The organism is Streptomyces tagetis, from assembly GCF_018069565.1.
GTDB lineage: Bacteria > Actinomycetota > Actinomycetes > Streptomycetales > Streptomycetaceae > Streptomyces > Streptomyces tagetis.
In genome coordinates, this window is sequence record NZ_JAGPNL010000009.1 from 112147 (window position 1) to 337062 (window position 224916).

General features: G+C 74.2%; 199 protein-coding genes, 4 tRNA genes, 1 other RNA gene, 3 pseudogenes and 1 riboswitch (1 of these 208 only partly in view). Of the genes and pseudogenes, 122 read left to right on the top strand and 85 right to left on the bottom strand.

Annotated features, from left to right (window positions below; genetic code table 11):
- The 3 genes from J5Y05_RS26690 to pspAB form a co-directional block, all read left to right on the top strand.
- Nucleotides 1-253 carry the 3' portion of an SCO2583/SCO2584 N-terminal domain-containing protein gene (locus J5Y05_RS26690; RefSeq protein ID WP_210875646.1) on the top strand. Its footprint begins 14 nt before the window's first position, so the window shows 253 of its 267 coding nt (coding positions 15-267); the start codon falls outside the window, past its left edge; it ends in the stop codon at nt 251-253.
- 128 nt (nt 254-381) lie between these two features.
- The gene (htpX, locus tag J5Y05_RS26695; protein WP_210875647.1) at nt 382-1299 is read left to right on the top strand and encodes a zinc metalloprotease HtpX; all 918 of its coding nucleotides are present in this window, start codon (nt 382-384) and stop codon (nt 1297-1299) included.
- A gap of 3 nt (nt 1300-1302) precedes the next feature.
- Nucleotides 1303-1881 carry a PspA-associated protein PspAB gene (gene pspAB, locus J5Y05_RS26700; protein ID WP_210875648.1) on the top strand — a complete coding sequence of 193 codons (579 nt, stop codon included), beginning with the start codon at nt 1303-1305 and terminating at the stop codon, nt 1879-1881.
- 113 nt (nt 1882-1994) lie between these two features.
- On the opposite strand, the gene J5Y05_RS26705 is transcribed toward pspAB, so the two are convergent.
- The gene (locus tag J5Y05_RS26705; RefSeq protein ID WP_210875649.1) at nt 1995-2309 is read right to left on the bottom strand and encodes a hypothetical protein; all 315 of its coding nucleotides are present in this window, start codon (nt 2307-2309) and stop codon (nt 1995-1997) included.
- A 278-nt stretch (nt 2310-2587) separates the two neighbouring features.
- Here J5Y05_RS26705 and J5Y05_RS26710 point away from each other — a divergent pair, with 278 nt between their 5' ends.
- The 8 genes from J5Y05_RS26710 to J5Y05_RS26740 all read left to right on the top strand — a co-directional run bounded on the left by J5Y05_RS26710 (nt 2588) and on the right by J5Y05_RS26740 (nt 9551).
- Nucleotides 2588-2947 carry an arsenate reductase family protein gene (locus tag J5Y05_RS26710; protein WP_210875650.1) on the top strand — a complete coding sequence of 120 codons (360 nt, stop codon included), beginning with the start codon at nt 2588-2590 and terminating at the stop codon, nt 2945-2947.
- A gap of 142 nt (nt 2948-3089) precedes the next feature.
- Entirely contained in the window at nt 3090-3884 is a 795-nt protein-coding gene (locus J5Y05_RS26715; protein ID WP_210875957.1) for a hypothetical protein, read from the top strand.
- A gap of 114 nt (nt 3885-3998) precedes the next feature.
- Nucleotides 3999-4715: an SCO2207 family protein gene (locus tag J5Y05_RS26720; protein ID WP_210875651.1), complete on the top strand. Its 717-nt coding sequence runs from the start codon at nt 3999-4001 to the stop codon at nt 4713-4715.
- A 213-nt stretch (nt 4716-4928) separates the two neighbouring features.
- A complete protein-coding gene (locus tag J5Y05_RS26725) occupies nt 4929-5513 on the top strand; it encodes a MarR family transcriptional regulator (protein ID WP_210875931.1) in 585 nt (194 codons plus the stop codon).
- A 292-nt stretch (nt 5514-5805) separates the two neighbouring features.
- Entirely contained in the window at nt 5806-5928 is a 123-nt protein-coding gene (locus tag J5Y05_RS32335) for a hypothetical protein (protein WP_281730824.1), read from the top strand.
- Between the two features lie 122 nt (nt 5929-6050).
- Entirely contained in the window at nt 6051-6722 is a 672-nt protein-coding gene (locus tag J5Y05_RS26730; protein ID WP_210875652.1) for a winged helix-turn-helix domain-containing protein, read from the top strand.
- Between the two features lie 109 nt (nt 6723-6831).
- Entirely contained in the window at nt 6832-7848 is a 1017-nt protein-coding gene (locus tag J5Y05_RS26735; RefSeq protein WP_210875653.1) for an SDR family oxidoreductase, read from the top strand.
- A 203-nt stretch (nt 7849-8051) separates the two neighbouring features.
- Nucleotides 8052-9551, top strand: coding sequence for a DUF1996 domain-containing protein (locus J5Y05_RS26740; protein WP_210875654.1), 1500 nt, complete (start codon nt 8052-8054; stop codon nt 9549-9551).
- Between the two features lie 123 nt (nt 9552-9674).
- Here the strand turns inward: J5Y05_RS26740 and J5Y05_RS26745 are convergent, their stop codons facing one another.
- A complete protein-coding gene (locus J5Y05_RS26745) occupies nt 9675-10130 on the bottom strand; it encodes a hypothetical protein (RefSeq protein ID WP_210875655.1) in 456 nt (151 codons plus the stop codon).
- Between the two features lie 186 nt (nt 10131-10316).
- Here J5Y05_RS26745 and J5Y05_RS26750 point away from each other — a divergent pair, with 186 nt between their 5' ends.
- Together J5Y05_RS26750 and J5Y05_RS26755 are read left to right on the top strand one after the other, a co-directional pair.
- The gene (locus J5Y05_RS26750) at nt 10317-12239 is read left to right on the top strand and encodes a hypothetical protein (protein ID WP_210875656.1); all 1923 of its coding nucleotides are present in this window, start codon (nt 10317-10319) and stop codon (nt 12237-12239) included.
- Nucleotides 12240-12431: 192 nt separating this feature from the next.
- A complete protein-coding gene (locus tag J5Y05_RS26755) occupies nt 12432-13124 on the top strand; it encodes a TetR/AcrR family transcriptional regulator (RefSeq protein ID WP_210875657.1) in 693 nt (230 codons plus the stop codon).
- A 3-nt stretch (nt 13125-13127) separates the two neighbouring features.
- Here J5Y05_RS26755 and J5Y05_RS26760 read toward each other — a convergent pair whose 3' ends face one another.
- From J5Y05_RS26760 to J5Y05_RS26790, 7 genes and pseudogenes are all read right to left on the bottom strand, one after another.
- Nucleotides 13128-13484 carry a 5-carboxymethyl-2-hydroxymuconate Delta-isomerase gene (locus J5Y05_RS26760; RefSeq protein ID WP_210875658.1) on the bottom strand — a complete coding sequence of 119 codons (357 nt, stop codon included), beginning with the start codon at nt 13482-13484 and terminating at the stop codon, nt 13128-13130.
- Nucleotides 13485-13537: 53 nt separating this feature from the next.
- A pseudogene (pulA, locus tag J5Y05_RS26765) lies at nt 13538-16117 on the bottom strand (pullulanase-type alpha-1,6-glucosidase); the annotation flags it as partial.
- Nucleotides 16118-16544: 427 nt separating this feature from the next.
- Nucleotides 16545-17921 (bottom strand): alpha-amylase, encoded by a 1377-nt coding sequence (locus tag J5Y05_RS26770; RefSeq protein ID WP_210875660.1) that lies wholly within the window; start codon nt 17919-17921, stop codon nt 16545-16547.
- A 192-nt stretch (nt 17922-18113) separates the two neighbouring features.
- Nucleotides 18114-19814 (bottom strand): glycoside hydrolase family 13 protein, encoded by a 1701-nt coding sequence (locus J5Y05_RS26775; protein ID WP_210875661.1) that lies wholly within the window; start codon nt 19812-19814, stop codon nt 18114-18116.
- 114 nt (nt 19815-19928) lie between these two features.
- Nucleotides 19929-20840 (bottom strand): sugar ABC transporter permease, encoded by a 912-nt coding sequence (locus J5Y05_RS26780; RefSeq protein WP_210875662.1) that lies wholly within the window; start codon nt 20838-20840, stop codon nt 19929-19931.
- 13 nt (nt 20841-20853) lie between these two features.
- Nucleotides 20854-21858: a carbohydrate ABC transporter permease gene (locus tag J5Y05_RS26785; RefSeq protein WP_210875663.1), complete on the bottom strand. Its 1005-nt coding sequence runs from the start codon at nt 21856-21858 to the stop codon at nt 20854-20856.
- A 110-nt stretch (nt 21859-21968) separates the two neighbouring features.
- The gene (locus J5Y05_RS26790; RefSeq protein WP_210875664.1) at nt 21969-23240 is read right to left on the bottom strand and encodes an extracellular solute-binding protein; all 1272 of its coding nucleotides are present in this window, start codon (nt 23238-23240) and stop codon (nt 21969-21971) included.
- A 522-nt stretch (nt 23241-23762) separates the two neighbouring features.
- On the opposite strand from J5Y05_RS26790, the gene J5Y05_RS26795 reads away from it, so the two are divergent.
- Together J5Y05_RS26795 and J5Y05_RS26800 are read left to right on the top strand one after the other, a co-directional pair.
- The gene (locus J5Y05_RS26795) at nt 23763-24797 is read left to right on the top strand and encodes a LacI family DNA-binding transcriptional regulator (RefSeq protein ID WP_307854104.1); all 1035 of its coding nucleotides are present in this window, start codon (nt 23763-23765) and stop codon (nt 24795-24797) included.
- Between the two features lie 84 nt (nt 24798-24881).
- Nucleotides 24882-25751, top strand: coding sequence for a phosphatase PAP2 family protein (locus J5Y05_RS26800; protein ID WP_210875666.1), 870 nt, complete (start codon nt 24882-24884; stop codon nt 25749-25751).
- A gap of 69 nt (nt 25752-25820) precedes the next feature.
- Here J5Y05_RS26800 and J5Y05_RS26805 read toward each other — a convergent pair whose 3' ends face one another.
- Complete coding sequence (locus tag J5Y05_RS26805; protein WP_210875667.1) at nt 25821-28817, bottom strand: bifunctional [glutamine synthetase] adenylyltransferase/[glutamine synthetase]-adenylyl-L-tyrosine phosphorylase; 2997 nt, start codon at nt 28815-28817, stop codon at nt 25821-25823.
- Between the two features lie 220 nt (nt 28818-29037).
- Nucleotides 29038-30792, bottom strand: a complete 1755-nt coding sequence (locus tag J5Y05_RS26810) for an NAD+ synthase (RefSeq protein ID WP_210875668.1) — start codon at nt 30790-30792, stop codon at nt 29038-29040.
- Between the two features lie 374 nt (nt 30793-31166).
- Here J5Y05_RS26810 and glnA2 point away from each other — a divergent pair, with 374 nt between their 5' ends.
- Nucleotides 31167-32528: a gamma-glutamylpolyamine synthetase GlnA2 gene (gene glnA2 / locus J5Y05_RS26815; RefSeq protein WP_030422401.1), complete on the top strand. Its 1362-nt coding sequence runs from the start codon at nt 31167-31169 to the stop codon at nt 32526-32528.
- A gap of 109 nt (nt 32529-32637) precedes the next feature.
- Here glnA2 and J5Y05_RS26820 read toward each other — a convergent pair whose 3' ends face one another.
- The 8 genes from J5Y05_RS26820 to J5Y05_RS26855 form a co-directional block, all read right to left on the bottom strand.
- A complete protein-coding gene (locus tag J5Y05_RS26820) occupies nt 32638-33090 on the bottom strand; it encodes a hypothetical protein (protein ID WP_210875669.1) in 453 nt (150 codons plus the stop codon).
- Between the two features lie 11 nt (nt 33091-33101).
- Nucleotides 33102-33758: a hypothetical protein gene (locus J5Y05_RS26825; RefSeq protein ID WP_210875670.1), complete on the bottom strand. Its 657-nt coding sequence runs from the start codon at nt 33756-33758 to the stop codon at nt 33102-33104.
- A 184-nt stretch (nt 33759-33942) separates the two neighbouring features.
- Nucleotides 33943-34152, bottom strand: a complete 210-nt coding sequence (locus J5Y05_RS26830; RefSeq protein ID WP_210875671.1) for a DUF397 domain-containing protein — start codon at nt 34150-34152, stop codon at nt 33943-33945.
- Nucleotides 34149-34370: a DUF397 domain-containing protein gene (locus J5Y05_RS26835; RefSeq protein ID WP_210875672.1), complete on the bottom strand. Its 222-nt coding sequence runs from the start codon at nt 34368-34370 to the stop codon at nt 34149-34151. Before J5Y05_RS26835 ends, J5Y05_RS26830 begins: the two co-directional genes overlap by 4 nt.
- A complete protein-coding gene (locus J5Y05_RS26840) occupies nt 34367-34573 on the bottom strand; it encodes a DUF397 domain-containing protein (RefSeq protein WP_210875673.1) in 207 nt (68 codons plus the stop codon). Before J5Y05_RS26840 ends, J5Y05_RS26835 begins: the two co-directional genes overlap by 4 nt.
- Nucleotides 34570-35424 carry a helix-turn-helix domain-containing protein gene (locus tag J5Y05_RS26845; protein WP_210875674.1) on the bottom strand — a complete coding sequence of 285 codons (855 nt, stop codon included), beginning with the start codon at nt 35422-35424 and terminating at the stop codon, nt 34570-34572. Before J5Y05_RS26845 ends, J5Y05_RS26840 begins: the two co-directional genes overlap by 4 nt.
- Before the next feature lie 120 nt (nt 35425-35544).
- Entirely contained in the window at nt 35545-36768 is a 1224-nt protein-coding gene (locus tag J5Y05_RS26850) for an MFS transporter (RefSeq protein WP_210875675.1), read from the bottom strand.
- Nucleotides 36769-36927: 159 nt separating this feature from the next.
- The gene (locus tag J5Y05_RS26855) at nt 36928-37890 is read right to left on the bottom strand and encodes an endonuclease/exonuclease/phosphatase family protein (protein ID WP_372450532.1); all 963 of its coding nucleotides are present in this window, start codon (nt 37888-37890) and stop codon (nt 36928-36930) included.
- A 398-nt stretch (nt 37891-38288) separates the two neighbouring features.
- Here J5Y05_RS26855 and panB point away from each other — a divergent pair, with 398 nt between their 5' ends.
- From panB to J5Y05_RS26870, 3 genes are all read left to right on the top strand, one after another.
- Nucleotides 38289-39164 carry a 3-methyl-2-oxobutanoate hydroxymethyltransferase gene (gene panB / locus J5Y05_RS26860; RefSeq protein ID WP_210875677.1) on the top strand — a complete coding sequence of 292 codons (876 nt, stop codon included), beginning with the start codon at nt 38289-38291 and terminating at the stop codon, nt 39162-39164.
- A gap of 134 nt (nt 39165-39298) precedes the next feature.
- The gene (locus J5Y05_RS26865; protein ID WP_210875678.1) at nt 39299-40324 is read left to right on the top strand and encodes an ATP-binding cassette domain-containing protein; all 1026 of its coding nucleotides are present in this window, start codon (nt 39299-39301) and stop codon (nt 40322-40324) included.
- Entirely contained in the window at nt 40321-41142 is an 822-nt protein-coding gene (locus J5Y05_RS26870; protein WP_210875679.1) for an ABC transporter permease, read from the top strand. The genes J5Y05_RS26865 and J5Y05_RS26870 overlap by 4 nt, the downstream gene beginning before the upstream one ends.
- Before the next feature lie 9 nt (nt 41143-41151).
- Here the strand turns inward: J5Y05_RS26870 and J5Y05_RS26875 are convergent, their stop codons facing one another.
- Complete coding sequence (locus tag J5Y05_RS26875; RefSeq protein WP_210875932.1) at nt 41152-44451, bottom strand: AfsR/SARP family transcriptional regulator; 3300 nt, start codon at nt 44449-44451, stop codon at nt 41152-41154.
- Between the two features lie 221 nt (nt 44452-44672).
- Between J5Y05_RS26875 and J5Y05_RS26880 the strand changes: the two genes are divergently transcribed.
- Nucleotides 44673-45473 (top strand): site-2 protease family protein, encoded by an 801-nt coding sequence (locus tag J5Y05_RS26880; protein WP_210875680.1) that lies wholly within the window; start codon nt 44673-44675, stop codon nt 45471-45473.
- Here J5Y05_RS26880 and J5Y05_RS26885 read toward each other — a convergent pair.
- Complete coding sequence (locus tag J5Y05_RS26885; protein ID WP_210875681.1) at nt 45463-45651, bottom strand: hypothetical protein; 189 nt, start codon at nt 45649-45651, stop codon at nt 45463-45465. The genes J5Y05_RS26880 and J5Y05_RS26885 overlap by 11 nt on opposite strands.
- Nucleotides 45652-45713: 62 nt before the next feature.
- Nucleotides 45714-46421 (bottom strand): NADPH-dependent F420 reductase, encoded by a 708-nt coding sequence (npdG, locus tag J5Y05_RS26890; RefSeq protein WP_210875682.1) that lies wholly within the window; start codon nt 46419-46421, stop codon nt 45714-45716.
- Between the two features lie 139 nt (nt 46422-46560).
- Here npdG and J5Y05_RS26895 point away from each other — a divergent pair, with 139 nt between their 5' ends.
- Nucleotides 46561-47175, top strand: a complete 615-nt coding sequence (locus J5Y05_RS26895; RefSeq protein WP_210875683.1) for a vWA domain-containing protein — start codon at nt 46561-46563, stop codon at nt 47173-47175.
- A gap of 43 nt (nt 47176-47218) precedes the next feature.
- Here J5Y05_RS26895 and J5Y05_RS26900 read toward each other — a convergent pair whose 3' ends face one another.
- Nucleotides 47219-47446, bottom strand: coding sequence for a hypothetical protein (locus tag J5Y05_RS26900; RefSeq protein WP_210875684.1), 228 nt, complete (start codon nt 47444-47446; stop codon nt 47219-47221).
- Nucleotides 47447-47504: 58 nt separating this feature from the next.
- On the opposite strand from J5Y05_RS26900, the gene map reads away from it, so the two are divergent.
- Both map and J5Y05_RS26910 read left to right on the top strand, forming a co-directional pair.
- Nucleotides 47505-48362 carry a type I methionyl aminopeptidase gene (gene map / locus J5Y05_RS26905; RefSeq protein WP_210875685.1) on the top strand — a complete coding sequence of 286 codons (858 nt, stop codon included), beginning with the start codon at nt 47505-47507 and terminating at the stop codon, nt 48360-48362.
- 202 nt (nt 48363-48564) lie between these two features.
- Nucleotides 48565-49212 (top strand): biliverdin-producing heme oxygenase, encoded by a 648-nt coding sequence (locus tag J5Y05_RS26910; RefSeq protein ID WP_210875686.1) that lies wholly within the window; start codon nt 48565-48567, stop codon nt 49210-49212.
- A gap of 76 nt (nt 49213-49288) precedes the next feature.
- Here J5Y05_RS26910 and J5Y05_RS26915 read toward each other — a convergent pair whose 3' ends face one another.
- The 3 genes from J5Y05_RS26915 to J5Y05_RS26925 form a co-directional block, all read right to left on the bottom strand.
- A complete protein-coding gene (locus tag J5Y05_RS26915) occupies nt 49289-49984 on the bottom strand; it encodes a PhzF family phenazine biosynthesis protein (protein WP_210875687.1) in 696 nt (231 codons plus the stop codon).
- Between the two features lie 150 nt (nt 49985-50134).
- On the bottom strand, nt 50135-51691 hold the full coding sequence (locus J5Y05_RS26920; RefSeq protein ID WP_210875688.1) for an HtaA domain-containing protein: 1557 nt from the start codon (nt 51689-51691) through the stop codon (nt 50135-50137).
- Nucleotides 51692-51742: 51 nt separating this feature from the next.
- Nucleotides 51743-53167 carry an HtaA domain-containing protein gene (locus tag J5Y05_RS26925; protein ID WP_210875689.1) on the bottom strand — a complete coding sequence of 475 codons (1425 nt, stop codon included), beginning with the start codon at nt 53165-53167 and terminating at the stop codon, nt 51743-51745.
- An 81-nt stretch (nt 53168-53248) separates the two neighbouring features.
- Here J5Y05_RS26925 and J5Y05_RS26930 point away from each other — a divergent pair, with 81 nt between their 5' ends.
- The 5 genes and pseudogenes from J5Y05_RS26930 to J5Y05_RS26945 all read left to right on the top strand — a co-directional run bounded on the left by J5Y05_RS26930 (nt 53249) and on the right by J5Y05_RS26945 (nt 57386).
- A complete protein-coding gene (locus J5Y05_RS26930) occupies nt 53249-54289 on the top strand; it encodes a heme/hemin ABC transporter substrate-binding protein (protein WP_210875690.1) in 1041 nt (346 codons plus the stop codon).
- Nucleotides 54286-55377 (top strand): FecCD family ABC transporter permease, encoded by a 1092-nt coding sequence (locus tag J5Y05_RS26935; protein ID WP_210875691.1) that lies wholly within the window; start codon nt 54286-54288, stop codon nt 55375-55377. Before J5Y05_RS26930 ends, J5Y05_RS26935 begins: the two co-directional genes overlap by 4 nt.
- Entirely contained in the window at nt 55374-56228 is an 855-nt protein-coding gene (locus J5Y05_RS26940) for a heme ABC transporter ATP-binding protein (protein WP_210875692.1), read from the top strand. The genes J5Y05_RS26935 and J5Y05_RS26940 overlap by 4 nt, the downstream gene beginning before the upstream one ends.
- Nucleotides 56229-56289: 61 nt before the next feature.
- A pseudogene (locus tag J5Y05_RS32045) lies at nt 56290-56425 on the top strand (iron transporter); the annotation flags it as partial.
- Complete coding sequence (locus tag J5Y05_RS26945) at nt 56388-57386, top strand: SCO2278 family lipoprotein (protein WP_210875693.1); 999 nt, start codon at nt 56388-56390, stop codon at nt 57384-57386. The pseudogene J5Y05_RS32045 and the gene J5Y05_RS26945, both read left to right, overlap by 38 nt.
- A 91-nt stretch (nt 57387-57477) precedes the next feature.
- Here the strand turns inward: J5Y05_RS26945 and J5Y05_RS26950 are convergent, their stop codons facing one another.
- Both J5Y05_RS26950 and J5Y05_RS26955 read right to left on the bottom strand, forming a co-directional pair.
- A complete protein-coding gene (locus J5Y05_RS26950) occupies nt 57478-58209 on the bottom strand; it encodes a bifunctional DNA primase/polymerase (RefSeq protein WP_210875694.1) in 732 nt (243 codons plus the stop codon).
- A 160-nt stretch (nt 58210-58369) separates the two neighbouring features.
- Nucleotides 58370-59026 carry a TetR/AcrR family transcriptional regulator gene (locus J5Y05_RS26955; RefSeq protein ID WP_210875695.1) on the bottom strand — a complete coding sequence of 219 codons (657 nt, stop codon included), beginning with the start codon at nt 59024-59026 and terminating at the stop codon, nt 58370-58372.
- Nucleotides 59027-59185: 159 nt separating this feature from the next.
- Here J5Y05_RS26955 and J5Y05_RS32500 point away from each other — a divergent pair, with 159 nt between their 5' ends.
- On the top strand, nt 59186-59584 hold the full coding sequence (locus J5Y05_RS32500; RefSeq protein ID WP_307854108.1) for a DUF6243 family protein: 399 nt from the start codon (nt 59186-59188) through the stop codon (nt 59582-59584).
- Here the strand turns inward: J5Y05_RS32500 and J5Y05_RS26965 are convergent, their stop codons facing one another.
- From J5Y05_RS26965 to J5Y05_RS26975, 3 genes are all read right to left on the bottom strand, one after another.
- A complete protein-coding gene (locus tag J5Y05_RS26965; protein WP_210875696.1) occupies nt 59585-60574 on the bottom strand; it encodes a small ribosomal subunit Rsm22 family protein in 990 nt (329 codons plus the stop codon).
- A 208-nt stretch (nt 60575-60782) separates the two neighbouring features.
- Nucleotides 60783-61958: a serine hydrolase domain-containing protein gene (locus J5Y05_RS26970; RefSeq protein ID WP_210875697.1), complete on the bottom strand. Its 1176-nt coding sequence runs from the start codon at nt 61956-61958 to the stop codon at nt 60783-60785.
- Nucleotides 61910-63457 carry a multidrug effflux MFS transporter gene (locus J5Y05_RS26975; protein ID WP_247615378.1) on the bottom strand — a complete coding sequence of 516 codons (1548 nt, stop codon included), beginning with the start codon at nt 63455-63457 and terminating at the stop codon, nt 61910-61912. The genes J5Y05_RS26970 and J5Y05_RS26975 overlap by 49 nt, the downstream gene beginning before the upstream one ends.
- A gap of 61 nt (nt 63458-63518) precedes the next feature.
- Here J5Y05_RS26975 and J5Y05_RS26980 point away from each other — a divergent pair, with 61 nt between their 5' ends.
- Nucleotides 63519-64649, top strand: coding sequence for a Gfo/Idh/MocA family protein (locus J5Y05_RS26980; protein ID WP_210875698.1), 1131 nt, complete (start codon nt 63519-63521; stop codon nt 64647-64649).
- Between the two features lie 445 nt (nt 64650-65094).
- Here J5Y05_RS26980 and J5Y05_RS26985 read toward each other — a convergent pair whose 3' ends face one another.
- Complete coding sequence (locus J5Y05_RS26985) at nt 65095-65415, bottom strand: nuclear transport factor 2 family protein (protein WP_210875699.1); 321 nt, start codon at nt 65413-65415, stop codon at nt 65095-65097.
- Between the two features lie 161 nt (nt 65416-65576).
- On the opposite strand from J5Y05_RS26985, the gene J5Y05_RS26990 reads away from it, so the two are divergent.
- The 5 genes from J5Y05_RS26990 (at nt 65577) to J5Y05_RS27010 (ending at nt 68943) form a co-directional block, all read left to right on the top strand.
- A complete protein-coding gene (locus J5Y05_RS26990; RefSeq protein ID WP_210875700.1) occupies nt 65577-66119 on the top strand; it encodes a DoxX family protein in 543 nt (180 codons plus the stop codon).
- Nucleotides 66120-66138: 19 nt separating this feature from the next.
- Complete coding sequence (locus tag J5Y05_RS26995) at nt 66139-66540, top strand: MazG-like family protein (protein ID WP_247615379.1); 402 nt, start codon at nt 66139-66141, stop codon at nt 66538-66540.
- Nucleotides 66541-66637: 97 nt separating this feature from the next.
- Nucleotides 66638-67543: a phosphotransferase family protein gene (locus J5Y05_RS27000; RefSeq protein WP_210875701.1), complete on the top strand. Its 906-nt coding sequence runs from the start codon at nt 66638-66640 to the stop codon at nt 67541-67543.
- A 142-nt stretch (nt 67544-67685) separates the two neighbouring features.
- A complete protein-coding gene (cutA, locus tag J5Y05_RS27005; RefSeq protein ID WP_210875702.1) occupies nt 67686-68006 on the top strand; it encodes a divalent-cation tolerance protein CutA in 321 nt (106 codons plus the stop codon).
- Between the two features lie 241 nt (nt 68007-68247).
- Nucleotides 68248-68943 carry a DUF5701 family protein gene (locus J5Y05_RS27010; RefSeq protein ID WP_210875703.1) on the top strand — a complete coding sequence of 232 codons (696 nt, stop codon included), beginning with the start codon at nt 68248-68250 and terminating at the stop codon, nt 68941-68943.
- 46 nt (nt 68944-68989) lie between these two features.
- On the opposite strand, the gene J5Y05_RS27015 is transcribed toward J5Y05_RS27010, so the two are convergent.
- Nucleotides 68990-69502 carry a helix-turn-helix transcriptional regulator gene (locus J5Y05_RS27015; RefSeq protein WP_210875704.1) on the bottom strand — a complete coding sequence of 171 codons (513 nt, stop codon included), beginning with the start codon at nt 69500-69502 and terminating at the stop codon, nt 68990-68992.
- 725 nt (nt 69503-70227) lie between these two features.
- Here J5Y05_RS27015 and J5Y05_RS27020 point away from each other — a divergent pair.
- Nucleotides 70228-70575 (top strand): hypothetical protein, encoded by a 348-nt coding sequence (locus tag J5Y05_RS27020; RefSeq protein WP_210875705.1) that lies wholly within the window; start codon nt 70228-70230, stop codon nt 70573-70575.
- A 123-nt stretch (nt 70576-70698) separates the two neighbouring features.
- Here J5Y05_RS27020 and J5Y05_RS27025 read toward each other — a convergent pair whose 3' ends face one another.
- Nucleotides 70699-72525, bottom strand: coding sequence for a sigma-70 family RNA polymerase sigma factor (locus J5Y05_RS27025; RefSeq protein ID WP_210875706.1), 1827 nt, complete (start codon nt 72523-72525; stop codon nt 70699-70701).
- Nucleotides 72526-72914: 389 nt separating this feature from the next.
- Between J5Y05_RS27025 and J5Y05_RS27030 the strand changes: the two genes are divergently transcribed.
- The 3 genes from J5Y05_RS27030 (at nt 72915) to J5Y05_RS27040 (ending at nt 75750) form a co-directional block, all read left to right on the top strand.
- Nucleotides 72915-74165 carry an SPFH domain-containing protein gene (locus tag J5Y05_RS27030; RefSeq protein ID WP_210875707.1) on the top strand — a complete coding sequence of 417 codons (1251 nt, stop codon included), beginning with the start codon at nt 72915-72917 and terminating at the stop codon, nt 74163-74165.
- Nucleotides 74135-75100 carry a C40 family peptidase gene (locus tag J5Y05_RS27035; protein ID WP_210875708.1) on the top strand — a complete coding sequence of 322 codons (966 nt, stop codon included), beginning with the start codon at nt 74135-74137 and terminating at the stop codon, nt 75098-75100. The genes J5Y05_RS27030 and J5Y05_RS27035 overlap by 31 nt, the downstream gene beginning before the upstream one ends.
- Before the next feature lie 110 nt (nt 75101-75210).
- A complete protein-coding gene (locus J5Y05_RS27040) occupies nt 75211-75750 on the top strand; it encodes a response regulator transcription factor (RefSeq protein ID WP_210875709.1) in 540 nt (179 codons plus the stop codon).
- Nucleotides 75751-75799: 49 nt separating this feature from the next.
- On the opposite strand, the gene J5Y05_RS27045 is transcribed toward J5Y05_RS27040, so the two are convergent.
- Complete coding sequence (locus tag J5Y05_RS27045; protein WP_210875710.1) at nt 75800-76690, bottom strand: hypothetical protein; 891 nt, start codon at nt 76688-76690, stop codon at nt 75800-75802.
- Nucleotides 76691-77224: 534 nt separating this feature from the next.
- On the opposite strand from J5Y05_RS27045, the gene J5Y05_RS32340 reads away from it, so the two are divergent.
- Entirely contained in the window at nt 77225-77485 is a 261-nt protein-coding gene (locus tag J5Y05_RS32340; protein WP_281730825.1) for a hypothetical protein, read from the top strand.
- Nucleotides 77486-77643: 158 nt separating this feature from the next.
- On the opposite strand, the gene J5Y05_RS27055 is transcribed toward J5Y05_RS32340, so the two are convergent.
- Complete coding sequence (locus tag J5Y05_RS27055) at nt 77644-79785, bottom strand: discoidin domain-containing protein (protein ID WP_210875711.1); 2142 nt, start codon at nt 79783-79785, stop codon at nt 77644-77646.
- A gap of 445 nt (nt 79786-80230) precedes the next feature.
- An RNA gene (rnpB, locus tag J5Y05_RS27060) (RNase P RNA component class A) lies at nt 80231-80631 on the bottom strand.
- A gap of 246 nt (nt 80632-80877) precedes the next feature.
- Here rnpB and J5Y05_RS27065 point away from each other — a divergent pair.
- The 4 genes from J5Y05_RS27065 (at nt 80878) to eda (ending at nt 83951) form a co-directional block, all read left to right on the top strand.
- Nucleotides 80878-81642 carry a MerR family transcriptional regulator gene (locus J5Y05_RS27065; RefSeq protein WP_210875712.1) on the top strand — a complete coding sequence of 255 codons (765 nt, stop codon included), beginning with the start codon at nt 80878-80880 and terminating at the stop codon, nt 81640-81642.
- Nucleotides 81639-82238, top strand: a complete 600-nt coding sequence (locus J5Y05_RS27070; protein ID WP_210875713.1) for a hypothetical protein — start codon at nt 81639-81641, stop codon at nt 82236-82238. Before J5Y05_RS27065 ends, J5Y05_RS27070 begins: the two co-directional genes overlap by 4 nt.
- 150 nt (nt 82239-82388) lie before the next feature.
- Nucleotides 82389-83171, top strand: coding sequence for a peroxide stress protein YaaA (yaaA, locus tag J5Y05_RS27075; protein WP_210875714.1), 783 nt, complete (start codon nt 82389-82391; stop codon nt 83169-83171).
- A 75-nt stretch (nt 83172-83246) separates the two neighbouring features.
- A complete protein-coding gene (eda, locus tag J5Y05_RS27080; RefSeq protein WP_210875715.1) occupies nt 83247-83951 on the top strand; it encodes a bifunctional 4-hydroxy-2-oxoglutarate aldolase/2-dehydro-3-deoxy-phosphogluconate aldolase in 705 nt (234 codons plus the stop codon).
- Here eda and J5Y05_RS27085 read toward each other — a convergent pair.
- Genes J5Y05_RS27085 through J5Y05_RS27095 form a run of 3 tightly spaced genes read right to left on the bottom strand, consistent with a single transcriptional unit; the run spans nt 83926 to nt 86902 of the window.
- Nucleotides 83926-85299, bottom strand: a complete 1374-nt coding sequence (locus tag J5Y05_RS27085) for a bifunctional RNase H/acid phosphatase (protein WP_210875716.1) — start codon at nt 85297-85299, stop codon at nt 83926-83928. The genes eda and J5Y05_RS27085 overlap by 26 nt on opposite strands.
- An 11-nt stretch (nt 85300-85310) precedes the next feature.
- Entirely contained in the window at nt 85311-86054 is a 744-nt protein-coding gene (locus tag J5Y05_RS27090) for a zinc ribbon domain-containing protein (protein WP_210875934.1), read from the bottom strand.
- The gene (locus J5Y05_RS27095) at nt 86051-86902 is read right to left on the bottom strand and encodes a Nif3-like dinuclear metal center hexameric protein (protein WP_210875717.1); all 852 of its coding nucleotides are present in this window, start codon (nt 86900-86902) and stop codon (nt 86051-86053) included. Before J5Y05_RS27095 ends, J5Y05_RS27090 begins: the two co-directional genes overlap by 4 nt.
- Nucleotides 86903-87304: 402 nt before the next feature.
- Here J5Y05_RS27095 and J5Y05_RS27100 point away from each other — a divergent pair, with 402 nt between their 5' ends.
- Together J5Y05_RS27100 and J5Y05_RS27105 are read left to right on the top strand one after the other, a co-directional pair.
- Nucleotides 87305-88474, top strand: coding sequence for a hypothetical protein (locus J5Y05_RS27100; RefSeq protein ID WP_210875718.1), 1170 nt, complete (start codon nt 87305-87307; stop codon nt 88472-88474).
- Nucleotides 88475-88581: 107 nt separating this feature from the next.
- Nucleotides 88582-88752, top strand: coding sequence for a hypothetical protein (locus tag J5Y05_RS27105; protein WP_210875719.1), 171 nt, complete (start codon nt 88582-88584; stop codon nt 88750-88752).
- 243 nt (nt 88753-88995) lie between these two features.
- On the opposite strand, the gene J5Y05_RS27110 is transcribed toward J5Y05_RS27105, so the two are convergent.
- The gene (locus J5Y05_RS27110; protein ID WP_372450528.1) at nt 88996-90489 is read right to left on the bottom strand and encodes an MFS transporter; all 1494 of its coding nucleotides are present in this window, start codon (nt 90487-90489) and stop codon (nt 88996-88998) included.
- 448 nt (nt 90490-90937) lie between these two features.
- Between J5Y05_RS27110 and J5Y05_RS27115 the strand changes: the two genes are divergently transcribed.
- The 8 genes from J5Y05_RS27115 (at nt 90938) to J5Y05_RS27150 (ending at nt 97612) form a co-directional block, all read left to right on the top strand.
- On the top strand, nt 90938-92677 hold the full coding sequence (locus J5Y05_RS27115; RefSeq protein ID WP_210875721.1) for an MFS transporter: 1740 nt from the start codon (nt 90938-90940) through the stop codon (nt 92675-92677).
- Between the two features lie 148 nt (nt 92678-92825).
- Entirely contained in the window at nt 92826-93497 is a 672-nt protein-coding gene (locus J5Y05_RS27120; protein ID WP_210875722.1) for a class I SAM-dependent methyltransferase, read from the top strand.
- 203 nt (nt 93498-93700) lie between these two features.
- On the top strand, nt 93701-93910 hold the full coding sequence (locus J5Y05_RS27125; protein ID WP_210875723.1) for a hypothetical protein: 210 nt from the start codon (nt 93701-93703) through the stop codon (nt 93908-93910).
- A 5-nt stretch (nt 93911-93915) separates the two neighbouring features.
- On the top strand, nt 93916-94452 hold the full coding sequence (locus J5Y05_RS27130; RefSeq protein ID WP_210875724.1) for a DUF6879 family protein: 537 nt from the start codon (nt 93916-93918) through the stop codon (nt 94450-94452).
- Entirely contained in the window at nt 94449-95291 is an 843-nt protein-coding gene (locus J5Y05_RS27135; RefSeq protein ID WP_210875725.1) for a helix-turn-helix domain-containing protein, read from the top strand. Before J5Y05_RS27130 ends, J5Y05_RS27135 begins: the two co-directional genes overlap by 4 nt.
- Nucleotides 95292-95377: 86 nt before the next feature.
- Nucleotides 95378-95608, top strand: a complete 231-nt coding sequence (locus J5Y05_RS27140; protein ID WP_210875726.1) for a hypothetical protein — start codon at nt 95378-95380, stop codon at nt 95606-95608.
- Between the two features lie 79 nt (nt 95609-95687).
- The gene (locus tag J5Y05_RS27145; RefSeq protein ID WP_210875727.1) at nt 95688-96668 is read left to right on the top strand and encodes an N-acetylmuramoyl-L-alanine amidase; all 981 of its coding nucleotides are present in this window, start codon (nt 95688-95690) and stop codon (nt 96666-96668) included.
- A gap of 152 nt (nt 96669-96820) precedes the next feature.
- Nucleotides 96821-97612 carry a hypothetical protein gene (locus J5Y05_RS27150; RefSeq protein ID WP_210875728.1) on the top strand — a complete coding sequence of 264 codons (792 nt, stop codon included), beginning with the start codon at nt 96821-96823 and terminating at the stop codon, nt 97610-97612.
- 270 nt (nt 97613-97882) lie between these two features.
- On the opposite strand, the gene J5Y05_RS27155 is transcribed toward J5Y05_RS27150, so the two are convergent.
- From J5Y05_RS27155 to J5Y05_RS27165, 3 genes are read right to left on the bottom strand one after another with little or no spacing between them, the layout of a single operon-like run.
- Entirely contained in the window at nt 97883-98962 is a 1080-nt protein-coding gene (locus J5Y05_RS27155; RefSeq protein ID WP_210875729.1) for a prenyltransferase/squalene oxidase repeat-containing protein, read from the bottom strand.
- Nucleotides 98959-99693, bottom strand: a complete 735-nt coding sequence (locus J5Y05_RS27160; RefSeq protein ID WP_210875730.1) for a class I SAM-dependent methyltransferase — start codon at nt 99691-99693, stop codon at nt 98959-98961. The genes J5Y05_RS27155 and J5Y05_RS27160 overlap by 4 nt, the downstream gene beginning before the upstream one ends.
- Nucleotides 99687-101084, bottom strand: a complete 1398-nt coding sequence (locus J5Y05_RS27165; protein ID WP_210875732.1) for a glycosyltransferase family 4 protein — start codon at nt 101082-101084, stop codon at nt 99687-99689. Before J5Y05_RS27165 ends, J5Y05_RS27160 begins: the two co-directional genes overlap by 7 nt.
- A 183-nt stretch (nt 101085-101267) precedes the next feature.
- On the opposite strand from J5Y05_RS27165, the gene J5Y05_RS27170 reads away from it, so the two are divergent.
- From J5Y05_RS27170 to J5Y05_RS27200, 7 genes are all read left to right on the top strand, one after another.
- Nucleotides 101268-101930, top strand: coding sequence for a TetR family transcriptional regulator (locus tag J5Y05_RS27170; RefSeq protein ID WP_307854117.1), 663 nt, complete (start codon nt 101268-101270; stop codon nt 101928-101930).
- 572 nt (nt 101931-102502) lie between these two features.
- A riboswitch (cobalamin riboswitch) is annotated at nt 102503-102621 on the top strand.
- A 133-nt stretch (nt 102622-102754) separates the two neighbouring features.
- Complete coding sequence (locus tag J5Y05_RS27175) at nt 102755-104011, top strand: SCO2321 family membrane protein (RefSeq protein WP_210875736.1); 1257 nt, start codon at nt 102755-102757, stop codon at nt 104009-104011.
- Nucleotides 104008-104685, top strand: a complete 678-nt coding sequence (locus J5Y05_RS27180; RefSeq protein WP_210875738.1) for an SCO2322 family protein — start codon at nt 104008-104010, stop codon at nt 104683-104685. The genes J5Y05_RS27175 and J5Y05_RS27180 overlap by 4 nt, the downstream gene beginning before the upstream one ends.
- Nucleotides 104672-105961, top strand: coding sequence for an energy-coupling factor transporter transmembrane component T (locus J5Y05_RS27185; protein WP_247615384.1), 1290 nt, complete (start codon nt 104672-104674; stop codon nt 105959-105961). The genes J5Y05_RS27180 and J5Y05_RS27185 overlap by 14 nt, the downstream gene beginning before the upstream one ends.
- Nucleotides 105958-107640 (top strand): ABC transporter ATP-binding protein, encoded by a 1683-nt coding sequence (locus J5Y05_RS27190; protein ID WP_210875742.1) that lies wholly within the window; start codon nt 105958-105960, stop codon nt 107638-107640. The genes J5Y05_RS27185 and J5Y05_RS27190 overlap by 4 nt, the downstream gene beginning before the upstream one ends.
- Nucleotides 107637-108599, top strand: coding sequence for an ECF transporter S component (locus J5Y05_RS27195; RefSeq protein ID WP_247615385.1), 963 nt, complete (start codon nt 107637-107639; stop codon nt 108597-108599). Before J5Y05_RS27190 ends, J5Y05_RS27195 begins: the two co-directional genes overlap by 4 nt.
- Before the next feature lie 261 nt (nt 108600-108860).
- The gene (locus tag J5Y05_RS27200) at nt 108861-109094 is read left to right on the top strand and encodes a hypothetical protein (protein WP_210875744.1); all 234 of its coding nucleotides are present in this window, start codon (nt 108861-108863) and stop codon (nt 109092-109094) included.
- Nucleotides 109095-109203: 109 nt separating this feature from the next.
- Here J5Y05_RS27200 and J5Y05_RS27205 read toward each other — a convergent pair whose 3' ends face one another.
- Nucleotides 109204-111492: a bifunctional glycosyltransferase 87/phosphatase PAP2 family protein gene (locus tag J5Y05_RS27205; protein ID WP_210875745.1), complete on the bottom strand. Its 2289-nt coding sequence runs from the start codon at nt 111490-111492 to the stop codon at nt 109204-109206.
- Between the two features lie 631 nt (nt 111493-112123).
- On the opposite strand from J5Y05_RS27205, the gene proP reads away from it, so the two are divergent.
- Nucleotides 112124-113512, top strand: coding sequence for a glycine betaine/L-proline transporter ProP (proP, locus tag J5Y05_RS27210; protein ID WP_247615386.1), 1389 nt, complete (start codon nt 112124-112126; stop codon nt 113510-113512).
- A gap of 142 nt (nt 113513-113654) precedes the next feature.
- Complete coding sequence (locus J5Y05_RS27215) at nt 113655-114326, top strand: O-methyltransferase (RefSeq protein ID WP_210875747.1); 672 nt, start codon at nt 113655-113657, stop codon at nt 114324-114326.
- A 13-nt stretch (nt 114327-114339) separates the two neighbouring features.
- On the opposite strand, the gene J5Y05_RS27220 is transcribed toward J5Y05_RS27215, so the two are convergent.
- On the bottom strand, nt 114340-114732 hold the full coding sequence (locus J5Y05_RS27220; RefSeq protein ID WP_210875749.1) for a hypothetical protein: 393 nt from the start codon (nt 114730-114732) through the stop codon (nt 114340-114342).
- 88 nt (nt 114733-114820) lie between these two features.
- Here J5Y05_RS27220 and J5Y05_RS27225 point away from each other — a divergent pair, with 88 nt between their 5' ends.
- Both J5Y05_RS27225 and J5Y05_RS27230 read left to right on the top strand, forming a co-directional pair.
- A complete protein-coding gene (locus J5Y05_RS27225) occupies nt 114821-115228 on the top strand; it encodes a DnaJ family domain-containing protein (RefSeq protein WP_210875751.1) in 408 nt (135 codons plus the stop codon).
- An 89-nt stretch (nt 115229-115317) separates the two neighbouring features.
- Nucleotides 115318-115812 carry a GNAT family N-acetyltransferase gene (locus tag J5Y05_RS27230; RefSeq protein ID WP_210875940.1) on the top strand — a complete coding sequence of 165 codons (495 nt, stop codon included), beginning with the start codon at nt 115318-115320 and terminating at the stop codon, nt 115810-115812.
- Nucleotides 115813-115847: 35 nt separating this feature from the next.
- Here J5Y05_RS27230 and J5Y05_RS27235 read toward each other — a convergent pair whose 3' ends face one another.
- The gene (locus J5Y05_RS27235; RefSeq protein ID WP_210875753.1) at nt 115848-117917 is read right to left on the bottom strand and encodes an MDR family MFS transporter; all 2070 of its coding nucleotides are present in this window, start codon (nt 117915-117917) and stop codon (nt 115848-115850) included.
- 1728 nt (nt 117918-119645) lie between these two features.
- Here J5Y05_RS27235 and J5Y05_RS27240 point away from each other — a divergent pair.
- The gene (locus J5Y05_RS27240) at nt 119646-120587 is read left to right on the top strand and encodes a peptidoglycan-binding domain-containing protein (RefSeq protein ID WP_247615388.1); all 942 of its coding nucleotides are present in this window, start codon (nt 119646-119648) and stop codon (nt 120585-120587) included.
- Nucleotides 120588-120913: 326 nt separating this feature from the next.
- Here the strand turns inward: J5Y05_RS27240 and J5Y05_RS27245 are convergent, their stop codons facing one another.
- Together J5Y05_RS27245 and J5Y05_RS27250 are read right to left on the bottom strand one after the other, a co-directional pair.
- The gene (locus tag J5Y05_RS27245) at nt 120914-121573 is read right to left on the bottom strand and encodes an HAD-IA family hydrolase (protein WP_210875755.1); all 660 of its coding nucleotides are present in this window, start codon (nt 121571-121573) and stop codon (nt 120914-120916) included.
- A 197-nt stretch (nt 121574-121770) separates the two neighbouring features.
- Nucleotides 121771-122352 (bottom strand): TMEM165/GDT1 family protein, encoded by a 582-nt coding sequence (locus J5Y05_RS27250; RefSeq protein ID WP_210875757.1) that lies wholly within the window; start codon nt 122350-122352, stop codon nt 121771-121773.
- A 401-nt stretch (nt 122353-122753) separates the two neighbouring features.
- Here J5Y05_RS27250 and J5Y05_RS27255 point away from each other — a divergent pair, with 401 nt between their 5' ends.
- Nucleotides 122754-123398 (top strand): HNH endonuclease family protein, encoded by a 645-nt coding sequence (locus tag J5Y05_RS27255; protein WP_210875758.1) that lies wholly within the window; start codon nt 122754-122756, stop codon nt 123396-123398.
- A gap of 73 nt (nt 123399-123471) precedes the next feature.
- Here the strand turns inward: J5Y05_RS27255 and J5Y05_RS27260 are convergent, their stop codons facing one another.
- The gene (locus J5Y05_RS27260) at nt 123472-123657 is read right to left on the bottom strand and encodes a DUF1737 domain-containing protein (RefSeq protein ID WP_210875759.1); all 186 of its coding nucleotides are present in this window, start codon (nt 123655-123657) and stop codon (nt 123472-123474) included.
- A 263-nt stretch (nt 123658-123920) separates the two neighbouring features.
- Between J5Y05_RS27260 and J5Y05_RS27265 the strand changes: the two genes are divergently transcribed.
- Nucleotides 123921-124376 (top strand): DoxX family protein, encoded by a 456-nt coding sequence (locus J5Y05_RS27265; RefSeq protein WP_210875761.1) that lies wholly within the window; start codon nt 123921-123923, stop codon nt 124374-124376.
- Between the two features lie 263 nt (nt 124377-124639).
- Complete coding sequence (locus J5Y05_RS27270) at nt 124640-125269, top strand: DedA family protein (protein ID WP_210875944.1); 630 nt, start codon at nt 124640-124642, stop codon at nt 125267-125269.
- 14 nt (nt 125270-125283) lie between these two features.
- Here J5Y05_RS27270 and J5Y05_RS27275 read toward each other — a convergent pair whose 3' ends face one another.
- Nucleotides 125284-125517 (bottom strand): DUF2277 domain-containing protein, encoded by a 234-nt coding sequence (locus J5Y05_RS27275; protein ID WP_210875763.1) that lies wholly within the window; start codon nt 125515-125517, stop codon nt 125284-125286.
- 188 nt (nt 125518-125705) lie between these two features.
- On the opposite strand from J5Y05_RS27275, the gene J5Y05_RS27280 reads away from it, so the two are divergent.
- Nucleotides 125706-126074, top strand: a complete 369-nt coding sequence (locus J5Y05_RS27280) for a DUF8825 domain-containing protein (RefSeq protein WP_210875765.1) — start codon at nt 125706-125708, stop codon at nt 126072-126074.
- A gap of 16 nt (nt 126075-126090) precedes the next feature.
- Here J5Y05_RS27280 and J5Y05_RS27285 read toward each other — a convergent pair whose 3' ends face one another.
- The 3 genes and pseudogenes from J5Y05_RS27285 to J5Y05_RS27290 form a co-directional block, all read right to left on the bottom strand.
- Nucleotides 126091-126408: a DUF305 domain-containing protein gene (locus J5Y05_RS27285; RefSeq protein ID WP_307854112.1), complete on the bottom strand. Its 318-nt coding sequence runs from the start codon at nt 126406-126408 to the stop codon at nt 126091-126093.
- A 295-nt stretch (nt 126409-126703) separates the two neighbouring features.
- Nucleotides 126704-127003: pseudogene (locus tag J5Y05_RS32700) on the bottom strand (DUF6153 family protein); the annotation flags it as partial.
- Nucleotides 127004-127083: 80 nt separating this feature from the next.
- Nucleotides 127084-127158: transfer RNA gene (locus J5Y05_RS27290), tRNA-Val, on the bottom strand.
- 437 nt (nt 127159-127595) lie between these two features.
- Here J5Y05_RS27290 and J5Y05_RS27295 point away from each other — a divergent pair.
- From J5Y05_RS27295 to J5Y05_RS27305, 3 genes are all read left to right on the top strand, one after another.
- Nucleotides 127596-128366, top strand: a complete 771-nt coding sequence (locus tag J5Y05_RS27295) for a DUF4097 family beta strand repeat-containing protein (protein WP_210875766.1) — start codon at nt 127596-127598, stop codon at nt 128364-128366.
- A gap of 75 nt (nt 128367-128441) precedes the next feature.
- Nucleotides 128442-129848, top strand: a complete 1407-nt coding sequence (locus J5Y05_RS27300) for a coiled-coil domain-containing protein (RefSeq protein ID WP_210875768.1) — start codon at nt 128442-128444, stop codon at nt 129846-129848.
- Between the two features lie 157 nt (nt 129849-130005).
- Nucleotides 130006-130227, top strand: a complete 222-nt coding sequence (locus J5Y05_RS27305; protein WP_210875770.1) for an FmdB family zinc ribbon protein — start codon at nt 130006-130008, stop codon at nt 130225-130227.
- A gap of 6 nt (nt 130228-130233) precedes the next feature.
- Here J5Y05_RS27305 and J5Y05_RS27310 read toward each other — a convergent pair whose 3' ends face one another.
- From J5Y05_RS27310 to J5Y05_RS27320, 3 genes are read right to left on the bottom strand one after another with little or no spacing between them, the layout of a single operon-like run.
- Nucleotides 130234-131112, bottom strand: coding sequence for an HAD family hydrolase (locus J5Y05_RS27310; protein WP_247615389.1), 879 nt, complete (start codon nt 131110-131112; stop codon nt 130234-130236).
- A complete protein-coding gene (locus J5Y05_RS27315) occupies nt 131109-133868 on the bottom strand; it encodes a phosphoribosyltransferase (protein WP_210875772.1) in 2760 nt (919 codons plus the stop codon). The genes J5Y05_RS27310 and J5Y05_RS27315 overlap by 4 nt, the downstream gene beginning before the upstream one ends.
- Nucleotides 133865-135058: an HpcH/HpaI aldolase/citrate lyase family protein gene (locus tag J5Y05_RS27320; RefSeq protein WP_210875774.1), complete on the bottom strand. Its 1194-nt coding sequence runs from the start codon at nt 135056-135058 to the stop codon at nt 133865-133867. Before J5Y05_RS27320 ends, J5Y05_RS27315 begins: the two co-directional genes overlap by 4 nt.
- A 206-nt stretch (nt 135059-135264) precedes the next feature.
- Between J5Y05_RS27320 and J5Y05_RS27325 the strand changes: the two genes are divergently transcribed.
- Entirely contained in the window at nt 135265-136140 is an 876-nt protein-coding gene (locus tag J5Y05_RS27325) for a TerD family protein (protein ID WP_210875776.1), read from the top strand.
- Between the two features lie 114 nt (nt 136141-136254).
- Here J5Y05_RS27325 and J5Y05_RS27330 read toward each other — a convergent pair whose 3' ends face one another.
- The 6 genes from J5Y05_RS27330 to J5Y05_RS27355 all read right to left on the bottom strand — a co-directional run bounded on the left by J5Y05_RS27330 (nt 136255) and on the right by J5Y05_RS27355 (nt 140792).
- The gene (locus tag J5Y05_RS27330) at nt 136255-136986 is read right to left on the bottom strand and encodes a TerD family protein (RefSeq protein ID WP_210875946.1); all 732 of its coding nucleotides are present in this window, start codon (nt 136984-136986) and stop codon (nt 136255-136257) included.
- 163 nt (nt 136987-137149) lie between these two features.
- The gene (locus J5Y05_RS27335; RefSeq protein WP_210875778.1) at nt 137150-138292 is read right to left on the bottom strand and encodes a DUF475 domain-containing protein; all 1143 of its coding nucleotides are present in this window, start codon (nt 138290-138292) and stop codon (nt 137150-137152) included.
- Between the two features lie 76 nt (nt 138293-138368).
- Nucleotides 138369-138944: a TerD family protein gene (locus tag J5Y05_RS27340; RefSeq protein WP_210875780.1), complete on the bottom strand. Its 576-nt coding sequence runs from the start codon at nt 138942-138944 to the stop codon at nt 138369-138371.
- 131 nt (nt 138945-139075) lie between these two features.
- Nucleotides 139076-139651, bottom strand: a complete 576-nt coding sequence (locus J5Y05_RS27345) for a calcium homeostasis/redox stress adaptation protein (protein WP_030419684.1) — start codon at nt 139649-139651, stop codon at nt 139076-139078.
- A gap of 124 nt (nt 139652-139775) precedes the next feature.
- Nucleotides 139776-140234 (bottom strand): peroxiredoxin, encoded by a 459-nt coding sequence (locus J5Y05_RS27350; protein ID WP_210875782.1) that lies wholly within the window; start codon nt 140232-140234, stop codon nt 139776-139778.
- 120 nt (nt 140235-140354) lie between these two features.
- Complete coding sequence (locus tag J5Y05_RS27355) at nt 140355-140792, bottom strand: DUF3052 domain-containing protein (RefSeq protein ID WP_210875784.1); 438 nt, start codon at nt 140790-140792, stop codon at nt 140355-140357.
- A 402-nt stretch (nt 140793-141194) separates the two neighbouring features.
- Here J5Y05_RS27355 and aceE point away from each other — a divergent pair, with 402 nt between their 5' ends.
- Nucleotides 141195-143942, top strand: coding sequence for a pyruvate dehydrogenase (acetyl-transferring), homodimeric type (gene aceE / locus J5Y05_RS27360; protein WP_210875786.1), 2748 nt, complete (start codon nt 141195-141197; stop codon nt 143940-143942).
- A 504-nt stretch (nt 143943-144446) separates the two neighbouring features.
- Here aceE and J5Y05_RS27365 read toward each other — a convergent pair.
- On the bottom strand, nt 144447-146063 hold the full coding sequence (locus J5Y05_RS27365) for an MFS transporter (protein WP_210875788.1): 1617 nt from the start codon (nt 146061-146063) through the stop codon (nt 144447-144449).
- Between the two features lie 102 nt (nt 146064-146165).
- Between J5Y05_RS27365 and J5Y05_RS27370 the strand changes: the two genes are divergently transcribed.
- The 3 genes from J5Y05_RS27370 to J5Y05_RS27380 all read left to right on the top strand — a co-directional run bounded on the left by J5Y05_RS27370 (nt 146166) and on the right by J5Y05_RS27380 (nt 149098).
- Nucleotides 146166-146876, top strand: coding sequence for a TetR/AcrR family transcriptional regulator (locus J5Y05_RS27370; RefSeq protein WP_247615391.1), 711 nt, complete (start codon nt 146166-146168; stop codon nt 146874-146876).
- Between the two features lie 83 nt (nt 146877-146959).
- Nucleotides 146960-148168, top strand: coding sequence for an alpha/beta hydrolase (locus tag J5Y05_RS27375; protein WP_210875790.1), 1209 nt, complete (start codon nt 146960-146962; stop codon nt 148166-148168).
- Nucleotides 148169-148243: 75 nt separating this feature from the next.
- Nucleotides 148244-149098, top strand: a complete 855-nt coding sequence (locus J5Y05_RS27380) for a DUF4429 domain-containing protein (protein ID WP_210875792.1) — start codon at nt 148244-148246, stop codon at nt 149096-149098.
- 14 nt (nt 149099-149112) lie between these two features.
- On the opposite strand, the gene J5Y05_RS27385 is transcribed toward J5Y05_RS27380, so the two are convergent.
- Nucleotides 149113-149592, bottom strand: coding sequence for a MerR family transcriptional regulator (locus J5Y05_RS27385; protein ID WP_210875794.1), 480 nt, complete (start codon nt 149590-149592; stop codon nt 149113-149115).
- Between the two features lie 108 nt (nt 149593-149700).
- On the opposite strand from J5Y05_RS27385, the gene J5Y05_RS27390 reads away from it, so the two are divergent.
- Both J5Y05_RS27390 and J5Y05_RS27395 read left to right on the top strand, forming a co-directional pair.
- Nucleotides 149701-150171, top strand: a complete 471-nt coding sequence (locus tag J5Y05_RS27390; RefSeq protein ID WP_210875796.1) for a GNAT family N-acetyltransferase — start codon at nt 149701-149703, stop codon at nt 150169-150171.
- Nucleotides 150172-150190: 19 nt separating this feature from the next.
- On the top strand, nt 150191-151012 hold the full coding sequence (locus J5Y05_RS27395) for a serine hydrolase domain-containing protein (RefSeq protein WP_210875798.1): 822 nt from the start codon (nt 150191-150193) through the stop codon (nt 151010-151012).
- A 4-nt stretch (nt 151013-151016) separates the two neighbouring features.
- On the opposite strand, the gene J5Y05_RS27400 is transcribed toward J5Y05_RS27395, so the two are convergent.
- Entirely contained in the window at nt 151017-151676 is a 660-nt protein-coding gene (locus J5Y05_RS27400; protein ID WP_210875800.1) for a pirin family protein, read from the bottom strand.
- 59 nt (nt 151677-151735) lie between these two features.
- Here J5Y05_RS27400 and fasR point away from each other — a divergent pair, with 59 nt between their 5' ends.
- From fasR to J5Y05_RS27425, 5 genes are all read left to right on the top strand, one after another.
- Nucleotides 151736-152941: a fatty acid biosynthesis transcriptional regulator FasR gene (fasR, locus tag J5Y05_RS27405; RefSeq protein WP_210875802.1), complete on the top strand. Its 1206-nt coding sequence runs from the start codon at nt 151736-151738 to the stop codon at nt 152939-152941.
- An 89-nt stretch (nt 152942-153030) separates the two neighbouring features.
- Entirely contained in the window at nt 153031-153942 is a 912-nt protein-coding gene (locus tag J5Y05_RS27410) for an ACP S-malonyltransferase (RefSeq protein WP_210875803.1), read from the top strand.
- 25 nt (nt 153943-153967) lie between these two features.
- Nucleotides 153968-154999 (top strand): ketoacyl-ACP synthase III, encoded by a 1032-nt coding sequence (locus J5Y05_RS27415; protein ID WP_210875804.1) that lies wholly within the window; start codon nt 153968-153970, stop codon nt 154997-154999.
- Nucleotides 155000-155077: 78 nt separating this feature from the next.
- Nucleotides 155078-155326 carry an acyl carrier protein gene (locus J5Y05_RS27420; RefSeq protein ID WP_210875806.1) on the top strand — a complete coding sequence of 83 codons (249 nt, stop codon included), beginning with the start codon at nt 155078-155080 and terminating at the stop codon, nt 155324-155326.
- Between the two features lie 106 nt (nt 155327-155432).
- Entirely contained in the window at nt 155433-156704 is a 1272-nt protein-coding gene (locus J5Y05_RS27425; protein ID WP_210875808.1) for a beta-ketoacyl-[acyl-carrier-protein] synthase family protein, read from the top strand.
- A gap of 91 nt (nt 156705-156795) precedes the next feature.
- Here the strand turns inward: J5Y05_RS27425 and J5Y05_RS27430 are convergent, their stop codons facing one another.
- Complete coding sequence (locus tag J5Y05_RS27430) at nt 156796-157290, bottom strand: DUF3145 domain-containing protein (RefSeq protein WP_210875810.1); 495 nt, start codon at nt 157288-157290, stop codon at nt 156796-156798.
- A 291-nt stretch (nt 157291-157581) separates the two neighbouring features.
- Between J5Y05_RS27430 and J5Y05_RS27435 the strand changes: the two genes are divergently transcribed.
- The 9 genes from J5Y05_RS27435 (at nt 157582) to J5Y05_RS27475 (ending at nt 168315) form a co-directional block, all read left to right on the top strand.
- The gene (locus J5Y05_RS27435) at nt 157582-158499 is read left to right on the top strand and encodes an SGNH/GDSL hydrolase family protein (protein WP_210875812.1); all 918 of its coding nucleotides are present in this window, start codon (nt 157582-157584) and stop codon (nt 158497-158499) included.
- A gap of 48 nt (nt 158500-158547) precedes the next feature.
- Nucleotides 158548-159402 carry a helix-turn-helix domain-containing protein gene (locus J5Y05_RS27440; RefSeq protein WP_210875813.1) on the top strand — a complete coding sequence of 285 codons (855 nt, stop codon included), beginning with the start codon at nt 158548-158550 and terminating at the stop codon, nt 159400-159402.
- A 273-nt stretch (nt 159403-159675) separates the two neighbouring features.
- The gene (locus tag J5Y05_RS27445) at nt 159676-160764 is read left to right on the top strand and encodes an iron-siderophore ABC transporter substrate-binding protein (protein WP_210875815.1); all 1089 of its coding nucleotides are present in this window, start codon (nt 159676-159678) and stop codon (nt 160762-160764) included.
- A gap of 44 nt (nt 160765-160808) precedes the next feature.
- Entirely contained in the window at nt 160809-161888 is a 1080-nt protein-coding gene (locus J5Y05_RS27450) for a FecCD family ABC transporter permease (RefSeq protein WP_210875817.1), read from the top strand.
- Nucleotides 161885-162967 (top strand): FecCD family ABC transporter permease, encoded by a 1083-nt coding sequence (locus tag J5Y05_RS27455; RefSeq protein ID WP_210875819.1) that lies wholly within the window; start codon nt 161885-161887, stop codon nt 162965-162967. The genes J5Y05_RS27450 and J5Y05_RS27455 overlap by 4 nt, the downstream gene beginning before the upstream one ends.
- Nucleotides 162968-163125: 158 nt before the next feature.
- Nucleotides 163126-163956, top strand: a complete 831-nt coding sequence (locus tag J5Y05_RS27460) for an ABC transporter ATP-binding protein (protein ID WP_210875821.1) — start codon at nt 163126-163128, stop codon at nt 163954-163956.
- On the top strand, nt 163953-165614 hold the full coding sequence (locus tag J5Y05_RS27465) for an ABC transporter transmembrane domain-containing protein (protein ID WP_210875823.1): 1662 nt from the start codon (nt 163953-163955) through the stop codon (nt 165612-165614). Before J5Y05_RS27460 ends, J5Y05_RS27465 begins: the two co-directional genes overlap by 4 nt.
- The gene (locus tag J5Y05_RS27470; RefSeq protein ID WP_210875825.1) at nt 165611-167425 is read left to right on the top strand and encodes an ABC transporter ATP-binding protein; all 1815 of its coding nucleotides are present in this window, start codon (nt 165611-165613) and stop codon (nt 167423-167425) included. Before J5Y05_RS27465 ends, J5Y05_RS27470 begins: the two co-directional genes overlap by 4 nt.
- Entirely contained in the window at nt 167422-168315 is an 894-nt protein-coding gene (locus J5Y05_RS27475) for a siderophore-interacting protein (protein WP_210875827.1), read from the top strand. The genes J5Y05_RS27470 and J5Y05_RS27475 overlap by 4 nt, the downstream gene beginning before the upstream one ends.
- 193 nt (nt 168316-168508) lie before the next feature.
- Here the strand turns inward: J5Y05_RS27475 and J5Y05_RS27480 are convergent, their stop codons facing one another.
- Together J5Y05_RS27480 and J5Y05_RS27485 are read right to left on the bottom strand one after the other, a co-directional pair.
- Entirely contained in the window at nt 168509-169396 is an 888-nt protein-coding gene (locus tag J5Y05_RS27480) for an EI24 domain-containing protein (protein ID WP_210875829.1), read from the bottom strand.
- A 54-nt stretch (nt 169397-169450) separates the two neighbouring features.
- Nucleotides 169451-170473, bottom strand: coding sequence for an NADP-dependent oxidoreductase (locus J5Y05_RS27485; protein ID WP_210875831.1), 1023 nt, complete (start codon nt 170471-170473; stop codon nt 169451-169453).
- Between the two features lie 130 nt (nt 170474-170603).
- On the opposite strand from J5Y05_RS27485, the gene J5Y05_RS27490 reads away from it, so the two are divergent.
- On the top strand, nt 170604-171047 hold the full coding sequence (locus tag J5Y05_RS27490; RefSeq protein ID WP_210875832.1) for a MarR family winged helix-turn-helix transcriptional regulator: 444 nt from the start codon (nt 170604-170606) through the stop codon (nt 171045-171047).
- A gap of 73 nt (nt 171048-171120) precedes the next feature.
- On the opposite strand, the gene J5Y05_RS27495 is transcribed toward J5Y05_RS27490, so the two are convergent.
- Nucleotides 171121-171906: an SCO2400 family protein gene (locus J5Y05_RS27495; protein WP_210875834.1), complete on the bottom strand. Its 786-nt coding sequence runs from the start codon at nt 171904-171906 to the stop codon at nt 171121-171123.
- 225 nt (nt 171907-172131) lie between these two features.
- Here J5Y05_RS27495 and J5Y05_RS27500 point away from each other — a divergent pair, with 225 nt between their 5' ends.
- The 9 genes from J5Y05_RS27500 (at nt 172132) to J5Y05_RS27540 (ending at nt 185457) form a co-directional block, all read left to right on the top strand.
- Nucleotides 172132-173298 (top strand): mandelate racemase/muconate lactonizing enzyme family protein, encoded by a 1167-nt coding sequence (locus tag J5Y05_RS27500; protein ID WP_210875836.1) that lies wholly within the window; start codon nt 172132-172134, stop codon nt 173296-173298.
- Entirely contained in the window at nt 173295-174299 is a 1005-nt protein-coding gene (locus tag J5Y05_RS27505) for a zinc-dependent alcohol dehydrogenase (RefSeq protein WP_210875837.1), read from the top strand. Before J5Y05_RS27500 ends, J5Y05_RS27505 begins: the two co-directional genes overlap by 4 nt.
- Before the next feature lie 134 nt (nt 174300-174433).
- Nucleotides 174434-175402, top strand: coding sequence for a hypothetical protein (locus tag J5Y05_RS27510; protein WP_210875839.1), 969 nt, complete (start codon nt 174434-174436; stop codon nt 175400-175402).
- Between the two features lie 186 nt (nt 175403-175588).
- Nucleotides 175589-176695: a multiple monosaccharide ABC transporter substrate-binding protein gene (gene chvE, locus J5Y05_RS27515; RefSeq protein WP_210875841.1), complete on the top strand. Its 1107-nt coding sequence runs from the start codon at nt 175589-175591 to the stop codon at nt 176693-176695.
- Between the two features lie 32 nt (nt 176696-176727).
- Nucleotides 176728-178278 carry a multiple monosaccharide ABC transporter ATP-binding protein gene (gene mmsA, locus J5Y05_RS27520; protein WP_210875843.1) on the top strand — a complete coding sequence of 517 codons (1551 nt, stop codon included), beginning with the start codon at nt 176728-176730 and terminating at the stop codon, nt 178276-178278.
- Complete coding sequence (gene mmsB / locus J5Y05_RS27525; RefSeq protein WP_210875845.1) at nt 178275-179519, top strand: multiple monosaccharide ABC transporter permease; 1245 nt, start codon at nt 178275-178277, stop codon at nt 179517-179519. The genes mmsA and mmsB overlap by 4 nt, the downstream gene beginning before the upstream one ends.
- A gap of 61 nt (nt 179520-179580) precedes the next feature.
- Entirely contained in the window at nt 179581-180741 is a 1161-nt protein-coding gene (locus tag J5Y05_RS27530) for an aldose epimerase family protein (RefSeq protein WP_210875847.1), read from the top strand.
- Nucleotides 180742-180936: 195 nt separating this feature from the next.
- Complete coding sequence (locus J5Y05_RS27535; protein ID WP_210875849.1) at nt 180937-182646, top strand: pyridoxal phosphate-dependent aminotransferase; 1710 nt, start codon at nt 180937-180939, stop codon at nt 182644-182646.
- Nucleotides 182647-182769: 123 nt separating this feature from the next.
- Nucleotides 182770-185457, top strand: coding sequence for a glycoside hydrolase family 35 protein (locus J5Y05_RS27540; protein WP_210875851.1), 2688 nt, complete (start codon nt 182770-182772; stop codon nt 185455-185457).
- Between the two features lie 32 nt (nt 185458-185489).
- On the opposite strand, the gene arfA is transcribed toward J5Y05_RS27540, so the two are convergent.
- Entirely contained in the window at nt 185490-186998 is a 1509-nt protein-coding gene (gene arfA, locus J5Y05_RS27545; protein ID WP_210875853.1) for an arabinosylfuranosidase ArfA, read from the bottom strand.
- Between the two features lie 362 nt (nt 186999-187360).
- Here arfA and J5Y05_RS27550 point away from each other — a divergent pair, with 362 nt between their 5' ends.
- From J5Y05_RS27550 to J5Y05_RS27570, 5 genes are all read left to right on the top strand, one after another.
- Nucleotides 187361-188590, top strand: coding sequence for an MAB_1171c family putative transporter (locus tag J5Y05_RS27550; RefSeq protein ID WP_210875855.1), 1230 nt, complete (start codon nt 187361-187363; stop codon nt 188588-188590).
- 111 nt (nt 188591-188701) lie between these two features.
- Nucleotides 188702-189229, top strand: coding sequence for a toxin (locus J5Y05_RS27555; protein WP_307854114.1), 528 nt, complete (start codon nt 188702-188704; stop codon nt 189227-189229).
- Complete coding sequence (locus J5Y05_RS27560; protein ID WP_307854115.1) at nt 189226-190455, top strand: MAB_1171c family putative transporter; 1230 nt, start codon at nt 189226-189228, stop codon at nt 190453-190455. The genes J5Y05_RS27555 and J5Y05_RS27560 overlap by 4 nt, the downstream gene beginning before the upstream one ends.
- Nucleotides 190452-191663 carry an MAB_1171c family putative transporter gene (locus tag J5Y05_RS27565; protein WP_210875856.1) on the top strand — a complete coding sequence of 404 codons (1212 nt, stop codon included), beginning with the start codon at nt 190452-190454 and terminating at the stop codon, nt 191661-191663. The genes J5Y05_RS27560 and J5Y05_RS27565 overlap by 4 nt, the downstream gene beginning before the upstream one ends.
- Nucleotides 191653-193059: an NAD(P)/FAD-dependent oxidoreductase gene (locus J5Y05_RS27570; RefSeq protein WP_210875858.1), complete on the top strand. Its 1407-nt coding sequence runs from the start codon at nt 191653-191655 to the stop codon at nt 193057-193059. Before J5Y05_RS27565 ends, J5Y05_RS27570 begins: the two co-directional genes overlap by 11 nt.
- Nucleotides 193060-193247: 188 nt before the next feature.
- On the opposite strand, the gene J5Y05_RS27575 is transcribed toward J5Y05_RS27570, so the two are convergent.
- Both J5Y05_RS27575 and J5Y05_RS27580 read right to left on the bottom strand, forming a co-directional pair.
- Entirely contained in the window at nt 193248-194090 is an 843-nt protein-coding gene (locus J5Y05_RS27575; RefSeq protein WP_210875860.1) for an SMP-30/gluconolactonase/LRE family protein, read from the bottom strand.
- Complete coding sequence (locus tag J5Y05_RS27580) at nt 194087-194860, bottom strand: IclR family transcriptional regulator (RefSeq protein ID WP_210875862.1); 774 nt, start codon at nt 194858-194860, stop codon at nt 194087-194089. Before J5Y05_RS27580 ends, J5Y05_RS27575 begins: the two co-directional genes overlap by 4 nt.
- Nucleotides 194861-195196: 336 nt before the next feature.
- Between J5Y05_RS27580 and J5Y05_RS27585 the strand changes: the two genes are divergently transcribed.
- The 5 genes from J5Y05_RS27585 (at nt 195197) to J5Y05_RS27605 (ending at nt 201645) form a co-directional block, all read left to right on the top strand.
- Nucleotides 195197-195829 (top strand): hypothetical protein, encoded by a 633-nt coding sequence (locus J5Y05_RS27585; RefSeq protein ID WP_210875864.1) that lies wholly within the window; start codon nt 195197-195199, stop codon nt 195827-195829.
- A gap of 115 nt (nt 195830-195944) precedes the next feature.
- A complete protein-coding gene (locus tag J5Y05_RS27590; RefSeq protein ID WP_210875866.1) occupies nt 195945-197030 on the top strand; it encodes a MerR family transcriptional regulator in 1086 nt (361 codons plus the stop codon).
- Between the two features lie 124 nt (nt 197031-197154).
- Nucleotides 197155-198609, top strand: coding sequence for an acyl-CoA synthetase (locus J5Y05_RS27595; protein ID WP_210875868.1), 1455 nt, complete (start codon nt 197155-197157; stop codon nt 198607-198609).
- Nucleotides 198610-199182: 573 nt separating this feature from the next.
- Complete coding sequence (locus J5Y05_RS27600) at nt 199183-200217, top strand: rod shape-determining protein (protein WP_210875870.1); 1035 nt, start codon at nt 199183-199185, stop codon at nt 200215-200217.
- A gap of 21 nt (nt 200218-200238) precedes the next feature.
- Nucleotides 200239-201645, top strand: a complete 1407-nt coding sequence (locus J5Y05_RS27605; RefSeq protein ID WP_210875872.1) for a GAF domain-containing sensor histidine kinase — start codon at nt 200239-200241, stop codon at nt 201643-201645.
- Between the two features lie 156 nt (nt 201646-201801).
- On the opposite strand, the gene J5Y05_RS27610 is transcribed toward J5Y05_RS27605, so the two are convergent.
- The gene (locus J5Y05_RS27610; RefSeq protein ID WP_210875874.1) at nt 201802-201972 is read right to left on the bottom strand and encodes a hypothetical protein; all 171 of its coding nucleotides are present in this window, start codon (nt 201970-201972) and stop codon (nt 201802-201804) included.
- A gap of 243 nt (nt 201973-202215) precedes the next feature.
- Between J5Y05_RS27610 and J5Y05_RS27615 the strand changes: the two genes are divergently transcribed.
- Nucleotides 202216-202575 carry a DUF6204 family protein gene (locus J5Y05_RS27615; protein WP_210875876.1) on the top strand — a complete coding sequence of 120 codons (360 nt, stop codon included), beginning with the start codon at nt 202216-202218 and terminating at the stop codon, nt 202573-202575.
- Between the two features lie 388 nt (nt 202576-202963).
- Nucleotides 202964-205216: an APC family permease gene (locus J5Y05_RS27620; protein ID WP_210875878.1), complete on the top strand. Its 2253-nt coding sequence runs from the start codon at nt 202964-202966 to the stop codon at nt 205214-205216.
- A 108-nt stretch (nt 205217-205324) separates the two neighbouring features.
- Here the strand turns inward: J5Y05_RS27620 and J5Y05_RS27625 are convergent, their stop codons facing one another.
- Together J5Y05_RS27625 and J5Y05_RS27630 are read right to left on the bottom strand one after the other, a co-directional pair.
- Nucleotides 205325-205894: a hypothetical protein gene (locus J5Y05_RS27625; protein ID WP_210875880.1), complete on the bottom strand. Its 570-nt coding sequence runs from the start codon at nt 205892-205894 to the stop codon at nt 205325-205327.
- Nucleotides 205895-206856: 962 nt separating this feature from the next.
- Nucleotides 206857-209154 carry an N-acetylmuramoyl-L-alanine amidase gene (locus tag J5Y05_RS27630; protein ID WP_210875882.1) on the bottom strand — a complete coding sequence of 766 codons (2298 nt, stop codon included), beginning with the start codon at nt 209152-209154 and terminating at the stop codon, nt 206857-206859.
- Nucleotides 209155-209362: 208 nt separating this feature from the next.
- Between J5Y05_RS27630 and J5Y05_RS27635 the strand changes: the two genes are divergently transcribed.
- On the top strand, nt 209363-209893 hold the full coding sequence (locus tag J5Y05_RS27635; RefSeq protein WP_210875883.1) for a hypothetical protein: 531 nt from the start codon (nt 209363-209365) through the stop codon (nt 209891-209893).
- 611 nt (nt 209894-210504) lie between these two features.
- Here J5Y05_RS27635 and J5Y05_RS27640 read toward each other — a convergent pair.
- The 3 genes from J5Y05_RS27640 to J5Y05_RS27650 form a co-directional block, all read right to left on the bottom strand.
- The gene (locus J5Y05_RS27640; RefSeq protein ID WP_210875885.1) at nt 210505-210789 is read right to left on the bottom strand and encodes a hypothetical protein; all 285 of its coding nucleotides are present in this window, start codon (nt 210787-210789) and stop codon (nt 210505-210507) included.
- A 13-nt stretch (nt 210790-210802) separates the two neighbouring features.
- Nucleotides 210803-211711, bottom strand: a complete 909-nt coding sequence (locus J5Y05_RS27645) for a radical SAM/SPASM domain-containing protein (RefSeq protein ID WP_210875887.1) — start codon at nt 211709-211711, stop codon at nt 210803-210805.
- A 91-nt stretch (nt 211712-211802) separates the two neighbouring features.
- A complete protein-coding gene (locus J5Y05_RS27650; RefSeq protein ID WP_247615392.1) occupies nt 211803-212114 on the bottom strand; it encodes a DUF6415 family natural product biosynthesis protein in 312 nt (103 codons plus the stop codon).
- Between the two features lie 218 nt (nt 212115-212332).
- On the opposite strand from J5Y05_RS27650, the gene J5Y05_RS27655 reads away from it, so the two are divergent.
- Nucleotides 212333-213097 carry a helix-turn-helix domain-containing protein gene (locus tag J5Y05_RS27655; RefSeq protein WP_210875890.1) on the top strand — a complete coding sequence of 255 codons (765 nt, stop codon included), beginning with the start codon at nt 212333-212335 and terminating at the stop codon, nt 213095-213097.
- 630 nt (nt 213098-213727) lie between these two features.
- Here the strand turns inward: J5Y05_RS27655 and J5Y05_RS27665 are convergent.
- From J5Y05_RS27665 to J5Y05_RS27675, 3 genes are all read right to left on the bottom strand, one after another.
- A tRNA-Ile gene (locus J5Y05_RS27665) sits at nt 213728-213801 on the bottom strand.
- A 221-nt stretch (nt 213802-214022) separates the two neighbouring features.
- A tRNA-Asn gene (locus tag J5Y05_RS27670) sits at nt 214023-214095 on the bottom strand.
- Nucleotides 214096-214100: 5 nt separating this feature from the next.
- Nucleotides 214101-214173 (bottom strand) — tRNA-Asn (locus tag J5Y05_RS27675).
- Nucleotides 214174-214320: 147 nt separating this feature from the next.
- Between J5Y05_RS27675 and J5Y05_RS27680 the strand changes: the two genes are divergently transcribed.
- The 4 genes from J5Y05_RS27680 to J5Y05_RS27695 all read left to right on the top strand — a co-directional run bounded on the left by J5Y05_RS27680 (nt 214321) and on the right by J5Y05_RS27695 (nt 220087).
- The gene (locus tag J5Y05_RS27680) at nt 214321-214626 is read left to right on the top strand and encodes a YtxH domain-containing protein (protein ID WP_210875892.1); all 306 of its coding nucleotides are present in this window, start codon (nt 214321-214323) and stop codon (nt 214624-214626) included.
- Nucleotides 214627-214680: 54 nt separating this feature from the next.
- Nucleotides 214681-216135, top strand: coding sequence for an FGGY family carbohydrate kinase (locus J5Y05_RS27685; RefSeq protein ID WP_210875894.1), 1455 nt, complete (start codon nt 214681-214683; stop codon nt 216133-216135).
- 290 nt (nt 216136-216425) lie between these two features.
- Nucleotides 216426-218159 (top strand): ABC transporter ATP-binding protein, encoded by a 1734-nt coding sequence (locus J5Y05_RS27690; RefSeq protein WP_210875896.1) that lies wholly within the window; start codon nt 216426-216428, stop codon nt 218157-218159.
- Nucleotides 218159-220087, top strand: coding sequence for an ABC transporter ATP-binding protein (locus tag J5Y05_RS27695; RefSeq protein ID WP_210875898.1), 1929 nt, complete (start codon nt 218159-218161; stop codon nt 220085-220087). The genes J5Y05_RS27690 and J5Y05_RS27695 overlap by 1 nt, the downstream gene beginning before the upstream one ends.
- A gap of 55 nt (nt 220088-220142) precedes the next feature.
- On the opposite strand, the gene J5Y05_RS27700 is transcribed toward J5Y05_RS27695, so the two are convergent.
- The 3 genes from J5Y05_RS27700 to J5Y05_RS27710 form a co-directional block, all read right to left on the bottom strand.
- The gene (locus J5Y05_RS27700) at nt 220143-221234 is read right to left on the bottom strand and encodes an RNA polymerase sigma factor (protein WP_372450529.1); all 1092 of its coding nucleotides are present in this window, start codon (nt 221232-221234) and stop codon (nt 220143-220145) included.
- A 324-nt stretch (nt 221235-221558) separates the two neighbouring features.
- Nucleotides 221559-223487, bottom strand: a complete 1929-nt coding sequence (gene dnaG, locus J5Y05_RS27705; RefSeq protein WP_210875900.1) for a DNA primase — start codon at nt 223485-223487, stop codon at nt 221559-221561.
- Nucleotides 223488-223576: 89 nt separating this feature from the next.
- Nucleotides 223577-224842, bottom strand: coding sequence for an NAD(P)/FAD-dependent oxidoreductase (locus J5Y05_RS27710; RefSeq protein ID WP_210875902.1), 1266 nt, complete (start codon nt 224840-224842; stop codon nt 223577-223579).
- Nucleotides 224843-224916: the final 74 nt, after the last annotated feature.

The window sequence follows — 224916 nt, forward strand, 5'->3', positions numbered from 1 at the left end:
CGACGAGGAGCGCGAGTTCGATCTGCGGTGGGCCGACGGAGCCGAGCACAAGGAGCCCTCCGCCCGCGCCCGGATGCTGGCCGCGCGGTGGAAGGAGAACCCTCCCGGTCCGGTGCCCTTCCGCCCCGACCCCGAGCACAGGCGGTCCCGGCACCGTCACCGCTCGCCGTGGATGTCGGCCGCCCTGGTCCTCGGCATCGTCGCCGCGGTCATCCTCCTCCTCGGGTACCTGGAGTTCCGCGCGCCCTTCTGAGCCGGCCACCGCCCCCACCAGGCAATCCGCTTCCGCACCGGCCACGCGTGCCACCGCGAACCGCCCCACATCGGCCGTACGGGTGCACACTGGACATCGGAACGAGTCCCTGACTGCGGGGTGATGAGATGCAGAGCCGCTTCCGGAGCGACCGGCGGTTGACCGTCCGAATGGGGGTCACGCTGTTCCTGCTCGGGTTGCTGTACGTGGGCTTCGTGGCCGCGTTGATCACGCTGCTGAAGTCCTGGGTCCTGGTCGTGGTGATCGTCGCGCTGCTGTTCGGCGCCCAGTACTGGTTCTCCGACCGGATCGCGCTGTTCGCCATGCACGGCAAGGTCGTCGAGCGGGACGAGTATCCGGAGCTGCACGGGGTCGTCGACCGGCTGGCGGCCATGGCGGACATGCCGAAACCGCTGGTCGCCGTGTCGGCGATGGAGATGCCGAACGCGTTCGCCACGGGACGCAACGCGGACAACGCGGTGGTCTGCGTGACCACCGGCCTGCTGCGGCGGCTGGAACCGGCCGAGCTGGAGGGCGTGCTGGCGCACGAGTTGTCGCACGTCGCGCACAAGGACGTGGCGGTGATCACCGTCGCCTCCTTCCTCGGGGTGATCGCGGGGCTCATCGTGCGGTTCGCCTTCTACTCGCAGCTCTTCGGCGGCGGCCGGCGGGACCAGAACACCCTTGTCGTCTTCGCGGCGATCATGGGCGTCTCGGCCGCCGTGTACACGATCAGCTTCCTGTTGATCCGGGCCCTGTCCCGGTACCGGGAGCTGGCCGCGGACCGGGCGGCTGCGGTGCTCACCGGCCGTCCCTCGGCGCTGGCGTCGGCACTCACCAAGGTGTCCGGGGACATCGCCCGCATCCCGACGAAGGACCTGCGGACGGCGCAGGCGTTCAACGCGTTCTACTTCACGCCGGCCTTCGGCTCCGACCCCGGTCTGGGCAAGATCTTCGCCACCCACCCGAGCCTGGAGCAGCGGCTCGACCAGCTCGGCCGGATCTCGGCGGAGCTGGACGAGGCCGCGGCGCCCGGGAAGGCGTGACGCATGGGCCTGCTGGACATCCTGCTCGGCCGTACGAAACCCGTCGCACCCGACCTGGACCGCCTCTTCGCGCTGCCCTCCGCGGCGGTGACCCTGGAGGCGGCGGCCGGTTTCAGGCCGACCGGGCAGGGCGCGGTCTGCTTCGCCACCGTCGAGGGCTCGGCCTTCGACGAGACCCACCGCGAGGTCCGCGCCCTGCTCGACGCGGACGCCGGGCGGACCCCGGTGGAGCTGAGCCGCGACGAGTACGGCTACTCGTGGCTCGTCTCGCGCCGCTCCCCCGACGATCTCCCGTTGCTCGTGAACGACCTCCACGCGGTCAACAGCTCCATGGAGGCCAACGGCTTCGGCCCCCAGTTGCTCTGCTCGCTCGCCGGTTTCCAGGACGGCGAGGGGCGGCGGCTGGCGCTGGTCTACCTCTACAAGCGCGGCACCTTCTACCCCTTCGCCCCGCTGCCCGGCGCCAGGGAGCGCCGGGACAACGCGCTGGAGCTGCGGATCAGGGCCGTGCTCGCCGACGACCTCACGGTCGAGCAGGACCTCGGGCGCTGGTTCCCCGTGTGGGGTGCGCCCGGACTGTGACCGTGAGGGCGGCGGGCAGGTCCGGGCCGGCTCCGCTCCGGGTCAGGCCCCCGCCCCCGGGGGCCAGGGCGCGGGTGTGGCGGCGCCGGGTGCGCGGGCCCCGGCGCCGTGGGTCACCGCGCGGAGTGCAGGAGCGCCCGCACCATGCGGCAGGTGCTCGCCGACGGCGGGTGGACGCCGACGGTGCGCGCGGTCTCCCGTATCGTCTCGTCGCCGGCCCGCTCCGGCACGTAGACGCCGGTGTCGAGCAGGGCTATGGCGAGCCGCATCGCCTTGAGCCGGCGGTTGTGCGCCACGTACCAGGCGCGGGGGCGGCCGGGGGGCAGGGGGTGCTTCGCCACGGGGGCGTACGGCAGGTCGAGCGGGACGGGACGCCGGGCGGTGGACTGGGTGGGCAGCGGCTTCGGCTTCAGGGCGGCAGCGGTCACGGGCATCCTCCTGACGCGGTCGGGGCGCCGTCCGGACACCCCGGCGACACCCTCGAACACTGCGTCCATTCTACCGTCGGGCACCGACATCCGGGGAGCCTGTGGACAACCGAACGTCCAGGTCAGGCCATACGCGGGGGCGATGTCACCGCCGGTTCGCGCGAGGCGCGTGAGGCGCCGATATTCGAACAGAGGGGGCGCGTGACGGGGGTGCGCGGCGGGGTGCGGTCAGGGCCGGGGGGCCGCTTCCGGCGCCGGGCCCGGCTACCGTGTGCGGTATGGAGATCTGGATCAATCCGGCCTGTTCGAAGTGCCGCAGCGCGATCGGTCTGCTGGACGACGCGGGCGCCGAGTACACCGTCCGCCGGTACCTGGAGGACGTGCCGAGCGAGGACGAGATCCGCGACGTGCTCGGCCGGCTCGGTCTGGAGCCCTGGGACATCACCCGCACCCAGGAGGCCGCCGCGAAGGACCTGGGCGTCAGGGAGTGGCCGCGGGACGACTCCGCGCGCGAGCGCTGGATCGCCGCGCTCGCCGCGCACCCGAAGCTGATCCAGCGGCCGATCATCACCGCCGACGACGGGACGGCCGTGGTCGGCCGCACCGACGAGGCCGTCCGCGACGCCCTCTCCCGGTAGAGGACCCGCGCCGGAAGCCTGTGGCGTGGGGACCCCGGCCCGTCGGCACGGCGCGGGCGGGCCGTGCGCGGGGTGCCCCGCGGGGGCGGTCTGTGCCGCGCGCCGCGACTCAGAGTGGCCCACGCTGTTACTCTGCGCCGCGATGAGCCACGACGATCAGGGCGGGCGGGGCCGGCCGCCGGGTCCCGGCGCCGCCGGCGCGGCCGTGCCGCGCCGCCGCCGGCGTACCCGGGTCGTGCTGGCCGTGACGGCGGGCGGCGTCCTCGCCGCGGCCGTCGCCGTCGACGCCCCACCGCCCTCCGGCCCCGGCGGGGACCCGCCGCCCGCCGCCTCCCGGACGACCGCCGGGACGAGCACGCCCTCCGTCGCCCTGCCGGGGACCGCCGACGGCAGGCCGCCCCTGCCCGCGGTCCGGCCGGAACGCGCCTTCCCCGCGACGGCCGTGCGGCTGCCCGACGGCTCCCGGTACAAGCGCCTCGACCTGGTGACCACCGCCGACTGCTCCCACCCGATGGGGCCCGGAGCCCTCGCCGGGCGGGACGAGGGCTGCCGGCGGCTCACCGCCGCCCTGTTCACCGACGCCGAGCGGCGTTCGCGCGTGACGGTGACCGTGGTCAGCTTCCGGCGGGCCGAGGACGCCTCGGCGCTCTGCGCGGCCCTCACCGGGTCCGCGGCCGGCCGCCGCGCCGTCCCGCTCGACCCGCCGCCCGGGAGCGGGCTGCCCCCGGCCCCGCCCGGCGCCCCGGCCGTCCGGCGCCATCTGCCCGCCGCCCGCTCGGTGGTCCTCGCCGACGGCCGGTGGGCCGACGGCGGCACGGCCGGCGCCGAGGCCCTGACCCGGCAGACGGAGGGGCTGGCGCGGTACGCGCGCGACAACGTGGTGGCGTACGAGGGGGGCGGCGCCGGTCCCGTCCGGGAGTGTTCCGCCCCGGAGTGACCGACGGCCGACCCCTGTGGCGTACGTCACGTCGGCCGATCCCCCGGCCCCTGAGCAACCCTGTTCGGCATCTCGTACATAGCGGCGTACCCCCCTACCTTTCAGGAGCCGCGCATGTCGCGCAGGAGAACTCTCGGCACGAAGAAGACGATCGCACTGCTGGTCGGTGCGGCGACGGTGGCGGGCGGTGGGGCCTTCGTGATGGCGAACGCCTCCAACGCCCAGACCACCGCCGGCGCGCAGACGAAGTCCGCCCAGGACTCGACCGTCTGCCAGGGCCTGGCCACCGCGCTCGGCAACAACCAGCGGTTCATCGCGGACCAGCGGGCCGCGCCCGACGCGCAGTCGGACGCGCGGATCGCCAACCGCGAGGCCGTCATCGAGGAGATCAAGCGCAAGCAGGAGGCGTCCGGGTGCGCGGTGGGGGAGTCGGCTCAGGACTCCCAGGCCGGGCAGCCGTCGCAGGGCGGGGGCCAGGAGGCCGGGCAGGGAGCCGGGCAGGCGGCCGGTGAGAACGCCGGGCAGGGCGGCGCGGACCAGGCCGCCGGGCAGGACGCCGGACAGGCCGGTGCCGGGCAGGCGGGACAGCAGGTCTGCAACGGCTCCACCGTCACCCTCTCCGGCGAGGGCGGCGCCCCGGCCGCGTCCAGCAACCAGTTCCCGGCGGGGACGAAGCTGCGGGTCACCAACCTGGACAACAACAAGTCCACGACGGTCGAGGTCACCTCGGTCTCGGGAAGCTGCGTCCTGCTCAACGACTCGGCCTTCGAACTCGTCCGCGAGCCGGGCAAGTTCCTGATCCGGCGGGCCGTGATCGAAAAGGTGGGATGAGGCACCGCCCCTCCCCGGGCCGGCTCCCCGGACCGGCGGGGCGGCACAGCGCACGGCCGGGTACACCGCCTGGCCCGGCGGGCATCGCCCGCGGGGCCGAGGAGGAACAGGCGGCGCACCCGGCCGTGTCCGCGCCCGCGGGCACAGAGCCCCGCGGGCGGCCCGGCCCGGGAGACGGGCGGGACGACGGTCGGAGGACCACGGCTCATGCTCATGCACGGTCAGGACCCCGGTGAGCGGGACAGACGGGACAGAGACGACCAGCGGGACCAGCGGGACGCGCCGGACGGGCGGGACGGTCCCGGGGCCGGTCCGCTTCCTGGTCCCGGCCCTGATCCCGGTCCCCGCCCCGCCGCCGGTCCCGAGATCGTCCGGCTGCTGCGCGCCGTGGCCGCGGGGCTGTCGGCCCACGGCGCGCGGTTCGCGCAGCGCAACGGCATGCACCCCACCGACGTCCGCGCCGTGACCGCGCTCCTCGACGCCTCCGGCGCGGGCGAGGAACTGACCGCCGGGCGGCTCGGCGCGGCGCTCGGGCTGAACTCCGCCGGGACGACCGCGCTGGTGGACCGGCTGGAACGGGCCGGGCACGCGCGCCGGGTCCGCGGCCGGCGGGACCGGCGTCACGTCGTCGTCCGGGTCGAGGACCGCGCGGTCGGCCTGGTCGGGCCCCACACCGGCCGGCTCGCCGACCGCGCGACGGCCCTCCTGCGCGACTACGACGAGCGTGAACTCGCCGCGGTCCACCGCTTCCTGACCGGCATGCGCGACGCGGCCCACGCGACCGACACGGACGCGTGAGGAGGGGCGGGACCGGACACGCCGCGGGCGGTACGCAAGCGCCGTACGGACACCCGACACGCCGCACCCGCACCCGCTACCCGCACCCGGCCCTCCCCCACCCGGGCACCTGACACGCCCGGCCCCACCCCACCGGCACCGCGCCCGTGCGCCCGACACGCCCGGCCCGGCGCGTCCCCGCGCGAAGTGCCGGCACGCCCCCGCCGCCCACCCCCTGATCCACGCCGTCCGGCGTGTCCACGCACCGGGCGCGGTCTGCTCTTGTCGGCCGGGGTCTGCTTCAATAGGGCTCATGGTCGGCTTCCGGAAGTACGCGGCGACAGGTCACCAGGACCTGGAGCCCTTCTGGCCTTCCCGTCAGCACCACGACTTCGACCGGGTGTGTTGCCGCGCGACGATCGCGCCGGCCCGCTAGAGCGCCGTACACCCCGGCCCCCGGCCAGCGCGCACGACGTACGTCCCCGCGACGCGCCCGACCACGATCCCGTGGCCGTCGCCCCTCCCGACGAACCTCTCGCGCGAAAGAGCTGACGTCCCATGGCGACCATCCGTCCCCTGTCCCCCGTTCCCCTGGGCCCCGACTCCACCTCCACGCGCCCCGAGCACCCCTCGGGCCGCTCCGCCTCCTCCCCCACCGCCGCACCCGCCGGCGGCCCCCGGCACCGGCTGCGCGCCGTCGACCGCGACGACACGCAGTGGCCCCCGCCACGCCCCGGCGTCCCCGAGGCCCTGGGCAACGTGACCGACCTCCTGCCGCCGGGCGCGACCTGGCTGCCCGCGCCCCCGCACGCGCTGCCCGCCCTGCCCGGCCGGCCGCCGATGGTGGGCTACCTCGTGCTGGTCCCGGCCGACCAGCAGCCGCCCCTGCCGCCGGTGGCCGTCTCCGGCCGTCCCGAGAAGGGCTCGCCGGGCGGCGACCCCCTGGTACGGATCGACGCCGCGCGGCGCACCGCCTCCGTGGACGGGCGCGAACTCGACCTGACGTACCTGGAGTTCGAGCTGCTGGCCCATCTGGTGGCGCACCCGCACCGGGTGCACACGCGCGACCATCTGGTGACCACCGTGTGGGGCTACGGGCACGTGGGCGACGGCCGCACCGTCGACGTGCACATCGCCCGGCTGCGCCGCAAGCTGGGCGCCGAGCACCGGCGGACCATCCAGACGGTGCGCCGGGTCGGCTACAAGTACGCCCCGCCGGCCGGTCGCTGAGCCCTGCCCCGGCCGGAGCCGGCCGCCGGCCCCTCCCCGCCCGGGGCGGGCCTCTGCGCCGACGGCGGAATCCCGTGCCGCCGGCCGCCGTGCCGGGCACAGTGACCGCATGAGACTACTGGTGCTGGGCGGGACGGAGTTCGCGGGACGGGCCGTGGTGGAGGCGGCGCTCGCACGAGGCTGGGAGGTCACCGCCCTGAACCGGGGACGGCACGCGCCGCCGCCCGGGACGCGTGCGCTGCGCGGCGACCGGACGGCCGACGGCGGTCTCGACGCGCTCGCCGAGGGCACCTGGGACGCCGTCGTCGACACCTGGTCGGCGGCGCCCCGCGCGGTGCGGGACGCGGCGCGGCTGCTGCGGGACCGCGCCGGCCGGTACGTGTACGTGTCGAGCCGCTCGGTGTACGCGTGGCCCCCGGCCCCCGGGGACACGGAGGACGCGCCGCTCGTCGAGGGCGCCGCACCGGACGCGGGGCGGACCGACTACGCCCGGGACAAGCGGGGCGCCGAGCTGGCCGTCCTGGACGCCTTCGGCGCGGACCGCTCGGTGCTCGTCCGGGCCGGGCTGATCCTCGGCCCGTACGAGAACATCGGGCGGCTGCCGTGGTGGCTGAACCGGATGGCGCGGGGCGGCCCGGTGCTCGCGCCGGGGCCGCGGGACCTGCCGCTCCAGTACGTCGACGTGCGCGACCTCGCCGAGTGGGTGCTCGGCGCGGCGGAGCGGGGGCTGAGCGGTCCGTACGACGTCGTCTCACCGCGGGGGCACACCACCATGGGCGCGCTGCTCGACGCCTGCGCCGAGGTCACCGGGGGTGGTGCCGAACCGCGGTGGACCGACCCCGACGTGGTGCTCGCCGCGGGCATCGAGCCGTGGACGCAGCTCCCGGTGTGGGCGCCGCCGGGCAGCGAACTGCACGGCGCCCTGCACTGCTCCGACGTCTCCCGCGCCCTGTCCACGGGGCTGCGCTGCCGCCCGGTGGCCGAGACCGTGCGCGACACCTGGCGGTGGCTGTGCGCCGTCGGCGGCACGCCGCCGCAGCGCCCGGACCGGCCCGCGGTGGGGCTGGACCCGGTGACGGAGGCGAGGGCGCTGGCCACGGCCCCGCAGGGGCCCGGCACGCGCTGACGGGTCCGCCCCCTCGTCCCTCACCCCGGGTGAACCGGCGGCAACTCCTGGTGTTCCAGCGTCTGTTGAGACCCGTGTCACCCAGGGAGTCACCGGAAATTCCCGGGGCGGCTGAACACCTCGCGGGCGCTCTCCGTATGGATGGGCGCCGCTTCACTCCTGTCGGGCGCCTCGATGCCCCGCAAGGAAGTCAGAGGAGTTCCATGGGACGCAACACACGCAAACGCCGTATGCCACTGGCAACCAAGGCCGTAGCCGGAGCGGCGGCTCTGGCGCTCGGTGGCGGCGGGCTGGTCTGGGCCAACTTCTACGCCTCGGCGCACGAGAAGCACGGCGGGCACGACCGCACCAGGTCGGTGGCGGCGCAGGTCGCCACGATCAACTGCCCCGACATCGGCCAGAAGCTCTCCGACGTGCCGGACCAGGCGCGCGGCGAGGTCGACGGCGAACTGGCCACGATGGACAGCCAGATCACCGACGCCTACCAGCAGCTCGCCACCACCCGTCGGGCGCAGGAGGGCGACCCGAAGTACGTCCAGAACACCATCCTGGGTCCGCTCAAGGACCGGCGGAAGGTGATCATCGACCGGATCAAGCTGGAGATCAACCGGGCCGGCGGCCGTGCCGACAACAGCTTGGACGAGCTGGCCGGATGCGAGGGTCAGCCCGCCGAGACGCCGGAGAACGGCGGTCAGGACGGCGGCGGCCAGGACGGCGGCCAGGAGCAGGGCGGCGGTCAGGAGGGCGGTCAGGACCAGGACGACAACGGCAACGGTGTCGCGGGTCCGGTGGCCGACGACTTCATCGACATCAACGACGTCCAGCCGAACTCCCGCAACACGCAGAACGGTCTGGCCTCCAACGGCGACAGCGGGTCCAGGGGCACGTTCACCACGGACTGCGGTGTCAACGAGAACAACCTGTTCAACAGTGACAACGTGATCGCCGCCCCGGGTGTCGGCAACGGCGCCCACCACACGCACGACTACGTCGGCAACCAGGGCAACAACGCCTTCGCCAGCGACGAGGACCTCGCCCAGGCGGCCACCACCTGCAAGAACCAGGGCGACAGGTCGACGTACTTCTGGCCGGTGCTGCGCCTCCAGGACGGCACCCAGGAGTTCGACGCCAACGACGACGGAGGCGGCGCCGAGGGCAACATCGGCAAGATCCTCAAGCCCGCCCAGGCCGAACTGCGCTTCACCGGCAACAAGCAGGGCAACGTGGTGGCGATGCCGAAGTTCCTGCGCATCATCACCGGTGACGCCAAGTCCTTCACCAACGGCGAGGCCAACTCCAACAGCTCCTGGAGCTGCACCGGCTTCGAGGACCGGCAGGTCACCGACAAGTACCCGCTCTGCCCCGAGGGCAGCCAGGTGGTGCGTACCACCAACTTCCAGAGCTGCTGGGACGGCCAGAACACGGACAGCGCCAACCACCGCACCCACACGGCGTTCGTCCGCGGGGACGGGAGCTGCCCCGACGGCTTCCAGGCCATCCCCCAGCTCCAGGTCCGCCTGGTGTACGACATCCCCACCCCGACCGTGCAGAACGGCCAGGTGACGAACCCGTACGCGGTGGACAGCTTCCCGGAGCAGTTGCACAAGCCGATCACCGATCACAACGACTTCATCAACGTCATGGACGACTCCCTGATGAACAAGGTCGTCAAGTGCATCAACAAGGGCAAGAACTGCACCTGATCGCGGTCACGGCCCCCTGAGCGGCACGGGGGGGCCGTACGGCCGAGAGGGGCCGGTGGCGCTGATCCCGCCACCGGCCCCTCGTCCGTTCCCGCTTCCGTCCCGCCTCCCGGCGGGCCCGCGTCAGCCGCCGTGTCCGGCGTGCTCGCCGGAGCCGTGGCCGGAGCCCTTCCCGCCGCCGTGCTCCGGGCCGTGCTGGACGCCCTGTTCCACCACGCCGCCGAGCCGGCCGCGCAGTCCCTCGACGAGGTCCTCCTCGCCGACCGCGACCCACTTGCGGCCGACCAGGTAGTAACCGCCGTAGTCCTTGGCCGTGTTGATCCACTCGCGCTGTCCGCGGTCGGTGGCGAAGGTGGCGAGGATGTACTTCTCCCCGCCCTTCTTGCAGATCGCCTGGCGGATGGTGTCGGCGTCGGTCTGGAGGTCGGGCTCGCACTTGACCTCGGCGGCCAGGTGCTCCAGGCTTCCCGTCGCCGTCTGCGGGACGGCCGCCTCGCCGTCGCCGCCGGTTCCGCAGCCGGCCAGCGCCAGCACCAGCACCGCTCCGGCCGGCGCGAGCATCGATCGGGTCAGCCTCATGTGTTCCTCCGGTCCCTTCCGGCGAATGCCGTACGGGGCCCCCGGTGAGGGCCCCCGGCCATCGATACGGGCGCGGGGCGCGACATGCTCAAACGGCCCCGCGTCCGGCCGCCGTCCGGGACCGCGCGGCCCCCGTCCCCAGCGCGCCCGCGGTGACCAACCGCCGGTTCGCTCGTTCTGCTGAACGTGCAGTCACAGGATGTCGCCCCGCCCCCCGCACCCTCCGCCGCCGACCCGGTCGTCGACGTCGAGCAGGCCGAGGCCGCGCTCGTCGAGCACTACCCGCGGCTGGTCCGGCTCGCCTACCTGGTGCTGCCGTCCGGTCTCGGCCGGGGGCGCCGGGTGCTGACCGCGCACGCCCTCGTGCAGCGCGCGCTGCCCCGCAACCGCACCCGCACACCCGTGATCCCGGCCCAGTCGGCCGGCCGCGAGGGCGACCCCGGGTACGCGCTGGTCCGCCTGCGGGTCGTGCGTACGGCGCTGACCGCGAGCCTGCCGCTGCGGCGCCGGGCCTGGCCGCGGCGGGCCCAACTGCCCCCGTTGCTGCCCCAGGTGTGGGGACTGACCCTCTTCCCCCGCTCCGGCGGCGCCGACGAACTCGCCCTGGACCAGCGGCTGTCCCACCTGACCGGGCCGGGCCGGGCCGCGTACGCGCTGCGCGGGCTGGAGAAGCTGCCGGACGGCGACGTGCGCCAGGTCCTCACCGCCGCCGGGGTGCGCGACACGGACGCCGCGCTGCGCGAGGCCGACGCGGTGGGCGGACCGTACGCGCTGCTGCGCTCCCCCGAGTTCGACCCCTGCTCGCTCCAGGCCCGGCCGACCGATCTGATGCGGCGCCGCCAGCACACCAAGGCCGCCCTCGTCGCGGGGGCGGCGCTGGTCGTCTGCGGGGCGCTGCTCGGCCTGCCCGGCGACGGCTGGGGGCCGGACGGCGCCGCCGCCCCGCCCTACGCGCAGAACCCGGCGGCACAGGCCGCCCTCGACCCCGGCCGGGTGACCGAGGCGGCCCCCACCGCGTGGCGGACCTCGGACCGCACCGACTTCTCGGTGTGGCCGGCCCGCGGCGGCCTCACCGGCGACCGGGAACTGGTGCGCCGCGCCCTCGCCGTGTGGGCCCGCCCCGGCGAGACCGTGCACGTGTCGGCGACGCCCGGCACGCCGACCGGCGGCCCCGCCGGACCGCCCCAGCTCCTGTACGCCGGGGACGTGGGCAACGCGCGCGTGGTGCTGCTCCACGACGGCCTGCGGGTCGTCCGGTACGCCGAGCCGAGGGAGGGCTCGGCCGGTGCCGCCCTGGACTTCGCGCGGACCGACGGCGCCGGACGCTCCGAGGCGGGCGCGCTGGTGCTGGACCGGGCCGACGGCAACGTGCGCTATCTGACGGCGCCCTGGGTCACCGGGGCGGCCGAGCGCGACCTCGCCCAGCCGAACGGCGGCGCCATGGAGCTGACGCTGACCGACGGGGTCACCTCGCCGCTGGCCAGCCCCGCCCAGCAGACCGGCGCCTGCTCCTCGTGGAACGCGCTCCAGCTCGCCGACGGCTCCCACACCCAGGTTTTGAGCGACCTCGGCGAACTGGTGCCGGCCCGCCTCACCACCGGCCGGCCCGGCTCCGTCAAGAACGTCTCCGGGGCCGAGTCCCTGCGCGCCTGGGCGCCGTACGCCTGTTCGCTGGGGTCGGTGCGCGGGCAGGGCGTGCGGTCGGTCAACGCCTGGCAGTTCGCCTCGCAGCCGTTGCCGGGGGCCGCCGGGACCGGCTCGTGGGTGTGCACGCGGGCCGAGACCTGGCGGGGCGAGGGGGCGAGGGTGCTGGCCCAGTTCCGCACGCCGGGCGGGCCGGTGGGCGCCGTGGCGGCGAAGGCCGAGGACGTGCCGGCCTGCGGCAAGCGGGAACCGCACGTACTGGCAGGGGTGCTGTGGAAGTCGGGGGGCGGGGAGTGGTACCTCCTCGCCGCGGCCGGGGGCGACGGCGCCCGCGCGGTCACCGCGAGCGGCGGCGTCAGCGCCTCCGCCGAGGGCGCGGTCCTGACGGCACCGGCCGAGGAGGGCGCCAAGGCCGAACTCCGGGCCACCCTCCCCGACGGCGGCACCCTCGACGGCCTCGGCTGACGAAGCCGCCCCGCTCCCGGAGCCGTACTCGCCGTGCGGGGACCCGACGGGCCGCCGACCGGCTCGGAGCGGGGCGAACCGGTCCGCATCCGTGGCTCCCGTGCGCGGAAGGGGCGGCTGGTGCGGGACTTGTGAACACCGATGCGTGATCCAGTCCGTTCGGAGGCTTGATTCGATCGGTAAGGTGTTCGTATGAGCACCGGGGTACGCCGCAGAATGGGCGTCGAGGAACGACGGCAGCAACTCATCGGCGTCGCGCTCGAACTCTTCAGCCGCCGCTCGCCCGACGAGGTCTCCATCGACGAGATAGCGTCGGCCGCGGGCATCTCACGCCCGCTTGTCTACCACTACTTTCCCGGCAAACTCAGCCTGTACGAGGCCGCGTTGAGGCGTGCCTCGGACGATCTGGCGGGCCGGTTCGAGGAGCCGCCCGAGGGGCCGCTGGGGGCGCGGCTGCTGCGGGTGATGCGCCGCTACTTCGACTTCGTGGACGAGCACGGCCCCGGTTTCTCCGCCCTGATGCGCGGCGGACCGGCGGTCGGCTCCTCCACCACGAACGCGCTCATCGACTCCGTACGGCAGGCCGCGTATGTCCAGATCCTTTCGCATCTGGATGTGGAGGAGCCGCCCGCGCGACTGGAGTTGGTCGTGCGGTCGTGGATCTCCCTGGCCGAGTCGACGGCGCTGATCTGGCTGGACGGCCGGCGGGTGCCGCGCGGCGAGCTGGAGGTGCAGCTCGTGCACGACTTCGCGGCGCTGCTCGCGGTCAGCGCCTCCTTCGACGAGGAGATGGGCGCGCTGCTCGGCCGCGTGCTCGCCAAGGAGACGCCGGGCGGCCCCCTGGACGCGATGATCGCCCGGATCGCCGGGCTGCCCGTCGCCTGAGCCTCAGCCCTCGGCCGACCGGTAGGACGCGTCGAGGTCGCGGACCTCGGCGGAGAGGTGCCGGACGGCGCCGCCCGCGGGCCGTACGTGGGCGCGCAGCAGCTCCACGACGGCGTCGGTGAGACGCGCCTTGGCCTCCTCGCTGCGGCCCGCGAGCAGCGCCACCTCCACGTGGACGAGGACGTGCCCCGCCTCGTCGGGGCCGACGACGGTCTCCTCGGCCCGGCGGAACCGGGTCATGCACGCCGCCGGCCGGGCGGCCACGATGTCGACGACCGCGGTGTGCAGCGCCCGCGCGAAGGCGGGCCGGTCGAAGGCGTCGGCGAGCGGCGCCGAGTAGTCGACGGTGATCTGCGGCATGAGCCCTCCCGTGGGTGAACGGCAGGGCTCAGCCTAACCTCGGCGTGCGGCCGTCAGCCGGTGCGGGCGAAGACGGCGGCCGTGCGGCCCGGGACGGTGAAGGTGCCGGTCCGCGCGGTGTACCGGGCGCCCTTGACCACCGGGTCGGCGCCGCCCGCCTGCACGGGGTGGAGCCGGTGTCCGGTGCCCGCGAGGGCGGGGACGCGCTGGTCGGCCGTGTCCGGTGTGGCGTTGAGGACGACGACGAGGTCACCGACGCTCATGGTGATCACGCCGGGGGTCTCGGCCGGGCCGGAGAGCGGGAAGGAGAGCCGGGACTGCACCCGCGCGGCCGTGCCGAGGGAGAAGGACTTCTCCGTCGTACGGATGCGCAGCAGATCGCGGTAGGCGGCCGAGGTGGCCTCGATCTGCTCGCAGCCGACCGCCACGCGGGTCAGCAGCGGCGCGGCGTACGGCCACTTGTCGGCGTTGTCGGCGGCCGGTGGCAGTCCCCGTCCGAAGCCGTTGCCGTCGGCGCAGTCCCAGTGCAGGGCGTTGAACCAGTCGCCGCTGTCGTAGGAGTTGCGGTCGAGGGACTTGGAGCGCAGCAGGTCGGTGCCGGCCTGGGAGAGCGCCGGGCCCTGGGAGAGCGCGGCGGTCGCCAGCGCGAGGACCTGCATCCTGGCCCGGTCGGCGGCGCCGGTGGCGGCGGGCAGTTTGAAGGCGAGGGCGTCGAAGAGGGTCTCGTTGTCGTGCGCGTCGGCGTAGGCGAGGGCGTCGCCGGGCGCGGCGGCGTATCCGGCGGGGGCGCCGTTGTAGTCGACCTGGGAGCCCGTGACCTTCCGGCCGGCGGTGTCGGTGAAGGTGTAGCCGGCCAGGTTGCCGGTGAGCCCGACCTTGATCAGGTCCTGCTGGTGCAGGAGCCGGGCCCGCTGCTCGGCGCGGGTGCCGTTGGCCGGGGAGGAGTTGGGGTCGGTGTAGAGGCCGGAGGCGAAGCCCTGCACGCCGGGGTCGGCGTCGAAGGGGCCGCCGCCGCGCACCGCGTCGCGGGCCCGGTCGGAGAAGGTGGCGATGCCGGTGCCGGCCATGTGGGCCTGCGTGGCCTGGACGAAGCGGGCGTCGTCGGCGATCTCGCCGAAGTTCCACCCCTCCCCGTACAGGATGATCTTCTTGCCGTCGACGCCGTCCTTGCCGGGGGTGAGCGCGTCGAGGGCCTCGCGGACGGCGAGGATGTTGGCCTTGGGGTGGTGGCCCATGAGGTCGAAGCGGAAGCCGTCGACCTTGTACTCCCTGGCCCAGGTGACGACGGAGTCCACGACGAGCTTGCCCATCATGGCGTTCTCGGGGGCGGTGTTGGCGCAGCAGGTGCTGTTCGCCACCGATCCGTCCTCCAGCAGCCGCTGGTAGTAGCCGGGCACGATGCGGTCGAGGACGCTCTTGGGGTCCTGGCCGCTCGCGGCGGTGTGGTTGTAGACGACGTCCATGACGACGCCGAGGCCGTCCTCGTTGAGCGCCTTGACCATCCGGCGGAACTCGACGGTGCGGGCGGTGCCGTCCGGGTCGGTGGCGTAGGAGCCCTCGGGGACCGTGTAGTGGTACGGGTCGTACCCCCAGTTGTAGGCGTCCCGGCCGGCGGTGCGGGCGACGCACTCCTGCTGGGCGGGCGAGCCGGCCGGGAGGGCGGCGAGGTCGCAGTCGGGGGCGGCGCGGTCGGCGGCCCGTTCGGGGACGGTGGCGAAGTCGAAGGCGGGCAGCAGGTGGACGTGGGAGGTGCCGGCCTCCGCGAGGCGGCGCAGGTGCCGGGAGCCGTCGCTGTCCCGGTCGGTGAAGGCGAGGTAGGTGCCCGGCCGGCGCGCGGTGCGGTCCGACGCGGAGAAGTCCCGGACGTGCAGTTCCTGGATCTGGGCGTCGCGCAGCGGCACCGCCTCCGGTTTGGCGAGGCGGGACCAGCCGGCGGGGGCGAGGGCGGGGTCGGCGAGGTCGACGGCGAGGCTGCGCGCGGAGTCGGCGGTCAGGGCGACCGAGTACGGGTCGGTGACCTTGTTGGTGACGACGCGGCCCGCGGTGGGGGCCCACACCTCGACGGCGTACCGGTAGGGCAGGCCCTTCCAGGCGGCGGGGCCGGTCGCGGACCAGACGCCGGTGGCGTCGTCGCGCCGCATGGGGACGGTGGCGCCGCCGATCTCCAGGGAGACGCGGCGGGCGGTGGGGGCCCAGACGGAGAGGGTGGGGCGGCCCCGGTGGAAGACCGGGCCGAGCCGCTCGCCGGTGGCGCGGGCGGCGTAGAGGTCGTCGAGGACGCCCGCGGTCTGTACGCCGGTGGCGGCGAGGAGGGTTCCGGCGGCGGAGGTCTGGGTGGCGAGGAGCTGCCCGCGCAGGGCCTCGGGCACCCGGGCGCGGTCGCGGCGGTCGACGCTCCAGGCCGTGGTGGAGCGCAGGTGCGGGAACTTCGCCCGCTGGGCGGGGGTGAGGGTGGCGCGGCCGAGCCGGATGGCGGGGCCGTCGGCGCCGGTGAGGGTGGTGTTCCGCAGGGTCAGGGAGCCGGTGGGCGAGGTGTGGAGCCGGGCGGAGGCGGCGCCGTCGGCGCGGTCCCAGACGAGGGTGTCGCGGTCGATCCAGACGGCGCGGGAGGCGGCCGGGTCGAGGGCGCTCGCGGCGGCCCGCGCGGAGGCGGCGCCGTGGGGTTCCGCGCCGTGGGAGGCGGCGCCCAGGGAGGCGGCGCCCAGGCGGGTGGCGCCCACGGGCACGGCTCCGGCGGGCGCGGCTCCGGCGGGCGCGGCGAGGGGCGGCAGGAGGGTGGCGGCGACGGCGGCGGCGGTGACGGCCGCGGTCCGTCCGGCCGTGGCGGTGCGGCGCCGCCAGGGCGCGGGCCATCTCGGTGTCACAGGGGGCTCCTTGCGCTCACGGCTCGGTGGGGCCGGGCTGCGGGGTGAGGGGATCGGAGGGTGAACAGGTTTGACCAGGTGGGGGGTTGGGGGGCGCGACGGCGCTCCGCGTGACCGTAGCGCCGCCGCAAGGCTTGCAGCAAGGGCCGTGAAAACATCGGCAAGATTTTTCACGGCCCTTGCGTGGCAAGCCCGTTCAGCAGGAGGAGCGGCCGGTGTGCAGCGCGAGCGCCGTGTTGGCGCCCAGGGTGGCGGTGAAGCGGCCGGCGCCGTCCACGGCCACGGTGCCGCCGCCCTGCACGTCGCAGTAGGTGCCGGCGGGCAGCGAGGTCTGGTAGGTGCGGGTCAGCGGGCCCGTCTCGTGGTTGAGGGCGACGAAGCCCCGGTTGCCGCGCCCGAAGGCGATGGCGTTGTTCCCGTTGTCCCACCAGTCGGTCACCGCCTGCCCGCGGGTGGCGTTGCGGAAGCCGACCATGGACCTGATCTCCGGCCAGGCGTGCTGGCACTTCCACCTGTCCTGCCAGCAGGCGTTCACCCGGCCCCCGTTGGGCGGCCCGGCGTCCGCGTCGGACCACTCGTAGCCGGAGTGGACGTCGGGGGCGCCGTAGGGCCAGGCCAGCATGAAGACGTTGGCCAGGGTGTAGTCGGCGCCGTTCTTGTAGCTGAGCGTGGAGCCGTTGCGCTCGGTGTCGTGGTTGTCGACGAAGACGGCGGCGACGGAGCCGCTCATGTACCCCCAGCCCTCGCCGTAGTTCCTCAGGTAGGCGAGCTTCTCGGAGGTCAGGACCCGCTTGAGGTCGTAGGCGTAGCGGAACTCCTGGACGTCGCCGTTGCCGGTGTACTCGGTGGGCTGGACGGCCTCGCCGGCGCCGAAGATCACCTCCTGCTTCCAGTAGGCGGCGGGCCGGGTGAGGCGGGACTTGATGTCGGCGAGGTCGCCGGCGGGCATGTGCTTGGCGGCGTCGATGCGGAAGCCGTCCACGCCGAGGGAGAGCAGGTCGTTCATGTACCCGGCGATGGCGCCGCGCACGTACTCCTCACCGGTGTCCAGGTCGGCGAGGCCCACCAGTTCGCAGTGCTGGACGTTCCAGCGGTCCCGGTAGTCGGTGATCTCGGCGGTGCAGTCGTCGAAGTCGGGGCGCGAGTACAGCCCGGGGTAGTCGTACTTCGTGTACGAGGAGCCGCCGGTGCCGGTGCCGCTGCCCGCCGACATGTGGTTGATGACGGTGTCGACGACGACCTTCACACCGGCCCCGTGGCAGGTGTCGACCATGGAGCGGAAGGCGTTGCGGTCGCCGAGGCGTCCGGCGATCTTGTAACTCACCGGCTGGTACGAGGTCCACCACTGACCGCCCTGTATGTGCTCGGCGGGCGGGGAGACCTGGACGTACCCGTACCCGGCGGGGCCGAGCGCGGTGGCGCACTCCCGGGCCACGGAGGCGAAGTCCCACTCGAAGAGGACGGCGGTGACGTCCTTGTCGCCGGGCGGGGACGCCTGTGCGTTAGTCGGGTTCATGACAAGGGAAGCGGCGGCGGCGAGGGCTGCCGCCCCGAGCAGGGCTCTGCGGGCCATGTGGGGATTCCTTCTCCGTCGAAGGCGGGTCGGACTCGTGGGGTACCGCGAGCGGCTGAGGATTCTTGCAGCAACCTTCAGAAAGCTTGCGGTGACGCAGATGGTAGAGGCCCGCCGCCGGAAAGGCAGCGGGCCGTACCGAATCGGTCCAAGATTCTTGCCGACGCCCCCCGGGGAGGCGCTGGTTGCCCGTCAGTCCCGGGCGCCGGTCCACCAGACCGTCGTGTCGCCCGGTACGGTCACCGTGCCGTCCGCCCCGGTCACCTCGCCGCTGGTGAGCAGCACCCGCCCGTGGTCCGGCACCTCGACCGGACCGGCCGTGGTGTTCGCGACGCACACGAACTCCCCGCGGCGGAAGGCGAGGACGCCCTCGGGCGAGGGCAGCCATTCCACCGCGTCCCCGGCGCCGAGGCCGGGCTGCTCGCGGCGCAGGGCCAGCGCGGAGCGGTACAGCTCCAGCGTGGACCCGGCGACGCCGGTCTGCGCCTCCACGCTCAGCTCGCCCCACCCGGCCGGCTGCGGCAGCCAGCTCCCGCCGCCGCCGAACCCGTACGAGCCGCCCCCGCGCGTCCACGGGATCGGCACCCGGCAGCCGTCGCGGAAGCCGTCCTGGCCGGCGCCGCGGAAGTACGCCGGGTCCTGGCGCACCTCGTCGGGGAGGTCGACGACGTCCGGCAGGCCCAGTTCCTCGCCCTGGTAGACGTAGGCCGATCCGGGCAGCGCCAGCATCAGCAGGGTCGCCGCGCGGGCCCGGCGCAGGCCCAGCGCGCGGTCGCCGGCCTGCCGGATCTGGGTGCCGAGGCCGGGCGGGTTGGCGAAGCGGGTGGCGTGCCGGGTGACGTCGTGGTTGGAGAGCACCCAGGTGGCCGGGGCGCCGACCGGGCGCATCGCGTCCAGGGTGCGGTCGATGACGGAGCGCAGCTCGGCGGCGTCCCAGTGGGTGCCCAGGTACTGGAAGTTGAACGCCTGGTGCAGCTCGTCGGGGCGGACGTAGTTGGCGGTGCGCTCGACGGTCGGCGTCCACGCCTCCGCGACGAAGATGCGGTCGCCGGAGTACTCGTCGAGGATGCGCCGCCACTGGCGGTAGATGTCGTGGACACCGTCCTGGTCGAAGAAGGGCATCACGTCGTTGCCCAGGAGCCTGAGCTGCTCGTGGGAGCCCAGGTCGGGCAGGCCGTCGGCCTTGACCATGCCGTGCGCCACGTCGATGCGGAAGCCGTCGACGCCCTTGTCCAGCCAGAAGCGCAGGATGGAGCGGAACTCGTCGCCGACGGCGGGGTGCCGCCAGTTGAAGTCGGGCTGCTCCGGGGCGAAGAGGTGCAGGTACCACTCCCCCGGCGTGCCGTCGGGCTCGGTGACCCGGGTCCAGGCGGGGCCGCCGAAGATGGACTCCCAGTCGTTGGGGGGCAGTTCGCCGTCGGGACCCTTGCCGGGGCGGAAGTGGTAGCGCTCGCGCAGCGGCGAGCCGGGGCCCTCGGCGACGGCACGCCGGAACCAGTCGTACTGGTCGGAGGAGTGGTTGGGGACCAGGTCGACAATGACGCGCAGGCCGAGGCGGTGGGCGTCGCGGATCAGCGCCTCGGCGTCCGGGAGGGTGCCGAACATGGGGTCGACGGCGCGGTAGTCGGCGACGTCGTAGCCCGCGTCGGCCTGCGGCGAGGCGTAGAAGGGGCTGAGCCACACGGCGTCCACGCCGAGGTCGCGCAGGTAGGGCAGGCGGCTGCGGATGCCCTCCAGGTCGCCCATGCCGTCGCCGTCGGCATCGGCGAAGCTGCGGGGGTAGACCTGGTAGATCACCGCGTCGCGCCACCAGTCGGGGCGCTCGGCGACCGGGACGGGGGCCGGGGCGGTCTGGGGAGTCGGGGCCGGGGCGGCTGAGTGCTGCTGGCTCATGTCGTCCTTGATGCGGTGGGGGTTCCCCCGGTGGGGGCGTACGGGTCGTGAAGTCGTCGTGCGGGGCCGCGCACGGGGCGGGGGTGGCCGGGCGCGGGGCGCCCGGCCGGGGCGTCAGCCCTTGGTGCCGCCCGCGGTGAGGCCGGTGACCAGGTTCTTCTGCACGAGGTAGAAGAAGGCGGAGACGGGTATCGCGATGAGGACCGCGGTGGCGGCCATCAGGTGGCGCTGCGCGTCGTGTTCGCTGACGAAGCTCTGCAAACCGACCGCGAGGGTGTACTTGCGGTCGTCGAGGAGGAACGTGGTGGCGAAGGCGACCTCGCCGAAGGCGGTGATGAAGCTGTAGAAGGCGGCGACGGCCAGTCCGGGCTTGGCCAGCGGCAGGATCAGCCGGACGAAGGTGCCGATCGGGGAGAGCCCGTCGACGCGTCCGGCCTCGTCGATCTCGAAGGGGATGGTGTCGAAGTACCCCTTCATCAGCCAGGCGCAGTAGGGCACCGCGGTCGAGCAGTAGACGAGGATCAGGCCGAGGTAGTTGTCGATGAGGCCCAGCCGGGACAGGATCTGGTACATCGGCACCATCAGGACGGCCACCGGGAACATCTGGGTGACCAGGAGCACCCACATGAACCGGCGGTACCCCGGGAAGCGCATGCGGGAGACCGCGTAGCCGGTGCTGGCGGAGACCAGGACGCCGATGAGCGTGGTGCCGAGCGAGACGATCAGCGAGCTCTTCAGCCAGTCGGAGAACGCGGTGTGCTGGAGCACGAACGCGTAGTTGTCCAGCGTCATCTTCCGCCAGATGCCGCCGGGGTGCAGGTAGTCGTCCTTGTCCGGGCCGAGGGAGAGGAAGACCAGCCAGGCGACCGGGAAGAAGGCGACGGCGCTCGCCACGCCGAGGACGGTGTGGGAGGCGAGCCGCGCCAGCGGGCCGCGCTCGCCGCGCGGGCGCACCGGGCGGGGCGGGGCGGGCGGGGAGGCGGGCGGCGGGGCCGGGGCGGCGGTCGTGACGGTCGGGGTGCTCATGGCGGCTCCTGCCTCAGAACGCGAGCTGCTGCTCGTAGCGGTTCAGCCAGCGGCGGTAGAAGGAGGTGAAGACGATCAGGATGGCCAGCAGGAGGATTCCGTAGGCGGCGGACTGCGCGAAGTCGCGCGGCTGCTGTCCGAAGCCGAGCTGGTAGGCCCAGGTGACGAGGATCTGCGCCTCGGGCGCGGTGTTGCCGAAGAGCAGGAAGATGACGGCGAACTGGTTGAAGGTCCAGATCACGCCGAGCAGGACCACGGTGGAGCTGACCGAGCGCAGTCCGGGCAGGGTGACGTGGCGAAAGCGCTGCCAGGCGCCCGCGCCGTCCATCTCGGCCGCCTCGTACAGGGCGCCGTCGATGGACTGGAGGCCGCCGAGCAGGGAGACCATCATGAACGGCACCCCGCACCAGGTGTTCACCATGATCGCGGCGGTGCGCTGCCAGAAGGTGTCCTCCAGCCAGGCGGGCGCCGGCAGGTGCAGGAAGTCCAGGGCGGAGTTGACGATGCCGCTGTCGGCGAGCATGAAGCGCCAGCCGAAGACGGTCACGAAGGTCGGCACGGCCCAGGGCAGGATGAGCACGAGCCGGTAGAAGGTGCGGCCCCGCAGCTTCTGGTCGAGGAGCAGGGCGAGTCCGAGGCCGATGCCGTAGTGCAGGGCGACGCAGGCCGCCGTCCACACGATCGTCCACACGAAGTGCGACCAGAAGCGGTCGTAGGCGGTCGGGCCCCACAGGATGTCGGCGTAGTTGTCGAGGCCGATGAACTTGTAGGTGGCCGCGATCTCGTTGACGCCGATGGTGCGGGCCGAGTTGAGGCTGTTGGCGTCGGTGAGCGTGAGGTAGAAGCCGTACGCCAGCGGATACAGCACCAGGACGCCGAGCACGACGGCCACCGGCGCGATCATGGCGTAGGCGTACCAGTGCTTGCGGTAGCCGTGCTTGAGGCGGCTGACCGGGCCGGGACGCGGGGCGCGGTCACCGCGGCGCTCGCCGGTCGCGCGGTCGATGGCGACTGTCATGGTTCGGCACCTTCTGGAGGATCAGGCCGGAGGATCGGGGGGGCGGCTCACGGGCCGGCGGTCGCCGGGTCCCGGCCCCGTCGGGGCGGGGTCCGGCGACCGCGCGGGCGTCACTTGCCGAAGTCCGGCACCAGCTTGGCGAAGGCGGTCTCGGCGTCGGACAGTCCCTTGTCGAGGGACTGCTTCCCGGCGGCGATCTGGGGCAGTTCGTCGTCGAGCGGGCCCCACAGCGAGCTGTACTCGGGCAGTGCCGGGCGCGGCTGGGCGGCGGGCAGGACGCCCTGGAAGCCGGCGATGCCCGGGTCGGCCTTGACCTGGTCGGTGTAGGCGTCGTCGCGGGTGGGCAGCGTGGAGTTCTTCAGCGCGACCGTCTCCTGGGACTTGGCCGAGGTCATGAACTTCAGGAAGGTGAGCGCCGCCTTCTGGTGCGCGGCGTCCGAGCCCGCGTACACCGAGAGGTTGTGGCCGCCGGTCGGGGCGCCGGCCTTGCCGGTGGAGCCGGCCGGGACGGTGGCGATGCCGAGGTTGCCCTTGTCCTGGAAGGCGGAGCCCTTGTAGAAGTTGGTGATCTCCCACGGGCCCTGGATGATCGAGGCGACCTTGCCGTTGACGAAGGCGTCCTGGATGTGGGCGTACGCCTCGGCGGTGGCGTCGGCCTTGTGCAGGCCCTTGCCGTCGAAGAGGCCGAGCCAGGTGCCGTACGCCTTCTTCGCCTCGGGGGAGGCGACGGTGATCTTCTTGGCGCCGGCGTCGACGGTGTCGGTGCCCTCGCCGTAGAGGAACGGCTGCCCGTAGTAGCCGGCGGTGGAGCCCCAGTAGCCGTCGACGCCGGTCTTGTCCTTGATGGTGGCGGCGGCCTTCCTGAGGTCGTCCCAGGTCTTGGGCGCCTCGACGCCGGCCTTCTCGAAGAGCTGCTTGTTGTAGACGAAGGCGAGGGTGTCGGTGACCAGCGGCACGCCGTACGTCTTGCCCTCGTACTTCGCCTGCTCGACCAGGCTGGGCTGGAACTTCGCGGCGTCGTCGAGGGCCTCGGTGCCGTCCAGCGGCAGGAAGAAGCCCTTCTGGGCGAAGGCGGGGGTCCAGCCGACCTCGGAGCGCAGCACGTCGGGGGCGCCCTTGGAGCCGGCGGCGGTGTCGAACTTGTTCTGCGCCTGGTCGAAGGGGACGTTGACGTAGTTGACCTTGATGTCCTTGTGGGCGGCCTCGAACTCCTTGACCAGCGCCTTGTACGTGGGCGCCTCGTTGGTCGCGTTGGAGGTGTCCCACCAGGTGAGGGTGACCGGACCGCCGGCCTTGTCGTCGCCCGCGCCGTCCCCGCCGCACGCCGTCGCCGCGAGGGCGAGGGACGCCACCAGAGCGGTGGCCGCTATGCCACGCCGCATGAGTTCTCCTTGAGGGTGAAAGCCCGGGTGCCGCAGGGTGCGGGTCCGTCCGCCGTCCTGCCACCGTGCCGACTGCGCCGCGGCGGTGCCCCGGCCGCTCGAACGAGTGGGCCGGAGGGCTCCGCCGGGCGACGTGAACGTAACAGCGATGCAAGCGGCGCGAAAGTGCTTGCAGAAAAAAAGTGCAAGGACTGCCGAGAGTTATCCCGCCGTGACGTGACCTCGATCGCCGCGAGACCGGTCCGGGGCCGGTGTTGGCCGGTGTTGGCCGGTATTGCTCCTGGCCGCTCACCGGCACGGCAGGCCGTCAAGGACTTGTGCAAGACTCTGCAAGCACTTGCCAGACGGTCCGGTGACGACGCGCCCCGCGTCGCGGACCCCGAAGCCACCCCGGCCCGACGACCGGTGGCCCGACCATGGGGGATCGCGATGACCCAGCAGCCCGCGGCGGGCCGTGCCCCGGCGCGCACCCGGCGGACGATCGGTGGGCAAGCCCCCACCCGGCCGGTACAGTCCAGCCCTGTGACCACCCGGCTTGCCGACATCGCCGCGCAGGCGGGGGTGAGCGAAGCGACGGTCAGCCGGGTCCTCAACGGGAAGCCGGGCGTCGCCGCCACCACCCGCCAGTCCGTGCTGGCCGCGCTCGACGTCCTCGGCTACGAGCGTCCGGTGCGGCTGCGGCAGCGCAGCGAGGGGCTGGTCGGCCTGATCACCCCGGAGCTGGAGAACCCGATATTCCCCGCCCTGGCCCAGGTCATCGGCCAGGCGCTGACCCGCCAGGGCTACACCCCGGTCCTCGCCACCCAGACGCCGGGCGGCTCCACCGAGGACGAGCTGACCGAGATGCTGGTCGACCGCGGGGTCGCCGGCATCATCTACGTCTCCGGGCTGCACGCCGACACCACCGCCGACACCCAGCGCTACGAACGGCTGCGGGCGCGCGGGGTGCCCTTCGTCCTCGTGGACGGCTTCTCGCCCAAGGTGCAGGCCCCGTTCATCTCCCCCGACGACCGCGCGGCGATGCACCTCGCCGTCACCCACCTCGTCTCCCTCGGGCACACCCGGATCGGGCTGGCGCTCGGGCCCAAGCGGTTCGTGCCCGTGCAGCGCAAGATCGAGGGCTTCGTGCGCACCGTCCAGGAACAACTGGGGCTGAGCGCAGAGACGGTGGAGCGCGACTTCGTCCGGCACTCGCTGTACACCCTGGAGGGCGGCCAGGCCGCCGCGGCGGCCCTCATCGGCCGGGAGTGCACGGCGGTGGTGTGCGCCAGCGACATGATGGCGCTGGGCGCCATACGCGCCGCACGGCAGCGCGGCCTGGAAGTGCCCCGCGACATCTCGGTCGTCGGCTTCGACGACTCGCCGCTGATCGCCTTCACCGACCCGCCGCTGACCACCGTGCGCAAGCCGGTCCCCGCCATGGGGCAGGCGGCGGTGCGGACCCTGCTGGAGGAGATCGGCGGGACGCCCGCGCCGCACAGCGAGTTCGTGTTCATGCCGGAACTGGTGGTGCGCGGCTCGACGGCCTCGGCACCGGGCGAGCGGCCCCGCTCCTGACCCCGGCCCCGGCCCGCGCGTGCGTCCCCGTCCGGTTGGAGGGATGATCGGTGTGGAAGGGGTTTTCTGGCAGACTTTATGCCTATGGGTGACGTGACCGTGACGACTTCGGAGGGCCCGCGCGAGGGCGTTCCGCAGCCCGTCGGGGACCGGGGGCGACGGCGCCTCATGGACCGGATGCGCACTCCCCGTCCGCCGCGGCTGTGGTTCGAGATCCTGCTGATCGCGCTGAGTTACTGGACGTACTCGATCGTGCGCAACGCGGTGCCCGAACAGCGGGCGCAGGCGCTGCGCAACGCCGACTGGATCTGGCACTTCGAGCACCAACTCGGCACCGCCTTCGAGCTGTCGGTCAACCACGCGGCGAACTCGGTGACTTGGCTCGTCATCGGGATGAACTACTACTACGCCACCTTGCACTTCGTGGTCACGCTCGGCGTGCTGGTGTGGCTCTACCGCCGCCATCCGGGCCGGTACGCGGCGACCCGGCTGGTGCTGTTCGCCACCACCGCCGTGGCACTCGCCGGTTACTATCTGTATCCGCTCGCGCCGCCCAGGCTGATGAGGGGCGGCCACTTCGTCGACACCGTGATGGTGCACGAGACCTGGGGCTCGATGGCCTCCGGCGACCTGAAGACCATGTCCAACCAGTACGCCGCGATGCCGTCGATGCACATCGGCTGGTCGCTGTGGTGCGGGCTGACCCTCTTCGCCCTCGCCAGGGTGCCCTGGGTGCGGGTCCTCGGCCTGCTCTACCCGGCGCTCACCCTGGTGGTGATCGTGGCGACCGCCAACCACTTCTGGCTGGACGCGGCGGGCGGCCTCGTCTGCCTCGCCTTCGGCTACGCGGTGGCGTGGCTCTGGTACGGACGGTGGCCGTACGCCCTGCCCCGGCGGGCACCGGCCCGGCAGAAGCTCCGGAAGGGCGCGCGGCCGGCGTCGGGAAGACCGTAGGGCCCCACCGGGCCGTGTGCCGCACGGCTCCGGCGGGGTCCGGGAGCCGGCAGGCCCGCGGGGCGCCCCTCACGCCCCGTAGAACAGCTCCTCGACCACCGTGCGCGCCAGCCGCGTGGTACGCCGGTACGCCTCCAGCATGTCCCCGGCGTGACCGGGCCCGTAGCCCAGGTACCGGCCGACCGCCGCCAGGTCACGGCTGTCCGTGGGGAAGGTGTCGCCGGCCCGGCCGCGCACCAGCATCACCGCGTTGCGTACGCGGGTCGCCAGCACCCACGCCTCGTCCAGCGTGGCGGCGTGCTCCTCGGGGACCAGCCCGGCCGCGCATGCCGCCGTGAGGGCCTCGCGGGTCCGCGTGGTCCGCAGCGCGGGCACCTCGTGCGCGTGCCGCAACTGCGTCAGTTGCACGGTCCACTCCACGTCGGAGAGGCCGCCCGGCCCCAGTTTGGCGTGGAGCTTGGGATCGGTGCCGCGCGGCAGCCGCTCGGACTCCATCCGGGCCTTGAGCCGCCGGATCTCCCGTACGGAGTCCTCCGGCAGGCCCCGCGCCGGGTAGCGCAGCGGGTCGACCAGTTCCATGAAGCGCCGGCCCAGCTCCTCGTCGCCGGCGACGAACTCCGCCCGCAGCAGCGCGTGCGACTCCCACGCCAGCGACCAGCGCCGGTAGTACGCCTCGTACGACTTCAGGGTGCGCACGGGCGGGCCCGACCTGCCCTCCGGGCGCAGGTCCGCGTCGACGACCAGCGGCGGGTCGGCGCTCGGCACCTGGAGCAGCCGGCGCATCTCGGCGACGACCCGGCCGGCGGCGTCGGCGGCCTCGCGCTCGTCCACGCCGTCGCGGGGCTCGTGCACGAAGAGCACGTCGGCGTCGGAGCCGTAGCCCAGTTCGTTGCCGCCGAAGCGGCCCATGCCGATGATCGCGAACCGGGTCGGCAGGGTGTCCCCCCAGCCCGCCCGGACCACCGCCCGCAGCGTGCCGGCGAGGGTCGCCGCGGTCAGGTCGGAGACGGCGGCGCCGACCCGGTCCACCAGGGCGCCCTGGTCGGCCTCGGCGGGCCGGGCCTCGGTGCCGTAGGAGCCGACGATGTCGGCGGCGGCGGTGCGGAACAGCTCGCGGCGGCGGACCCCGCGGGCCGCCGTCACGGCCTGCACGGCGTCGTCGGCGCGGCGGACGGCGGCCAGCACCTCCTGTTCGAGCTGGGCCCGGCCGCGCGGCGCGAGCCCGGCGGCGGCGCCCTCGCCGAGCAGCGCCACCGCCTCCGGCGCCCGCATCAGCAGGTCGGGGGCGAGCCGCCCGGCGGACAGCACCCGGGCGAGGTTCTCGGCGGCGGCGCCCTCGTCGCGCAGCAGCCGCAGGTACCAGGGGGTCTTGCCGAGCGCGTCGGAGACCTTGCGGAAGTTGAGCAGGCCCGCGTCCGGGTCGGCGGAGTCCGCGAACCAGCCGAGCAGCACCGGCAGCAGCGTCCGCTGGATGGCCGCCTTGCGGGTGACGCCCGAGGCCAGCGCCTCCAGGTGCCGCAGGGCGGCGGCCGGGTCGGCGTACCCGAGGGCCACCAGGCGCTCCCGGGCCGCCTTGGCGGAGAGCCGGGTCTCGCCGGGCGCGAGCTGGGCGACCGCGTCGAGCAGCGGCCGGTAGAAGAGCTTCTCGTGCAGCCGGCGCACCACGGCCGCGTGCCGCCGCCACTCGCGCAGCAGCGTCGTCACCGGCTCGGTGCGCAGGCCCAGCGAGCGGCCGAGGCGGCGCAGGTCGGCCTCGTCCTCGGGCACCAGGTGGGTGCGGCGCAGCCGGTACAACTGGAGCCGGTGCTCCATGGAGCGCAGGAAGCGGTACGCCTCGTCGAGCTGGGCGGCGTCCGCCCGGCCCACGTACCCGCCCGCGGCGAGGGCGTCCAGCGCGTCCAGCGTCGTCCCGCTGCGCAGGGCGGGGTCGACGCGGCCGTGCACGAGCTGGAGGAGCTGCACCGCGAACTCGACGTCCCGCAGCCCGCCCGGCCCCAGTTTGAGCTGCCGGTCGACCTCGGCGGGCGGGAGGGTCTCCACCACCCGGCGGCGCATCTTCTGCACGTCGGAGACGAAGTTCTCCCGTTCGGACGCCTGCCACACCAGCGGGCGCACGGCGGCCAGGTACTCCTCGCCGAGGGCCGCGTCGCCGGCCACCGGGCGGGCCTTGAGCAGCGCCTGGAACTCCCAGGTCTTCGCCCAGCGCTGGTAGTAGGCGAGGTGGCTGGCGAGGGTGCGCACCAGCGGCCCGTTGCGGCCCTCGGGGCGCAGATTGGCGTCGACGGGCCAGATGGAGCCCTCGACGGTGGTCTCGGAGCAGATCCGCATCAGGTGCGAGGCGATCCCGGTCGCGGCGCGCAGCGCCCTGGTCTCGTCCGCGCCCTCGGCGGGCTCCGCCACGAAGACGACGTCGACGTCCGAGACGTAGTTCAGCTCGTGGCCGCCGCACTTGCCCATGGCGATCACCGCGAGCCGGCACAGCGCGGCGTCCTCGGGCGCGGCGGCCTCGGCGAGGGCGAGGGCGGCGCGCAGGGTGGCGGTGGCGAGGTCGGCCAGTTCGGCGGCGGTCTCGGCGACGTCGATGGTGCCGCACACGTCCCGGGCGGCGAGGGCGAGCAGGCAGCGCCGGTAGGCGATCCGCAGGGAGACCGGGTCGTCCGCCCCGGCGAGCCCGCTCTCGAACTCGGCGACGCCGGGGTGCAGGTCCCGGGGCTCGTACGTGACCAGGGCCCGCCAGTCGCCGCAGTGCCGGGCGAGGTGGTCGCCCAGCGCCTCGGAGGCGCCGAGCACGCCGAGGAGGCGGTCGCGCAGCGGTTTGGCCGCTATCACGGTGTCCAGCAGCTCCCGGCGGGCGGCGGGCTCGGGCTGGGCCTCCAGCAGCCGGACCAGTTGGTGCAGGGCGAGGTCGGGGTCGGCGGTGGCGCCCAGCGCCTCCAGCAGGACCGGGTCGTCGCGGACCGGGGCCAGTTCGGGGGCGTCGAGCAGCCGCTCGGCGGCGGAGGGGTCGGTGAAGCCGTGCCGGAGCAGCCGCGTGAAGGTACTGCTCCTGCGTCCCGGCGCCGCCATCTGGGCCTCCCTGTCACCCACCGGCCACCGGCCGGCCCACGCGATACGTCCCCGAGCCTAGCGGCCTCGGCGGCCCGCACCCGGGGACGGCGGGGTGGGGGCGCCATGTCGGGGCCGGGGGGGGCGCGGGCGCCGCGTCCGGCTCAGCGGGGCGGGCGCCGCGTCCGGCCCGGGGCGCGGGCGCCGCGTCGGGGCCGGGGGGCGCGGGCGCCGCCCTGCCTCAGCCGGATTCGCGCCAGCGGTTGGTGATGGGCAGGCGGCGGTCCTTGCCGAAGCCCTTGGGCGAGATCTTGGTGCCCGGCGGGTACTGGCGGCGCTTGTACTCCGCCGTGTCGACCATCCGCAGCGTCTTCGTCACCAGCTCCGCGTCGTACCCGGCGGCGACGATCTCGTCGGCGCCCCGGTCCCGGTCCACGTACAGCTCCAGGATCGCGTCGAGCACCGGGTAGTCGGGCAGCGAGTCCGTGTCCACCTGGCCCGGCCGCAGCTCGGCGCTGGGCGGCTTGGTGATCGAGTTCTCGGGGATCGGCGGGGTCTCGCCGCGCTCGGCGGCCGAGCGGTTGCGCCACTCGGCGAGGCGGAAGACCCACGTCTTGTAGACGTCCTTGATGGGGCCGAAGGCGCCCACCGAGTCGCCGTAGAGGGTCGAGTAGCCCACCGCCAGCTCGGACTTGTTGCCCGGGGCGAGGACGATGTGGCCCTCCTGGTTGGAGATCGCCATGAGGGTCGTCCCGCGCAGCCGCGACTGGAGGTTCTCCTCGGCGAGCCCGGTCAGCCCCAGCGCGCCCATGAACGCGTCGAACATCGGCTCGATGGACACGGTGCGGTAGTGCAGGCCGGTACGGCGGGCCAGCTCGGCCGCGTCGTCCTTGGAGTGCTCGGAGGAGTACTTGGACGGCATCGACACGCCGTAGACGTTCTCCGCGCCCAGCGCGTCGCAGGCGATCGCGGCGACCAGCGCGGAGTCGATGCCGCCGGAGAGGCCGATGAGCACCGAGCGGAAGCCGTTCTTCTCCGCGTAGGCCCGCAGGCCGGTGACGAGCGCCGCGTAGACCTCCGCGTCGTCGTCGAGGCGCGGCGCCTGCCCGGCGGCGGGCTCGGGCGCGGAGGCGGGCAGCGGCCCTCCGGAGAGGACGACGCGGTCGATGCGCAGCCCGTCGTCGACCACCCCGCCGGGGGCGTCCGGGTCGGCGGCCGGCAGGTCGAGGTCGACCAGCAGGCACTCCTCGGCGAACTGCGCGGCCCGCGCCAGCACGGTGCCGTCCCGGTCGACGACGATGGAGTCGCCGTCGAAGACCAGCTCGTCCTGGCCGCCGGTCAGGGCGAGGTAGGCCGTGGTGCACCCGGCCTCCCGGGCGCGCTTGCGCACCAGCTCCAGCCGTGTGTCGTCCTTCTCCCGCTCGTACGGGGAGGCGTTGACGGAGAGCAGCAGCCCGGCCCGCGCCGAGCGCGCGGCGGGCACCCGGCCGCCGTCCTGCCACAGGTCCTCGCAGATGGCGAGGGCGACGTCGACGCCGTGCACCCGCAGCACGGGAAGGGTGTCGCCGGGGACGAAGTAGCGGTACTCGTCGAAGACGCCGTAGTTCGGCAGGTGGTGCTTGGCGAAGGAGAGGACCGCCTCCCCCCGGTGCAGCACGGCCGCCGCGTTGCGCGGGGCGCCGGCGGGGCGGCCGTACGCCGGCCGGTCGTGCGGGGCGCGGTCGAGGTAGCCGACGAGCACCGGCAGCTCGCCGAGGCCCTCGTCGGCGAGGCGTGCGGCGAGGGCGCGCAGGGCGGCGCGGGAGGCGTCCACGAAGGACGACCGCAGGGCGAGGTCCTCGACGGGGTACCCGGTCAGCGCCATCTCCGGGAACGCCACGAGGTGCGCTCCCCGCTCGGCGGCGCGGCGGGTCCGGCGGACGACCGACTCCGCGTTCCCGGCGAGGTCGCCGACGCGGGCGTCGATCTGGTTCAGGGCAAGTCGTAGTTGGGGCACGCGCCCAGTGTAATCGTCACTCCGACACGATGGGGTGACGCGGCGGGGTCCGGCGGAGCGACACGGTGGCCGTACCGGGCGCTGTGCCGTACGGGAGGTGCCGCAGGAATGGCCCGACCGAACGGGTGGCCTCTACCCTGCGGTGAGAGCGGTGCGCCGCAGGGGCACGCCCGGACGGGACCACCCGGACGGCACCCCGGGGCCGTCCGCCCGTGCGGTGCGCGGTCGCCGTGGGGCGTCCGGTCCGGGCCGCCTGGCCGGCCGAGGTCCGCAACGCGATCGCCACACCGCTGTGGTGTGATGCTCGGGTGCCCGACCGCCTCCCGCCGTACCGGAGACAGGCGGCCTGACCAGCGAGGATGGGGAAGCGGAAGATGGACAAGCAACAGGAGTTCGTGATCCGGACGCTGGAGGAGCGCGACATCCGGTTCGTCCGCCTGTGGTTCACGGACGTGCTGGGCTTCCTCAAGTCGGTGGCCGTGGCCCCGGCCGAGCTGGAGCAGGCGTTCGACGAGGGCATCGGCTTCGACGGCTCCGCCATCGAGGGCTTCGCCCGCGTCTACGAGTCCGACATGATCGCCAAGCCCGACCCGTCGACGTTCCAGGTGCTGCCCTGGCGGGCGGAGGCGCCCGGCACGGCCCGGATGTTCTGCGACATCCTCATGCCGGACGGCTCGCCGTCCTTCGCCGACCCCCGCTACGTCCTCAAGCGCGCGCTGGCCCGCACCTCCGACCTGGGCTTCACCTTCTACACGCACCCGGAGATCGAGTTCTTCCTGCTGAAGGACAAGCCGGTCGACGGCACGGTGCCGACCCCGGCCGACAACTCCGGGTACTTCGACCACACCCCGCAGAACATCGGCATGGACTTCCGCCGCAAGGCCATCACCATGCTGGAGTCGATGGGCATCTCGGTGGAGTTCTCCCACCACGAGGGCGCCCCGGGCCAGCAGGAGATCGACCTGCGGTACGCGGACGCGCTCTCCACGGCGGACAACATCATGACCTTCCGCCTGATCATGAAGCAGGTCGCGCTGGAGCAGGGCCTCCAGGCCACCTTCATGCCGAAGCCGTTCTCGGAGCACCCCGGCTCGGGCATGCACTCGCACCTGTCGCTCTTCGAGGGCGACCGCAACGCCTTCTACGAGTCCGGCGCGGAGTACCAGCTCTCCAAGATCGGCCGCTCCTTCATCGCGGGCCTGCTGCGGCACGCGGCGGAGACCTCGGCGGTCACCAACCAGTGGGTCAACTCCTACAAGCGCATCTGGGGCGGCTCCGAGCGCACCGCCGGCGCGGGCGGCGAGGCCCCCTCGTACATCTGCTGGGGCCACAACAACCGCTCGGCGCTGGTCCGGGTGCCGATGTACAAGCCCGGCAAGACCGGCTCCGCGCGGGTCGAGGTCCGCTCGATCGACTCCGGCGCCAACCCGTACCTGACCTACGCGGTGCTGCTGGCGGCCGGGCTGAAGGGCGTCGAGGAGGGCTACGAACTCCCGCCGGGCGCCGAGGACGACGTATGGGCCCTCTCGGACGCGGAACGCCGCGCGCTGGGCATCGAGCCCCTGCCGCAGAACCTGGGCGAGGCCCTCGCCCTGATGGAACGCAGCGACCTGGTCGCCGAGACCCTCGGCGAACACGTCTTCGACTTCTTCCTCCGCAACAAGCGCCAGGAATGGGAGGAATACCGCTCCCAGGTCACCGCCTTCGAACTCCGCAAGAACCTGCCGGTGCTGTAGGGGCAGGCCGGGACGGGTTTCCCGCCGACTCAGCGGATGGGGCTGCCGGTCCGTGACCGTCAGCCCCATGGCATCTCACTGGCCCTAGGGGCAGTGGGCCTCCTGCCACCTACTGCAAGACCAGGAGGTCCAGCGTGATGGGCCCGCAGCCCAAACGGGCTGCCAGATCTGAAACCGTTGCGCGAACGTAGGGGTAAACCGCCATTTGCACGGTGATACGCCCGAATGCGGCGAGCGCTTCCTCACTCGCATCTCCATCCGGGGTGCCCTCTCCTGGAAAGTCGAAGAGGGCACCCACCTGGAGGCCGATTCGCAGGGCATCCTTGCCGCCCGAGCCCTTGATGGTGAGATCGTGTTCGAAGCGGTACAGCAAGCCGCCCTCCGAACGTCCCACCGTGAGCTTCGTCGAGAGCCCTTCCACGGGCTGGAGGTGATCAGCAGCCTCTGCGTCGAGCACCTTTGCATGCACCTCAAGGACTCTGATACCCGAGAGGCGAGCTCGTCTGGCAACGCTGAGCGCCTGCTTCTGCTCATCTTCTGCCACGTCCAGAACGAAAGGCATAGTGTCTCGTTTCAACCAGCACTTCGAGAAGCCAGCGACTCAGTCGTCACCGACCGCCACGTATTCCAGCAGGAAACCCATTCGGCACTCGGGCCATGAGACGCGCTGGGGCGCTGAAACTCGGTGCTCGCCGATTGCGCCGCTGTGATCTCGTAGAACTCAGAGCGCACATGCTGCTCTCGCGGCATCGTGCCCCATCGAACAAGCCATCCATCGACGACAGCCATTTCGTCCCGACTGAGGTAGCGCTCAGGATCGCCACTTCCCGGAATGTTCCGATGAAGCCACTCGTTCACGACACCCCATTCCCAGATTCTTTTTCCGTTAGGGGCACCCACCGGCGTCGGAAACGCTGCCCCCTTGTGGCGCTCACCGTGAATAATCTGGCGAATGCTTTCCCTGCTGCGGTCGGTGCGGCGAGCGATCTCCGAGGCGTCAACCAGGTCGCGATGCATGCGGCAGACGACAACGTCGAGCTTGCGCTGGAGCTCCATCGCCGCATTCTTAGCGGCGCTCACTCCGTTGCCGTGGCCATCCATATACAGGGTGATGAGAAAGCGCCCGAAAGATTCAGCGACCGTTCCGTCGAAGTGCTCGTAGAACGCTTCCTCGACAGCGGCCACGTCGCACGGCGGCTGCACCTCAAAGCTGAGTGCGTAGGTCGTCATCGGCGCTCCCCCTCCGGTCGATGGACCTGTTGACGGCTGTCAACGCTATGTTACGGGAGTTGGCTTTCTCATGCGTATTACTTGGAGCTCATAACATGATCTGGAAGTGACCTGGACGGGCGTGACCGGTCGGTCGATTCACCCGTTCGTGACTACGACGACGGCACGCTGTTGATCCAGGCCGTCACGGCCTTCGGTCTCCGACGAACCCTGCCCACGCGTCCCGGGTGACGGCGAGGTGGGGGCCGTCGGGGTGCTTGGAGTCGCGGAGGTGGACGGAGGTGGCGGTCACCGCCACCTCGACGCAGTCGTGACCGTCCCCGCTGCTGCTGTAGCTGCTCCTGAACCACGTCAGAGCTGTGACGGGCGGCCGGGGTACCGGGACGTGGTTCATGCGCCGGCTTCGGTCCCGTCACCGGCAGCGACGAACTCCGCCCAAGCCGTGCGGGTTACGGCCAGGTGGGGGCCGTCGTGACGCTTGGAGTCGCGGAGGTGCACGGAGGTGGCGGTCATCGCCACCTCCACGCAGTCGCTGGGGTTGCTGGTGTCGCTGTAGCTGCTCTTGAGCCAGACCAGAGCGGCGGCTTCCGGGCTTGCCGGGCGGTGGCTCATCCGTCGGCCACCTCCACAAAACGCGCCCACGCGGCCCGGGTGACGGCCAGGTGAGGGCCCTGTGGGTGCTTGGAGTCGCGGACGTGGACGGAGGCGGGAGTCATCGCCACCTCCACGCAGTCGTTGGGGTCACTGCTGTCGCTGTAGCTGCTCTTGAACCACAACAGTTCGGACCCGCCCACTGTCGTTGCCTGGTAGCTCATGTCTCCCCCAGCACTTGTTCGATGAAGGCCAGTGACTCCCGCGCGGTCAGAGCCTCGGCCCGGATGATGCCATAGCGCAGTTCGAGGACCCGCAGTCGGCGGGGATCGGTGACGGGCCGGCTGTCATGGGAGTTGTCCGCCCTTCCGGCCGCCGTGCCGTCACCGAACTTGAGCACCTGGATCCGTCCGCCCGTTCCGGGGTGATCTCCGCGAGAGGTCGGCATCACCTGGATGTCGACATTCCGCAGCCGCGCCGTGTCAAGCAGGTGCTCAAGCTGTCGGCGCAGGACCATTCTGCCGCCGATGGGCCGCCTGAGGGTCACCTCTTCCTGGACAAAGCTGAGTTCGGGAGCGGGGACCCGGTCGAAGATCGCATTGCGCGCCATCCGCGCGGCGACCGCTCTCTCCAACTCGTCCTCTGTCAGAGCCGGCCGGCTCGTCCCCAGAAGCGCACGGGCGTACTCCTCGGTCTGCAGGATTCCGTGCAGGTTGTGCGTGGCGTACGACAACAGCTCCACTGCCTGCGACTCCAGCTTCGCCAAGTCCCGCACTCTCTTGGGATAGCGGACCTTCTTCACGTCCTCCCACGTCGCCGCCAGCAGTCCGCCCGCGTTCAGTACCTCGTCGGCCTTCTCCAGGTACTCGCGGCGGGGGATGCGTTTGCCGCCCTCGACCTTGTAGACCAGGTCCTCCCCGTACCCGGCCGCTGTGCCGAAATCGGCCGCCCGCATTCCCGCGGCCTCGCGGCGTAGTCTCAACTGGCGTCCGACCGTGGCGATGACCGCCACACCCCATTCGTCGTCCGGGTCGACTTCCCAGCCCGGCTCGTCCGCCTCGCCGTTCACCGGCATCCGCGCCCCTCCGTTCCCCGCGTCGTACCGCGATGTGCGTCACGGTAGGGGCGTGGGCGGTTCGGGTGGCCGGGAAGGGCGCCGGGGTACGCCAACCGGGTGACGGGCCGGTCGGCGCCCTCAGCGGTGTGCCGGTTCCGTCGGGTCGGGGACGTGGGTGGCGATCACGCGTTCGCGGGTGGGGGGCGGTGCGGGGGTGCGGCGGCGGTCCACCGCGTACGACGTGGCCGCCGCCGCCAGGCCGAGGAGGGCCAGGGCCGTGCCCGCGAGGGCCGGGGAGGTGACGCCGAGGCCGGCGGCGAGCGCGAGGCCGCCGATCCAGGCGCCGGCGGCGTTGGCGAGGTTGAAGGCGGCCTGGTTGGCGGAGGAGGCCAGAGAGGGGGCGGCCTGCGCCTTCTCCATGACGGTGAGCTGGAGCGGGGAGCCGGTGGCGAAGGCGGCCGTGCCGAGCAGGAGGACCCCCGCCGCCGCCCCCGCCCGCGTGCTCATCAGCACCGGGAAGAGGGCGAGGACCAGGGCGAGGGCGGCCAGCCCGCCGAAGAGGGTGCCGCGCAGGCTGTGGTCGGCCAGCCGCCCGCCCAGCAGGTTGCCCACCGTCGCGCCGACCCCGAACAGCGCCAGCAGCAGCGTCACGCTGGACCCCGCGTACCCGGCGGCCCCGGTCAGCATCGGCGCGATGTAGCTGTACGCGGCGAAGAGCGCGCCGAAGCCGGCGACGGTCGTGCCGAGGGCCAGCCAGACCGGCAGGGAGCGCAGCGCGGCCAGTTCGCGGCGCAGGCCCGCCCCCGGGGCCGGGGCCTCCTCGCGCGGGACCAGGAGGGCCAGCGCGGCCGTCGCGCCGACGCCGATGACGCTCACGCCGAGGAAGGCGGCCCGCCACCCCAGGTGCTGGCCGAGGGCGGTGGCCGCCGGGACGCCGACGATGTTGGCGATGGTCAGCCCGAGGAACATCAGGGAGACGGAGCGGGCCTTGCGCTCCGGCGCGGCCCACCCCGCGGCGACGACGGCGCCGACGCCGAAGAAGGCGCCGTGCGGCACTCCGCTGACCAGCCGGGCGGCGAACAGCGAGGCGTACCCGGGGGCGAGGGCCGACAGGACGTTGCCCACGACGAAGAGGACCATCAGGGCGATCAGGACCGTGCGGCGGGGCAGCTTCGCGGTCGCGGCGGCGAGCACCGGGGCGCCGAGGACCACGCCGAGCGCGTACGCGGAGACGAGGTGGCCGGCGGCCGGGACCGTGATGCCCAGGTCGTCCGCGACCTCGGGCAGCAGCCCCATCATCACGAACTCGGTCGTGCCGATGCCGAAGGCGCCCACGGCGAGGGCGAGCAGGGCCAGGGGCATGAGGGGGCGTGCCTTTCGGGAGCGGGGGTCCGGAGCGGGCCGGCGCGCACGGCGGCCCGGTCGAATGTTCCAATGCGAAACAAAGTCTCTCAGGGCCGGGTCTCCCCCGGGTGACGCGGAGGTGTCCGGCAGCCGCCCGCACGGCGCCGACCTGGGGGTTCAGGAGGTCTCTGTGTCGACCTTCACACGCGCGGCGATCGGCAGGTGGTCGCTTCCGGTCTGCGGGAGGGTCCAACTGCTCACCGGTTCCACACCGGTGATGAGGATCTGGTCGATGCGGGCCATCGGGAAGGCCGCCGGCCAGCTGAAGCCGAAGCCGTCGCCCGCCGCGCCCTGCGGGGAGCGCAGTTGGGAGGTGATGGCGTTCAGCGCGCGGTCGTTCATGGTGCCGTTGAGGTCGCCGAGGAGGATCTTGCGCGGCAGCGCCTCGTCGGCGATGGCCTCGCCGAGCGCGTCGGCGCTCTTGTCGCGCTGCCGGGCGGTGAACCCGGCCTCCAGCTTCACCCGGACGGAGGGCAGGTGGGCGACGTACACCGCGACGGGTCCGGAGGGGGTGGCGACGGTGGCGCGCATGGCGCGCTTCCAGCCGAGCTTGATGTCGACCGCCCGTACGTCGCTGATCGGGTACCTGCTCCACAGGCCGACCGTGCCGACCACGGCGTGGTGCTCGTAGGTGGCGGCCAGCGTCCGTTCGTAGACGGGGACTGCGGACGCCTTCAGCTCCTCCAGGGCGAGCACGTCCGCGCCGGAGGCGGCCACGGAGCGGGCGGTGCCGGACGGGTCGGCGTTGTCGGCGTTGACGTTGTGGGAGACGACCATGAGGTCGCCTCCGGTGCCGGTCTTGTCGAAGAGGAGGCCGCCGAAGAGGTCCAGCCAGACGGCGACCGGCAGCACCAGGGCGATCAGCGCCGTGGCCGAGCGGCGGACCAGGGCGATCAGCAGCAGGACCGGCAGGAGCAGCCCGCACCACGGCAGGAAGGTCTCGGTGAGGCTGCCGAGGTTGCCGACCGCGTTCGGGATGCGCGAGTGCGCGGCCATCACCGCGGCCAGCAGGACGGCCACCGCCGCGGTGAGCAGGCCCCGGCGCCAGATCCGCCGGTCGCCGCGCCAGCCGGCGGTCATCCGCTGGAGCAGGCGCCGGAACCGGCCCCCCGGGCGCCCGGGGCCCGGACCGCCCCCGTCCGTCTCCGCCATGTACGCCTGCTGCGCCATACCGCTGCCTCACTGCCTGCCGTGCACACCGTCCGCCCCGTGTTCCAGCACCCTAGGCGATGATCGGTTCCGTTCCCGCCGCCGCGTGACGGCCGTACGGGCACGATGACGTGCGGACCCGCGACGGGGGTTCCGCGGGGGTGCGCCGGGTGGGGCCTCTGTGACAGAACGCGCACATTCGCGCCCGTGTTCGCTTCCGGTGGAGGCTCGGAACACGCCCCTAGCCGCGTGGCCGCCGCGGGTGCCACCATGGAGGAGATCCGGGGACGCCGTAAGGGTGCCTCGAGATGACATGAAGGAGCGTTGCCATGACGCAGCTTCCGGCTGCCCAGACGCCACAGCGTCCGCCCGCCGACGCCGGGAAGGCGCTGTACGGGGGCAAGAGCACCCGCCGCATCACCGTCCGCGACATCGCCGCCGCCAAGGAGCGCGGCGAGAAGTGGCCCATGCTCACCGCGTACGACGCGATGACCGCGTCCGTCTACGACGAGGCCGGCATCCCGGTGATCCTCGTCGGCGACTCCGCGGGCAACTGTCACCTGGGCTACGAGACCACCGTGCCGGTGACGCTGGACGAGATGACCATGCTCTCCGCCGCAGTCGTGCGGGGCACGAGCCGCTGCCTGGTCGTCGCCGACCTGCCCTTCGGCACCTACCAGGAGGGGCCGGCGCAGGCGCTGCGCTCGGCGATGCGGCTGGTCAAGGAGGCCGGGGCCGGGGCGGTCAAGCTGGAGGGCGGCGAGCGCTCGCACCGGCAGATCGAGCTGCTGGTGGAGTCCGGCATCCCGGTGATGGCGCACATCGGCCTGACCCCGCAGTCGGTCAACGCCATGGGCTACCGCGTCCAGGGCCGCGGCGAGGAGGCCGCCCAGCAACTGCTGCGGGACGCCAAGGCGGTGCAGGACGCGGGCGCCTTCTCGGTGGTGCTGGAGCTGGTCCCGGCCGAGCTGGCCGCCGAGGTGACGCGCACCCTGCACATCCCGACCGTGGGCATCGGCGCCGGGGCCGGCACGGACGCGCAGGTACTGGTGGGCACCGACATGCTCGGGCTGACCGGCGGCCGGGTGCCGAAGTTCGTCAGGAAGTACGCCGACCTGCGCCAGGTCATGGGCGACGCGGCGAAGGCGTTCGCCGAGGACGTCGTCGGCGGAACGTTCCCGCAGGAGGAGCACTCCGTCCACTGATCCACCGCGGTACGACGCCGGCCCCGCCGATCTTCCCCCGTCGGCGGGGCCGGCCCCTTCCCGCCCCCGGCGGGCCGGCCGGCTGTCGGCCGGATGTCGGCGGTTTGTCGGCGGGGCCTGGCACCGTCGTCGTCATGAAGGACATCGACAACGCCCCGACGGCCGCGGACAGCGCGGTCACCGTACGGGGACTGGTCAAGCACTACGGCGAGACCAAGGCGCTGGACGGGGTCGACCTGGACGTGCGCGAGGGCACCGTGATGGGCGTCCTCGGACCCAACGGCGCCGGCAAGACCACCCTCGTACGCATCCTGTCCACCCTCATCACCCCCGACGCGGGCCACGCGGTCGTCGCCGGGTACGACGCCGTGCGCCAGCCGCGCCAACTGCGCCGGGTGATCGGGCTGACCGGGCAGTACGCCTCCGTGGACGAGAAGCTCCCCGGCTGGGAGAACCTGTACCTGATCGGCCGGCTGCTCGACCTGCCCCGCAAGGAGGCCCGCGCCCGCGCCGACGAGCTGCTGGAGCGGTTCTCGCTGACCGAGGCCGCCAAGCGGCCCACCGCCACCTACTCCGGCGGCATGCGGCGCCGGCTGGACCTGGCCGCCTCCATGATCGGCCGCCCGGCCGTGCTCTTCCTCGACGAGCCGACCACCGGGCTGGACCCGCGCACCCGCAATGAGGTGTGGGACGAGGTCAAGCGCATGGTCGGCGACGGCGTCACCGTGCTGCTCACCACCCAGTACATGGAGGAGGCCGAACAGCTCGCCACCGAACTGACCGTGGTCGACCGCGGCCGGGTCATCGCCGGCGGCGGCATCGAGGAGCTGAAGGCCCGCGTCGGCGGGCGCACCCTGCGCGTCCGCCCCGTCGACCCGGCGCATCTGCGCCCGCTCGCCGCCTTCCTGGACGAGACCGGCCTCACCGGGCTCGCCACCGCCACGGTCGACACCCGGCGCGACGACGTCCTCGTCCCGATCCTCAGCGACGAGCAGCTCACCGCCGTGGTCGGCGCGGTCACCGGGCGCGGCATCACCCTCGCCTCCATCACCACCGAACTGCCCAGCCTGGACGAGGTCTTCCTGTCCCTCACCGGCCACCGCGCCGGCGCCCCGCAGGACTCCGCGCCCGCCGACACCCGCGAGGAGGCCACCGTATGAGCGCCGCCACCCTGACCGCCCCGACGAACGCGCCCGACGCCCGCATCCCGCTCCGCGCGCACCTGCGGCACACCGGCGCCCTGGTCCGGCGCAACCTGCTGTGGATCCGGCAGGACCCGGAGTCGATGTTCGACGCCCTGCTCTTCCCGATCGTCTTCACGCTGCTGTTCGTCTACGTCTTCGGCGGCTCCATCGGGCAGGCGCTCGGCGGCGGCCAGGACCAGTACGTGCAGTACGTGGTGCCCGGACTGATGGCCATGATGGGCATGAACATGGCCATGGGGGTCGGGACCGGGTTCAACACCGACTTCAACTCCGGGGTGATGGACCGCTTCCGGTCCCTGCCCATCGGGCGCGGCTCGGTGCTCTTCGCCAAGATCGCGGTGGAGCTGCTGCGGATGCTGTTCGCCACGGCGGTGCTGATGATCGTCGCCGTGCTGGTCGGCTTCGAGATCACCGACTGGCCGGGGCTGCTGGCCTCGGTGGGCCTGTCCGCGGTCTTCGGCTCGTCCGTGATGTGGGTCTTCCTCACCCTCGGCGTGGTGATGAAGAGCGCCCAGTCGGTGCAGGCGATGGGCTTCCTGGTGCTGATGCCGCTCCAGTTCGGCTCGTCCATCTTCGCCCCGCCCGGCTCCATGCCGGGGTGGCTGGAGGCGTTCACCCGCTACAACCCGCTCTCCACCCTGGCGGACGCCGCGCGCGGGCTGATGACGGGCGGCCCGGTCGCCCACAACCTGTGGATCACCCTCGGCTGGTCGGTGGCGCTCACCGCGGTGATGGCGCCGGTCGCCATCCACAAGTTCCGTACGAAGAGCTGACGGGCGGGCTCAGACCAGGGCGGCGGCCTCCTGCGGGGAGAGGCCGCCGCCCTCCGCGTACGCGGCCCGGTACGCCTCGGGGCCGAGCGCCCGCGCGGCCCGGCGTACGGCGCGGTCGCGGACGTCCCGCTCCTGGGCGGACGGCACGTGGCGGGGCGGCAGGGCCGCGTCGGCGGCGCCGATCAGCCGGGCGGCGTCCCGGGCGCGGCTGCCCCCGTCGACGCGGGCGAGGGCGGTCGCCGCGAGGGTGAGGTAGGCGGAGCGCATGTTGGGGGCGAAGGCCGCGGAGAGCGGGTCCTCGGCGAGCCGCAGCACCTGCCGGGACTTGGCGAGGCACTCCTCGTCCAGGCCCTCCAGGGTGTCGAGCCATGCCTCGGTGGCGAGGATCACGGCGTCGAAGACGATGAAGTGGGAGATGGCGAACTCCTCGCGCACCAGCCGCACCTGCTCGCGGGCCTCGGCGGTCCGGCCGGTGATGCCGAGCCGTACGGAGAGGAAGAGCCGGGCGGCGGGCATCGCCCCGTTGTGGAGCATGCCCCGCGCCTGGTCGATGACGTCGCGCAGGACACGTTCGCCCTCGTCGCCGTCGCCCGCCTCCAGCAGGGCGCTGCCGAGCCGGGCGCCGAGGACGGCCACCTGGGCGTGGGCGCCGAGGCGTTCGGCGTGCTCGGCGGCGGCCTCGTAGTCGGCGGCGGCGAGCAGGTAGGCACCCTCGCGTTCGCGGGCCTCGGCGCGGGCGGAGAGGGCCTCGGCGGCGCCCCAGGCGTCCCCGAGGCGGCGGTAGATCTCCAGGGACTCGTCGGCGTCGCGGCCCGCGTCGCCCGCCCAGTCGGTGCGGTTGGCGAGCAGGTTGGCCCGCATCTGGAGGGCGCCGGCCAGCTCCCACGCGTAGCCGGGGGTGGCGCGGCAGGTGGCGACGGCGGCGTCCGCGATCTCGCGCAGCCGGGGCACGTCGCCGCTGAGCATCACCGCGAAGAACCAGAACAGGCCGGGGCTGACGCAGGTCTGGGGCATGCCCGGCTGGTAGGTGCGGGCGATGGCGCGCAGCTTCCCCTGGGCCTGCGGGTTCTGCCACGCCTCCAACTCGGTGTCCATGCAGGCCAGGTGGGCCAGGTGGACGCCGCGCCGGGCCTCGGCGAGGACCTCGCCGGTCATCGGGGGCGGTGCGGCCGTGCACCGCTCCCACACCGGCCGGGCCGGGCGGACCGGCTCGGCGAAGGGGTCGGGGCCGAGCGCCATCACCTCCGCGAGCCAGGTGCGGGACTCCACCCGCAGGTCGCGGATCTGCCAGTACCAGACCAGGGACAGGGTGAGGATCAGCGCCTCCTGCTCGTCGCGTTCGGCGAGCGCGTGGCGCAGGGCGGTGCGCAGGTTCTCGTACTCGCGCTCCAGCCGGGCGATGGCGGCCAGTTGCCGGGGGCCGCGCAGCAACGGGTCGGTGGTGCGGGCGAGTTCGCGGTAGTACGTGAGGTGCGCGCGTTCGGCGGCGGCGCGTCCACCGGTCTCGTCGAGGCGTTCGGCGGCGTATTCGGCGACGGTCTCCAGGAGCCGGTAGCGCATGCCGTCACCGTCCTGCGCGTCCGGTACGGGCGCGGCGACGACGAGGGACTTGTCGACGAGGGAGCCGAGGGCGTGCAGGGCGGCGGGGCCGCAGACCGCCTCGGCGGCGGCGAGGCCGCAGCCGCCGGCGAAGACGGACAGGCGGCGCAGGACCTCGCGTTCCTCCTCGTCGAGCAGGTCCCAGGACCAGTCGACGACCGCGCGCAGGGTCTGCTGGCGGGGCCGGACGGTGCGGCTGCCGGAGGTGAGCAGGCGGAAGCGGTCGTCGAGCCGGTCGGCGATCTGGCGGGGGGTGAGCATCCGCAGCCGGGCGGCGGCCAGTTCGATGGCGAGGGGCAGTCCGTCGAGGCGGCGGCAGATCTCGGCGCACGCCTCCGGGTCGTCCTCGGTGCGGAAGCCGGGGCGGGCGGCGGCGCCCCGGTCGGCGAGCAGCCGCAGCGCGGCCGGTTCGGAGAGCGGCTCGACGGGGCGCAGCAGTTCGCCGGGGACGCCGAGGGGTTCGCGGCTGGTGGCGAGGACGGTCAGGCCGGGACAGCGGGCGAGCAGTTCCTCGGCGAGGCGGGCGGCGGCCTCGACGACGTGTTCGCAGTTGTCGAGGACGATCAGCATGCGGCGCCGGCCACAGTGCTCGACGAGGCGTTCGACGGCGGTGGCGCGGCGGTCGGCGACGGCCCGCAGCTCCTCGGCGCCGGCGCCGAACAGCACGGTCTCACGGGCTCCGACGGCGGTCAGGACGGCCTCGGGCACGGCGTCGGGGTCGTCGACGGGGGCCAGTTCGGCGAGCCACACCCCGTCGCGGGCGGCGGGCCCGGCGTGCTCAGCGGCCTCCTGGGAGAGGCGGGTCTTCCCGGAGCCGCCGGGGCCGAGCAGGGTGACCAGGCGGGTGCCGGCCAGGTCGGCGCGGAGCACCTGGAGGTCGGCGTCGCGGCCGACGAAGGAGGTGAGGCGGGCGCGGAGGTTGCCGCGCGGGCGGGTGTCCGGCGGCAGGGGCGCGGGGGCGGGCGTCGGCGTGTCCCCCGCCGGGGGCCCGAGGAGCCCGGCGTGCAGGGCGCGCAGCTCGGGCCCGGGGTCGGTGCCGAGCCGGTCGGCGAGCAGGCGTCGTACGGCGTCGTAGGCGGCGAGGGCCTCGGCGGTGCGGCCGGTGTCGCGCAGGGCGCGCAGCCGCAGGGCCTGGAGGGGCTCGTCGAGGGGGTGGCCGTCGCACAGGGCGGTCAGCTCGGGCAGCGACTCCTCGGCGTGGCCGAGGTCGAGGGCGGCGGTGTGGCGGGCGCGCAGCACGTCCAGGCGCCGGGTCTCCCGGCGGGCCGCCTCGGCGGTGCGGTCGGGCAGGTCGGCGAGGGCGGGGCCGCGCCACAGGGCGAGGGCGTCGTCCAGGACCTCGGCGGCCTTGGCGGGGTCGCCGTCGGCCAGGGCGCGGGTGCCCTCGCCGGCCAGCCGCTCGAAGCGGTGCAGGTCGACGTCGTCGGGGGCGGCGGTGAGCCGGTAGCCGCCGTCGGCGGAGGCGACCGCGTCGGGGCCCAGCGTCCGGCGCAGCCGGCCGACCAGTGCCTGGAGCGCGCCGGGCGCGTCGGCGGGCGGGTCGCCGGCCCAGACCTCCTCCACCAGCAGTCCGGCGGGCACGGTGCGGCCGGGCCGCAGGGCGAGGACGGTGAGCAGGGCACGCAGCCGCGCCCCGCCGACCGGGACGGTGGTGCCGTCGGAGCGGAGTGCCTGGGTCGTGCCGAGGATGCGGTAGCGCACGGGGTCCATTGTCACCGCCCGCGTCGCGCCCGGTCACGGGGTTTCCGCGGTGCGGCGCCCGGCGGGGCGGTCCGGGGACGCACGGCGCTGCCACGCTCGCGGAGTTCCCGGCGCCCCCTTCGCCCCTCCGCCCCCGCGCCCCGGCGCTTTTGCGCGCCCCCGGCCCTCGCCCCGCCCCGGCCGGGCCGGTACCGTCGTCGGGCCCCGGTCCGTAGCTCAGGAGCCCGCCCATGGTCAGCGTCCCCGTCCGCCCAGGTGATCGGCGGGTCAGTCCCGTCTTCCTCGGGATCGCGGCCGTCGCCGCGGTGGCCGGGTGGGCCCTTTGGACCGGGTTCGGGGACGTGCCCCGGTTCTCGGTGTTCCTCTTCGTGACGGCCGCCTGGGTCGTCTCGCTCTGCCTGCACGAGTACGCGCACGCCCGTACCGCCCTGCACAGCGGCGACCTCACGGTCGGCGCGAAGGGCTACCTCACCCTGAACCCGCTGAAGTACACGCACGCCCTGCTCAGCATCGTGCTGCCGGTGGTGTTCGTGGCGCTGGGCGGGATCGGCCTGCCCGGCGGCGCCGTCTTCATCGAGCGCGGGCGTATCCGGGGGCGCTGGCGGCACAGCCTGATCTCGGCCGCGGGCCCGCTGACGAACGTGCTGTTCGCCGTGGTGTGCACGGCCCCGTTCTGGCTGGACGCGCTGGACGGCGTGCCGCCCGCCTTCCGGTCCGCCCTCGCCTTCCTCGCCCTGCTCCAGGTCACGGCGGCGATCCTGAACTTCCTGCCGGTGCCGGGCCTGGACGGTTACGGCGTGATCGAGCCCTGGCTCTCGCCCGGGGTGCGGCGGCAGGTCGAACCGTTCGCCCGCTACGGCCTGCTCTTCGCGGTCGTGCTGCTGCTGTGGGTGCCGGTGGTCAACGGCGTGTTCTTCGACGCCGTGCACGCGATCCTGTGCGGCCTCGGCGTCGAGAGGGAGTACTCGTCCTGCGGTTACACGCTGTACCGGTTCTGGGAGGACGGCTGGTTCTGCGCCGTCAGTGCGTGACCGACTCGCGGCGGGCGTCGCGGTCGCGCTTGACGTAGTACCAGCACATGTTGGACGTCAGACCGGTCAGCAGGACCCAGACGACGCCGATCAGCACGTGGCCCTGGGTGAAGGAGAGGACGGCGGCGGCCACGGCGAGCACGCAGACGATCAGGGCGTAGAGGGCGAGACGGGGCATGCGGGGGCTCCTGTCGGGGGACACGGCGGGCACTGCTGCGCCCTCCAGTGTCCCCCATGGCCTCATACGTCCGTCACGCGGAGCCCGGCGTGGGCCTTGTAGCGGCGGTTCACGGAGATCAGGTTGGCGACCAGCGACTCGACCTGGTGGGCGTTGCGCAGCCGGCCGGCGAAGACGCCGCGCATGCCGGGGACGCGTCCGGCGAGGGCCTGGACGGTCTCGACGTCGGCCCGCGCCTCGCCGAGCACCATCACGTCGGTGTCGATCTGGTCGATCTCCGGGTCCTGGAGGAGGACGGCCGACAGGTGGTGGAAGGCGGCGGTGACCCGGCTGTCGGGGAGCAGGGCGGCGGCCTGCTCGGCGGCGCTGCCCTCCTCGGGCTTCAGGGCGTAGGCGCCCTTCTTGTCGAAGCCGAGCGGGTTGACGCAGTCGACGACGAGCTTGCCGGCGAGTTCCGCGCGGAGCGACTCCAGGGTGGCGCCGTGGCCCTCCCAGGGCACGGCGACGATGACGAGGTCGCTGCGGCGGGCGGTCTCGGCGTTGTCGGCGCCCTCGACGCCGAGGCCGATGTCCGCGGCGGCGGCCTGGGCGCGTTCGGCGGCGCGGGAGCCGACGATCACCTTCTGGCCGGCCTTGGCGAGCCGGTAGGCGAGGCCCTTGCCCTGGGGGCCGGTCCCGCCGAGGACGCCGACGACGAGCCCGGAGACGTCGGGCAGGTCCCAGGGGTCCTTGGCGGGGGCCTTCTGTGCGGCACTGTCGGTAGAGGTCATGTGCCGACCCTACGTCCGCGCGGGCCCCCGCACCGGCTCCGGGGCCGGGACGCCGGGACCGGGGCGCCGGGTCCCCGGATCGGGGGAACCGGGGGCGAACGCCCCCGCGCGCGGGGCGGGTTGCGGCAGGATGCGCGCCATGGACGCCGTACGGGTCGCGCTGCTGCGGGAAGTGCTCGCCGGGACCGAGTGGCTGGGGGCCACCCGGCGGTTCGCGGGGGCGCTGCGCGGGTCGGTGGTCTCGCACGGGGGCGGTCTGCTGCTGGTGGGCACCGCCGACCACGAGCCGTGGCACCTGGCGGCGCATCTGGTGGACGAGGCCGCCTGGTCGGGCACGCCGGAGCTGACCCCGACCCTGGTGCGGCACGACGCGCGTCCCTCGGACCCGGCGCACCTGGCGGTGGGGCTGGGGCGGCTCGCGGCGGCGCGGCGCGGGGAGACGCTGCTCGTGGTGACGCCGGACGATCCGGGGGCGCGGCTGCTGGAGGGCGTGCACGACGCCCGGCGGGCCGGGGCGACGGTGCTGGCGCTGGGCACCGGCGGGCACGCCGGGGAGCGGGAGCTGACCGCGATGGCGCACGAGACGCTGGCCGTGCCCGACGGCGCCGAACTGGACCTGGACACGGTGCAGCACCTGGTCAGCGCGGCGGCCGGGGAGAACGCGGTGCCGCCGCAGCGCGGGCGGCGCACCTTCCGGGACCGGCTCTCCCGCCTCGCCGACCACCTGACGGCCCCGCCCCCGCCCCGCTGGTGACGGGGAGCGGCGGGCGGGGCCGGCAAGGCCGCCACGGACGAGGTCAGTCCTCGGCGCGGGTGTCGTCCGGGTCGTGCCAGCGGGGGTCGTTCTCCCACTGGAGGTCGCGCTCGCGGGCGGTCTCCATCGCGCGCTCGGCCTCCGCGCGGGAGGTGTAGGGCCCGAAGCGGTTCTTGGCCGGGCACTCCGGCCCCTCCTCCACCTTCTGGTGCTCCAGGCAGTAGAACCACTCGCCCGGTCTGCCGACGGTGCGCTTCTTGAACAGGGCCATGACCGGCTCCTTTCGCCAGGGACATGGTGTCGTATGCCCGCTGGTTAGACTCGCTGGCATGTCTGGCCAGTCGCTGCTCGTCCCAGGGGAGCTGTCTCCCACCCGTTCCGTACCCGGAAACATCCGCCGGCCCGAGTACGTCGGCAGACCGGCGCCGACCCCGTACACCGGGCCGGAGGTGCAGACGCCCGAGACGGTCGAGGCGATGCGCCGGGCCGGGCGGATCGCGGCGCGGGCGATGGCCGAGGCGGCGAAGCTCATCGCGCCCGGGGTGACCACGGACGAGCTGGACCGGGTGGCGCACGCCTACATGTGCGACCACGGCGCCTACCCCTCGACGCTCGGCTACCGCGGCTTCCCGAAGTCGCTGTGCACCTCGGTCAACGAGGTGATCTGCCACGGCATCCCGGACTCGACGGTGCTGCGCGACGGCGACATCGTCAACCTGGACGTGACGGCGTACGTCGGCGGGGTGCACGGCGACACCAACGCCACCTACCTCGTCGGCGAGGTGGCCGAGGAGAGCCGCGCGCTGGTCGAGCGCACCCGCGAGGCGCTCGACCGGGCGATCAAGGCGGTGAAGCCGGGCCGGCAGATCAACGTCATCGGCCGGGTCATCGAGTCCTACGCCAAGCGCTTCGGCTACGGGGTGGTCCGCGACTTCACCGGCCACGGCATCAACACCGCGTTCCACTCCGGGCTGATCGTGCCGCACTACGACAGCCCGCACGCCACGACCGTGATCCGGCCCGGCATGACCTTCACGATCGAGCCGATGCTGACGCTCGGGACGATCGAGTACGACATGTGGGAGGACGGCTGGACGGTCGTGACGAAGGACCGCAAGCGGACCGCCCAGTTCGAGCACACGCTGGTGGTGACGGACACGGGGGCGGAGATCCTCACCCTCCCCTGACCCCCGCGGCCCCCACGGCCCCGCCGAGACCCGCCCGCCCGGAGCTTCCGGGCCGGCGGGTCTTCTGTTTCCCCGGGTCGGAGGCACCCCTCGCGTTTCCGACATGCTGTCGGTAAAGTTACCGACAGCATGTCGGAACTGTTACCGACAAAGCGTCGGGAAAGTATTGACTTAGGTAAGCCTAACCATAGAAACTCTGACCATGGACTCCTTCTCGACCCTCATCCGCACGGCCTCCCACGAGCAGCACGTGGAGGCGGAGACCTCCACCTTCATGAGCGACCTGCTCGGCGGCCGACTCGGAGTCGACGCGTACGCGCGCTACACCGAGCAACTGTGGTTCGTCTACGAAGCCCTGGAGGACGCCGCCGCCCGGCTCGCCTCGGACCCGGTGGCCGGTCCCTTCGTCCGGCCGGAGCTGCTGCGCCTGCCCTCCCTGGAACGCGACCTGGCGCACCTGCGCGGTGCCGACTGGCGCGCGGGCGTGACCGCCCTGCCGGCGACCGAGGAGTACGCGGCCCGCATCCGCGAGTGCGCCGATCAGTGGCCCGCCGGTTACATCGCCCACCACTACACGCGCTACCTGGGCGACCTGTCCGGCGGCCAGATCATCCGCGACAAGGCCGAGCGCACCTGGGGCTTCACGAAGAAGGGCGACGGCGTCCGCTTCTACGTCTTCGACGGCATCGGCAACCCGGCCGCCTTCAAGCGCGAGTACCGCGAGCTGCTGGACGGCATCCGCGCCGACGACCTGGAGAAGCAGCGCGTGATCGCCGAGTGCAAGCGGGCCTTCGCGCTCAACACCGGCGTCTTCCGCGCCCTGGGCGAGGAGTTCCCGCTCTCGGCCTGAGCCGCGTCCCCGTCCGCCGTGTCCTGGTCCCCCCTCGGCCGAGTCGCCGAGGGGGGACCAGGGCGTGGGCGTACGGTCACCGCTCCAGGCGGACCCGTCCGCCGACCTCGACCCAGCCGCCGGGCTGCGGTGCCGTCAGAAGCTGCGAGCCGGTCCCCTGCGTGATGTTGAGGGCCCGGCCCAGCGACGCGGTCAGCAGCAGCGCCGCCGTGCCCGTCGCCTCGTCCTCGCCCGTCCCGGCGGGGCCGGGGAAGGCGCGGGCGCGGACCCGGCCCGCCGGCTCGTCCTCCCAGGCCCAGGCGTACAGCCCCGGCCTCTTGCCCGGCGCCTCCACCTGCCCCTCCCCCGGCGCCCCGCCGGGCTCTTCCCCGGGCGCGGGCACCGGCAGGGCGTCCACCTCGGCGGCGTCGGCGCAGTGGCGCAGGGTGTGCGGCGGGGCCCACTCGGGCCGGGCCTCGATCCAGGTGAACTCCCCGTCCAGCCGTACGCCCACCGTCCCGGCGGGCACGACCAGTTCGGGCACGTCCAGCAGCCAGGCCGTGCCGACGCAGGCGTCCCCGGCGAGCGGCGGGCGCCCGGCGGGTGTGTGGACGTCGAGGACACCGCGCTCCGGGTCGTCGACGAACACGGTCTCGCCGAAGCCCAGTTTGGCGGCCAGCTCCCGCCGCTCCTCGGTGCCGGGGACGCGGGACCCGTCGCGGACGACGCCGATCTCGTTGCCGTACCCACCGTTCGGCGCGCAGAAGACCCGCAGTACGTCGTAGTCGGTCACGGGGGCATTCAAACACCGCGGACACGGCCGCGCGGGCCGGTGCCCCGTCGTCGTGACGGTGGCACCGGCCCGCGTGCCGGGGGGAGTTGGCCGGCCGTCGGCTTCACCGGCGGCCGGCGGCGGGGGCACCCTCGCGCCCCCGCCGGGGGGTCAGCCGGTGACCGTACGCCGCTTGCGGGCGACGAGGACCGCGCCCGCGCCGGCCACGACGGCGAGGCCGGCCGCCGCGCCGAGGGCCGCGCCCGGGACCTCCGAGCCGGTGGCGGCGAGGCTGCCGCCGCCGGTGATGCCGCCCGTGGTGGAGCCGACGCCGCCCACGGAGCCGGTGCCGCCGGCGACCCCGCCGGAGGCGCCGCCACTGCCCGAGCCGCCCGAGCCGCCCGTGCCGCCGCTGCCGCCCGTGCCGCCGTCGGGCAGCTTGGCGCCCTCGCTCAGCGCCACCGACAGGGTGACCGGGTCGAGCACGGTGCCGGCGGTGTAGAAGTCGCCGAACGCCTTGGCGCCGGCCGCGGTGAGCGTGGCGGTGACCCCGTCGACGGTGACGACGTCGTCCTTGGCGGTCAGCGCGGCGGACTTGGCCTTGAGGTCGGCCAGGACCACGCCGGCGGACTTCTCGCCCAGGCTGTTCACGTCGGCGCTGAGCTTGCCCTTGCCGCCGTCGAGGGTGGCCCTCAGGTTGCTCAGGGTCAGGTCGAGGGCGTAACTGCCGTTGGTCTCGTGGCCCTTGAAGTTCACCGCGCCCTTGAAGGAGGCGTCGAGCTTGCCGGCCTTCGTGTCGTAGGTGCCGGTGGCGTCCTTGAAGGTGAAGGCGCCGTTGCCGGCCGCCTGGGCCGCGCCGCCGGAGGCGGTGATGGTGCCCTTGGCTATGGGGCCGGTGACGTAGGCGCGGAACGACTCCTTCACGCCCCAGCCGAGGGTGCCGTCGGCGATGGCGCCCTGGGCCGGCGCCTGGGTGGCGGGGGTCGACGGCTTGGGGGCCGTGGTGCCCTCGCTCGCGGTGGGGCTCGGCTTGCCGGTCGTGGGCGGCGTCGTCGGGGTGGTCTCCGAGGCCGTCGGCTCCGGGGTGCCGGTCGGCGTGCCCGTCGGCTCCGGCGACTGGGTCGGCGGCTCGGAGGTGGGCGGGGTGCTCGGCGTCGACGGGGTGTTCTGCACCACCGTCAGCGGGTCGCCCGCGGCGCCCTTGTAGCTCGCGCTGCCGAAGACCTCCGCGGCCTCGTCAGTCAGCGTGGTCTCCATGTTCTTCATGTCACGGGTGACCTCGACCGTGGCGAGCGGCACATCGTCCCGCGTGGTGCCGTTGGCGGTCACGTCGGCCGTGATCCGGGCGTCCTTGCTGTCGAACTTGACGTCGGACAGGGTGAACGCGAAGCCGTGCGCGGCGGACTCGACCGCGAGGCTGCCCTTGAAGGCGAGGTCCACGGTGTGGCCGGTCGAGTCGTAGCTGCCGGCGCCCTCGGTGAAGGTGAAGGCCCCGTTGCCGGCGGCCTGGCTCGCGCCGCCGGAGGCGGTGAAGCTGCCCTGCGCGTAGGTGGCGACGTAGGTGCGGTACGACTGCTTGATGCCCCAGGTCAGCTCGTAGTCCTTGAGCGGGATCTCGGCCGCCGAGGCGGTGCCCGCGCCGAGGGTGGCGAGGGCGGTCGCGCCGAGGGCGGCGGCCGTCGTCACGGCTGCGGCGAGGGTGATGGAGCGGCGTCGTCTGACGGGCATGCTCGGTTCTCCTTGGGTGGTGGGCCGCCCGGGGGCGGTCGGGGTGGTGGCTCAGCCCTCGTCCGCGGGGGACGCGGAGGCGGCGGCACGGGCGCGGCGCCTGCGGGTGGTGACGACCCCGAGGGCCGCGGCCACCAGCAGCAGGGCACCGGCGGCGATGCCGACGGGCAGAGCGGGGAAGCCGGAGTCGTCGGTGGCGTTCGCGACGGGTTCGGCGGAGGTCTCGGGGTCGGCCTTCGGCTCGGGGCTCGCGCTCGCCGTGGGTTCGCTGCCCAGGTCGGGCAGGGCGGGCAGCTTCGCGTCGTCGGTGAGGGCGACGGCGAGCGAGACCGGGTCCATCTCCGTGCCCTCCTGGTACATCCCGCCGAAGGTCTCGGCGCCGCGCGCGGTGAGCTTGGCGGGGGCCTCGGTCACGGCGACCAGGCCGTCGGCCGGCTTGAGGTCCTTGGCGGTGAAGGTGACCAGCGGCACCTTGCCCGCCGTCAGGTCCGGGCTCGCCACATCGGCGTAGAGCGTACCCTTGCCGTCCTTCACGGTGGCGCGGACGGCGCTGAGCTTCAGGTCGAGGCCGTCCTCGCCGGTGAAGCGGACCTCGCCGCGGAAGGCGGCGGTGAGGGTGCCGTCCTCGAAGGTGCCGGTGCCGCCGGGGAAGCGGAAGAGGGCGCCGCCGTCCTGGGCGCCGGCGGCGAGGGTCCACTCGCCGCGGGCGATCTCACCGGTGACGTACTCGCGGAAGGTGCGGCGCACGCCCCAGTCGACCGCGCCGTCGCGGAGCTCGCCGCCGGCGGCCTTCTTCTTCGCCTCCGGGGACTTGGAGGCGTCGCCGGGCGTGGCGGACGGCTCCTTCTTCGGCGCCGGGGCGCGGACGTCGGCGGAGAGGCTGACCGGGTCGAGCGGGGTGCCGGCGGTGTAGTAGCCGGCGAAGGAGGCGGCGCCCTGGGAGGTGAGGGTGGCGGGCAGGTTGTTGAGGACGACGGAGGTGCCGCCGCCCTTCATGTCGATGCCGCCGAGGGAGAGGGCGGCGAAGGGCACCTGACGGGACGTCGTGACCGCCCCGGTGTCCTTCGCCTTGCTGACGACGTCCACGTAGAGCGTGCCGGAGGAGCCGGAGATGCTCACCGTGGGACGGCTGATGGTGAGGTCGAGCTGGTGCCCGCCGTTGCCCGTGGGGTGGCCGACGAAGCGCACGCCGCCCGAGAAGGCGGCCCGGAAGGCGCCGGTGGCACCGTCGTAGGAGCCGCTCGCGGAGTGGAAGCGGAAGGCGCTGCCGCCCACCGTGGCGGCGCCGCCGGTCAGGGAGTAACTCCCCTTGGCGATGGGCCCGGTGACATAACTCTGGAAACTGGATTTGATGCCCCAGTCGAGCCGGCCGCCCTGCACCGTCCGGTTCTCGGCGTGGGCGGCGGTCACCGGGAGCAGGGCCCCGAGGACCACCGCGCACAACACGGTGACCAGGGTGCGGAATCGGGCGGGCATGGCACGTCCTCCGGATCGGGGGCCGGTAACAAGTGGAGGTAAGGCTAACCTAAGCTATAAATTACTCATACTGGTGGGTGGATGAAAGGAACGGACGGAATCGTGCGACGCTTGCGAACCCGACTGGCGGGAGCACTGCTGTCCGTGCTCGCCCTCACGTTGACCGCGACCGGATGCGGAGGCTCCACCAAGGCCGCGCCCACCGCCGGGAAGTCCTCGTCGGCCCCGGCCGGACCGAACCGGCTGGAGCCCCTGGAGGGCAAGCCCGAGCCCCGTCTGCCGGTCACCGTGCGCTCCGCCGACGGCGAGCGGGTGACGGTGGAGCGGGCCGAGCGGATCGTGCCGCTCTCCGGCAGCCTCAGCGAGATCGTCTTCACCCTGGGGCTCGGCGACCGGGTCGTCGCCCGTGACGTCTCCGCCACCTTCGACCAGGCGGCGAAGCTGCCCGTGGTCACCCGGGGCCACGACGTCTCCGCGGAGAGCGTGCTCTCGCTCCGTCCGGACCTGGTCGTCGCCGAGACGACCACCGGACCGCAGGAGGCCGTCGACCAGATCCGCGCGGCCGGCGTCCCGGTGCTCTTCGTGAAGGCGGCGAAGGGCCTGGACGACGTGGGCTCGCGCATCCGGACGGTCGCGGAGGCGCTCGGGGTGCCCGCGGCCGGCGAGGAGCTGGCCCGGCGCTCCCAGGAGCGGATCGAGGCCGTGCGCAAAAACGTTCCGCAGAACAAGGACGAGCCGCGCGTGGCCTTCCTCTACCTGCGCGGCTCGGCCTCCGTCTACCTCCTCGGCGGCCGGGACTCCGGCGCCGCCTCCCTGATCGAGGCGGCCGGCGGGATCGACGCCGGGGCCGCCTCCGGCCTGAACAAGGACTTCACCCCCATCACCAGCGAGGCCCTGGCCAAGGCGGCGCCCGACGCGATCCTCGTGATGAGCAAGGGCCTCGAATCGGTCGGCGGCGTCGACGGGCTGGCCGAGATCCCCGGCATCGCCCAGACCCCTGCCGGGATGGACCGCCGGATCGTCTCCGTCGAGGACGGCGTCCTGCTCAACTACGGCCCGCGCACCGACCAGGTGCTGAAGTCCGTCGTCGAGCAGCTCTACGGCGAGGGCGGCGCACGGTGACCGTCCTGGACAAGCCGGCCCGCCCGGCCGCCCCCGCCCAGGGAACCCCGCCGCGCGGCCGGCGCGGCACCGCCTGGCTGCTGACGGCTGCCCTCGCCGCCGGGCTCCTCGTCCTCGTGCCGGTCGCGGCCGGCACCGGCGCCTACCCGATCCCGGTCGGCGACGTGCTCGGCTCGCTGCTGAACCGGGCGGGGCTCGGCGGCACCGCACTCGACCGGGTGGCCGAGTCGGTGCTGTGGAACGTGCGCTTCCCCCGGATCGTGCTCGCCCTGCTGGTCGGCGCCTCCCTGGGCTGCGCGGGCGCCCTGATGCAGGGCGTCTTCGGCAACCCGCTCGCCGAGCCCGGCGTCATCGGCGTCTCCTCGGGCGCGGCGGTCGGCGCGGTCGCCGCCATCGCCTTCGGGTTCGGCTTCCTCGGCGCCTGGACGGTGCCGGTCTTCGCCTTCGCCTCCGGACTCGTCACGGTCCTGGTGGTCTACGTGATGGCCCGCGCCGGGGGCCGCACCGAGGTCGTGACCCTGATCCTCACCGGCATCGCGCTCAACGCCTTCGCGGGCGCGCTGATCGGCCTCTTCCTCTTCTTCGCGGACACCGCGGCCGTCAACCAGATCACCTTCTGGCAACTGGGCTCGCTCGCCCAGGCGACCTGGCCGAAGGTGCTGGGCGTGCTGCCGTGCGCGGTGATCGGACTGGGCCTGGCCCCGCTGTACGCCCGCCGGCTCGACCTGCTGGCCCTCGGCGAACGCCCCGCCCGGCACCTGGGCGTGGACGTGGAGCGGCTGCGGGTCGTGCTGATCCTGGTGATCGCGCTGCTGACGGCGGCGGCGGTGAGCGTGGCCGGCGTCATCGGCTTCGTCGGCCTCGTCGTCCCGCACCTGCTGCGGATGATGGCGGGACCCGGGCACCGGTTCCTGATCCCGGGCAGCGCCCTGCTCGGCGCCCTCGTCCTGCTCGGCGCCGACCTCGCGGCCCGCACGGTCGCCGAACCGGCCGAGCTGCCGCTGGGGGTGCTGACCGCCCTGGTCGGCAGCCCGTTCTTCTTCTGGCTGCTGCGCCGCACCCGGCGCAGGCAAGGGGGTTGGGCATGAGAGGCGTCCTGAGGGGCGGGCGGCTGTCGCGGCTCGTGCCGTCCCGTCCGGTGCCGCCGGAGCCGGCCGCGCCCGGCGAGGTCCTGGCCGAGGCGGAGGACCTACGGGTCCGGCTGGCCGGCCGGCTGATCCTGGACGGGGTCGGGGTCCACGTCCGCGCGGGCGAGGTCCTCGCCCTGGTCGGCCCCAACGGGGCGGGGAAGTCGACCCTGTTGGGGGCGCTCTCCGCCGATCTGACCCCCGCCGAGGGGACCGTACGCATCCACGGCCGGCCGACGACCGCCTGGTCGGCTCCCGAACTGGCCCTGCGCCGGTCGGTGTTGCCGCAGTCGGCGTCGCTGTCCTTCCCGTTCCCGGTGGAGGACGTGGTGCGGATGGGCCGGGCCCCGTGGGCGGGCACGGAGCGGGAGGACGAGGACGACGCCGTGGTGGCGGAGGCCATGGCGCGTACCGAGGTGACCGCGTTCGCCGGGCGCCCGTTCTCCGCGCTGAGCGGCGGCGAGCGGGCCCGGGTGGCGCTGGCCCGGGTGCTGGCCCAGCAGGCGCCCCTGGTGCTGCTCGACGAGCCGACGGCGGCCCTGGACCTGCGCCACCAGGAACTGGTGCTGCGGCTGTGCCGGGAGCGGGCGGCGGCCGGGGACGCGGTCGTCGTGGTCCTGCACGATCTGGGGCTGGCGGCGGCGTACGCGCACCGGGTGGCGGTCCTGCGCGGCGGCCGGGTGGCCGCCGACGGCCCGCCCTCCGAGGTCTTCTCCGACGCGCTGCTGAGCGAGGTCTACGACCAGCCGGTGGAGGTGCTGGCGCATCCCCGCACGGGCGAGGTGCTGGTGACCCCGCGCCGCGTGCCCTGACCCCTCTCCGCGGAGGTCTTTTGCTGACGGGTCGTCAGGAGCGGTCGCGGGGCGGGGTCGTGAGGTCACGGTGTGGCCGCTGTCCCCGGTCCCGGCGTCCGCGCCGCGCCGGGCCCCGGTAGGGTTCGCCTCCGGGAAGGGGAAGGTGAAGGTGACCGGATGAGCAGGGATCGCGGCTCCCGAAGGCCCGGCCGGCCGGCCCGGGGCACGCTCATGGCGGCCCTGGCGACCGCCGTGGCGATGACGAGCGGATGCGTGGTGGTGCACGGCGAGCGCGAGGTGCTTCCGGCCACGACCCGCGCCGAGGCCGCGAAGGCGCTGGAGGAGTTCACCGCCGCCTACAACAAGGCGGACAAGGCGTACGACCCCGCCCTCGACGCCGGCCACACCACCGGGCCGCTCGCCGCCATCGACGCCGCGCGGCTGAAGGCGGGCCGGGCCAACAACCCCGACGGCAACCCCTCGCACACCCCGCTGGCCCTGACGGACCCGGTGTTCACCATCCCCAAGAAGGCCGGCTGGCCACGGTGGTTCGTCGCCGACGCGGAGGCCAACAAGGGCGGCGACTCCCACTGGCTGCTGGTCTTCACCCGGCACGGCCTGGACGAGACCTGGAAGGTGGCGTACCTCACGCTGGTCGCCCCCGGTTCGCTGCCCGGCTTCCGTACGGACGCGGACGGCTGGGCGGAGGCGGTGCCCGCCGACGAGGACGGCCTGACGGTGACGCCGGCCGGGATGAGCGCGGGGTACGCGGCCTATCTCACCGACGGCGGGAGCGGCTTCGCCGACGGGGTGCACACCAGTACGTGGCGGCAGACGCGGGCCCAGCGGACGACGCGGCCGGGGCTGGTCACCCAGTACATCGACGAGGCGCTGACCGAGGGCGACCACGCGCCGCTGGCGCTGCGCACGAAGGACGGCGGGGCGCTGGTCTTCTTCGCCTCCCGGCACTTCGAGAAGCAGACCGCGGCGCGGGGCGCGTCCGTGCCGGCCCCGAACCGGGACGTGCTGGCGCTGACGGACGGCGAGATCAGGCAGTCGCTGACGATGGAGTTCGTCTCGAACCAGGTCGCCCTGGACCCGGCGAAGGGCACGGGCGACGGCAAGGTCACCGTCCTGGGCCGCGTACAGGGCCTGACCTCGGCGAAGGGCGAGTAGCGGGCCCGCGACGGCGGTGTGGGCCGCGGCGCGGCCGGGCGCCGCGGGGGCGTGCCGGGCCGGGTCTGGGGCCGTGTGGCCCCGGGGAATCTCAGTGGCGCAGGGGCCAGGCCGCTCCGGCCTGGTCGCTCTCCTCGCCGACGTGCCGGGAGCAGGCGTCGGTGAGGGTCTCCAGGAGGGTCAGCGGGTCCGGCAGCGGATGCTCCGGGCCGCGCACCCAGTGGACGGTCTGGTTCTCGCCGGGCAGCCGGGCCGGGGGGACGAGGACGTAGGAGCCGCGGCAGTGCCAGCGCAGGCCGGGGTGCTCGTCCATCGTCTCGGGGTGGCAGTCCAGCTCGCAGGGCCACCACTCGTCCTCGTCCTCGGGGGTGCCCCGGGTGAGGGTGAAGAAGAGCATGCGGCCGTCGTCGCTCTCGGCGACCGGTCCGACCTCGACGCCCGCCTCCAGCAGCCGGCGCAGCGTCTCGCGGCCGGCTTCGAGGGGCACGTCGAGCACGTCGTGGACCATGCCGGTGGCGGTGATGAAGTTGGCCAGCGGCTGGTGGCGGGCCCAGCGCTCGATCTGGGAGCGGTCGGTGGTGGACTGCGTCTGCCAGGCGAAGGAGACCGGGTGCCGGGCGGGGGTGGGACAGCCGACGCGGTCACAGGAGCAGCGGTAGCCGGCCGGGTGGGCGGCGGGCGCGAGCGGCAGGCCCGCGGCGGCGGCGGCGAGCAGCAGGGGCTCTCTGCCACCGTCGTCGGCGGCGTCCTTGGGGCGGCGTCCTCGCAGCCACTGGGAGAGTCTGCCCTGCAGGCCGGTCCGGCCGCCGAACTCCGCGCTCATCTATCCCCTCGCCTCGCCATCGTGCGCACCAGCATGCCCTATGGTCGCACCATTCCGTGCGTCGGGGTCGGGAAGGGACAAACTTCCCTGGTCACCCGGGACGGGAGCGACGCCGGGGCCGAAGCCGGGGCGGTCCGGCGCCGGCCCCGGGTGGCGGGCGCTACCGGGGGACGAGCCCGTACAGCGCGTACTCGACGAGGGTGTCCGTGTAGGCGTGGGACAGCGGGGCCGTGCGCTGGAGCCAGCGCTGGGCGAGCGGCGAGACGAAGAGTTCGAGGGCGATGCGCGGGTCGACGTCCGGCCGGATCTGCCCGGCGTCCTGGGCGGCGCGCAGCCGGTCGACGTAGAGCTGGAGCGAGGGGTCGAGGAGCTTGGCCACGAACTCCCGGCCGAGCTGTTCGTCGACGAGGCCCTCGGCGGCCAGGGCGCGGGAGGGGGCCTCGAAGCGGGGGTCGCACAGCTCGTCGACGGTGGCGCGCAGCACCGCCCTGAGGTCGGCGGCGAGGTCGCCGGTGTCGGGGATGGCCTGTGCGGCGGGGTCCTGGCCGGCGGCGCGCGCGGCCTGCTCGCCGAGGTCGAGGAACGCCTCCAGCAGGACGTCCGCCTTCGAGGACCACCAGCGGTAGATCGTCTGCTTGCCGACACCGGCGCGGGCGGCGATGCCCTCGATGGTGGTCCGGGGGTAGCCCACCTCGGAGACGAGGGCGAGGGCGGCGGCGTAGATGGCCCGGCGGGAGCGGTCGCTGCGGCGGGTCGCGTCGGGGTGCGGCCGGGCGGGGGCGACGGGCGGGGCGGGGGCGGGTTCCTGGTCGGACATGGACCGAATTTATCAGGTTGACAAGACGCCACGTCTCGCCGGACAGTGACGGGAACGGCGCACGCGAGACGAGCCGTCTCGTTCCGTGTGGGGGTCGCCTACGGGACGCGTACGGATGCGTACGGACACGTACGGAGGCGCGTGGGAAGGGAGAGCCTGATGAGCAAGGGCCGGAACGAGAACACCCTGGGCGTCGGCGGCAACCGCCGCCACCTGGGCCGCAGCGCGCTGCGCGGCGACGGCCGGGGCGGCCGGGCGGGCGGAGGCCCCGCCCCCGGGGACCACCCGGAGGAGCGGAAACGGGACCTGCTGCGCCGCCTGCGGGAACGGCAGGAGGCGCGGGGACGGGAGCGGGAGCAGGCGGGGGAGCAGGAACAGGCGCGGGAACAGGAACAGGCGCGGTCGCCGGAGGCGCCGGACGCACCGGAGGCGCCGGACCCGCGGGAGGGCCCGGACCCGCAGGAGGGCCGCCCGGAGCAGGCCGGCCCGCCGGAGGGAAGCGGGGGTACGGAGGGCCAGGGGACTCCGGGGAGCGCCCCCGCCGGGAGGGCCGGCTAGCTACTCCCCGGCCGGAGGCCAGGCGTCGCCCCACTCCGTGTCGCGGGCCGCCTTGTACCGGTCGCCGTGGCGTTTGGTGACCGTGGTCCGGTGCAGTCGCTCGTCCCTGTCGCACAGGTCGAGCAGGACCTGCCCCTTGCGGAGCTGCGGACGCCGGACCACCCGGGCGGGGGCCGGGGCGGCGGGGAGCCGGGTGGCGGCGACGTAGCTGAACTTCTCGTCCTCGTAGGCGAGGGAGCCGCCCTTGACCCGGCGGTGCAGGGAGGAACGGCTGACCCGCGCGGCGAAGTGGCACCAGTCCGTGCCGGGGGCGATGGGGCAGGCCGCGCTGTGCGGGCAGGGCGCGGCCACCCGGAACCCGGCCGCGGTCAGCCGGTCGCGGGCCTCGGCGACCCGGGCGTGGCCGTCCGGCGTACCGGCCTCGACGATCACCACGGCGCGGGCGGCACCGGCGGCGGTGTCGACGAGGGCGGCGCGGTCGGCGGGGGTGAGTTCGTTCAGGACGTAGGAGACGGTGACGAGGTCGGCGTCCTCGACGGTGAGCCCCGGGCCGATGCGGGCGCGCTGCCAGCGCACGTCGCCCAGGGCGGGGTGGGCGGCGGCGATCTCGCGGCCGAGGGCGAGGGCGGGCTCGGCCCAGTCGAGGACGGTCACCGGGCGCTCGCCGCCCCAGGTGTCGCTGACGGCCCAGGTCGCGGCGCCGGTGCCGCCGCCGACGTCGACGTGGCTGCCGGGTGCCCAGCCGGGCACGGCCGCGGCGAAGGCGCCCAGCGCGGAACGGACCGCGGCGAAGGTCGCCGGCATGCGGTAGGCGGCGTACGCGACGACGTCGGCGCGGTCCCGGAGGATCGGGGCGTCGGTCGGGGTGGCCCCGCGGTAGGTGGCGATCAGCCGCTCCACGGCCTGCGCGGCCTGCCGCGACGGCAGCCCGTCGACCAGACCGGCGAGGGAGTCACGCAGCGCGTCGGCGGGGACGATGAGGTCGTTCACCCCGAAATCCTACGGCGCCGCGTCCGCGCTCCGCGCCCGCCCGGACCGGCCCTGGCGAAGCCCGCACCTGCCCACCGGGCCCCGTGGCCCGCGAGCCCGCCGCAGCGCACCCGCAGCGCACCCGTCGCGCACCGGTCGCGCACCGCGCGGCCCCCGCACCCCCACCGGAGCGCCACCCCCAACCGGAGCGCCCGCCCGGCGGCCCCCGTCACACCCCCCGGACCGCCCGCGCCAGCAGCGTGCACAGGGCGGCGCGGGGGGCGTTGTCCGGGGGGCGGCGGCGGGGGTGGACCGTGTTGGCGAGGAGGACGGCGAAGGTGTCCGTCGCCCGGTCGAGGACGAGCATCGTGCCGGTGAAGCCGGTGTGCCCGGCCGCCCCGCGCCCCGCCAGCTCCCCCATGAACCAGGGCTGGTCGACGGCGAAGCCCAGGCCCGGCGGGGCCAGCAGCAGTTCCACGAAGTCCGGGCCGAGGACGCGCGCGGGACCGTGGGCGCCGCCCGCGAGCAGCGCGCGGCTGAAGACCGCCAGGTCCCGCGCGGTCGAGAAGAGACCGGCGTGACCGGCCACGCCGCCCAGCGCCCAGGCGTTCTCGTCGTGGACGACCCCGCGCAGCATGCCCCGGTCCGCCTTGGCCCACGGCCGGCGCTGGTCCTCCGTCGCCGCCGCGCCCGGACACGGCCCGAACCGGGTCGCCGTCATGCCCAGCGGCCGGGTGATCCCCTCGTGGACCAGGGTGTCGAGGGGGCGGCCGGAGACACGTTCCAGGACGTGCTGGAGCAGCAGCATGTTCAGGTCCGAGTAGCGGTACGTGCCGGGCGCCCCCACCGGCGGCTCGGCGCGCAGCCGCGCCGTCCGCTCCCGGGCGTCGGCGCAGTCGTACAGCGGGAGTTCGGCCCGCAGCCCGGAGGTGTGGGTGAGCAGGTGCCGTACGGTCACGCCGTGGTCGGCGGCGCCCCGGAAGTCCGGGAGGTACGCGCCGACCTCGGCGTCGATGCCGAGGGTGCCGCGTTCGATCTGCTGCACGGCGGCGACGGCCGTGAAGAGCTTGGTGAGGGAGGCCAGGTCGAAGGGGGTGCCGACGGTCGCCGGGACCCGGTCGGCGGCCGGCAGTTCCCCGCCCGTGCCGGTGCGCGGGTCGAAGGCGCCGTACCGTACGGCCCAGCCCGCGGCCTCCTCCACGGCGAGCACGGGTCCGCGGCCGGCGGCCACGACGGCGCCGGCCGCCCAGGGCCGCTCGCCCTCGGTCAGCCCGCGCACCGCCCGGACCAGCCGGCGCAGCGGCTCCGGGTCGAGCCCGGCGCGTTCCGGGGTGTCGCTGCGCAGTCGCGGGGTGCTCAGATCCGCTCGCCCTCCCCCGCCGTCCGGCCGTGCCGGGGCCGGCACAGGACCAGGAAGAAGGCCAGCGCCACGAGGGCGGCGGCCAGTTGGACGATCGCCATGGGCAGGGCGGTGTCCTCGCCGGCGATCCCCACCAGCGGGGAGGCGATGGCGCCGATCAGGAAGGAGGAGGTGCCGAGCAGCGCGGAGGCGGAACCGGCCGCGTGCTTGACCCGCATCAGGGCGAGGGTCTGGGTGTTGGGCAGGGTGATGCCCATCGCGGACATCAGCACGAAGAGCGCGGCGGCCACCGGCACGAGCCCGACCTCGCCGAAGACGCCCAGGGACATCAGCAGCAGGGCGGTGGCGGCGGCGATGACGATGAGCAGGCCGAGACCGAGCACCCGGTCCAGGCGGACCCGGCCGACCAGGATCTTGCCGTTGATCTGGCCGACGATGACCAGGCCGACCGAGTTGACGCCGAAGAGCAGGCTGAAGGTCTGCGGGGAGGCGCCGTAGATCTCCTGGACGACGAAGGGGGAGGCGGAGATGTAGGCGAAGAGCGCGGCGAAGGCGAACCCGCCCGCGAGCATGTAACCGGCGAAGGCGCGGTCGGCGAGCAGCCCGCGCATCGAGCGGAGGGTGTCGCCGATCCCGCCGGAGTGCCGGTCGGCGGCGGGCAGCGTCTCGGGGAGTCTCGCCCAGACGATGCCGCCGAGCACCGCCCCGACCACGGTGAGCACGACGAAGACGCCCCGCCAGTCCGTCACCCGCAGGATCTGCCCGCCGATGAGCGGCGCGACGACGGGGGCGACGCCGGAGATCAGCATGAGGGTGGAGAAGAAGCGGGCCATGGCCACGCCGTCGTAGAGGTCGCGGACGACGGCCCGCGCGATGACGATGCCGGCGGCGCCCGCGAGGCCCTGGGCCAGCCGGAAGGCGACGAGGAGTTCGACGGTGGGGGCGAGGGCGCACAGGGCGGTGGCGACGACGTAGACGGCGAGGCCGGTCAGGAGCGGGCGGCGGCGGCCCCACCGGTCGCTCATCGGGCCGACGACGAGCTGGCCGAGGGCCATGCCGGCCAGGCAGGCGGTGAGGGTGAGCTGCACGGTCGCGGCGGGCGCGTGCAGGGCGCGGGTGACCTCCGGCAGCGCGGGGAGGTACATGTCCATCGCCAGCGGGGGCGTGGCGGTCAGTCCCCCGAGGATGAGCGTGACGAGCAGGCTGGTGCGGCGCGGGCCGCGCCCGGCGGGCCGGACACCGCGCGGCGCGGGCGCCTGTCCGGCGGCGCGGGGGGCCGGTGCGGGGGCCTCCACGGCGGCGCGGGCGGCGGGGACGGAGGGGCCGTCCGGGGCCGGGGTGCCCGCCTCGGGGCCGGGGCCGGTGGCGGCCGGGGCGCGGTGCGGGGGCGCCGCGGTGCACGGCGCGGCGGAACGGGGCGCGGCGGAGTACGGCGCCGCGGGCGGCGGGGTGTCCGCCGGGTGCGGCGCCGGGGTGGGTGATGGTGAGTGCGGTGACGGTGAGTGCGGTGACGGGTGCGGTGTCGACGGCCCGCTCTCGGGCATGTGCCCCTCCCTCTTCTACGGTTCCGCCCCCTATGCTCTCAGCTCGTACGCTCGTGAACGAATGCTTCGAGGCGAAGGCGGGGGCGCGGTGGCGGAGCGGAAGGCGCGCTGGGGGATTCTGGCGACCGGTGGGATGGCGGCGACGTTCACGGCGGACCTGGTCGGGCTGCCCGACGCCGAGGTGGTCGCGGTGGCCTCGCGGACCGAGGCGTCGGCGCGGGAGTTCGCCGGCCGTTTCGGGATACCCCGGGCCCACGGCTCCTGGGAGGCGCTGGCGCGCGACGAGGAGGTCGACGTGGTCTACGTCGCCACCCCGCACGCGGCGCACCGGGCGGCGGCGGGGCTGTGCCTGGAGGCGGGGCGGCACGTGCTGTGCGAGAAGCCGTTCACGCTGAACGCGCGCGAGGCGGGCGAGCTGGTCGCCCTCGCCCGGCGGCGCGGGGTCTTCCTGATGGAGGCCATGTGGACGTACTGCAACCCGCTGGTGCGGCGGCTCAGGGCGCTGGTGGACGACGGGGCGGTCGGCCGGGTGCGCTCCGTGCAGGCCGACTTCGGGCTGGGCGGGACCTTCCCGCCGGGCCACCGGCTGCGGGACCCGGCGCAGGGCGGCGGCGCGCTGCTCGACCTCGGCGTGTACCCGGTGGCGTTCGCGCAGTTGCTGCTGGGCGAGCCGTCCGGGGTGACGGCGCGGGCGGTCCTCTCCGAGGAGGGCGTCGACCTCCAGACGGCGGCGCTGCTGTCCTGGGAGGGCGGCGCGCTGGCGTCGCTGCACTGCTCGATCGTGGGCGCCACGCCCAACTGGGCGGCGGTGACGGGCTCACGGGGCCGGATCGAGGTGCCGTACGGCTTCTTCGCCCCGGACCGCTTCGTACTGCACCGGGAGGGGCGGGAGCCCGAGGAGTTCCGCGCCGACCCGGCGGACGGGCCGCCCACCACCCTCGCGCACGAGGCGCGGGAGGTGATGCGGGCGCTGCGGGCGGGTGAACGGGAGTCGCCGGTGGTGCCGCTGGACGGCACGCTGGCGGTGATGCGGACGCTGGACGCGATCCGCGCCCGCGTGGGCGTCCACTACCCGGGGGAGACGGAGGGCGCGGACGGCGGTGTCGGCGGGGCTCCGAGTGCGGGCGCGAGTGCGGGCGCCGGTGCGGGTGCGGGCGCCGGCGCGGGCGAGCCGGTGGTGGCACCGGCCTGACCCCGGAGCCGTACGAGGCACGGACGACGAGCCGGTGGCGGCGGCCCGGCCCGACCCCCGGGCCGTACGGACCCTGCCCGCGCCGGTCCCCCGCGGCCGTATCCGGGACGTGGCTGAACTCGGCGCGGGCAAAGGGGCGTTCGCCCGGAGCAACGGCCCGCCGAACGACGCATCCACACAAACGGAGCTTCCCGGTCCGCCATGTTGCGACCGCCGTCCGTCGTATGCTCAACTTTCCTTCACCGGAGCTTCACACTCGGAGCGTCGGCCTTCCGGGGCTTCGCGGACCATCCCGAGGGGGGGCGGCAGCCGTTCCGCACGCCGGCCGGGGGCGGGTTCCGCGTGGGACCGCGGGATGCGCGCGAGCGCGCGGAACGGCTGCCACACACACCCTGCGCTGTTCACCACCCGGCGGAGCCGGTCTTCCGGTGCCGGGCGGCGGCCGTCACGCCTGTCCCGTCTCGAAGCGGGCGATGCGGCCGGCGTCGTCCACGGTGAAGCGCCACCGGGTGCGCATCTCGCCCCAGGTGTCGTTGCGGTAGCGGGCGAGGAGGGAACGGCCGCCGTCCGACTCGCTGTCGACCTCCATGTGACCGTGCGAGGAGAAGATCTCCCGGTCGATCCACTGGTCGAGGTCCCGGTCGTCGCCGTCGTCGGCCATGGTGGCGTCCGGCGCGAGCGTGGCGAGGAACGCCTCGCGGTCCTGGGAGTTCAGGGCGGTGACGAAGGCGCGCACGGCCGGGTCGCTGAGTCGCGTGGTCTTCATGCCGGTCAGCGTCACACCGCTCCCCCGCCCCCGCCACCCGGCGCACCCCCGCCACTCGAACGGCGCCCGGGGCGGGCCCGCCGGATGTCGCCGGGTGCGGGCGGTGCCACGGTGGGAACACGGGACGGAGCACGACCGCCCGCCGCCCGAAGGGACCGCACATGACCTGCTACGACCGACGCGACCTCGGCCTGCTGCTGCTCCGGCTGGGCACCGGCGGGGTGCTCGCCGCGCACGGCGCGCAGAAGCTGCTCGGCTGGTTCGGGGGCGGCGGCATCGAGGGGACCGGCCGCTTCATGGAGTCCGTCGGCTACACGCCGGGCAAGGCCGGCGCGATCGCGGCGGGCCTCGCGGAGGCCGGCGGCGGGGTGCTGCTGGCCCTGGGCCTGGCGACCCCGGCCGCGGGCGCGGCGGCGGCCGGCGCGATGGCCGGGGCGGCGGCGGTGCACACGCCGAACGGCTTCTTCGCCCGGTCCGGCGGCTACGAGTACGCCGCGTCGCTCGGCCTGACCTCGGCCGGACTGGCGGTCACGGGCCCCGGACGCCTCTCCCTGGACCACGCCCTCGGCCACTCGGCCAACCGCGACTGGATGGTCCCGGCCGCGCTCGCGGCGACGGCGGCGGCCACGGCGGCCGTCCTCGGCGCCCGGACCCGGCGGCTGCGGAAGACGGCCCAGGGCGAACAGGAACCGCTGTTCGACTGAGGCGTGGCACCCTTCCCGCATGAACGGGAACGACGACGATCACACCCCCGGCCTGTGGGACGGCGTGGCCGCCCTGTGCCACTGGCTGGACGCCAACGAGCCGGTACCCGGCCGCGAGGGCCTGCTGCTGCGCGTACTGAAACTCTCCGAGGAGGTCGGCGAGGCCGCCCAGGCGGTGATCGGCGTGACCGGCCAGAACCCGCGCAAGGGCGTCACCCACACCTGGCAGGACGTGGAGGCGGAACTGTGCGACGTGGCCCTCACCGCGCTGGTCGCCCTCCGCACCCTGACCCCGGACGCCCAAGAGGTCTTCGCCCGCCACCTGACGGCGGTGACGAACCGCTCCACACACGGCACCGCTCCCGCCACCCCTCCGGTCCCACCGGCCGAGACCGGACCGGCTCCGGGAGGCCGGGTGTGAGAAATACCCGTGGCCCTCGCGGCGGCGGTCGGGAGGTTGCTCCGTCTCCCCGGCAGCCGGACGTGACAGAACCTCCCGCGGTCCTCAGCCTGATCCCATGACACCGGTCACGACCATCGGCGGCTTCGCGCAGGGCCGTTGGGAGGACGTCCTGCGGCGCGCGTGCGCGGTCGCCGGTCTGGAGGCGGCCGGTGCCCGTGTGCTGCGGGGGCACACCAACGCCGTGGTGCTCCTGGAGCGGGAGTCCGTCGTGGTGAAGATCGCCCGGCACGGGAGCCGGCCGGCCGACGCCGTCCGCACGGTGCGCTTCGTGCGGTGGCTGATGGAACAGGGCTTCCCCACGGTGCCGCTGCATCCCGTCGCGGCGGAACAGCCCGTGGTCGTGGACGGTCACGCGGTCACGTTCTGGACCTACCTGCCGCAGCCGGACCATCCCGTGCGCGCGGAACAACTCGCCCCGCTCCTGCACGCGCTGCACCGGCTCGGTCCCCCGCCGGTCGAACTGCCGGCCCGTGACACCGTCGCCGCCATCGCGTCCTCGCTCGGCGGCATCACCGACGTGCCCGCCCGGCTCGTCGACGTCCTGTCCGTACGCCTGCGCGCCCTGGCCGAGGAGCTGGCCGAGGTGCGCTTCCCGTACCCCGAGACGGTCGTCCAGGGCGACCCCCAGCACCGCAACGCGCTGCACCACGGCGGCGAAGCGGTGCTCTGCGACTGGGACACGGTCGCCCGGGGCCACCGGGAATGGGACCTCGTCACCGTCGAGATCCACTGCCGCCGCTTCGGCTACGGCGACGCGCACTACCGCGACTTCGCCTCCTCGTACGGCCGCGACATCACCTCGTGGGAGGGGTACTCCACCCTGCGCGATCTGCGCGAGCTACGCATGATCACGACGAACGCCCGCAAGATCGGGCACGCCCCCGGGAGCCGCGCCGAGGTGATCCGGCGGATAGAGGGACTGATCGAGGGGGACACCACGCTCCGCTGGCACATCCTGTGAGGGACGCCCGTCCTCGGGGAGGCGGGCGCCGCGAACCGCGCAGGGCACGTCGTCTCGTGCTCGTGGAGGAGTCCGGCCCGCGTGCGCCTGCCGACGGAGTACGGTCCGGGGTGTTGATGTCGTCCTGGGAGGGAGAGGGACCGTGGCCGGGTATCTGACCGTGTGGACCACGACCGACGCGCCCGAGAAGGCGCGGGAGCTGGCCGCCGGGGCGGTGGAGGCGCGGGTCGCGGCCTGCGCTCAGGTCGACGGGCCGGTCACCAGCGTGTACCGGTGGCAGGGCGAGGTCCGGACCGACCAGGAGTGGCGCGTGCAGTTCAAGACGACCGCCGAGCGCTACCCGGCGCTGGAGGCGCACCTGCGGCGCGTGCACGACTACGACACCCCGGAGATCATCGCCGTACCGGTCACGCACGGCGGCGCGGAGTACCTGGCGTGGATCGACGAGGAGACCCGGGGCTGAGCCGACCCCGGCGGGAACGCTCCGGCGGGCCGGTCCGCCGAGCGAGCCCACGGCAAGGCCGCGGCGGGCCGGCGCTTCGAGCGAGCCCACGACAAGGCCGCGGCGGGCAGGCTCGTCGAGCAGAGCCACGGCAAGGCCCCGGCGGGTCCGCTCGCCGAGCCGGCCCCGTGGGAATGTTCCGGCGGGCCGGCTCGTTCACCGGGCGCCCTCCACCGTCCGCCCCGCGACCCCCGGGAGCATCGTGCCCGACACCGCCGCCGTCCCCCCGACCGACGCCCCCTCGACCGCCCTCCCGGCGCTGCCCGCCCTCGGTGTCCAGGCCGAGCGCCTGATCGAGCTGGGCGTGCACGAGACCGCCGGGCTCTCCGCCGCCGGACTCCGGGACTTCGCCGAGGCCGCCGCCGGCCTGCCCGGGGCCGGTGAGGGCGCGCTGCTCGCCGTCCACCCGGACCGCGCCCCCGCCTCCGCGCTCGCCCCGCTGCTCCGCCGGGACGGCAGACCGGGCTTCGTCGTCACCGACATGACCGACGTCGACCTCTTCGCCCCGCTCGACACGGCCACCCCGCCCGACGCGCCCCTCTACCTCGTCACCGGCCCGGACCGCGGCGACCACCTCGCCGGCTGGAGCCCGGACGAGGCCCTGCCCGCCCTCACCGCCGACGCCCGTACACCGCTGCTGCTCACCGAGGGCATCCACTGGCTGCTCCAGCGGCCCGCCGTCCTCGAACGCGGCCACTGCTTCATGACCGTCGGCTCCCGGCTGCGCAAGCCCGGCGGCGCCCTGGACTCGCGCACTCCGGCGATCTGGATCAGCAACGGCACCGGCCGGGACGGCCGCGAGCGCCGCAACGCCCCCAAGGTCGGCTGGTGTTGGGCGGGCAACCGCCACACGTGGCTCGGCTTCGGCTCCGCGAGGGGCCGCCACACGCTGCCGTAGCCGAGCCGTGTGGCGCCGCCCGCCGGGCACGTACCGGCCCGCCCGACTACGCGGCCCTGCCCGGCCCTTGGCGGTCCGGGGCGTGTCCGGGGCGGTGGCGCAGGTGGCCGTGCTGGTAGGCGAGCGCCACCGCGTGGGCCCGGTGCCGGGCCTGGAGGACGTCGAAGATGCGGCGGACGTGACTCTTGACGGTGTTCACGCTCAGGTACAGCTCGCCCGCGATCTCCTCGTTGCTCTTCCCCTCGGCGATGCGCTGGAGTACCTCCTGGCAGCGCCCGGTGAGGACCACCCACTCGCGGGGCTCGGGCGAGAGCCGCGCCAGCCAGCCGCGTTCGTAGCCGATGGCGACCATCCGCGCGCGTTCGTTGGTGCCCAGGCTCTTGCCCAGCCGGTCGACGTGCCGCTGCACGGTCGGCCGGGCCACGTGCAGGTGCCCCGCGATCTCGACGTTGGTGTAGCCGCGGGCGACGCCCGACAGGACCTGGAGCTGCCTCCAGGTCGGGAAGACGACCCGCTTCCGCGCCGTCCGCTCGATGGTCTCCGGACCGGTGATGGTCACGCTGCCCCTCTCCTTGGCCGTCAAGTGACGCGGTACGCATGCCGCTTCACCCCTTCAGAGCCGGCAGCGGGGCATTCCTGACGCGGTTCGGCGCAACGTTTTTCCCGGCCGTACGGGGCGCGTGCCACCGCCCGCTCGGACCCACGGGCACGGCGGCCCCCGGGGGCGACCCGTACGGGGCCTCGTACGGGTCGCGCGGGCGGTACGGCGGCGCGCATGGCGGCGCGTGCGGGGGTGCGTGTGGGGGTGCGTGCGGGGGTGCGTGTGGGGGTGCGTGCAGCGGTGCCTGCGACGGTACGTGCGGTGGTGCGTACAGCGGTGCGTGCGGCGGTCTCTCCGGTGGCTCCTGCGGCGCCCGTACCCCCGTTCGCCCGGCGGCCGTTGGGCGTTCTCCCCGCCCGCCCGTCTCGTCGAAAAAAGTCGAGAAATCTTCCGCTCCGCGCGTCATGGCCCGTCACCTAGTGACTCCGAGGAGTGATGAGCCGTCCCGCGGGCGCGCGCGCCCCCGACCGACCGACGAGGTACCGATGCCGAACACACCCCGCCCCACCGCCGCCGAGGCGGCCCAGCCCACGCGACCCGCACGTGGCCGCGCCGGGCGGTTACGCCTCCGGCACCCCCGGACCCGCCGCCCCCTCCCGACCCACCCGAGCCGGCCGGCCCTCCCGCGCCGCCGGGGCCGTACCGCCTGGACCACGCCGCCGCGAGAACGGAGCCGAACCGCCGTGAGACGCCACCACTTCCTCCACTTCGGCTACGGCGCCCTCTTCGGGTGGCTCGCCTGGTGCGCCGTCCAGTCCGCCCACAACGGGGCGCCCTGGGTGTGCTCGGCGTTCGTCGCCGGCTCCGGTCTCGTCCTCGTCGCGCTCATACGCGAGGGCGAGTTGGAGCGCGCCCTGCGCCGCGAAGCCGTCCGGGCGGAACGCGAGAGCCGCCGGCATCCGGCCGACGCCGGCGCCGCCGTGGCGGCCGTCGCGCTGGCCGGCTGGTGCTGCGACGCGTGGGCGGCCACCGCCGGCGCGGAACACGGACCGGCCTGCCGGCACCGCCGGCCGAAGGACAACGCGGCCTGACGCGGGCCGTGACGGACGGAGGTCCGCCGGGCCGGTGGGGACACCGGCCCGGCGGACCTCGGGGTGATCACACGGTGCCGGCGCGGGTACGCGTCGGCGGTCCGGCCCTGTACGGGAGCCGACTTATCGTTTCACCAGCCAGGCGAGGGCACCCAGCGCCGACCACAGGCCGGCCGTGTACGGCGACCGCCCGTCGCCCTGGACGTTCGCGTGGCCGGAGGGACACCAGCCCTGGTGGCCGGGCCGGTCGCAGGGCCGGCAGGGCCGACCGTGGCCATGGCCGTGGCCGGGATACGGCCGGCACTCGCCGGTCGGGCTCGGCGACGGCGTGGGGCTCGGGGTCGGCGTGGGCGTCGGGGTCGGCTCGGGGCTCGGCGTCGGGGTCGGCTCCGGCGTGGGCGACGGCTCGGGCGTCGGGGTCGGTTCCGGCGTCGGCTCCGGGCTCGGCGACGGCTCGGGCGAGGGTTTGGGGCTCGGCTTCGGCGTCGGCGACGGCTCGGGCGACGGCGAAGGGGTGGGCGTAGGAGTGGGCGTGGGCGTCGGTCTGGGCGTGGGCGTGGGCGTGGGCCTCGAAGTCCGGCTCGGCGTGGGCTCCGGGGTCGGCTCGGGCGTCGGCGTCGGCTCCGCGCTCTCGGCCGGTCCGGCCGACGGCGACGGCGACGGCTCCGGGCGTTCCGGGCGGCTCGGCGTCGGCGCGGGGGCCTCCGGATCGACCGGCGGATCGACGTCGGCGGGCTCCTCCCCCGGGGACGGCGGCGGGACGGCACCGGCGCCCTCCTCGGGCGGCTCCGGCGAGGACTTCGGCGCGTCCACGGGGCCGCCCCTGTCCGCCACGTCGGGCACCGGCCCCTCGTCCGCGACGCCCTGCTCGGCGTCCGGCGCGTCGGAGGGCACCGGACGGGCGGCCGGGAAGGACGGTGCCGAGGCGGGCGGCGGCGCTCCCCCTGCCGACGCGCGCGGCGTGGCCGGGGGAGCCCCGCCCTGTCCGGCGGTGAGCGCCAGGGCGAGGGAGCCCGCGGCCACCACGGCGGCGGCCACCCCGGACGAGGCCAGGATCTTGCCGTTCTTCCACGGGACCTTGGGCGTCGGCACCGGGACCTGGACCGCCTGCGCCGCGCCCTGCTGGACGGCGGCGGAACCCGCGGTGCGCAGCAGGTAGGCGGAGGCGGCGGAGCCGAGGAAGAACGGGGCGACGGCGGCGCGGATCGTCGCGGAGAGGTCGGCGAGTTCGAGGTAGAGGCCCTTGCAGTCGGCGCAGGTGTCCAGGTGCTCGCTGACCTGCGCGCTCTGTGTCTTGCCGAGCTTGCCGCGGGTGAACGCGCCGAGCTTGTCGGCGTACTTGCGGCAGGCCCGGTCGGCGGTGGTGGTGATGTGGGCCTGGATGTAGGCGGTGCGCAGGCCCTCGCGGGCCCGGTAGGCCAGCGCCGAGACGCTGTTGGGCCGCAGACCCAGCAGGGGGGCGACGTTCACCGGGGCCTCGCCCTCGACCTCGGTGTGCCAGAGCACGGCCTGCCAGCGCTCCGGCAGGGAGCGGAATGCCTCGCCGACGGCCTGGTTGTCGAACGCCTCGGTCGCCGGGTCCCGGACGGGTTCGGCGGTGTCGTGACCGTCCCACGTGTCGGTGAGGATCGTGCGCCGCTGCTGCCGGGTGACGCGGAAGGCGCAGTGGCGGACGGTGCGGACGAGGTAGCCGCGGAAGAACTCGGTGGGGCCGGAGCCCTTGCGTATCGCGCCCAGGACGTTGGCGAACGCCTCGGCGACCAGGTCGTCGACGTCCGCCTCGCGGGTGGCGAACTGCCGGGCGCAGAGAACGGCGGCCCTGCGGTGCCGTGCGTAGAGCGTCTCGTAGGCCGCTTGGTCGCCCTCGCGGACGGCGGCGATGAGCCGGGCATCGCCGGGTTCCGCGGACTCTTCGGGCTCCGGCGGGGGGAACGCGGTGCTGTCGCTCATGAATCCTCTACCGCGCCGGTACGGCCCTGGCCGGCCGGACACGGCGCTTACTGACGGTGATCGGTGCGCAACACATTAGATAATCGGAAAGTTGACACGTCAACAGATGTAAGCAGGCACATCCATCGAAATGATGAGATGAAGCACGTTGGCCGCAGACCCGTGGAAATGGCTTCCTCGCAGGTGCCGGCACGTCTCTGACCCGGGCTTTCTTCCTTCGCGCCCTCTTGGACGGCGCGTCAACCGTGGCATAGATCACGCCGATCCGGACGCTTCGTCGCGTCATGGCACCCGGGCCGGCGCCTCAGGGACGGTGCCCGGTCAACGCGGCCGGGGGTCACCAGGTGAAAAGGAAGCCGCGGTTGAAGAGTGAGCGCCCACGGGCACCCGTGAACTCGGTTCTGCCCCCCGACGATTTCCCCTTCCCCCTCGAACAGGTAGCGGACCCGTCGTTCAAGGAACTCGCCCCGGAACCCGCCCCGGACCGGGAACCGGAGCCGGAACACGCCCCGGACCCGGGACCGGGCACGCCGGAAGGCCAGGAACCCCCTTACGGGACGGACGAATACGGGGCGGACGAGTACGACACAGTCGAGTACGAGACGGGTGAGTACGACCCCACCCCCACCCCCGTCCCCGGCACCGGCGTGGGCCCGCCCCCGGCCCCCGCGCCGGAGCGGCGGGCGGCGCCCGCCGGGCCGCGCCGACGGGTGCCGCGGGCCGGTGCCGTGTCCGAGGTACGGGAGTTCCGGGCCCGGCCGGTCCTGTCCGGCACCCTCGCCCTGTTCTGCGCCGTGCTGTGCGGCGGCGCCGTCGCCGTCCTCGCCACGAGGCCGCAGGCGGTGCGGCGTTGGACGGAGCTGCCCGAACCGTCCCCGCTCCTGCTGACCGCTCTCGCCGCCGTGGTGCTGCTCGCGGCGGGCGGTCTGCTCCGCAACAGGGAGGGCCACGCCGTCGTCCTGACCCGCTGGGGCCGCTACCGGGGCACGGTGCGCCGCGCGGGTCTGGTGTGGGTCAACCCCTTCGCCCGGCGGCACCGCGTGGACGTGCGGCTGCGCCACTTCCAGGGCGACGCCCTGCCCGCCGTGGACCGCGTCGGCCATCCGGTCGTCGTCGGCCTGCTGATCGTCTGGCGGGTCAAGGACACCGCGCGGGCCGTCTTCGCGGTCGAGGACCACGAGGAGTTCCTGCGCGAACAGGCGGCGGCGAGCGTGGCCGAGGTCGCCTCGACGCTGCCCTGCGACCGGTTCGGCACCCCCGGACCGACGCTGCGCGACGGGACGTGGTTCGGCGAGGAGACCACCGGGCGGCTGGCCGCCGAGATGGCCCCGGCGGGCCTGGAGGTCTACTCCGTCCAGCAGCTCTCCCTCGGCTACGCCACCGAGGTCGCCGACGCCATCGACCGGCTGCGGAACGCCGAACTCAACGCCGAACTGCGCACCACCGTCATCGGCGACGCCGTCGACGTCGCCCGCGCGGCCCTGGACCGGATCAGGGCCGACGAGGGCGACGGCGAGGACGCGCCCTCGGGCCGGGACGCCGAGTTCCTGCGCCTGCTCGTGCTTTCGCTGCTCAGCCCGAGCGCGAACCTGAAGGAATGGGGAAACCAGTGGCCGCAACACCGAAGTTCGTCGAACTGAACGTCGCCGACGGCTGCGGGACGTGCGCGTTCTGCACCGGGCCGTCGCCAGAGGGACAACGGACCGCGCTCGCCGGGCAGCATGCCCAGGGCCGCGTCTGCCGGACGCGGGCGGCGGGCGCGCTGCTCGCCATCGCCACGGGCGTGGTGGGCATCGAGGCCGGTACCACGACGTCGGCCAGCGCGCTCCCGGCGCCGAGCCGTGAGGGCTGGGACGGTACGCGGTACTGGTTCAGGTCCAACGGCCAGTGGCGCTGGACCAGCCACCACAGCGTCTACGTCCAGCGCACCGGCGGCGCGGGAGGCACGGGCAAGGCGGCGGCCCCGGCGCCCGCCCCGGTCAGGGCCCCGGCCCGGACCACCGCCTCCGAGCAGGCGTGGCTCCCGGCGCCGAGCCGCGCGGGCTGGGACGGCACGCGGTACTGGTTCAGGTCCAACGGCCAGTGGCGCTGGACCAGCCACCACAGCGTCTACGTCCAGCGCACCGGCGACACCGCGGGCTCGGGGGGCGCGGCGGGTACCGGGGGCACCACCACCGCCCCCGCGACACCGGCGCCCCCGAAGGGGAACACCGCCTCCCTGGAGCCCGCCCTCACGTACGCGCTCGCCCAGTTGGGCAAGCCGTACATCTGGGGCGGCAACGGCCCCACCGGCTACGACTGCTCCGGCCTGGTGCAGCAGGCGTACCGCCGTGCCGGGATCTCGCTGCCGCGGGTCGCCTCCGACCAGTACGGGGCCACCACCAAGATCTCGTCCAGCAGCCTGCGCCGCGGCGACCTGCTCTTCTGGTCGTCCAACGGCCGCCAGTCCGGCGTCCACCACGTCGCCGTCTACCTCGGCGGCGGACGCTACGTGGAAGCCCCCCGGCCGGGCAAGAACGTCCGTATCTCACCGCTGTCGAACGGCTACCCGCCCACCCTGTTCGGCCGCCCCTGACCGGGCCGCCGGGCCGCCCGGCCCCGGCCGCGTCATAAGTGCGCAGGTGGGGCCTCTCTCAAGTGTCACGCAGGTACGGCGGCACCGTCCGCCTTGAGGAGGAGGCCCCCTTGCCCACCCAGCCGCCCCAGCCGTCGCAGCCCTCCCCACCCCGAGAGCTGACGCGGCGCCAGGAAGAGGTGTTGTGGCTCATGCTGACCGGTGCCACGGCGGACCGGATCGCCCAGGAACTGGGCATCAGCCGGGCCACGGTGCAGACCCATCTGCGCGCCATCTACGCGACGTTCGGCGTCCGGAGCCGGGCGCCGGCCGTCATCGCGGCGATCGAGCGGGGCTATCTGCCCGGGAGCCTCGACCGGGGCTGGAGCCACGACCGGGAGCGGGTGCTGCGCGCCCTGCGGCAGGCGTGGAGCCCCTGCTGGGTCCACCCGGCGCACACGCCGAGCTGCGCCGTGTGCGTCCGGGCGGCCACCCTGGGCCACGCCATCGCCCTGGTACGGGACCCGGGGGCACCGGCCCACCCACCGCCGGCGGCCGGCCCCCCGGGCGCCGCCGGCGGCCCCCGCCCGTCCCCACCCCGCCCCATCAGAGCCCCGGCCCCACCGGAGGCGACCCCGGCCACGGGCAACGGAAACGGAACCTCCCGGTGACGGGGCCACAGCCCCGGCCGCCCCCTGCCACGGGGGGCACGCGGGGGTGTCACCGCGGGGCGTCACGCCCCCGCCCGCCCGGACCCGGCCCGGCCCCCCTCCGCCTCAGCCGCGCCGGCAGGCTGGAGCCGGGGACCGCGGTCTCGGCGGCGAGCAGCCGGCACAGGGCGCACCCGCCGAGATGGGCCCGGACCTCGTCGTTGCGCCGGGCGGTCAGTTCGAGCCGTACGTGCGAGGCGGCCGTCAGGTACGACAGGTGGCTCCCCCGCGCCTCCACCGGCCCGGTGCGGCGCAGTCCCCGCCACAGGTAGGCGTCGACGAGGGCGTCGAGCCCGGCCCGCAGCGGCCCGGGACCGTGCCGGGCGGGCGGTTCGCCCTCCACGCAGACCGCCCACAGCACGTCGGCGTGGTGCGAGGGGAGCGAGGTGAGCACGTCGTACGCGAGCAGCGTCTCCTCGGCGCCGGGCCCGCCACCGGTGACCTCGCGGCGCAGCGCGCGCCCGGCCGCGGCCCGCCGGACGCCGACCCGGACCTCGCGCTCGAAGTCGAAGGTGCGGTCCTCCGGCGCCGTACGCTGCAACGCCTCGACGGCGCGGCGGCAGGCGTGGAAGAGCAGCGTCTCCGTCCCCTCGCGCTCCGAGGGCCCGAGGTAGCGCCGGACGATCCTGCGTCCCGGCCGGGCGGCGCGCACGCAGAGCCGGTAGACGGCGCCGGGTTCGCCGAGCCGGGCCCGGCGGACGAGGTCGGCCCGTTCGGGCGGGGGCACGGGGAGGACGGGCGGCCCGGTGGACAGTGCGTGCGGGAACGGATCGGGGCCCAGCCGCGGCAGCCGCACGGTCTCCGGTTCGGCGACGGCGGCCCTCGGGCGCACCGCGATCCCCCGCCGGAAGGTGGTCCAGTCCCAGGTGGCCCTCCCCGCCGGCCGTCCGACGTCGCTCACCGCCACCCCGCCCTCCCGTAGGCATCCCGCGGCCCCGAACAAACCGAAGCCTCAAAACCCCAGAGCCCCGCCCCCCACCCCCATGACGCGAAACCCACCGCAGACCACGTCACACCCGCCCGACGCGCTGCTCAGCCTTGCGGGGAGACCCGGTCCCCAGCCGCTCACCAGCCGCTCCCCAGCAGGAGGCCGGCCACCCGGCATCCGCCGACGTCCGCGCAGCCCGTCGATTCGGCACAGCGGTGAAGGGACACACGGACGCCTACAAGCGGTCCCGTGCGATCTCGCGGACCAAAATGGCCTCACTGATCATGGCCAAGGGCGACCCGACCGGGCCGTGCACGGCGACGCCTGGCCCGGCAACATCGTCCGCAGGGCCGACGGGGTCCTGATGATGGATCGCGAGGTACGAGTCGCGCGTTGGCTCGCTCAAGAGAATGTCGCGGCTGTTCGCCTGGCCGACGTGGAACAGCCCGTCGAGGCGGACGGCAGACCCGTGAGCGCTTCTCCGTGGGGCCCCCGGAGTGGGATCTCGTGTCCACCGCCGTGCGCGCGATGACCACGGGCGCCGTCAGCATGCGCGAATACGACGAGTTCTGTGCGGTCTACGGTCATGACGTGACGGCGTGGGAGGGCTACCCCGTCCTCGCTCGGGCCCGGGAGCTGCGGATGGTGACGTACGCGGCCCGGCACGCGGCGGGCAACCCGCAGTGGATCAGCCAGGCACAGCACCGGATCGACTGTCTACGTGGTCGATCCGGCCCGCGACCATGGTCATGGAAGGGAATCCTCTGACGGGGGACGTCCCGCGGCGCACCACCCTCTTCCGCTCGGCTCTCCGTCCGGGCGAGGTCGTCTGTCCGGGACGGCATCGTGGCTCCGGCCTCCACCACCGCCGCTCGGGAAGGGCCGGACGGATCAACGCCGGGATCGAGCGACAGCCTTGGTCAGCCCTACGGTTTTCTCCAGGACGAGAACGAGGTGATGCCGACGGCTCCGCCGTCGGCGCGGCGTGGCAGTATCCGGACGCGGTCGATGGTCAGTGCCGGTTCGATGAGGACCCGGTTCACTTGGCCTGCGGCCGGTTTCGCTGGTGTTCGGTGTTGTCCCGGGATTGTTCGCCATTGGCCGTCGGCGGTCTGGTATTCGAGGTCGAAGGTCGTTGGGACCTTGACCCCGCCGCCGTCGTCGTAGAAGGTCACCCGCAGGTCTGAGATTCGCCGTTGGGCACCGAGGTCGACCTCCAGCCAGTCGGAGGTGTTCGGGCTGCCGTAGGAGGTCCAGCGGGTGCTCGGCACGTCGAGCTGGAAGTCTTGGCCATCGATTGCTTTGGTGGGTGGGTCCGCGCTGTAGCTGTATGAGGCGCGGGCCGTGGGAACGCCGGTGCCGCTGACATTCGCGAAGTCGTCGACCAGGGTGGGGAGGTACGCCGGGGCGCGTGTCGTGACCTTCACCTGCACAGGGCTCAAGCCGGCCTGCGAGCGCACGAGCTTGCCGTCGAGCCAGACCCGGAGTCCGGCTCCGTGGCGGTAATGGCTGCCGTCGCGGTCCCAGACCACGCTGAGGTTCCGGCCGTGGTACGGCACATTCTCCGCCGCGAAGTGATCCCAGTCCTCGGGAACCAGGGGGGCGATGCGGACACTGTCGCCCATCTGTGGCCGGATGCCGAGCAGCCCGGAGAGCACGTTGTCGTTGAAGGTCGAGTGGTTGTAATCCTCGCTGTGGCCCTTGCTGTCGTACAGCCACCGGTTCTCGTCGGGGTGATGCGCTTCGGCGACGTACGGCACGCCGTCCTTGCGTTGGGTGCGGGCGTAGCTCCGCAGCACCGTCAGGTAATCGTCACGATCGACGTAGGGCTGGCTCGGGTAGTCGTTCAGCAGGTTGGCCAACGCGGTGAGCGTCTGGCTGGTCGCGTAGGGCCAACTGGGGCCGTTCCAGCGGCAGCAGCCTGCCAGGGCGTCCTTCATGAACCACGGGCTTCGCCGCTCGGTCGTGGTGGGGCCGAAGGGTGCCGCGAACCCTTGTGGGTCCGTCAACTGCGCCCAGGCCGCACTGTTCTCGGCAGGGGCCATGTGGAAGTACCACGGTACGAAGCCGATCTCCTCTCGGTCGTCGATCCTCGTCCTGTCCGGATTTCCGTCGCGCATGACGTGCTTGTAGAATTTGCCCGAGTCGTCCCACAACCAGCGTTCCTGGCTGGCCTTCAGGGATTCGGCCGCGCTGTCGAACTTTGCGGCAGCACCGCCATCGCCTTTGATCCGCAGCAGTTTCGCGATCGCGCGCGCGTCGCCGTACTGGTAGGCGTTCAGCGTCGGGCGGAAACCGTCGCCCCCGTGGTACGGGTCATCGCTTTGGTAGGAGCCGGCGGTGAATTCCATGGCATCCCACACCGGCGTCTGCCAATACAGGCCCAGGGAGCGATCGAGCTGTGGGGACCAGCCCTGCCACTGTTGGATCAGCTCGGGCAGGCGAGCGGTGGCAAAACTTGACCGGCCGTCGACGGCGGCGCGTGCCGCGACGGCGTCCGCAGCCCAGAACGAGTACTGATGGGACCAGTCGGTGGTGTTCTTGTTGAGCTCTTCCGTCGCCGGCTTCGGGCCTGATCCCGACCCCCGAAGCCAGTAGTCGACATAGTCATCGAGATACCGGTGGTCACGCAGCCAACGCCCCTCGTAGAGGTGGTGGCCGGCCGCGGCGACGATGCCACCCTTGGGCGCCGAGTAGCCGACCGGGCCGAGGAACTCCGACACGATCCACCCGTCCTTGGGGCCCGTGTATTTGAGCGCCTCTCGGAAGGTGCGCCACCGGTAGTAGTACGTGTCCTGGATCTGCCGGTCCGGCAGGTCGACGAACGGTATGTTCGCGTCGTACCAGGCCGGCTCCGGCACATCGCCGAGGAGAGCGGCGTGATCGAGGATGTGGGTCCCTCTACCGACCTGCGGGTAGAGATCGGGTGCCCGGTCTGCGGGTTTCGCCGAGTGAGACCCGGTGGAGACGGAAGTGCCCGGCGTCTGACCGGCGAAGGCCGTTGCCGACAGCACTGCCGCCAGTGCCAGCGCCGCAACTCGGGACGCAGAGCCGACATGTCTACGCATCTGATCCTCCACAAAAGAGACTTCCGATTCCTTTGTCGGCGCTGCTGCGGATGACGTGCACCGACGCCGTGCCGTTCTCGTGCCAGTGCGTGAGTACCGAGCAGCGTGCTGTTCCGGTTCGCGGGATCGGCGTCGGCCGCCGGCTCAGGCGGAAACGGCGAGGGCCGGTCGGAGTGATGCGCATGCGGTTCTCCCGGAGGGTGCGAGCCCGGCGAACGAGAGGGCGACTCGGATGCAACGTGTAGCGGCATTTTGCAACGTTGTAACGGCCGGCACAACAGGTTGTCGCGTTTCGTTGCGGCGTGCGGCAGCAGTCGGCGGGGGAACGTCGGAGAAGAAGATCGACATCGACCACAGACTCGAAGTCACGATCGAACCGAGACGCCCCGGCCAGAGACATCAGAAACATCAGAGACAGCAGAGACATCCAAAGACGTCCAAGAGGCAGACGAGCCGAGCTGTACGCCGGGTTCTGTCCCGGGGGTCCTCGCGGGCCCTCCGGTGACGGTCATCCATCTAGGACCGGCGTTGCCGCCGGCCTCCAGCGGTCTACCCGCGGACTCGGGCGGGCAGCCCTCGAACGTCCGCGCAGAGCACGTTTCACGGTGCTCCTCTTGACCTTGCTCCGGGTGGGGTTTACCTAGCTGCCCAGGTCACCCTGGGCACTGGTGGTCTCTTACACCACCGTTTCACCCTTACCGAGGACCGAGGTCCCCGGCGGTCTGCTTTCTGTGGCACTGTCCCGCGGGTCACCCCGGGTGGCCGTTAGCCACCACCCTGCCCTGTGGAGCCCGGACGTTCCTCGGGAAGCCCCAGGGGGCTCCACGCGACCGTCCGCCCGGCTCGTCTGCCGTGCCCCCATGCTACCGGTCCAACAGCCCCTCCCGTCCCGCGCCCGCGGGCGGAGGAGGGTCAGAGGAAGTCACCGGTGTCCAGGTCGAAGGCGAAGGGCGCCGGAAGCGGCAGCGCGTCCATCCGCCGCCCGGCCGTCCGGGAGACCGGACGCCGTTCCCTCGTTCGTGGTGGGCCGGTGTCGGGGGCCGGGCCCCGTCGGCTTGACCCTGTCGTGGCGGCAACGTTTTGACTGGGAGCATGCGAATCGGAGAGGTCGCCGACGCGGTCGGCGTCACCACGCGGACGGTGCGGTACTACCACCACCAGGGGCTGCTGCCGGAGCCGGAGCGGCTGGCCAACGGGTACCGGACGTACACGCTGCGGCACGTCGTCGTACTCGCGCGGGTCCGGCGGCTGACGGAGCTGGGGCTCGGGCTGGCCGAGGTGCGGGACGTCCTCGCGGAGGACGCCGGGAAGGACCTGGCCGAGGTGCTGGCGGAACTCGACGCCGACCTGGCCCGGCAGGAGGCGGCGATCCGGGAGCGCCGGGCGCGGCTGCGGGCGTTGCTGGAGACGGAGGGCGGGCTGTCGGCGGAGGGGCCGGTGTCGCCGGAGCTGGCCGCGCTCTTCGCCGACCTGGCGCCCGCCGCCGAGGACTCCCCCATGGCCGCCCGGGACCGGGAGATGCTGGCGCTGCTGGACACGACGGCCGGCCCCGAGGTGCGGGCCCAGCTCGTGGGCACTCTGCGCGAGGCGCTGGGGTCGCCGGAGGCGGTGGCCCGGGTCCGCCGGGTCTACGCCCTGCTGGACGAGCTGGCCGACGCCGATCCCGGTGATCCCCGGGTCGGGGAGGCGGCCCGCGCGCTCGCCGGGTTCCTGCCCGGGGAGCTGCCGGACGCGGAGCCCGGCGCCGGGGGTGCGGCCGGTTTCCTGCGGGCCTTCTACGCCGACTTCGCGCCCGCCCAGGCGGAGGCGATCCGGCAGGCGATGCGGCTCGCCGCCGGCGGGCGGTGGGAGCCGTGAACGCCGGGCGGCTGCTGCTCCGGCACGAGCTGCGGCTGCTCGCGGCCCTTGGACGGTGGGCGTCGCGGCGGCCTCCGGCCGTGCCCGAGGGCGCGACCCCCTTCGGGTACGCGCGGGGGCAGGGCGCCCCGATGGCCGGGCTCGGGTTCGTCTGCGTCATCGAGACCCTGATGCTCTCCGTACTGCTGCGCGACCGGCCCACCGCGCACCACGTCGTCCTCGTCCTGGACGTGTACACCCTCGTCCTGGTCGTCGCCCTGCACGCCTCCTCCGTGGTCCACCCGCACGTCCTGGACCCGGGCGCCGGCACGCTGCGGGTGCGCCGTTCGCTCCACGTCGACCTCGTGGTCCCGCTGGAGCGGATCGTCTCCGTACGGCGCGAGCTGCGCGCCACCCACGAGCGGCACGACGGCGAACTGGACGTCGTCGTGGGCGCGCAGACCTCCGTGACCCTCGAACTGGCCGGGCCCGTACCTCACGTGACGTTCCTCGGGCGGCGGCGTGAGGTCGGGGTGGTGCGCTTGCACGCCGACGACCCGGGGGCCCTCGTACGAGCCGTCACCGAGGCACGGAGCGGGCTGGTGGAGCCGGCGTAGGGCGGGCGGGGCGGGGCGGCTCGCCAGGCGGGTCTGGGCGCGGCTCCCGGACGGTCGGGGCCGGCTCCGGGCCGGTGGGGGCGCGGCTCCCGGGCGGGCGCGGGGCCCGTACGCCGTACCCTGGCCGGGGTTTCGAGTGAAGGAGTGCGTGTGCTGGTCCTGCTGCCGCCGTCGGAGGGGAAGGCGCCGTCGGGGCGCGGTGCCCCGGTGGAGACCGGGGCGTTGTCGCTGCCGGGGCTCACGGCCGCCCGGGAGACCGTCCTCGACGAGCTGGTCGGGCTGTGCTCCGGGGACGAGGAGAAGGCCCGCGAGGTGCTCGGGCTGAGCGAGGGGCTGCGCGGCGAGGTCGCCAAGAACGCGGGGCTGCGCGCGGCCGGGGCGCGGCCGGCCGGGGAGGTCTACACGGGCGTCCTCTACGACGCCCTGGGCCTGGCGTCCCTCGATCCGGCCGCCCGGCGGCGGGCCGCCCGGTCCCTGCTGGTGTTCTCGGGGCTGTGGGGCGCGGTCCGGGTGACCGACCGCATCCCCTCCTACCGCTGCGCGATGGGCGTGAGGCTGCCCGGCCTCGGCGCGCTGGGCGCGTACTGGCGGGCGCCGATGGCCGAGGTGCTGCCCGAGGCGGCCGGGTCCGGGCTGGTGCTGGACCTGCGGTCGGCGGCGTACGCGACGGCCTGGAAGCCGAAGGGCGAGGTCGCCGGGCGGACGGCGTCGGTACGGGTGCTGCACGCGCCGACCCGCAAGGTGGTCAGCCACTTCAACAAGGCGACCAAGGGCCGGATCGTCCGGAGCCTGCTGGAGTCGGGCAGCGTGCCGGAAGGGCCGGCGGAGCTGGTGACGGCGCTGCGGGACCTCGGGTACACGGTCGAGGCGGAGGAGCCCGCGCGGGCCGGGCGGCCGTGGTCGCTGGACGTGCTGGTGGACGAGGTCCACTGAGCCCTGCCCCCAGGGGGCGTTGCAGAGTACGCAACGACCTTTGCGCGGGGTGCGGGCGGCGGGCACGATGAGGCCATGACCTCACCGCTGTCCCCGTCCGCGTCGCCTTCCCCGTCTTTCCCGTCCGGTTCCGCCTCCGGCTCTGTCTCCGGCTCCGTGCTGGATCTCGCGCCCGTGGTGCCCGTCGTGGTCGTCCACGACCTGGCCGACGCGGTGCCGCTGGCGCGTGCGCTGGTCGCCGGCGGTCTGCCCGCCATCGAGGTCACGCTGCGCACGCCGGTCGCGGTGGAGGCGATCCGGGCCGTCGCCCGTGAGGTGCCGGAGGCGGTGGTCGGCGCGGGCACCCTGGTCAAGCCGGACCAGGTGGACGAGGTGGTGGCGGCGGGGGCACGGTTCCTGGTGAGCCCGGGGTGGACGGACACGCTGCTGGCGGCGATGCGCGGGTCGGGGGTGCCGTTCCTGCCGGGGGTGTCGACCACGTCGGAGGTGGTGGCGCTGCTGGAGCGCGGGGTGCGGGAGATGAAGTTCTTCCCGGCCGAGGCCGCGGGCGGCACCGCCTACCTCAGGGCTCTCGCCGGACCGCTGCCCCAGGCCCGCTTCTGCCCGACCGGCGGCATCGGCCCGGCCTCCGCGCCGGAGTACCTGGCGCTGCCCAACGTGGGCTGTGTCGGCGGCAGTTGGATGCTCCCGGCGGACGCCATCGCCGACCGGGACTGGGGGCGCGTCGAGGCGCTGGCCCGGTCGGCGGCGGCGCTCAGCGCAGGTGGGACGTGTCGTTGAAGAGCCGGACGCTGGCTCCCCCGTCGGCGTAGTACGCCACCGCCGACAGCGAGGCCGCCGACAGTTCCATGCGGAACAGGGACTCGGGCGGGGCGCCGAGGGCGAGTTGGATGAAGGTCTTGATCGGCGTCACGTGGGAGACGAGCAGGACCGTACGGCCCGCGTACGCCGCCACGAGCCGGTCGCGGGCGGCGGCGACCCGGGCCCCGGTCGCGGCGAAGCTCTCGCCGCCGCCGGTCGGTTCGGCGTTCGGGGAGGAGAGCCAGGCGTCGAGGTCGTCGGGGTGGCGTTCGCGCACCTCGGCGAAGGTCAGCCCCTCCCACGCGCCGAAGTCGGTCTCCCGCAGGCCCTCGTCGACGGCGACCTCCAGGCCGAGCCGGCCGGCGACGACGGCCGCCGTCTGACGGGTACGGGCCAGCGGGGACGCCACGACGGCCTGGACGGTGCCGCGCCGGGCGAGGCTCGCGGCGACCCGCTCGGCCTGCTCACGGCCGATCGCCGACAGGGACGGGTCGCTGCCCCCGCTGCCGGAGAACCGCTTCTGCGGGGTCAGCGGGGTCTCTCCGTGCCGCAGCAGGACGAAGGTCGCGGGGGCGCCCATGTCGGGCGGGCCCCAGCCGGGGGTGGCCACGGTCCGCGCGGCGCGCACGTCGGCCTCGGCGCGGGTGCCTGCGGCGCCGGTACGGGGGGCATCGGCGTCGGTACGAGGGGCTTCGGCGTCGGTACGTACGTCTTCGGCGCCGGACGTGTCGGAAACGGCCTGTGCGGCAGGCGGGGGCACGGAGGCGCCGGACGTGTCCGAGGCATCGGGCGTCCCAGCGCCCTCCGAAGCCCCAGCGCCCTCCGGCGTCACAGGAACCCCGGCAGCACCGTCAGCACCGGCAGCACCGGCAGCACCAGCAGTCCCCGACGCCTCCGCCCCCGGTGTCCACTGTTCGCCGCGGGCGCCCGCGTCCATCGCCTCGTTGGCCAGTCGGTCGGCGTGCCGGTTGCTCTCGCGGGGAATCCACTCGTAGGTGACCCGGCCGGGCGGGAAGACGGCCGCCGCCTCCAGCGCGAGCGGCTTCATCGCCGGGTGCTTGACCTTCCAGCGGCCCGACATCTGCTCGACGACGAGCTTGGAGTCCATCCGTACGTGCACCGAGGCCGCCGGGTCCAGCGCGTGCGCGGCGCGCAGCCCGGCCACCAGTCCCCGGTACTCGGCGACGTTGTTGGTGGCGACGCCCAGGTACTCGGCGGCCTCGGCCACCGTCTCGCCGGTCGCCGCGTCCCGTACCACCGCGCCGTAGCCCGCGGGTCCCGGGTTGCCCCGCGACCCTCCGTCGGCCTCGACCACGAACTCCCGCACCGGCGACGCCCCTACAGCCCGGAGTCGGCCGTACGCACCAGGATGCGGCGGCAGTTCTCGCAGCGGACCACGGTGTCCGGGGCGGCCGAGCGGATCTCGCTCAGCTCGGTGATCGCCAGTTCCTGGCGGCAGCCCTGGCAGGTGCGCTGGAACAGCTTGGCCGCGCCGACCCCGCCCTGCTGCTCGCGCAGCCGGTCGTAGAGCTTCATCAGGTCGGCCGGGACCGCGGCGGCGACGACCTCGCGCTTCTTGGTGACCGAGGCGGCCTCGGCGTCGAGTTCGCCGAGGGCGGTGTCACGGCGGGCGGTGACCTCGTCGATGCGGCCCTGGACGGTGGCGACCCGGTCGGTCAGCTCGGCGACCCGCTCCTGCGCGGACTCCCGGCGCTCCATCACCTCCAGGACGATGTCCTCCAGGTCGCCCTGGCGCTTGGCGAGGGAGACGATCTCCCGCTGGAGGCTCTCCAGGTCCTTCGGGGAGGTGACCGCGCCGGAGTCCAGGCGCTGCTGGTCGCGGGTGGCGCGGCGGCGCACCTGGTCCACGTCCTGTTCGGCCTTGGTCTGTTCGCGGGCGCAGTCGCTCTCCTCGGTCTGCGCCGCCACCAGCAGGTCGCGCTGCTGGACGAGGTCCTTGGTCAGCGACTCCACCTCGGCGTGCTCGGGCAGCGAGCGCCGCTTGTGCGCGATCTGCTGGAGGCGGACGTCCAGGTCCTGGACGTCGAGAAGGCGGATCTGGTCGGCGGGCGCGGCGTTCAGTTGGGGGCTCCTGCGGTCGTGGCGGCGGACGCCGCGTGGGCGGTCCAGGGGTCGGTGACCGTCCGGGAGACGTGGACCCTCAGGTCCCATCCCCTCCGGTCGGAGATCTCGTCGAGCTGGGCGGCGGCCAGCTCGCACCAGGGCCATTCGGTGGCCCAGTGCGCGGCGTCGAACAGCGCGAGGGGGCTGTGGGCGCGGGCCTCGGAGGCGGGGTGGTGGCGCAGGTCGGCGGTGAGGAAGGCGTCCACGCCGGCCGCCCGTACGTGGTCGAAGAGGCTGTCGCCGGAGCCGCCGCTGACGGCGACGGTGCGGACGGTCGCCTCCGGGTCGCCGGCGACGCGGATGCCCTGCGCGGTGGCGGGCAGCCGTGCGGCGGCGCGGTCGGCGAACTCGCGGACGGTGAGCGGGTGGTCCAGCTCGCAGATCCGGCCCAGTCCGCGGCGGCCCTCCGGGTCGCCCGGGTCCGGCACGAGGGGCCGTACGACGCGCAGGTCGAGGGCGCCGGCCAGCGCGTCGGAGACGCCCGGGTCGGCGGTGTCGGCGTTGGTGTGGGCGACGTGCAGGGCGATGTCGTTCTTGATCAGCGTGTGCACGACCCGGCCCTTGAAGGTGGAGGCCGCGACCGTCGTGGTCCCCCGCAGGTAGAGCGGGTGGTGGGTGACGAGCAGGCCGGCGCCGAGGCTCACCGCCTCGTCGACGATCTCCTGGACCGGGTCGACCGCGAACAGGACCCGGGTGACCTCCTGGCCGGGGTCGCCCACGACGGTGCCGACCGCGTCCCAGGACTCGGCCCGCTCGGCGGGCCACAGGTTCTCCAGCGCGGCGATGACTTCTGACAGACGGGGCACGCAGGCAAGGCTACCTGGCTGCCCTGCGCCGTCGTACCGGCCGCGTATCCACCGTGTACCCGCCGCGTATCCACCGGCACCCGGTCCCGCGTCCGCCCGCGCCTCAGCCGACCACGCGCCGCCCACCCGGCGCGCGGTCGCCGGGCACCCGCCGCGCAGCCCCCGTCCGTCCGCCCCTCACCCGCTCATCCGTCCGTCCGCCCGCCCGCCCGCGCACGCGGCCCGCGTCCGTCTCGTGTCCCGCGCGCACGCGGCCCCGCGCCGTCGCGGGAGCGATCAGCACACGCGCGACCCCTTCCTCAGCAGAATCGTTCCTGTGCCACCCGTTTGTGTGACGGGGTGGTCATCGGTCCTCCGGCCGCGCGTACGAAAACTAGCTTCGTCGCCGGAGGTGACCGAACGATGACAGCCTGTGCGATCGAGCCGTCGGCAAACCGCGGGATCGGCGACCACGAGGACGGCACGCCGCGGCCGGGCTGCGCCGTCGCCGCGGAGGGCGCCTACGCCGCGCGCCTGGCCCGCGACGGCCAGTCCTGGTACCCGGAGCGCTGGACCCTGGACGGCCCCGAGCCCTACGCCGTGCCGCTGCCCGTCCACCAGCCGGAGGAGCCCGGCACCGAGGTGCAGCCGATGGGCGACGGGCGGGTCCTGGTGCACCGGGTGGCGGCGGAGCGGCACCTCTTCGCCCTGCTCTACCCCACCGGGCCCGGCACCGGCGAACTGCCGCTCGGCGCGGTCGAACACCCCGAGGGCGCCGGCGGGCTGCGGCTGGTGCCCCCGGTCCCCGGCGGCGAGCGGGCGTACGCCCTCGCCGTGGGCCGGCGGACGACGACCGTGTGGCGGGTGGCCGGCGGTTCCTCGGGGCCCGAGCCGGTCGCCGAGGTCACCGGCCGCTGCTCGGGCGGGGCGTGGCTGGACCGGGAGGGCCGGATGCTCGCCCTGGACCGGGAGACCGGCGGGCGCACCAAGGCGGTCGTGGTGGACCTGGGGCGGGGCGGCGAGGTGTCGCCGCTGCTCCAGATCGCGGAGGAGAGCGACGACCGTGTCGTGCTGGCCGACCCCGACAGCGGTCTGGTGCTGGTCCGTTCGGACGCGCCCTCGCCGGGGCGGCACCGACTGGGCTGGGGGGTGCTGGGCAGCACCCTGCCGGTGCGCTTCCCCCGGTGCCTGCGGGTGGCGGACTGCCTGGTCACCCCGTTCGCCATCCAGCCGGGCCAGGCGCTGACGCCGGAGCGGTGCGCGGTGGCGCTGCGGGTGGACGGGCCGTTCGGGAGCTGGGTCGGGGTGTGGCGGCCGGCCGAGCGCCGGGTGCGCCACCTCCCCGCGCCCGAGGGGTGGCTGACCGGCGCCGGGCTGTGGACGCCGGACGGGGAACTGTGCCTGCCGTACGCGACGGACGAGGTGCCCTGCGCCCTGGCCCGGCTGACGGTGCCCGAGGCGGACGCGGAGCCGGCGCCGGAGGAGGAGCCCGAGGCGGCGGAACCGGCACCGGCCACGGCGCCGCGGCCGGTGCCCTTGCAGCAGGCGCCGCTGGCCGGACTGGCTCGGCGGACACCGCGTGTAACGAAGTAGTCGCAAAGTAGTCGCGGTTGGCGTGACGTCCGGAGGGGGCCCCGGGTACGCCGGTTAGACTCGCCCGGCTACAGGAAAGATCAGTTTGACGGGGTGAATTCCTTCCGATGAGCGACGCCAGCACGAACCAGCCGATGTGGGCCGATGGTGCCGACGTTCACGAGACCTCCGCGGGCCACGGCCGGCACCGCGGACCGGTCTCCGAGCGCGATGCCGAGGCGGCGCCGAGTGGCCGCCACCGCAAGCCCGCCCAGCAGGCCGAGACCGCGGCGGCCTGACCGTCCGGCCGTCACGGCCGTCAGGCCCCGTCCGCCGGTTCCGGCGGGCGGGGCCTGCGCCGTCTCCGGGGACGCCACACAGCGGCACGGCACGGGCCGCACGCCACTACGGGCCGCACGCCATTACGGGCCGCACGCCATTACGGGTCACGCGCCGGTACGGGGCAGGGGCCGGTACGGGGCAGGCGCCGGTACGGGGCAGCAGCCGGTACGGGCAGACGCCGGTACGAGCCGGGCTCCACGTCAGCCGGTGTTCGGGCCGCCCGCCGCCTTCCCGGCCCCGGTCTCCGCCGCCGTACCGCGCGCAGGCGTCGTGCGCGAGGGGAGCCACGCCCACATCAGCAGGGCGCCCGCGACCAGCACCACGGCGCCGGTGCGGAAGACCAGCGCGTACCCCTCGGTCAGCGCCACCGGACCCGCGTCGTCCCCGCCGGACCGGGTCGCCGCGATCGTCGACATCACGGCGAGGCCGAGCGAACCGCCCATCGTGCGGGAGGTGTTGATGAGCCCGGAGACCAGGCCGGCGTCGCCCGGGGCCGCACCCGAGGTGGCCACCGAGGCCAGCGGCGTGCCCGCGAGCCCGGCGCCCAGCATCATCAGCACGCCCGGGATCATGATCGCGGTGACGTACCCGCCGTCGGCGGTCATCGTGGACTGCCAGCCGTAGCCGACCGCCGAGACCAGCGTGCCCAGCGCGGCCAGGTTCCGCGCCCCGATCACCCGCATGAAGCGGGGGGCCACCTTCGACCCCAGGACCACCGCGAGGGAGCTGGGCACCAGCGCGAGGCCGGCCTCCAGGGGCGAGTAGCGCAGGACGTTCTGGGCGTAGAGCGTCATGAAGAACCACATCGAGAACATCGCCGAGCCGCACACCAGCATCGCCACGTTGGCCGAGCCCACCGACCGCAGCCGCAGCAGGGCGAGGGGCACCAGCGGGGCCACGGTCCGCGCCTCGACCAGGAGGAACAGCGCGAGCATCGCCAGCCCGCCCAGCAGCGGCACCAGCGTGGCCGCCGCCGACCAGCCCTCCGACTCGGTCTGCGAGATGCCGTACGCGAGGGTCGCCATCCCGGCGGTCACCAGCAGCGCGCCGGGCAGGTCGAGCCGCCGCCGCTGCCCGGCCCGGCTCTCGGAGAGCCAGAGCACGGCGCCGACGAGCACCACCGCGCCGATGGGCACGTTGATCAGCAGGACCCAGCGCCAGGAGAGCCCGTCGACCAGGACGCCGCCGACCAGTCCGCCGGCCGCGCCGCCGCCCGCGCCCACGGCGGTCCAGGTGGCGATGGCCCGTGCCCGCGCGGCGCCCTCCGGCACGGCGGCGGTCAGGATCGTCAGCGTGGACGGCGCCAGCACGGCCGCGCCCAGCCCCTGCACGGCCCGCGCCGCGAGCAGGTGCCAGCCCTCCTGGGCGAGTCCGCCGCCCAGCGAGGCCAGCGTGAACAGGCCGAGCCCCACCAGGAACATCCGCTTGCGCCCGTAGAGGTCCCCGGCCCGGCCGCCGAGCAGCATGAAGCCGGCGAAGGAGATGGCGTAGGCGTTGACCACCCACTGCAGACCCTGGGCGCTGAGGCCGAGGTCGGCGCGCATCGAGGGCAGCGCGACGTTGACGACGGACACGTCGAGGACGACCAGGAACTGTCCGGCGCAGGCGAGCGCCACGATGACCCAGGTGGGCGGCGTACGGCGAGGGGATATCCGGGCGGCGGGGGTTCGGGGGGCTTGCAGCATGGACGTCATGGTCTCAGCCGGGTCGCGCCCCTTGCACCGGGATTCCCGCGCGGCACGGCCGGACGGGGCGCGCGGACGCCCGTACGGGGCCACGGGCTTCTCCCTCCCCGTCCCGCCCCGTGCCTTCCTCCCCGTCCCGCCCCGTGCCCCCTCCCCCGGGTGCCTCCGCCCACCCCGGCGACTCGCCTGTCCCGGTCGCCGATCCCCCTCCGCCCGTCGATCCCGCCCCCCGTCGCCCGTCCGTCCCGAGGCGCGGTGGACGCCCGGCCCGGGAGTCGGTCAAGATTCCCTTAGGGTCCCGAAGCAACGGAACGGGCGCCCTGTAGCCGCGGGATTCCACCCGCGCCCGTCCCATAGCCGCGGGATTCCACCCGCGCCCGTCCCATAGCCGCGGGTTTCCGCCCGCGTCCGTCCCGCCGTCGGCGCGGACCCGACCCCCGCCCGGAGGCCCGAGCCCATGACGCCGACGTCGCCCGACCGGCCCCTGACCCCGGCGAGCAGGACCGTCGTCCCGGTGCTCGCCTTCGCGGGCATCACCGTGGCGGTGATGCAGACACTGCTCGTCCCCGTCATCAAGGACCTGCCGCGGCTCCTGGACACCACCCCCGGCGACGCCACCTGGGTCCTGACCTCGACCCTGCTGTCGGGCGCGGTGGCCACGCCGATCATGGGGCGCCTCGGCGACCTGCACGGCAAGCGGCGGATGCTCGTCGCCAGCCTCGCCGTGATGGTGGCGGGCGCGCTCGTCAGCGCGCTCACCGACACCCTGGTGCCGATGATCGTCGGGCGAAGCCTCCAGGGCTTCGCCATGGGCGCGATACCCCTCGGCATCGGGCTGATGCGGGACCTGCTGCCGCCCGAGCGGCTCGGTTCGGCGATGGCGCTGATGAGTTCGTCGATCGGCGTCGGCGGCGGACTGGCGCTGCCCGCCGCGGCGCTGGTCGCCCAGCACGCCGACTGGCACACCCTGTTCTACGGCGCCGCCGGGCTCGGCGCCGTCTCCATCGCGCTCACCCTCCTCGTGGTGCCGGAGTCGCCGCTGCGGGCGCGGGGCTCCTTCGACCTGCCCGGCGCGCTCGGCCTCTCGGCCGGTCTGCTGCTCTTCCTGCTGCCGATCACGAAGGGCGCCGACTGGGGCTGGGCGTCGCCGGGCACGCTGGGCCTGTTCGCCGGTTCCCTCGTGGTGCTCCTGCTGTGGGGGTGGCTGGAGTTGCGGGTGGCGGCGCCCCTGGTCGACCTGCGCACCACCGCCCGCCGCGAGGTCCTCCTCACCAACCTCGCCTCCGTCATGCTCGGCGTCTCCTTCTACGTGGTCTCCCTGGTCCTGCCCCAGCTCCTCCAACTGCCCGCCGACACCGGGTACGGGCTCGGCCGGTCCATGGTCGTGGCGGGGCTCTGCGTGGCGCCGCTGGGGCTGACGATGATGTTCACGGCGCCGCTGTACGCCCGGCTGTCGGCCCGTCACGGACCGCGCACCACGCTGATCATCGGCCTGCTGGTCATCGCGGTCGGGTACGGCGGCGGGCTCGGCCTGATGGCGGCGGCCTGGCAGACCGTCCTCACCTCGGTGCTGCTGGGCGCGGGCATCGGCCTGGCCTACGCGTCGCTGCCCGCGCTGATCACCGGTGCCGTCCCGGCGTCGGAGACCGGCGCGGCCAACGGCCTCAACACGCTGATGCGGTCCATCGGCACGTCGGTGTCGAGCGCGGTCGTCGGCATGGTGCTGGCGGCCACGGCGCACGACGCGGGCGGGGTCGCCGTGCCCACGATGCGCGGCTTCCGGATCTCCTTCCTGATCGCGACGGGGGCGGTGGCGGTGGGCCTGGTCCTGGCGCTGCTGCTGCCGCGCCGGAGTTCCGCGGCGGGCGGGGTGCCGGTGGCGGGCGGCGCGCGGACGGTGGCGCCGGGCGGGGCCGGGGAGGTGCGGGCCGGGTTCCGGGGGCTGGTGCTGGCCGCCGACGGCACGCCGGTCGCCCGCGCGAGGATCACGCTGATCGACCGGCGCGGGCGGCGGGCGGGCTCGGCCCTCTCGGACGGGGAGGGCCGGTACGTCCTCGCCGTGCCGGGCGGGGGCCCGTACGTGCTGGCCGCCCGTGCCGCGGGGCACGGTCCGCTCGCGCACGCCGCGACCCACACGGGCGGCGGGGGTCCGGTGGAGCTGGACCTCGCCCTGCCGGGCGAGACGGTCCCCGCCTGACGGGCCGCCCGCCCGCCGCCATGCCCCCGCACCACCCCGTACCACCCTGTGCCGGGCCCCGGCCGTGCCCCCGCCGTGCCCGCCGCCGTGCCGGTGCGGCAGCATGGGCCGCCGCACGTCCCGCCGACCGTACGACCGAGAGGACCCCATGTCCGCGGCACCCGCGCCCGATGTCCAGGCCGCCTTCGAGGCCGCGAAGGGGTTCATGCCCCCGCACGAGGGCCTGGCCCTGTACGCGGCGGCGGTGGAGGCCGGCGGGCTGGGGCTGCCGCTGCTGGAGATCGGCACCTACTGCGGGCGTTCCACGCTCCTGCTCGCCGAGGCGGCCCGGCTGAGCGGCGTCAGCGTGTTCACCGTCGACCACCACCGGGGCAGCGAGGAGCAGCAGCCCGGCTGGGACTACCACGACCCGGAGACGGTCGATGCCGAACTCGGCGTGATGGACACCCTTCCGCTCTTCCGCCGCACCCTGCGCCGGGCGGAGCTGGAGGAGTACGTGGTGGCGCTGGTGGGCCGCTCGCCGCAGATCGCGGCGGTCTGGAACGCCCCCGTCGGCCTGGTGTTCATCGACGGCGGCCACACCGACGAGCACGCGGGCGCCGACTACGAGGGGTGGGCGCCGCACGTGGCCGAGGGCGGGTTCCTCGTCATCCACGACGTCTTCCCGGACCCGGCCGACGAGTTCACCGGGCAGGCCCCGTACCGGGTCTACCTGCGGGCCCTGGAGTCCGGCGCGTTCACCGAGGTCTCGGCGACCGACTCACTGCGCGTCCTGCGCCGAACGGGCCCGGCGCCCGCAACGCCCGTCCGCAGCCACTGAGGCGCTCTGCCGACCCCCGCCCCCCTCGCCCCGCACGGAGCGTGACCGGCCCGGCGCACCCACCGCCGGGGCCTCGCCATGCCCGCACTCGGGGGACGGCACGGGACGACACGTTGCGCGCAATCTCGCGCAATCCTGTCGCAGGGCCCAGCGGTCCACACCATCCTGGAAGTCCGACCGCGGCAAGAGCGAGGAGACAGGCAATGGCCCGACGGCTCCGCATGCTCGGCACCACCAGCGAGGAAGGCAAGTGCCCCACCCTGTACGAGGACCTCGACACCGGGGACATCATCGTGCAGGGCTACACCGTGACCGACCCCGACGACGTCGCCCAGCTCGAGAACGTCCTCAGCGGCGAATCGTTCGTCGTCGTACCTCGTGAACTACTCACCCGCTTCACCCCCAAGGAGTGAACCCGATGGCGGAGTTCATCGACGACTCGATGTTCGGCACCTATTTCGAGTCGTTCGAGCGCACCTCATGGCGGCTGGAGACCCGACGCGGGTACGCCTCCGACCGCAAGAGCCCGAACTGGGCCCGCTGGCAGGCCGGTGAGGAGGTCGGCCATGACACGCCCCGCCCGTGGGGGGTGAACGTTCAGCGGCAGACGGCCGCCGGTAAGCGGTTCGAGCGGATTCGTCTTGTCGACGACCCGCCGACCGAGGGTCAGCGGTTCCTCCTCGCACGCGTCACCAACAACGAGGCGGCGGGCGAGGACATCCGTTATCTGTGGCGGGCGGAGGCCGGGAAACTCCGGCTGCCCGCCGTCGACTTCTGGCTGTTCGACGACCGGTACGCCCTGGTTCTCCACTTCGACGAGGCGGACGAGTACCTCGGCGCCGAACTCGTCGAAGGCCCCGCGCGCATCGCGGAGTTCCGCCGTGTTCGGGAAACCGCCTGGCCGCACGCGATCCGGCGCTCCGGCTTCGCGGCGCAGGTAGCTTCGAGGGTGTGAGTACCGACTTCCAACAGGCCCGGGAAGCCCTCGGTGCGCGGCTGCGTGAGCTGCGCACCGAGGCAGGGCTCAACGGGAAGGACTTCGCCGCCCGTATCGGCTGGCAGCGCTCCAAGGTGTCCCGGCTGGAGAACGGCAAGCAGACCGCCTCGGCAGCCGACGCCGAGGCGTGGGCACAGGCGGCCGGGGCCCCGGAGGCCGCCGGTGAGCTGAAGGGCCGCGTGCGCGGTCTGGAGACCTCGCAGCGGAGTTGGAGGCGCCAACTGTCGGCCGGCCACCGCGCGATGCAGGAAGGCCACGGTGTCCAGGAGGCCCAGGCCGAGGTCATCCACCTCTTCGAGTCCGGGATCATCCCCGGCATCTTCCAGACCCCCGAGTACGCCCGTGGAGTCCTGACCGACGTCGCCCAACGCCTCGGCACCCCACGGGACGTCGAGGAGGGCGTACGGGCCCGTATGCGACGCCAAGAGGCCCTGTACCGGCCCGGTCACCACTTTCACGCCCTCATCTGGGAGGGCGCCCTGTTCGTTCTGCGCTGTGCCCCGGCGGCCATGTCCGCGCAACTCGACCGGCTCAGCTCGGTGATCGGCCTCGACACGGTGACGCTGGGCATCATCCCGTTCGGTGTCCGTACGCCGTTCTCGCCCAAACACGGGTTCTGGATCATCGACGAGCGGCTCGTCGTCGCCGACACCTGGAACGCGGAGCTGTGGCTCGACACCTCCGAGGATGTCGGGCTCTACCGGAAGACGTGGGAACTGCTGAAGGGGGCGGCGGTCTTCGACCACCAGGCACACCGCCTGATCATGCGGGCACGGGCCTCCCTCGACCTGGCGTGAGCAACTCTCCCCAACGTCGGTGGCCATGTGCGCAATCGCGCGCAATCCGCCCACCGGCGTGCAATCGTGTCCCCTAGCGTCCCGGCATGACCGCATGGACATCCGCCCTGAGCATCCAGCACATCCCCTGGTCGCCCGCCGAGACGGCCGCCTACCGTGCCCTCGTCGATCATCTGGGCGGCACCGAGACCACGCCGCCGTGCCCCGGCTGCAACAAGGCCGCGCCCGACTGTGAGACCGGTACGCGGCTGCGCCGAGCGCTGCGCGACGCCACCCGTGCCCGCTGCGACCAGGGCCGGCCGGCGGCAGAGCGCTGACCGGCCCCGGCCCGGCCGCCCCGGCGGGCGCAGGATGCGGGGCCTGCGGAGCGGGCGGACTGCCTTTAAGGTGGCTGACGTGTCGTACACAGGCCCGGAGACCGAACCGCCCCGACGTTCCCCGCTGCGCCGCCCGTTGACCGTGGCGCTGGCCGCGCTGGTGCCCGGCGCGCTGCTCGGCTGGGGGGTCTACGCCGCGGTCGGCGACGAGGGCACCCGGGCGGACTCCGCGCAGGCGTCCCCGGCGGCGAGCGGCGAACACGCCCCGGCCGGCTCCGCCTCCCCGGACGCCTCCCCCTCCCCCTCCCCCTCCGGCACCCCGGACGCGAGCACGGCCCCCTCCGCGCACGCGTCCCCGTCGGCCTCCGCGCCCGCCGCGACCGGCCCGCTCAAAGGGAAGGTCGTCGTGATCGACCCCGGACACAACCCGGGCAACTCCCGCCACACCGCCGAGATCAACCGCACCGTGGACATCGGCACCCACCGCAAGGAGTGCGACACCACCGGCACCTCCACCAACGACGGTTACGCGGAGGCCGCGTTCACCCTGGACGTGGCGCACCGGCTGCGGGCACTGCTGGAGGAACAGGGCGTCACGGTGCGGCTGACCCACGACGGGGACCGGCCGTTCGGCCCGTGCGTGGACGAGCGGGCCCGGATCGGCAACGAGGCGCACGCGGACGCGGCCCTGTCCATCCACGCCGACGGCTCCGGCTCCGGCAACCGCGGCTTCCACGTGATCCTGCCGGGCTCGGTGCGCGAGGGCGCCGCCGACACCCGCGCCATCGTCGCCCCCTCCGCCGAACTCGGCGAGCGGATCGCGGGCAACTTCGTGCGGGTCACCGGCAGCGCGCCCGCCAACTACCTCGGCGGCGGCACCGGTCTCGTCACGCGGACGGACCTGGGCGGTCTCAATCTGTCAACGGTTCCCAAGGTGTTCATCGAATGCGGCAACATGCGTGACGCCACGGACGCTTCCCTCCTGACCAGCGGTTCCTGGCGGCAGAAGGCCGCGGAGGGGATGTCTGAGGGAATCGTGAGTTTCCTGCGCGGGTCGTGATCGGCGCCCCCGTCCCTGCGGACAGCTCCAGCACCCGGACGATAGTGTCGTCCGTACGATGAGGGGCCACCCCCGCGCTTCACACCGGGGCCCGAGGGCGACAGGGTGACAGCGACGCCTCTACCGACGAGACGACCTACGAAGGACCTGAAGTGAATATCCGCTCCCTCACTCGAGGCGACGGCGTGGTGATCGGAGCAGCGGTGTTGCTGTTCATCGCCTCGTTCCTCAACACGTACGAAGGCAGCAGCAGCGGCATCCCCAACGCCTGGGACGACCTCGGTCTGGTGATGAGCCTGTACGTCGGCGGCATCATCGGCGCGGTCCTGATCGTCCTCGCCCGTGCCCTTCCGCAGCCGCGCAAGGTGGCCGGCCTGGAACTGGGGCAGTTCGGGGTCGCGCTCTCCGTCTTCGCCGCGTGGACCGCGTTCTGGACGATCGTCGACCCGGCGGGCCCGTTCGACCGGCTCGGTTCGGTCGGGGTCGGCGCCGGACTGGTCCTCGGTCTGATCGGCGCCCTGGCGCTGGCCGGCGGCGCGATCGCCACGCCGCTGGTGCCCGCGCTGGGCGCCGCCCTCCTGCCGGCCCCGAGCCCCGCCGCGCCGCAGCCCTACGGGGCGCAGCCGCAGGGCACCTACGGCTACCCGGGGGCGCCGCAGCCGCAGTTCGGCGGCCAGCAGCCGGGTCAGCCCTTCGGGGGCCCGCCGTCCCAGGGCGGCCAGCCGGCGCCCGCGCAGCCGGCCGGTGACTTCTCCCCGTTCTGGTTCGCCGTGCCGGTGCCGCGTCCGCTGTTCGGGGAGGACGGTGCGCCGACCCCGATCGCCGAACTGGCGCCGGGCACCTGGTACCTGGCGGTGGAGCAGCGGGGGGCGAACCTGGTCGCGCAGACCCAGGACGGCCGCCGCGGCGTGCTCCAGGACACCTCGGGCATCCAGCGCGGCTGACGCGCTCGGCTGCCGCCAACGGCCCCTCGCCCTCCGGGACTTCCGGGCGGGGGGCCGTCCTCGTGCCCGGACGGGGTGGCGGGCCGCGGACTGGCCGCCGTGGTCCACCTGTTCGCGGGCCACGCGGTCACCGGCCGGCTCCGCCCGCCGAGGACCCGGGCGACGGCGGCCGGTCCCGTACGGGCCGGTACGGGAGTACGGGAGTACGGGCAAGTGCGGGCCGGTACGGCCCGACGCGACACCGGTACGGCCCCACCCGGCGCCGTCCCGTCAGACGCAGCAGTCCGGGTCGAGGCCGCGCGGCAGCAGGTCGCCGGCGAAGACCCGGCAGGTCGCCTCGTGTCCGCCGAGCGCGGAGACCGCGAGGAGCAGGGAGCCGGCGGTCCAGGTGGTCAGCTCCCGCGGCCAGACGGCGTCGTCCTCGTAGACGTAACCGGTCCAGTACAGGCCGCTCGCGGAATCCCGCAGGTGCTGGATGGACTGGAGGATCTCCAACGCGCGGTCGGATTCGCCCACCGCCCACAGGGCGAGGGCGAGTTCGGCCGACTCGCCGCCGGTGACCCACGGGTTGGGGACCACGCAGCGCACGCCGAGGCCGGGGACGACGAAGCGGTCCCAGCCCTCCTCGATCCGGCTGCGGGCCTCGGTGCCGCCGAGGGCGCCGCCCAGCACCGGGTAGTACCAGTCCATGGAGTAGCGGCCCTTGTCGAGGAACCGCTCGGGGTGCCGCCGGATGGCGTGCCGCAGCGCGCCCGCCGCCAGTTCCCAGTCGGGCTGGGGCTCTTCGCGCTGTTCGGCGATGGCGAGGGCGCAGCGCAGCGCGTGGTGGATGGAGGAACTGCCGGTCAGCAGCGCGTCGGTGGTGTCGGTGCCGTCCTCGTCGCGGCGCCAGCCGATCTGTCCGCCGGGCCGCTGGAGGCGCAGCACGAACTTGACGGCGGCGACGACGACCGGCCACATCCGGTCGAGGAAGGTGTCGTCGCCGGTGGAGAGGTAGTGGTGCCAGGTGCCGACGGCCACGTAGGCGACGAAGTTGGTCTCCCGGCCGCGGTCGGTGACGTCGTCGAAGGCGCCGTCGGCGTAGGCGGCGTACCAGGAGCCGTCCGGGTTCTGGTGGCGGGCGAGCCACAGGTAGGCGCGTTCGGCGGCCTCGCGTTCGCCGGCCGCGTCCAGGGCCATGGCGGCCTCGACGTGGTCCCAGGGGTCGAGGTGGTGGCCGCGGAACCAGGGGATGGCGCCGTCCGGGCGCTGGACGGCGAGGATGCCGCGGACGGTGGCGGCGGCCTCGTCGGCGGTCAGGACGCCGGGCAGGACGAGGTGTTCGGCGCGGGGGATGCGGGGGGTGGTCACGGGGCGCCCACCCGGGGCAGGTGCGGCTTGGTCGCGTAGGCCACGAAACTCTTGCCCAGCAGGGGGTTCAGGGCCTGTTCGGCGACCCGGGTGGCGAGCGGTTTCTTCATGATGTCCCAGACCAGCAGCTTGTGGTACGCCCGCACGGGCAGGGCCCGGTCGTTGTCGACGCCGAAGGCGCACTTGAGCCACCAGTACGGGGAGTGCAGGGCGTGCGCGTGGTGGGTGCCGTAGGGGCGCAGGCCGGCCTCGCGGATCTTGCGGAGGAGTTCGTCGGCGCGGTAGATCCGGATGTGGCCGCCCTCGACCTCGTGGTAGGCGTCGGAGAGGGCCCAGCAGACCTTCTCGGGGCCGTAGCGGGGGACGGTGACGGCGATGCGCCCGCCGGGGCGGAGCACGCGGACCATCTCGGCGAGGACGCCCTTGTCGTCGGGGATGTGCTCCATCACCTCGGAGATGATGACGACGTCGAAGGACTCGTCGGGGAAGGGCAGCGCGAGCGCGTCGCCCTCGATGGCGGTGGCGGTGGCTCCGGGTGGGGCCTCGCCGGCCTCCTCCATCGCGGCGAACCAGGTGGCGACTTCGCGGATCTCCTCGGTGTCGCGGTCCAGGGCGACGACGTGCGCGCCGCGCCGGTAGCACTCGAAGGCGTGCCGGCCGGCGCCGCAGCCGAGGTCCAGGACGCGGTCGCCCGGGGCGAGCGGGAACCGGGTGAAGTCGACGGTCAGCACGTGGCCCTGCTTTCGGGATAGACGCCGGTGTCACGGGGGGAGGTCGGGGCGGCGGCCCGGGGCGCGGCGCGGCCGGGGGCGGCGGGCGCGGCGGCGACGGCCTCCCGGTAGCGGGCGGCGGTTCCCTCGGCGGCGCGGGCCCAGGTGAAGTGGCGCAGGACGCGGTCGCGTCCGGCGGCGCCGAGCCGGGCCCGCAGCTCCGGGTCGCCGAGGAGCCGGCCGAGTCCGGCGGCGAGGGCGCCCGCGTCGCCGGGCGGCACCGCGAGGCAGGTCTCCCCGTCGCGTCCGGCGACCTCGGGCACCGCGCCGCCGGTGGTGGCCAGCAGGGGCGTGCCGGTGGCCATGGCCTCGGCGGCGGGCAGCGAGAACCCCTCGTACAGGGAGGGCACGCAGGCGACCTCCGCGGAGCGGACCAGGTCGACGAGTTCGGCGTCGGAGATGCCCTTGACGAACTCCACGGCGCCGTCGAGTCCGTACCGTTCGAGTGCCTGGGCGACGGGGCCCTCGGCGGGCCGCCTGCCGACCACGACGAGGTGGGCGTCGGGCTGTTCGGTGCGGACCTTGGCCAGCGCCTCGACGAGGAAGACCAGCCCCTTGAGCGGTACGTCGGCGCTGGAGGTGGTCACGATCCGGCCCGGTACGCGGGGCACGGAGGGGTCGGGCGAGAAGAGGGCGGTGTCGGCGCCGATGGGGACGACGTGGACGCGGTCGCCGCGGACGCCGAGGTCGTCGACGATCTCCTGGCGGGAGGTGCCGGAGACGGTGAGCACGCGGGGCAGCCGGCGCGCGACCCGCTTCTGCATGCGGGTGAAGCCGTACCAGCGGCGTACGGACAGGCGCCGCTGCCAGGTCCCGGCGGCGTCCAGTTCGAGGCGGCGGTCGACGGTGATGGGGTGGTGGATGGTGGTGACCAGGGGGGCGCCGAGGTCGCCGAGGAGTCCGTAGCCGAGGGTCTGGTTGTCGTGGACGACGTCGAAGTCGCCGCGGCGGGCCAGCAGATGGCGGCGGGCGCGCAGCGAGAAGGTGAGCGGCTCGGGGAAGCCGCCGGTCCACATGGTGGCGACCTCCAGCGCGTCGACCCAGTCGCGGTACTCCTCGCGGCGCGGGGTGCGGAAGGGGTCGGGCTGGCGGTAGAGGTCGAGGCTGGGCAGCTCGGTCAGGCGCGGTCCGCCGGGGGCGTCCTGGGCGTCGAGCACGGGGTAGGGCTGGGCGCCGATGACCTCGACGCGGTGGCCGAGGCGGGTCAGTTCGCGGGAGAGGTGGCGTACGTAGACGCCCTGGCCGCCGCAGAACGGGTTCCCCTTGTAGGTGAGGAGCGCGACGCGGAGCGGTCGCAAGCCGTCGGCGGCGGGCTCCGGGCCCGGTTCCGCCTGACTGGCCTCAGCGGTCACTCTTGGGCCCCCTTCTGCCTGCGCCGTCCCGCGAGACTACGCCGGGCCGCTAATCTAGAACAAGTTTCACACTTGATCGTCCGGAGGCTCCGAATCTACCGGCAGGTAGGGACGCTGTGACCGGTGGATCAGGTGATTCGCGCCACGGCGGGAGGCCGCGGCGCGGCGGGCGTCGGGGAGAAGGTGGCCAAGGTGGACAAGCCGGGAGCCGGTTCCGGGCGCCGTCCCGTTTCCCCGTCCCTCACCGCGCGTCAGGAAGCGCGCCGCCGCCGCATCCTGCGGGCGAGTACGCGGCTCGCGGCCCGGGGCGGCTTCGAGGCGGTGCAGATGCGGGAGGTGGCGGAGTCCTCCGAGGTGGCCCTCGGCACGCTGTACCGCTACTTCCCGTCCAAGGTGCACCTGCTCGTCGCGGTGATGCAGGACCAACTGGAGCGGCTGCACGCCACGTTGCGCAAGCAGCCGCCGGACGGCGACACGGCCGCGGAGCGGGTCGCGCAGACCCTGGTGCGGGCCTTCCGGGCGCTCCAGCGTGAACCCCGGCTGGCCGAGGCGATGGTGCGGGCGCTGACCTTCGCCGACCGCAGCGTCGCCCCGGAGGTCGAGCAGGTCTCGCGGCAGACCACGGCGATCATCCTGGAGGCCACGGGCGGGCCGGCGGACCCGGCGCCGGGGCGGCTCGCCGCGGTCCGTGTCATCGAGCACACCTGGCACGCGACGCTGGTCGCCTGGCTCTCGGGCCGCGCCTCCCTCACCCAGGTGACGGCCGACATCGAGACCGCGTGCCGCCTGATCGAACTGACCGACACGACGACGGGCACCGCCCCGGCGGGAACGCGCGGCGCTTAGGCCGCCCGGCCCGAGGCCGACACCGGCGGGGCGGGGTCCGCGCGGGGGCGGGTCCGCGCGGGGGCGGGTCCGCGCGGGGGCGCGTTGCGCGGGGTCGGGTCCGCGCAGGGGCGCGTTGCGCGGGGCCGGCGGACCGGGACGGGGACCGCCGGGACACCGGGGGCGCGGAGCGCCTGGGCCCCGGCACTCCCGCACCCGGCCTCCGGCACCGGCACCGGCACCGGCACCGGCAACCACCAGGACGCCGTAGCGCCCGGACCGGGGCCGCGGGACACGGAGCGCCCCGACTGGCCGGCCTGGCTCGGCCACCCCGTCCCGGGCCACCGGGCCACCGGGCCACCGGGCCACGGGACCACCGGGCCACGGGACCACGGGGCACCACCGGGCCACGGGACCACCAAGCCGGCACCCCCGCGCCGAGGGCCGTCGAGGCCGGCGTCGGCGCCTGGCCGCCGGGACCCCCGCCCGGCCACCGGGCCCGAGCCCGCCCCCGGCCGGCCCCGGCCCGCTCCCGCCCCGCCCCCGGCCCGCTTCGGTCCGCCCCCGCCGGCCCCTGGGGCCCGGTTCGCCCGGACGGGTAAGGTGGCCCCCGTCGTCATCACACCCGTACGGGGGGAAGCCGGTGCAATTCCGGCGCTGACCCGCAACCGTGAGCCGCCCGCCGAGGACCCGCGCGGACGGTGAGCCGGACTGCCCCGCACGGTCGTGACCGGCTCACGTGCCCGGCGCCCGCCGGTGCACGGGCACCGTCGAGGCATACGGGGCCGAGCCGCCGGGGGTGTCCCCTGCTGCCCGCCCCGCGCAGGGAAAGGCACCCGCCGATCATGAACGTCCGCCGCCGCAGCGCCGCGGCCCTGGCCGCGATAGCCGTGCTCGGCGCCGCCGCCGCGCCCGCTCTCGCCGCCGACCCCACCCCGGCCCCGACCGCGCACACGCCGTCCGGGCTCTTCGGCACCTCCGACCCGCAGTACGACGGCGTCTGGCGCCAGTCCCTCGCGCTGCTCGCGCAGCGGACCGTCGGCGTCACCCCCGCGCCGAAGGCCGTGGACTGGCTCACCGGACAGCAGTGCGCCGACGGCTCCTTCGCGGCGTTCCGCGCCGAGCCGGGGAAGGACTGCGACGCCAAGACCATGGTCGACACCAACAGCACGGGCGCCGCCGTGCAGGCCCTCGCCGCGCTCGGCGGACAGGGCGAGGCCGCCGGGAAGGCCGTCGGCTGGCTCAAGTCCGTGCAGAACGAGGACGGCGGCTGGGGCTACACCCCCGGCGGCCCCAGCGACGCCAACTCCACCTCCGTCGTCATCGGCGCCCTGGCCGCCGCCGGCGAGCAGCCCGGGAACGTCAAGAAGGGCGAGAAGGGCGGCAAGTCCCCGTACGACGCGCTGCTCTCCTTCGCCCTGCCCTGCGACGACCCCAAGGGCGCGGGCGCCTTCGCCTACCAGCCGGAGAAGGACGGTTCGCTGGCCGCCAACGCGGACGCCACCGCCGCCGCCGTCCTCGGCGCGCTCGGCAAGGGCTTCGCCGCCGAGGCCGGCAAGGGCGCGGAGGGCGGCTGCGCCGACAAGCCGACCCCGGAGCAGGCCGCCGCCGCGGGCGCCGCCCACCTCGCCGGCGCCGTCGCGGAGAAGGGCCACCTGACCTCGGCCATGCCCGGCGCCGAGGACCAGCCCGACCACGGCAACACCGCCGACACCGTCGTCGCGCTCGCCGCGCAGGGCGGGGCCGAGCGGGCCGCGAAGCCGCTGGCCTGGCTGGAGAAGAACGGCGGCGCGTGGGCCGAGCAGGCCGGGCCCGCCGCCTGGGCCCAGCTCGTCTTCGCCGCGCACGCCACCGGCACCGACCCCCGCGCCTTCGGCGGCACCGACCTGGTGGCCGGCCTCAACGCGACCGGCCCGGCCCCGCAGGAGGCCGCGGCGAGCACCGCCCCCGGCAAGGAGGCCGGCCAGAAGGACGAGAAGAACGACGAGAAGAACGACGACTCCTCCGGCTTCGGCCTGTGGTGGTACGTCGGTGTCTTCCTCGTCGCGGGCGCCGGCATCGGCTTCCTGCTGAGCGGACGCGCCCGGAAGCGGAACACGTGACCCGCCGTGCCCTCCCGCTGGTCCTGGCCGCGCTCCTGCTGATCGGGAGCGCCGGCCAGGCCCAGGCCGCCGGTTACCGCTACTGGTCCTTCTGGGACCGCGACGGCGACCGCTGGGTCTACGCCACCCAGGGCCCCTCCACCGCCCGCCCCGCCGACGGGGACGTGCAGGGGTTCCGGTTCGCGGTCAGCGAGGACTCCGCGGACGCCGTCCAGCCGCGCGGCACCGCGGAGTTCGCGGAGATCTGCGCGAAGACCCCTGCCCGGGACGGCGCCAAGCGGGTGGCGCTGGTCCTGGACTTCGGCACGGAGGCCGACGCCCCCGGCGGCGAGAGGCCGCCCGCCGGGCGCACCGCCTGCGCCGCCGTCGGCCCCGACGCCACCACCGCGGAGGCCCTGGCCGCCGTCGCCGGCCCGCTGCGCTACGACACCAGCGCCCTGCTCTGCGCCATCGCGGGCTACCCGCGCACGGGCTGCGGCGAGCAGGTGAGCGGGCGCGGCGAGCCGTCGGCGGCACCCGCGGAGAAGGAGGCCGAGGGGGCGAAGGCGGCAGAGGAGCCGGGGGACAGCGGCTCCGGCCCCTCCGTCGGCCTGGTCGGCGGCATCGCGGCGGTCGCCGTCCTCGGCGGGGCCGCCGTCTGGCAGGCGAGGCGGCGCGGGAATGCGGCCGGCTGATCCCCCGGGCACCCGCGCCGGGTCCGCGCACCCGGACCCCGGCACCGGAACCGGGCGCCCCGGCCGGGGACCCGGGTCCACGCACCCGCACCCGCGCTCCTCGGCCACCCGCCCCGGCCCCGGCGCCAGGACCGCGCACCCCCACCCCGGCTCCGGGTCCGGAGCCGCGCTCCCCCGCCCCGGCTCCGGAGCCGTGCACCCCGGCGCCTGGTGGCTGTGGGCGCTCGCCCTGGGCACCGCCGCCACCCGCACCACCAACCCCCTGCTGCTCGGCCTGCTCGTGGCGGTCTCCGCGTACGTGGTGACCGCCCGCCGGCCGCACGCCCCCTGGGCCCGCTCGTACGGCGCCTTCGTCAAACTCGCCCTGGCCGTCCTGGTGATCCGGCTGCTGTTCACCACCGTCCTCGGCTCGCCGATCCCCGGCACCCACGTCCTCGTCACCCTGCCCGAGGTGCCGCTGCCCGACTGGGCGCAGGGCATCCGCCTCGGCGGCCGGGTCACCGCCGAGGGCCTGGTCTTCGCGCTGTACGACGCGCTGCGGCTGGCCGCGCTGCTGATCTGCGTCGGCGCGGCCAACGCGCTCGCCAACCCCTCCCGCCTCCTGAAGTCCCTGCCCGGCGCCCTGTACGAGACCGGGGTGGCCGTGGTCGTGGCCCTGACCTTCGCCCCGAACCTCATCGCCGACGTGCAGCGGCTGCGGGCCGCCCGGCGGCTGCGCGGACGGCCCGACCGGGGCGTACGGGGGCTGCTCCAGGTCGGACTGCCGGTGCTGGAGGGCGCGTTGGAGCGCTCGGTGGCGCTGGCCGCCGCGATGGACGCCCGCGGCTACGGCCGTACCGCCCGCGTCCCGGCCGCCGTGCGCCGCACCACCGCCGCGCTCACCCTGGGCGGGCTGCTCGGCGTCTGCGCCGGGACGTACGGGCTGCTGACCGCCGAGGGCGGCACGTACGGCGTGCCGGTGCTGCTCGCCGGGGTGGCCGCCGCGCTCGCCGGGCTGAGGCTGGGCGGCCGGCGGTCGCCGCGCACCCGGTACCGCCCGGACCGCTGGGGCCCGCGCGCCTGGCTGGTCGCCGCCTCCGGGGCGGTGGTCGCGGCCGTGCTGGCCGTCGCCGCCGTCCGGGACCCGGCGGCCCTGTACCCGGGGGTGGTGCCGCTGACCGCCCCCGCCCTGCCGCTGTGGCCGGCGGCGGCGGTCCTGCTCGGACTCCTCCCGGCCTTCGTCACCCCCGCACCCGAGCGGCCGTCCGCCGCCCAGCCCGCCGAGGAGCCCTCGTGATCCGCTTCGAGAACGTCTCGGTGACCTACGACCGGGCAGCCGAACCGGCCGTCGCCGGCGTGGACTTCGAGGTGCCGGAGGGCGAACTCGCGCTGCTGGCCGGTCCGTCGGGGGTCGGCAAGTCGACGGTGCTCGGCGCGGTCGGCGGCCTGGTGCCGCACTTCACCGGCGGCACCCTGCGCGGCAGGGTCACCGTGGCCGGCCGCGACACCCGTACGCACAAGCCGCGCGATCTGGCCGACGTTGTCGGCTCGGTCGGCCAGGACCCGCTGGCCCACTTCGTCACGGACACCGTCGAGGAGGAACTCGCCTACGGGATGGAGTCCCTCGGCCTGCCGCCGGAGGTGATGCGCCGCCGGGTGGAGGAGACCCTCGACCTGCTGGGCCTGGCCGGGCTGCGCGGCCGTCCCCTCGCCACGCTCTCCGGCGGGCAGCGGCAGCGGGTCGCCATCGGCTCGGTCCTCACCCCGCACCCCCGGGTGCTGGTCCTTGACGAGCCGACCTCGGCACTGGACCCGGCCGCCGCGGAGGAGGTCCTCGCCGTCCTCCAGCGCCTCGTGCACGATCTGGGCACCACGGTCCTGATGGCCGAGCACCGCCTGGAGCGGGTGGTCCAGTACGCCGACCGGGTCGTGCTGCTGCCCGCGCCGGGCGCGGCGCCGGTGCTGGGCGCCCCGGCGGAGGTGATGGCGCTCTCCCCGGTCTGTCCGCCGGTGGTGGAGCTGGGCAGGCTGGCGGGCTGGTCGCCGCTGCCGCTGACCGTCCGGGACGCCCGGCGCCGGGCCGGCCCGCTGCGCGGGCGACTGGCCGGCCTGGAGCCCCCGGCCCGCCCCGCGCCCCGGGCCGCGCTGCCCGCGCCGCCGCCGGTCGCGCCGCCCCGGCGGCGGCTGCGCGGCCGGTCCGCCGCCCCGGCCGCCGCGCCCTCCCCGTACGCCGCCGAGGTGCGCGGGCTCGCGGTGCGGCGTGGCCGGGTCCAGGCGCTGCGCCATGTGGACCTCGCCGTCTCCCCCGGCGAGACCGTCGCCCTGATGGGCCGCAACGGCGCCGGGAAGTCCACCCTGCTCTCGGCGCTGATCGGGCTGGTCGAGCCGGCCGCCGGCACGGTCCGCGCCGGTGACGCCGTACCGCACCGCACGGCCCCCCGCGACCTGCTGCGCCGGGTCGGCCTGGTCCCGCAGGAGCCGCGCGACCTGCTCTACGCGGACACGGTGGCCGCCGAGTGCGAGGCCGCCGACCGGGACGCGGAGGCCGCCCCCGGCACCTGCCGCGCCCTCCTTGGCGAGCTGCTGCCCGGCGTCGCCGACGACACGCACCCGCGCGATCTGTCCGAGGGCCAGCGGCTCACCCTCGCCCTCTCGGTGGTGCTGGCGGCCCGCCCGCCGCTGCTCCTGCTGGACGAGCCGACCCGGGGCCTGGACTACGCGGCCAAGGCCCGGCTCTCCGGCATCCTGCGCGGACTGGCCGCCGAGGGCCATGCCATCGTGCTGGCCACCCACGATGTGGAACTCGCCGCCGAACTGGCCGACCGGGTCGTGCTGCTCGCCGAGGGCGAGGTGATCGCCGACGGTCCGGCGGCGGACGTGGTGACGGCGTCCCCGTCCTTCGCGCCGCAGGTCGCCAAGGTGCTGGCCCCACAGACCTGGCTGACCGTCGCCCAGGTCCGGCAGGCGCTGGCATGAGCGGCACCCGGCCCGCGCGGGCCACCGCCGCGTCCCGGAGCGGCGCCGCCGCGACACCCCGGGACGGTGCCGCCACGACACCCCGCCACGGCGCGACCGCCGACCGGCACGGCGGGCCCGCGCCCCAGCGGCAGGCGCGGGCGGTCCGTCTCGGCCCGCGTTCCGTCGCCGCGCTGGTCCTGGTCAGCGCGGTCGGGGTGGCCGGCTTCGGCTGGCCCTTCCTCGCCCCGCCCGCCTCCGGGCTGAACGCCCACGCCCAGGACGCGCCCTGGCTCTTCGCCGGACTGCTGGTGCTGCTGGTGGCCGTGGTGGCGGCGACCATCGCGGAGTCGGGGCTCGGCCCCAAGGCGGTGGCGATGCTCGGCGTACTGGCCGCGACGGGCGCCGCGCTGCGCCCGCTCGGGGCGGGCACCGCCGGGCTGGAGCCGATGTTCTTCCTGATGGTGCTCAGCGGCCGGGTGCTCGGACCGGGGTTCGGCTTCGTGCTGGGCTCGGTGACGATGTTCGCCTCGGCGCTGCTGACCGGCGGGGTCGGCCCGTGGATGCCGTTCCAGATGCTGTCCATGGGCTGGTTCACGATGGGCGCGGGCCTGCTCCCCTTCCCCGACCGGCTGCGGGGCCGCGGGGAGCTGCTGCTGCTCGCCGGGTACGGCTTCCTGGCCGCCTTCGCCTACGGCACGATCATGAACATGTCCGGCTGGCCGTTCATGAACGAGCTGGCCTCGAACATCGCCTTCTCCCCGGACGCCTCGGTCTCCGCCAACCTCGCCCGCTTCCTCGCCTACTGCCTGGCGACCTCGCTCGGCTGGGACGCGGGCCGCGCCCTGGTGACGGTGGTGCTGACCCTCACCCTCGGCCCCCCGGTCCTCAGGGCCCTGCGCCGGGCCACCCGCCGGGCCGCCTTCGAGGCACCGGTCGCCTTCGCGGCGGCCGACGACGGGGTGAGCCGCCCCACGTGACGCCGGTCACCTACGAGGCGGGGCCGTAGGCCCGCGCGGCGGCGCGGCCCCCCGGGCACGGGTGCCGGGCGCCGTGCGTGGGGACGGGACCGGGGGCGCTCGTACGACCGCCGGTAGCACCCGGGGCCCTTGCACGGGCCCCGGCGCCCTGTTTCGCTGGACCGGTCGCCGGGCGCCGAGGCCCACCACGGCCCACGGCCCCGGGGGCACACCGCCCCCGGCCCGCCCCGGCGGCGGTTCCGTACCCCACGAAAGGCCCCCATGACCGCCTCTTCGCTCACCGGCCTCGTCCGCGTCCCGAAGAAGGCCCTCGCCGGTGCCGTCATGGCCGCCGCGGCCTGCGGCACGCTCCTGACCGCCACGCCCGCCCACGGGCCGACCCCCGCCTCCGCCGCCCTGGAGACGGTGTGGCACACGGGCGGCGACGGGAAGAGCGCGCAGGCCGTCGCCTACCAGGGCGACGTCCTCCTGCGGCAGGCGACCGGCCTGGCCTGATCCGGCCACCCGCGCCCGGCCCCTTCCCGGGGCCGTGGCCCCCGACCGAAGGCGGCGGCCCCCGAATCCCCGGGCCGCCGTCTTCGCCCCTTCCCGCCGCGTGCCCCGGTCACCCCGGGGCGCGGTCCGGCGCCGGAGGCTGCGGGTCCGTGTCCCGGCCCTCGGCGTCCCTGCCCTCCGGGTCCCTTCCCTCCGCGTCCCTGCCGGCCCCGCCCCTGCCCCCGGCGTCCCTGCCTGCCGTACCCCGGCCGCCGCGCGTACCGCCGCCGTCCGCAGCCGCCTCGGCGGCGCCCGGGGGACCGCCGCGCGGCGTGACCATCTCTTCTACGGCCTCCCCCACGGCGGACGAACCCGCCGGGGACGGACCCGCCGCCCCCGCCGCCCCCGCCGCCCCCGCCGTGACCGCCGTGACCGTGCGCCCCCTCGGCCCCTGGAACAGGTACGTCAGCCCGAAGCCGCCGCCCACCACCAGCGCGCCGCCGACCGCGTCCAGCACCCAGTGGTTGCCGGTCGCCACGATCGCCGAGGCGGTGAACAGCGGGTGGAGCAGCCCCAGCGCCTTCGCCCACGCCCTCGGCGCGATGACCGCGATCACCACCCCGCACCACAGCGACCAGCCGAAGTGCAGCGACGGCATCGCCGCGTACTGGTTGGTGAGCGCCGTCAGGGTGCCGTAGTCCGGCTTGGAGAAGTCCTGCACGCCGTGGACCGTGTCGATGATCCCGAGCGTCGGCATCAGCCGCGGCGGCGCCAGCGGGTAGAGCCAGAAGCCGGCCAGCGCGAGCAGCGTGGTGAAGCCGAGGGAGGAACGGGCCCAGCGGTAGTCGGCCGGGCGGCGCCAGTACAGCAGCCCGAGGACGGTCAGCGGCACGACGAAGTGGAACGACGTGTAGTAGAAGTCGAAGAAGTCGCGCAGCCAGCCGATCCCGACCACCGCGTGGTTGACCGCGTGCTCGATGTCCAGGCGCAGCACGCGCTCCAGGTCGAGGATCTGGTGTCCGTGCCGCTCGGCCCGCGCGCGGCCCGCCTCGTTGCTGCCGCCGGTCGCCGCCAGCCGGACGTGCGAGTACGCGGCGTACGTGACCCGGATGAGGAGCAGTTCCAGCAGCAGGTTGGGGCGGGTGAGGACCCGGCGCAGGAAGGGCAGCAGGGGGACCCCGCGCAGCCGCGCCGGGACGGGGGGCGCGTACTCCGTCGGCACCGGCCGCTCGAAGAAGGGCGAGGTGCGCGGCAGGAAGGGCACCGCGACGGCCGCGGCCACCGCCGCCAGCAGCACCAGGTTGTCGCGCAGGGGGAACAGGACCGCCATGTTCGGCAGCATCATCTTGGCGGGCAGCGACATCACCAGGACCACCGCGACCGGCCACACCAGCCGGTCGGAGGCGCGCTTGCCGACCCGGCCGACCACCGCGAGCAGCACCCACAGGAGCTGGTGCTGCCAGGTGGCCGGGGAGATCGCCACGGCCGCGCAGCCGGTGACGGCGACGGCGAGCAGGAGCTGTCCGTCACGGGCGTAGCGCACGGCGCGGCGCAGGCCGAGCACGGCCACGGCGGCGCCCGCCAGGGCGAACAGGGCGATCTCCGGCGGGCCGGAGAGGCCGAGCCGCAGCAGGGCGCCGTGCAGGGACTGGTTGGCGAGGTCGTCGGCGGCGCCGCCCAGGCCCACCCCGGCGAGGTGGTGCACCCAGTACGTGGCGGAGTCCCCGGGCATGAGCACCCAGGTCAGCGCGGTGCACCCGGCGAAGGCGGCGCCGGTGGCCCGCGCGGCCCGCCGGCGGTCGGTGAACCAGAGCAGCGGGACGAAGAGCAGGACCGTCGGCTGAAGGGCGGCGGCGACACCGATGAGGGCGCCGCCCGCCCGCTGCCCGCGCACGACGAAGCAGCCGAGCAGGACCAGCAGGACCGGGATGATGCTGGTCTGGCCGAGCCACAGCGCGTTGCGCACCGGCAGGGAGAGCATCAGCAGGCTCACCGCGACCGGCGCCGCCAGCAGCGCCGTCCGGCGCCCGACGGGCCGCGGCAGGGCGCGGGCGGCGACCAGGCCGAGGGCGACGACCAGCAGCAGCGAGCCGAAGGTCCAGCCCCAGCCGAGGGCCTGCTCGGCGGCGCGCGTGAGGGGTTTGAGGACCAGGCCGGTGAAGGGCGTGCCGGTGAACCGGGTGGACTCGTACAGCGAGCCCCCCACGTGCAGCACCCCGTGCGGGCCGACCCAGGTCTCCAGGTCCGTCAGGCGTTCCCCGCGCGGGGTGCCGAGGACGGCGGTGAGCTGCCGGACGGCGAGGAGGGCGGCGACCAGCCAGAGGCCGAGCCGTACCGCGCGCAGCCGCTCCCCGGCCGGTCCGACGGCGGTGGCCCCGAAGGTCTCCGCCGGCCGCCCGCTGTGCTCCGCATTCGCCACGCCCCGTCGGCCTCCCGCCCCGTCCCGTCCGCGTCCGTGCGGCGCGCTGGTGTCCCTGCGCACCCTATGAGACCCGCGCCGTCCCCGGAGACAGACGCGGCAACCGCGCCGCCACCTGACCGTCACCCTCCTTTCGTCCGGATGACGATCGTCCGGACGGGTCGACTCCCGCTCCCGCCTCCCGCCGCCCTCGTCCCGCCAACCTCGTCCCGCCGCCCTTCCCGCCTCCCGCCTCCCGCGCCGCCGGGGGTGTCCGTGCCGCCGGGGGGTGTCCGTGCCGCCGGGGGGTGTCCGTGCCGGTCCGGTTCCCGTGCGGGCCGGACTCCCGGAGCGAGAAGGGTCACAGGCGGGCCCGGGAAGCCGCGCTCCGTGGCGGCCGGATCTCCCTGCGTGCACGCGCTTTTGCTGCCGAGGGCGACGGAGAGCGTACCGGGCGTAACCGGCACATCGGCGTCTATGGTCGATTTCCGGCCCTGCGGCGGACGTCGCGGGCCCTCCGGCCCCGGGCTCCGCGCCCCGGGCCGTTCTTCCGGCCCCGGCCCCGTGCCGTGGGCGGCTTCCGACCCGGCGACAGCGCCGCCGTGCGGGTCGTGACGTCCCTGTCCCCTGTGAAAGGAAGGCGAGCGAACCCTTGTCGGCTGCCACCGTCGCCACCCACCCCTCCAGCGCGCCGCACGGCTCCGCCGTGCCCACCGCCACCGATCCCGCCCTCGTGCGGCGTGCCGTCAAGGCCGCGGCGCTGGGCAACGCCATGGAGTGGTTCGACTTCGGCGTCTACAGCTACATCGCGGTCACGCTGGGCAAGGTCTTCTTCCCCTCGGGCAACCCGACCGCCCAGTTGCTGTCCACGTTCGGCGCCTTCGCGGCGGCGTTCCTGGTCCGGCCGCTCGGCGGCGCGGTGTTCGGCCCGCTCGGCGACCGGGTGGGGCGGCAGAAGGTCCTCGCCTTCACGATGATCATGATGGCGGCGGGCACGTTCGCCATCGGCCTGATCCCGTCGTACGCGACGATCGGCGTGTGGGCGCCGGTGCTGCTGCTGGCCGCGCGGCTGCTCCAGGGTTTCTCGACCGGCGGCGAGTACGCGGGCGCGGCCACCTTCATCGCCGAGTACGCGCCGGACAAGCGGCGCGGCTTCCTCGGGAGCTGGCTGGAGTTCGGCACGCTCGCCGGGTACGTCGGCGGGGCGGGGCTGGTCACGCTGATGACGGCGCTGCTCTCCGACGGCGACCTGACCTCCTGGGGCTGGCGCCTGCCGTTCCTGATCGCCGGCCCGATGGGCATCATCGGCCTCTACCTGCGCACGCGGCTGGAGGAGACCCCGGCCTTCGCGGCCGAGATGGAGAAGGCGGAGTCGGCCCGGCCCCGGGTGCCGCTGCGCGAGATGGTCACCGGCCAGTGGCGGGCGCTGCTGCTCTGCGTGGGCCTGGTGCTGGTCTTCAACGTCACCGACTACATGCTGCTGTCGTACATGCCGAGCTACCTGACGAGCGAGCTGAAGTACGACACGACGCACGGGCTGCTGGTCGTCCTCGGCGTGATGGTGCTGATGATGGTGGTCCAGCCGTTCGCCGGGGCGCTGACCGACCGGGTCGGCCGGCGGCCGGTGATCGCGGCGGGCTGTGCCGGGTTCCTGCTGCTGTCGGTGCCCGCGCTGCTGCTGATCCGCCAGGGCGGTCTGCCGGCGATCGCGCTCGGCATGGGCGCGCTGGGGCTGCTGCTGGTCTGCTTCACCGCCTCGATGCCGGCCGCCCTGCCGGCGCTCTTCCCGACCCGGGTGCGCTACGGCTCGCTGTCGATCGGCTTCAACGTGTCGGTCTCCCTGTTCGGCGGGACGACCCCGCTGGTCGTGACCGCGCTGATCGGGGCGACGGGCGACGTGATGATGCCCGCGTACTACATGATGGCGGCGGCCGTGGTCGGCGGTGTGGCCGTGTGGTTCATGACCGAGTCGGCCGGGCGCCCGCTGCCGGGTTCGGCCCCGGCGGTCGAGGGGGTCGAGAGGGTCGAGCGTCAGGAGTGAGGCCCCCAGGGCCGTTGGAGGGGACACGCGGGGCGGCCGGCTGACAGGCCGCCCGGCCCGCGGCTATATTCGACAGTGATTCGTTAGAGCACCTATTTAGATGCTCTAACGAGACTGTCGAGACACCCACGAGGGGCCCCGCATGAGCGAGTCGCAGGTCTGGGACGACGTCGACGCCTACGTCCACGAGCACCTGGCGCCCGACGACGACGTCCTCACCGCCACCCTGAGGGACAGCGACGCGGCGGGACTGCCGCCGATCAGCGTCACCGCCGCCCAGGGCAAGCTGCTCCACCTGCTGGCCTCCCTCCAGGGTGCCCGGAACATCCTGGAGATCGGCACGCTCGGCGGCTACAGCACCATCTGGATGGCCCGCGCCCTGCCCGCCGACGGCCGCCTGGTCACCCTGGAGTACAGCGCGCTGCACGCCGAGGTCGCCGGCCGCAACATCGCCCGCGCCGGACTGGAGTCGCTGGTCGACGTGCGGGTGGGCCCGGCGCTGGAGTCGCTGCCGCGCCTCGCGGACGAGAACCCGCCGCCGTTCGACCTCGTCTTCATCGACGCCGACAAGGGCAACAACACGCGCTACCTGGAGTGGGCGCTGCGGCTCACCCGGGCCGGCGGCCTGATCGTCGTCGACAACGTGGTGCGGGGCGGCAAGGTGGCCGACCCCGACGACACGACCGAGGGGGTACGGGGCTCACGGGCCGCGCTCGAGATGATCGGCAGCCATCCCCGGCTGACCGGCACCGCGATCCAGACCGTCGGCGCCAAGGGCTACGACGGCTTCGCGCTGGCCCGGGTGCTCGCCTGACCGGCGCCCCCGTTCACACCTCGTGGTAGAAGCCGACGTTGACGCTGCGCGGCTCGCGCCGGTCCTGGACCACGACCTCGCCGCTGCCACCCCTGGGCAGCGCCTCGGCGCCCCCGTACGCGAGCGGGAGGACGTGCCCGTCGACGACGAGGCGGACCTCGGAGGAGGGGTCGTCCTGGGAGCCGCGCAGCCAGGTGAGCTGCCAGGTGCCGTCGGGGCCGCACCGGAACTCCAGGTGCACCCGGGAGACGAACAGCCAGTCGTCCGGCGTCGCCAGCCGGCACACGGTCCGGTCCCGGCCCACGTGGAGCACGGCCCCCGGCTCGCTCGGCGCGTCGGCCATCTGCATGCCGGCCGTCGCCCCGGCGTCGGCCGCCGCGACGGCGGCCATGGTGAGTTCGAGCACGAGCGCTCCTCCTGAAGACATCCGTCGTTGGCGTACCGCCGCCGCATGATAGATCGGCCGGACGGGTGATGTCCGGCACAATGGGCTCATGACCGAGCGAAAGCCACCTGGCGTCGACTTCGAGTCGTGGGTCGACCGGCAGATCCGGACCGCCGAGGCGCGCGGCGAGTTCGCCGGGCTCGCGGGCGCCGGCCGCCCCCTCCCCCGGGAGGCGGAGGCCCCGTACGACGAACTGTGGTGGATCAAGCGGAAGATGGCCCGCGAGGGCGTCTCCGTCCTGCCGCCCGCCCTGGCCCTGCGCAAGGAGGCCGAGGACACCCTGGCCGCCGCGCTGGACGCCCCCTCGGAATCGGCCGCCCGCCGTCTCGTCGAGGCCCTCAACACCAAGATCCGCGACATGATGTTCAAACCCCCGCCCGGCCCGCCCCTGGGCCTCAAGCCCTACGACCTCGACACCATCGCCCACCAGTGGCGCGAACACCGGGAACGGGGGTGAGCGGGGCGACGGGGGCGGTTTCTCGGGTGGGTCCGGTTTCTTCGGTGGGTCCGGCTTCTGCGGGGGGTCCCGTCGTGGCTTCGGCGGACGTGCTGTGGAGCATCGCCCCGGAGCCGTACGACTCGGCCGTCGCCGCGGCGCTCTGGCGGGCGTACTACACGGAGGTCAGCGACCGCTGGTACCTGCTGCACCGGGGCACGCCCACCGAACCCGCCGAGCTGGAACGGGAGATCGCCGCGGAGTCCGGCGCCGGCCTCGCCCCGCCCCGGGGGCGGCTGCTGGTCGCCCGATACGGCGGCACACCGGCCGGTACGGCGGGCGTCCGGCTGCTGGACGCCGCCACCGCCGAGCTGACGCGGGTCTACCTGACCCCGGCGGCACGCGGCCTGGGCGGGGCCGCGCGGCTGGTCGGGGCCGCCGAGGACGCGGCGCGGGAGCTGGGGGCCGGCCGGATGGTCCTCGACACCCGGACCGACCTCGTCGAGGCCCGCGCCCTGTACGCGCGGCTCGGCTACACCGAGACCCCGCCGCACAACGCCGCCCCGTACGCCGGGCACTGGTTCGCCAAGGAGCTGCGGGGCTGACGGGTACGGAGGTCCCGCCACGGGCCTGCCGACGGCTACGGCGCCGACGCGGGGTCCGCGGTGCCGGTCAGGGGGTGGCCGCCGTTGTGGGGGCGTTCGCGTGCGGAGCCGCACAGTTCGGCGGTCAGCTCCTTCACGAGCTGCACCAGGTCGGTCGGGCGGTTTGGACCCCACCAGTCGCCCAGCATCTCCGCCAGGGAGTCCTCGCGGGCCTGCGCCAGCCGGTCGGCGACCCGGTGCCCCTCCTCGGTGAGGAGCAGGTCGAGGCCCTCGCGCACCGCGAGGCGCCGCTCCTCCACCTGCCGGGCGGCGGCCAGCACCACGTGCAGCGGAACGGGGCTGCGCTCGGCGAGCACGGCGGGCTCGACCTGCCCGTACCTCCGCACCCGCAGCAGCATCCAGCTCGCCGCCGGCAGCAGGTCGTACCCGGCCCGCTCGGTGATCTGGCGGTAGATCTCCCGGCGGCCCTCGCGGGTGCCGAGCACCGACAGGGCGCGGCACACCTCGTCGTGCGAGGAGCGTTCGACGGGGTTGCTGGCGAGGGTCTGGGTGCCGTCGGGCGCGGTGACCGAACCACGCAGCCGGTCCTCCTTCAGGAACCAGGCCAGCGCGAAGCCGAGCAGCGCGACGGGGGCCGCGTAGAGGAAGACGTCGGTGATGGCGGACGCGTAGGCGTGCAGCGCGGCGGGGCGCAACGCCGGTGGCAGTGCCGCGATGCCGCGCGGGTCGGCCTTCAGCGTGTCGGCCGACACGCCCGGGGGCAGCCGGGCGCCCCGGAAGGCGTCCGCCAGCGTGTCGCCGAGGCGGGTCGCGAAGACCGTGCCGAAGACGGCGACGCCGAAGGAGGCGCCGATGGAGCGGAAGAAGGTCGCCCCGGAGGTGGCGACGCCCAGGTCCTCGTAGGGGACGGCGTTCTGCACGATGAGCACCAGCACCTGCATCACGAGACCGAGTCCGGTGCCGAAGACGAAGAAGTAGACGCTCATCTCGGCGGTCGAACTGTGCTCGTCCAGCCGGTGCAGCAGGAGCAGTCCGATCGTGGTGACGGCGGTGCCCACGAGGGGGAACACCTTCCAGCGGCCGGTGCGGCTGACGATCTGCCCCGAGCCGGTCGACGCCAGCAGCAGGCCCGCCACCATCGGCAGCATGTGCACGCCGGACAACGTCGGGGTGATGCCCCGCACGACCTGGAGGAAGGTCGGCAGGTAGGTCATCGCGCCGAACATGGCGAAACCGACGATGAAACTGATGACGGCCGACAGCGTGAAGGTGCGGACCCGGAACAGTTTGAGCGGCAGCACCGGTTCGGCGGCCCGGCGCTCCACCGCCACGAAGACCACCGCCAGGAGCACGCCCAGCACCGCCAGCCCGAGGATCTGCGGCGAACTCCACGCCCAGGTGGTGCCGCCGAGCGAGGCGACCAGCACCAGACAGGTGGCGACGGAGGCGATGAGCAGGGTGCCGAGGTAGTCGATGGTGTGGCGGGTGCCGTGGCGCGGGATGTGCAGCACGGCCGCGATGACGACGAGCGCGACGACGCCGACCGGCAGGTTGACGTAGAAGACCCAGCGCCAGCTCAGGTGCTGGGTGAAGACGCCGCCGAGCAGCGGTCCGAGGACGCTGGTCGCGCCGAACACGGCGCCGAACAGGCCCTGGTAGCGGCCCCGTTCGCGGGGCGAGACGAGGTCGCCGACGATCGCCATCGACAGCACCATCAGCCCGCCGCCGCCGAGCCCTTGCAGGGCGCGGAAGGCGATCAGCTCGGTCATGCTCTGCGCGAGGCCGCACAGCGCCGAACCGGCCAGGAAGATGACGATCGCCGCCTGGAACAGCCGCTTGCGCCCGTACTGGTCCCCGAGCTTGCCCCACAGCGGCGTGGCGGCCGTCGCGGCCAGCAGGTAGGCGGTCACCACCCAGGACAGGTGCTCCAGGCCGCCGAGGTCGCTGACGATGGTGGGCAGCGCCGTGGACACGATGGTCTGGTCGAGCGCGGCGAGCAGCATGCCGAGGAGCAGCGCCCCGATGGAGACCAGTACGCCGCCGGAGACCTGTTCCTCCTCGGCGGGGCGCACCGGATCGCTCGCCTCGCCCACACGTGCGGCCATCAGGACCTCCCACAGGCGCCGTCACACACGTCCATCCTGGTCGGTGTGACCGTTTATGGCCTGTTGAGTCCTGAACGGAAGACGGACGTCACCGCGAATTCCCGGGGCATGCCCGCACGCGTGTGGAGGAGATCTGCATAATCTCTGGAGTTTACGAGTGGACCGCGAGGGGGATCGCGGCGGACCCCGCCAGGGGAAGGGATCGCGCGCGTGCAACGGCCGACGGGCTCACGGACACCACAGGAACCACGGAAGACACCCTCCGCACGGGAGGCGCAGGGCACGGCACCCAGCCCGCCGGGCGAGGAGGCACGGGGGACGACGCCCCCTCCGGGCGAGGAGGCGCGGGGGACGACGCCGAGCCCGCCGGGCAGGGAGGCACGGGGCACGGCACCCAGCCCGCCGGGCGAGGAGGCGCGGGGCACGACGACGCCCCCGCCCGGAGCGGCACACGCCGTGCCGGGGGCGCCCCTGGCACGGGCGGCGGGGGAAGCCCCCGGGGCTGGGGCGGCTGGAGCGTCCGGGGCACGGGCGGCGGAGGCGACGGAAGCGTCCGGGATAGCGGCGCACGGGGCGTCCGGGGCGTCCGGAGCCCACGGAGCATCCGGCATACCGGCGCACGGGGCCGGTGCGCTCGGAGCGTCCGGGATACCGGGGCCGCGGGAGGCGGCGGAGGCTCAGAGGGCCGCTCCTGGGACGGACGGGGCGACGCAAGGAGCCCAGGAGGCGGGCGGGGCACAGGTGACGCTGGAGGCAGGCGAGGCCCGGGGGGCCGGGGAGGCCCAAGGGAACCGGGAGGCCCAAGGGAACCGGGAGGCCGGCGCACCGGGCGCACCCGGCGCCGGAGCACCCGTCCCGGCCGGCGCTCAGCACGCTGCCGGAGGGTCGGGGCACGCCTGCCCCGAATGCGCGGCGCCCCGCAAGCCGGACCGGACGCCCTCCTGCGGCTGCGGTTCGCGGGCGGCCGAGGCGCTGCGCGACGCCCGTACGGCGCAGGCGGCAGCGGCCGAGGACTTCACCCCGCTGCGGATACGCCCGTACGTGGAACTGGCCGACGCCCACGGCCCGGCGACGCCCCCGCCCTCTCCCGTACCGCACCCCGGCGCCGACACGGCCCCGGTCACGGAACCCGGAACGGACCCGTTCACGAAGCCCGCCGGTGCCCCGGACACGAACCCCAGCACGCATCCCGTCACGGCCCCGGGCGCAGCCCCGGGCACGGCCGTCTCCGGCGCAGCAGCCCCCGGCGCGACCCCTGGCGCGGTCCCGGGCGGGGTCCCGGGCGCAGCCCCCGGCACGGTCTCGGACGCGACCTCTGACACGGTGCCGGGCGTAGCCCCCGGCGCGGTCCCGGGCGCGGTTCCGGGCGCAGTCCCAGGCACGGTTCCGGGCGCGACCCCCGGCGCGGTCGTCTCGGGCGCAGCCCCCGGCGCGATCCCGGGCGTGGCCCCCGGCACGATCCCGGGCGTGGCCTCTGGCACCGTTCCGGGCGCAGCCCCCGGCACGGTCCCGGACTCGGCCCTTGGCACAGTCCCGGGCGCAGCCCCCGGCGCCGATCCGGAAGCCACGATGATGCTGCGGACCCTCGGCACCGCACCGCCCACGCCACCCACGGCGCCCGCACCGCCTCCGGCGCCCTCCGGCGGCACGCCCGAGCCCTCGGCTGCCCGTCAATCGGCCGACACACCGGGCGCTCACCGCGCCTCCGGCGGCCCCGTCCCGGAGGGCATGACTCCCCCACCGCCCACCGCCCCGACCGCCGTCGACCCACCCAACACGCCCGACACGCCCCGGGCGGACCCCGAAGCCACCATGGCGCTCCGCGTCGTCGCCCCCACGCCGCCCCCGCAGTCCTCCCCGCCGGCCGCCGCCGGCACGGGCTCTGCGCTGCCCACCCCCCTCGCTCCGTCCGACGACACGCCCAACTCGCGCGACGTGCGCATGTTCGACACGGGGGCCTTGCCGATCCCGCCCCCCGCCACGCTCGCCACGCCCGGAGCACCCGCGTCTCCCGCCGCACCGGGCACCGGCGACACGCCCGCCCCGCGCCGACGGCGCCGTGGCGCGCTGCTGGGCGCCGCCGGTGCGGTCGTCGCCGTGGTGGGCGCGGCCGGGTACGTCAGCGGACTGTTCTCCTACGAGTCGCCGTCGAGGAGCGGGGCCCTGCCGGACGAGGTCCGGGCGAGCGTCCCGGACACCGCGTCCGACACGCCCGAGCCGTCCGCCACCGCGCCGAGCGGCACCGCGACCGCGTCGGTGCCCGTGTCACCGTCGGCCTCCGCGCCCGTGGAGGCCGGTGCGAGCACGGAGCCCTCTGCCTCCGCGCCGGTCACGGCGAGTCCCTCGGAATCGGCGGCGGTGCCGGACGAGCCGAGCGCCCCGGTGACCTCGGCCCCGGCCGCCCCGACGGCCGACCCGGTGGGCCCGGCCCCGGACGAGGGCGGCGGTCCGGTCCTCAGCCGGGGCAGCCGGGGCCCCGCCGTCACGGAGCTGCAACAGCGGCTGACCCAACTGCACCTGTACACGGGCCGGATCAACGGCAGCTACGGCCGCCAGGTCGAGGACTCCGTCCGCGTCTACCAGTGGGCGCGTGGCATCCGCGGCGACGGCCTCGGCGTCTACGGTCCGGACACCCGGCGCGCTCTGGAGGCGGAGACCCAGGCCCCCTGACCCGGCCGGATCGCCGACGGCGGAGCACCGTCGGCGATCCGGCAACCCAGCAACCGGTGAACGGTGAACGGGTAATGCGCTGGTTCGGCGCCCCAACGGGCCCGGCAATCCGGTGCCCCAGCGACCGCGGCGCCGCCCGCGAACCAGCGGCCCGCCACTCCACCCGCCGCCCCGACGACCGGCGATCCGGCCCCCGGCAATCCGGCGGACGGCTGACACGCCGGTTCGGCGCCCCAACGGCACGGCGACCCGGCAATCCGGTGCCCCCGGGCGAACCAGCGACCCGCCCCGGTGCCCGCCACCCCCGCCGCCCGCCAGGGCCCCGTTCAGCCCACGTCGAGCCGCAGCGTCCCGTCCCCGGCCGCCGTGACCCGGACCCGGGTGAGGTCGGGGACGGTGACGTCGGGGCGGTGGAAACCGGCCCGCGGGCCGATGCCGACGACCCGCATCCCGGCGGCCCGCGCGGCGGCGATGCCCGCGGCGGAGTCCTCGAAGGCGACGCAGTCGGCGGGGGCGATGCCCAGTTCGGCGGCGCCCTTGAGGAAGCCCTCGGGGTCGGGCTTGCTCGCGCCGACCGACTCGGCGGTGATCCGGACGTCCGGCAGGGCGAGCCCGGCGGCGGCCATCCGCGCGCCGGCCAGGGCGGCGTCGGCGGAGGTCACCAGCGCGTGGGGCAGCCCGGCCAGCGAGGCGAGGAACCCGGCCGCGCCCGGGATCGCGACGACGCCCTCGGTGTCGGCGGTCTCCTCGGCGAGCATGCGCGCGTTGTCGGCGTGGTTCTGCTCCATGGGGCGGTCCGGCAGCAGCAGCGCCATGGAGGCGTAGCCCTGGCGGCCGTGGACGACCTTCATCACCTCGTCGCCGTCGAGTCCGTGCCGGTCGGCCCAGCGCCGCCAGACCCGCTCGACGGCGGCGTCCGAGTTGACGAGGGTGCCGTCCATGTCGAGGAGGAGGGCGCGGGCGGTGAGCGAGGGCGTGGCCGTCATCGGCGGTCTCCAGGGCGGGGGAAGGGGTGCGGACGGCGGAGCCCGCCGTGTGTTCCGGGGGACAAGGTGGCCCCGCCCGCCGGTCAGGGAAAACGGGCGGGAGCCACTTTGTTTCTCCACGGTACAAAAGAGGTCGGGCTTCGCGCCACCGCCCCCGGGTGAACACCTCCCCCCGGGGGCGGGCGGTCCGGCCGGCCTCACGCGGTGGCCGCCTCCCACAGGCTCCACACGCCGAGGCCCGCCATGAGCACCGCGGCGATCTTCGTGATGAGCCCCAGCGGCACCCGCTTCATCAGCGCCCGTCCGCCGACGATGCCGAGCCCGGCCACGGCCCACAGGGCGAGCACCGCGCCCAGGCCGACGGAGACCGGGTCGTCGTAGCGGGCCGCGAGGTTGGCCGTCATGATCTGGGTGAGGTCGCCGAACTCGGCGACCAGGATGAGCATGAAGCCCGCCCCGGCGACCTTCCAGAAGGACTGGTCCTCGGGCCGGCGGATCTCCTCGTCCCCGTCGTCCTTCTTCAGCAGGAGCATCGCCGCGCCGCCCAGGAAGAGCACGCCGGTCACCGCGTGCACGATCTGCTGCGGCAGCAGGGTCAGGACACTGCCCGCCGCCACCGCCAGCACGACGTGCAGCGCGAACGCGGCGGCCACGCCGGCGAAGACGTAGGACGCGCGGTAGCGGGTGCCGAGGACGAGACCGGCGAGGGCGGTCTTGTCCGGGAGCTCGGCGAGGAAGACGACGCCGAAGACGATCGCCGTCACGGTGAAGCTGATCAAGAGGTCCTCTATCGGTCGGGGCCGCCCCGCCGAGAGTGTGGGTCCTGCGGTCACGACACCTCGGCACGGCAGCACACTTGATCGTCCCCGCCGCACGGCGGGAACGCGCACTGCTTGCCGAAGGTCTCGCTGGCGGCCCCATGACCGAGGTCCGCCTCCGGGCGCCGGCTCAGGCGAGCTGAGCAGTGTGTCGACGGTCCGGCGAAGAGCTACTCCCCTTCTGCGCCGTCCATGGTACGCGAGACGCCGGGCGGCTTCGAAGTGGCGAAAGCCCCGCCGCCCCTAGACGTGTCATGCACGTGTCACTAACTTCTTACCGGCCGCACACCCGCGCGCCACCCGGTGCCGCGAGCATTCCCCTCGCCCGCGTCCCGACACCCCCACGCCTCAAGGGAGTTCGCATGCCGAAGCTCTACGCGCGTCGACGGTTCACCGTCCTCGCCGCGCTCACCGGACTCATAGCCTCCGCCGGGCTCTTCAACGGCCCGGCCGCCTCCGCCGCCCTCCCCACCCCGGTCAGCGCCGCCACCGCGCGCGGCTACCTCGCCTCCCTGAAGGTGGCCACCGAGAACCGCACCGGCTACAACCGCAGCCTCTTCCCGCACTGGATCACCCAGTCCGGCACCTGCAACACCCGCGAGACCGTCCTCAAGCGTGACGGCACCAACGTCGTCACCGACGCCGCCTGCGCCTCCACCAGCGGCAGTTGGTACTCGCCCTACGACGGCGCCACCTGGACCGCCGCCTCCGACGTCGACATCGACCACCTCGTCCCGCTGGCCGAGGCGTGGGACTCCGGCGCGGGCGCCTGGACCACCGCCCAGCGCCAGGCGTTCGCCAACGACCTGACGCGCCCGCAGCTCCTCGCCGTCACCGACAACGTGAACCAGTCCAAGGGCGACAAGGACCCGGCCGAGTGGATGCCGCCCCGGGCCGCCTACCACTGCACCTACGTGCGCGCCTGGGTGCAGGTGAAGTACTACTACGACCTCTCGGTCGACACCGCCGAGAAGACGGCGCTCACGAACCAGCTCGCCGGCTGCTGACGCCCGGCACGCCGAACCCCCCGCCCTCCCCCGTCCGGCACGGGGGAGGGCGGGTCCGTCTCCGGCGGCGGGACTACTGTGACGCGGGCCAGACGACCGCCTGGGCGACGACGACCCGCTCGCCGTCGAAGGTGACGGCGGGGCCCTCGTGCAGGCGGTAGCCGAGGGCCAGCATCCCGCTCACCCGGTGACAGAAGGCCGGGTCGTCGGGGCCCGTCAGGACGCGGTAGACGGGCAGGCCGTCCGGTGGTGCGCTCATGCGGACGATGATCCCAGATCCCACCCGCCCCCCGGTCCCCCCTGGGCCCGCATTCCGGCCACCGCGCCCGCGGTTCGCCGCCGGGGTGGAACGTTCCTCACGTGGGGTGGTTTTCCGCTACGAACTGGTAACCCGGAGTTAAGTATTGGCTAAATGTTGAACTTGCAAGCACTAATAAGGCACACCTAACGTGGGCAGCCCCGCTCGGTTTCCCCCTCCCCGCCGGCCCCACGGACCGGCCGAACCGAAGGAGTTCCCCCCACATGACCGGTCGCCTGGACAGCGCGCAGCCCTATGCGCTCGGCCTCTTCCGCATCGTCGTCGGCCTGCTCTTCGCCTGCCACGGCGCGGCCTCCCTCTTCGGGGTCCTCGGCGGCACCCCGGGCGCGGGCGACGCCACCGTCGCGGCGGGCGCCTGGCCCGGCTGGTACGCGGCCGTGATACAGCTCGGCGGCGGCGTCCTCGTACTGCTGGGCCTCGCCACCCGCGCCACCGCGGTCCTCGCCTCGGGCTCGATGGCGTACGCGTACTTCACGGTGCACCAGCCGGGCGCCCTGTGGCCGATGGAGAACGGCGGCGAGGCGTCCGCCATGTTCTGCTGGGCCTTCCTGCTGCTGGCCTTCACCGGCTCCGGCGCCCTCGGCCTGGACCGGCTGCTCGCCCGGCGCGGCACCGGGCGGCGGGAGACGGCCGCCGAGCGGACGCCGGTCGCGGTCTGAAGGGCGGGCGACCCCCGGCCCGCACCCGGCCCACACCCCGCCCCGCACCCGGGCCCGACACCCGGCCCCGCACCCGGCCCGGCGGCGGGCCGGGGCCGCCGGGACCTCCGACGGCGGGGTGAACATCCCGTGCCGAACACAGAAGCCCCCTGTGAATCTTGTGTCACACCCCCCGCGTAGGCTGTATGGCTGTGATGAGCCGCTCCTGCCGTCCTCCGCACCGCGGCACGGTCCGGCCCACGGGGGATGGACGGGGAGTCGTGGTGGTCGAGAGTCTGGGGAGCATCGGGTCGCTGATCAGCAGCCCGTGGATCTACGCGCTGGTGGGCGTCTCGGTCCTCCTCGACGTGTTCCTGCCGGTGCTGCCGAGCGGTGTGCTGGTGATCACCGCGGCCACCGCCGCGGCGGCGGGCTCGGGTGCGGCGGCGGCCGGCCGGGTCCCGCACGACGTGCCGGACATCCTGGTCCTCCTGCTGTGCGCCACGGCCGCCTCGGTCGTCGGCGACCTGGTCGTCTACCGGCTCGCCTGGCGCGGCGGGCCGCGCCTGGACCGGGCCATCGCCCGCTCCCGCCGGCTGACCACCGCGCAGGAGCGCCTCGGCGGCGCCCTGGCCCGCGGCGGCGGCGCGCTCGTGGTGCTGGCCCGCTTCGCGCCGGCCGGCCGCTCGGTCGTCTCTCTCGTCGCCGGGTCCGCGCACCGCCGGGCCCGCGAGTTCCTGCCCTGGTCGGCGCTGGCGGGGCTGGCCTGGGCCGCGTACAGCGTGGCGCTCGGCTACTTCGGCGGGCAGTGGCTCGGCGCGAGCTGGCTGGCGACGGGGGTGTCGCTGGCCGCGCTCTTCGCCGCGGGGGCGGGCGCCGCCTTCCTGATGCGCCGTCAGCCCCAGGCCGCGTAAGCCCCTCGCGCTCCTCATCCCGCCCCGCGGGCGGCGGCGCCTCCGCGCACCTCCAGGTCGTCCAGCAACTGGGCGGTGGCCGCGGTGACGGCCTCCACGGCGCGGTCGAAGACCTCCCTGTTGTGCGCAGCCGGGGCGCGGAACCCCGAGACCTTGCGCACGTATTGCAGGGCGGCGGCCCTGATCTCGTCCTCGGTGGCCTCCTCGGCCAGCGCGGGCGGTCGGAGCGTCTTGATGCTGCGGCACATGGCGTCACCCTCCTGCGTCGGTCCGCGGGGCCGCCCGCCGCCCGTGCGACGGGCGCACGCCGCCGGCTCCCACGTTCTCCACGGTAGGACAGGGGTACGACAGCCGGGCCGGACCGGACGGCCACCCGTTCGCGTGAAGCGATCCGGGGAACGCGCGCTCCGAAATCGAACAGGCGTATCATTGTGGTGTGGCTGCGACCTATGACTTCCCGAGTGACCTCCTCGCCGGTCAGGAGGAACTTCATCAGGTCCGGGCCGAGCTGTCGGCCCTGCTGAAGAGGCTCCCCTGGTCCGTGGAGCCGCTGGACGGCTTCAGCGACGACAACGGCTGGCGCAAGGTCGAGCGCCCCGCCTCCCCCGGCTGGTCCGCGGACGAGCAGGCGGAGGTGGAGAAGCTGCGCCGGCGCGAGCACGAGCTGGCCGTCTTCGTGAGCACCCACCGCTACTGGTCCGAGGTCGCCGGAGCCGACCGCGTCCGCGCGCGCTCCGAGCTGAAGCGGGCCCGCGAGACCCCGCCCGGGGCCACCGGCGAGGCGGCACCCGGGCAGGGCTCGTAGGCGCGGCGGAGCCGGATCACCCCTCGCCGAGGGGCTTCCTCATCTCGGCGATCTCGGCGATCTGCGCCGAGACGACGTCCTCGGCCATGGCCCGTGCGGGGCCGTGCCGGCCCTGGGCGAGTTCGGCCTCGGCCATCTCGACCGCGCCCTCGTGGTGCGCGATCACCATCGTCAGGAACATCCGGTCGAAGGCCGCGCCCGAGGCTCCTTCCAGCTCGGCCGACGCGGACCGTCCGGCGGTCATCCGCGCCCTGTCCAGCGCCTGCCGGTGATGGGGGATCATGCCCTGCGCGAAGGCGACGTCCTGGGCGTTGTGCGCGTCGGTGCCGGTCATGACACTCCCGGCACTCGCGGACGGCGAGGTCTGCGGGCCTTCCTGCCCGCTGCCGCCGCCGCTCTGGCCACCGGCGCAGGCGGCGAGGACGAGCACCACGGTGACGCCGGCCGCCGGGGAGGGCGGTGCGGCGCGTCAGGGTACGGATGCCGTTCATGCGTGAACTCCTGCGGGGAATCGGATCGTCGACGTGCCGGTGTGCCGCACCGCGCGCCGGTCTCGGCCGGGGGCGGTGCGGGCAGGGGCGGCGTCTATCTCCGCAGAAGCCGGAGTTCGGCGAGGGAGGGCGGGGCGCGGGCAGCGCCGGTCCCGTGGCCAGGGCGCCGGACGCGCAGGCCGCGTCGGCGTGGCGCGGGTGCCCGCCGCCGGGCCCGCCCGTCTCGGCACAGGCGTACGCCGTGACGGGCGCCGCGGACACGGGCGCGGGGTGGGGCGCGGCGGGGTGCGCGGCGGCGTGCGCGGCGGGGAGCCCGCCGCCGGGGGCCAGGCCGTGCATCCCCGGCACTCCGGCGACCACGCCGAGCAGGCACGCGGCACGCCACCACCACACGGGCGGGCGCCGGACGCGGGACTCGGGCGTGCTCACGGAGAGCATCCTGGGAAGACGGGCGCGGGCACACGCGCAGGGCCCCCGGAAAGATTCCGGGGGCCCTCGCTCCGGCGGGGTGCCGGTCCTGGTGGGCGCGGACGGTTTCGAACCGCCGACATCCTGCTTGTAAGGCAGGCGCTCTACCCCTGAGCTACGCACCCAGGACGAGTCGACAGCCTACATGGCCCCGGCGCCCGTCCCGCAAACCCCCGCCCGCGCCCCGCCAGCACCCTCCGCACGTGCCCGCCGCCCCTCCGCAACACCCCCCGCCGCACCCTCCGGCGCACCTCCCGCCTCACCCTCCGGCGCACCTCCAGGAGCCCCCGGGACAGCCCCGCAGCCCTCCTCCGCCGGGCCACCGCCAGGACCCGTGTCACCCCGCCGCCGGGCCACCGCCAGGACCCGCGTCACCCCGCCCGCCGGGCCGCCGCTCCCCCGGCCTGGGGTTAACCCCACCCCCGATCCGGGAGCGGCCCGGATACCCCTCAAGAGCCGTGCTCCGTACGGTCATAGAGCCTCGCCGAACGGGCCCCGCCGACAGGGCGGGCGTCCGCGCGGCGGGGCACGCAGCCGTCCGTCCAGGGGGAGAAGACCCGTCATGACCGTCCGTACCGTTCCCGCCCGCGCGCTGGCCGCCGCCGGCGCCGTCGCCGTCCTGCTGGCGGGCCTCGTCGGCTGCGCCTCCGCCGAGGACGACAAGGACCCCGAGCACCGGTCCTTCTCCCTGCCGGGGAAGACGCTCACCATCGACTCGGACGACTCGGCGCTGGAGATCGTCGCGGGCGGCCGGGCGGCCGACGGGCGGATCGAGGTGACCCGATGGTTCTCGGGCTCGGTCACCCTCGGCAAGGACCCCGAGGTGAGCTGGCGGATGACGGACGACCGGCTGGTGCTGCGGATGCGCTGCTCCGGGGTCATCGCCGACTGCTCGGCCCGGCACCGGATCGAGGTGCCGCGCGGCGTCGCCGTCACGGTGCTGGACGACGACGGCAGCGTGCGGGCGAGCGGGTTCCGGGACCCGCTGAACATCCGTACCAAGGACGGTTCGCTGCACGTCACCGACAGCACCGGGCCGCTGGAGCTGCGCACCGACGACGGTTCGGTGCGCGCGGAGGTCTCCTCCCGGCGGGTCGACGCGCGCACCGGCGACGGATCGGTGCGCCTCACCCTGGGCGCCGTACCGGACCGGGTGCGGGCGCGGAGCGGCGACGGGTCGGTGTCGGTGACCGTGCCGGAGGCCGCGTACAAGCTGACGACGAGCACCGGCGACGGGTCGGTACGGGCCGACGTGCGCCGCGACGACGCCAGCCCGCACGTCCTCGACGTCCGTACCGAGGACGGCTCGATCACGGTGCGCACGGCGAACTGACCGGGCCCGTGTGTTCGTCTTCCCCGGGTGGGACAATGGACCGACCCGGGAAGACGGACGACACGGGAGAGGGATGTGACGGCGACACCATCGCAGCCGAACTCGCCGATGGTGCCGTGCGCACCACACCCGCCGCGCCTCACCGCGCCCCGGCGCCCGCCGGGGGCGCTCCGCGACGCGGTCACCCTGATCGGGCTCCCGCTCCTCGCCGCGCTGGCGCTGCCCGCCGCCTTCGCGGGCGGCGGCACCCGGCGCTGGTTCGGCGGGCGCGCGGAGAGCCAGCGGGCGGAGGCGCAGGCCGCGAAGGACGCCGCCGCCGCGGCCTTCTACGAACTGGACACCGCCCAGCGCGAGCTGCGGATCTCCGTCGAGACGATCGCCGCCGTCGACTCCTCCCCCGCCGCCCGGCAGGCCGTGGAGCAGTTCGCGGCGCTGGGCCGGACCATCGACGCGGCCAGCCACCACTACATCGAGGCCGTGGACGCCCACGACCTCGACCGGGACGACCTGGAGGCGTCGGCCGCCGCGCGGGCCCGCACCGAACTCACCCGGGCCAAGGACGACCTGGACCGGGTCCGGCGGGACCTCGACCGGTACGCGGCCGACCTCGGCCCGCTGCTCGGCAAGGCCGAGACCCAGCTCGCCCGGCTCGCCCCCGCCGTCGAACGGGCCCGGCAGGCACTCCTCGCCGCCTCCGACGCGCTGGACGCGGCCCGTGGCTCCGGGCTGGGCGCCGACGACCTCGCCGCCCGGCTCGCCGCCCTCGGCCCGGAGCTGACCCGGCTGAACGAGGGCGCGGGCCGCCACGGCCTGCCGCAGACCCTGGAGCGGGCCGAACGCGTCACACGGGAGGCCGAGGCGGTACGGGCCGAGGCCGAGCGGCTGCCCGAGCGGGCCGCCGAGATCGACCGCCGGCTGGTCACCCTGCGGACCCGCGCCCAGGCGCTGACCACCCGGGCCGGGCAGGTGGAGCCGGTCCTGAGCGAGCTGCGGCGCCGCTTCACGGCCGCCTGCTGGCAGGACCTCCAGCAGGTCCCGGACCAGGCCGCCGCCTCCGTCCGCCAGGCCGAGCAGAAGCTCGCCGAGGCGCGGACCGCCCGTGCCGAGCAGCGCTGGGCGGACGCCACCGGCCTGCTGTCGACGGTACGGGAGCTGCTGAACGGGACCGACGAGGCGGTCTCCGCCGCCGGGGACCGGCTGCGGCAGCTCAACGCCGTGCAGAAGGACCCGGAGCGGGAGGTCGAGCGGACCCGGTTCGCCATCCGCGACGCCCAGCGGCTGGCCATGGCGGGCCGCACCACCCCCGAGCCCCGGCACGCCCGGCCCCTCGACGACGCCGTGGCCCGGCTGGAGCGCGCGGTCGCCGGGCTGGAGGGCCGCCACCCCGACTACTGGCACTTCCTCACCGAGACGGACGCGGTACGGCGGACGGTGACCCGGGTCGTCACGGAGATCCGCGAGGAGCGCGGCGCGGGCCAGTGACGGTGTCGCCGTGCCCCGTCCCGGCCCCGGGCCGCCCCGTCCCGGCCCCGGGCCCCGGCGTCCGCGCACCCGGCCGCGGGCCCGGCACAGGCCCCCGGCCACGGACCCCGCACACGCACCCGGCCCCGCCGGGGCGGGCCCCCGCTAACCTGGGCGCATGCCTCGTTACGAGTACCGCTGCCGAAGCTGTGGCGACACCTTCGAGTTGAGCCGGCCCATGGCCGAGTCCTCCGCCCCCGCCGCCTGCCCCTCGGGCCACGACGACACGGTGAAGCTGCTGTCGACGGTCGCCGTCGGCGGCACCTCCTCCGCGCCCGCCGCGGCGCCCCGGCCCTCCGGCGGGGGCGGCGGCTGCTGCGGCGGGGGATGCTGCGGCTGACCCGGCTCAGCCGGCCGCCGGGCCACCGCGCGGGGCGCCCACCGCACCACCCGTCGCACCCGCAGCGCTCACCGCGCCCGCAGTGCCCACCGCGCCCAGGAACTCCCGCAGGATGCGCTCCCCGGCCAGCACCCCCCGCTCCGGCAGGGCGGTGACGGCCGGGGCGTGCCAGCCGGAGTCGGCCAGTTCGCCGTGGCCGGGGCGCCAGCCCCGGTCGGCGGCGAGCAGCAGGTCGGCGTCGAGGAGGGAGTCCCCGGCGGCGAGCACGGGCCCGGCGCCGGTGCGGCGGGCCACCTCGCGCACGGCGGCGCTCTTGGTGAGCGGCCGGGGCACGGCGTAGAGCTTGCGGCCCTGGAGGGAGACGCCCCAGCCGCGCTCCTCGGCCCAGGCGGCGAGTTCCCTCACCCACTCCCCGGGCAGCAGCGCGCGCTCGACGACGAGGTAGGCGAAGAGGTCGTCGGCGACCCGGTGCTTGCGCGTCCACTCCGGGTCGGCGGTGCGCGCGAGGTGGTCGCGGACCTCGGCGAGCGGCGCGCACTCGGCGTCGAGCCGTGCCCGCACGCGCGCGTGCCAGCCGGCGTCCGGGACGCCGTCGACCAGCAGGTGGCCGCCGTTGGCGCAGACCGCGTACCGCGGCGGCGGACCGGGCAGGCGGATGCGGCCGTACTGCGCGGGGGTGCGGGTGGTGGCCGGTACGAAGAGCGCGCGGCCGGCGAGTTCGGCCAGCAGGCCCGCGGCCGTCTCGGTCAGGTAGGACAGCGGGCGGCCCTCGTAGACCTCGACGCACAGCAGCCGGGGCGCCCGCGGGTCGGGCATGGTCAGGCCGAGGGCGGCGTCGGAGTAGACGAGGGTGCGGTCGAGGTCGCTGGCGACGAGGGGGGTCATCCCGCCGTCACCGCCGTGCCGTCGGCGCCGGTCGCGCCGCGCGTGTAGCGGGGGTGGATGAGGCCGACGCAGGTGTACGGCAGTCCGTCGACCTCCTCGACGGGGACGCCCCGCTGGGCGGCGAGCAGGCGCACGTGGTCCAGGTCGGCGCCGGCGCCGGTCCGGGCCAGCACCTTCCACGGCACCCGGCGCAGCATCACCCGGGTGGTCTCGCCGACGCCGGGCTTGACGAGGTTCACGTCGTGGATGCCGTACTCCTCGCTGATGCGCTCCACCGCCGCCCACCCCGCCCAGGTGGGGCTCCGGTCGGCGGCGAGGAGGTCCTTGGCCTGGCCGAGGGCGGCGTCGGCGGCCTCGGGGAAGCGGGCGCAGACGGCGTCGAGGAAGTCCCGGGAGAGGTCGGCGCCGGCGAGGTCGCGGTAGAACTTGGCGCCGTGGAAGTCGTGCGGGCCGACGAGGTCGGCGCGGAGCACGGTGCGCGATATCAGCCCGGAGACGGTGGAGTTGAGGCACGCGGACGGGATGAGGAAGTCGTCGCGGGTGCCGTAGGTGCGTACGCAGGAGCCGGGGTCGGCCAGGACGGCGATCTCCGGATCGAAGCCGGTGACGCCCTCGCGGGCCTCGAAGTCGCGCAGGGCGTCGGCGAGTTCGCGGGTGATGGCGCCCTTGCCGGTCCAGCCGTCGACGAAGACGACGTCGGCCGGGTCGTGGTGGGCGGCCAGCCAGCGCAGCGCGTTGGCGTCGATGCCGCGGCCCCGCACGATGGAGACCGCGTAGTGCGCGAGGTCCACTCCATGGCGGAAACGGGCCCAGCGGCGCATGAGGATGCCGACCGGGGTCCCGGCGCGGGCCAGGGAGACCAGGACGGGCCGCGGGGAGCGCTCGGCGAGGACGAGTTCGGTGACGGCGCCGACGGCCCGCGCCAGCCGGTGCGCGGACGTCTCCAGCGCCGCGTGGAACAGCTCCTGGTACTGGGCGCTCGGCTGGTACTCGACGGGCAGCGACTCGGCGTAGTGCGCGCCGCCGCTCTGGATCGCCTCCTCGCGCTCCTCGGTGGGCGCCTCCAGCGTCACGTCCGAGAGGTCCTGGAGCAGCCAGCCGACCTCGTCGGGGTCGTACGAGGAGAAGGCGGGGCCACGCAGGGGGGCGGGGAGCATCGGGGGCCTTTCGGGGACGTGCGGGGCTCGCGGCCGGTAGGACGGGACGACGGCGAGCAGGACGTGCGGGACGTGCGCGGCGAGTTGGGCCACCAGGCCGCCGGGGGCGTGCAGTACGGGCGTGTCGGCGGCCGAGTCGACGACGGTGACGACGGCGTCGAAGCCGTTGCCGGCGACGTTGTAGGCGTAGCGCTCGCCGGGGCCGTCGGCGGGGTCGTCGTGGGCCGGGAAGACGAGGCGGGTGCGGATCGCGTACCCGGGGTCGTCGACGGCGAGGACGGGCGAGCGGGTGGTGGTGGAGAAGCGGATCTCGGCGCCGCCGGCGCGCTCCAGTTCGCGGGCGAGGCGCAGCGGGGCGTACATCAGCTCCTCGAAGCCGAGGACGAGGACACGGCGGGCTCCGGCGGGCAGGGCGGCGGCGATCCGGGCGGCCATGCCGGGCAGGGCCGCCTCCAGCCGCGCGCGGTGCGCGGGCGTGAAGCCGTGCCGTCCGCCGTCGGGCAGCCCGGCGGGCCACTCCAGGGCGACACGCCGGACGCGGCCCGCAGCGGCACCGGAGCCGACACGCTCGGCGCCGCGGCCGGGGGTCGGCGTGTCGCCCGCACGGTGGCGGGCACCCGGCGTGTCGTCGGCGTGGCGGTGACCGGAGGCCGGCGTGTCGCCGGCACCACGGTCGGCGCCCGGCGTGTCGCCGGACCCGCCGTGCGGCTCCCCCGCCGCCGTCCCGCCCTCCACCACGCCCCCCGCGCGCGTGCCCGCGCCCGCGCCACCCTCCGCCGTGCCACCCGTACCACCCGTTCCGCCCGCGCCACCCGCGCCACCCGTGCCGGGCGTCTCCCCCCTGGGCGCCGCCTCGTGGTGGGCGACGAGCGCCCGGCCCTTCTCCAGGACGTCCGGCGGCAGCCGCACCGTGCCCGAGGCGGCCGTGACCAGGTCCACGCGGGCGCCGATGTCCCGGGCGAAGTCGTCCAGGCGCCCGGCGTCGGCGGGCGAGCGCATGTCGACCAGGGCGACGACGACGTACCGCTCGCGCGGGTAGCGCGCGTGCAGGGCCCAGATGGTGTTGAGGACCGTGTTGCCGGTGGAGAACTCGTCGTCGACGAGGACCAGCGGACCGGCCCCGGCGAGCAGTTCCGGGTCCTCGGGCAGCAGCAGGTGGGAGGTGGCGTGGGAGTGGGACTCCTCGAAGCCGCCCGCCCGCCGGACGCCGGGCACCGGGCGCCGGGTGGAGTGCAGGCAGGGCGCGCTGCCCAGCCCGTCGGCGACCGAGTGGCCGAGCCCGGTGGCGGTCTCCGCGTAGCCGAGGACGACGCAGCGGGCGGCCTCCTCGGGCCCGAGCAGGTCGCGGACGCGCCGGCCCAGCGCCACGCCGTGGCCGTGGACGACGGAGGGGGACTGCGGGACGTGCTTGCCGAGCACGTTGGAGACGAGCAGGTGGGCCCGCTTGGGGTTGCGGCGCAGGGCGAGCCCCAGGAGCCCGGTCAGCGTGTCGTCGCCGTCGAGTGCCACGCCGAGCCGCCGCGCGACCCAGCTCCCGGACCAGACGCCGGGGCTCCCGTCGGGCTGCCCGTCGGCCGCCGTTCCCTGTGTGTCGTTCATGCGTCCCCCGCGATGCGGTCGGTTCCGTCGGTGAGTCCGGCGCCGAGGAGTTCCACGAAGCCGATGTCCTCGTTGGCCACCCCGAAGACCTCGGCGCGCAGCAGCGTCCGCTCGGCCCAGGCGCGGTGCGGCTTCACCTCGTTCATCTTGTTCGTGTACGCGGACCGCAGCACGCCCCCGCCGCCGCGCTCGGGCCGCAGGATGTCGCGGGCGTCGCAGTACTCCTCGTGGCTGACGACGGACAGCGCGTGCACCGGCAGCACGTGGGAGGGGTGGATGCAGGTCTTGCCGAGCAGCCCGTTGGCCTGGTCGAGGGAGATCTCCCGCAGCAGCCCGTCCATGGCGTGGTCGATCAGCCTCTGGCGCAGCGCGGCGGCCTTGACCTCCAGGAAGGGGCTCTGCCGCAACTGCGGCTTGAACATCCGCTCCTGGACCCGGAAGTACTCCCACACCGGTCCGGTGACGGTGAATCCGGTGCCGTCGGCGCGGCCGAGGACGTTGACCACGTCGGCGATGACGGAGGCGACGATCTGGATGTCGTAGGCGGTCATGTCGGAGGCCCGGCGCAGCCCGTAGGAGGAGCAGAAGTCGGTGACGCCGAGGCGTACGGCGAGGACGCGGTCGCGGTACTTGTCGACGGCGCGGAAGATGCCTTCCAGGGTGGGGACGCGCGTCTCCTGGTAGAGCAGGTCGGGCGATTCCAGGACCGGCATGGCGAACAGGCGGCGTCCGCTCGTCGCCTCGGCGTCGGCGAGCGCCTCCAGGAAGGGCAGTCCGCGCTCGCCGGTGAACTTGGGCAGCACGAAGCCGGAGAGCAGGCGGACCGCGGGGCCGAGGCGGGCGGTCAGGTCGGGTATCTGCTCGGGGACGCGGACCCGTATGAAGAGCAGCGGCACCCGCGCGGCGGGCCGGGCGGCCAGGTCGGTGAGGTGGCGGACGAGGTTCTCCTCGCCGGCCGGTACGTCGGCGTCGCCGATCGAGTCCTCCAGGCACAGCACCATCGACACCACACCGCGCGCGGCCTGCTTGAGGACGTCGTCGGCGAGGCTCGGGCGGGTGGCCGGGCTGTAGAGCGTGGCGCCGAGGGCGGCGGAGAGCAGCCGGGCCGGGGAGTCGGCCGTGAAGGCACAGGGCTCCTGGTGGAAGAGGCGCCTGCGCACCTCAGGAGCGATGTGGCCGAAATGACGCATGTGTACTCCCCCGTGGCGACTGGGCCACCTGGAACTGTCCGAAGGTGACCGGTAATAGTACGTACGTGACCGTGTCGGCGGTTCCCGCCGCACATGAAATCCAGGTGACCGGCCGTGGGGACGGCGGGCGGCCCGGTGCGCGGGGACATGATCCGGCCACCGGCCCCGCATTGTCGTGACCAGAACCGAGAGGGCAGGATGACGGCATGACGCACGCGATGCTGAAGGGGTCGAACGTCCCGCTGCAAGCCACCACGGTACGCGCCGTGCTGCGCTGGACCCCCGGGCAGGGGGTCCCGGACGTCGATGCCTCGGCGCTGCTGCTGGGCCACGACGACCGTGTGCGTTCGGACGAGGACTTCGTCTTCTACAACCAGCCCCGGCATCCCTCCGGGCAGGTCTGGCGGCTCGGCAAGAAACGGGCCGGGGACGCCCTGACGGACACGGTCCAGACCGACCTGTCCGGGGTGGAGGGGTCGGTGGCCCGGGTCCTGCTGGTCGCCTCGGCGGACGGCGTCGCCTTCGACCAGGTGCACGACCTGCGCATTCTGCTGTACGACGCGGTGGCCGGGGACGACGAACCGCTGGCGTATTTCGACGTCCGGCCGGAGACCGGCCGGGAGACGGCGCTGATCTGCGGGGAGTTGTACCGGCGTGGGGAGGGCTGGAAGTTCCGGGCGCTCGGCGAGGGCTACTCGAACGGGCTGAAGGGTTTGGCGACGGACTTCGGCATCTCGGTGGACGAGTCCGAGGCGGCGCAGGACGCGTCCGACGCCGCGGACCCCGCGCCGGCGCCCCCGGCGGCCGTGCCGGTCCCGGAGGTCTCGCGTCCGCTGCCCCCGGAGCAGCCGCCGGGCATGCCCGGGGTGCCGGCGCAGCCCGCCTACGGCTACCCGCAGCAGCCCCCGGCGACCCAGCCGGCCTACGGCTACCCGCAGCCCGCCGGGCGGCCCGGATACGGCTACCCACAGGCTCCGGCCGCCGTGGCACAGGCCGGCTACGGCTACCCGGCGCCGGCCGGCCCCGGCCCGGACCCCGACTTCCGGCTCCCGCCCCAGGGCCCGCAGTTCATCGGCCGCTAGACCGCGTCCGCCCGGCCCGCACGGCCCGCCTGCTCCGCGTACACCTCGGCCCCCGCCCGTGCCCCGGCATGGGCGTGGGGCACGGCCCGGGGACGCGCGGCTCCAACCCCCTTGCTACGTCTTCGTCTTGTACCCCCGCCCCCACTGGAGCCCCCACCCGTAGAGCCGGTCCAGCTCGCCCTGGAAGCCGTAGACGAACTTCACCTCGCGGTGGACGAGGATCTCGTCCTTGACGTTCTCGATCAGCACCACGGCGCAGGAGCGGGCCTGCGGGTGCCGTTCGTCGAGGCCGATCTCGATGCGCGGCCCGTTGCTCGGGTAGAGCGTGACGATGGCGTGCGTGCGGTCGAAGGCGGGCGTCTGGTCGTAGATGTACACGAAGACCAGGAGCCGTTTGATGGCCTCGCGCTGGTCGAGGTTGATGTACATCGTCTCGCCGGAGGCCGAGCCGAACCGGTCGTCGCCGCTGATCTTCACGTACGGCGGGGCGTTGACGTCGCCGAGGTAGCCGCCGAGCGGCTGGACCACGCCCTTGGTGCCGTCCTGGAGCTCGTAGAGGCAGCCGAGGTCGAGGTCGACGTTGACCATGCTCTGGCTGTGCCCGATGACCTCCGGCGGCTTGAGCGCCTTGAGGGGGTGGCGCAGCAGGCTCTCCCGCTGGATGCCCACGATGTCGGAGGTGCGCATCCGCCAGGACAGGTTGATGCGGAGGTTGCCGGTGGCCGCGCCCTGTTTGGTCAGGGAGATCTGGCTGTGCCGTTTCGTCAGCTCTATGGTGTTGGTCGCCGCGCTGCCCGAGTCGAACTCGCTCTCGCGGCCCCGCCACAGTCCGTCCAGGAAGCCCATTCCCGCCCCCACGTCCCCTCGCTAGTACCGGCATGCGGACGGGGCGGTCGCGGGGAGCCGTCCCCCCGCACCCGCCCCGTCCAGAGCTTTCCCGTCCCCGGGGCCGGTTCACACCGGTGCGCGAGCGCACCGGGGGCGGAACCGGCCAGGGGGCCGCGGAGGGTCACACGCCCGAGGGAACCTCGGCCTTCTCGCCGTCGCCCGCCTGTTCGGCGTCGGCGAGGGCGCGGTTGCGGCGCACGGAGGACCAGAAGGACCAGCCGATGAGGACGACGCCGACCAGGCCCGTGATGATCTCGTTGATCTGGTACTGGATGGTCACCAGGAGGATCACGGCGAGGGCGCCGATGGCGTAGTGGGCGCCGTGCTCCAGGTAGACGTAGTCGTCCAGGGTGCCCTGGCGGACCAGGTAGACGGTGAGCGACCGCACGTACATCGCGCCGATGCCCAGGCCGAGCGCCATCAGGACGATGTCGTTGGTGATGGCGAAGGCGCCGATCACGCCGTCGAAGGAGAAGGAGGCGTCCAGCACCTCCAGGTACAGGAACATGAAGAAGGCGGCCTTGCCGGCCAGGGCGACGGCCGAACGCGGCTTGCCCGAGCGCTCGGCGGCCTCCTCGGCCTCGTGCTCGCGTTCCTCCTCCTCTTCGAGCTTGTCCTCGAAGTACCCGGAGAGCCCCCCGACGATCATGTAGGTGATCAGACCGGCCACACCGGCGATGAGGACGGTCTCGGCCTTGTCGACCGTGGCCCCGCCGTGCTGGTGGGCGTTGGCGGCGAAGGTCATCGCCGAGACCAGCAGCACGACCAGCGCCACGCAGACCGACAGCATGTCGACCTTGCCCAGCTTGGCCAGCGGACGCTCCAGCCAGGCCAGCCACTTGATGTCCCGGTCCTCGAAAATGAAGTCCAGGAAGATCATCAGCAGGAACATGCCGCCGAACGCCGCGATCGCCGGATGCGCGTCGGTCACCAGCTCCTGGTAACGGTGCTTGTCGGTGAGGGCCAGTTCGACGGCCTCGATCGGCCCGAGCTGGGCACTGACCGCCACGATCACGACCGGGAAGACCAGACGCATGCCGAAGACGGCGATCAGGATGCCCAGGGTGAGGAAGATCTTCTGCCAGAAGGCGTTCATCTTCTTCAGGATTCCGGCGTTGACCACCGCGTTGTCGAACGACAGCGAGATCTCCAGAACGGAGAGGATCGCCACGATCCCGAACGCGGTCCACCCCCCGTAGAAGACCGCCGCGACCAGGCCGAGCGCGGTGACCGCGAACGACCAGCCGAAGGTTTTCAGAATCACTGGCTACCCCATCGTGTGTGGGGGGTCCTTCCCAGACGGAGTCTGGGGGAGGCGCTCCCCTGCGCCGTACCCGGCTTTACGAAACGTTGACTCCGAAGTCTAGGGCGATCCCGCGCAGCCCGGACGCGTACCCCTGACCAACTGCACGGAACTTCCACTCGCCCTGGTAGCGGTACAGCTCGCCGAAGATCATGGCCGTTTCGCTGGAGGCGTCCTCGCTCAGGTCGTAGCGGGCCAGTTCCTGGCCGTCGGCCTGGTTGACGACCCGGATGAAGGCGTTGCTGACCTGGCCGAAGGTCTGGCCGCGCTCGTCGGCCATGTGGATCGAGACCGGGAAGACGATCTTGTCGGCGTGGGCCGGGACCCTGGAGAGGTCGACCAGGAGGGACTCGTCGTCGCCCTCGCCCTCACCGGTGAGGTTGTCGCCGGTGTGCTCGATGGAGCCGTCGGGGCTCGTGAGCTGGTTGTAGAAGACGAACCACTCGTCCCCGAGCACCCGGCCGCCGCTGCACACCAGCGCGCTGGCGTCGAGGTCGAAGGGTGCTCCGGTGGTGGAACGCGCGTCCCAGCCGAGGCCGACCAGCACCTGCGTGAGGTTCGGTGCGGCCTTCGACAGCGAGACGTTGCCCCCCTTGGCAAGAGTGACGCCCATGGTGATGGTCCCTCCCCGGGTGATGGTTCTTGGGTTACTTGCGCGTCCGGCGCCGCACGTAAACCGTGCGGCGCCGGACGATCGAGGCCGTTCGCCTCGGGGTGTTCAGGCGTCCGGGACGTTCACACGTCTCAGACGTTCACGCCGAAGTCCTGCGCGATGCCGCGCAGGCCCGAGGCGTAGCCCTGGCCGATGGCGCGGAACTTCCACTCCGCGCCGTTGCGGTACAGCTCGCCGAAGACCATGGCGGTCTCCGTGGAGGCGTCCTCGCTCAGGTCGTAGCGGGCGATCTCGGCCTCGCCCGCCTGGTTCACGACGCGGATGAACGCGTTGCGGACCTGGCCGAAGGACTGCTGGCGGTTCTCGGCGTCGTAGATCGAGACCGGGAAGACGATCTTCTCGATGTCGGCGGGGACGCCGGCCAGGTCGACCTTGATCTGCTCGTCGTCGCCCTCGCCCTCACCGGTGAGGTTGTCGCCGGTGTGCTCGACCGAGCCGTCGGGGCTCCTGAGGTTGTTGAAGAAGACGAAGTGCTGGTCGCTGGCGACCTTGCCGGAGCTGTTCAGCAGCAGCGCGCTGGCGTCGAGGTCGAAGCCGGTGCCGGTCGTGGTGCGGACATCCCACCCCAGACCGACGATGACCGCGGTCAGGCCGGGGGCCTCCTTGGTCAGCGATACGTTGCCGCCCTTGCTGAGGCTGACTCCCACGAGTCCTCCCTTGGTGTCCCGGGGCGAAAGCCCCGTCGTGCGTCGGATGTGTGTGTGGATGCCGGATCAACGAGTCGATCCTAGTGACGGGTTCCCGTCCGCCGCAGGCCGTGCGGGCCGGGAATCACAGGGTGTCGAGCGCCGCGACGTACGCGTTCAGGTCACGGGCGTCCGGCAGTCCGTTGACGACGGTCCAGCGGACGACGCCCTCCCGGTCGATGATGAAGGTGCCGCGGACGGCACAGCCCTTGTCCTCGTCGAAGACGCCGTAGGCGCGCGAGACGTTGCCGTGCGGCCAGAAGTCCGACAGCAGGGGGTACTCCAGCCCCTCCTGCTCGCCGAAGACGCGCAGGGTGTGGATGGAGTCGTTGGACACGGCGAGCACCTGGGTGTCGCGGTCGGCGAACCGGGGCAGGTTGTCGCGGACCTCGCACAGCTCGCCCGTGCAGACGCCGGTGAAGGCGAACGGGTAGAAGAGCAGCACGACGTTCTTGCGCCCGTGGAAGTCGGACAGCCTCACGGTGGCTCCGTGGTTGTCCTTCAGCTCGAAGTCGGGGGCCTTGTCGCCGACCTGGATCGCCATGGTCCTGTTCGTCCCTTCGGAGGGTGATTCGCTGGGAAACACCCTACGCAGGGGTCGCCGCGGAGCCGCGGACGGGCCGGACGGGGCCGGTCCGTCCGCGGTTCCGGACGGTCGTACGGCTCAGCGCTTCGACTTGGCCGCCTTCGGCGTCGCCAGCCGGCTGCCGCTCCAGTCCTTGCCGACACTGACGCTCTTGGACGCCGTCAGTCCTGCCGTCGTCGCGGCTTCCGAGATGTCGCTGGGCTCGACGTATCCGGCCCGGCCGGTCTTCGGCGTCAGGAGCAGGATCGAGCCGCCTTCTTCGATGTACGTGGTGGCATCCACCAGCGCATCCGTCAGGTCGCCGTCGTCGTCACGGAACCACAGCACGACGGCGTCGGCCACGTCCTCGTAGTCCTCGTCCACCAGCTCGCCCTCGACGGCTCCTTCGATGGCCTCGCGGAGCTCCTGGTCGACATCGTCGTCGTAGCCGATCTCCTGGACCACCTGCTCGGGCTGGAACCCCAGCCTTACGGCAGGGTTCGTCCGCTCCTCCGCGTGGTCCGCGGTCGCGCTCACGGGTTGCCTCCTGATCATGTCTTGGTCGGGGCCCCCGGTCCGTCGGGACCGGAGGGATCTCGGCCACGCGCGTGCGCGTGGCTTGGCCGTAGTCCACACGGGCGGGACGGATCGCGCAAGTACCCGGCCGCCGGGACCGCCGAAACGGTGACGATCCGGGCGGTGTCGCCGCAACTCCTGCCGTGCCGTCCAGACCGAGCGTGACGTACACCACACCTTTCTGCCCCGTTTGCGTATTTGGGAACCATGCGGGGGTACGACACTCGGACGACCGTGTCCCGATTCCCGCGGGGGAACCGGTTACCCCACGGTACAGATGACGTTTTCCCGCTTGAGGTGGACGATGGGGACGGCGTACCCCGCACCCGTTGCACCGTGGCCCTCCGACAGTGAAGGAACAGCGTGGCTTCCGCAAACGATCGCAGTCCGATCATCATTGGCGGCCTGCCGAGTCAGGTTCCTGACTTCGACCCCGAGGAAACACAGGAGTGGCTCGACTCCCTCGACGCCGCCGTCGACGAACGCGGCCGGGAGCGGGCCCGCTACCTGATGCTGCGGCTGATCGAGCGGGCCCGCGAGAAGCGCGTGGCCGTGCCCGAGATGCGCAGCACGGACTACGTGAACACCATCGCCACCCGCGACGAGCCGTTCTTCCCCGGCAACGAGGAGATCGAGCGCAAGATCCTCAACGCCACCCGGTGGAACGCCGCGGTGATGGTCTCCCGGGCGCAGCGGCCCGGCATCGGCGTCGGCGGCCACATCGCGACCTTCGCCTCCTCGGCCTCGCTCTACGACGTGGGCTTCAACCACTTCTTCCGCGGCAAGGACCAGGGCGACGGCGGCGACCAGGTCTTCTTCCAGGGGCACGCCTCGCCGGGCATCTACGCCCGCGCGTACCTCCTGGACCGGCTCGGCGAACGGCACCTGGACGGGTTCCGGCAGGAGAAGTCCAAGGCGCCGGACGGGCTGTCGTCGTACCCGCACCCGCGCTCCATGCCGGACTTCTGGGAGTTCCCGACGGTGTCGATGGGGCTCGGCCCGATCGCCGCGATCTACCAGGCGCGCATGAACCGCTACATGCGGGCGCGCGGGATCGCCGACACCTCCCGCTCGCACGTGTGGGCCTTCCTCGGCGACGGCGAGATGGACGAGCCCGAGTCGCTCGGCCAGCTCTCCATCGCCGCCCGCGAGGGCCTGGACAACCTGACCTTCGTGGTCAACTGCAACCTCCAGCGCCTGGACGGGCCGGTGCGCGGCAACGGGAAGATCATCCAGGAGCTGGAGTCGATCTTCCGCGGCGCCGGCTGGAACGTGATCAAGCTGGTGTGGGACCGCTCCTGGGACCCGCTGCTGGCCCAGGACCGCGACAGCGTGCTGGTCAACCGGATGAACACCACCCCGGACGGCCAGTTCCAGACGTACGCCACGGAGTCCGGCGCGTACATCCGCGACCACTTCTTCGGCGACGACCACCGGCTGCGCGCGATGGTCGAGAACATGACCGACGACCAGATCCTGCACCTGGGCCGCGGCGGCCACGACCACCGCAAGATCTACGCGGCCTACAAGGCGGCCGTCGAGCACAAGGGGCAGCCCACGGTCATCCTGGCCAAGACGATCAAGGGCTGGACGCTGGGCCCGAACTTCGAGGGCCGCAACGCCACCCACCAGATGAAGAAGCTCACGGTCGACGACCTCAAGGGCTTCCGCGACCGGCTGCACCTGCCGATCTCCGACCGGGAGCTGGAGTCCGGCCCGCCGCCGTACTACCACCCGGGGCCGGACACCGAGGAGATGCAGTACATGCACGACCGGCGCCGCGGTCTGGGCGGGTACGTCCCGACCCGGGTGGTGCGGTCGAAGCCGCTCGCGCTGCCGGGCGACGCCACGTACGCGACCGTGAAGAAGGGCTCGGGCCAGCAGTCGATCGCCACCACCATGGCCTTTGTGCGGCTGCTCAAGGACCTCATGCGGGACAAGGAGATCGGCCGCCGGTTCGTGCTGATCGCGCCCGACGAGTACCGCACCTTCGGCATGGACTCGTTCTTCCCGAGTGCGAAGATCTACAACCCGCTGGGCCAGCAGTACGAGTCCGTCGACCGGGACCTGCTCCTCGCCTACAAGGAGGCGCCGACCGGGCAGATGCTGCACGACGGCATCTCGGAGGCGGGCTGCACGGCCTCGCTGATGGCGGCCGGCTCGGCCTACGCCACCCACGGCGAGCCGCTGATCCCGGTCTACGTCTTCTACTCGATGTTCGGTTTCCAGCGCACCGGCGACCAGTTCTGGCAGATGGCCGACCAGCTCGCGCGCGGATTCGTCCTGGGCGCGACCGCCGGACGCACGACCCTGACCGGTGAGGGGCTCCAGCACGCGGACGGCCACTCGCAGCTCCTCGCCTCGACCAACCCGGCGTGCGTGGCGTACGACCCGGCGTACGGGTACGAGATCGCGCACATCGTCCAGGACGGCCTGCGCCGCATGTACGGCGGCGACGAGCGGCACCCGCACGGCGAGGACGTCTTCTACTACCTCACCGTCTACAACGAGCCGATCCAGCACCCGGCCGAGCCGGCCGACGTGGACGTCGAGGGCATCCTCAAGGGCGTCCACCGCATCCACGCGGGCGAGGCCGGCGCCATCCCCGCGCAGATCATGGCGTCCGGCGTGGCGGTCCCGTGGGCGCTGGAGGCGCAGCGCATCCTCGCCGAGGAGTGGAACGTGCGCGCCGGCGTCTGGTCGGCGACCTCCTGGAACGAGCTGCGGCGCGAGGCCGTGGCCTGCGAGCGGCACAACCTGCTCCACCCGGAGGAGGAGCAGCGGGTGCCGTGGGTGACGCGGAAGCTGGCCGGGGCCGAGGGGCCGTTCGTGGCGGTGTCCGACTGGATGCGGTCGGTGCCGGACCAGATCGCGCGGTGGGTGCCGGGGACGTACCAGTCGCTGGGCGCCGACGGCTTCGGCTTCGCGGACACGCGCGGGGCGGCGCGGCGCTTCTTCCACATCGACGCCCAGTCGATCGTGGTGGCGGTGCTGACGGAGCTGGCCCGCGAGGGCAAGGTCGACCGGTCGGTGCTGAAGCAGGCGGTGGACCGGTACCGGCTCCTGGACGTCACGGCGGCCGATCCGGGGGTCGCGGGCGGCGACGCGTAGGGCACAGCGGTACGGGGCCGGGTCCCGGGCCGCCGGGCTCGGCTCCGGGCTCGGCTCCGTGGCCGCTGAGGGGTCCGATGGCCCCGTGGCCGCAGGGGGGTCCGACGGCTGCGGGCGCCGCGCGGTCCGGCCCGTTCCATGGCCCCGTCCGGTCAGGTGAGCGGGGGTTCCCGCACGATCGGTTCCGCAGCTCGCCCTCGTCGAGCCCGCGGGCCCCTCGTCGTACCGGGCCCGGTACGGACTCACTCTTCGTGTACCCCGTACCGGCCGGGGCATCCCGGGCGGGCCGGCCGCGCGCTGCCCCCCTCCGGCAGCGCGCGCCGCGGCCTCCGCTCCCCCATGCCCTGCGGAGGGCTTGACCCACTGTCATCTGGCGGGGGCGCCGAAGGCGAGGTTTCCCGCCTCCTGTCACCCTGATAGGCGAACGGGGCGAGGCGCCGCAGCGCCCCGCCCCGCGTATCCGGGCCGGTCCGGGCCCGATCCAGCCCGTGCGTGCCGTCCGGGTCAGATGTGGCCCACGCCCGCGCCGGCCTCCGCGTTCGCCCCGCGCTTGGTGAGGAGCGCGATCAGCACGGCGAACGCCGCGACGCCCGCCGCGGTCAGCGAGGCCAGGCTCATGCCCGAGATGAAGGTCTCGTGCGCCACCCGCGTGATCACCCCGCCGACCTGCTCCGGGGTGCCCTCGGGCACCGGCGCCACCCCGACCCGGACCGCCTCGGACGCCTGGCCGAGCTGTTCCGGGGTGAGCGGGGGCAGCCCCGCGGACGTCCAGTTGCCGCCCAGGTCGCGGTCGACCTTGGAGGCCATCACGGCACCGAGCACCGCCGTGCCGAGGCTGCCGCCGATCTGCATCGCCGCCTGCTGGAGACCGCCGGCCACACCGGACAGCTCCAGCGGCGCGTTGCCGACGATGACCTCGGTGGCGCCGACCATGACCGGCGCGAGGCCGAGGCCGAGGACGGCGAACCAGAGCGACATGACGGCGCTGCCGGTGTCCTTCTCCAGCGTGGACATGCCGTACATGGCGAGCGCGGTGAGCGCCATGCCGCCGGCGAGCGGGACGCGCGGGCCGACCTTGGTGATCAGCAGACCCGCGAGCGGCGAGCCGACGATCATCATGCCGGTCAGCGGCAGCAGGTGCAGGCCCGCGTCGACCGGGCTCATGCCGTGCACGTTCTGCAGGTAGAAGGTGACGAAGAACAGGCCGCCCATGAAGGCGATGGCCATGAGCACCATCAGGACCACGCCCGCCGACAGCGGCACCGAGCGGAACATGCCGAGCGGGATCAGCGGCTCGCGGACCTTGGTCTCCCAGAGCGCGAAGAGGCCGAAGCCGACCAGGGACGCCACGATGAACGCCCAGGTCTTGCCGTCGCCCCAGCCCCACGCGGGGGCCTTGATGAGCGCCCAGACCAGGCAGAACATCGACGCGGACAGCAGGGCGATGCCGAGCAGGTCGAAGGAGCGCGGAGCGTTCTTCGCGCGGTGGTCGAGCAGGATGAGGACGCCGAGGACGACGGCGAGGACGCCCACCGGCACGTTGATGAAGAACACCGACTGCCAGTTGACGTGCTCGACCAGCACGCCGCCGAGTATCGGGCCGCCCGCGGTGGAGGCGCCGATGACCATGCCCCAGATGCCGATGGCCATGTTCAGCTTCTCGGCGGGGAAGGTGGCCCGCAGCAGGCCGAGCGCGGCCGGCATCAGCAGCGCGCCGAAGACGCCCTGGAGCACCCGGAAGACGACCACCAGCGGGATCGTGTGGGACAGGCCGATGGCGCCGGAGGCGGCGGCGAAACCGACCACGCCGATCAGGAAGGTCTGGCGGTGCCCGAAGCGGTCGCCGAGCTTGCCCGCGGTGATCAGGGAGACCGCGAGGGCGAGGAAGTAGGAGTTGGTGATCCACTGGACGTCGGAGAAGCTGGCGCCCAGGTCCTTGGCGATCGCCGGGTTGGCGATGGCCACGATGGTGCCGTCGAGGGCCACCATCATGACCCCGACGGCGACGGTGATGAGCGTGAACCACGGGTGCCCGCGCAGGCCGGCCGCCGGTGCGGGGCCCGACGGGTCTGATGGCGCGTCCCCCGGACCCGTCGTCTCGATGGTGGTCTGACTAGTCATACTTTCGAGATTAGTGACAGTCGCTGACAGTTGACAAACCATTTCACTAGTCGGTAACTGACAGGACATCTCCGCGACCGCGGCGAGAGCGAGGAGCCGATCTTGGGACGGGCGGACACCACCACGCCGGCGAACGGCGTGCCGTCGCCCCCACGCCCCGGACTGCGCGAACGCAAGAAGCGGCGTACCCGGGACGCGCTCCTGCGCGCGGCCCTCGAACTCTTCGCCGAACGGGGCTACGAGCGGACCACCGTCGACGACATCGCCGAGGCCGCCGACGTCTCCCAGCGCACCTTCTTCCGCTACTTCGGCGGCAAGGAGGAGGCCGCGTTCTTCGTCTCCCGGATGGCGGAGGGGCACTTCGTGGAGGCGGTGCGCCGCCGGCCGCCGGGCGAGGCACCGCTGGACGCGCTCCGCCACGCGCTCGGGGAGAGCTGGGACTCCATCGGCGACTCCATCGGGCACCTGGTCCCGCTCGACCTGCACATGCGCTTCTACCGGGTGATCGAGTCGACGCCGGCGCTGCTCGCCGCGCATCTGCGGCGCGCGAACGAGCTGGAGGAGGAACTGGCCCGGGTGATCGCCGGGCGCGAGGGCCTGGACGTCGACACGGACCCGCGTCCGCGGGTGGTGGTGGCCGTCTTCGGCGCGGTGATGCGGGTGACGGAGCGGATGTGGTCGGCCGGGGACGACGCGGGCCTGCCGGCCCTGCGGGACCTGACCCTCTCCTACCTCGACCAGGTGGAACCCGCCCTCTCCGGCCCCTGGCGCACGGACCCCGACACGCCGGGCAACGGGAGCGGAACCCCGTAGAAACCCCGTATCACGCGACTGAAACGTGATCCGTGTCACTGGATTCACCCGAGACCCTCCCGTTCTCCTAGTGTGTCCTCCCAGTGACTTCCTTCGACCCCACCTCCCCCCATCCGCACGTCTGGCGCGCGGTGCTCGCCCTGGCCGTGGTGTTCGTGATGCTGGCGACGACCGGCTGGACCGCCCTGCGCGACCACCGGGGGCCGACGGACCTCGAAGCCTCGGTGAGCGCCTGGGAGCACGGCCGCATCGACGGGCGCCGGCTGCCGGGCGCCGCGTCGGCCCCGACCCGGCTGGCCCGCTTCTTCGCCTCGCTCACCGAGGCCCAGCGGGCGAGCCTGGTCCACCGCTACCCCCTCGCCGTCGGCAACATGAACGGCGCCCCCGTCACCCTGCGCTACCAGGCCAACCGGCTCGCGCTGCACGCGGCCCGCGCGGTCGAGCGGCGCCGCATGCACGACCAGCGCCTCTCCCCCGCCGGTCAGCAGGAGGCGGGCCGGCGCATGCACCGCTACGCGTCGCTGCTCGGCGCCGGCCGCCACATCCTCGCCTTCGACCCGGCCGGACCGGGCCGGGTCGCCGAGGTCCTCGGCGACCTCGACCGCGCCGAACGCGTCTCCGTCGTCGTCCCCGGCGTCGACACCGACCTGCTCACCTTCCAGCGCACCGGCCGCAGGTACACGGCGCCGCTCGGCATGGCCGAGGCGCTGTACGCGGCGGAGCGCGAGGCGAGCCCCGCCACCCGTACCGCCGTGATCGCCTGGGCCGACTACACCACCCCGAACGGCGTCGGCATGGAGGCGGCCACCGCGGCCCGCGCCGAACGCGGCGCCGTCCGCCTCGACGCGCTGGTCCGCGCGCTGCCCGGACGCGGCGGGGTCGCCCTGTTCTGCCACAGCTACGGCTCGGTGGTGTGCGGGCTGGCCGCCGGCGACCTGCCCGCCCGGGTGACCGACATAGCGGTGGCCGGCAGTCCGGGCATGCGCGCCCGGAACGTCTCCCGCCTGGACACCTCGGCCCGGGTGTGGGCGATGCGGGACACCGACGACTGGATCGGGGGCGTGCCCTACCTGGAGGTCGGCGGCCTCGGGCACGGCGCCGACCCGGTCTCCGCCGGTTTCGGCGCCCGCGTGCTGTCGGCGCGGGGCGCCCGGGGTCACGGCGGCTACTTCGTGCCGGGCACGGAGAGCCTGCGCAACTTCGCCGGGATCGGCGTTGGCGCATACCGCACCGTGGCCTGTGCCGAGGCCGGTGACACGTGCCGGGAGGATGTGTCCGGGACAGCCGCCTGACGCGCGTAGAGGGGTGGAAACTCCGTTTTGCACAGGGAGAGGACGGAGACGCTCGTGCCGCATACGATGAGCCGCATGGGTGACGTACTGGCCGGATTTCATGCCGCCTGGGAGTTCGGGTCCGACTCCGTGCTCATCCGCTACGAACGGGGGATTCGAACACCCAAGCTCTTCCAGGCCCTGGGGGAACGCCGCGTGCCCCTGGAGGCGATCGCCGGGGTGGCGCTCACGCCCGGCAGGCGCGGCACCGTGGTCCTGCGCGCCGAACCACGGCCGGGCGCCGACCCGTTGATGGAGGCCGCCGCCGGACAGCTCACGGAGGGGTGCGACCCGTACCGGCTGGTCCTGCCCGCCGACCGGGAGAGCCTCGCGGCGTACTACGCCGACGAGTTGCGCGCCGGTCTCGCCGGGCCGGAGCCGGCCGGCCGGTATCTGGTGGCGGCGCCCGAGGGGCCCCGGCGGTTCAAGGCGTACGACGGGAAGGCGTCCTTCGACGGCACCTCCGTGCGGTTCCGCTGGTCCCGGACGGGGGCCTCGTCGGCGAAGTGGAAGGCCGGCGACCAGAGCTTCCCGGTCGCCGGCCTCGGCGGGGTGGAGTGGCGCTCCCCCGAGGGACCGGAGGGTCACCTGCGGCTGCTGCCCCGGGACGGGGAGCCGGCCGACCCGCGCGCCGACCAGGACCCGGCGGCCGTCATCTTCGGGCTCGGGTACGGGCCGGTGCACGAGTCGCTGCCCTTCGCGGCGGCGGTGCTGGCCGCGGTCCGGGAGCGGGGCGCCGCGGCGCCGGCACCCGTCGCGGTGCCGGGGCCGCGGCGCGACCCCGCGGACATCGCGGAGCGCATCCGCCACCTCGGGGAGCTGCACCAGGCGGGACTGGTGACGGACGAGGAGTTCTCCTCGAAGAAGGCGCAGTTGCTGGCGGAGCTGTAGGCGGGCGCCGGGGGTCAGGTCACCTCCTGGTCCCGGACGCGTTCCAGGTCCCCGTAGAAGTCGATCTTCAGGTCGAGCACGGCGAGGGTGTCCCGGAGTTCCGTGATCCGCCTGAGCACGTCGCCGCGGGTGGATTCCAGGAGCGCGCGCCGCTGTCCGTAGGTGCTCTCGCCGGCCCGGACCAGTTCGGCGTACCGGACCATGTCCGCGACCGGCATGCCGGTCAGGCGCAGCTTGCCGACGAGGTCGAGCCAGTCGAGGTCGGCGTTGGTGTAGCGGCGCTGCCCGGTGTGCGAGCGGTCGATGTGGGACATGAGTCCGATCCGCTCGTACCAGCGCAGGGTGTGGGCCGACAGGCCGGTCAGCGCGGCGACCTCGCTGATGGTGTAGCGGTCCTGTCCGTCGGGGCGCGGGGGGCGCGGGGGCCCGGCGGAGCAGAGGTCTGTTCTGGTGGCGTTGGGCCGGGTTCCGGCCGCGGTCTGCATCACCGTCATGGACCTACGCTAGGACGTTGGAGTGCGCTCCAGGCAAGCGGCTCGGGCGGAAACCGTCCCCGGGAAAGGGCGCGACAGGCCGGGCCCGCGCTCAGTAGCGTGCGGGGCATGAGTCTCGTACGCCGGGCCGGGCCCGGGGACGCGGCGGAGGTGCTGCGCCTGCGCCAGGTGATGTTCGACGCCCTCGGGCGGGCGCCCTCCTCGACCGGCTGGCAGGCTCGCTCCCTGCCGTCGCTGACGGCCCGGCTCGCCGACCCGGACGGCACCTTCGCCGCCTTCGTCGTGGACCGTCCCGGGCGGCCGGGGGGCCTGGCGGCGCTGGTCGCGGGGTCGCTGGAGTACCGGATCGGCGGGGCCCGCTCCCCGCACGGCACGACCGGCTACGTCTTCAGCGTCGCCACCGACCCCGACGCCCGGCGCCGCGGGTACGCGCGGGCGGGCATGACCGCGCTGCTGGAGTGGTTCCGCGAGCGGGGCGCCGGGCACGTGATGCTCAACGCCGCCGCGGAGGCCGAGCCGCTGTACGCCTCCCTCGGCTTCACCCGGGACCCCGACCCCTCGATGCGGCTGTATCTGTGAGCCGCTTAGGCTCGACGGCATGTCGCTCAAGAGCCTCGCCCTGATCGAGAACTGGCCGGTTCCCACCGCCGCGGCGGGTGTCGTCCGCGCCGACGGCACGGTGCCGGGCACCCACGGCCCGAGCGCGCGGCGCTTCCCGCTGGCCTCGGTCACCAAGCCGCTCGCGGCCTACGCGGCGCTCGTCGCCTACGAGGAGGGCGCCGTCGAGCTGGACGAGCCGGCCGGTCCGCCCGGGTCGACCGTCCGTCACCTGCTCGCCCACACCTCCGGGCTGGCCTTCGACGAGCACCGCGCGACCTTCGCCCCCGGGGAGCGCCGGCTCTACTCCAACGCCGGTTTCGAGCAGCTCGGGGAGCACATCGCGCGGGCCGCGGAGATGCCGTTCGCCGAGTACGCCCGCCAGGCCGTGCTGGAGCCGCTCGGCATGACCTCGACCACGCTGGACGGCTCCCCCGCGAAGGACGGCGTCTCCACGGTGGAGGACCTGCTGCGCTTCGCCGCCGAGGTGCAGGCGCCGCGCCTGCTGGACCCGCGCACCGTCGCGGAGGCGATGACCGTGCAGTACCCGGGCACCAAGGGCGTGCTGCCGGGCTACGGCCACCAGAACCCCAACGACTGGGGCCTCGGCTTCGAGATCCGCGACGGCAAGTCCCCGCACTGGACGGGCACCTCGTCCTCGCCCCGCGCCTTCGGCCACTTCGGCCAGTCCGGCACGTTCCTGTGGATCGACCCGGACGCGGGCCTGGCCTGCGCCGCCCTGACCGACCGTCCCTTCGGCCCCTGGGCCGTCGAGGCGTGGCCCCCCTTCACCGACGCGGTACTGGCCGAGGCCCGGGGCTAGAGGGTCACTCTCCGGTCATCGCCCACGCCAGCAGTTCCGCGGCCGTCGTCGCCGTCGCCCGGATCGCCCCGGCGTCCGTGAGGCGGGCCGCGTCGCCGGGGCCCAGCGCCTCGCCGTCCAGGCGGACGGTGCCGCGGACGACGTGGACGTAGAGGTACGGGGCGGCGGGCAGGTCCGTGTTCTCCCCCGGGGCCAGGCGGCGGACGTGGAGGGTGGCCGCCGCCTCCGGGACGGGGTACGGCGTGGTGTCGGGCAGGGCGCGGACGGTCTCGTAGGACGGGGTGCCGCCGGGCTCGCGCGGGGCCAGCCACATCTGGACGAAGGTCAGGGGCGCCGCCCCGTCGTTGCGTTCCACGTGCCGCACCCCGGAGGCGGCGCTGAGCCGCTGCACGTCCCCGCGCCGCACCACCGACTCCCGGCCGGTGCTGTCCCGGTGGGTCAGCTCGCCCTCCACCACCCACGTGACGATCTCGGTGTGGCTGTGCGGGTGTTCGTCGAAGCCGGCGCCGGGCGCGAGCCGCTCCTCGTTGCAGGCGATCAGGGCCCCGAAGCGGAGGTTGTCCGGGTCGTAGTGGGGGCCGAAGGAGAAGGCGTGCCGCGTCTCGATGCCGGCCGCCGGCTCGCCCCCGGGGTAGCGCTCGTCCGCGCGCCGTATGTCCGTCACGGGTCCCACCGTAGACCCGGCGGCACCCGCGCCCGTCCTGATAAGGCAGTCTTGTCCACGTGCCCGAACCCGAAACCGGCAATCCCGGAGCCTCCGCGCCGTCCCCCCATACCCACGCCGCGACCCTGAAGCGACTGGAGAAGTCCTCCGGATCGCTCGCCGCGCAGGCGATCGCGCGGATGGACGAGACGCTGCCCTGGTACCGGGCGATGCCCCCGGAGAACCGTTCCTGGATCGGGCTCGTCGCCCAGGCGGGCATCGCCGCCTTCACGGAGTGGTTCCGCCGCCCCGACGCCCCGCAGGCCATCTCCACCGACGTCTTCGGCACCGCGCCGCGCGAGCTGACCCGGGCGATCACGCTGCGGCAGACCGTCGAGATGGTGCGCACCACCATCGAGGTCATGGAGAGCGCCATCGACGAGGTGGCCGCCCCCGGCGACGAGTCGGTGCTGCGCGAGGCACTGCTCGTCTACGCGCGGGAGATCGCCTTCGCCACCGCCCAGGTGTACGCGCAGGCCGCCGAGGCACGCGGTGCCTGGGACGCGCGGCTGGAGTCGCTGGTGGTGAACGCGGTCCTGAGCGGGGAGGCCGACGAGGGCGCCGTCTCCCGGGCCGCCGCGCTCGGCTGGAACTCGCCGGAGCACGTGTGCGTGGTGCTGGGCACCGCGCCCAACGGGGACTCCGAGCTGACCGTGGAGGCGATCCGGCGGGCCGCCCGGCACGCCAAGCTCCAGGTGCTGACGGGTGTCCTCGGCGACCGGCTGGTGGTGATCGCGGGCGGCAGCGACAACCCGCTGGGCGTGGCGAAGTCGCTGATCGGCCCGTTCGCGCAGGGCCCGGTGGTGGCCGGTCCGGTGGTGCCGGACCTGCTGGCCGCGACCCGGTCCGCGCAGGCCGCCGCCGCCGGGCTCAAGGCGTGCACCGCCTGGCAGGACGCCCCGCGCCCGGTGCTCGCCGACGATCTGCTGCCGGAACGCGCGATCGCCTCGGACCCGGCGGCGCGCGATCAGTTGGTGGAGGAGATCTACAGACCGCTGGAGGAGGCCGGGGCCGCGCTGCTGGAAACGCTGAGCGTCTACCTGGAGCAGGCGAGCAGTCTGGAGGGCGCTGCCCGGATGCTCTTCGTTCACCCCAATACCGTGCGCTACCGGCTCCGACGTGTGACAGACGTCACCGGTTGGTCACCCTCTGATGTACGGTCGGCCTTCACGCTGCGGATCGCGCTGATCCTGGGGCGCCTGGCCGATGGAGATCCGCAACTCTAGGCTTTTGTGAGAGACCCACAAAACCCCCTCGTGTTCTTCGTCCTTGTCCTCACGGGCGGCCGTGCCCGTCCTCAAGAGAGAGTGTGAGAGTGCTCGTACTCGTCGCTCCCGGCCAGGGTGCCCAGACGCCCGGCTTCCTGACTGACTGGCTCGCCCTCCCCGGCGCGCAGGACCGTGTCGCCGCGTGGTCCGACGCCATCGGCCTCGACCTCGTCCACTACGGGACGAAGGCCGACGCGGAGGAGATCCGTGACACGGCCGTCGCGCAGCCGCTGCTGGTCGCCGCCGGTCTGCTCTCCGCGGCGGCACTCGGTGACATCGCGCCGGGCGCGGTCGCCGGTCACAGCGTCGGCGAGATCACCGCCGCCGCCTTCGCGGGCGTCCTCGACGACGGCGCCGCGCTCACCCTCGTCCGCCGCCGGGGCCTGGCCATGGCCGAGGCCGCCGCGGTCACCGAGACCGGCATGTCGGCGCTGCTCGGCGGCGACCCCGAGGTGAGCGTGGCCCACCTGGAGAAGCTCGGCCTGACCCCGGCGAACGTGAACGGCGCCGGCCAGATCGTCGCCGCCGGCACCGTCGAGCAGCTCGCGGCGCTGGCCGAGGAGAAGCCCGAGGGTGTGCGCAAGGTCGTCCCGCTGAAGGTCGCGGGCGCCTTCCACACCCACCACATGGCGCCCGCCGTGGCCGAACTGGCCGAGGCCGCCCGCGCGCTGACGCCCGCCGACCCGGCGGTGACGTACGTGTCCAACAAGGACGGGAAGGCCGTGGCCACCGGCGCCGAGGTGCTGGAGCGCCTCGTCGGGCAGGTCGCCAACCCGGTCCGCTGGGACCTGTGCATGGAGACGTTCAAGGAGCTGGGCGTCACGGCGCTGATCGAGGTGTGCCCCGGCGGCACGCTGACCGGTCTGGCCAAGCGCGCGCTGCCCGGCGTGAAGACGCTGGCCCTGAAGACCCCCGCCGACCTCGACGCGGCACGGCAGCTCGTCGCCGAGCACGCCTGACGCGCCCTTAAGGAGCCGACCGCACATGGCGAAGATCAAGCCCAGCAAGGGCGCCCCGTACGCGCGCATCCTCGGGGTGGGCGGCTACCGCCCGACCCGGGTGGTGCCGAACGAGGTGATCCTGGAGACGATCGACTCGTCCGACGAGTGGATCCGCTCGCGCTCCGGCATCGAGACGCGGCACTGGGCCTCGCCGGAGGAGACGGTCGCCGCGATGTCGGTCGAGGCGTCCGGCAAGGCCATCGCCGACGCCGGGATCGACGCCGAGCAGATCGGCGCCGTGGTCGTCTCGACGGTGTCGCACTTCAGCCAGACCCCGGCCGTCGCCACCGAGATCGCCGACCGGCTGGGCACGGACAAGGCCGCCGCCTTCGACATCTCGGCCGGCTGCGCGGGCTTCGGTTACGGGCTGACCCTCGCCAAGGGCATGATCGTCGAGGGTTCGGCGGAGTACGTCCTCGTCATCGGCGTGGAGCGGCTCTCCGACCTGACCGACCTGGAGGACCGGGCGACCGCCTTCCTCTTCGGCGACGGCGCGGGCGCGGTCGTGGTCGGCCCCTCCAAGGAGCCGGCGATCGGCCCGACCGTGTGGGGTTCCGAGGGCGACAAGGCCGAAACGATCAAGCAGACGGTCCCGTGGGACCGTTTCAGGAGGGGCGACGTCGGCGACCTCCCCCTCGACAGCGAGGGCAACGTCAAGTTTCCTGCGATCACGCAGGAGGGCCAGGCGGTGTTCCGCTGGGCCGTGTTCGAGATGGCGAAGGTCGCCCAGCAGGCGCTGGACGCGGCCGGAATCAGCCCGGACGACCTGGACGTCTTCATCCCGCACCAGGCCAACGTGCGGATCATCGACTCGATGGTGAAGACGCTGAAGCTGCCGGAGCACGTCACGGTCGCGCGTGACATCCGCACCACCGGCAACACCTCGGCCGCCTCGATCCCGCTCGCGATGGAGCGGCTCCTGGCGACCGGCGAGGCGAAGAGCGGCGACACCGCGCTCGTCATCGGCTTCGGGGCGGGTCTCGTCTACGCCGCGACGGTCGTTACCCTCCCCTAGGCACCTCCGCTCCGGATCACCCGGTCCGGCGCGGGACCTTTTGCCACACCCTCTGGAAAACTACGAAGGAGCGCCGCCATGGCCGCCACCCAGGAAGAGATCGTCGCCGGTCTCGCCGAGATCGTGAACGAGATCGCCGGTATCCCCACCGAGGACGTGCAGCTCGACAAGTCCTTCACCGACGACCTGGACGTCGACTCGCTGTCCATGGTCGAGGTCGTCGTCGCCGCCGAAGAGCGCTTCGACGTCAAGATCCCGGACGAGGACGTCAAGAACCTCAAGACGGTCGGCGACGCCACCGAGTACATCCTCAAGCACCAGGGCTGATCCTCCGGTCACCCGGGCACGGCCCGGGTCCCGCCCTGGGCCGCACTGCCCCGCCACCCGGCGGTGGCGCCGTACGAATCCCGTATCCGTTGGAGAAAGAATTCCCGTGAGCTCGACCAATCGCACCGTGGTCGTCACCGGTATCGGCGCAACCACACCGCTGGGTGGCGACGCAGCCTCTACCTGGGAGGGCCTGGTCGCCGGCCGTTCCGGCGTCAAGCCGCTGGAGGAGGAGTGGGCCGCCGACCAGGCGGTCCGCATCGCCGCCCGGGTCGCCGTGGAACCGACCGAGGTCATCCCCCGGCCGCAGGCCCGCCGGCTGGACCGCTCGGCGCAGTTCGCGCTGATCGCGGCCCAGGAGGCGTGGAAGGACGCGGGCTTCACCGGCAGGGCCGGTGAGGAGCCCGGCGTCGACCCCGACCGGCTCGGCGCGGTCATCGCCTCCGGCATCGGCGGCGTGACGACCCTGCTCGACCAGTACGACGTGCTGAAGGAGAAGGGCGTCCGCCGCGTCTCCCCGCACACCGTCCCCATGCTGATGCCCAACGGCCCCTCGGCCAACGTGGGTCTGGCCGTGGGCGCCCGCGCGGGCGTGCACACCCCGGTCTCGGCCTGCGCCTCGGGCGCGGAGGCCATCGGCTACGCCATCGAGATGATCCGCTCCGGCCGGGCCGACGTGGTCGTCGCGGGCGGCACGGAGGCGGCGATCCACCCGCTGCCGATCGCCGCGTTCGGCAACATGATGGCGATGTCCAAGAACAACGACGACCCGCAGGGCGCCTCGCGCCCCTTCGACACCCGGCGGGACGGCTTCGTCCTCGGCGAGGGTGCCGGCGTCCTGGTCCTGGAGTCCGCCGAGCACGCCGCCGCGCGCGGGGCCCGTGTCTACGCGGAGGCGGTCGGCCAGGGCATCTCCGCCGACTCCCACGACATCGTGCAGCCGGAGCCGGAGGGCCGCGGCATCTCGCACGCCCTCCAGCACCTGCTGGAGCGCACCGACCTGGACCCGGCGGAGATCGTGCACGTCAACGCGCACGCCACCTCGACGCCGGCCGGTGACATCGCCGAGCTGAAGGCGCTGCGCAAGGTCTTCGGCGACGACACCGACCACTTCGCGGTCTCCGGCACCAAGTCGATGACCGGTCACCTCCTCGGTGGCGCGGGCGGCGTGGAGTCGGTGGCGACGGTCCTCGCGCTGTACCACCGGACGGCGCCGCCGACCATCAACGTCGACGACCTCGACCCGGAGGCCGCGGCCACCGCCGACATCGTGCGGGGCGAGGCGCGCAAGCTGCCCGCCGAGGGCCGTATCGCCGCGCTGAACGACTCGTTCGGCTTCGGCGGGCACAACGTGGTGCTGGCGTTCCGGACGGTCTGAGCGACCCGGTGAACGCGAGTGGCCCGCTCCCCCGGAAGGGGGGCGGGCCACTGCCACGTCCGGGGTCTGCCCGAAGCCGCGTCCCCGGGGCTCAGACGACCTGGTGGAGCCAGCGCACGGGGGCGCCCTCCCCGGCGTAGCGGAAGGGCTCCAGCTCGTCGTCCCAGGGCTTGCCGAGGAGCTTGGCGATCTCGGCCTCCAGGTCGGTCTCGCCGGCCTGTGAGCGCACCAGGGCGGCCCGCAGCCGGTCCTCGGGGATGAGGATGTCGCCGTGGATGCCGGTGACCGCGTGGAAGATGCCGAGGTCGGGGGTGCAGCTATAGCGCTCGCCCTCGGCGTTGGCGGACGGCTCGGCGGTCACCTCGAAGCGCAGCAACTGCCAGCCGCGCAGGGCGGAGGCGAGCTGGGAGGCGGTGCCGGCCCGGCCCTGCCAGGAGAACTCCGAACGCCAGGTGCCGGGCGAGGCCGGCTGCCGGGTCCAGTCCAGGCTGACGCGCGTGCCGAGCACCCCCGCGACGGCCCACTCGACGTGCGGGCAGAGCGCGCGCGGCGCGGAGTGCACGTACAGAACTCCACGTGTCGTCACCGGAACCTCCGGGCTGAGCGGGACATCTCACAACGGGCGGGACGGCCGTGGCCTCGGGGCCACATGAGGGCGAGGCTACCGTGCGACGGCGCAAGGAGTGTGACGTACCGTCGGTCCCACCGCCGGGAAACCGCCGTCATTCACCCGGCAGGACGCTTGTACGGGTGTGCGCGGGCGCACCTGGAGGCGCTCGGGAACCCTGGCGCGGTGTCATGGGTTGAGCACGGTGGAGGCCAGGTCCCCGCCGCCGAGCCGGGGCGGGCGGCCGAGCGAGTCGAGGGAGGGCCCGGCATGGACGACGGGACGGAGCGGGTGCCGCACCGGCGCCGCCGCCGTACGCGCGCCGGGCTCGCGCTCGTGGCCGCCGCCGTGCTGGGCCTGGCCGGGTGCGACCTGCTCGGCGCGGACTCCACCGGCGCCTCCGGCACGGCGCGTCCCTCGCCCTCGCCGAAGCCGTCCCCGGTGTGGAACACGGCCCCGCGTTCGGTCGCCGCGGTGGGTGACTCGATCACCCGGGGTTTCGACGCCTGCGCGGTCCTGTCGGACTGTCCCGAGGTGTCCTGGGCGACCGGCACCAGCGCCGAGGTGGACAGCCTCGCGGTGCGGCTGCTGGGCGCGCGGGGGGCGGCGGAGCGGAGCTGGAACCACGCGGTGACCGGCTCGCGGATGGCGGACCTGCCGGCGCAGATGACGAGCGCGGCGCGGGACCGGCCGGAGCTGGTGACGGTGATGGCCGGGGCCAACGACGCCTGCCGGGCCACGGCCTCGGCGATGACCCCGGTGGCCGACTTCCGCGCCCAGTTCGAGGAGGCGCTGCGCACCCTGCGTACGGAGCTGCCGAAGGCGCAGGTGTACGTGGCGAGCATCCCGGACCTGAAGCGCCTGTGGTCCCAGGGGCGCACCAGCGCGCTCGGCAAGCAGGTGTGGAAGCTGGGCCTGTGCCCGTCGATGCTGGGCGACGCGGACGCGCTGGACGAGGCGGCGACCGGGCGGCGCGAGGCCGTGCGGGAGCGGGTGGAGGCGTACAACGCGGTGCTGCGGGAGGTGTGCGCGAAGGACCGGCGGTGCCGTACGGACGACGGGGCGGTGTACGCGTACCGGTTCGGCACCGCCCAGCTCAGCCGCTGGGACTGGTTCCACCCGAGCGTGGACGGCCAGGCGAGGCTGGCCGAGATCGCCTACCGCGCGGTCACGGCGGAGCGGCCCTGAGGCCCCACACCCCGGGACCGAAATGCGAGGTTAGGCTAACCTAAGTACATGCCGGTCACTGTCAGCCGCCCGCGCGGCGCGGCGCGCGCCGCGGACGTCCCCCGTTGGACCGAGCCGTCCCCGGGCGGCGCCGTGGTGGTCGAGCCCTACCTGCTGACCACGGCGGTCTTCGACGGGCCGGGTGCCGCGGGCACGGTCTCCGGCGGGGTGCACACCCACGCCGACGCGCTCCTGGCCTGGCCGCACCTCGGCTCGATGACGGTGCACACCCCCGACGCCGTACGCCACCTCGTCCCGGGCCAGGGCCTCTGGCTGCCGCCCGGGACCCCGCACGCCTGCCGGCCCAAGGCGGGCAGCGTGAGCTGCTTCACCTACGTCACCCGGGCGGCGACGCCGCCGCACCGCACCTCCCCGCAGACGGTGCGGGTGGGGCGGGCCCTCCAGGAGATGCTGCTCCACCTCGACGCCACCGCGATGCCCGACGACCTGCGGCTGCGCACCCAGCGCGTGATCCTCGACATGCTGGAGGAGAACCCGGGCGCGGTGATCGAGGTCCCGGTGCCGGAGGACCGGCGCATCCGCGCGCTGGCCGAGGACGTCATGCGCGACCCGGAGAGCGACCTCTCGCTGGAGCAGTGGGCGGCGCGGCACGCGCTGAGCGTGCGCACGGTCACGCGTGCCTTCGTCCAGGACGTCGGCATGCCGTTCACCCGGTGGCGTTCGCTGGTGCGGATGTCCCTGGCGACCGGTCTGCTCGCCCGCGGGCACGGGGTGAACCTCGTCGCCCACCGCTGCGGCTACACCACCACGAGCGCGTTCTCCGCGGCCTTCCGCCGCGTCACGGGGGTCAGCCCGACCGAGTACCTGCGCCGGCACGCGCTCACGGCGCCCACCCGCGGCTGACCCGGTCGCCACGCCACCCCGCCCGCACCCTCCCCGCGCATCCGCGCCAGGGGAGGCGCCGCCATGCCCGCCGCGCCTCCGGTGGCTGATCCGCGACGCAGCCTGACCGGATCGCGCCCCTCACGCCTCTTCATCCCCCATAGCTTCACTCAGGTGAGGGTTACCTAACCCAAGCGGGAGCCCCCGTGCGCTCCCGTCCCCCGGACCCCCGCGCCGGCCCTCACCCGCAACGGCCCGCGCGCCGCCCCGCAGTGTCCCGATCCAAGGAGAACCATGTCCACATCCCTCCCGGCACGACGCAGAACGGGTCCCCTGGCCCGCGTCGTGGCGCTGACGATCGCCGCCGTCGTGGTCCTCGCGGGCTGCGGGGGCACCGGGTCCGAGACGGACACGAAATCCGGGGCCGAGGCCGACACCACGGCGAGCTTCCCCGTGACCGTCGAGCACGCCCACGGCAGCACGACGATCAAGGAGAAGCCCCGCCGCATCGTGGCGATGAGCTGGATGTCGCTGGACGTGGTCGCCGCCCTGGGCACCGTCCCGGTCGGCGTCGACGAGCAGTGGGGCGGCGACAAGCAGGGCTACACCCCCTGGTTCCGCGGCGCCGTGGAGGAACTCGGCGGCCCGCTGCCCGAGATCCTGAACTACGGCGACGCCGGGGAGATCGACTTCGAGCAGATCCTCTCCCTGGAGCCCGACCTCATCGTCGGCCTGTACTCCGGCATCACGGACGTCGGCTACAAGCGCCTCTCCGAGATCGCCCCCACCCTCCCGTACCTGAAGAAGCCCTGGGACGGCGGGACCTGGCAGGAGATGACCCGCACCATCGGCAAGGCGATGGGCGAGGACGCCAAGGCCGAGAGCCTGGTCGCGGACGTGCAGGGGCAGTTGGCCGCCGTCGGCGAGAGCCACCCGGAGTTCAAGGGCACCACCTTCGCCTACGGGGTGGCGCTCACGCCCGGCTCCACGGAGGTCGGCCTGTACCTCGACTACGACGCGCGGGTCCGGCTCCTGACCGAGCTGGGCTTCGAGAACACCCCGTCGATGCCGAAGATCGCCTCCACCGTGAAGGGCACCAACTGGTACGGCGGCATCAGCCTGGAGAAGCTCGACACGATCGAGGCCGACATCTTCGTCGCCTGGGCCAACGACCCCGACGAGGTGAAGTACTCCCTCGACGACCCGCTGTTCCGGCGCTGGAAGCCGATCGCCGGCAAGCACTACGCCTTCGTCCAGGACGAGACCCTCGGCATGGCCACCAGCGGCCCCTCCGTCCTCTCCATCCCCTGGGCGATCGAACGCTACGTGCCGATGCTCGCCGACGCCGTCGCGGGCCGGGGCGCCACCGGCGCCGGCTCCTGACCACCGGCCGCCGCCCCCGGTGACGCCCTCCCCCGAGGACACCCATGAAGACCGCATCACCCCCGGATGCCCCCACCGGCGCGGCGCGTGACGTGCCGGGCCCGCGCCGCGGCGCGGGCCCGGTCCGGCGCGTCCGGCACCGCCCGCTGGTCCTGCTCGCCGCCCTCGCGCTGCTGCTCGCCGCCGCCGTGCTCAGCGTCATGGTCGGCGCCCGCCCCCTCGCCCCCGGCACGGTGTTCGACGCGCTGTTCCACTACGACGACTCCGACGCGCACCTGATGGTGCGCGAACTGCGCGTGCCGCGCACCGTGATCGGGCTCGTCGTCGGCACCGCCCTCGGCCTGAGCGGCGCGCTGATCCAGGCGTTCACCCGCAACCCGCTGGCCGACCCCGGCATCCTCGGCGTCAACGCGGGCGCGAGCCTCGCCGTGACGTTCGCCGTCGCCGTGCTCGGCATCACCTCCGCCGCCCGGTTCGTCTGGTTCGCCCTGGCCGGCGCCTTCGTCCTCACCGTGCTCGTCTACGTCCTCGGCTCGATCGGCGCCGGCCGCGGCACCCCGGTCAAACTCACCCTGGCCGGTGTCGCGTTCAGCGCCGTGTGCGGCGGCCTCACCTCCGCCATGGTGCTCAAGAGCACGGCCACCCTCGACGTCATGCGGTTCTGGGGGGTCGGGTCCGTCGGCGGCCGGTCGCTCGACATCCTCCCGGTCGCCCTGCCCCTGATCGGCACGGGGCTGGTGCTGGGCCTGCTCAGCGCCGGAGCGCTCAACGCCCTCGCGCTCGGCGACGACACCGCCCGCGCGCTCGGCACCCGCCTGGTGGCGACCCGGGTGACCGTGGTCCTCGCGGTCACGCTGCTCGCCGGGACCGCCGTCGCCGTCGCCGGGCCCATCGCCTTCGTCGGGCTCATGGTGCCCCACGTGGTCCGGTGGTTCGTGGGACCCGACCAGCGCTGGATACTGCCGCTCACGGTCGTCGTCGCCCCCGCCTTCCTGCTCGCCGCCGACATCGTCGGGCGCGTGGTGCTGCCCTCCGGGGAGCTGCGGGTCGGCCTGGTCACCGCGCTCGTCGGCGCCCCCGTCCTCGTCGTCCTCGTCCGCCGCCGGAAGGTGAGCACGCTGTGACCGCCACGACCACCGCACCGCACCGGCCGGGCGGCCGGGTGGACTTCGGGCGCACCGTCTGGGTCTGGCGCACCGGCCCGCTGGCGCTGCGCGTCGACCGGCGCTCCGTGCTGGTCTGCGCCGTCCTGGCGGCCGTGACGGCCGTGTTCGGCGTCCTCACCCTCGGCTCCGGTTCGCTCCCGCTCACCCCCGCGCAGGTGCTCTCCGCGCTGTTCGACCCGGACGCCGACCACCGCGCGCGGCTCGTCGTCGTCAACTGGCGGCTGCCCCGGCTGCTGTTCGCGCTGGTCTGCGGGGCGGCCCTGGCGATCAGCGGGGCCATCTTCCAGTCGCTGACCCGCAATCCGCTCGGCTCCCCGGACGTGATCGGCTTCGCCTCCGGCTCGTACGCGGGCGCCAGCGTCGTCATGCTGCTGCTCGGCACCGCCGACTACCTGGCGGTGGCGTCGGGTTCGCTGACCGGCGGGGCGGTCACCGCCCTCCTGGTGTACCTGCTGGCCTACCGGGGCGGGCTGGCCCCGTTCCGCCTCATCATCGTGGGCATCGCCGTCGGCGCCTTCCTCAGCTCCCTCACCTCGATGATGCTCCTGTCCGTCAGCCCGCAGCAGGCGATGCTGGCGGCGACCTGGGGCGCCGGCTCGCTCAGCGGGCTCGGCTTCGCGCAGCTCGGCCCGGCCGCGGCCGTCTTCGCCGCCCTGCTGGTCTGCTCCGGCGCCGTGGTGCGGCCCCTGGTCCACCTGGAGATGGGCGACGACACCGCCGCGGCGCTGGGCGTCGACGCGCAGCGCACCCGGCTCCTCGCCACCGTCGCCGGGGTCGCGCTCACCGCCCTGGTGACCGCGGCCGTCGGCCCGATCGCCTTCGTCGCGCTGGCGGCCCCGCAGATCGCCCAGCGCCTGACCCGGAGCTGCACCACCCTGCGGATCGTCCCGGCGGCGCTCACCGGCGCCACGCTGCTGGTCGCCGCCGACTTCGTCGCCCTGCGCGTCGACGTGCCGGTCGGCGTCGTGACGGTCTCGGTCGGCGGGGTCTACCTCGCCTGGCTCCTGGCCCGCCAGTACGCCGGACGGCGCCGGTGACGCCGTCTCCGCGGCCCGGGACACCGGCCGCCTCCCCGGCGCCCCCGCCGGCACGGACGCCCCCGCCGGCACCGGCACGGGCACCAGCACCAGCACCAGCACCAGCACCAGCACCAGCACCAGCCTCACGACCAGCACCCGAGTCCTCAGGAGCTTCCTTGACCGCCCTCACCACCCGGCCCGCCCGGACGCCCGTCCCGGCCCGTCTGGAGGTGATCGACGCCTCCCTCGGCTACGCCCGGCGGACCGTCTGCGAGCACCTGGACGTCACCGTCCCGGACGGCTCGTTCACCGTGATCATCGGCCCCAACGCCTGCGGCAAGTCCACCCTGTTGCGGGCCCTGTCCCGCCTGCTGAAGCCCGGCACGGGCCGGGTGGTGCTCGACGGCCGGGCCCTCGACAGCTACGGCACCAAGGAGGTCGCCCGGCGCCTCGGCCTGCTCCCGCAGACCGCGCAGGCACCCGACGGGATCACCGTCGCCGACCTGGTCGCCCGGGGCCGCCACCCCCACCAGGGGCTGCTGCGCCAGTGGACCGAGGAGGACGAACGGGCCGTGGCCGACGCCATGGCGGCCACCTCCGTCACCGACCTGTCCGGCAGGCCCGTCGACGAACTCTCCGGCGGCCAGCGCCAGCGCGTCTGGGTGGCGATGGTCCTCGCCCAGCGGACGCCGCTCCTGCTGCTGGACGAACCGACCACGTTCCTCGACATCGCCCACCAGATCGACCTCCTGGAACTCTTCGCCGACCTGCACCGCACCGGCCACACCCTCGTCGCGGTGCTGCACGACCTGAACCAGGCGGCGCGCTACGCGAGTCACCTCATCGCCCTGCGCGAGGGCCGTGTCGTCGCCACCGGCACCCCGTGGGAGGTGGTCACCGCCGATCTGGTGGAGGAGGTGTTCGGGCTGCCCTGCCGGGTGGTGCCCGACCCGGTCACCGACACGCCCATGGTCGTCCCGCTGGCCCGGCCGCGGAGCACCCGGTGACCGGGGCCCCGGCCGGCGAGGGCGGCGCCGGCTCCGTCTCCGCGCTGTTCCGGATCGCGCTGCTGAGCGGGGGCCGGGCGCGGCGCCTGGCCCTGACGACCCTCGGCTTCATGCTGCACCAGCTCTGCGAGGCGCTGGTGCCGGTCCTCATCGGCGTCGTCATCGACCGGGCGCTGGCACCCGGGGACCGCACCGCCCTGCTCGGCTGGCTCGCCGTCCTCGCCGGGGTCTTCGTCGTCCTCTCCCTCTCCTACCAGCGGGCCGCGGCGTCCATGGTCATCGTCTACGGCCACGGCGAGCACGAGCTGCGCCAGCGCGCCATGGCCCGGCTGCTGGACCCGCACGGGCTGCGCCACGCCCCGGGAGCCGGCGAGGCGCTCGCCCTGGTCTCGTCCGACACCTACCGGGTGGCGGGGGTCTCCTGGAGCGTGGTCCAGCAGGCGTCGACCCTCACGGCGATCCTCACCGCCTCCACCGCCCTGCTGCTGATCTCCGTGCCGCTGGGCCTGGGTGTCATCGCCGGCACCGTGCTGGTGCTGGCCCTGATGCGCCGGCTGTCGGCGCCGCTGGAGGCGCGGGGCCTGGCCGAGCAGGGATCGGCGGCGCGGGCCGGCGAGGTGGCCACCGACATGATTACCGGCCTGCGGGTGGTGATCGGCATGAACGCCCGCGCGGAGGCCGCCCGCCGCTACCGCGCCGCGAGCCGGCGCTCCCGGGACGGAGCCGTCGCCGCCGCCCGCGCCGTGCTGGCCTACGGCAGCCTGAGCCAACTGCTGTCGGGGGTGTTCCTCGCCCTCCTCGCCACCGCCTCGGGGCTGCTCGCGCTCGACGGCCGGCTGACCATCGGTCAGCTCGTGACCGTGCTGGGGCTCGCCCAGTACCTCCAGGGCGCCCTCGCCCACGTCGGCACCTTCGCCTCCAACTGGACGCACAAGCGGGCCTCCGCCCGCCGGCTCGGCGCCCTCGTCGGGCAGCCGCCGCTGACCGCCCCGGCCTCCGGCGCCCCGCCGGACCGGCCCACGGCCCCCGCCCCCGGCGCCCCGCTGCTGCGCTGGTGCCCGCCCGGCCACCACGAGCCCCTGGACGTCCGCCCCGGCGAACGCCTCGGCGTCGTGCCGCGCGACGCCGCGCACGCGCGCGAACTCGGCGACCGGCTCGGCCACCGGGTGCCGCTCGGCCGCGGCGAACTCCTGCTGGACGGCGTCGACGCGCTCGACCTCGGCCCGGACCGGGTCCGGGCGCGGATCGTCGCCGCTCCCCACCACGGGGCGGTGTTCTCCGGCACGCTGCGCTCCAACGTCGTGCCCCCGGGCCACGCGCCCGACCCCGCCGTGTTCCGGGCCGCCATGCTCGACGACGTCCTCGACCACATCGGCGGGGAGCGGGCCGAGGTCGGCGAACGGGGCCGGCGGCTCTCCGGCGGACAGCGCCAGCGCCTGCTGCTCGCCCGCGCCCTGCACACCGGCGCCGACCTCGTCGTCCTCGACGAACCCACCACCGCCGTCGACCCGTTGACCGAACAGCGCATCGCCCGGGGCCTGCGGGAGCTGCCCGGCACGACCCTGCTGATCACCACGAGCCCCATCCTGCTCGCCGCCTGCGACCGGGTGGTCGACCTGGCCGGGCCGGACCACGGAACGGAAGGAACCCCCCGGTGAGCGCCGAGAAGAGCACCCTGCCCGTCGCCGGCCCGCGCCGCACCCGGCAGGAGCTGCTGCGCCGGCTCGGCGCGCACCGGGGCCGGCTCGCCGCGGCGCTGCTCACCCTGTTCGCCGGCACCGCGGTCACCCTCACCACGCCGCCGCTGCTCGGCGCCGTCGTGAACGCGGTCGTGGACCGGGCACCGCAGGGCCGGGTCCTCGTCCTCGGCCTGCTCCTGGTGCTCGCCGCGGCGGCCGGGGCGCTGTCGGCCCTGGCCGGCGGCCGGATGCTGGCCGCGCTGGTGCAGGAGGTGCTGGCGGGGCTGCGCGAGGACGTGTTCGAGACGGCGGTGCACCTGCCCGGCGACGTGGTGGAGTCCTCCGGCAGCGGCGACGTCGTCTCGCGGGTCACCCGGGACGTCGAGGCGGTCTCCGAGGCCGCGTCCGACGTGCTGCCCGACGTCACCGCCGCCGGTCTCACCATCGGGCTGAGCCTGGTGGGGCTGACGGTCCTCGATCCCCGGCTGGCCCTGGCCGGCCTGGTCTGCCTGCCCGTCCACGTCCTCGCCACCCGGCGGTTCCTCGCCCGTTCGCACGAGGTGTACGGGGACGTCCGCCGCCTGGAGTCGGAACGCGGGCAGTCCGTCGTGGAGTCGGTGCACGGCGCGGCGACGGTCCGGGCCTACCGGGAGCAGGACCGGCGGCTGACGGAGCTGGCCGGGCGCAGCCTGCGGGCGGTCGAGCGGCAACGGGACGGGGCACGGCTGCGGAACCGGTTCACCGGGATGCTCAACGCGGCGGAGTTCCTCGGTCTCGCGGCGGTGCTCACGACCGGGTTCGCGCTGCTGCGCTCCGGGACCATCTCGCTGGGCGCCGCGACCGCCGCCGCCCTCTACTTCCACCGGCTCTTCGGCCCGGTCGGGGCGCTGCTGGGCAGTCTCGACGACATCCAGCGGGCCACGGTGGGCCTGGCCCGCCTGGTCGGGATCACCGACCTCGGCCCCCGGCCCGACGACGGTCCGGCGGGCCCCGGGGAAGCGGCGGCCGGGGCGGGGATCGCGGTGGAGGGCGTCTCGTACACGTACGACGGGGTGCGCCCCGTGCTCCGCGACATCCGCCTGGAGGTGCCGGCGGGCACCAGCCTCGCCCTCGTCGGGGCCAGCGGCTCGGGCAAGAGCACCCTGGCCCGCCTGATCGCCGGGCTGGACGAGCCGTCCCGGGGCCGGATCACGGCCGGGGACGGCGCCCGCTACCTGGTCACCCAGGAGGTCCATCTCTTCGGCGGCACGCTCGCCGACAACCTGCGGATGGCCCGGCCCGGCGCCACCGACGCCGAACTGGTCCACGCCCTGCGCGAGGTGGGGGCCGGCTGGGCGCTGGAGGGGGAGTACGGGCTCGGCACGGTGCTCGGCCCCGGCGGGACGCCCCTGGACGACGGGGCCGTGCAGCACCTGGCGCTGGCCCGGGTGCTGCTCGCCGATCCGTCCGTCGTCGTCCTCGACGAGGCCACCGCCGAGTCCGGGCCCCGCACCCAGGCGCTGCTGCGCTCCGCCCTGGCCCGGGTCGTCCGGGGCCGCACCGCCGTGATCGTGGCCCACCGCCTGGAGCAGGCCCGGGACGCGGACCGGGTCCTCGTCCTGGACCGGGGCGAGGTCGCCGGGGACGGAACCCACGCCGAACTGCTCGCCCGGCCGGGCGAGTACGCCGCCCTGTGGGAGGCGTACGTCCGCACCGGCGGCCTCCCCGGGCCCCGCCCGTCCGGCGACGCCCGTCCCGCGTCCGCACGACCGGGGGCGACGGTCCCCCGCACGAAGGAGCAGCACCCATGACGGTCCACCGCGCCGTCGTCGCCCGCGTCCGGCGGCTCACCCCGGCCATGACCCGCGTCACCCTGCACGGCGAGGGACTCACCGGCTTCGTCTCGACGGGGACCGGCGACGAGTACGTACGCCTCTTCCTCCCGCACGGCCCCGACCGCCGCGACGTCTCCCTGCCCGAGGACACCGGGGACGGCGGCCTGCGGACCCCCGAGGGGCGGCCCACCGCCCCGATGCGCACCTACACCGTGCGGGCGGTGCGCCCGGAGGCCGGGGAGATCGACATCGACTTCGTGGTGCACGACCACGGGGTGGCGTCCGGCTGGGCCGCCGCGGCCCGCCCCGGGGACGTGATCGGCCTCACCTCCCCCTGCGGGCTCTACGCTCCCCCCGCCGACCTCACCTGGCAGGTGCTGGTCACCGACCTGACCGGCCTGCCCGCCGTGGGACGCCTCCTCGAACAGGCCCCGGAGGGGGTCACCACCCGGGCGATCGTCGAGGTGCCCGACCCCTCCTGCGTGCAGCCGCTCCCGGACCGGCCGCACCTCGGGACGACGTGGGTGTACGGGGGCAACGGCCACGGCCCGAGCCGCCTGGCCGAGCTGACCGCCGCGGCGGTCCCGCCCGGCACCGACCTGACGGGCGGGTATGTGTGGGTCGCCGGGCAGACCACGGCCTGCCGGGAGGTGCGGCGCCACCTGCGCGGGGAACGGGCGCTGCCGGTCGAGCGGTTCAAGGTGGTCGGCTACTGGATGCCGGGGGCCGAGACGTGGACCGAGCGGTACGAGGCGCTGCCCGCCTCCGTCCGCGCGGAGCTGGACGCCCTCTGGGACGACCCGGCCCGCGAGCCGGAGGACGTCGCCGTGGAGTACGAGTCCCGCCTCAGCGCGCACGGCCTGTGAGCCGCCCCCGGCGGAGGTGGCGGGGGGCGGTGTCCGCCGCGTGAGCCCCGGCCCGGCCGTCAGGTGCCGGGCCGGGGAGTCCACGGGGGGCGCCGGGCGGGGCCGCGCGGGACGCCCTGCTCTCCGACCGTAGTGGTCCCGGTGGCCCGGCGGCGGGTGATCGGGGCGGTTCGGTGAAGTCCGTACGAACCTTTCACACGGGTCCGTGGGCGGTCCGCCCGGCCGCGCCGGGGCCCTCGGGGCCGTGCGCTCCGGCGGGGCCGGGGGTGTGGTCGGCGTCGGCGGCGGGGCCGGGGCCGGGGTCCTCGTCGGAGGCGCGGGCGGTGCCGTCGAGGATCTCCTCGCCGAGCAGGTCGCGGGCGAGGAGGGTGGCGCCGGCCACCGCGCCGGGCATCAGGAAGACCGCGGCGAACGGCACCAGGAAGGCCAGGCCCAGCGGCGCTCCGAAGCCCCAGACCAGCGGCTTGCGGGTGCGCAGCAGGGCGAGCCGCTCCCGCAGTTCCAGGCCCCGCCGCTGGAGGGCGCCCGCGGCCAGCTCCTCGCCGAGGAAGAAGCCGGTGACGAGGAACCCGGCCACCGGCACGACCGTCTGCCCGACCACCGGCACGAAGCCGAGCGCGAAGAGCAGCACGCCCCACACGGCGGCCCGCACCAGGATGCGCAGGCTGTCCCGGGTGGAGACCCACACGTCGCGCCAGAAGGAGAGCCCGGACTCGGGCGCCGTGCCGTCGGCGGAGACGTCCCGGTCGACGGCCTCGGAGAGGCTGTCGTAGAAGAGGCTGCCGATGAGCAGGGTGACGGCGGTGAAGGTGAGGACGGACAGGAGCAGGCCGAGCGCGAACAGCACCACCGTCAGCACACCGCGGAAGAGCCCGGCCCAGGGGCTGGACCAGTCGTCGGCGAAGGGCGTCGCCCAGGCGACCGCGTCCGCGCCCCACACGGCCAGCACGACGAGGGTCGCCAGGTAGAGGACGAGGGTGATCAGGCCGGGGAGGAGTCCGTAGCCGTAGCTGCCCCGGTGCCGGGCCATCCACCGCTGGCCCCCCAGGAGATGACCGAACCCCGCCCCCAGATCACGCATGGGCGGGATTCTACCGGGGTGCGCGGGCCCCCGGCGGGGCCCGCGCGGCCCGGCTCAGACGGCGACGACCATCTTGCCGGTGTTGTCGCCGCGCAGGACGCCGAGGAAGGCGTCGAGGGTGTTCTCGACGCCCTCGACCACCGTCTCGCGGTACTTCAGCTCGCCGGAGCGGACCCAGGCGCCGACCTCCTCGGCGAACCGGGGCCGCAGGTCCTCGTGGTCGCCGACGAGGAAGCCCTCGATCCGGCCCCGGGTCTGGATGAGGCGGGCGAGGTTGCGCGGGCCGGGGGCGGGCTCGGTGGCGTTGTAGACCGAGATCATGCCGCAGACCGCGATCCGGCCGCCCCGGTTGAGCCGGCCGATGGCCGCCTCCAGGTGGTCCCCGCCCACGTTGTCGAAGTACACGTCGACGCCGTCGGGGGCGGCGGCGCGCAGTTGCTCGGCCACCGGGGCGTCCTTGTAGTTGAAGGCGGCGTCGAAGCCGTACTCGTCCAGGAGCAGCCGGACCTTGGCGTCGGAGCCGGCCGAGCCGACGACCCGGGAGGCGCCCTTCAGCCGGGCGATCTGGCCGGCCTGACCGCCGACGGCGCCGGCCGCGCCGGAGACGAAGACCGTGTCGCCCTCGCGCAGCGCGGCCACCCGCAGCAGCCCCGCGTAGGCGGTCAGGCCGGTCATGCCGAGCACGCCGAGGTACGTGGAGAGCGGGGCGGCGTCCGCGTCGACGGGGACGGCGTGCCGGGCGTCCAGGACGGCGTACTCGCGCCAGCCGAAGAAGTGCAGCACGTGGTCGCCGGGCGCGAAGCCCTCCGCCTTCGAGGCGACCACCTCGCCGACGGCGCCGCCCTGCATCACCCTGCCCAGCTCGAAGGGGGCGACGTAGGACTTCGCGGCACTCATCCGGCCGCGCATGTAGGGGTCGACGGACAGATACCGGTTGCGGACCAGCACCTGGCCCTCGGCGGGGACGGGCACCTCCGTCTCGACCAGGGCGAAGTCCTCCGGCTCGGGCCGGCCGACCGGACGGCTGACGAGGTGCCATTCGCGGTTGACGGCGGGGAGGGAGGGGGAGTCGGTCATGAGGGCGCCTTTCCGCACGGGGGTCGCGTCCGCGGACCGGCGCTCGGCCCGGCCGCGAATATTTCACTACCTGAAACAACCATGCGGCTGAACATTTCAGGTTGTCAAACACCTGGGTACGCTGGACCCCATGTCTCCTCCCGAGCACAGCACCGCCCGCCGCCCCGACGCCCTCACCCTGGAGGTCGTGGAGCTGATCGGCGAGGTCGTGGCCCGCTTCCACGCCGACTACGAGGAGGCCGCCGCGGAGCGGTCGCTCACCGGGGCGCAGGCGAAGCTGCTGAGCCTGCTCTCCCTGGAACCGCTGCCGATGCGGCGGCTGGCGCGGAAGCTGCGGTGCGAGCCGTCGAACGTGACCGGGATCGTGGACCGGCTGGAGGCGCGGGGACTGGTGGAGCGGCTGACGGACCCCGACGACCGGCGGGTCAAGCTCGCGGCGGCGACACCGGAGGGGCGCCGGGTGGCGCGGGGGCTGCGGGAGTCGCTGCGCTTCGCCCGCGAGCCGCTCGCCGGGCTGTCGGAGGACGAACGGGTGGCGCTGCGGGACGCGCTGCGGCGGATCGTGGGCGACTGAGCCGGGGCACCGAGGGCCGGTCCCCTCGGGGTACGGCACCGGAGCGCCCCTGCCGGAGCGCGCCTCAGGGCCGTCAGGCGCACCACCACAGGAAGCGGTTGCAGGTCTCCGTGGGGGTGGGGGACGGCGGGGGCGGGGCCGGGGGCGCGCTGGTGGCGGCCGGGGGGTCCGGGGTGGCCTGCGCGGGCGGGGCCGGGTCGGAGCCGGGGGCCGGGGGCGGGTCGTCCGGCGCCTGCTCGGCGTCCGGTTCCTCCCCCGGGTCCTCGGAGGCGTCGGCCTCGGGGGACGCCTCCGGGGCGGAGGCCGACTCCGACGGGGAGGCCGATGCCGAGGCGGAGGCGGTGGGCGAGGGGCCGTCCGCCGGGTCCGCGGTGTGCCGGTCGGCGGCGGGCAGGGCCGGGTCACCGGCCTCCCGGGAGGTTCCGCCGTCGGTCGCCCCGTCCCCGACGGAGGCCGGCGGCGGGCCGCTTCCCGGCCCGGCGCTGCCGAGTTCGGCCAGGCTCAGTCCCCCGGCGGCCAGGACGAAGCCGGTGGTGATCAGCAGGGTCCGGCGTCCGCGCCGGCGGTGCGCGGCGGCCTTGCGGTCACGGCGGCCGGGCCGGTCGGTGTCGGGGTCACCGTCCGGGCCTTCGTCCGCTCCGGCGCCGGCGCCGTCACCGCCCTCGCCGGCGGCACCGTCACCATCACCGTCACCGCCGTCGCCGTCGCCGTCACCGGAGTCCCCGGCGTCGCCGGACGCGCGCTCCTCGCCCGGAGCGGCGAACGCACCGGCAGCGGTGGGCTGTTCGACCTGGGTGCCGCACCCCGGGCAGGCGAGGGCGCCGTTGAGGTGCCGTCGGCACGGGTGGCAGTAGTCCATGACGCGGGAAGGTTAAGTTCCCGGCCGGTGGGGTTCCTAGACATCCCTGTGAAGGTTGTGTGGGAAAGCGGGCACGCCCCTTCCCCGGCACCGCTGCGCATGCCGCCGAAACTGCCGAAACCGTTATGTGTCCGACCCGTTGACACCCCCACCGCACCCTCCTTACTGTCTCGCCAGCATTTCGAACGAGTGACGAAATCTCGAACGCCGGGAAGGGCTGCCACCGTGCGCATCACCGGAATCAGCACACACGTGGTCGGGACGCCGTGGCGGAACCTGACCCACGTCCAGGTGCACACCGACGAGGGGCTCACGGGGGTCGGGGAGACCCGGATGCTCGGGCACACCGACGCCCTCCTCGGCTATCTGCGGGAGGCCGAGGCCAACCACATCGCCGGCTCCGACCCGTTCGCCGTCGAGGACCTGGTCCGCCGCATGAAGTACGGGGACTTCGGCCGGGCCGGGGAGATCGTGATGTCCGGCATCGCCGTGGTCGAGATGGCCTGCTGGGACATCAAGGGCAAGGCCCTCGGCGTCCCCGTCTGGCAGTTGCTCGGCGGGAAGGTCACCGACCGGGTCAAGGCGTACGCGAACGGCTGGTACACCACCGAGCGGACCCCCCAGGCGTACCACGAGGCCGCCCGGCGGGTGGTCGAGCGCGGCTACCGGGCGCTGAAGATCGACCCCTTCGGCACCGGCCACTTCGAGCTGGACCACGAACAGACCCTGTACGCCGTCTCGTTGATCGAGGCGGTGCGGGACGCCATCGGACCCGGAACCGAGCTGATGCTGGAGATGCACGGCCGCTTCTCCCCCGCCACCGCCGTGCGGCTGGCCCGGGAGATGGCGCCGTTCCGCCCGGCCTGGCTGGAGGAGCCGGTCCCGCCGGAGAACCTCAAGGCGCTGGAGAAGGTCGCCGCCAAGGTCGACATCCCCGTCGCCACCGGCGAACGCGTCCACGACCGGATCGAGTTCCGCGAGCTGTTCGAGAGCCAGGCCGCCGACATCATCCAGCCCGACGTGGGGCACATCGGCGGCATCTGGGAGACCCGCAAGCTCGCCGCCACCGCCGAGACGCACTACACGCTCATCGCCCCGCACAACGTCGGCGGCCCCGTGCTCACCGCCGCGAGCCTCCAACTGGGCTTCACCACACCCAACTTCAAGATCCTGGAGCACTTCAACGACTTCGCCGACGCGGAGATCTCCCAGATCGTCCGGGGTGCCCCGCGGGTGGACCCGGCGGACGGCTGCTTCGCCCTTTCCGACGCCCCCGGCCTCGGCGTGGAGCTGGACACCGACGCGGCTGCCGCCTTCCCCCAGCAGCAGGCCCGGTTCGACCTGTGGGCCGACGGCTGGGAGCGGCGCCGGCCGCGGGAGCGCCGCGCATGAGCGCCGAGATCGTCGTCGAGGCGCCGGGGCGCCACCGCGCGGCCCCGCACACCCCGCGCGAGCCCGGCCCCGGCGAGGCGCTGGTGCGGGTGCACGCCGTCGGGATCTGCGGCAGCGACCGCGAGGTCTACCGGGGCGACCGGCCCGAGGGGTACGTCCGTTACCCGGTGGTCCCCGGGCACGAGTGGTCCGGGACGGTGGAGCGGGTCGGCGCCGGGGCACCGGCGTCCCTGGCCGGGCGCAAGGTGGTCGGCGAGGGCTTCCGCAACTGCCAGGTGTGCGACCGCTGCCACGCGGGCGAGACGACCCTGTGCGGCGCCGGGTACGAGGAGACCGGGTTCACCGTGCCGGGTGCCATGGCGCCGACGCTGACCCTGCCCGCCCGGCTGCTGCACGTCCTGCCCGAGGGCGCCGACCTCACCGCCGCCGCCCTGCTGGAGCCGGCCGCCTGTGTCGCCGCCGCCGCGCTGAAGGCGGGGGCCCGGCCGGGTGAGCGGGTCGCCGTGGTCGGCACCGGGACGCTCGGCATGCTCGCCGTACAGTTCCTGCGGGCCACCTCCCCGGCGGAGCTGCTGGTGGTCGGCACCGGGCGGGAACGGGAGGCCCTGGCCCGGCGGTTCGGCGCGACCGCCTTCCGTACCCGGGGCGGTGAACCGCCGGGCGGGTTCGACGTGGTGGTGGAGACCGCCGGGTCGGCCGACGCGGCCCGGACCGCCGCCGCGCTGCCGCGCCGGGGCGGCCGGCTGGTGCTGACCGGCATCCCGGCGCCGGGCGCGGACGGCCTCGACCCGACCCACCTGGTGCTCCGGCAACTGGAGGTGCGGACCGTCTTCGGGGCGCCGCCGGCCGCCTGGGCGCACACGGTACGGATGTTCGCCGCCGGGCTGCTCGACCCGCTGCCGCTGGTGACGCACGAGGTGCCGCTGTCCGCGTTCGCGCGGGCGATCGCCCTGGTGGGCTCCGGGCACCCGGACGTCGGCAAGGTCCTCCTGCGCCCCTGAGCCGCGCTTCCGCCTGCCCGCCGTACGCCTGCCTCCCCCTCCCCGCCGCTCCCGCCGCCCCGCCTCCGCACCCGCCGCACCCGCCGCCCGCCTCCCCGCCCGCGCATCCCGCCCCCTACCCCTGAGGACCCCACGTGACCGACGTTTCCGCCCCGGCCGTGCGCCGGCCCGGTGAGCCGGTGCTCACCGCCCTCGGCCTGGCCGCCCCCGACCCCGACCCCGCCGACGCCTCGCCGCACTCCTTCCCCGGCGGGGGCCGCTGGCGCACCGAGGTGCCCTCCTGCGAGGGGCCCGAGGCGCTGGCGGCGGTGCTGGAGGAGTCCGCGCGGCTGGAGGTGCCGGTGCACCGGATCAGCCAGGGCAGCGGCGTGTGGATGCTGACCGATGCCGAGATCTCCGAGATGGTCGCCGCCACCGCCGAACGCGCCGTCGAACTCTGCCTGTTCACCGGCCCGCGCGGCACCTGGGACATCGGCGCCGGCACCCGGACCGACGCCGGCGGGGCCGGAGCGCGGGCCCGGGGCCACGACGCGGTCGCCGGCTGCGTCGAGGACGCCGTGCGCGCCACCGGCCTCGGTGTGCGGTGCCTGCTCGTCGCCGACGAGGGCGTGCTGTGGACGCTGCACCGGGCGCGGGCGGCCGGCCTCCTGCCCGCCGACACCACGCTCAAGGTCTCCGCGCTCGTCGGGCCGGTCAACCCGGCCTCGTTCGCGGTCTTCGAGCGGCTCGGCGCCGACTCGGTCAACGTGCCCGGCGACCTGACACCGCGTCACCTGGCCGAGATCCGGCGGGTTTCGGCCGCCCCGCTCGACCTCTACGTCGAGGCGCCCGACGACCTCGGCGGCTACGTGCGCATGTACGAGGTGGCCGAACTGATCCGGTGCGGCGCCCCGCTGTACCTGAAGTTCGGCCTCGCCAAGGCGCCCGGGATCTATCCGTACGGCGCTCACCTGCGGGAACTCGCGCTGGCCAGTGCGCGGGAGCGGGTGCGGCGCGGGCGCCTCGTCCTGGACCTGCTGGCCCGGCACGGCGCGGACGGGGGCATGGCCCCGCTCGGTTCGCGGCTGCCCGGACCGCTCAGCCGCTTCGCGGCCTCGTCATAACGTTCCGGAAACCCTCTTCACAAAAGCCCACACAGACGCGCACAATCCCACGCACCCGTTCTCGGTCGCTCAGCCCCGCCCGCCCCCGATCCCGCACCACCGGCCGTCCGTACCACCGGAGTTCACGCACCACGGCGCTCCCGCACCACCCGCCCGAGCCCTGCACCCACAGCAAGGATGATGACCATGCGCAACCGCAGAGCCGCACTCGCCGCCGTCGCCTCGGCCGCCTCCCTCGCCCTCGCCCTCACCGGCTGCGGCCAGAACAGCGAGGGCGGCGGCAAGGAGGACAAGGGGGGCGCGGACGGCGCCACCATCGGCATCGCCATGCCGACGAAGTCCTCCGAACGCTGGATCGCCGACGGCGCCAACGTCGAGAAGGAGCTGAAGGCCAAGGGGTACAAGACGCGGCTGGTCTACGGCGAGGACGACCCGGACCAGCAGGTCTCCCAGATCGAGAACATGATCACCCAGGGCGTGAAGGCCCTGATCGTCGCCGCCATCGACAACAAGTCGCTCGACAACGTGATGCGCCAGGCGCAGGACGCCGGCATCCCGGTCATCTCCTACGACCGCCTGATCCTCGGCACCGAGGTCGACTACTACGCCTCCTTCGACAACGAGAAGGTCGGCGAGCTGCAGGGCACGTACATCGTCGACAAGCTCGGCCTGAAGAAGGGCGAGAAGGGCCCGTTCAGCATCGAGCTGTTCGCCGGCTCCAACGACGACAACAACACCAAGTACTTCTTCCAGGGCGCGATGAACGTCCTCAAGCCCTACCTGGACAAGGGGCAGTTGGTCGTCCGGTCCAAGCAGACCGCGCTCAACCAGGTCACCACCCTGCGCTGGGACGGCGGCACCGCGCAGCGGCGCATGGACGACCTGCTCACCTCCAGCTACCGCAGCTCCCGGGTGGACGCGGTCCTCTCCCCCTACGACGGCATCTCCATCGGCATCCTGTCCGCCCTGAAGTCGGACGGCTACGGCTCGGCCGGCAAGCCCATGCCGGTCGTCACCGGGCAGGACGCCGAGGTCGCCTCGGTCAAGTCGATCGTCGCGGGCGAGCAGACGCAGACCGTCTACAAGGACCTGCGCCAGCTCGCCAAGGTCGCCACCTCCATGGTCGACGCGGTGCTGCACGACAAGAAGCCCGAGGTCAACGACACCACGTCCTATGACAACGGTGCCAAGGTCGTCCCCGCCTACCTGCTCCAGCCGGTCAGCGTCGACAAGTCCAACTACAAGGAGATCCTCGTCGACGGCGGTTTCTACACCGAGAACGACCTCAAGTAACCGGGCCCGGCTACGGATTGGAAGGCACGACCATGGCGGGACCCGTCCTGGAAATGCGCTCGATCGTCAAGACCTTCCCCGGCGTCAAGGCGCTCAGTGACGTCACGCTCACCGTCCGCCAGGGCGAGGTCCACGCCATCTGCGGCGAGAACGGCGCCGGCAAGTCGACCCTGATGAAGGTGGTCTCCGGCGTCCATCCGCACGGCAGTTACGAGGGGGAGATCCTCTTCGAGTCGACGCCGTGCCGCTTCAAGGACATCCGGGCCAGCGAGCAGCAGGGCATCGTCATCATCCACCAGGAACTGGCGCTGGTGCCGTACCTCTCCCTCGCGGAGAACATCTTCCTCGGCAACGAGCACGCCCGGCGCGGACTGATCGACTGGAACGAGACCCTGCGCCACGCCTCCGAACTGCTGCGCCGGGTGGGGCTGCGCGAGCACCCGGAGACCCGCGTCGCCGACATCGGCGTGGGCAAGCAGCAGCTCGTGGAGATCGCCAAGGCGCTCTCCAAGCGGGTGAAACTGCTCATCCTCGACGAGCCGACGGCCGCCCTCAACGACGAGGACAGCGGCAAACTCCTGGACCTGATCCTCCAGTTGAAGGACCAGGGCATCACCTCGATCATCATCTCGCACAAGCTGAACGAGATCCGCCGGGTCGCCGACTCGGTCACCATCCTCCGCGACGGGCGCACCATCGAGACGCTGGACGTCAAGGCGGCCGGGACCACCGAGGACCGGATCATCAGCGGGATGGTCGGCCGCGATCTGGAGCACCGCTTCCCGGAGCGCACCGAGCACCACCCCCAGGCCGGGGCGGCGCCCGCCCTGGAGATCCGCAACTGGACCGTGCACCACCCCATCGACCAGCAGCGCAAGGTCGTCGACGACGTCTCCCTCGAGGTGCGGCGCGGCGAGATCGTCGGCATCGCCGGGCTCATGGGCGCCGGCCGCACCGAACTGGCGATGAGCGTCTTCGGCCGCTCCTACGGGCGGTACGCGGGCGGCACGGTGCTCCGCGACGGCCGCGAGGTCCGTACCCGCTCGGTCCCGGAGGCGGTCGGGCACGGCATCGCGTACGTCACCGAGGACCGCAAGCACTACGGGCTCAACCTGATCGACACCATCAACCGGAACGTGTCGCTGTCCGCGCTGGGCAAGGTGGCCCGGCGGGGCGTGGTCGACGAGCACGAGGAGCGGCGGGTCGCGGAGGGGTACCGCACCTCCATGAACATCAAGGCGCCGACCGTGTTCGAGCCGGTGGGCAGGTTGTCCGGCGGCAACCAGCAGAAGGTCGTCCTCAGCAAGTGGCTCTTCGCGGGCCCGGAGGTGCTGATCCTGGACGAGCCCACGCGGGGCATCGACGTGGGCGCCAAGTACGAGATCTACACGGTCATCGACCGGCTGGCCGCCGAGGGCAAGGCGGTCGTCTTCATCTCCTCCGAGCTGCCCGAGCTGCTCGGCATGTGCGACCGCGTCTACACCATGGCGGCGGGGCGGCTGACGGGCGAGTTCTCGCGGGCCGAGGCCACGCAGGAGGCCCTGATGCGCCAGATGACGAAGGACAAAGAGGTGACGGGATGAGCACCGACGTGACCGCGAAGAGCCCGGCCCCCGCTCCACCGGGCCGGGACGGTCCGGAGGCCGGCGGCGGTCTGCTGCGGCTGATGCTCGACGGGCTGCGCCGCAACATGCGCCAGTACGGGATGCTGATCGCGCTCGGCCTGATCGTGGTGCTGTTCGCCGCCTGGTCCGGCGGCGACCTGCTGCTGCCGCGCAACGTGTCCAACCTGGTGCTCCAGAACAGCTACGTGCTGCTGCTGGCGATCGGCATGATGCTCGTCATCATCGCCGGGCACATCGACCTGTCGGTGGGCTCGCTCACCGCCTTCGTCGGCGCGATGTCCGCCGTGCTGATGGTCGACCACGACGTGGCCTGGCCGCTGGCGGTGGTGCTGTGCCTGGCGCTGGGCGCGCTCGCCGGGTCGGTGCAGGGCTTCTTCGTCGCCTATCTCGGCATCCCGTCCTTCATCGTGACCCTGGCGGGCATGCTGCTCTTCCGCGGCCTGACCGAGATCGTCCTGAAGGGGCAGACGCTCGGCCCGCTCCCCAGGGACCTCCAGAAGATCGCCAACGGCTTCCTGCCCGAGGTCGGCCCGAACACGAACTACCACAACCTCACCCTGCTGCTCGGCTTCGCGCTGATCGCGTTCGTCGTCCACCAGGAGGTGCGGGACCGCAGGCGGCAGCGGGAGTTCGCGCTCGACGTGGCGCCGGCCAGGCTGTTCGCGCTCAAGCTGGTGGCGCTGGTCTCCGCGGTCCTCGTCGTCACCCTGCTGCTGGCCAGCTACAAGGGCGCCCCCATCGTCCTGCTCATCCTCGGCGTGCTGGTGGTCGGCTTCGGCTACGTGATGCGCAACGCGGTCATCGGCCGGCACATCTACGCGATCGGCGGCAACCTCCCGGCGGCCAAGCTCTCCGGGGTGAAGGACCGCAAGGTCACCTTCCTGGTCTTCCTCAACATGGGCATGCTCGCCGCCCTGGCGGGCCTGGTCTACGCCGCCCGCTTCAACGCGGCCTCGCCCAAGGCGGGGCTCGGCTTCGAACTGGAGGCCATCGCGGCCTCGTTCATCGGCGGCGCGTCGATGAGCGGCGGCGTCGGCACGGTCCTCGGCGCGATCATCGGCGGCCTGGTCCTCGGCGTGCTCAACAACGGCATGAACCTCGTCGGCATCGGCACCGACTGGCAGCAGGTCATCAAGGGCCTGGTGCTGCTGGCCGCGGTCGGCTTCGACGTGTGGAACAAGCGCAGGGTCGGTTCGTAGACCCGGCCGGGCCCCGCCGCACCGGCGGGGCCCCTCTCCCCCGGCAGTTGAGGAGCCGCACATGGAACCGAGCAGACCAGCGGTGACGGCCCCGGGCACGGCGCCGGGCCTCCCCTCGGCCGCCGCGGGCGGCCCGGCGCACGCGCGGGGAGACGCGCGGGGAGGCGGGCGGCCCGCGAAGGAGCCCTTCGGCCGGCTCCCCGACGGCACGCCGGTGCACCGCTGGTCGCTGGAGAACGGCGGCACCCGGCTCGGGGTCCTCTCCTACGGCGGCATCGTGCAGTCCCTGGAGATACCCGACCGGCACGGAACGTACGCCAACGTCTGCCTGGGCTTCGCCCGCCTCGACGACTACCTGGCCGCGAGCCCGTACTTCGGCGCCCTCGTCGGCCGCTACGGCAACCGGATCGGCGCCGGCCGCTTCACCCTGGACGGCCGCGTCCACCACCTCTCCGTCAACGACGGGGCCCACACCCTGCACGGCGGGGCGACCGGCTTCGACAAGCACGTGTGGGACGTCGAGCCGTTCACCCGGGACTTCGAGGCGGGCCTCGTCCTGCGCCGGACCAGCCCCGACGGCGAGATGGGCTTCCCGGGCACGCTGCGGGCGGCGGTGACGTACACGCTGACCCGCTCCGGCGACTGGCGCGTCGACTACGAGGCGACCACCGACCGGGCCACCGTCGTCAACCTCACCAGCCACGTCTACTGGAACCTGGCCGGCGAGGGCTCCGGCAGCGTCGAGGACCACGAACTCACCCTCGCCGCCGCCCGCTTCACGCCCGTCGACGCGGGCCTGATCCCCACCGGCGAGCTGGCGAAGGTCGCGGGCACCCCGTTCGACTTCCGCCGCGCCAAACCGGTCGGCCGCGATCTGCGCGCCGGGCACCCACAGGTGGTCACCGCGCGGGGCTTCGACCACAACTGGGTGCTGGACAAGGGCGTCACCGCCCGCCCCGAGCACGTCGCCACCCTGCGCGACCCGGCCGGCGGCCGGAGCCTGCGCATCGCCACCGACCAGCCGGGACTCCAGTTCTACTCGGGCAACTTCCTCGACGCCACGCTCACCGGCGGCGGCGGGCGCGTCCACCGCCAGGGCGACGCCCTCTGCCTGGAGACCCAGCACTTCCCCGACTCGCCGAACCGGCCGTCCTTCCCGTCGACGGTGCTGCGGCCGGGGCACACCTACCGGACGACGACGGTGCACTCCTTCGGCACCTGAGCCCCTCCGCCCGCCCCCGGCCCCCGGTTCCCGCCGGTTCCGGCCCCCGGTTCAGCCCCCCGCTCCCGGTTCCGGAACCGGCCCCACCGGGCGGTCACATTTCTTTCACACCCGTTGAACACCTCCCCGCCCCTCCCCGTATCCATGGGTGGCCCGTGCTCCCCCGCGCGGGCCACCCAGCGACGGAGGTCCCACTTGTCCGGCAGCGTCACCTCGTTGTTCCGCAGCGCCGCGGCGCACAGCCCCTCCATGGCGGCGCTGACGCGGGCGAGCGGCGACGGCGCGGTGGGGCCGGTGGACTTCTGCATCCCGTGCAACCCGTACTTCCCGACCCCGGCCATGTTCGACGAGATGGCGAGCCGGCTCCGCGAGATCATCACGTACTACCCGAGCGGCGCCGACACCATCACCGCCGAGCTGTGCGGTCTGCTCCAGCTCCCGCCGCAGTGCGTGGCGATGGGCAACGGGTCCACGGAGCTGATCACCTGGATCGACCACCTGCTGGTCCGCGAGTCCCTCGCCGTCCCGGTCCCCACCTTCGGCCGCTGGACCGACCAGCCGATGGAGACCGGCAAGCGGGTCGACATGTTCCCGCTCCAGGAGGCGAACGGCTTCGCCCTCGACCTCGGCCGGTACGCGGAGTTCATCCGGGCCCGGGGCACCCGGGTGGCGGTGATCTGCAACCCGAACAACCCCGACGGCGGCTTCCTGCACAAGCAGGCGGTCGTGCAGTTCATGGACGCCATGGCCGACCTGGACCTGGTCGTGATCGACGAGTCCTTCCTGGAGTTCGCCGACGCGGAGGAGGAGCCCAGCGTGGTCCAGGAGGCCATGCTGCGCCCCAACGTGATCGTCCTGCGCAGCCTCGGCAAGAACTTCGGCCTGCACGGCATCCGCTTCGGCTACCTCGTCGCCAACCCGTCGCTGGCCGGCCGGGTGCGCGACATGCTGCCCAAGTGGAACCTCAACTCCTTCGCGGAGCACGTGGTGTTCATGCTCCGCGAGCACGGGACGGAGTACGCGCAGAGCCTGCGCGAGGTGCGCCGCGACCGCCTGGAGATGGCGGGGCTGCTCGCGGCGCTGCCCGGCCTGACCGTCTATCCGTCCCAGGGGAACTTCCTCTTCGTCCGCCTGCCCGTGGGTGCCGAGGGCACCGTCGTCCGGGACCGGATGCTCACCGAGCACGGGGTCCTGGTCCGCGAGTGCGGCAACAAGATCGGTTCCTCCAGCCGCTTCCTGCGTCTCGTGGTGCGCCCCCAGGCGGATGTGCGCCGCCTGGTCTCCGGTATGGAACAGGTGCTCTACGGGACCGGGAGGGAGGCCGCCGTGCCCGAGCACGCTACCGGGACCAGCTACAGCTCGGGCACGGCGGCGGTGGACCGCCTGGTCAGCGAGACCAACGGGGCCGGCCTGAGGGGGCTCGCCGAGCGGGCGGCCGTCCCCGGGCTCGCTGCCGCGCCCTCCGCCGGCACCGGCATGTCGCTCCCCTCCGGACCGGTGGCCGCCCCAGCGGCCGCCGCCGCAGGGATGCCGGTGCCGGCGGTGTCCCCGCCCGCACCCCAGCCGGCGCCGGTCCCCCAGCCGGCGCCGGTCCCCCAGCCGGCGCCGGCTCCTCCCCCGGCCCCCGCCCCGGCCCCCGTGCCGGCGGCCCCCATACCGGCCACCGCCATCCCCGCCGCCTCGATCCCGTCGGCGCCCCAGCCCGCCGCCCCCATGCCCACGGCGCCCGTCCCCGCGGCCCAGATGCCGATGCCGACGGGCCCCACCCCGCCCGGCGTCCCGGCGCGCGGCGGTCTGACGGCCGCCCAGGTCCGCGGCACCAACGGACTGGACCCCGTCCCGCCCGGCACCTGGCCCGCCCCGCAGAACTGGCCCAACGCCGCCGGCATGGTCCCCACCGCCTGACCCACCGCCTGACCCCGGGGCCCCCTCCCCGCGCCCGCCGCGGGCCGGCGTGGAGAATGGGCCGGCGCGCGCGGCCCGGCCGTGCGCGCCGGCAGGGAAGAACGGGCAACAGGAGGGGCTCCCTTGGAGCTCGGCACGCGCGACAGAACCGGCACACCCGGCACACCCGGCAGGACCGGCACACTCGGCAGACGGGCCTTCGGCGCCCTCGCCGGGACGAGCGCCCTCGGTCTCGCCCTCGGCGGCAGCGGCGTCGGCGGCGCGGCCGGGACCTCGGCCGGGACGCGGGGCCCCGTGCCCACCGGACCGCCGCCGGGCCGGCCCGCCGCGGACGGCGTCCGCCACCGGGTCGACGTCGACCGCCACTCCCTCCTCGTCGACGGGCGCCGCCTGGTGCTGTCCGCCGGGGAGACGCACCCCTTCCGGCTGCCGAGCCCGTCCCTGTGGCGGGACGTGCTGGAGAAGACCCGGGCGTACGGGGGCACCGCGGTCGTCGCCGTCCTCGACCGTCACCAGCTCTGGGCGGGCCCCGGGCACGACGACCTCACCGGCGTCCGCGACCTCGGCCTGTTCCTGCGGCTGGCCGCCGGGGCCGGGCTCTACGTCGTCCTGCGGCCCGTGCCCCGGCCCGGCGCCGACGCCGAGGCGTGGCTCTCCCGCGTGCACGCGGTCGCCGCCCGGCACCTGTACACCCGGGGCACCGGCACCGTCCTGCTCTACCGCACCGGAGTGACGGCGCCCGAGGAGACGGCCCGCCTGCGCGAGCGGCTGCGCGCCGACGGCCTCGATCTGCCCCTCGTGCACGACGGGTCCCCCCTCGCCTGGGGCGAGGTGCGCGGGGCGGCGGACCCGGCGGCCGTCCGGCGCGGCCGGCTCGACCGCCTCGGCGCGGGGCCGGTGGTGCACACCGTCGCCGCCTTCTTCGGCGGCACCTCCTGGGGCTGGCTCCCCGGCCCGCCCGCCCCCGGCCCGGTCTACGACCCCACGGCGCCGCTCGACGAGGCCCGCCGGCCGACCGAACGGATGGCGCCGGTGCACCAGTTCGGGCACCTGCTGCGCCATGTCCCCGACCTCGCCCGGCTGGAGGAGGCCCCGGGCGGCGGCGCCGGGGACGACCGGCTGCGGGTGCGGCGCCTGGCCAACCCGGACACCGGCGCCCGGTTCCACCTCCTGGCCAACGACAGCGCCGAGGAGGTCACCTCGACGGTGCCGCTGGACGGCCGGAAGGTGCCGGTCACCCTCCCGGCCGGGGATGCCCGGCTGCTCGCCTCCGGGCTCCCGCTCGGGGCCGGGATGAAGCTGGCGTACGCGACGGTGCAGCCCATGGCGGTGCTGAGCGCGGGGCGGCAGGACATCGCGGTCTTCGCGGGGCGGGCGGGCGAGACGGCGCACGTGGTGCTGGACTGCCCGAGCGAGCCGTGGCCGTCCCGGCTGGACGAGGAGGCGGCCTGGGCGTACGACCAGGGCCGGCTGCACGTGACGGCGCCGCTGGCCGCCGGCCGGCCGGTCCGGGTGCGGGTGCGCGGCGCGGACTCCCGGCGGCCACTGCTGCTGGTCCTCGCCGACGACGCCGCCTCCCTGCGGCTGTGGCCGTACGAGACCCCGTCGGGCGCCCTCCTCGTCCAGGGCCCCGAGCTGCTGCGCGAGGCCGTGGTGGACGGGGCGACGCTGCGGCTGACCGGCGACACCGTGGACGAATGCCCGCTGGAGGTCTGGGCGCCGCGCGGTGTCACCGGCGTGACCTGGAACGGCCGCCCGGTGCGCACCACCGCCGGCCGGGCCGGGAGCCTGCGGGCCCTTCACCCACTGCCCGGCGTGCGGGAGCCGGAGCTGCCCGCGCTGGACGACTGGCGGCGCCGGGCGGAGAACCCGGAGTCGGCGCCGGACCACGACGACGCGCGGTGGACGGTCGCCGACCGGCGGACGTCGGCCTCGTCGACGCCCGTGCCCGGGGAACAGCCGGTGCTCTTCGCCGAGGAGTACGGCTTCTGGCACGGCGACGTCTGGTACCGGGGGCGGCTGCTGGGCGCGGCCGGGCTGGAGTGGGTCTCCCTGGCCCACCGCGCGGGCCCTCGGGGCCTGGTGATGGCGTGGCTCGACGGGGAGCCGCTCGGCGTCCACCACACCGAGGGCGCGGGGATCACGACGGCCCGCTTCGCCCTGCCGGGCAAGCTGCGCGAACGGCTGCTCGCGGCGCCGGGCACGCCGGTCCTCGCGGTGCTGGTCCGGCGCACCCGCGACCCCGAGGAGGGGCCCGGCGGCGCGGACGGCCGGACGGCGGGCGGGCTGGTGTCGGCGGCCTTCGGGGGCGTCTCCCCCGAGGTGCGCTGGCGGGTGCGCGGGCAGTCGGCCCCCGATCCGGTGCGCGGCCCCCTCAACACCGGGGGCCTGTACGGGGAACGGGAGGGCTGGCACCTTCCCGGTCACGACGACGGAGGGTGGGAGCCGGTCGCCGCGCCGAGGGCCGAGCCGCGCCAGGGGGTGGCCTGGTACCGCACGGTGTTCCGGCTGGACGTCCCGCCGGAGGTGGACGCCTCCCCCGCCCTGGTGCTCGACGGGGTGTCCGGCAGCCGCGTCCAGGTCTTCCTCAACGGCTGGAACCTGGGCGAGTACGGGGAGGACGGGCGCGGCCTGGTCCTGCCGGGCGGCGTCCTGCGCACCCGGGCCGCCGCCAACACCCTCGCCCTGGCGGTCCTGTCCGACGGGAGCGCCGCGGCGGCGCCGGGGTCGGCCCGGCTGGTGCCGCGGGGTGTGGCGGCGGGCGGGGTGCCGGTGACCCGGGTGCCCGCGCCGGGCCGGTCCGGGGCGTAGCCGCGCCCGACGGGCCTGCGGGGGACCGGTGTTCAGCGCAGCCGGATCACGTTCCAGGACAGGGGTTCCAGGACGGTGGTGAGGCGGCCGTCGCGCAGGACCGTGCCGGCGACCCGGCGCGGGCTCACCCGCTCGGGCCGGTCGAGGGTGTTGCGGGCGTCGGGGTCGGCGTCCGCGAGGGCGCTGTGCCCGATCACGTCGGTCAGGCGCAGCCCCCTCAGCGCCACGTCGAGCGGGAGCGGTTCGGTGCGGGAGCGGTTGACGGCGAAGAGGGTGACGGAGCCGTCGCCCGCGCGTACGGCGGTGGCGTGCAGCAGCGCGGCCTCCCCGTACCGGTCGGTGCGGTGGACCGGCGCGTCCACGCGGACGTCGAGGACCCGGCCGCGGCCGTGGCGGGCGGCCTGCGCGAAGGGGTAGAAGGTCGTCTGGCGCCAGGCCGGTCCGCCCGGTTCGGTCATGATCGGGGCGATGACGTTGACGAGCTGGGCGAGGCAGGCGAGGCGGACCCGGTCGGCGTGGCGCAGCAGGGCGATGAGCAGCGAGCCGACGACGACCGCGTCGGTGACGGTGTAGTGGTCCTCCAGCAGGCGCGGGGCCTCGGGCCACTCGTCGGGCCCGGGGCCGCGTTCGCGCCGCCGGGACGTGTACCAGACGTTCCACTCGTCGAAGGCGAGCCCGATCCGCTTGGCGGACTTCAGCCGGGCGGCGACGTGGTCGCAGGTGGCGGCGATCTCCTCGATGTGGCGTTCCATGTCGACGGCGGAGGCGAGGAAGGAGTCGACGTCGCCGTCGAGGGGTTCGTAGTAGGCGTGCAGGGAGATGTGGTCGACGAGGTCGTGGGTGTGGGCGAGGACGGTCGCCTCCCAGGTGGCGAAGGTGGGCATGGAGCGGCCGGAGGAGCCGCAGACGACGAGTTCGGCGCCGGGGTCGCGGCGGCGCAGGGCGCGGGCCGTCTCGGCGGCGAGCCGGCCGTACTCCTCGGCGGTCTTGTGGCCGGTCTGCCAGGGGCCGTCCATCTCGTTGCCGAGGCACCACATGCGGATGCCGAAGGGTTCCGGGTCGCCGTGGGCGGCGCGGAGGCCGGACAGGGCGGTGCCGGAGGGGTGGTTGGCGTACTCGTGCAGGCGGAGGGCGTCGGCGACGCCGCGGGTGCCGAGGTTGAGGGCCATCAGGGGCGCGGTGCGCGGGCCGAGGGCGCGCAGGAAGCCGTGGAACTCGGAGAGGCCGAAGCGGTGGGTCTCGGTGGAGTGCCAGGCGTCGTCGAGGCGGCGGGGGCGGTCGGCGACGGGGCCGACGGAGTCCTCCCAGCGGTGGCCGGAGACGAAGTTGCCGCCGGGGTAGCGGACGAGGGTGACGCCGAGTTCGCGGACCAGGGCGAGCACGTCCCGGCGCAGTCCGGCCGCGTCGGCCGCCGGGTGCCCGGGTTCGTACAGGCCCGTGTACACGCAGCGGCCGAGGTGTTCGACGAAGGAGCCGAAGAGGCGCGGGTCGACGTCGCCGACGGTGAAGGCGGGGCCCAGGGTGAGGCGGGCGGTGCGCAAGGGCGTCCTCCTGGCGGGGGAAGGTCGTCAAGGGGCGTACGGCACCGGCCTGTTCGAGATTCCGGACGGCGCCCGTGGCCTCGGACGGGACGGTAGGGTCATGGCGGGGACGCGTCAATGGGGCGCCGGGTGGACGGCGGACGGTCCGGGGACGCGCCCCTGACGCGGGCCGGCGAGGGCGCGTAGCCTCGGCCGGGGACCGGCGGTGGCGAAGGGGGAGCGATGGACGTCCCGGGCGGTGCGAGGGTCCGGCGCGCGGGCGCCTCGGGGGGACCGGGCGGGACCCCGCCCACGGGCTGCCGCGGACCCACCGGCCCGGCCGCGCGGACCGCGGGGCGCCCCGGAGGCGGGGGCGCGGCGCGGTGACGTGGTTCCTGGGCGAGTTCTACCCGTCGTTCTGGTGGATACCGGCGACCGTCCTGGCCGCCGCGCTGGCGATCAAACTGCCGACGATCATCCGGTTCCGGGGGGACCCGCTGCTGCTCGCGGTGGGCGGACTGCTCCTGCTGGCCCTGGCGGTCTTCGTGTTCGTCGCGCCCTCCACCATCGCCTGGGTCAACCGGGTCACCGGCGTGCCGAACATCTCGGCGCCCTGGGTGTACTCCCTGCTGACCGCCTTCTGCGCCTCCTGCCTGCTGCTGATCATCGCCTGGCGGGGCGGTCCGGCCGACCGGTCCGCGGCGACCCGCCGCGCCATCCGCTGGGTCGTCGGCGCCTACTCGGGCGTGATCGTCGCCCTGTGGGTGCTCTTCGCCCTCGCCGACGTGCCCGAGGAACGCCTGCGCGATCTGGACACCCACTACGCGACCACGCCGTTCATGCGCGAGCAGATCCTGCTCTACCTCCTCGCCCACACCACGGCCGTGCTGATCACCTCGAACCTGATCCGCAACTGGGTCCGCGCCGACGGCCTCGACGCCTGGCTGCGCGGGGGCCTGAAGTTCCTCGGCGCGGGCTACGCGATGAACCTGCTCTTCGACGCCGCCAAGCTGACCGCCGTCGTGGCCCGCTGGACCGGGCACGACCTGGACCGGCTCAACACCGACGTGGCGCCCCCGGTGGCCTGCCTGTCCGCCGTGCTGATCGCGGTCGGCTTCATCCTGCCGCACGCCGGCCAGTACCTGCACGAACGCTGGCGGCTGCGGGCCGCCCACCGCGAACTGGGCCCGCTGTACGCGCTGATGCGGCAGGCGGGCGGCAGGAGGGACCCGTTCGCGCCGTTCGCCGGGCCCGAACTGCGGCTGACCCGCCGCGAGACGTTCATCCGCGACGCGCTGCTGCCGCTCGCCCGCGTGCTCGACGAGGACCTGCGCCACCGCTCCTACGACGCCGCCCGCGCCCTCGGCCACCCGCCGGAGCGGGCACGGGCCCTGGCCGCCGCCGTGGCCATCGCGGACGCCGTCCACGCCCGGCGCCGGCACCCCGGCGACACCGGCCGGAGCGCGGACGCCCCCGACACCGCCGCCCTGCTCCGCGAGATCGGCGCCGTCTCCCGCGCCCTGCGCCGCCCCGAGACGCTGCGGGCGGTACGGGCCCGCGCCGGCGCCCAGGACGGCGGAATCCGGCTGGCCGAGGGGACCGGAAGTGGCTGAGCCCGTGGCCGGCTTGGCATATTGCACGCACCGGACGGCGCCGACGCCGCGCGCCGCCGCGAGGTGTCCGCGCGGCACCTCGCGGGCAGGAGACGACCTGAGAGGAGAACGGTGCGCACGAGCAGGCAGATGCGTCGCCTGGCCGACACGCTCATCGCCCCCATGCGGGTGCCGGTCCCGGCCGACCCGGAGGTCCTGTTCGAGGCGCTGGTCGCGTCCGTCGCCGCCTGGCGGGGGCGCGAGATCGTGGTCCGCAGGGAAACCTTTCCGCCACACACGGCGAGCGGCCTGTGGCTGGAGGCCGAGTCGTACGACATCATCGTCGTGGACCGCCGGGCCGCCGTGTGGCACCAGATCGTCATCCTCACCCACGAGGTGTGGCACATGAACCGCCGCCGCGCCGAGGCCGCCGCGCGCACCCGGTCGCGGGGCGCCTCCCCCCGGCCGGTCGCGGCCCGCACCGACTTCAGCCTCGCCGAGGAACGCGAGGCCGACCGGTTCGGCATGCTGATGGGCCGCCGGCTGCGCGCCTGGCTGGAGGCGTCCGAGGAGACCGTGCACGCGGCCGGCGACGAGGACGCCCAGGGGCTGGCCGAACGCATCGGCGCGGCCCTCAACTACCGTGGGCCGCGCGGGTGAACGGGGCCGTCAACTACGCGAGCTGCGCCGTGCTCTGGCTCGGCCTGGCCGCCAAGGCCCCCGACCTCGTACGCCACCGCCGCGACCCCTTCCTCCGGGCCATCTGCGCGGTGCTGGGCCTGGCCGGGCTCTGCTTCTTCCTCGGCGCCCCGCCCACCGTCGGCGCCGTCAACGACCTGAGCGGGGTGCCGAACCTGGCCGCGCCGCTCACGTACGCCTCCATCACCGCCTACAGCGCCGCCGCCCAGGTGCTGATCGTGCACTGGCGGGGCGGGCCCCGGGTACGGGCCGTGGCCCGCCGCTGGGTGCTCGCCTACGCGCTGGTCGTGCTCGGCATCGCCGTCTCCTTCGCCCTCGGCGAGGCCCCGGTGGAGCGCCGCACCGACCTGGACGTCTACTACGCCACGACGCCGTTCATCGGCCAGATGATCGTGCTCTACCTGCTCGGGCACCTCACCGCGGTCACCGTCACCACCGTCTCCGCGCTGCGCTGGGCCCGGCGGGTGCGCGGGCCGCTGCGCCTGGGACTGACGGTGCTCGGGGCGGGCGCCCTGTGCAACGCCGGGTACAGCGTCTCCAAGCTGGCCGCCGTCGCCGCCCGCTGGAGCGGCCGGGACTGGCAGGTGCTGGTCACGGACGTCTCCCCGGTGGCCGCGGCGGCCAGCGCCGTGCTCACCGTCGCCGGGGTGCTGATCCCGCTGGCCGTGCCGGGGTGGGCACGCCGGCGCCGGGCCCGGCGCGCGTACCTGCGGCTGGAGCCGCTGGAGCGGGTCCTCGACGACCTCCTCACCCGGCGCTCTCTGCGCCTGCCCCGGCCCCACGGGGCCTCCCCGAGCGCCCGGCTGATGTGGCGCCAGACCAGCATCCACAACGCCCTCGGTCACCTCGCCCCGCACCTCGACGCGGCCCTGTACGACCGGGTGCGGGAGGACTCCCTGCGCGCCACGGGCGACGCGGAGCGGGCGGAGGCCGCCGCCTGGGCCGCCGCCGTCGCCGACGCGGCGCACCGGGCGGGGCGGGACGTACCGGAGGGGCCCGGTCCCGGCGAGGGCGCCGGTCCGCTCCCCCACCGGCTGCCCGGACCGGCCGCCCTGGTGCGCATCGCCGACGCGCTGGCCGCCGTTCCCGCGCCCGCCGCCGTCCCCGCGCCCCGCGGACGCGGCCCGGCCGCCGCGACCGGGGGCCGTATGAACCAGCCGCGCGAACAAGGGAGTTCACCGGCATGAGTCTCGTCGTGTATGGGGCGGCCGGGGTGTTCGCGCTGTCCTGTGTGGTGCTGTTCCGGCGGCCCGGTTCACCCGTGCTCGGCACGCTCACCGTCTCCACCTGCGCGGCGATCCTGCTCGGCGCGCTGGTCCTGGTCTGCTCGGCCCCGCCGACCCTCGCCGCCGTCAACGACCTCACGGGTGTGGTGAACTTCGGCGCCCCCCTCACCTACGGCATGCTCTCCGCCTACAGTTGCGCGCTGCTCGTCCTGCTCGTCAACTGGCGCGGCGGCCCCAGGTCCCGGATACGGCGCCGGGTGCTGGCCAGCATGGCCGCCTACGCGCTCCTCATCGCCGTCCTCGTCGCCCTGTTCACGCTCGCCGACGCCCCCGACGAGCGGCTCACCGACCTCGACACGTACTACGCGAACACGCCGTTCATGCGGGAGATGATCCTGCTCTACCTGGCCGGGCACAGCGCGGCGACGCTCGTGATGTGCGCGGTCTGCGTCAAATGGGGCCGCGAGGTGACCGGGCTGCTGCGCACCGGACTGCGGCTGATCCTCGCCGGCAGCCTGCTCGACCTGGTCGGCTTCCAACTGGCCAAGTACACCGCGGTGGTGGCCCGCTGGTACGGCCACGACGTCGACTTCCTGTCCACCACGCTGGCCCCGCCCATGGCCTCGCTCGGCGCCCTGGTCTGCTCCGCCGGATTCGTCCTGCCGCGGCTGCTGCCGGCCGCCGTCGCCCAGTGGCGGGGCCTCGGCGACTACCGCCGGCTCGGCCCGCTGTGGGCGCTGCTGCGGTTCGCGCCGACCTCGCCGAAACCGCCCGCCTCCTGGTGGCGGTCGCCGCGCGAGCGGTTGCAGTGGCGGGAGGTGTCGATCCACGACGCGCTGCTGGCGCTCGCCCCGTACTTCGACGACCGGGTGCGCGAGCGGGAGCGGGAGGCCGCCCTGCGCGCGGGCCGCACCGCCCACCAGGCCCGGCTGGCCGCGGAGGCCGCGATGCTCACCGACGCCGCGCGCCGCGCCGCCGCCCACGAGGAGCCGCCGGCCGACCCGAGCACCTACCGCCTGCGCGCCACGCAGGTCTCGGGGCCGGGCGCGCTGGTCGAACTCGCCCGTACCCTGGGCCGTTCGCCGGCCGGCGCACCGGCGCGCGAGGGTACGGTGAGGGCCGCCCACGGCTGGACCCTGGCTGAAGACGAGGAGACCCATGTCCCGTAGAGCTGTCGTCATCGGTGCCGGTCTGGCCGGCATGCTGGCCGCGGCGGCGCTGTCCCCCGCGGTGGACGAGGTGATCGTGCTGGAGCGCGACGACCTCCCCGACGGACCCGAGCACCGGCGCGGACTGCCCCAGGGCCGCCACGCGCACCTGCTGATGGCCGGGGGCCTGGCCGCCATGGAGGATCTGCTGCCCGGCGCCGGCGTGCGCAAGCGGCTGCTCACCGCCGGCGCCCACGAGATATCCCTCGGCAACGGCATGGTGGCCCTCACCCCCGACGGCTGGTTACGGCGCTGGCGCCACGAGGGCCCCCGGATGGTCACGTGCAGCCGCGCGCTGCTCGACTGGGTGGTCCGCGAGACCGTCCTCACCCACACCGGCACCACCGTCCGCAAGGCCAACGCCCGTGCGCTGACCGGCGGTTCGCGCCGCGTCACGGGGGTGCTCACCGCCCCGGCGGACGGCGCCGGGCCGGAGGAGGTCCTCGACGCCGACCTCGTCGTCGACGCGAGCGGGCGCGGCTCGCGGCTGCTGCGCTGGCTGGACGGCGTCGGCGTCCGCGGCATCGAGGAGCGCACCGTCGACGCGGGGCTGGTCAACGCCACCCGCCTGTACCGGGTGCCCGAGGGCGCCGGCGGCTTCCCGCTGACGGTGCTCCAGGCCGACCCGTACGCCTCCCGGCCGGGCCGCAGCGGCATGGTCATGCCGATCGAGGACGGCCGCTGGCTGGTCAGCCTGGCGGGCACCCGGGGCGGCGAGCCGCCGGCCGACCCGGACGGCTTCCTGCGCTACACCCTGGACCTGCCGCACCCCCTGGTGGGCCGGCTGATCTCCGGCGCCGAGCCGGTGACCGGCGTCCACGTCGGCCGCAGCACCAGCAACGTGCGCCGCTACGTGGAGCGGGCCCGGCACTGGCCCGAGGGGTTCGTCGTCCTCGGGGACGCGCTCGCCACCTTCAACCCGGCCTACGGACAGGGCATGTCCGTCGCCGCGATGGGCGCCCGCGCGCTGGCCGAGGAGGTGCGCCGGTCCGGTCCCGACGCGCCCGGACTGGCTCGCCGGGTGCAGCGGGGCGCCGCCCGGCCGGTCGACGCGGCCTGGGCGGTGGCGGTCGGCCAGGACGTCATGTACCCGGGCACGCGGGGGGCCGCGGCGAGCCCGGCCGACCGGCTCGTCGCCGCGTACACCCGGCGGCTGACCCGGGCGGCGACCGGCTCCTACCCGGCCGCCGCCGCGCTGTGGGACGTCACCAGCCTCCTGGCCGGCCCGGGGCGGGTGCTGCGCCCGGGTGCGCTGCTGTCCACCCTGACGGGCCCCGCGCTGCCGCGGGCCGCCCATCCCCCGCTCTCCCGCGCCGAGTGGCGCACGGTGCACGCCCTGGACCGTACGGGGGGCTGAGGGGCGGGGTGCGGGGGTCGGGGTGCGGGGGGGCGGGGTGCGGGGGGGGCGGGGTGCGGGGGTCGAGGGCGTGGCCACCGGCCGGCTCCGGAGACGTGGCCCCCGGCCGGCTCCGGAGACGTGGCCCCCGGCCGGCTCCGGGGGCGTCGGCCCCCTGCCGGTCCCGGGGGGGCGTGCCCCGGGGCCGCTCACCCCGCGAAGGCCGGCTGGGGCAGCCCCCGCCCCGCCCCCGGCAGCACCAGCAGCGACCCGGCGAGGGGGTGCGGCGCGGTCAGCCCCACCCGGGCCGTGGTCACGTACAGGTCCGTCAGGTCCGGGCCGCCGAACGCGCAGGACGTCACCAGCGGCACCGGCAGCCGGACCACCCGGTCGAGCCGCCCGTCCGGCGTGTAGCGGCGCACCGCCGCCCCGTCCCACAGCGCCAGCCACACGCAGCCCTCGGCGTCCACGGTGAGCCCGTCGGGGTACCCGGCGCCCTCCTCCACCACGGCGAAGGGGCGCCGCCCGCCGACACGCCCGGCCTCGTGGTCGAGGACGTCGATGCGCCGGGTCGGCGTGTCGACGTAGTACATCCGCCGCCCGTCGGGGCTCCAGCCGATGCCGTTGCTGATCGTCACGTCGTCCAGGACCGTCGTCACCGTGCCGTCGCCGGTGATCCGGCTCAGGGTGCCGCCGCCGGGGGCCTCGTCGTAGCGCATGGTGCCCGCCCACAGGCTGCCGTCGGGGGCGACGGCGGCGTCGTTGGCCCGGCGGCCGGGCACCGGATCGCGGTGCAGCGGGCGCGGGGTGCCGTCGGGATCGAGGAGGAAGACGCCGTCGCGCAGGCAGAGGACGAGTCCGCCCCCGGCGCGCGGCAGGACGGCGCCGATGTGCTGGTCCGTGGTGCGCACCGTGCGGCGGCCGGTGGCCGGGTCGAGGGTGTGCACGCGGGAGCCGAGGACGTCCACCCACAGCAGGGTGCCGGTGGCCGGGTCCCAGACGGGGCCCTCGCCGAGTTCCGCCGCGGCCGGGACCGCCACCCGCCACCTCATGCCGCCCTCCGGTGGCCGAGCCGTTCGGAGAGTTCGGCGGCGCCCTCGACGGCGAGCCGTTCCAGTTCGGCGCGGCGCTCCTCGCTCCAGCGGATCAGGGGTACGGAGATGGAGAGCGCGGCGACGACCCGCCCGGAGCGGTCGCGGACCGGGGCGGCGACGCAGGAGACGTCCGCGTTGGACTCGCGGTTCTCCACGGCGGTGCCTCGGGCGCGGACGCGGGCCAGGGCCTCGCGCAGCACCGCCGGGTCGGTGATGCTGTTCGGCGTCATCGCGGCCAGCTCGGTCCCGTCGGGGAACCGGGCGTCCAGCTCCCGCTCGGGCAGCGAGGCCAGCAGCATCTTGCCGACGGAGGTGCAGTGCGCGGGCAGCCGCCGGCCGGCCGCGGAGACCATGCGCACCGCGTGCGTGGAGTCCACCTTGGCGATGTAGATGACGTCGGTGTCCTCCAGGATCGCCACGTGCACGGTCTCGTCGCAGGTCTCGGCGACGCCCCGGGCGACCTGCCGGCCCTCGGCGGCGAGGTCGAGGTCCTCGGCGTAGCGGGAGCCGAGCTGGTAGGGGCGGACGCCGAGCCGGTACCGTCCGGGCTCGGAGGCCACCGGCACGAGGTACCGGCGGGCGGCGAGCGTGCTGACCAGCTCGTGCACGGTGGTGCGCGGCAGTTGGAGCCGGCGCACGATCTCGGGCGCGGAGAGCGTGCCGTCGCCGTCGAGGAAGAGTTCGAGTATGTCGAGAGCCCGGGTCACGGCTGGTACGAGGCGTCCCATGTCCGGCTCCCTCCCTGGTGTCTGGGGCGCCCGCGCTCCCGCCTCCCGGCGGCCGGCGGGCGACCGCGGGTGTTCGAGATATCAACAGGCTGTCGGTATGGCGAACACAGGCTACTCACATGGGGTTTGCCACGGCAATGGATCAGGAGGGGGTGGTTGCCGGGGGCGCGTCCCTCCGGCGGGGGGCGCGGGTGCCCTCGCGGTGCCGGTGCCGTCCGTCGTGGCGCGGGTGCCCTCGCGGTGCCGGTGCCGTCCGTCGCGGCGCGGGTGCCCTCGCGGCGCCGGTGCCGTCCGTCGTGGCGCCCGTACGCCTCCCCCGTACGCGACGATGGGCCCATGCCGCCCGCCAAGCGCCCCGCCGGTCCCTTCACCCCGCTCGACTTCCAACTGGTGCTGCTGCGCCGCATGGCCGACCACAACCCCGGCCTGGTGGAGGAGGCCCGCGCCCGCCTGGGCGTCTCCGCCGCGGACATGCGGGAGGCCAACCGGCGCTGGCAGGCCAGGCTCCACGCCCCGGGGCGCGGCTCGGCCCCCTCCCTCCCCCACGGCCTCGGCGGCCTGCGGGGGGCCGCCGTCCGCTCGTTCCTCGGCCCGCCCGAGTCCGTCGCGCCGCGCCGGATCGGCGACCTGGAGTGCGAGGCCCGGCAGTGGCCGCTGCCCCTCTGGCCGGACCTGCGCTTCGAGGTGCTCACGGCGCCCGACGGCACCGTCTGGAACGCGTGGCTGGTCCGCGCCCCGGGCGCCGAGGGGCCCGCGCCGCGCACGCTGGAGGAGCTGACGCCCTGGTCGTGCACGGTCGACGAGGCCGCCCGTGCCTTCGCCCCGGCCCGGCCGCTGCCGGGCTCGGCGCCCACCCGGTGGGGGCTCGCCTTCACCGCGCCGGACGCGCGCGGCGTACGGCACGAGGTGGTCGCGGAGTTCACGTGGGGGCTGCTGCAACGCACCCTGGCCGGCGGCCGGCCGGGCTGACGGCGCCGCCGGCACCCGGCCCGGGACGCCCCGGCGCCGGAACCGGCAGCGGGCGCTTGACCTTCCCCTTCGGTGAAGCCCCAGCATCGGGGACGGAACGCGACGAGGGGGCCGGATGCGCGAGGACCTGCTGCCGATCGGCGCCTTCGCCAGGGCCTGCGGGCTCTCGCCGAAGGCCCTGCGGCTCTACGACTCACTGGGGCTGCTCCGCCCGGCCCGGGTCGACCCGGTCACCGGCTACCGCTACTACGCGGCCGGCCAACTGGAGTCGGCCCGGCTGGTGGTGTGGCTACGGCGACTGGACATGCCGCTGGCCGGCATCCGGGAGGTCTGCGCCCTCGGCCCCGCCGCGGCGGCCCGCGAGATCGGCGCCCACTGGGCCCGTGTCGAGGCGGAGACGGCCCTGCGGCGGGACCTCGCCGCGTTCCTGATCGCCCACCTGACACGGGAGCCGGCCCACGGGCCGGGAAAGGACGACCTCACCATGACGGAACTTCGCCACCACGCCCACTCGGACACCGGCCGGGTCCGCCCGGCCAACCAGGACGCCGCCTACGCGGGCGGCCGGCTGCTCGCCGTCGCCGACGGGTTCGGCCCGGCCGGCGCCTCCGCGAGCAGCGCCGCCGTGCAGGCCCTGCGCTTCCTGGACGACGGGGAGCCGCCGGCGGACGGTGTGCTGGACCTGCTGGAGGAGGCCGTACGGGCCGCCGCCGAGGCGGTGCGGGACGCCGCGTCCGGTGCCGGGGAGGCGGGCACCACCCTGACGGCACTGCTGTGGACCGGATCGCGGCTGGCCCTGACGCACATCGGCGACACGCGGGCGTACGTCCTGCGCGACGGCGGGCTCTCGCTCCTCACCCGCGACCACACCCTGGTCCAGTCGATGGTCGACGAGGGGCGGCTGACCCCGCTGGAGGCGGCGGCCGACCCGCGGCGGTCGCTGCTCGCCCGCGCGCTGACCGGTGACGGCACGGCCGCCCGCCCCGACCTGCGCCTGTACGACTCCCTCCCCGGCGACCGCTATCTCCTGTGCTCCGACGGCCTGTCCACCGTCGTCCCCGAGCCCCGCCTGCGCGGCCTGCTCGCCGCCGCCCCGGACCCGGACCGGGCGGTGACGTCCCTGATCGACGCGGCCGGCGCGGCGGGCGGCCCGGACAACGTCACGTGCGTGGTGGCGGACGCCCCGGCCCTCGCCGCCTGACCGCTCCGGGGTGGTGCCCCGGGCCTCCCGGTGTCCGGCCGGGGCACCACCCCCTCCTTGCGGCACGGCACGCTGGTGTAGGAACGGGGGGACCCCCTGTCGCCCAGGCCAAGGAGCGCGTGCCGTGTCCTCCCTCTTCCCCGCCCTCACGGACGATCCGGGCGAACGCGTCGCCCTGCGGTTCGGCGACCGGTCGCTGACGTACGCGCGACTCGCGGCGGCGGCCGGTGCCGTCGCCGGCCGGGTGCGCGGGGCCGGCCGGGTCGCCGTGTGGGCGACGCCCACCCTGGAGACGGCCGTCGCGGTGGTGGGCACCCTGCTCGCCGGCGCCGCCGCCGTACCGCTCAACCCGAGGTCCGGCGGGACGGAGCTGGCGCACATCCTCTCCGACAGCGCCCCCTCGCTGGTGCTCGCCGCGCCCGGCGACGTGCTGCCGGACCCGGTGGCGGGCCTCCCGCGCGTCGACGTGGACGCCGGTGCGCGCGGCCCCGTCCCCGAGGACCGTACCGCCGGCAGCGAACCGGCCCTGGTCGTCTACACCTCCGGCACCACCGGCCCGCCCAAGGGCGCCGTCATCCCGCGGCGCGCGGTCGCCCACACCCTGGACGCGCTCGCCGACGCCTGGGAGTGGACCGGCGACGACGTGCTGGTGCACGGGCTGCCCCTCTTCCACGTGCACGGGCTGGTGCTCGGCGTCCTCGGCCCGCTGCGGCGCGGCGGGACCGTGCGCCACCTCGGCAGGTTCGATCCCCGGGGCGCGGGGCGGGAGCTGTCCGACGGCGCGACCATGCTGTTCGGGGTGCCGACGATGTACCACCGGATCGCGGAGGAGCTGCCCGGCGATCCGGAACTGGCGGCGGCGTACGCCGGGGCGCGGCTGCTGGTCTCCGGGTCCGCCGCGCTGCCCGTGCACGACCACGAGCGGATCACCGAGGCGACCGGACGGCGGGTCGTCGAGCGGTACGGGATGACGGAGACGCTGATGAACACCAGTGTGCGGGCGGACGGCGCACCGCGTCCCGGCACGGTCGGCGTCCCCCTGCCGGGGGTGGAGCTGCGGCTGGTGGAGGAGGACGGCACACCGTTCGCCGCGTACGACGGGGAGCGCGTCGGCGAGATCCAGGTGCGCGGCCCGAACCTGTTCACCGAGTACCTCAACCGGCCGGAGGCCACCGCCGCCGCCTTCACCGCCGACGGCTGGTTCCGCACCGGCGACATGGCGGTGCGCGAGAGCGACGGCTGCGTCCGCATCGTCGGCCGCAAGGCGACCGACCTGATCAAGAGCGGCGGCTACAAGATCGGGGCCGGTGAGATCGAGAACGCCCTGCTGGAGCACCCGGGGGTACGGGAGGCCGCCGTCACCGGGGAGCCGGACGCCGACCTGGGCGAGCGGATCGTCGCCTGGGTCGTCCCGGCCGACCCCCAGTCCCCGCCGGGGCTCGCGGAGCTGGCCGGCCACGTCGCCGGGCGGCTCGCCCCGCACAAGCGGCCCCGGGTCCTGCGGCTGCTCGACGCGCTGCCCCGCAACGACATGGGGAAGATCATGAAACGCGCGCTGGAGCCGGGCGCGGGGGCGTGAGCGCGGGGGCGCGCGCGTAGGGCGTGCACGGCGTGAGTGCGGTGGGCATGGTGGACGTGGGCGCGGAGGTTCCCGGCAAGGCGCCCGAACAAACGCTCAGTTGTTCCCTGGAACAGGTGATCGTTGCCTCAGGCATCGCATGTGGCCACCGCGACGCGCGATACTTACGGTGCGCAAGCGACGGGCTGCAGACCGTAGTTGAGCGCGGTCCCACACATGCATGACGCAAGGAGTAACACGATCATGAACCTTCTCACCGACATCCTCGCCGGCCTCATCCACTTCGTCGGCTGGCTGGTCTGACGGTCAGAAGAACCCGCGGCGCCGCCTCCCCGTCCCAGGGAGGCGGCGCCGTCCGTCTGTCCGCCCACCACCCACCGGCACACGCCCCTCCCCCGCCCTCCCGGGCCTCCTCCCTTCCCGTACCGCCACGACACGCCGCACAGGCCCCCGTTCGGCGGTCCCCCGCCCGGCCCCTCCCCGAAGGCGGCGGCCACCGCGCCCGCGCACGATGCCTGATAAGGCCGGCCACCCGGCGGCCCCGCACGGTATGCGCTCTCGGGAGGACCCGTCATGACCGCCACTCTGGAGCAGCTCCGCCGCTGCCACTTCGCCGTCGACCTCGGGGCGGCCCGCACCCGCGTGTACGTGAAGGGCGAGGGACTGGTCGTCGACGAACCCTCCGCCGCCGCGGTCAACACCCGCACCGGCGCGCTCATCGCCGTCGGCGAACTCGCCGAGCGGATGACCGGCCGCACCCCCGGCTACATCCGCGTCGTGCGCCCGGTCTCCGGCGGCACGGTCGTCGACATCGAGATGGCCCAGCGCATGCTGCGCCACCTGCTCGGCGACAAGGTGCGCCGCACCCTGCGCCGCAAGCCCCGGCTGCGCGCCGCCGCCTGCACCCCGCACGACGCCGACCCCCTCGCCCAGCGCGCCGCCATCGAGACACTGGTCGGACTCGGCGCCCGCCGGGTGGAACTCGTGGACACGCTCATCGCCGCCGCCGTCGGCTGCGGACTGCCGGTGGAGCAGCCCGAGGCCACCATGATCATGGTGTGCGGCGCGCACTCCACGCAGGTCGCGGTGCTCTCCCTCGGCTCGATCGTGACCGCCGAGCGCGTCCCCGTCGGCGGCGAGGCGGTGGACCACGCGATCGTGCAGCACCTGCGCCACCAGCACCAGCTCATGCTGCCCAGCCAGTCGGTGCGCCCCTTGCAGGTCGCCCTGTCCGGCACCGGCCTCACCGCGAAGGGGCCGATGTCGACCGAGATCCACGGCCGGGACGTGGCGACCGGGCTGGCCCGCAGCGTCCGGGTCGACACGGAGGCGGTGCGCGCCGCCATCCAGACGCCGCTGACCGCCGTGCTCGACGGCATCGGCAAGGTGCTGCGGGACTGCCCGCCCGACCTCGTCGCCGACCTCGCCGACCGCGGGATCATGATGGTCGGCGGCAGCGCGCTGCTCCCCGGCTTCGACCAGATGCTGCGTCAGGCGACCGGCATGCCGGTGACCATCGCGGAACGGCCCGACGTGTGCGCCGTCCAGGGACTCGGCACGATGCTGGAGGGCCTGGTGGAGCCGCTGGTGCTGGACCCGCTGGCCTGAGCCGCCGAGGACACCGCGTACATGACCGGACAGGCCGCGCCCCGGCCGACCCGACTCCTCGAAGCCGTCCTCGACGTCGGCGCCGACCTGGACCTGCGGGGCACCCTCCAGCACATCGTGGACGGCGCCGTCGAACTGACCGGCGCCGCCCGCGCCGCCCTGACCACCGCCGACCCGGCGCGGGACGGCCTGGCCGAGATCCGCGCCCAGGGCCCGGACGACGTACCGGGTCCGGCCCACCGGCTGCGGGTGCCGATCGACGTCAACGGCGAGCCGTTCGGCGCCCTGCACCTGACCGGCCGGCCCGGCGGCCCCCCGTTCACCACCGAGGACGAGCAGGTCCTGCGGTTCCTCGCGGTGCGGGCCGGCATCGCGATCGGCAACGCCCGGCTCTACGAGGCGGCCCGGCAGCGCGAACGCTGGATCGAGGGCGCCGCCGCCGTCACCACGGCCCTGCTCACCCGGGAGAACGCCGGTGACGCCCTGACGACCGTCGCCGAACGGGCCCGTCTCCTCGCCGACGCCACGGCGGGCGTGATCCTCCAGCCGACCCCGGAGGGCGGCATGGAGATCGTGACCGCGTCGACGCCGGACGACCCCGACGGCATCGTCGGCGCCACGATCGCGCCCGGCAGCCCCGTCCTGCGCCTGCTCCTGGGCGGGGAGCCGGTCTTCATCGACGACTCGGCGACCGACCCCCGGATGACGACGCGCGTACGGCACCGGTTCGGGCCGAGCATGATGCTGCCGCTCCAGGCGGGCGGCCGGCTGATCGGCACGCTCGCCCTGCCCCGCCGCCGCGGCGACCGCGCCTACACCGAGACCGAACGGCTGCTGGCCACCCAGTTCGCCTCGCAGGCCGCCCTCGCCCTGGTCCTCGCCGACGCCCGGCACGGCCGGGAACGCCTCGCGGTCTACGAGGACCGCGACCGTATCGCCCGCGACCTGCACGACCTGGTGGTGCAGCGGCTCTTCGCCACCGGCATGATGCTGGAGTCCACCCAGCGCCGGCCGGGCGCGGGCGCCATCCGCGACGTCCTCGGGCGGGCCGTGGAGGAACTGCGCTCCACGGTGCAGGAGGTACGTACCGCGATCTTCGCCCTCCAGCAGCCGCCGGCCGGCCCGCCGACGGGACTGCGCGGCAGGGTGCTGCGCGAGACGGAGGCCACCGCGGCCCGGCTCGGCTTCCCGGTGTCCGCGCACTTCACCGGCGCCGTCGACCACCGCGTCCCGGACCCGGTCGCCGACCGCCTGCTCACGGCGCTGCGCGAGGCGCTGGCCGACGCGGCCGACCGCGACGGCGTCACCCGCGTCCGGGTCACCGTGGACGTGACCACGCCCCTGCCCGACGACCGCGACGGCGTCCGCCTCACCGTCCACGACGACGCCACCCCCGGCACGACGACCCTCTGGTACTCCCCGCTCTGACCGGGAGCCGGACAGCCCTCCGGGCCCCGGGCGGGCATCCGGGCCCCGGGCGGCCATCCGGGCCCCGGGCGGAGCCGGCCCCCGCACGGCCGCCCGGGGTCGGCTCCGCCCGGAGCCGGTGGTGACGTCGGAGCTGAACCGCTTCCGACCCGCGGCTCAGCTCCGGCGCGGGTCGTCCGCCTCCCGGTCCTCCCCCGCCGGAGGCGTCTCCTCACGCTCGCCCTCGGCCTGCGAAGGGGTGGGGTGCGGCGGGCTCAGCCGCCCGCTGTCCTGCTCGTCGTCCCGCTCGCCCTCGGCCTGCGACGGAGTCGGGGTGAAGTCACTCATCTGCCTGCCTCCTCACGCACCCGCCCCGAGTACCCACCTCTCCGCCGGAGAAAGCCCCTGACGGACGGGATACGGCGGGCGTGCAGACGCGGCCCCAGCAGCGACCTGGGCATGATGCCGACGTTGCGGCTCCGCCGCCCCGGCCGGACCGCGAAGGCCAGGCACGGTGAAGTGACCCCGTGCCCCGCCGCCGCCACGCGAAACCCTGGTGAACTCCCCCACCCCGCTGGCTAATGTCGTGGGATGAGCACTCGCACCTTCCGCATCACCGTCCGCGGCGTCTTCGACGGACTCAGCGACGGTCAGCGTGCCGAACTCCTCGCCGACGCCGCGGAACACGACATCCTGCGCGCGGCCTTCACCCGCGAGGGGCACCTCAGTTACGACGTGGCGGCACGCTCCGCCTTCACCTTCCGCTTCGAGGACTCGGGAGAGGAAGAGGAGGACATCCTGGCGGCGTCCGAACGCGCGGAGGAAGCCGCGAAGACATGGCTGACCGAACGCGGCTACGGCTACAAGAACCTCCGTTCCCAAGCCGAAGACCTCTCCCAGGCCCCCCTGAGCAAACGCCAACGCCGCGCGGCATCCCGAAACACCCCCTGACCCCGCCACAGCCGCTCCGGCACCGGACTCCGCGACTCACGATCGTGGGCACCGACGTGGTGCCGGTCGACTGCCTCTCCACATCAGGGAGAACGGCCTGTGGGCCGGGTTCGGCTGTGTCCAGGGCGGCGCCGGCTTGGTCGGCGAGTGCTGTGGCAACGAGGCGTGACGCCACCGAATTGAAGATCTCGCCCATTACGCCAACGGCGGCGTGCCGCCTCCCGTCACGCAAACCGGTGGCGAGGGGGGTCGATTCCGGCGAACAAGGCTGCCCGGAGCGTCACGCCGGCTCCCCTGGCGATTCGGCCGGGCCAGGACCGGCGCCACGCTCGTACGCGCGGGACTGAGGTCACCGGTTCCGGCCCCGCTTCTGCCCACACTGAGCGATGTGAACAAGGGCCATGAAAAGGATGAGTGGGACTCCGGAGTGCCTCGTCCATCCGAAGCGCTGCCAGGTCTCGACCAGGAGCAACTCCGGGTACTGCGCCAGGTCGGCCGGCAGTGGCATCGCGTGGCCCCGCGGTCCGCGACGGAACACCGGGCGCTTCCTGTCAACCCTGACACGGGTGTTTTTCCCCCGGCGGCGGACATTCACCCGACCCGGTTCGGCCAGTTGGTACGCGTCAGCTCCCTGGGCGGAGGCGTATCGGAGCAAAGGGCTGACGGCGCGGACGAGGCCGGTCGCTCACCTGTGGGCCGCTTCGCGCATCGCTCCCGTCGGGTGCTGCTGGGAGCGCCGCTGAAGAGCACCGCCGTCGTACGCGAAAGTATGCGCAAACTGGTGGCGCTGCCGGTGCTGTCGGCCGATGCCCTGTCTTCGGTGGCCTACGGCCCGGAGGCGATGCTGGCCGTACTCGTGCTCGCGGGCTCCACCGGACTGGCGTACTCCCTGCCCATCGCAGCGACCATCGCCTTGTTGATGCTGGTGGTCGGCGTGTCCTACCGGCAGACGATCCGCGCTTACCCGCACGGGGGCGGCTCCTACATCGTGGCCGGTGACAACCTGGGACTCATGCCTGGGCTGATGGCGGCGGGGGGCCTGCTGATCGACTACGTCCTCACCGTCGCGGTTTCGATCGCCTCCGGTATCGCCGCGATCACCTCAGCCATCCCCTCACTGGCGCCGGCCACGGTTCCCCTGGGCCTGATCATGATCGCTCTCCTGCTGGTCGGGAACCTGCGTGGGATTCGGCAGGCCGGCGTTCTGTTCGCCGCGCCGACCTACGCCTTCATCCTCGCGATGTTCGCCCTGATCATCGGCAACCTGGCGGACTCCGCGGGGAGTGGGTTCCGGCCGACCCCCGCCCCTCATCCGACCGCGACCGAGGGCATCGGAGTGCTGCTCATCATGCGAGCCTTCGCATCCGGGTCCACGGCCATGACCGGCATCGAGGCCATCTCCAACGCGGTTCCGGCCTTCCGGCCCGTCCGATGGCGCAACGCGCGCACCACCCTCACTTGGATGATCAGCCTGCTCGTCGCCATGTTCGGAGGCATCATCGCCATCGTCCACCTACGCGGCGTCATCCCCCGCGGCAGCGAGACCGTGCTGTCGCAGCTCGCCCACCTGACTTTCCATTCCGGGCCGATGTACGTCTTCGTCCAGGCTGCGACCGCGGCGGTCCTCCTTCTCGCGGCGAACACCGCGTACAACGACTTCCCCCGCGTGCTGTTTCTCCTGGCCCGCGACGGCCACGCCCCCCACATCTTCCTCAGGCAAGGCGACCGCCTGGCCTTCAGTAACGGCATCGCCCTTCTATCGGTCGCCGCATCCCTCGTCTTCGTGGTGTTCGCCGGCAACACCGATTCGCTGATCCCGCTGTACGCGGTCGGCGTCTTCCTCGCCTTCAGCCTGTCGCAGACCGGGATGGTGGTGCACTGGCGCCGCGTCCGTACCCGGCACTGGCGCAAGAGCCTCACCTTCAACGCTACCGGGGCGCTGCTCTCCACACTCGTTCTCATCACCGCCGCCATCACCAAATTCACTTCCGGCGCCTGGGTCGCCCTCATGGCCATCGGTCTGTTCTTCCTCCTGGCCACACGGATTCGGCACCACTACCAAAAGGCCGACGCGGCGCTCCGGCTTCACCCCGACGCCACCGAAACACGCGACCGCGCCGGCGCCCGTGCTCCTGCCCCTGCGCCAACGGCGACACCACACCCCGTACAACCCGAAGGCGGATGGCCCGACCATGAGACGGGGCAGGGCGAAGAAGAGAAAGAGGAAACACCCCAGGCCGTACATCATCTGGCGGTCGTCGCCCTCGCCTCCCTCGATCTCGCCGGCCTGCGCGCCCTCGCCTACGCGGCCTCACTCCGGCAACCCACACTCGCCGTACACATCAGCCCCAGCGAAGAGGAGGCACAGCGATTCCGCGGTTACTGGACCACCTGGGGCGACCATGTGCCACTGCACGTCGTCCTCTCCCCCTACCGTGCGATCGTCGCTCCGCTGATCCACTACATCGAGGCACTCCACCGCCAACGCCCGAGCCTCACCATCACAGTGATCCTTCCCGAGATCGTCACCCAGCACCTGCGCCACCGACTCCTGCACAGCAAGGACGCCGCCCGCCTTCGCCGTGCCCTGCGACCACTCCCCAAGATTGTCGTCACGAGCGTTCCCTTCCACATCTCTTGAGGGAAGGCCACGGTCGGGGCACCGCACTGTTCGCACCGCACGCCCCTGCCTCACCGACGTGAAGGGGGTCGTGAAGGGGGTCGTGAAGGGCTCCATGCCGGGCACTCGTCACGAGTGGAGCGTGGCATCGGCCAGCGCGAGCAGGATCTTGTCGCTGTCGCCGCACTCGCCGAAGGATTTGATGGCGAGTTTCCTGACACTTGCCATATCCACGGTCACGTTCTGCGGCCGGTTGATCTCCGCGCCCACGGTCTTCAGTGCGCGGCCGTCACCCTCGATCGTCACCTTGATCAGTTCGGCCGTGCTCCTGTCGTCCAGGCCCACGATCAAAGTGAGCGACTTGTAGCGCTCATTGATGCTGTATTGGATTCCTGCCGTGGTGTTACAGGGGTAGGTCAACGTCATCGCCTGCTCGTATGGTTTCGACCCGATGCTCACCGACCGAAGGTCGAACAAGCCGCTGCCACGCACGGGGGAAAGATCGGTCAACGGCACCTCGCCTGTGGGCAGGGGCGCCGGGCTCGACGGGTTCACCGAGGCTTCGTCAGGGGAACCGGTCGGCATCGGAGCCGGCGCGGTCACCGTGACCGTTGCCGTCACGGTGGCCGTCACCGTCTGCGCTGTGGGCGAGTCGATCACAGTCGGCAGACCGAAGAAGCCGAGCAGTAAACCGGCCACGGCCGCGAAAGCCGAGATCAGCGCCGCAACGTCACCCAGCCTGCGTGCGGGAGGCGATGGGTCCGGCACCGGGTCTGGAGCTGGGCCAGGCACCGGCGGCCCCGGTGGATCTGGGACTGGGCCCGGCGGGTTTCCGGGTAACGGCGGCATTCCCGGCGGTGGTCCACTCACGCTCTGCCCCCTTCAGACGCGTCCTGATCGCACAACATTCAACCGGATCACGCCCAGGAGAGACAGAGCGGCGCGGACCCATCGGCCGAAACCAGAGGCTGATCAGCACGCGGGCGTTGACGCTGGTCCTGGCGGCACGATCCTGAAACGTCATGGCAGGGCAGGGCCGGTCCGTTACGGCGATCTGTCGGCCGGGAGGCGCCGTCTCCGCGCAGACGGCGACTCGGCCGGGTCCGTGAGGGGCCGTCAGGGGCATCTGGCCCACGAGACGGCCTGCGGGTCCTTCAGGTGATCGGTCATCGTGCCCCGTCCTCTCCGTCGATTCGCTTGAGATGTTCCGCCTACGCCTGCTCTGCCTGAGACACCGCTGCCTCGATCACCGGCATGGCGTCATCACAGGCGCCCGAGGCCCTGGCCCGGGGAACGTCACGGGCATGGTCGCAGCCGCGGCTACCGCGTGGGTCTCCTCCTGATCGACGATGGCCCACTCGCGGATCTCCGCGCCGAGCGGAGTCCGGGCCGTGTTCGCTTCGGGCCCGCGCTACGGGCCGAGGGGCACCGGTCGGCAGGGATCGCACGCCGGTGCCCTGTTTCCTGGGCCCTCTCGGGTCCCGGAAACAGGGCACGGGAACGGAAAGCCGGGGCCGAGACCAAACGACCCGACGTGTCCGCCCAACCGCATCGTGGTTGAGGAACCCTGGCCTCCGACTGGCCACTTCCGGACGGCAGCGCGAGCCGGTGGGATGCTCACGTGCCGGCCCCTGCCGAGGGGCTTGTCGGGACTGCCGCTGTTACTTGAGGTAGACGAGGCCGTCGGTGGTGACCGCTGGGCGACCGCTGGTGCCGACGACGACGATCTTGACGGTGTGCTTGGCGCTGGTGTCCCAGGTCTTGGTCCAGATCGCGTCGCGGTACTTGGTGGTGGCGGATTTCAGGTCCACGGTGGTGACCTTCTTGCCGTCGACGTAGATGTCCGCCTGGCCGGAGGTGGCGGCGCGGGAGACGGTCCAGGCGACCGAACGGCCGGTGAAGGTCCAGGTCAGGGACGCGTTTTTGGTGGAGCTGGTGTACGACTTGCCGCCGAGGTAGCTGGAGGAGGACTTGGTGCTCCAGGTGCCGGTCTTCGCTGCCGAGCTCTCCTGGAGGATGACCGGGGTGCCGGTGACCGAGGCGGTGGCGGTGTTGCCGGCCTGGTCGTAGGCGCTCAGCGACCACTTGGTGGCGGTGGCGGACTTGGCGGTGTGGTTGGCGCTGGTGACCGTGGGCCCGTAGGTCTTCGCGGTCGGGGCGGTGAGCCGGACCTCCTTCAGCGCGGCACCGTCGGTGGCCTTCCACTTCAGGGTGAGGGGGACGGCGGCGGTGTCGACGGTGCCGGTGCGCAGCGCCAGGTTCGGCTTGGTGGGGAAGGCGGGTGCGGTGGTCTCGGCGACCACGGTCGTGGCCGTCGTCGTGGCCGTCGCACCGGACTGGTGAACGGCGCGGACGGCCACCTTGTGGGTGCCTGCGGCCAGGGTGGCCTTGGCGGAGGTGGCGGTACCTGCCGTGGTGGCGGCGACCTTGCCGTTCACCAGCAGCTCGTACCTCGCGATGAGCGGGGCCGGGGTGGTGGCCGACCAGTTCACGGTCACCGCGCTCTTGGTGTAGGTCGTCGTCCCGGCCGTTCCGGCGCCGGTGACCGACTTCAGGGTGAGCCCGGAGACCGGTCCGCCCGCCCAGGCCCGCAGGGTCGGGAGCTTGTCGTAGAAGGCGTCGCCGGGGCACTGGGTGTTGTAGCCGTCGCGGTGGCCGTGGATCGCGGGCAGGGACAGCCGGGCGCCCTTGGCCCAGGTCTTCCCGTAATAGCTGCGTCCGCTGTCGCCCGCGGTGAGGGTGACGGTGCCGGCGGGGTCGACACCGTACTGGCCGAGTTTCCAGGCGGCGATACGGGCGACCGAGGTCAGGGCGGCCGTGGAGGGCGCGGCGGCGGTGTAGGTACCGAGGACGGAGATGCCGGTGGTCTGCGCGTTGAACCCGTAGGCGTGGGCGCCCATCACCGGCCGGTCGACCCCGCCCTTGCGGCCCTCGTAGACGATGCCGCACTTGTCGACCAGGAAGTTGTAGCCCACGTCCTTCCAGCCGAGTTGTTTGACGTGGTAGGCGTAGATGCCGCGCACGACGGCCGGGCCCTGGGCGCAGGTGTAGTCGTTGGACTCGGCGGTGTGATGCACCACGACCGCCTCGACCCGGCCGTCGGGCAGATAGCCGGGCTCCTCCGGGCTGATCGACTCGTCCGCGCCCCAGCCGGCCCGGGACGTGATCGGAGGGACCGGCGTGGTGGACGGCGGCGCGGGCGGCACGCTCACCGACGGGCCGGGCGAGGAGGGGGCGGACGGCCCGGACGGTGAGGGGATCGGTTCCTGCGGGCCGGACGAGGGTTCGGGAGAGGACGGGTCGGGCACCTCCGGCTCGGAGACCGGGGGTTCGGAGACCGGGGGCTCGGACGCGGTCCCGTCCGGCTGCGGCTCGTCACCCGGGTCCGTGCCTTGTTCCGGCTCGGCGACCGGAGGTTCGGGCGTCGCACCCCCGTCACGTGAGTACGCCGCCGGTTCCAGCGCCGTGATCTCGCCGCTGCCGGGATCGACCATGTCCAGCCGCAGCCCCTTGGGCAGCCGACCGGCTCCCTTGCCGTCGACGCGTACCTCGACGCCGTCGGACGGGCCCACCCAGGCCGGTTCGGTTCCCCCACGCCGGGCGCCGCTCTCGCCCTGACCGCTGTCGCCGTCCAGCTTCATCCACCGCGACCAGACCTGCGTACCGGCCTGCCGGGTGCGGACCTCGACCCTGCCGCCGACATGGGCGGACGGGTCGGACCACGTCACGCCGAGCATGCTGAACGGCTCGGTGTCCCTCTTGCCCAGCGACGCGGAGGTACCGTCCCCGGACACGCGGAGCGCGCTCGTCTCGGCCCTGCTCGTGACGGGCCCCGGCTTGTCCGCCGAAGGACCGTCACCGGCCTGCTGCCGGCCGTTCATGCTCTGCAGTGCGAGGGCCCCGGAGAGTCCGGCCGCGACGACAGCGGTCGTCTTCCAGAAGTGACGTGGAGTGCGCATGACAGTTCGCGGACCTTCTTCATCAGGGAGGAGTCGAGCGGAAGCCGACCACCCGAATGCGATGGCCACACAGGAGACCGGCGCGCACCGGCAAAGGTTGTACGACCCGGACGCCCCAGACGCTGACAACTTGGAGCGCGAACCACCGTTGGTGCACCAACCTCGCGCCTTCATGAAACGGACCGACCGGGCCCCACAGTGGAGCGACATGCCTACAGAACCCTCCCCGACAGCGGACGACCCGGCGTTCCGAGCCTGGCTCCAGGTGCTCTCCGATGAGCTTGACACCGACATCGCAGGCCGCCTCGGCTCTCCGGAGGTCTTCGCCTTTCTCCGGACCACCTTCGCGCGTAACGGCGCCATGCCGGCTGCGCACTTCGCTCCTCTCCTGAGCACGCACCGGCGCGTCCTCGCCGAACGGACGGTCACCGCGCTGCTTGAGCAGGTGCGACAGGACACAGGCCGCGTCTTCGTCGTACCCGTGTTCTGCGAGCCGCCCCACGGGCGGGAACCGACCGGCCTGCTCACCATCGGCAACGAGAGAGTGCGGGGCGTCGACCCGATCGACATCTCCGTCGAGACCGCGGAGGGCGTGCAATGCCTCCTCGCCGACCGGGACCGTCTCCTCTGGCCACTCTGTCCCGACCACGGCACCGCGCCTCACACGACCCGCACCCCCGCCGGAGCGACTTGGCTCTGCTCCGTCACGTCCCATGTCGTACGGCCACTTCCGGCCTGACCTCGTAACGGGGAGCTACCTGCTCGGCAGTCGTCGGGGGGCCGGTCCTGGGGCTGCGGCGTGCGACTCGTGGGCTCCGGGCGCCCCGCCCCGCCGGATCGGCAGGTCCTCCACGGCCTGGTACTCGTGCGGCACCGCGCCGGACAGGCGTTTCCGCGGGGCGACGGGTTTCTGGATGGGTGGGGTGGGTGGGACTCGAACCCACGGCCGACGGATTGTGAGTCCGAAGCTTCTACTCCGGCTCACTCCGGATGACTCCGAGTACTCCGGAAATCCCTCGTCGCTGGTGCCAGTCCCTCCGGCTCACTCCGAGGAATCCGGCCCTCTGCGGGACCTCCGCTCACGCACCGCTCACGCAATCCCTTTGGGCTGCACGCGGGCTGACCTGCTCAGATTCTGTTCTCCTGCACTCCCCCGCTCACCACAACAGGCAGACGCCAAGCGGCCCCGGACGGCGTTGAGGTTGCCGTCCGGGGCCGCGGTCGTGCCGCGATCAGGGCCTGGGAGGGACTACGAATCCCCTCACCGGCTGCTCCTGCGGGTCACGCGACGCGGGCTGCTGCGAACGCCGCCAGGCGGCCACCAGTTGCGCGTAGCGCGGATCAGTCCACTCAGACACGGGCGCCTCGGTTCCCGCGCAGCGACTCCAGGGTCTGCCGGTACAGCGGCCCCGAGTAGTGCACCGCGTCCTCGCGGGTCGGCGCCGACGTCTCGATCAGATCGTGCGCCACCGCCTTCAGCTCCGCCGACCACAGCAGCACGTGCTCCCTGGCGGTCTTCCCGCACTCCTGCGGCTCGCCCGGCAGGCACAGCGGCAAGGGCTGCGACGCCAGCTTATTCAGCGTGTGCCGCACGTACCCCGCGATGCGTGCCCACTCGTCCTCGGTGCGCTCCATGGTCGCCTCTCGGTCAGTCTCCGGCAGGGCTGCCGATCGTAGCGGCCGGGCCGTCGGCTACCCGCGGGTCGCAGTGACCCACCGACGGCACACACGGGCTGCACGGCCCGCACATCGGGAGGAACTGCGGCGGCGTGCAGTTCTGCGCGGGCAGGTTCCGGTGGGCGGCCTGGATCTCGGAGCGGGCCCGGCGCGTGGCCGGCCCCGACCAGATGTCCTCGATCGGAAAGTCCTTGACGTTCCCGAGGCTGATGAACCGGCCCAGCACACACGGCCAGACGTCGCCGTCGGGGCCGATCGCGACCTTACCGTCGGCGCAGTGCCCGCACAGGTCCGCCATCGTGGGCGCCGCTCCCTGGCCGGCCCGGCCGAACGCCCGCCACCGGTCCGCGCCGACGACGGTGAGGCCCAGTTCGTTGAGGTCCTGCTGCGCCTGGAGGGTGCGCTGCTCGGGCCGGACCTGGATGACGCCTCCCCGCAGGGTGAGGCCCAGTTCCTGCGCGCGCTGGATGCCGGCCCGGGTCCGGGCGTGGGAGCCCTTCCGGGCAGTGACCGCGTCGTGGTCGGCGGCGGTGTCGGAGTAGTACGACGTCGCCAGCCTGACGTCATGCTCCACGAACATCTGCCACAGGTGGTCGGGCACGGTCGTGAGGTTGGAGAAGACTTCCACCGTGAGGCCGGCCATCCGGGCGTGGACGATCAGCTCCTCGATGTGCGGGTACAGCAGGGGCTCGCCGCCGATGAACTGCACGTCGCGAGTCCCCATCACCGCGAGCTGGCTGATGGTGTCCTTCCAGTCCGTGCAGGTCATGATGCCGTGCGTGCCGCGCGGGGACGAGTCCGCGTAGCAGTGCGTGCACTCCAGGTTGCAGCGCCCGGTGACTTCGAGCCACGCGAAGCCCAAGGGCAGGGGTAACGTCATCCCATTCGCCTTCCTGTACAGGGGGTGGATGACCCGCCCGGCCGGGCAGACCCGGCAAGGTGCCCCGGCTCGGGCGGGAGTCTGGAAGCCGTTACGACGCGCGCCCCAGGGCCCAGCAGTGGTCGGCCAGGGACCGGACTGTAAGGGCGAGCTTCTGCGCGACGACGTGGCGCTGGTCGAACGTTTCTCCGGGGGACAGTCGCAGCCGCATCCGGGCCTCGCCGACGCAGGCCAGCGCGCAGGTCCGGGGCACGTCGTCTTCCGGGAGACGTGCGGCGATCGTCTCGATCTCGGGGACGGCGCTCTCGATCATTCCGCGCAGCGCCAAGAGCAGGGACTCCAGCTCTTCCGGACTGGGCTCTCTGGCATCGGGTGCGAGCAGCAGGGTGGCTGTTTCCCGCATCGTCGTCGGGTCTACGGGGGCAGCAGCGTGTGGCACGGCGGCACTCCTCGGGTGTCGTCCACGCCCGGGGCCGGTCACGCAGCCGCCGGGGTTTTGTGTCACGGCTCACGTTCGCGCCGTTATTCTGCGAACGCGACGACAGACGAGGCGTCGCTGCGACGGCACACCGGGCGTCATTTCGGTGTCATTCCATCCGTGGGGGAGCTACCGTCGATCACATGGCCACTCCGAACGGAACCCTCCGAGCGGTCCGCATGGGCCTGCTCATGTCCCAAGACGAACTCGCCCGCGCCATCCGCGACGCCGGCCAGCGAGTCGGACAACCCAATGACGCCTCCAAGCGGCTCGTGCAGCGCTGGGAGTCCGGCACCACCGCAGCCCCTCGCCCCGTGTACGCACGTGCGCTGGAGGCGGTCACCGGCCTGCCGATAGAGTCGCTGGGCTTCCCGCCCGCCACGCTCGCCCGGATCTCCGAGGACGGCCAGGGCGGACACGACCTCCAGGACTCACCCGTCGGTGTACCCATCGCGAACGGGACGCTGGCACCGCAAGCGACAGCACGCGGGAACTACTCAGGGGTGTGGCTGTCCACCTACGAGTACGTCTCCAGCGGGCGGGACAACGCCGTCTTCACCGGCAAGCACCACATCGTCCTCCTTCAACACGGCAACCGGCTCACCGGCCGGAGCCTGCCCGGCGCCAGTCTCAACCCGGACAGCCCGCTCACCCTCGACTTGCAGGTGGAGGGAAGCACCGTCACCGGCACGTGGACCGAGCAGACCGCCGCCGAGGGCTACTACCGAGGCGCCCGGTACTTCGGCGCGATCCAGATGCTGGCCGAGCCGACCGGCCGCCGGATGGCCGGCAAGTGGGTGGGGTTCGGGAAGGAGTTCGACGTGAACACGGGGCCGTGGGAGCTGCGGCTACTGGACACGTCGACAGCGAAGGCCACGCTCGACTCGTACAACCGGCCTCCCGAGTAGCCCCTGGACGCACGAAAGCGGCCCCGCCCTCCCCTTCGTGGGGATGCTGTTGGTTGATTCGGGGCCTGGCGTGACGTCGGCCTTCAAGACCCTGTTGTGGTCTTGAAGGCCGACGTTGTCGTATGGGATGGGTGCGGATGTCGATGCAGCCGAAGGGGTCTGGGGAGATCCCGGCGGAGACGGTGCGGGTGGCGCGGGCCGCGTTCCCGAAGGGGAGCCTGGCGATCCGGGTGCGGGACGAGCTGGGGCCGTTGTTCACGGATGAGGTGTCGGACGCCTTCCGGCGCCTGTCTCGGGAGGCCGGGGTTGTCGCCGATCAACCTTCGTGATCTACGCCACGTGGCGGCGACGCTGATCCATGCGGGTGGAGGTGACCTGCATGCGATCAAGGAGACGCTTCGGGACGGGACGGTTCAGCTAGCGTCCGACACGTACACCAGTCTCCTGCCGCAGGTCGACCAGGAGGTGGCGAGGAACGCCGAGGGCATCGTGCCGCGCGCCCGCCGACCCTTGCCGTCCGACACGGCCGCTCACGCAGGGCGCCGAAAACGAGTGAGCGCCCCTTCTGGTCTACACCAGTCGGGGTGCTCGTTCTGCTGGCGAGGGCCGCGTTTCTGACGGCTTTTCCAGTGGGGCGGGTGGGACTCGAACCCACGGCCGACGGATTATGAGTCCGTTGCTCTAACCGGCTGAGCTACCGCCCCATAGCGGCGTGTCGCGTACATGTGTGCGCGCCGTCTGCCGCAGCATAGCCGCTCATACGATCTCCTGCCTCGAATGGTCGGCGCGTCCGGCGCGTTCACGACCATGAGGACTCCGCCGTGCGCTCCGCGGTTCCCGGCGGGGGAAAAACGCCTGGGGAACGCCTGGGGAACCGGTGGGGCGCACAGGAAAAAGGACCCCTGGCGGGGTCCTCGTTCTGCTGCTCCCCCGACTGGACTCGAACCAGTAACCTGCCGGTTAACAGCCGGCTGCTCTGCCAATTGAGCTACGGAGGACCGAGCTCCCCCGACTGGACTCGAACCAGTAACCTGCCGGTTAACAGCCGGCTGCTCTGCCAATTGAGCTACGGAGGAATGCCTCGTCTCGCATCGAACGCACCCGCCTGGGTAACCGCCAGAGGGCGCGCGTTCGCTGCGACACATACATTAGCGCAAGCGGGGGGGTGCTCCCCAATCGGTTCCCCCCGCGCCGAGGAACCACGCAAGGGAAGGGTGGCCACCATGCGTTACCGGCTCACGTTCATCGTGGGGCTCGCCGTCGGCTACGTGCTGGGCACGAAGGCCGGCCGGGAGCGTTACGAGCAGCTCAGGAAGTCCGCCCAGCAGGTCGCGCAGAACCCGGCGGTCCGCAACACCGCGGAGTCGGCGGCGCAGCAGGGCCGCCATTTCGCCGACCTGGCGTACCACGCGGTGAGCGACCGGGTCGGCGACCGGATGCCCGATTCCGTCGCCCAGCGGGTGCGTTCCCTGCGCGAGCGCAACGCGCAGGGCGCGGGCCGGGACGACTGGGGCAGCAGCGCCACCTGAGGCTTCTGCCCCCATGGGGTACGGCATCTCTCGCCGTACGGCAGAATTTCGGTCATGGGGATAGTCGCCGGGTTGGACAGTTCGCCCGATTTCACTCGTATCGTCGTCTGTGATGCGGACACCGGTGCCGTGCTGCGGCAGGGATACGCTCCGCATCCCGTGGAGAGCCCCGAGGGCGGCGGCCGTCCCTCCGACGTCGACCCGCAGGCGTGGCTCCTGTCGCTCGGCGAGGCGGCCGGCGGCGGCCTGCTGGAGGGCGTCCAGGCCATCGGGGTCTCGGCACAGCCCAACGCGGTCGTGCCGCTGGACGCGCAGGGCAACACCGTGCGCCCGGCGATGGTCGGCGGTGACAAACGGGCGCAGGTGGCGGCGGCCGACCTGATCGACGCCTTCGGCGGGCGGGAGGCGTGGGCGCAGTCCGTGGGCAGCGTGCCGCAGGCCGCCCAGGCCGTGACCAAGCTGCGCTGGCTGGCCCGCAGCGAGCCCGAGTCCGCCGCGCGCACCGCGGGCCTGCTCCAGGCCCACGACTGGCTCGTCTGGCAACTGCTGGGCCGCCCGCTGCGCCGCACCACCGACCGGGGCGGCGCCTCGGGCACCGGCTACTGGTCGGCGGCGACCGGCGGCTACCGGCCCGACCTGGTCGAGCTGGCCCTCGGCCGGCAGGTCGTCCTGCCCGAGGTGATCGGGCCCGCCGACGCGGCCGGCACCACCCCGGAGGGGCTGCTGATCTCCGCCGGCACCGGCGAGACCATGGCCGCCGCCTTCGGGCTCGGCATCGGCCTCGGCGACGCGGTCGTCTCGCTCGGCGCCTCCGGTTCGGTGATGGCGGTCCACTCCGAACCGCTCGTCGACCAGTCCGGGATGATCACGGCCCTGGCCGACGCCACCGGCATGCACCTGCCCGTCGTCACCACGCTCAACGCCGTACGGGCCCTGCGCGGCGCCGCCGAGCTGCTCGGCGTGCCGGACCTGGAGACCCTGTCCGGCCTGGCGATGAAGTCGACGCCGGGCTCGCACGGGCTCGTCCTGCTCCCCTACCTGGAGGGCGAGCGGACGCCGAACCTGCCGCACACCGCCGGCACCCTGGCCGGTCTGCGGCGCGAGTCGATGAAGCCGGAGCACCTGGCGCGGGCCTCGTTCGAGGGGATGCTGTGCGGTCTGGCGGACGCGCTGGACGTGCTGCGCGCCCGGGGCGTGGACGTGCGGCGGGTCTTCCTGCTGGGCGCGGCGGCCGAGCTGCCGGCGGTGCAGGAGGTGGCGCCCGCGCTCTTCGGCACGCAGGTCGTCGTCCCGCAGCCGGCCGACTACGCGGCGATCGGCGCCGCCCGCCAGGCGGCCTGGGCGCTCGGCGCCTCGCAGGGCACGCTGGACCCGCGGACTCCCCCGCTCTGGCAGGGCCCGGTCGCCCAGGTGCTGGAGCCGGGCGAGAACCTCGCGGTCGGCCAGGCGGTGCGCCAGCAGTACGTCTCCGTACGCGAGCAGACCCACCCGGGGGCGCTGCGCGCGTAGCCGACGGAGACCGGGAGGCCGGCGGACCAGGAGACCGGCGGACCAGGAGACCGACCGGGAGGCCGGGAGACCGGCAGACCGGGAGCGCGAGGCCGGCAGGCCGAAAGCAGTGGGGGCGGACGAACGCGTGACGCCGGTCCCCGTGGGACGGCACCCCCGCCGCCGGGGCCCGCCGCCGGGGGCCCGCCGCCGCCCCGCCGGAAAATCGGTTGAGGTAACGCCGGTGGAGTGTTCGACGATAGGGGCCAGGGGCAACCACTCGCCCCGTCGCCGACTCCGAGAGACCCAGCGTGCTCATACGATTGCTGCGGGCCCATCTCAGGCCCTACAGGAAACCCATCGCCCTGGTGGTGGTACTCCAGTTCCTCCAGACCTGCGCCACCCTCTACCTGCCCACCCTCAACGCGGACATCATCGACAACGGTGTCGTCCAGGGCGACTCCGGCTACATCATGGGCTTCGGCGCCGTGATGATCGCCATCTCGCTCGCCCAGGTCGTGTGCAACATCGGCGCCGTGTACTTCGGCGCCCGCACGGCCGCCGCGCTCGGCCGGGACGTGCGGGGCGCCGTCTTCGACCGGGTGCAGTCCTTCTCCGCGCGCGAGGTGAGCCACTTCGGGGCGCCCTCGCTGATCACGCGGACCACCAACGACGTCCAGCAGGTCCAGATGCTGGCCCTGATGACGTTCACCCTCATGGTGTCGGCGCCGATCATGTGCGTCGGCGGTGTGGTGCTGGCCCTCGGCCTGGACGTGCCGCTGTCCGGGGTGCTGCTCGGGGTGATCCCGGTGCTGGCGGTCAGCGTGACGCTGATCGTGCGGCGGCTGCGCCCGCTGTTCCGCTCGATGCAGGTGCGGCTGGACACGGTGAACCGGGTGCTGCGCGAGCAGATCACCGGCAACCGCGTGATCCGGGCCTTCGTGCGGGACGCGTACGAGGAGCGGCGCTTCCGCAAGGCCAACGCGGAGCTGACGGACGTGGCGCTCGGCACCGGCAACCTGCTGGCGCTGATGTTCCCGGTGGTCATGACGGTGGTGAACCTGTCGTCGATCGCGGTGGTCTGGTTCGGCGCGCACCGCATCGACAGCGGCGGCATGCAGATCGGCGACCTGACCGCCTTCCTCGCCTATCTGATGCAGATCGTCATGTCCGTGATGATGGCCACCTTCATGTTCATGATGGTGCCGCGCGCCGAGGTGTGCGCCGAGCGCATCCAGGAGGTCCTGGACACCGAGAGCAGTGTGGTGCCGCCGGCCGCGCCCGTCACCGAACTGCGCCGGCGGGGCCGGCTGGAGCTGCGCGGCGCGGGCTTCCGCTACCCCGGCGCCGAGGAGCCCGTGCTGCGTGGCGTCGGCCTGGTGGCGCGGCCCGGCGAGACGACCGCCGTCATCGGCTCGACCGGCAGCGGCAAGACCACGCTGCTCTCCCTGGTGCCCCGGCTCTTCGACGCGACCGAGGGCGAGGTGCTGGTCGACGGGGCGGACGTACGCACCCTCGACCCGGCGCTGCTGGCCCGCACCGTGGGCCTGGTGCCGCAGAAGCCGTACCTGTTCGCCGGCACCGTGGCGACGAACCTGCGCTACGGCAACCCGGACGCCACCGACGGGGAACTGTGGCGGGCGCTGGAGGTGGCGCAGGCCAAGGGGTTCGTCGAGGCGCTGGAGGGCGGGCTGGACGCGCCCATCGCGCAGGGCGGCACCAATGTCTCCGGCGGCCAGCGGCAGCGGCTCGCCATCGCCCGGACGCTGGTGCAGCGCCCGGAGATCTACCTCTTCGACGACTCCTTCTCCGCCCTGGACTACGCGACGGACGCGGCGCTGCGCGCCGAGCTGTCCCGGGAGACGGCCGAGGCGACCGTGGTGATCGTGGCGCAGCGGGTGGCGACCATCCGGGACGCCGACCGGATCATCGTGCTGGACGAGGGCCAGGTGGTCGGCGTCGGCCGGCACCGCGAACTGATGGCCGGGAACGAGACGTACCGGGAGATCGTGCTCTCCCAGCTCACGGAAGCGGAGGCTGCCTGATGGCCGGTCCTGGGGGACGCATGATGGCCGGGGCCGGTCCCGACCAGCGGTCGATGGACTTCGTGGGGTCCGGCAAGCGGCTCATCGGCCGGTTCCGGCCGGAACGGGTGACGATCTGGGCGCTGCTGGCCTGCGTGGTCCTCAGCGTCGGCCTGAGCGTGATCGGGCCGAAGATCCTCGGCAAGGCCACCGACCTGGTCTTCGGCGGCATCGTCGGCCGGGACCTGCCGGCCGGGACCACGAAGGAACAGGTCCTGGAGTCGATGCGGGCGCGCGGCGAGGACCGGATCGCCGACATGCTGCGCGGCACCGACTTCACGCCGGGCCGGGGCATCGACTTCACCGCCGTCGGCCAGGTGCTGCTGCTCGCGCTCGGCACCTTCCTGGTGGCGGGGCTGCTGATGGCGGTGGCGACCCGGCTGGTGAACCGGGCGGTCAACCGGACGATGTTCCGGCTGCGGGAGGACGTGCAGACGAAGCTGTCGCGGCTGCCGCTGTCGTACTTCGACAGCCGTCAGCGCGGTGAGGTGCTGTCCCGGGCGACCAACGACATCGACAACATGGGCCAGACCCTCCAGCAGTCGATGGGTCAGTTGATCAACTCGCTGCTGACCGTGCTCGGCGTGCTGGTGATGATGTTCTACGTCTCCTGGCTCCTCGCCCTGGTGGCGCTGGTGACGGTGCCGCTGTCGTTCGTGGTGGCGACCCGGGTGGGCAGGCGGTCCCAGCCGCACTTCGTGCAGCAGTGGCGCTCCACGGGCCAGTTGAACGCGCACATCGAGGAGATGTACACCGGGCACGCCCTGGTGAAGGTGTTCGGCCGGCAGGAGGAGTCGGCGAAGCAGTTCGCCGAGCAGAACGAGGCGCTGTACGAGGCCGGGTTCCGGGCGCAGTTCAACAGCGGGATCATGCAGCCGCTGATGATGTTCGTGTCGAACCTGAACTACGTGCTGATCGCGGTGGTCGGCGGGCTGCGGGTCGCCTCGGGCACGCTCTCCATCGGCGACGTGCAGGCGTTCATCCAGTACTCCCGGCAGTTCTCGATGCCGCTGACGCAGATCGCGTCGATGGCCAACCTGGTGCAGTCGGGCGTGGCCTCGGCGGAGCGGGTCTTCGAGATCCTCGACGCCGAGGAGCAGTCGGCCGACCCCGTCCCGGGCGTGCGGCCGGAGGAGCTGCGGGGACGGGTCGCGCTGGAGCACGTGTCGTTCCGTTACGACCCCGACACGCCGCTGATCGAGGACCTGTCGCTCACCGTGGAGCCGGGTCACACGGTGGCCATCGTGGGACCGACGGGCGCGGGCAAGACCACGCTGGTCAACCTGCTGATGCGGTTCTACGAGGTCTCCGGCGGGCGGATCACGCTGGACGGCATCGACATCGCGGCGATGTCCCGGGACGAACTGCGTTCCGGCATCGGCATGGTGCTCCAGGACACGTGGCTGTTCGGCGGGACCATAGCGGAGAACATCGCGTACGGGTCCCGGCGCGAGGTCACCCGCGGGGAGATCGAGGAGGCGGCACGGGCCGCGCACGCCGACCGGTTCGTGCGGACGCTGCCCGACGGCTACGACACGGTGCTGGACGACGAGGGCACGGGGGTGAGCGCCGGGGAGAAGCAGCTCGTCACCATCGCGCGGGCCTTCCTGTCCGATCCGGTGATCCTGGTGCTGGACGAGGCGACGAGTTCGGTGGACACCCGCACCGAGGTGCTGATCCAGAAGGCGATGGCCAAACTGGCGCACGGGCGGACGGCGTTCGTCATCGCGCACCGGCTCTCCACCATCCGGGACGCCGACACGATCCTCGTCATGGAGGACGGGTCGATCGTCGAACAGGGCGGGCACGCCGAGCTGCTGGCGGCCGGCGGGGCCTACGCGCGGCTCTACCGGGCGCAGTTCGCCCAGGCGGTGGCCGAGGTCGAGTAGGCCCGGCCGCGGGGCGGCGGGAAGGGGGCGGGGGCCGCGCGGTGCGGCCCCCGTCTCAGTCCAGGTAGCCGCGGAGCTGGTCGGCGAAGGCGTGGTCGCGGAGCTTGCCGAGGGTCTTGGACTCGATCTGCCGGATGCGCTCGCGGGTGACGCCGAAGATCCGGCCGATCTCCTCCAGGGTGCGGGGGCGGCCGTCGGCCAGTCCGTAGCGGAGCTGGACCACCTTGCGTTCGCGTTCGCCGAGGGTCGACAGGACCGCCTCCAGGTGTTCGCGCAGCAGCAGGAAGGCGGCCGACTCGACGGGGCTGGCGGCGTCGCCGTCCTCGATGAGGTCGCCGAGGGCGACGTCGTCCTCCTCGCCGACCGGGGCGTGCAGCGAGACGGGTTCCTGGGCGAGGCGCAGCACCTCGCCGACCCTCTCCGGGGGCAGGCCGAGGTGGGCGGCGACCTCCTCGTGGGTCGGCTCGTGGCCGCGTTCCTGGAGCAGGCGGCGCTGGACGCGGACGACGCGGTTGATGAGCTCGACGACGTGGACGGGGACGCGGATGGTGCGGGCCTGGTCGGCGAGGGCGCGGGACATGGCCTGGCGTATCCACCAGGTGGCGTACGTGGAGAACTTGTAGCCGCGGGCGTAGTCGAACTTCTCCACGGCCCGGATCAGGCCGAGGTTGCCCTCCTGGACGAGGTCGAGCATGGTCAGCCCGCGTCCGACGTACCGTTTCGCCACCGAGACGACCAGGCGCAGGTTGGCCTCGATCAGGCGGCGTTTGGCGACCCGGCCCCGGACGACGAGCCGGTCGAGGTCCGAGGCGAGCCCGCTGTCGAGGTCGGTGGCGAGGCGCAGTTTCTCCTCGGCGAAGAGGCCGGCCTCCACACGGCGGGCGAGTTCGACCTCCTCGGCGGCGGTGAGCAGCGGGATGCGGCCGATCTCGCGCAGGTACTGGCGGAAGAGGTCGGAGGAGGGGCCGCCGGACTCGGCGCGGGCGGGGGCGGGCGGGCCCGCGGCCCGGCGGCGCGGCACGGCGGGGCCGCCGTCCGGGGCGGGGGTGTCGGGGCGGGGGGCGCGGGGCGGGGGCATCGCCACGAGGAGGCCGGTCTGCGCCTCGGGGGCGGCGGTGTCGGCGGGGGTGAGGGTCTGGGTCTGCACGGGGCGACCTCCAGGATGAACGCCGCCGGCGGGGGCGGCGGCGGTACGTCGGGCGGAGCCGGCGGCCTCGCCGCCGCCGTTCGGCGGGCGGGAACGGCACGGCGGGGGTCCGGGACCGTCGGGGGACGGGCCGGCCGCGCTCCGGGGACTCAGGCACCGCACACCAGTGTGGGGTACGACACATCGCCGCCACGAGGGGCGTGCGGTGACTTTTTGCGCCCGGCCCGTGAACGGACGGTCATCGCCGGCGGGCGGGACTCCGGCCGGGGACGGCGGGTGAGGCTGCGGGTGGGGCGGCGGCCGGGCGGCGGGCGACCCGCCCCGTCACAGAGCGCCGGCGCCGTGTTCGCGCAGGGCCTGGTCGTACTGCTGGAGCACCCACAACTCGTTCTGTACGGCGGCGAGTTCGGCCGGGTCGCCCTGGCTGCCGAGCCGGGTGAGGCGGCCGGTGATGTCGCGGATGCGGCGTTCGACGGCCCGGCGGCGGACGGCGACGAGCTGGATGCCGGCGTAGACCTCGTCGACGTCCTTCACCCCGCGGTGCACCATGATCGCCTCGACGGCGAGTTCGGTGACCATGGCGCGCACGGTGTCGTCCGGGGCGGCTTCGCGGACCCGGACCAGGTACTCCTGCGGGTCCTGGACGCCGAACTCGGCGCCGCCGGCCTCCAGGACGGCCTGGCGCACGGCCGCGTAGGGCGGGGCGGTGAACTCGTCCATGCCGTACGCGTCGAAGGCCGGGGAGACCAGTTCGGGCCGCTGGAGGGCGAGTTTGAGCAGTTCGCGTTCGGTGGCGAAGACCGGGTTGCGCAGGGTGAGGGCGGGCCCGCGCGGGGCGGCCGGGGCGGGGGCCGCGTACGCCTCGGCGCCGCCCTGCCGGGGCCGGCCGGGGCCGGGCGCCGGGCCCTTGCCGCCGCGCTCGCGGGCCCAGCGGGCGAGCTGGGCGACGCGCTTGACCACGAACTGGGTGTCCAGGATGCCGAGCATCCCGGCGAGCTGGACGGCGACCTCGTGCTGGGCGCCGCTGTTCTTGATCCGGGCGACGACCGGGGCGGCCTCGTCCAGGGCGGCGGCGCGGCCGGCCGGGGTGTCCAGGTCGTAGCGCGCGGTGATCTGGCGCAGCGCGAACTCGAAGAGCGGGGTGCGCGGTTCGGCCAGGTCGGCGACGGCGTCGTCGCCCTTGGCCAGGCGCAGGTCGCAGGGGTCCATGCCGTCGGGGGCGATGGCGATGTAGGTCTCGGCGGCGAACTTCTGGTCGTCCTCGAAGGCGCGCAGGGCCGCTTTCTGGCCAGCCGCGTCACCGTCGAAGGTGAAGATCACGCGGGCCGAGCCGTTGTCCATGAGGAGCCGGCGCAGGATCTTGATGTGGTCGCCGCCGAAGGCGGTGCCGCAGGTGGCGATGGCCGTGGTGACGCCGGCCAGGTGGCAGGCCATGACGTCGGTGTAGCCCTCGACGACGACCGCGCGGGAGGACTTGGCGATGTCCTTCTTCGCCAGGTCGATGCCGTACAGCACCTGGGACTTGCGGTAGATCGCGGTCTCGGGGGTGTTGAGGTACTTGGGGCCGTTGTCGGACTCGTAGAGCTTGCGGGCGCCGAAGCCGACGACGTCGCCGCCGATGTCGCGGATGGGCCACATCAGCCTCCCGCGGAAGCGGTCGATGGGGCCCCGGCGGCCCTCCTGGGAGAGGCCGGACAGCAGCAGTTCCTTGTCGCTGAAGCCCTTGCCGCGCAGGTAGCGGGTGAGGTGGTCCCAGCCCTGGGGGCTGTAGCCGACGCCGAAGTGCTCGGCGGCGGCCTGGTCGAAGCCCCGGTCGGCGAGGAAGGCGCGGCCGGTGTCCGCCTCGGCGCCGCCGGCGAGCTGCTCGGCGTACCACTGGGCGGCGGCCTTGTGCGCCTCGACCAGGCGGATGCGTTCGCCGCGCTGGTGGGCGGGGTTGTAGCCGCCCTCCTCGTAGCGCAGGGTGATGCCGGCCTGGGCGGCCAGCCGTTCGACCGCCTCGGAGAAGGTGAGGTGGTCGATCTTCATCACGAAGGTGAGGGTGTCGCCGCCCTCCTGGCAGCCGAAGCAGTGGAAGAGTCCCTTGCTCGGGCTGACCTGGAAGGACGGGGACTTCTCGTCGTGGAAGGGGCACAGGCCCTTCAGGTTGCCGCCGCCCGCGTTCCGCAACTGGAGGTACTCGGAGACGACGGCGTCGATCGGGACCGCGTCCCGTACCGCCTTCACGTCCTCGTCGTTGATCCGTCCTGCCACGCCTGAAGTCTACGGTGGCCGCTCCCGGCGCCGGGTCCCGGCCGCACTGCGTGCCTGGTCGTGGCGCCGGGGCGGGTCCCCCGGGGTCGCTACCCGGCGAGGCGGTCGAGCGGGACGTGCGGGTCGGCCAGGGCCTCGGTGTCCACCGGGACGCGGTCGCGGATGAGCCGCTGGACGGCGTCGGTGACGTCCCACACGTTGACGTTCATCCCGGCCAGCACCCGGCCCTCCTTCACCCAGAAGGCGATGAACTCGCGCTTGGCGGCGTCCCCGCGGATCACCACCTCGTCGTAGGAGCCCGGCGGCGCCCAGCCGGAGTACTCCATGCCGAGGTCGTACTGGTCGGAGAAGAAGTAGGGCACGCGGTCGTAGGTGACGTCCTGGCCGAGCATCGCGCGGGCCGCGGCCGGGCCGCCGTTGAGCGCGTTGGCCCAGTGCTCCACGCGCAGCCGGGAGGCGAAGAGGGCGTGCGGGAAGGAGGCCACGTCGCCGGCGGCGAAGATGTCGGGGTCGGAGGTGCGCAGCCTCTCGTCGACGACGATGCCGCCGCCGTACGCCCGGTCGGCGATCTCCAGCCCGGCCGCCTGGGCGAGGGAGGTGCGGGGGGCGGCGCCGATCGCGGCGAGCACGTCGTGCGCGGGGTGCTCCTCGCCGTCGTCGGTACGGGCGGCGAGGACCATGCCGTCCTGGCCGACGATCTCGGTGAGCCGTACGCCGAAGCGGAAGCGGACGCCGTGTGCCTGGTGGAGTTCGCCGAAGAGGGCGCCCAGCTCGGGGCCGAGGACGCTGTGCAGCGGGGTGGGGCCGGGCTCGACGACGGTGACCTCGGCCCCGTACTGGCGGGCCGCCGCCGCGACCTCCAGGCCGATCCAGCCGGCGCCGGCGATCACCAGGTGGCCGTTGTCCCGGCCGAGGGAGGCGAGGACGCCCTTGAGCCGCTCGGCGTGGGCGAGGCGGCGCAGGTGGTGGACGCCGGCCAGGTCGGTGCCGGGCACGTCGAGGCGGCGGGGCTCGGCGCCGGTGGCGATGAGCAGCTTGTCGTAGGAGGCGCGGGTGCCGTCGTCGCCGTAGTGCACGGTCTTCGCGGCCCGGTCGACGGCGACGACGGTCTGGCCGAGGTGGAGTTCGACGTCGTGCCGCGCGTACCAGGCGGGCTCGTGCACGAAGACGCTGTCGCGGTCCTCCTTGCCGAGCAGGTAGCCCTTGGACAGCGGCGGGCGCTCGTAGGGGTGGTCGCGCTCGTCGCTGATGAGGATCACCCGTCCGGTGAAGCCCTCGGTACGGAGCGTCTCGGCCGCCTTCGCGCCCGCCAGACCTCCTCCGACGATGACGAATGTCTGATCCGCGTCGACCACTTGTTGCCTCCTCGTCAGGGTGCCGCCACATGCGAGCGTCCCGCACCCTGCGTGGCGCGGGAAGGGGGAGTGAC

What these genes read in the sequence shown, in the direction of transcription:
- J5Y05_RS27495 (WP_210875834.1), bottom strand. Translation starts at nt 171,906, where the DNA reads ATGGACTACTGCCACCCGTGCCGACGGCACCTCAACGGCGCCCTCGCC.
- J5Y05_RS27505 (WP_210875837.1), top strand. Translation starts at nt 173,295, where the DNA reads ATGAGCGCCGAGATCGTCGTCGAGGCGCCGGGGCGCCACCGCGCGGCC.
- J5Y05_RS27110 (WP_372450528.1), bottom strand. Translation starts at nt 90,489, where the DNA reads ATGACGTCCATGCTGCAAGCCCCCCGAACCCCCGCCGCCCGGATATCC.
- J5Y05_RS27475 (WP_210875827.1), top strand. Translation starts at nt 167,422, where the DNA reads ATGACGGTCCACCGCGCCGTCGTCGCCCGCGTCCGGCGGCTCACCCCG.
- J5Y05_RS27000 (WP_210875701.1), top strand. Translation starts at nt 66,638, where the DNA reads ATGACACCGGTCACGACCATCGGCGGCTTCGCGCAGGGCCGTTGGGAG.
- J5Y05_RS27055 (WP_210875711.1), bottom strand. Translation starts at nt 79,785, where the DNA reads ATGCGTAGACATGTCGGCTCTGCGTCCCGAGTTGCGGCGCTGGCACTG.
- J5Y05_RS27655 (WP_210875890.1), top strand. Translation starts at nt 212,333, where the DNA reads ATGGCCACTCCGAACGGAACCCTCCGAGCGGTCCGCATGGGCCTGCTC.
- J5Y05_RS27450 (WP_210875817.1), top strand. Translation starts at nt 160,809, where the DNA reads ATGAAGACCGCATCACCCCCGGATGCCCCCACCGGCGCGGCGCGTGAC.
- J5Y05_RS26800 (WP_210875666.1), top strand. Translation starts at nt 24,882, where the DNA reads ATGGGTGACGTGACCGTGACGACTTCGGAGGGCCCGCGCGAGGGCGTT.
- J5Y05_RS27380 (WP_210875792.1), top strand. Translation starts at nt 148,244, where the DNA reads ATGGGTGACGTACTGGCCGGATTTCATGCCGCCTGGGAGTTCGGGTCC.
- J5Y05_RS26850 (WP_210875675.1), bottom strand. Translation starts at nt 36,768, where the DNA reads ATGCCCCTGGCCCTGCTCGCCCTCGCCGTGGGCGCCTTCGGCATCGGC.
- J5Y05_RS27200 (WP_210875744.1), top strand. Translation starts at nt 108,861, where the DNA reads ATGACCGCCTCTTCGCTCACCGGCCTCGTCCGCGTCCCGAAGAAGGCC.
- J5Y05_RS26950 (WP_210875694.1), bottom strand. Translation starts at nt 58,209, where the DNA reads ATGAGCGCGGAGTTCGGCGGCCGGACCGGCCTGCAGGGCAGACTCTCC.
- J5Y05_RS27580 (WP_210875862.1), bottom strand. Translation starts at nt 194,860, where the DNA reads ATGGGACGCCTCGTACCAGCCGTGACCCGGGCTCTCGACATACTCGAA.
- J5Y05_RS27615 (WP_210875876.1), top strand. Translation starts at nt 202,216, where the DNA reads ATGAGCACTCGCACCTTCCGCATCACCGTCCGCGGCGTCTTCGACGGA.
- J5Y05_RS27680 (WP_210875892.1), top strand. Translation starts at nt 214,321, where the DNA reads ATGCGTTACCGGCTCACGTTCATCGTGGGGCTCGCCGTCGGCTACGTG.
- J5Y05_RS26920 (WP_210875688.1), bottom strand. Translation starts at nt 51,691, where the DNA reads ATGCCCGTCAGACGACGCCGCTCCATCACCCTCGCCGCAGCCGTGACG.
- J5Y05_RS26940 (WP_210875692.1), top strand. Translation starts at nt 55,374, where the DNA reads ATGAGAGGCGTCCTGAGGGGCGGGCGGCTGTCGCGGCTCGTGCCGTCC.
- J5Y05_RS27195 (WP_247615385.1), top strand. Translation starts at nt 107,637, where the DNA reads ATGAGCGGCACCCGGCCCGCGCGGGCCACCGCCGCGTCCCGGAGCGGC.
- map (WP_210875685.1), top strand. Translation starts at nt 47,505, where the DNA reads ATGTCTGGCCAGTCGCTGCTCGTCCCAGGGGAGCTGTCTCCCACCCGT.
- J5Y05_RS26785 (WP_210875663.1), bottom strand. Translation starts at nt 21,858, where the DNA reads ATGACAGTCGCCATCGACCGCGCGACCGGCGAGCGCCGCGGTGACCGC.
- J5Y05_RS26760 (WP_210875658.1), bottom strand. Translation starts at nt 13,484, where the DNA reads ATGCCGCAGATCACCGTCGACTACTCGGCGCCGCTCGCCGACGCCTTC.
- J5Y05_RS26955 (WP_210875695.1), bottom strand. Translation starts at nt 59,026, where the DNA reads ATGTCCGACCAGGAACCCGCCCCCGCCCCGCCCGTCGCCCCCGCCCGG.
- J5Y05_RS27395 (WP_210875798.1), top strand. Translation starts at nt 150,191, where the DNA reads ATGTCGCTCAAGAGCCTCGCCCTGATCGAGAACTGGCCGGTTCCCACC.
- J5Y05_RS27130 (WP_210875724.1), top strand. Translation starts at nt 93,916, where the DNA reads ATGGCGGAGTTCATCGACGACTCGATGTTCGGCACCTATTTCGAGTCG.
- chvE (WP_210875841.1), top strand. Translation starts at nt 175,589, where the DNA reads ATGCGCAACCGCAGAGCCGCACTCGCCGCCGTCGCCTCGGCCGCCTCC.
- J5Y05_RS26820 (WP_210875669.1), bottom strand. Translation starts at nt 33,090, where the DNA reads ATGCCTTTCGTTCTGGACGTGGCAGAAGATGAGCAGAAGCAGGCGCTC.
- J5Y05_RS27305 (WP_210875770.1), top strand. Translation starts at nt 130,006, where the DNA reads ATGCCTCGTTACGAGTACCGCTGCCGAAGCTGTGGCGACACCTTCGAG.
- J5Y05_RS26980 (WP_210875698.1), top strand. Translation starts at nt 63,519, where the DNA reads ATGCTTCGAGGCGAAGGCGGGGGCGCGGTGGCGGAGCGGAAGGCGCGC.
- J5Y05_RS27365 (WP_210875788.1), bottom strand. Translation starts at nt 146,063, where the DNA reads ATGACTAGTCAGACCACCATCGAGACGACGGGTCCGGGGGACGCGCCA.
- J5Y05_RS26910 (WP_210875686.1), top strand. Translation starts at nt 48,565, where the DNA reads ATGGACTCCTTCTCGACCCTCATCCGCACGGCCTCCCACGAGCAGCAC.
- J5Y05_RS27685 (WP_210875894.1), top strand. Translation starts at nt 214,681, where the DNA reads ATGGGGATAGTCGCCGGGTTGGACAGTTCGCCCGATTTCACTCGTATC.
- J5Y05_RS27445 (WP_210875815.1), top strand. Translation starts at nt 159,676, where the DNA reads ATGTCCACATCCCTCCCGGCACGACGCAGAACGGGTCCCCTGGCCCGC.
- J5Y05_RS27310 (WP_247615389.1), bottom strand. Translation starts at nt 131,112, where the DNA reads ATGACCCCCCTCGTCGCCAGCGACCTCGACCGCACCCTCGTCTACTCC.
- J5Y05_RS26885 (WP_210875681.1), bottom strand. Translation starts at nt 45,651, where the DNA reads ATGCCCCGTCTCGCCCTCTACGCCCTGATCGTCTGCGTGCTCGCCGTG.
- J5Y05_RS26845 (WP_210875674.1), bottom strand. Translation starts at nt 35,424, where the DNA reads ATGCCGGTGAACGGCGAGGCGGACGAGCCGGGCTGGGAAGTCGACCCG.
- J5Y05_RS26865 (WP_210875678.1), top strand. Translation starts at nt 39,299, where the DNA reads ATGAAGGACATCGACAACGCCCCGACGGCCGCGGACAGCGCGGTCACC.
- eda (WP_210875715.1), top strand. Translation starts at nt 83,247, where the DNA reads ATGACCTCACCGCTGTCCCCGTCCGCGTCGCCTTCCCCGTCTTTCCCG.
- J5Y05_RS27120 (WP_210875722.1), top strand. Translation starts at nt 92,826, where the DNA reads ATGTCCGCGGCACCCGCGCCCGATGTCCAGGCCGCCTTCGAGGCCGCG.
- J5Y05_RS27275 (WP_210875763.1), bottom strand. Translation starts at nt 125,517, where the DNA reads ATGTGCCGCAGCATCAAGACGCTCCGACCGCCCGCGCTGGCCGAGGAG.
- J5Y05_RS27100 (WP_210875718.1), top strand. Translation starts at nt 87,305, where the DNA reads ATGACAGCCTGTGCGATCGAGCCGTCGGCAAACCGCGGGATCGGCGAC.
- J5Y05_RS27320 (WP_210875774.1), bottom strand. Translation starts at nt 135,058, where the DNA reads ATGCGTCATTTCGGCCACATCGCTCCTGAGGTGCGCAGGCGCCTCTTC.
- J5Y05_RS26715 (WP_210875957.1), top strand. Translation starts at nt 3,090, where the DNA reads ATGAGCCACGACGATCAGGGCGGGCGGGGCCGGCCGCCGGGTCCCGGC.
- J5Y05_RS27385 (WP_210875794.1), bottom strand. Translation starts at nt 149,592, where the DNA reads ATGACGGTGATGCAGACCGCGGCCGGAACCCGGCCCAACGCCACCAGA.
- J5Y05_RS26975 (WP_247615378.1), bottom strand. Translation starts at nt 63,457, where the DNA reads ATGCCCGAGAGCGGGCCGTCGACACCGCACCCGTCACCGCACTCACCG.
- J5Y05_RS27575 (WP_210875860.1), bottom strand. Translation starts at nt 194,090, where the DNA reads ATGAGGTGGCGGGTGGCGGTCCCGGCCGCGGCGGAACTCGGCGAGGGC.
- J5Y05_RS27390 (WP_210875796.1), top strand. Translation starts at nt 149,701, where the DNA reads ATGAGTCTCGTACGCCGGGCCGGGCCCGGGGACGCGGCGGAGGTGCTG.
- J5Y05_RS26725 (WP_210875931.1), top strand. Translation starts at nt 4,929, where the DNA reads ATGCACGGTCAGGACCCCGGTGAGCGGGACAGACGGGACAGAGACGAC.
- J5Y05_RS26995 (WP_247615379.1), top strand. Translation starts at nt 66,139, where the DNA reads ATGAACGGGAACGACGACGATCACACCCCCGGCCTGTGGGACGGCGTG.
- J5Y05_RS26735 (WP_210875653.1), top strand. Translation starts at nt 6,832, where the DNA reads ATGAGACTACTGGTGCTGGGCGGGACGGAGTTCGCGGGACGGGCCGTG.
- htpX (WP_210875647.1), top strand. Translation starts at nt 382, where the DNA reads ATGCAGAGCCGCTTCCGGAGCGACCGGCGGTTGACCGTCCGAATGGGG.
- J5Y05_RS26990 (WP_210875700.1), top strand. Translation starts at nt 65,577, where the DNA reads ATGACCTGCTACGACCGACGCGACCTCGGCCTGCTGCTGCTCCGGCTG.
- J5Y05_RS26985 (WP_210875699.1), bottom strand. Translation starts at nt 65,415, where the DNA reads ATGAAGACCACGCGACTCAGCGACCCGGCCGTGCGCGCCTTCGTCACC.
- J5Y05_RS27240 (WP_247615388.1), top strand. Translation starts at nt 119,646, where the DNA reads ATGACTCCCCCACCGCCCACCGCCCCGACCGCCGTCGACCCACCCAAC.
- npdG (WP_210875682.1), bottom strand. Translation starts at nt 46,421, where the DNA reads ATGACCTCTACCGACAGTGCCGCACAGAAGGCCCCCGCCAAGGACCCC.
- J5Y05_RS27570 (WP_210875858.1), top strand. Translation starts at nt 191,653, where the DNA reads ATGTCCCGTAGAGCTGTCGTCATCGGTGCCGGTCTGGCCGGCATGCTG.
- J5Y05_RS26780 (WP_210875662.1), bottom strand. Translation starts at nt 20,840, where the DNA reads ATGAGCACCCCGACCGTCACGACCGCCGCCCCGGCCCCGCCGCCCGCC.
- J5Y05_RS26745 (WP_210875655.1), bottom strand. Translation starts at nt 10,130, where the DNA reads ATGAGGCTGACCCGATCGATGCTCGCGCCGGCCGGAGCGGTGCTGGTG.
- J5Y05_RS27325 (WP_210875776.1), top strand. Translation starts at nt 135,265, where the DNA reads ATGACGCACGCGATGCTGAAGGGGTCGAACGTCCCGCTGCAAGCCACC.
- J5Y05_RS27485 (WP_210875831.1), bottom strand. Translation starts at nt 170,473, where the DNA reads ATGACCGACTCCCCCTCCCTCCCCGCCGTCAACCGCGAATGGCACCTC.
- J5Y05_RS27245 (WP_210875755.1), bottom strand. Translation starts at nt 121,573, where the DNA reads ATGACGGCCACGCCCTCGCTCACCGCCCGCGCCCTCCTCCTCGACATG.
- J5Y05_RS27565 (WP_210875856.1), top strand. Translation starts at nt 190,452, where the DNA reads ATGAGTCTCGTCGTGTATGGGGCGGCCGGGGTGTTCGCGCTGTCCTGT.
- J5Y05_RS27315 (WP_210875772.1), bottom strand. Translation starts at nt 133,868, where the DNA reads ATGAACGACACACAGGGAACGGCGGCCGACGGGCAGCCCGACGGGAGC.
- J5Y05_RS26835 (WP_210875672.1), bottom strand. Translation starts at nt 34,370, where the DNA reads ATGAGCCACCGCCCGGCAAGCCCGGAAGCCGCCGCTCTGGTCTGGCTC.
- J5Y05_RS26830 (WP_210875671.1), bottom strand. Translation starts at nt 34,152, where the DNA reads ATGAACCACGTCCCGGTACCCCGGCCGCCCGTCACAGCTCTGACGTGG.
- J5Y05_RS32500 (WP_307854108.1), top strand. Translation starts at nt 59,186, where the DNA reads ATGAGCAAGGGCCGGAACGAGAACACCCTGGGCGTCGGCGGCAACCGC.
- J5Y05_RS26840 (WP_210875673.1), bottom strand. Translation starts at nt 34,573, where the DNA reads ATGAGCTACCAGGCAACGACAGTGGGCGGGTCCGAACTGTTGTGGTTC.
- J5Y05_RS26790 (WP_210875664.1), bottom strand. Translation starts at nt 23,240, where the DNA reads ATGCGGCGTGGCATAGCGGCCACCGCTCTGGTGGCGTCCCTCGCCCTC.
- J5Y05_RS26855 (WP_372450532.1), bottom strand. Translation starts at nt 37,890, where the DNA reads ATGACCGCCGGCTGGCGCGGCGACCGGCGGATCTGGCGCCGGGGCCTG.
- J5Y05_RS26870 (WP_210875679.1), top strand. Translation starts at nt 40,321, where the DNA reads ATGAGCGCCGCCACCCTGACCGCCCCGACGAACGCGCCCGACGCCCGC.
- J5Y05_RS26740 (WP_210875654.1), top strand. Translation starts at nt 8,052, where the DNA reads ATGGGACGCAACACACGCAAACGCCGTATGCCACTGGCAACCAAGGCC.
- J5Y05_RS26770 (WP_210875660.1), bottom strand. Translation starts at nt 17,921, where the DNA reads ATGGCCCGCAGAGCCCTGCTCGGGGCGGCAGCCCTCGCCGCCGCCGCT.
- J5Y05_RS26895 (WP_210875683.1), top strand. Translation starts at nt 46,561, where the DNA reads ATGGACGCCGTACGGGTCGCGCTGCTGCGGGAAGTGCTCGCCGGGACC.
- J5Y05_RS27650 (WP_247615392.1), bottom strand. Translation starts at nt 212,114, where the DNA reads ATGCGGGAAACAGCCACCCTGCTGCTCGCACCCGATGCCAGAGAGCCC.
- J5Y05_RS27330 (WP_210875946.1), bottom strand. Translation starts at nt 136,986, where the DNA reads ATGGGCTTCCTGGACGGACTGTGGCGGGGCCGCGAGAGCGAGTTCGAC.
- glnA2 (WP_030422401.1), top strand. Translation starts at nt 31,167, where the DNA reads ATGGACAAGCAACAGGAGTTCGTGATCCGGACGCTGGAGGAGCGCGAC.
- J5Y05_RS27695 (WP_210875898.1), top strand. Translation starts at nt 218,159, where the DNA reads ATGGCCGGTCCTGGGGGACGCATGATGGCCGGGGCCGGTCCCGACCAG.
- J5Y05_RS27295 (WP_210875766.1), top strand. Translation starts at nt 127,596, where the DNA reads ATGACCGTCCGTACCGTTCCCGCCCGCGCGCTGGCCGCCGCCGGCGCC.
- J5Y05_RS26880 (WP_210875680.1), top strand. Translation starts at nt 44,673, where the DNA reads ATGGTCAGCGTCCCCGTCCGCCCAGGTGATCGGCGGGTCAGTCCCGTC.
- J5Y05_RS27605 (WP_210875872.1), top strand. Translation starts at nt 200,239, where the DNA reads ATGACCGGACAGGCCGCGCCCCGGCCGACCCGACTCCTCGAAGCCGTC.
- J5Y05_RS26775 (WP_210875661.1), bottom strand. Translation starts at nt 19,814, where the DNA reads ATGAGCCAGCAGCACTCAGCCGCCCCGGCCCCGACTCCCCAGACCGCC.
- J5Y05_RS27480 (WP_210875829.1), bottom strand. Translation starts at nt 169,396, where the DNA reads ATGCGTGATCTGGGGGCGGGGTTCGGTCATCTCCTGGGGGGCCAGCGG.
- J5Y05_RS26925 (WP_210875689.1), bottom strand. Translation starts at nt 53,167, where the DNA reads ATGCCCGCCCGATTCCGCACCCTGGTCACCGTGTTGTGCGCGGTGGTC.
- panB (WP_210875677.1), top strand. Translation starts at nt 38,289, where the DNA reads ATGACGCAGCTTCCGGCTGCCCAGACGCCACAGCGTCCGCCCGCCGAC.
- J5Y05_RS27285 (WP_307854112.1), bottom strand. Translation starts at nt 126,408, where the DNA reads ATGACCGGCACCGACGCGCACAACGCCCAGGACGTCGCCTTCGCGCAG.
- J5Y05_RS27590 (WP_210875866.1), top strand. Translation starts at nt 195,945, where the DNA reads ATGCGCGAGGACCTGCTGCCGATCGGCGCCTTCGCCAGGGCCTGCGGG.
- J5Y05_RS27175 (WP_210875736.1), top strand. Translation starts at nt 102,755, where the DNA reads ATGAACGTCCGCCGCCGCAGCGCCGCGGCCCTGGCCGCGATAGCCGTG.
- J5Y05_RS27185 (WP_247615384.1), top strand. Translation starts at nt 104,672, where the DNA reads ATGCGGCCGGCTGATCCCCCGGGCACCCGCGCCGGGTCCGCGCACCCG.
- J5Y05_RS27265 (WP_210875761.1), top strand. Translation starts at nt 123,921, where the DNA reads ATGACCGGTCGCCTGGACAGCGCGCAGCCCTATGCGCTCGGCCTCTTC.
- J5Y05_RS27140 (WP_210875726.1), top strand. Translation starts at nt 95,378, where the DNA reads ATGACCGCATGGACATCCGCCCTGAGCATCCAGCACATCCCCTGGTCG.
- J5Y05_RS27420 (WP_210875806.1), top strand. Translation starts at nt 155,078, where the DNA reads ATGGCCGCCACCCAGGAAGAGATCGTCGCCGGTCTCGCCGAGATCGTG.
- J5Y05_RS27600 (WP_210875870.1), top strand. Translation starts at nt 199,183, where the DNA reads ATGACCGCCACTCTGGAGCAGCTCCGCCGCTGCCACTTCGCCGTCGAC.
- J5Y05_RS27440 (WP_210875813.1), top strand. Translation starts at nt 158,548, where the DNA reads ATGCCGGTCACTGTCAGCCGCCCGCGCGGCGCGGCGCGCGCCGCGGAC.
- mmsA (WP_210875843.1), top strand. Translation starts at nt 176,728, where the DNA reads ATGGCGGGACCCGTCCTGGAAATGCGCTCGATCGTCAAGACCTTCCCC.
- J5Y05_RS27105 (WP_210875719.1), top strand. Translation starts at nt 88,582, where the DNA reads ATGAGCGACGCCAGCACGAACCAGCCGATGTGGGCCGATGGTGCCGAC.
- J5Y05_RS27350 (WP_210875782.1), bottom strand. Translation starts at nt 140,234, where the DNA reads ATGGCGATCCAGGTCGGCGACAAGGCCCCCGACTTCGAGCTGAAGGAC.
- J5Y05_RS27125 (WP_210875723.1), top strand. Translation starts at nt 93,701, where the DNA reads ATGGCCCGACGGCTCCGCATGCTCGGCACCACCAGCGAGGAAGGCAAG.
- J5Y05_RS26875 (WP_210875932.1), bottom strand. Translation starts at nt 44,451, where the DNA reads ATGGACCCCGTGCGCTACCGCATCCTCGGCACGACCCAGGCACTCCGC.
- J5Y05_RS26900 (WP_210875684.1), bottom strand. Translation starts at nt 47,446, where the DNA reads ATGGCCCTGTTCAAGAAGCGCACCGTCGGCAGACCGGGCGAGTGGTTC.
- J5Y05_RS27635 (WP_210875883.1), top strand. Translation starts at nt 209,363, where the DNA reads ATGCCTACAGAACCCTCCCCGACAGCGGACGACCCGGCGTTCCGAGCC.
- pspAB (WP_210875648.1), top strand. Translation starts at nt 1,303, where the DNA reads ATGGGCCTGCTGGACATCCTGCTCGGCCGTACGAAACCCGTCGCACCC.
- J5Y05_RS26930 (WP_210875690.1), top strand. Translation starts at nt 53,249, where the DNA reads ATGAAAGGAACGGACGGAATCGTGCGACGCTTGCGAACCCGACTGGCG.
- J5Y05_RS26730 (WP_210875652.1), top strand. Translation starts at nt 6,051, where the DNA reads ATGGCGACCATCCGTCCCCTGTCCCCCGTTCCCCTGGGCCCCGACTCC.
- J5Y05_RS26825 (WP_210875670.1), bottom strand. Translation starts at nt 33,758, where the DNA reads ATGACGACCTACGCACTCAGCTTTGAGGTGCAGCCGCCGTGCGACGTG.
- J5Y05_RS27235 (WP_210875753.1), bottom strand. Translation starts at nt 117,917, where the DNA reads ATGGCCGCACGTGTGGGCGAGGCGAGCGATCCGGTGCGCCCCGCCGAG.
- J5Y05_RS26945 (WP_210875693.1), top strand. Translation starts at nt 56,388, where the DNA reads ATGAGCAGGGATCGCGGCTCCCGAAGGCCCGGCCGGCCGGCCCGGGGC.
- J5Y05_RS27415 (WP_210875804.1), top strand. Translation starts at nt 153,968, where the DNA reads ATGGCGAAGATCAAGCCCAGCAAGGGCGCCCCGTACGCGCGCATCCTC.
- J5Y05_RS27215 (WP_210875747.1), top strand. Translation starts at nt 113,655, where the DNA reads ATGAGCGAGTCGCAGGTCTGGGACGACGTCGACGCCTACGTCCACGAG.
- J5Y05_RS27585 (WP_210875864.1), top strand. Translation starts at nt 195,197, where the DNA reads ATGCCGCCCGCCAAGCGCCCCGCCGGTCCCTTCACCCCGCTCGACTTC.
- mmsB (WP_210875845.1), top strand. Translation starts at nt 178,275, where the DNA reads ATGAGCACCGACGTGACCGCGAAGAGCCCGGCCCCCGCTCCACCGGGC.
- J5Y05_RS27490 (WP_210875832.1), top strand. Translation starts at nt 170,604, where the DNA reads ATGTCTCCTCCCGAGCACAGCACCGCCCGCCGCCCCGACGCCCTCACC.
- J5Y05_RS27640 (WP_210875885.1), bottom strand. Translation starts at nt 210,789, where the DNA reads ATGGAGCGCACCGAGGACGAGTGGGCACGCATCGCGGGGTACGTGCGG.
- J5Y05_RS26755 (WP_210875657.1), top strand. Translation starts at nt 12,432, where the DNA reads ATGAGCACCGGGGTACGCCGCAGAATGGGCGTCGAGGAACGACGGCAG.
- J5Y05_RS27025 (WP_210875706.1), bottom strand. Translation starts at nt 72,525, where the DNA reads ATGAGCGACAGCACCGCGTTCCCCCCGCCGGAGCCCGAAGAGTCCGCG.
- J5Y05_RS27610 (WP_210875874.1), bottom strand. Translation starts at nt 201,972, where the DNA reads ATGAGTGACTTCACCCCGACTCCGTCGCAGGCCGAGGGCGAGCGGGAC.
- J5Y05_RS27630 (WP_210875882.1), bottom strand. Translation starts at nt 209,154, where the DNA reads ATGCGCACTCCACGTCACTTCTGGAAGACGACCGCTGTCGTCGCGGCC.
- J5Y05_RS27435 (WP_210875812.1), top strand. Translation starts at nt 157,582, where the DNA reads ATGGACGACGGGACGGAGCGGGTGCCGCACCGGCGCCGCCGCCGTACG.
- J5Y05_RS27260 (WP_210875759.1), bottom strand. Translation starts at nt 123,657, where the DNA reads ATGAGCGCACCACCGGACGGCCTGCCCGTCTACCGCGTCCTGACGGGC.
- J5Y05_RS27115 (WP_210875721.1), top strand. Translation starts at nt 90,938, where the DNA reads ATGACGCCGACGTCGCCCGACCGGCCCCTGACCCCGGCGAGCAGGACC.
- J5Y05_RS27645 (WP_210875887.1), bottom strand. Translation starts at nt 211,711, where the DNA reads ATGACGTTACCCCTGCCCTTGGGCTTCGCGTGGCTCGAAGTCACCGGG.
- J5Y05_RS27340 (WP_210875780.1), bottom strand. Translation starts at nt 138,944, where the DNA reads ATGGGCGTCACTCTTGCCAAGGGGGGCAACGTCTCGCTGTCGAAGGCC.
- J5Y05_RS26805 (WP_210875667.1), bottom strand. Translation starts at nt 28,817, where the DNA reads ATGGCGGCGCCGGGACGCAGGAGCAGTACCTTCACGCGGCTGCTCCGG.
- J5Y05_RS32335 (WP_281730824.1), top strand. Translation starts at nt 5,806, where the DNA reads ATGGTCGGCTTCCGGAAGTACGCGGCGACAGGTCACCAGGACCTGGAG.
- J5Y05_RS27255 (WP_210875758.1), top strand. Translation starts at nt 122,754, where the DNA reads ATGCCGAAGCTCTACGCGCGTCGACGGTTCACCGTCCTCGCCGCGCTC.
- J5Y05_RS27065 (WP_210875712.1), top strand. Translation starts at nt 80,878, where the DNA reads ATGCGAATCGGAGAGGTCGCCGACGCGGTCGGCGTCACCACGCGGACG.
- J5Y05_RS26710 (WP_210875650.1), top strand. Translation starts at nt 2,588, where the DNA reads ATGGAGATCTGGATCAATCCGGCCTGTTCGAAGTGCCGCAGCGCGATC.
- J5Y05_RS26720 (WP_210875651.1), top strand. Translation starts at nt 3,999, where the DNA reads ATGTCGCGCAGGAGAACTCTCGGCACGAAGAAGACGATCGCACTGCTG.
- J5Y05_RS27225 (WP_210875751.1), top strand. Translation starts at nt 114,821, where the DNA reads ATGACCGAGCGAAAGCCACCTGGCGTCGACTTCGAGTCGTGGGTCGAC.
- J5Y05_RS27530 (WP_210875847.1), top strand. Translation starts at nt 179,581, where the DNA reads ATGGAACCGAGCAGACCAGCGGTGACGGCCCCGGGCACGGCGCCGGGC.